The 230,686-nt window shown below is 37.5% G+C and carries 193 protein-coding genes, 2 pseudogenes and 1 riboswitch (1 of these 196 running past the window's edge); of the genes and pseudogenes, 41 read left to right on the forward strand and 154 right to left on the reverse strand.

Features of this window, described 5'->3' with window-relative positions; genetic code table 11:
* A protein-coding gene (locus M948_RS27190) for a hypothetical protein (protein ID WP_148530679.1) crosses the window boundary here: on the forward strand, window positions 1-5 show its 3' portion. The gene continues 532 nt to the left of window position 1, outside the view; 5 of the gene's 537 nt are visible here — the last part of the coding sequence; the start codon falls outside the window, past its left edge; its stop codon occupies window positions 3-5.
* Window positions 6-517: 512 nt separating this feature from the next.
* Here M948_RS27190 and M948_RS27195 read toward each other — a convergent pair.
* The 9 genes from M948_RS27195 to M948_RS27235 form a co-directional block, all read right to left on the reverse strand.
* Window positions 518-907, reverse strand: coding sequence for a hypothetical protein (locus M948_RS27195; protein ID WP_021289565.1), 390 nt, complete (start codon window positions 905-907; stop codon window positions 518-520).
* A gap of 280 nt (window positions 908-1,187) precedes the next feature.
* Window positions 1,188-2,954: an adenine deaminase gene (locus M948_RS27200; RefSeq protein ID WP_021289567.1), complete on the reverse strand. Its 1,767-nt coding sequence runs from the start codon at window positions 2,952-2,954 to the stop codon at window positions 1,188-1,190.
* 27 nt (window positions 2,955-2,981) lie between these two features.
* Window positions 2,982-4,298, reverse strand: coding sequence for an NCS2 family permease (locus M948_RS27205; RefSeq protein WP_021289568.1), 1,317 nt, complete (start codon window positions 4,296-4,298; stop codon window positions 2,982-2,984).
* A gap of 233 nt (window positions 4,299-4,531) precedes the next feature.
* A riboswitch (purine riboswitch) is annotated at window positions 4,532-4,635 on the reverse strand.
* Between the two features lie 244 nt (window positions 4,636-4,879).
* Entirely contained in the window at window positions 4,880-6,175 is a 1,296-nt protein-coding gene (locus M948_RS27210; RefSeq protein WP_021289569.1) for an amidohydrolase, read from the reverse strand.
* Between the two features lie 60 nt (window positions 6,176-6,235).
* Window positions 6,236-7,747, reverse strand: coding sequence for an AbgT family transporter (locus tag M948_RS27215; RefSeq protein WP_021289570.1), 1,512 nt, complete (start codon window positions 7,745-7,747; stop codon window positions 6,236-6,238).
* A 67-nt stretch (window positions 7,748-7,814) separates the two neighbouring features.
* Window positions 7,815-9,254 carry a M20 family metallopeptidase gene (locus M948_RS27220; protein WP_021289571.1) on the reverse strand — a complete coding sequence of 480 codons (1,440 nt, stop codon included), beginning with the start codon at window positions 9,252-9,254 and terminating at the stop codon, window positions 7,815-7,817.
* 265 nt (window positions 9,255-9,519) lie between these two features.
* Window positions 9,520-10,869 (reverse strand): M20/M25/M40 family metallo-hydrolase, encoded by a 1,350-nt coding sequence (locus tag M948_RS27225; RefSeq protein WP_021289572.1) that lies wholly within the window; start codon window positions 10,867-10,869, stop codon window positions 9,520-9,522.
* A gap of 45 nt (window positions 10,870-10,914) precedes the next feature.
* On the reverse strand, window positions 10,915-12,120 hold the full coding sequence (locus M948_RS27230; RefSeq protein ID WP_021289573.1) for a threonine synthase: 1,206 nt from the start codon (window positions 12,118-12,120) through the stop codon (window positions 10,915-10,917).
* Between the two features lie 153 nt (window positions 12,121-12,273).
* Complete coding sequence (locus M948_RS27235) at window positions 12,274-13,449, reverse strand: Zn-dependent hydrolase (RefSeq protein WP_021289574.1); 1,176 nt, start codon at window positions 13,447-13,449, stop codon at window positions 12,274-12,276.
* A gap of 203 nt (window positions 13,450-13,652) precedes the next feature.
* Between M948_RS27235 and M948_RS27240 the strand changes: the two genes are divergently transcribed.
* Window positions 13,653-15,293 (forward strand): sodium:solute symporter family protein, encoded by a 1,641-nt coding sequence (locus M948_RS27240; RefSeq protein ID WP_021289575.1) that lies wholly within the window; start codon window positions 13,653-13,655, stop codon window positions 15,291-15,293.
* A 1-nt stretch (window position 15,294) separates the two neighbouring features.
* Entirely contained in the window at window positions 15,295-16,152 is an 858-nt protein-coding gene (locus M948_RS27245; RefSeq protein ID WP_021289576.1) for an alpha/beta fold hydrolase, read from the forward strand.
* Window positions 16,153-16,227: 75 nt separating this feature from the next.
* Here M948_RS27245 and M948_RS27250 read toward each other — a convergent pair whose 3' ends face one another.
* The 10 genes from M948_RS27250 to M948_RS27295 all read right to left on the reverse strand — a co-directional run bounded on the left by M948_RS27250 (window position 16,228) and on the right by M948_RS27295 (window position 24,156).
* Window positions 16,228-16,956, reverse strand: coding sequence for an SIS domain-containing protein (locus tag M948_RS27250; RefSeq protein ID WP_021289577.1), 729 nt, complete (start codon window positions 16,954-16,956; stop codon window positions 16,228-16,230).
* Window positions 16,956-17,687 carry a creatininase family protein gene (locus tag M948_RS27255; protein WP_031335122.1) on the reverse strand — a complete coding sequence of 244 codons (732 nt, stop codon included), beginning with the start codon at window positions 17,685-17,687 and terminating at the stop codon, window positions 16,956-16,958. Before M948_RS27255 ends, M948_RS27250 begins: the two co-directional genes overlap by 1 nt.
* A gap of 110 nt (window positions 17,688-17,797) precedes the next feature.
* Window positions 17,798-18,790 (reverse strand): phosphotriesterase family protein, encoded by a 993-nt coding sequence (locus M948_RS27260; RefSeq protein ID WP_021289579.1) that lies wholly within the window; start codon window positions 18,788-18,790, stop codon window positions 17,798-17,800.
* 75 nt (window positions 18,791-18,865) lie between these two features.
* A complete protein-coding gene (locus tag M948_RS27265) occupies window positions 18,866-20,161 on the reverse strand; it encodes a PTS ascorbate transporter subunit IIC (protein WP_021289580.1) in 1,296 nt (431 codons plus the stop codon).
* Window positions 20,162-20,183: 22 nt separating this feature from the next.
* A complete protein-coding gene (locus tag M948_RS27270; protein ID WP_021289581.1) occupies window positions 20,184-20,453 on the reverse strand; it encodes a PTS sugar transporter subunit IIB in 270 nt (89 codons plus the stop codon).
* The gene (locus M948_RS27275; protein ID WP_021289582.1) at window positions 20,453-20,896 is read right to left on the reverse strand and encodes a PTS sugar transporter subunit IIA; all 444 of its coding nucleotides are present in this window, start codon (window positions 20,894-20,896) and stop codon (window positions 20,453-20,455) included. Before M948_RS27275 ends, M948_RS27270 begins: the two co-directional genes overlap by 1 nt.
* Window positions 20,897-20,901: 5 nt before the next feature.
* Window positions 20,902-22,563, reverse strand: a complete 1,662-nt coding sequence (locus M948_RS27280) for a BglG family transcription antiterminator (protein ID WP_155974759.1) — start codon at window positions 22,561-22,563, stop codon at window positions 20,902-20,904.
* A 607-nt stretch (window positions 22,564-23,170) separates the two neighbouring features.
* A complete protein-coding gene (locus tag M948_RS27285; protein WP_021289584.1) occupies window positions 23,171-23,371 on the reverse strand; it encodes a hypothetical protein in 201 nt (66 codons plus the stop codon).
* Between the two features lie 121 nt (window positions 23,372-23,492).
* Window positions 23,493-23,771, reverse strand: coding sequence for a response regulator transcription factor (locus M948_RS27290; protein ID WP_155974762.1), 279 nt, complete (start codon window positions 23,769-23,771; stop codon window positions 23,493-23,495).
* Between the two features lie 124 nt (window positions 23,772-23,895).
* Window positions 23,896-24,156: a response regulator gene (locus tag M948_RS27295; RefSeq protein ID WP_155974765.1), complete on the reverse strand. Its 261-nt coding sequence runs from the start codon at window positions 24,154-24,156 to the stop codon at window positions 23,896-23,898.
* Between the two features lie 424 nt (window positions 24,157-24,580).
* Between M948_RS27295 and M948_RS27300 the strand changes: the two genes are divergently transcribed.
* The 3 genes from M948_RS27300 to M948_RS27305 all read left to right on the forward strand — a co-directional run bounded on the left by M948_RS27300 (window position 24,581) and on the right by M948_RS27305 (window position 27,100).
* Window positions 24,581-25,651, forward strand: a complete 1,071-nt coding sequence (locus M948_RS27300) for a C40 family peptidase (protein ID WP_021289587.1) — start codon at window positions 24,581-24,583, stop codon at window positions 25,649-25,651.
* A gap of 143 nt (window positions 25,652-25,794) precedes the next feature.
* Window positions 25,795-25,929 carry a PspC domain-containing protein gene (locus M948_RS43135; RefSeq protein ID WP_231378655.1) on the forward strand — a complete coding sequence of 45 codons (135 nt, stop codon included), beginning with the start codon at window positions 25,795-25,797 and terminating at the stop codon, window positions 25,927-25,929.
* Window positions 25,930-26,338: 409 nt separating this feature from the next.
* Window positions 26,339-27,100 (forward strand): glucose 1-dehydrogenase, encoded by a 762-nt coding sequence (locus tag M948_RS27305; protein ID WP_021289588.1) that lies wholly within the window; start codon window positions 26,339-26,341, stop codon window positions 27,098-27,100.
* A 312-nt stretch (window positions 27,101-27,412) separates the two neighbouring features.
* Here the strand turns inward: M948_RS27305 and M948_RS43965 are convergent, their stop codons facing one another.
* Both M948_RS43965 and M948_RS27315 read right to left on the reverse strand, forming a co-directional pair.
* Complete coding sequence (locus M948_RS43965) at window positions 27,413-27,709, reverse strand: DUF4870 domain-containing protein (protein WP_081674609.1); 297 nt, start codon at window positions 27,707-27,709, stop codon at window positions 27,413-27,415.
* Window positions 27,710-27,744: 35 nt separating this feature from the next.
* A complete protein-coding gene (locus tag M948_RS27315; RefSeq protein ID WP_021289590.1) occupies window positions 27,745-28,089 on the reverse strand; it encodes a YxeA family protein in 345 nt (114 codons plus the stop codon).
* 520 nt (window positions 28,090-28,609) lie between these two features.
* Here M948_RS27315 and fabF point away from each other — a divergent pair.
* From fabF to M948_RS27335, 4 genes are all read left to right on the forward strand, one after another.
* Window positions 28,610-29,845, forward strand: coding sequence for a beta-ketoacyl-ACP synthase II (gene fabF / locus M948_RS27320; protein WP_021289591.1), 1,236 nt, complete (start codon window positions 28,610-28,612; stop codon window positions 29,843-29,845).
* 30 nt (window positions 29,846-29,875) lie between these two features.
* Complete coding sequence (locus M948_RS27325) at window positions 29,876-31,612, forward strand: class I adenylate-forming enzyme family protein (protein ID WP_021289592.1); 1,737 nt, start codon at window positions 29,876-29,878, stop codon at window positions 31,610-31,612.
* A 33-nt stretch (window positions 31,613-31,645) separates the two neighbouring features.
* The gene (locus M948_RS27330) at window positions 31,646-32,125 is read left to right on the forward strand and encodes an acyl-CoA thioesterase (RefSeq protein WP_021289593.1); all 480 of its coding nucleotides are present in this window, start codon (window positions 31,646-31,648) and stop codon (window positions 32,123-32,125) included.
* 264 nt (window positions 32,126-32,389) lie between these two features.
* On the forward strand, window positions 32,390-35,347 hold the full coding sequence (locus M948_RS27335; protein ID WP_021289594.1) for a hypothetical protein: 2,958 nt from the start codon (window positions 32,390-32,392) through the stop codon (window positions 35,345-35,347).
* Window positions 35,348-35,405: 58 nt separating this feature from the next.
* Here the strand turns inward: M948_RS27335 and M948_RS27340 are convergent, their stop codons facing one another.
* Genes M948_RS27340 through M948_RS43580 form a run of 4 tightly spaced genes read right to left on the reverse strand, consistent with a single transcriptional unit; the run spans window position 35,406 to window position 40,566 of the window.
* Window positions 35,406-36,548, reverse strand: coding sequence for a mannitol-1-phosphate 5-dehydrogenase (locus tag M948_RS27340; protein WP_021289595.1), 1,143 nt, complete (start codon window positions 36,546-36,548; stop codon window positions 35,406-35,408).
* Window positions 36,549-36,986: a PTS sugar transporter subunit IIA gene (locus tag M948_RS27345; RefSeq protein WP_021289596.1), complete on the reverse strand. Its 438-nt coding sequence runs from the start codon at window positions 36,984-36,986 to the stop codon at window positions 36,549-36,551.
* 19 nt (window positions 36,987-37,005) lie between these two features.
* Window positions 37,006-39,114 (reverse strand): BglG family transcription antiterminator, encoded by a 2,109-nt coding sequence (locus tag M948_RS43575; RefSeq protein WP_231378656.1) that lies wholly within the window; start codon window positions 39,112-39,114, stop codon window positions 37,006-37,008.
* 24 nt (window positions 39,115-39,138) lie between these two features.
* Window positions 39,139-40,566, reverse strand: a complete 1,428-nt coding sequence (locus M948_RS43580; protein ID WP_021289598.1) for a PTS mannitol transporter subunit IICB — start codon at window positions 40,564-40,566, stop codon at window positions 39,139-39,141.
* Window positions 40,567-41,362: 796 nt separating this feature from the next.
* On the opposite strand from M948_RS43580, the gene M948_RS27360 reads away from it, so the two are divergent.
* Window positions 41,363-42,220 carry a lytic polysaccharide monooxygenase gene (locus tag M948_RS27360; RefSeq protein WP_021289599.1) on the forward strand — a complete coding sequence of 286 codons (858 nt, stop codon included), beginning with the start codon at window positions 41,363-41,365 and terminating at the stop codon, window positions 42,218-42,220.
* Window positions 42,221-42,303: 83 nt separating this feature from the next.
* Here the strand turns inward: M948_RS27360 and M948_RS43820 are convergent, their stop codons facing one another.
* Window positions 42,304-42,393 carry a DUF4396 domain-containing protein gene (locus M948_RS43820; protein ID WP_306465006.1) on the reverse strand — a complete coding sequence of 30 codons (90 nt, stop codon included), beginning with the start codon at window positions 42,391-42,393 and terminating at the stop codon, window positions 42,304-42,306.
* A 61-nt stretch (window positions 42,394-42,454) separates the two neighbouring features.
* Window positions 42,455-42,862 (reverse strand): DUF4396 domain-containing protein, encoded by a 408-nt coding sequence (locus tag M948_RS27365; protein WP_255326111.1) that lies wholly within the window; start codon window positions 42,860-42,862, stop codon window positions 42,455-42,457.
* A 286-nt stretch (window positions 42,863-43,148) separates the two neighbouring features.
* Here M948_RS27365 and M948_RS27370 point away from each other — a divergent pair, with 286 nt between their 5' ends.
* Window positions 43,149-43,793: a hypothetical protein gene (locus tag M948_RS27370; protein WP_021289601.1), complete on the forward strand. Its 645-nt coding sequence runs from the start codon at window positions 43,149-43,151 to the stop codon at window positions 43,791-43,793.
* Window positions 43,794-44,143: 350 nt separating this feature from the next.
* Here M948_RS27370 and M948_RS27375 read toward each other — a convergent pair whose 3' ends face one another.
* The 5 genes from M948_RS27375 to M948_RS27395 all read right to left on the reverse strand — a co-directional run bounded on the left by M948_RS27375 (window position 44,144) and on the right by M948_RS27395 (window position 50,283).
* Window positions 44,144-45,163, reverse strand: coding sequence for a lactonase family protein (locus M948_RS27375; RefSeq protein WP_021289602.1), 1,020 nt, complete (start codon window positions 45,161-45,163; stop codon window positions 44,144-44,146).
* 18 nt (window positions 45,164-45,181) lie between these two features.
* Entirely contained in the window at window positions 45,182-47,080 is a 1,899-nt protein-coding gene (locus M948_RS27380; RefSeq protein ID WP_021289603.1) for a beta-N-acetylhexosaminidase, read from the reverse strand.
* A gap of 73 nt (window positions 47,081-47,153) precedes the next feature.
* Entirely contained in the window at window positions 47,154-48,068 is a 915-nt protein-coding gene (locus tag M948_RS27385) for a carbohydrate ABC transporter permease (protein ID WP_021289604.1), read from the reverse strand.
* Window positions 48,069-48,071: 3 nt separating this feature from the next.
* On the reverse strand, window positions 48,072-48,938 hold the full coding sequence (locus M948_RS27390) for a carbohydrate ABC transporter permease (RefSeq protein WP_021289605.1): 867 nt from the start codon (window positions 48,936-48,938) through the stop codon (window positions 48,072-48,074).
* Between the two features lie 70 nt (window positions 48,939-49,008).
* Window positions 49,009-50,283 (reverse strand): ABC transporter substrate-binding protein, encoded by a 1,275-nt coding sequence (locus M948_RS27395; protein ID WP_021289606.1) that lies wholly within the window; start codon window positions 50,281-50,283, stop codon window positions 49,009-49,011.
* Between the two features lie 606 nt (window positions 50,284-50,889).
* Here M948_RS27395 and M948_RS27400 point away from each other — a divergent pair.
* Together M948_RS27400 and xylE are read left to right on the forward strand one after the other, a co-directional pair.
* Window positions 50,890-51,615 (forward strand): GntR family transcriptional regulator, encoded by a 726-nt coding sequence (locus tag M948_RS27400; RefSeq protein WP_021289607.1) that lies wholly within the window; start codon window positions 50,890-50,892, stop codon window positions 51,613-51,615.
* A 296-nt stretch (window positions 51,616-51,911) separates the two neighbouring features.
* Window positions 51,912-53,315, forward strand: a complete 1,404-nt coding sequence (xylE, locus tag M948_RS27405; RefSeq protein WP_031335133.1) for a D-xylose transporter XylE — start codon at window positions 51,912-51,914, stop codon at window positions 53,313-53,315.
* A gap of 227 nt (window positions 53,316-53,542) precedes the next feature.
* On the opposite strand, the gene xylB is transcribed toward xylE, so the two are convergent.
* A complete protein-coding gene (gene xylB, locus M948_RS27410; protein ID WP_021289609.1) occupies window positions 53,543-55,042 on the reverse strand; it encodes a xylulokinase in 1,500 nt (499 codons plus the stop codon).
* Between the two features lie 24 nt (window positions 55,043-55,066).
* Entirely contained in the window at window positions 55,067-56,392 is a 1,326-nt protein-coding gene (gene xylA / locus M948_RS27415; RefSeq protein WP_021289610.1) for a xylose isomerase, read from the reverse strand.
* Window positions 56,393-56,574: 182 nt separating this feature from the next.
* Here xylA and M948_RS27420 point away from each other — a divergent pair, with 182 nt between their 5' ends.
* Window positions 56,575-57,180 carry a YesL family protein gene (locus M948_RS27420; protein ID WP_021289611.1) on the forward strand — a complete coding sequence of 202 codons (606 nt, stop codon included), beginning with the start codon at window positions 56,575-56,577 and terminating at the stop codon, window positions 57,178-57,180.
* Between the two features lie 25 nt (window positions 57,181-57,205).
* Here M948_RS27420 and M948_RS27425 read toward each other — a convergent pair whose 3' ends face one another.
* From M948_RS27425 to M948_RS27435, 3 genes are all read right to left on the reverse strand, one after another.
* A complete protein-coding gene (locus M948_RS27425) occupies window positions 57,206-58,027 on the reverse strand; it encodes a carbohydrate ABC transporter permease (RefSeq protein WP_021289612.1) in 822 nt (273 codons plus the stop codon).
* A 13-nt stretch (window positions 58,028-58,040) separates the two neighbouring features.
* Window positions 58,041-58,919 carry a carbohydrate ABC transporter permease gene (locus M948_RS27430; RefSeq protein WP_031335135.1) on the reverse strand — a complete coding sequence of 293 codons (879 nt, stop codon included), beginning with the start codon at window positions 58,917-58,919 and terminating at the stop codon, window positions 58,041-58,043.
* Window positions 58,920-58,998: 79 nt separating this feature from the next.
* On the reverse strand, window positions 58,999-60,297 hold the full coding sequence (locus M948_RS27435) for an extracellular solute-binding protein (protein ID WP_021289614.1): 1,299 nt from the start codon (window positions 60,295-60,297) through the stop codon (window positions 58,999-59,001).
* A gap of 191 nt (window positions 60,298-60,488) precedes the next feature.
* Here M948_RS27435 and M948_RS27440 point away from each other — a divergent pair, with 191 nt between their 5' ends.
* The 3 genes from M948_RS27440 (at window position 60,489) to M948_RS27450 (ending at window position 63,844) form a co-directional block, all read left to right on the forward strand.
* Window positions 60,489-61,679 carry an ROK family protein gene (locus M948_RS27440; protein ID WP_021289615.1) on the forward strand — a complete coding sequence of 397 codons (1,191 nt, stop codon included), beginning with the start codon at window positions 60,489-60,491 and terminating at the stop codon, window positions 61,677-61,679.
* Between the two features lie 83 nt (window positions 61,680-61,762).
* Window positions 61,763-63,373 (forward strand): glycoside hydrolase family 43 protein, encoded by a 1,611-nt coding sequence (locus M948_RS27445; RefSeq protein WP_021289616.1) that lies wholly within the window; start codon window positions 61,763-61,765, stop codon window positions 63,371-63,373.
* Window positions 63,374-63,442: 69 nt separating this feature from the next.
* Window positions 63,443-63,844 carry a secondary thiamine-phosphate synthase enzyme YjbQ gene (locus tag M948_RS27450; protein ID WP_031335137.1) on the forward strand — a complete coding sequence of 134 codons (402 nt, stop codon included), beginning with the start codon at window positions 63,443-63,445 and terminating at the stop codon, window positions 63,842-63,844.
* A 199-nt stretch (window positions 63,845-64,043) separates the two neighbouring features.
* Here the strand turns inward: M948_RS27450 and M948_RS27455 are convergent, their stop codons facing one another.
* The 24 genes from M948_RS27455 to M948_RS27565 form a co-directional block, all read right to left on the reverse strand.
* Window positions 64,044-65,231 (reverse strand): ABC transporter substrate-binding protein, encoded by a 1,188-nt coding sequence (locus tag M948_RS27455; RefSeq protein ID WP_021289618.1) that lies wholly within the window; start codon window positions 65,229-65,231, stop codon window positions 64,044-64,046.
* 28 nt (window positions 65,232-65,259) lie between these two features.
* Window positions 65,260-65,967 carry an ABC transporter ATP-binding protein gene (locus tag M948_RS27460; RefSeq protein ID WP_021289619.1) on the reverse strand — a complete coding sequence of 236 codons (708 nt, stop codon included), beginning with the start codon at window positions 65,965-65,967 and terminating at the stop codon, window positions 65,260-65,262.
* Window positions 65,960-66,724 (reverse strand): ABC transporter ATP-binding protein, encoded by a 765-nt coding sequence (locus M948_RS27465; RefSeq protein ID WP_021289620.1) that lies wholly within the window; start codon window positions 66,722-66,724, stop codon window positions 65,960-65,962. The genes M948_RS27460 and M948_RS27465 overlap by 8 nt, the downstream gene beginning before the upstream one ends.
* Before the next feature lie 13 nt (window positions 66,725-66,737).
* Window positions 66,738-67,721, reverse strand: a complete 984-nt coding sequence (locus M948_RS27470) for a branched-chain amino acid ABC transporter permease (protein WP_021289621.1) — start codon at window positions 67,719-67,721, stop codon at window positions 66,738-66,740.
* Window positions 67,722-68,585 (reverse strand): branched-chain amino acid ABC transporter permease, encoded by an 864-nt coding sequence (locus M948_RS27475; RefSeq protein ID WP_021289622.1) that lies wholly within the window; start codon window positions 68,583-68,585, stop codon window positions 67,722-67,724.
* A 152-nt stretch (window positions 68,586-68,737) separates the two neighbouring features.
* Window positions 68,738-69,151 (reverse strand): acyl-CoA thioesterase, encoded by a 414-nt coding sequence (locus M948_RS27480; protein ID WP_021289623.1) that lies wholly within the window; start codon window positions 69,149-69,151, stop codon window positions 68,738-68,740.
* A 338-nt stretch (window positions 69,152-69,489) separates the two neighbouring features.
* Window positions 69,490-71,082: a long-chain-fatty-acid--CoA ligase gene (locus M948_RS27485; protein ID WP_021289624.1), complete on the reverse strand. Its 1,593-nt coding sequence runs from the start codon at window positions 71,080-71,082 to the stop codon at window positions 69,490-69,492.
* 35 nt (window positions 71,083-71,117) lie between these two features.
* Window positions 71,118-72,122 carry a TAXI family TRAP transporter solute-binding subunit gene (locus tag M948_RS27490; RefSeq protein ID WP_021289625.1) on the reverse strand — a complete coding sequence of 335 codons (1,005 nt, stop codon included), beginning with the start codon at window positions 72,120-72,122 and terminating at the stop codon, window positions 71,118-71,120.
* 16 nt (window positions 72,123-72,138) lie between these two features.
* On the reverse strand, window positions 72,139-74,106 hold the full coding sequence (locus M948_RS27495; protein WP_021289626.1) for a TRAP transporter permease: 1,968 nt from the start codon (window positions 74,104-74,106) through the stop codon (window positions 72,139-72,141).
* A gap of 16 nt (window positions 74,107-74,122) precedes the next feature.
* On the reverse strand, window positions 74,123-74,893 hold the full coding sequence (locus M948_RS27500; RefSeq protein ID WP_021289627.1) for an SDR family oxidoreductase: 771 nt from the start codon (window positions 74,891-74,893) through the stop codon (window positions 74,123-74,125).
* A gap of 239 nt (window positions 74,894-75,132) precedes the next feature.
* On the reverse strand, window positions 75,133-76,047 hold the full coding sequence (locus tag M948_RS27505) for a ketopantoate reductase family protein (RefSeq protein WP_021289628.1): 915 nt from the start codon (window positions 76,045-76,047) through the stop codon (window positions 75,133-75,135).
* A gap of 23 nt (window positions 76,048-76,070) precedes the next feature.
* Window positions 76,071-76,451, reverse strand: coding sequence for a hypothetical protein (locus tag M948_RS43145; RefSeq protein WP_021289629.1), 381 nt, complete (start codon window positions 76,449-76,451; stop codon window positions 76,071-76,073).
* On the reverse strand, window positions 76,448-77,740 hold the full coding sequence (locus M948_RS27510) for a sigma-54 interaction domain-containing protein (protein ID WP_051170024.1): 1,293 nt from the start codon (window positions 77,738-77,740) through the stop codon (window positions 76,448-76,450). The genes M948_RS43145 and M948_RS27510 overlap by 4 nt, the downstream gene beginning before the upstream one ends.
* A 145-nt stretch (window positions 77,741-77,885) precedes the next feature.
* Window positions 77,886-78,644, reverse strand: coding sequence for an IclR family transcriptional regulator (locus M948_RS27515; protein ID WP_021289630.1), 759 nt, complete (start codon window positions 78,642-78,644; stop codon window positions 77,886-77,888).
* Between the two features lie 102 nt (window positions 78,645-78,746).
* On the reverse strand, window positions 78,747-79,934 hold the full coding sequence (locus tag M948_RS27520; RefSeq protein ID WP_021289631.1) for a thiolase family protein: 1,188 nt from the start codon (window positions 79,932-79,934) through the stop codon (window positions 78,747-78,749).
* A 1-nt stretch (window position 79,935) separates the two neighbouring features.
* Window positions 79,936-81,096: an acyl-CoA dehydrogenase family protein gene (locus M948_RS27525; RefSeq protein ID WP_021289632.1), complete on the reverse strand. Its 1,161-nt coding sequence runs from the start codon at window positions 81,094-81,096 to the stop codon at window positions 79,936-79,938.
* 16 nt (window positions 81,097-81,112) lie between these two features.
* Entirely contained in the window at window positions 81,113-81,895 is a 783-nt protein-coding gene (locus M948_RS27530; protein WP_021289633.1) for an enoyl-CoA hydratase/isomerase family protein, read from the reverse strand.
* A 14-nt stretch (window positions 81,896-81,909) separates the two neighbouring features.
* Window positions 81,910-82,755 carry a 3-hydroxyacyl-CoA dehydrogenase NAD-binding domain-containing protein gene (locus M948_RS27535; protein ID WP_021289634.1) on the reverse strand — a complete coding sequence of 282 codons (846 nt, stop codon included), beginning with the start codon at window positions 82,753-82,755 and terminating at the stop codon, window positions 81,910-81,912.
* A 2-nt stretch (window positions 82,756-82,757) separates the two neighbouring features.
* Window positions 82,758-84,725, reverse strand: a complete 1,968-nt coding sequence (locus M948_RS27540; RefSeq protein ID WP_021289635.1) for a TRAP transporter permease — start codon at window positions 84,723-84,725, stop codon at window positions 82,758-82,760.
* 77 nt (window positions 84,726-84,802) lie between these two features.
* Window positions 84,803-85,795, reverse strand: a complete 993-nt coding sequence (locus M948_RS27545; protein ID WP_021289636.1) for a TAXI family TRAP transporter solute-binding subunit — start codon at window positions 85,793-85,795, stop codon at window positions 84,803-84,805.
* 11 nt (window positions 85,796-85,806) lie between these two features.
* Window positions 85,807-86,457 carry a 3-oxoacid CoA-transferase subunit B gene (locus M948_RS27550; RefSeq protein ID WP_021289637.1) on the reverse strand — a complete coding sequence of 217 codons (651 nt, stop codon included), beginning with the start codon at window positions 86,455-86,457 and terminating at the stop codon, window positions 85,807-85,809.
* Window positions 86,423-87,130, reverse strand: a complete 708-nt coding sequence (locus M948_RS27555; protein WP_021289638.1) for a CoA transferase subunit A — start codon at window positions 87,128-87,130, stop codon at window positions 86,423-86,425. Before M948_RS27555 ends, M948_RS27550 begins: the two co-directional genes overlap by 35 nt.
* Window positions 87,131-87,303: 173 nt before the next feature.
* The gene (locus M948_RS27560) at window positions 87,304-87,504 is read right to left on the reverse strand and encodes an alpha/beta-type small acid-soluble spore protein (protein ID WP_021289639.1); all 201 of its coding nucleotides are present in this window, start codon (window positions 87,502-87,504) and stop codon (window positions 87,304-87,306) included.
* Between the two features lie 107 nt (window positions 87,505-87,611).
* Window positions 87,612-88,787 carry a pyridoxal phosphate-dependent aminotransferase gene (locus M948_RS27565; RefSeq protein ID WP_021289640.1) on the reverse strand — a complete coding sequence of 392 codons (1,176 nt, stop codon included), beginning with the start codon at window positions 88,785-88,787 and terminating at the stop codon, window positions 87,612-87,614.
* 235 nt (window positions 88,788-89,022) lie between these two features.
* Between M948_RS27565 and M948_RS27570 the strand changes: the two genes are divergently transcribed.
* Window positions 89,023-89,949 carry an AEC family transporter gene (locus tag M948_RS27570; protein WP_021289641.1) on the forward strand — a complete coding sequence of 309 codons (927 nt, stop codon included), beginning with the start codon at window positions 89,023-89,025 and terminating at the stop codon, window positions 89,947-89,949.
* Between the two features lie 68 nt (window positions 89,950-90,017).
* On the opposite strand, the gene M948_RS27575 is transcribed toward M948_RS27570, so the two are convergent.
* A complete protein-coding gene (locus M948_RS27575) occupies window positions 90,018-90,275 on the reverse strand; it encodes a hypothetical protein (RefSeq protein ID WP_021289642.1) in 258 nt (85 codons plus the stop codon).
* A gap of 234 nt (window positions 90,276-90,509) precedes the next feature.
* Here M948_RS27575 and M948_RS27580 point away from each other — a divergent pair, with 234 nt between their 5' ends.
* Window positions 90,510-91,079, forward strand: a complete 570-nt coding sequence (locus M948_RS27580; RefSeq protein WP_021289643.1) for a copper resistance CopC family protein — start codon at window positions 90,510-90,512, stop codon at window positions 91,077-91,079.
* A 3-nt stretch (window positions 91,080-91,082) separates the two neighbouring features.
* Window positions 91,083-92,180: a copper resistance D family protein gene (locus M948_RS27585; RefSeq protein WP_021289644.1), complete on the forward strand. Its 1,098-nt coding sequence runs from the start codon at window positions 91,083-91,085 to the stop codon at window positions 92,178-92,180.
* Window positions 92,181-92,235: 55 nt separating this feature from the next.
* Here the strand turns inward: M948_RS27585 and M948_RS27590 are convergent, their stop codons facing one another.
* The 12 genes from M948_RS27590 to M948_RS27645 form a co-directional block, all read right to left on the reverse strand.
* A complete protein-coding gene (locus tag M948_RS27590) occupies window positions 92,236-93,855 on the reverse strand; it encodes a flavin-containing monooxygenase (RefSeq protein ID WP_021289645.1) in 1,620 nt (539 codons plus the stop codon).
* A 485-nt stretch (window positions 93,856-94,340) separates the two neighbouring features.
* Entirely contained in the window at window positions 94,341-95,309 is a 969-nt protein-coding gene (locus tag M948_RS27595; RefSeq protein ID WP_021289646.1) for a sugar phosphate isomerase/epimerase family protein, read from the reverse strand.
* Window positions 95,310-95,389: 80 nt separating this feature from the next.
* On the reverse strand, window positions 95,390-96,430 hold the full coding sequence (locus M948_RS27600; RefSeq protein WP_021289647.1) for a Gfo/Idh/MocA family protein: 1,041 nt from the start codon (window positions 96,428-96,430) through the stop codon (window positions 95,390-95,392).
* A gap of 11 nt (window positions 96,431-96,441) precedes the next feature.
* The gene (locus M948_RS27605; protein ID WP_021289648.1) at window positions 96,442-97,467 is read right to left on the reverse strand and encodes a Gfo/Idh/MocA family protein; all 1,026 of its coding nucleotides are present in this window, start codon (window positions 97,465-97,467) and stop codon (window positions 96,442-96,444) included.
* A 5-nt stretch (window positions 97,468-97,472) separates the two neighbouring features.
* Window positions 97,473-98,195, reverse strand: a complete 723-nt coding sequence (locus tag M948_RS27610; protein WP_021289649.1) for a ThuA domain-containing protein — start codon at window positions 98,193-98,195, stop codon at window positions 97,473-97,475.
* A gap of 27 nt (window positions 98,196-98,222) precedes the next feature.
* The gene (locus M948_RS27615) at window positions 98,223-99,227 is read right to left on the reverse strand and encodes a Gfo/Idh/MocA family protein (RefSeq protein WP_021289650.1); all 1,005 of its coding nucleotides are present in this window, start codon (window positions 99,225-99,227) and stop codon (window positions 98,223-98,225) included.
* 23 nt (window positions 99,228-99,250) lie between these two features.
* A complete protein-coding gene (locus M948_RS27620) occupies window positions 99,251-100,333 on the reverse strand; it encodes a Gfo/Idh/MocA family protein (RefSeq protein WP_021289651.1) in 1,083 nt (360 codons plus the stop codon).
* 45 nt (window positions 100,334-100,378) lie between these two features.
* Window positions 100,379-101,200, reverse strand: coding sequence for a carbohydrate ABC transporter permease (locus M948_RS27625; protein ID WP_021289652.1), 822 nt, complete (start codon window positions 101,198-101,200; stop codon window positions 100,379-100,381).
* Between the two features lie 13 nt (window positions 101,201-101,213).
* Window positions 101,214-102,539, reverse strand: a complete 1,326-nt coding sequence (locus tag M948_RS27630; protein ID WP_021289653.1) for a carbohydrate ABC transporter permease — start codon at window positions 102,537-102,539, stop codon at window positions 101,214-101,216.
* Window positions 102,540-102,614: 75 nt separating this feature from the next.
* On the reverse strand, window positions 102,615-103,919 hold the full coding sequence (locus M948_RS27635) for an ABC transporter substrate-binding protein (RefSeq protein WP_021289654.1): 1,305 nt from the start codon (window positions 103,917-103,919) through the stop codon (window positions 102,615-102,617).
* Window positions 103,920-104,138: 219 nt separating this feature from the next.
* Entirely contained in the window at window positions 104,139-104,894 is a 756-nt protein-coding gene (locus M948_RS27640) for an SDR family oxidoreductase (protein WP_021289655.1), read from the reverse strand.
* Window positions 104,895-104,906: 12 nt separating this feature from the next.
* Window positions 104,907-105,890, reverse strand: coding sequence for a LacI family DNA-binding transcriptional regulator (locus M948_RS27645; protein ID WP_021289656.1), 984 nt, complete (start codon window positions 105,888-105,890; stop codon window positions 104,907-104,909).
* A gap of 1,002 nt (window positions 105,891-106,892) precedes the next feature.
* Here M948_RS27645 and M948_RS27650 point away from each other — a divergent pair.
* Window positions 106,893-108,203, forward strand: coding sequence for a 2-hydroxycarboxylate transporter family protein (locus tag M948_RS27650; protein ID WP_021289657.1), 1,311 nt, complete (start codon window positions 106,893-106,895; stop codon window positions 108,201-108,203).
* Window positions 108,204-108,240: 37 nt separating this feature from the next.
* Here the strand turns inward: M948_RS27650 and M948_RS27655 are convergent, their stop codons facing one another.
* The 30 genes from M948_RS27655 to M948_RS27795 all read right to left on the reverse strand — a co-directional run bounded on the left by M948_RS27655 (window position 108,241) and on the right by M948_RS27795 (window position 139,670).
* Window positions 108,241-108,990, reverse strand: a complete 750-nt coding sequence (locus M948_RS27655) for a sugar phosphate isomerase/epimerase family protein (RefSeq protein ID WP_021289658.1) — start codon at window positions 108,988-108,990, stop codon at window positions 108,241-108,243.
* 244 nt (window positions 108,991-109,234) lie between these two features.
* On the reverse strand, window positions 109,235-110,116 hold the full coding sequence (locus tag M948_RS27660) for a cupin domain-containing protein (protein WP_021289659.1): 882 nt from the start codon (window positions 110,114-110,116) through the stop codon (window positions 109,235-109,237).
* 596 nt (window positions 110,117-110,712) lie between these two features.
* Window positions 110,713-111,768: a galactitol-1-phosphate 5-dehydrogenase gene (locus tag M948_RS27665; protein ID WP_021289661.1), complete on the reverse strand. Its 1,056-nt coding sequence runs from the start codon at window positions 111,766-111,768 to the stop codon at window positions 110,713-110,715.
* Window positions 111,769-111,930, reverse strand: a complete 162-nt coding sequence (locus M948_RS43445; protein ID WP_021289662.1) for a hypothetical protein — start codon at window positions 111,928-111,930, stop codon at window positions 111,769-111,771.
* A complete protein-coding gene (locus tag M948_RS27670) occupies window positions 111,911-112,987 on the reverse strand; it encodes a zinc-binding dehydrogenase (RefSeq protein ID WP_021289663.1) in 1,077 nt (358 codons plus the stop codon). The genes M948_RS43445 and M948_RS27670 overlap by 20 nt, the downstream gene beginning before the upstream one ends.
* Window positions 112,988-113,037: 50 nt before the next feature.
* Window positions 113,038-114,297 carry a galactitol-specific PTS transporter subunit IIC gene (locus tag M948_RS27675; RefSeq protein ID WP_021289664.1) on the reverse strand — a complete coding sequence of 420 codons (1,260 nt, stop codon included), beginning with the start codon at window positions 114,295-114,297 and terminating at the stop codon, window positions 113,038-113,040.
* Window positions 114,298-114,356: 59 nt separating this feature from the next.
* Complete coding sequence (locus M948_RS27680; RefSeq protein ID WP_021289665.1) at window positions 114,357-114,644, reverse strand: PTS sugar transporter subunit IIB; 288 nt, start codon at window positions 114,642-114,644, stop codon at window positions 114,357-114,359.
* 1 nt (window position 114,645) lies between these two features.
* The gene (locus M948_RS27685; protein WP_021289666.1) at window positions 114,646-115,128 is read right to left on the reverse strand and encodes a PTS sugar transporter subunit IIA; all 483 of its coding nucleotides are present in this window, start codon (window positions 115,126-115,128) and stop codon (window positions 114,646-114,648) included.
* A 22-nt stretch (window positions 115,129-115,150) separates the two neighbouring features.
* The gene (locus tag M948_RS27690; protein ID WP_021289667.1) at window positions 115,151-117,202 is read right to left on the reverse strand and encodes a BglG family transcription antiterminator; all 2,052 of its coding nucleotides are present in this window, start codon (window positions 117,200-117,202) and stop codon (window positions 115,151-115,153) included.
* Between the two features lie 264 nt (window positions 117,203-117,466).
* Window positions 117,467-118,405 (reverse strand): 1-phosphofructokinase family hexose kinase, encoded by a 939-nt coding sequence (locus M948_RS27695; RefSeq protein WP_021289668.1) that lies wholly within the window; start codon window positions 118,403-118,405, stop codon window positions 117,467-117,469.
* Between the two features lie 25 nt (window positions 118,406-118,430).
* The gene (gene gatY, locus M948_RS27700) at window positions 118,431-119,288 is read right to left on the reverse strand and encodes a tagatose-bisphosphate aldolase subunit GatY (RefSeq protein WP_021289669.1); all 858 of its coding nucleotides are present in this window, start codon (window positions 119,286-119,288) and stop codon (window positions 118,431-118,433) included.
* A 35-nt stretch (window positions 119,289-119,323) separates the two neighbouring features.
* Window positions 119,324-119,737 carry a PTS sugar transporter subunit IIA gene (locus M948_RS27705; protein WP_021289670.1) on the reverse strand — a complete coding sequence of 138 codons (414 nt, stop codon included), beginning with the start codon at window positions 119,735-119,737 and terminating at the stop codon, window positions 119,324-119,326.
* A 275-nt stretch (window positions 119,738-120,012) separates the two neighbouring features.
* Window positions 120,013-120,834 carry a PTS system mannose/fructose/sorbose family transporter subunit IID gene (locus M948_RS27710; RefSeq protein WP_021289671.1) on the reverse strand — a complete coding sequence of 274 codons (822 nt, stop codon included), beginning with the start codon at window positions 120,832-120,834 and terminating at the stop codon, window positions 120,013-120,015.
* Window positions 120,824-121,591: a PTS N-acetylgalactosamine transporter subunit IIC gene (gene agaW, locus M948_RS27715; protein ID WP_021289672.1), complete on the reverse strand. Its 768-nt coding sequence runs from the start codon at window positions 121,589-121,591 to the stop codon at window positions 120,824-120,826. The genes M948_RS27710 and agaW overlap by 11 nt, the downstream gene beginning before the upstream one ends.
* A 45-nt stretch (window positions 121,592-121,636) precedes the next feature.
* Window positions 121,637-122,116, reverse strand: a complete 480-nt coding sequence (agaV, locus tag M948_RS27720; RefSeq protein ID WP_021289673.1) for a PTS N-acetylgalactosamine transporter subunit IIB — start codon at window positions 122,114-122,116, stop codon at window positions 121,637-121,639.
* Window positions 122,117-122,193: 77 nt separating this feature from the next.
* Window positions 122,194-123,366 (reverse strand): SIS domain-containing protein, encoded by a 1,173-nt coding sequence (locus M948_RS27725; RefSeq protein ID WP_021289674.1) that lies wholly within the window; start codon window positions 123,364-123,366, stop codon window positions 122,194-122,196.
* 93 nt (window positions 123,367-123,459) lie between these two features.
* Window positions 123,460-124,176, reverse strand: a complete 717-nt coding sequence (locus M948_RS27730) for a GntR family transcriptional regulator (RefSeq protein WP_021289675.1) — start codon at window positions 124,174-124,176, stop codon at window positions 123,460-123,462.
* 134 nt (window positions 124,177-124,310) lie between these two features.
* Window positions 124,311-125,300 (reverse strand): LacI family DNA-binding transcriptional regulator, encoded by a 990-nt coding sequence (locus tag M948_RS27735; RefSeq protein ID WP_021289676.1) that lies wholly within the window; start codon window positions 125,298-125,300, stop codon window positions 124,311-124,313.
* A 133-nt stretch (window positions 125,301-125,433) separates the two neighbouring features.
* Window positions 125,434-126,714: a Gfo/Idh/MocA family protein gene (locus M948_RS27740; RefSeq protein ID WP_021289677.1), complete on the reverse strand. Its 1,281-nt coding sequence runs from the start codon at window positions 126,712-126,714 to the stop codon at window positions 125,434-125,436.
* Window positions 126,715-126,738: 24 nt separating this feature from the next.
* Window positions 126,739-127,566 (reverse strand): carbohydrate ABC transporter permease, encoded by an 828-nt coding sequence (locus tag M948_RS27745; RefSeq protein ID WP_021289678.1) that lies wholly within the window; start codon window positions 127,564-127,566, stop codon window positions 126,739-126,741.
* Window positions 127,567-127,581: 15 nt separating this feature from the next.
* Window positions 127,582-128,442: a carbohydrate ABC transporter permease gene (locus tag M948_RS27750; RefSeq protein WP_081674672.1), complete on the reverse strand. Its 861-nt coding sequence runs from the start codon at window positions 128,440-128,442 to the stop codon at window positions 127,582-127,584.
* Window positions 128,443-128,516: 74 nt separating this feature from the next.
* Window positions 128,517-129,773: an ABC transporter substrate-binding protein gene (locus tag M948_RS27755; RefSeq protein WP_021289680.1), complete on the reverse strand. Its 1,257-nt coding sequence runs from the start codon at window positions 129,771-129,773 to the stop codon at window positions 128,517-128,519.
* A 50-nt stretch (window positions 129,774-129,823) separates the two neighbouring features.
* Complete coding sequence (locus tag M948_RS27760) at window positions 129,824-130,717, reverse strand: ROK family protein (protein ID WP_021289681.1); 894 nt, start codon at window positions 130,715-130,717, stop codon at window positions 129,824-129,826.
* 294 nt (window positions 130,718-131,011) lie between these two features.
* Window positions 131,012-131,764: a carbohydrate ABC transporter permease gene (locus tag M948_RS27765; RefSeq protein ID WP_369759833.1), complete on the reverse strand. Its 753-nt coding sequence runs from the start codon at window positions 131,762-131,764 to the stop codon at window positions 131,012-131,014.
* Window positions 131,765-131,833: 69 nt separating this feature from the next.
* Entirely contained in the window at window positions 131,834-132,769 is a 936-nt protein-coding gene (locus M948_RS27770; protein ID WP_021289683.1) for a carbohydrate ABC transporter permease, read from the reverse strand.
* An 84-nt stretch (window positions 132,770-132,853) separates the two neighbouring features.
* A complete protein-coding gene (locus tag M948_RS27775; RefSeq protein ID WP_021289684.1) occupies window positions 132,854-134,122 on the reverse strand; it encodes an ABC transporter substrate-binding protein in 1,269 nt (422 codons plus the stop codon).
* A 125-nt stretch (window positions 134,123-134,247) separates the two neighbouring features.
* Window positions 134,248-135,678: a response regulator transcription factor gene (locus tag M948_RS27780; RefSeq protein WP_021289685.1), complete on the reverse strand. Its 1,431-nt coding sequence runs from the start codon at window positions 135,676-135,678 to the stop codon at window positions 134,248-134,250.
* Window positions 135,659-137,107: a sensor histidine kinase gene (locus M948_RS27785; RefSeq protein WP_021289686.1), complete on the reverse strand. Its 1,449-nt coding sequence runs from the start codon at window positions 137,105-137,107 to the stop codon at window positions 135,659-135,661. Before M948_RS27785 ends, M948_RS27780 begins: the two co-directional genes overlap by 20 nt.
* Entirely contained in the window at window positions 137,104-138,093 is a 990-nt protein-coding gene (locus tag M948_RS27790; protein WP_021289687.1) for a sugar-binding protein, read from the reverse strand. The genes M948_RS27785 and M948_RS27790 overlap by 4 nt, the downstream gene beginning before the upstream one ends.
* A 242-nt stretch (window positions 138,094-138,335) precedes the next feature.
* Complete coding sequence (locus M948_RS27795) at window positions 138,336-139,670, reverse strand: sugar porter family MFS transporter (protein WP_031335148.1); 1,335 nt, start codon at window positions 139,668-139,670, stop codon at window positions 138,336-138,338.
* A 306-nt stretch (window positions 139,671-139,976) separates the two neighbouring features.
* Here M948_RS27795 and M948_RS27800 point away from each other — a divergent pair, with 306 nt between their 5' ends.
* The 4 genes from M948_RS27800 to M948_RS27815 are packed head-to-tail and all read left to right on the forward strand — an operon-like array spanning window position 139,977 to window position 144,678.
* The gene (locus M948_RS27800; protein ID WP_021289689.1) at window positions 139,977-141,158 is read left to right on the forward strand and encodes a galactokinase; all 1,182 of its coding nucleotides are present in this window, start codon (window positions 139,977-139,979) and stop codon (window positions 141,156-141,158) included.
* On the forward strand, window positions 141,159-142,166 hold the full coding sequence (galE, locus tag M948_RS27805) for a UDP-glucose 4-epimerase GalE (protein WP_021289690.1): 1,008 nt from the start codon (window positions 141,159-141,161) through the stop codon (window positions 142,164-142,166).
* Window positions 142,159-143,637, forward strand: a complete 1,479-nt coding sequence (galT, locus tag M948_RS27810) for a UDP-glucose--hexose-1-phosphate uridylyltransferase (protein WP_021289691.1) — start codon at window positions 142,159-142,161, stop codon at window positions 143,635-143,637. Before galE ends, galT begins: the two co-directional genes overlap by 8 nt.
* 12 nt (window positions 143,638-143,649) lie before the next feature.
* On the forward strand, window positions 143,650-144,678 hold the full coding sequence (locus M948_RS27815) for an aldose epimerase family protein (protein WP_021289692.1): 1,029 nt from the start codon (window positions 143,650-143,652) through the stop codon (window positions 144,676-144,678).
* Between the two features lie 45 nt (window positions 144,679-144,723).
* On the opposite strand, the gene M948_RS27820 is transcribed toward M948_RS27815, so the two are convergent.
* The 14 genes from M948_RS27820 to bglX form a co-directional block, all read right to left on the reverse strand.
* Window positions 144,724-145,896 (reverse strand): ROK family transcriptional regulator, encoded by a 1,173-nt coding sequence (locus M948_RS27820; protein ID WP_021289693.1) that lies wholly within the window; start codon window positions 145,894-145,896, stop codon window positions 144,724-144,726.
* 82 nt (window positions 145,897-145,978) lie between these two features.
* Complete coding sequence (locus tag M948_RS27825) at window positions 145,979-146,227, reverse strand: DUF6171 family protein (protein ID WP_021289694.1); 249 nt, start codon at window positions 146,225-146,227, stop codon at window positions 145,979-145,981.
* Window positions 146,228-146,237: 10 nt separating this feature from the next.
* Entirely contained in the window at window positions 146,238-147,449 is a 1,212-nt protein-coding gene (locus tag M948_RS27830; protein ID WP_021289695.1) for a sn-glycerol-1-phosphate dehydrogenase, read from the reverse strand.
* Between the two features lie 48 nt (window positions 147,450-147,497).
* Window positions 147,498-148,973, reverse strand: a complete 1,476-nt coding sequence (locus M948_RS27835) for an alpha-N-arabinofuranosidase (RefSeq protein ID WP_021289696.1) — start codon at window positions 148,971-148,973, stop codon at window positions 147,498-147,500.
* A 33-nt stretch (window positions 148,974-149,006) separates the two neighbouring features.
* Window positions 149,007-149,627: a YesL family protein gene (locus tag M948_RS27840; RefSeq protein ID WP_021289697.1), complete on the reverse strand. Its 621-nt coding sequence runs from the start codon at window positions 149,625-149,627 to the stop codon at window positions 149,007-149,009.
* A gap of 43 nt (window positions 149,628-149,670) precedes the next feature.
* A complete protein-coding gene (locus M948_RS27845; protein ID WP_021289698.1) occupies window positions 149,671-150,510 on the reverse strand; it encodes a carbohydrate ABC transporter permease in 840 nt (279 codons plus the stop codon).
* Window positions 150,511-151,515 (reverse strand): carbohydrate ABC transporter permease, encoded by a 1,005-nt coding sequence (locus M948_RS27850; protein WP_021289699.1) that lies wholly within the window; start codon window positions 151,513-151,515, stop codon window positions 150,511-150,513.
* Window positions 151,516-151,541: 26 nt separating this feature from the next.
* Complete coding sequence (locus M948_RS27855) at window positions 151,542-153,059, reverse strand: arabinosylfuranosidase ArfA (protein WP_021289700.1); 1,518 nt, start codon at window positions 153,057-153,059, stop codon at window positions 151,542-151,544.
* A gap of 198 nt (window positions 153,060-153,257) precedes the next feature.
* A complete protein-coding gene (locus tag M948_RS27860; protein ID WP_021289701.1) occupies window positions 153,258-154,589 on the reverse strand; it encodes an ABC transporter substrate-binding protein in 1,332 nt (443 codons plus the stop codon).
* Window positions 154,590-154,927: 338 nt separating this feature from the next.
* Complete coding sequence (locus M948_RS27865; protein ID WP_021289702.1) at window positions 154,928-156,085, reverse strand: family 43 glycosylhydrolase; 1,158 nt, start codon at window positions 156,083-156,085, stop codon at window positions 154,928-154,930.
* An 82-nt stretch (window positions 156,086-156,167) separates the two neighbouring features.
* On the reverse strand, window positions 156,168-157,295 hold the full coding sequence (locus tag M948_RS27870; RefSeq protein WP_021289703.1) for a GntR family transcriptional regulator: 1,128 nt from the start codon (window positions 157,293-157,295) through the stop codon (window positions 156,168-156,170).
* Window positions 157,296-157,634: 339 nt separating this feature from the next.
* Window positions 157,635-158,276, reverse strand: coding sequence for an SGNH/GDSL hydrolase family protein (locus M948_RS27875; RefSeq protein WP_021289704.1), 642 nt, complete (start codon window positions 158,274-158,276; stop codon window positions 157,635-157,637).
* Between the two features lie 110 nt (window positions 158,277-158,386).
* A complete protein-coding gene (locus M948_RS27880) occupies window positions 158,387-160,429 on the reverse strand; it encodes a beta-galactosidase (RefSeq protein WP_021289705.1) in 2,043 nt (680 codons plus the stop codon).
* A 273-nt stretch (window positions 160,430-160,702) separates the two neighbouring features.
* Entirely contained in the window at window positions 160,703-162,868 is a 2,166-nt protein-coding gene (gene bglX / locus M948_RS27885) for a beta-glucosidase BglX (protein WP_021289706.1), read from the reverse strand.
* A 309-nt stretch (window positions 162,869-163,177) separates the two neighbouring features.
* Between bglX and M948_RS27890 the strand changes: the two genes are divergently transcribed.
* The 7 genes from M948_RS27890 (at window position 163,178) to M948_RS27920 (ending at window position 170,524) form a co-directional block, all read left to right on the forward strand.
* Window positions 163,178-164,413, forward strand: coding sequence for an extracellular solute-binding protein (locus M948_RS27890; protein ID WP_021289707.1), 1,236 nt, complete (start codon window positions 163,178-163,180; stop codon window positions 164,411-164,413).
* Window positions 164,414-164,503: 90 nt separating this feature from the next.
* Window positions 164,504-165,388 carry a carbohydrate ABC transporter permease gene (locus M948_RS27895; protein ID WP_031335154.1) on the forward strand — a complete coding sequence of 295 codons (885 nt, stop codon included), beginning with the start codon at window positions 164,504-164,506 and terminating at the stop codon, window positions 165,386-165,388.
* A gap of 12 nt (window positions 165,389-165,400) precedes the next feature.
* Entirely contained in the window at window positions 165,401-166,222 is an 822-nt protein-coding gene (locus M948_RS27900; protein WP_021289709.1) for a carbohydrate ABC transporter permease, read from the forward strand.
* A gap of 17 nt (window positions 166,223-166,239) precedes the next feature.
* Window positions 166,240-167,019 (forward strand): alpha/beta hydrolase, encoded by a 780-nt coding sequence (locus M948_RS27905; RefSeq protein ID WP_021289710.1) that lies wholly within the window; start codon window positions 166,240-166,242, stop codon window positions 167,017-167,019.
* A gap of 79 nt (window positions 167,020-167,098) precedes the next feature.
* Window positions 167,099-168,094, forward strand: a complete 996-nt coding sequence (locus M948_RS27910) for a LacI family DNA-binding transcriptional regulator (protein WP_021289711.1) — start codon at window positions 167,099-167,101, stop codon at window positions 168,092-168,094.
* A 46-nt stretch (window positions 168,095-168,140) separates the two neighbouring features.
* Window positions 168,141-169,532, forward strand: coding sequence for a sulfatase family protein (locus tag M948_RS27915; RefSeq protein WP_021289712.1), 1,392 nt, complete (start codon window positions 168,141-168,143; stop codon window positions 169,530-169,532).
* Window positions 169,533-169,552: 20 nt separating this feature from the next.
* Window positions 169,553-170,524: a formylglycine-generating enzyme family protein gene (locus M948_RS27920; protein WP_021289713.1), complete on the forward strand. Its 972-nt coding sequence runs from the start codon at window positions 169,553-169,555 to the stop codon at window positions 170,522-170,524.
* A gap of 47 nt (window positions 170,525-170,571) precedes the next feature.
* Here M948_RS27920 and M948_RS27925 read toward each other — a convergent pair whose 3' ends face one another.
* From M948_RS27925 to M948_RS27995, 16 genes are all read right to left on the reverse strand, one after another.
* Entirely contained in the window at window positions 170,572-171,195 is a 624-nt protein-coding gene (locus tag M948_RS27925) for an NUDIX hydrolase (RefSeq protein ID WP_021289714.1), read from the reverse strand.
* Window positions 171,196-171,500: 305 nt separating this feature from the next.
* A complete protein-coding gene (locus M948_RS27930) occupies window positions 171,501-172,373 on the reverse strand; it encodes a sugar phosphate isomerase/epimerase family protein (protein ID WP_021289715.1) in 873 nt (290 codons plus the stop codon).
* Between the two features lie 25 nt (window positions 172,374-172,398).
* Window positions 172,399-173,709 carry an alpha-L-fucosidase gene (locus M948_RS27935; RefSeq protein ID WP_021289716.1) on the reverse strand — a complete coding sequence of 437 codons (1,311 nt, stop codon included), beginning with the start codon at window positions 173,707-173,709 and terminating at the stop codon, window positions 172,399-172,401.
* A gap of 30 nt (window positions 173,710-173,739) precedes the next feature.
* Entirely contained in the window at window positions 173,740-174,801 is a 1,062-nt protein-coding gene (locus M948_RS27940) for a Gfo/Idh/MocA family protein (RefSeq protein WP_021289717.1), read from the reverse strand.
* 252 nt (window positions 174,802-175,053) lie between these two features.
* On the reverse strand, window positions 175,054-176,355 hold the full coding sequence (locus M948_RS27945) for a glycoside hydrolase family 125 protein (RefSeq protein WP_021289718.1): 1,302 nt from the start codon (window positions 176,353-176,355) through the stop codon (window positions 175,054-175,056).
* A gap of 38 nt (window positions 176,356-176,393) precedes the next feature.
* Window positions 176,394-179,135: an alpha-mannosidase gene (locus M948_RS27950; protein WP_021289719.1), complete on the reverse strand. Its 2,742-nt coding sequence runs from the start codon at window positions 179,133-179,135 to the stop codon at window positions 176,394-176,396.
* Between the two features lie 165 nt (window positions 179,136-179,300).
* Window positions 179,301-180,902 (reverse strand): extracellular solute-binding protein, encoded by a 1,602-nt coding sequence (locus M948_RS27955; RefSeq protein WP_021289720.1) that lies wholly within the window; start codon window positions 180,900-180,902, stop codon window positions 179,301-179,303.
* Between the two features lie 78 nt (window positions 180,903-180,980).
* On the reverse strand, window positions 180,981-181,886 hold the full coding sequence (locus M948_RS27960) for a carbohydrate ABC transporter permease (RefSeq protein WP_021289721.1): 906 nt from the start codon (window positions 181,884-181,886) through the stop codon (window positions 180,981-180,983).
* 14 nt (window positions 181,887-181,900) lie between these two features.
* Window positions 181,901-182,905, reverse strand: a complete 1,005-nt coding sequence (locus tag M948_RS27965) for an ABC transporter permease (RefSeq protein ID WP_021289722.1) — start codon at window positions 182,903-182,905, stop codon at window positions 181,901-181,903.
* Window positions 182,906-183,256: 351 nt separating this feature from the next.
* Window positions 183,257-184,624, reverse strand: a complete 1,368-nt coding sequence (locus M948_RS27970; RefSeq protein WP_021289723.1) for an alpha-L-fucosidase — start codon at window positions 184,622-184,624, stop codon at window positions 183,257-183,259.
* A gap of 372 nt (window positions 184,625-184,996) precedes the next feature.
* Window positions 184,997-187,255, reverse strand: a complete 2,259-nt coding sequence (locus tag M948_RS27975; RefSeq protein ID WP_021289725.1) for a helix-turn-helix domain-containing protein — start codon at window positions 187,253-187,255, stop codon at window positions 184,997-184,999.
* A gap of 15 nt (window positions 187,256-187,270) precedes the next feature.
* Window positions 187,271-187,891 (reverse strand): YesL family protein, encoded by a 621-nt coding sequence (locus tag M948_RS27980; protein WP_021289726.1) that lies wholly within the window; start codon window positions 187,889-187,891, stop codon window positions 187,271-187,273.
* A 172-nt stretch (window positions 187,892-188,063) separates the two neighbouring features.
* Entirely contained in the window at window positions 188,064-191,144 is a 3,081-nt protein-coding gene (locus M948_RS27985; RefSeq protein WP_021289727.1) for a beta-galactosidase, read from the reverse strand.
* Window positions 191,145-191,389: 245 nt separating this feature from the next.
* Window positions 191,390-191,524, reverse strand: a complete 135-nt coding sequence (locus M948_RS42750) for a YvrJ family protein (protein ID WP_021289728.1) — start codon at window positions 191,522-191,524, stop codon at window positions 191,390-191,392.
* A 71-nt stretch (window positions 191,525-191,595) separates the two neighbouring features.
* Window positions 191,596-191,814 (reverse strand): DUF2922 domain-containing protein, encoded by a 219-nt coding sequence (locus M948_RS27990; RefSeq protein WP_021289729.1) that lies wholly within the window; start codon window positions 191,812-191,814, stop codon window positions 191,596-191,598.
* A gap of 32 nt (window positions 191,815-191,846) precedes the next feature.
* Entirely contained in the window at window positions 191,847-192,071 is a 225-nt protein-coding gene (locus M948_RS27995; protein WP_021289730.1) for a DUF1659 domain-containing protein, read from the reverse strand.
* A 135-nt stretch (window positions 192,072-192,206) separates the two neighbouring features.
* Between M948_RS27995 and M948_RS28000 the strand changes: the two genes are divergently transcribed.
* Window positions 192,207-193,268 (forward strand): LCP family protein, encoded by a 1,062-nt coding sequence (locus M948_RS28000; RefSeq protein WP_021289731.1) that lies wholly within the window; start codon window positions 192,207-192,209, stop codon window positions 193,266-193,268.
* Window positions 193,269-193,304: 36 nt separating this feature from the next.
* Here the strand turns inward: M948_RS28000 and M948_RS28005 are convergent, their stop codons facing one another.
* Window positions 193,305-194,039, reverse strand: a complete 735-nt coding sequence (locus tag M948_RS28005; protein WP_021289732.1) for a WecB/TagA/CpsF family glycosyltransferase — start codon at window positions 194,037-194,039, stop codon at window positions 193,305-193,307.
* Window positions 194,040-194,243: 204 nt separating this feature from the next.
* Here M948_RS28005 and M948_RS28010 point away from each other — a divergent pair, with 204 nt between their 5' ends.
* A complete protein-coding gene (locus tag M948_RS28010; RefSeq protein ID WP_021289733.1) occupies window positions 194,244-195,314 on the forward strand; it encodes an LCP family protein in 1,071 nt (356 codons plus the stop codon).
* 41 nt (window positions 195,315-195,355) lie between these two features.
* On the opposite strand, the gene M948_RS28015 is transcribed toward M948_RS28010, so the two are convergent.
* Window positions 195,356-196,411, reverse strand: a complete 1,056-nt coding sequence (locus M948_RS28015) for a glycosyltransferase family 4 protein (protein WP_021289734.1) — start codon at window positions 196,409-196,411, stop codon at window positions 195,356-195,358.
* 41 nt (window positions 196,412-196,452) lie between these two features.
* A complete protein-coding gene (locus tag M948_RS28020) occupies window positions 196,453-197,562 on the reverse strand; it encodes a glycosyltransferase family 4 protein (RefSeq protein ID WP_021289735.1) in 1,110 nt (369 codons plus the stop codon).
* Window positions 197,563-197,695: 133 nt separating this feature from the next.
* On the opposite strand from M948_RS28020, the gene M948_RS28025 reads away from it, so the two are divergent.
* Genes M948_RS28025 through M948_RS28040 form a run of 5 tightly spaced genes read left to right on the forward strand, consistent with a single transcriptional unit; the run spans window position 197,696 to window position 203,353 of the window.
* A complete protein-coding gene (locus M948_RS28025) occupies window positions 197,696-198,988 on the forward strand; it encodes an O-antigen ligase family protein (protein ID WP_021289736.1) in 1,293 nt (430 codons plus the stop codon).
* Window positions 198,945-200,006: a glycosyltransferase family 2 protein gene (locus M948_RS0121675; RefSeq protein WP_021289737.1), complete on the forward strand. Its 1,062-nt coding sequence runs from the start codon at window positions 198,945-198,947 to the stop codon at window positions 200,004-200,006. The genes M948_RS28025 and M948_RS0121675 overlap by 44 nt, the downstream gene beginning before the upstream one ends.
* A gap of 53 nt (window positions 200,007-200,059) precedes the next feature.
* Window positions 200,060-201,154 carry a polysaccharide pyruvyl transferase family protein gene (locus M948_RS28030; protein ID WP_021289738.1) on the forward strand — a complete coding sequence of 365 codons (1,095 nt, stop codon included), beginning with the start codon at window positions 200,060-200,062 and terminating at the stop codon, window positions 201,152-201,154.
* Window positions 201,155-201,167: 13 nt separating this feature from the next.
* Window positions 201,168-202,583: a lipopolysaccharide biosynthesis protein gene (locus M948_RS28035; protein WP_021289739.1), complete on the forward strand. Its 1,416-nt coding sequence runs from the start codon at window positions 201,168-201,170 to the stop codon at window positions 202,581-202,583.
* Window positions 202,584-202,627: 44 nt separating this feature from the next.
* Window positions 202,628-203,353, forward strand: a complete 726-nt coding sequence (locus tag M948_RS28040; protein WP_021289740.1) for a glycerophosphodiester phosphodiesterase — start codon at window positions 202,628-202,630, stop codon at window positions 203,351-203,353.
* A gap of 91 nt (window positions 203,354-203,444) precedes the next feature.
* On the opposite strand, the gene M948_RS43970 is transcribed toward M948_RS28040, so the two are convergent.
* From M948_RS43970 to M948_RS28070, 7 genes and pseudogenes are all read right to left on the reverse strand, one after another.
* On the reverse strand, window positions 203,445-204,005 hold the full coding sequence (locus M948_RS43970; RefSeq protein ID WP_234448051.1) for a GW dipeptide domain-containing protein: 561 nt from the start codon (window positions 204,003-204,005) through the stop codon (window positions 203,445-203,447).
* A 9-nt stretch (window positions 204,006-204,014) separates the two neighbouring features.
* Window positions 204,015-204,773 (reverse strand): annotated as a pseudogene (gene tagH, locus M948_RS43975) (teichoic acids export ABC transporter ATP-binding subunit TagH); the annotation flags it as partial.
* A 16-nt stretch (window positions 204,774-204,789) separates the two neighbouring features.
* Window positions 204,790-205,617 carry an ABC transporter permease gene (locus M948_RS28050; protein WP_021289742.1) on the reverse strand — a complete coding sequence of 276 codons (828 nt, stop codon included), beginning with the start codon at window positions 205,615-205,617 and terminating at the stop codon, window positions 204,790-204,792.
* Between the two features lie 119 nt (window positions 205,618-205,736).
* Complete coding sequence (locus tag M948_RS43915; RefSeq protein ID WP_021289743.1) at window positions 205,737-207,860, reverse strand: CDP-glycerol glycerophosphotransferase family protein; 2,124 nt, start codon at window positions 207,858-207,860, stop codon at window positions 205,737-205,739.
* Window positions 207,861-208,047: 187 nt separating this feature from the next.
* Window positions 208,048-209,556 carry a glycosyltransferase gene (locus tag M948_RS28060; RefSeq protein WP_021289744.1) on the reverse strand — a complete coding sequence of 503 codons (1,509 nt, stop codon included), beginning with the start codon at window positions 209,554-209,556 and terminating at the stop codon, window positions 208,048-208,050.
* 174 nt (window positions 209,557-209,730) lie between these two features.
* Window positions 209,731-211,860, reverse strand: coding sequence for a bifunctional glycosyltransferase/CDP-glycerol:glycerophosphate glycerophosphotransferase (locus M948_RS28065; protein WP_021289745.1), 2,130 nt, complete (start codon window positions 211,858-211,860; stop codon window positions 209,731-209,733).
* Window positions 211,861-212,031: 171 nt separating this feature from the next.
* Complete coding sequence (locus M948_RS28070) at window positions 212,032-214,833, reverse strand: SH3 domain-containing protein (RefSeq protein WP_021289746.1); 2,802 nt, start codon at window positions 214,831-214,833, stop codon at window positions 212,032-212,034.
* Between the two features lie 564 nt (window positions 214,834-215,397).
* Between M948_RS28070 and M948_RS43590 the strand changes: the two are divergent.
* A pseudogene (locus M948_RS43590) lies at window positions 215,398-215,552 on the forward strand (IS256 family transposase); the annotation flags it as partial.
* Between the two features lie 105 nt (window positions 215,553-215,657).
* Here the strand turns inward: M948_RS43590 and M948_RS42500 are convergent.
* From M948_RS42500 to M948_RS28110, 10 genes are all read right to left on the reverse strand, one after another.
* The gene (locus M948_RS42500) at window positions 215,658-216,644 is read right to left on the reverse strand and encodes a YqiA/YcfP family alpha/beta fold hydrolase (RefSeq protein ID WP_021289747.1); all 987 of its coding nucleotides are present in this window, start codon (window positions 216,642-216,644) and stop codon (window positions 215,658-215,660) included.
* A 98-nt stretch (window positions 216,645-216,742) separates the two neighbouring features.
* Entirely contained in the window at window positions 216,743-219,673 is a 2,931-nt protein-coding gene (locus M948_RS43595) for an SH3 domain-containing protein (RefSeq protein WP_021289748.1), read from the reverse strand.
* A gap of 94 nt (window positions 219,674-219,767) precedes the next feature.
* The gene (locus M948_RS28080) at window positions 219,768-220,577 is read right to left on the reverse strand and encodes a hypothetical protein (protein WP_021289749.1); all 810 of its coding nucleotides are present in this window, start codon (window positions 220,575-220,577) and stop codon (window positions 219,768-219,770) included.
* Between the two features lie 22 nt (window positions 220,578-220,599).
* Entirely contained in the window at window positions 220,600-222,234 is a 1,635-nt protein-coding gene (locus tag M948_RS28085; protein ID WP_021289750.1) for an ABC transporter ATP-binding protein, read from the reverse strand.
* A gap of 14 nt (window positions 222,235-222,248) precedes the next feature.
* Window positions 222,249-223,052 (reverse strand): ABC transporter permease, encoded by an 804-nt coding sequence (locus M948_RS28090; RefSeq protein WP_021289751.1) that lies wholly within the window; start codon window positions 223,050-223,052, stop codon window positions 222,249-222,251.
* Window positions 223,049-224,326 carry a nucleotide sugar dehydrogenase gene (locus M948_RS28095; RefSeq protein WP_021289752.1) on the reverse strand — a complete coding sequence of 426 codons (1,278 nt, stop codon included), beginning with the start codon at window positions 224,324-224,326 and terminating at the stop codon, window positions 223,049-223,051. Before M948_RS28095 ends, M948_RS28090 begins: the two co-directional genes overlap by 4 nt.
* A gap of 31 nt (window positions 224,327-224,357) precedes the next feature.
* Window positions 224,358-227,045 carry a glycosyltransferase gene (locus M948_RS28100; RefSeq protein ID WP_021289753.1) on the reverse strand — a complete coding sequence of 896 codons (2,688 nt, stop codon included), beginning with the start codon at window positions 227,043-227,045 and terminating at the stop codon, window positions 224,358-224,360.
* Window positions 227,026-228,141 (reverse strand): class I SAM-dependent methyltransferase, encoded by a 1,116-nt coding sequence (locus tag M948_RS42505; RefSeq protein WP_021289754.1) that lies wholly within the window; start codon window positions 228,139-228,141, stop codon window positions 227,026-227,028. Before M948_RS42505 ends, M948_RS28100 begins: the two co-directional genes overlap by 20 nt.
* Before the next feature lie 35 nt (window positions 228,142-228,176).
* On the reverse strand, window positions 228,177-229,463 hold the full coding sequence (locus tag M948_RS28105; protein ID WP_196806070.1) for a glycosyltransferase: 1,287 nt from the start codon (window positions 229,461-229,463) through the stop codon (window positions 228,177-228,179).
* A gap of 9 nt (window positions 229,464-229,472) precedes the next feature.
* Window positions 229,473-230,663 (reverse strand): glycosyltransferase family 4 protein, encoded by a 1,191-nt coding sequence (locus tag M948_RS28110; protein WP_021289756.1) that lies wholly within the window; start codon window positions 230,661-230,663, stop codon window positions 229,473-229,475.
* Window positions 230,664-230,686: the final 23 nt, after the last annotated feature.

Raw genomic sequence — 230,686 nt, forward strand, 5'->3', positions numbered from 1 at the left:
AATGATAGTTTTAGTAGATTACACTTCCCATTAATACGTAATGAACAGTCCTGTAAATACCCGATAGCATAAAAGAAGATTCAAGAATCTGTTCTTGAATCTTCTTTCACTTATAACCTTCTATATTGGTGGCTCTTAGGATCGGGTGTAAAGTACGAGATAGAGTAATCAAGGCTGATCATTTCACTATATTCAAAGACGCTCCTCATCACGTAAAATCCCCCGATTCACAATCTTCATCGCAGCTGTCCCCTTCTTACAATTAAGAAGTTCTGCATATATTAACGGCGGTGTAGGTTGTGATAAAGTGAAAGGTTTGGTTTGGTAACTGCTTGTCTGACAAATTCATGTATAGATTGGGCAACACATTTTAGTATACTATATGTATGTAATTAACCACCTTATTTATAATTTAAACCTTTCTTTTGGAAATCTACACATTAATGCATTTATTAGTAGCACGCCATTATAAAAACAAACAATATAAGAGATTGAGTTATCAAAAAAAAGGATAATATTACTGAAAAAAACCTATGATAATCACAATCCATAATTCCGTTTTTAGAACTTTCTTGCCTCGTTGAATATAATTATCTATCGTATTTTGCGTAATAAATATCTCTTGGAATGCTTCATAAGTAAATTTCTTATAGGAATATATGCCAATAAAAATACTTATTAAAAAACCAACAATTAATAAAAGAATAGGATTTCCTACAGGTAATTGAAAGTATTGTATTGCCCTCAATACAGCTAAGACCAATACAAACATTAATATATAAATTAAATTATTTGACCTTTGATGATAAGCCTTATATACACGATTAGATTTATGATCTAAAAATAAAGTATGATTCTGATCTGTATTTTTATATTCCGTATAAAAAGGAATTAATTTATTACCCATGCATTTATCACCTAAACTTTTCTTATTTAACGAGCTGAATACAGAACCTAGATTCCAAACAATCCTTCTACAGCATACCGACTGTATTGACTATATCTTCACCAATATGACTTACTGTGTCGACTATATTATCTGCATTATCATAAGTCCAATCAAACAACATTGAACCACCTACACCTATGAGAAAAAAGAGGATAGCATATAACACTATCCTCTAGTATCAAAGATATATTTCCATTAATGGATAGGATTAAAAAGAGGGAGTCTTCGGCCTCTTCCATCACTCCTCTCTAAATAACGGAATTAGTTGTTGGGTGTTGACATCTACTAAGCCTAGATCACTTATGCGAATTTCAGGGATAACGGTTAATGTCAGGGATGATAGCGCCATTGATGGAGAACGTCTACCCACCTTCACTCCCATAGACTGAGCCACCTCATTGAATTTCTCTACTTTTGGAGACAGTTCCTCGATAGGTTCCGCTGCCATTAATCCAGCTATTGGCAGATCTACTTGAGCCATAACATTTCCATCTTCCACTAAGCATAGTCCTCCGCCAGATTTCTGTAGTTGTTTTGCCGCCATCAGCATGTCTCTAGCATTTTTTCCTGCAACGACTAAATTATGACTATCATGAGCTACGGTCGTTGCATATGCACCACTGCGTATCCCTGAATTTTTTAAAACACCTACAAATGGTTTACGATTTTGACCATGGCGTCCAGTTACAGTTGCAAAAACATATTCTTCAGGTAAATGACGTATTTCCCCATCTGTAACCTGTATCTCTAAAGAACCTATTTTCGTTGTTCCAATTGGTGTCATCTCCATTGTATTTAGTGTTATCGTTCCGTTTTCCACTGGTGAATGAATAATAAAATCCTTTTCATTAAGTTCCGGTAGACGGACGGTATTTTTACGAAGCGGTGGCGTACGAGTGGTAATATCCGTGATGACTCTTCCATCTTTTACCATTTGTTCCCCTTGTACATAAACATCATTGATCTGCATTGTCTCTAATGAATCTACCAAAGAAAAATCCGCTACATATCCGGATGCTATTGCGCCACGGTCATGAAGTCCATATCGCATCGCTCCATTTAGCGAGGCATAACGAATAGCAAGTGGTGCTGGTATTCCTTCTTCAATACAACGACGAACCACTCGATTCATTTGTCCATTTTTCAACATATCATTCGGTTCTACATCATCCGTGCACATTGCAATGTTAGAAGCGTGAGGAAGGATTTCCCATGCCTTTGCCGCTATATCCGCAAACTGACTGACACTGGATTCCCGAATATAAATCAACATACCAGCACGCAGTTTTTCTACTATTTCTTCTACTGTACGGCTTTCATGATCAGAGTTTACTCCAGCCGCTAGATAAGCATGTAAGTCTCGACCAGTAACCCTTGGCAAATGACCTTCATTACGTACACCAAAATCAAGCCCCTTTTGCACAATGCCTGCCATTCGTGGATTTTGCTTAATAACACCTACATAATCCATTAATTCAGCAATTCCCACTACGTCAGGATTATCTAACAATGCTGCAATATCTTCAGGACCAAATTCTGCCCCAGCTGTTTCCACACCGGGAACAGCTGGAACACAGGATGGAATTGTTGTAAGAATTCGTACCGGAAGTCCCTTGCTAGCATTTATCATATAGCTTACCCCTTCAGCACCCATGACATTGCCAATTTCATGTGGATCAATAACAGCTACTGTAGTGCCATGTCGAAGTACTGCTCTCGCAAACATATCTGGTGTAACCATTGTGCTTTCAATATGCACATGACAATCGATAAAACCAGGTATCGCATATTTACCTTGTGCATCAACCTCATTATCCCCTTCCATGTAAAAGGTTGGTTTATTATTCTCATAACGAGCTATTGCACTAAAACGGTCTTTTTTAATTCCAATATCAGCAGGATAAGTCTCTGCCGTGAAAACGTTCACCAGATTAACTCCTCGAATCACAGTATCCATCCGTTCATCACCACGTGCTGCTGCTACAATATGTTGCCGTGAAAACATACGATTATTCTCCCTCCGGTTTTTTCATCATTCAGCTAATGTAATAAAATAAATGATAAGTGGTATTAGTAAAATATATAGTCCAGGATGAACTTCCTTGTATCTGCCTGACAAGCTCTTTACGAGCACATATATAATAATCCCAGAAGCAATTCCATTTCCAAAGTTAAAGGTAAATATGGTAATAACGATTGTCATGAAAGCAGGTAATGATTCTGTCACATCTTGAAAATTAATGTTTCTAACAGATGAAAGCATTGTCAATCCGACTAGAATTAGTGCCGGAGCTGTGGCTTCTGTTGGAATAATCATGATTAAAGGTGTAACAAATAAAGTCAGCAAAAATAAAATCCCAGTTGAAACTGCGGTTAATCCTGTACGTCCTCCAGCCTCAACACCAGTTGCCGATTCAACATAGGTGGTCATCACAGGAACTGAAAATAATGAACCTAAAACTGTGCCACCCGCATCAACTGAGAATGGTTTATCTATCTGAGGTAAATTACCGTTTTTATCTAACATGTTCCCTTTACCGGCAACTCCAAGCATTGTTCCAAGACTCGAAAAGAAGTCTGGTACAAAAAAAGCAAGCAAAAATGGGAAGTACGAAACGTCCAACGCTTCCATAACGTCCAATTGGAATAACACTGGTGCGACACTTTCCGGAAGCGAGAAGATAGAACTAGGCAATTGTGTAACCCCCATCGGAATTCCAATTAAGGTAACAGCAATAATTCCAATCAATAGATGACCCCGAACATTTCTTGCCAGTAATACACTCATAATAAAGAATCCGATAAGTGCCAAAATTGCGTTCGGAGAACCTATATCTCCAAGTTGCAAGGAATTCGCGCTCTCACTAGCCGTTACTAATCCTGCATTACGAAACCCAATGAGTGCAATAAATAACCCTACTCCTGCACCGATAGATAGTTTAATTGCAGGTGGTATAAGCCGAACAATCAGCTGTCTTAATCCTAAAATTGTAAATAAAACAAAAAGGACTCCGGAAATAAATACCATTCCCATTCCAACTTGCCAAGGTATTCCTTCTGCTACCACTAGCGTAACAGAAAGAAAAGCAACTGAACCAAGGCCAGGGGCCAAGGCAAAAGGCCGATTACTGTATACTCCCATTATTATGGTTACTAGACCCGTCATCAGAATAACAGCTACTGTAACTGGTCCTTTCGGTATACCTGCACCCTCAAGCATTCCCGGTACAACAATTAATACATAAAGCATGGTCATGAAAATAGTTAATCCTGCAGTGAATTCTGTTCTTGCATTCGTATGATTTGCAGATAATTGAAATATTTTTTCCATTAAATTAGACCTGTTCAATTATGTCTCTCCTCTCGGTGTAATAGAATATTATATTGATATTAGTCCTGCTTTCTCGAAATAAATCGTAAATCGCTCTCCTCGCTGTTTTGATTTACTCGAAATCGATGCAATAAAAAAGCCCGGAATAATAGAATGACTTCTACCTTCCAGACCTACAAAAGTTAAAGAAAAGATTTATCAGCAATAAATATAGCAATTTAACATATCAAGTAATAGCATAAAAGCCGAACAAATCTTATACTTTAACTCGTAGTCCGGTTCTTTCCGTGGGAACCTGGTAGAGACCCTCAGACCATATTACTGAGGATATACGAGTATGATATTTAATTTTTTATTACTCTAATAATATAGCAAATCCATGCAAGTTAAGCAAATAAATCTTAACATTAATCAAAAAAAATAAATTAATGTTCGCCTTTTACGAAAACCGATCATTTTCACTACCATTAAATTCCCTGACCATTTTTCCATAGATACGCTTGCATCTAAACCAATTTATACTGTGAAAAGATATGGAACCGGATTAAAACGCCATTCTTTTGGAATGGCGTTTTAGTTATTCCTAATTGTAAATTGGTTTAAACCATTTGTGCATGCTTTTCTAAGCTTAGAATCGAAGCATATAACAGTTCTACGGCTGGGAGTAAAGTATTTTCATCAATATCAAATTTTTCATTATGATGGCCAGCAGCTAACTCGGTTCCAAAAATGCAGTACGTTGCTAAGCCGCCATTATCTTGAACACGTTTCATAAAGTAGGTTGCATCTTCTGACCCGGCAGCTGCGTTTACCTCTACTGCACTTGCTTGGAAAAGAGATTTGGCTTCTGCACATTCATGAAGAACGTTTGCTAACTCATTTGATGAAATACAACTGATAGCTTCGCCGACTGTCTCCATGTGATAATCTACTCCATACATCTGTGCGGCACCTGCAACTATCTGTTTTACTTGCTGCTTCACATATTCATTAACCGAAGAATTTTCACCACGCGTTTCCACTTTTAAATCGGCTTGGTCAGCAATAATATTTCTGCCTGTTCCTGCGTGGAGCTCTCCTACATTGATTCTAGTCACCCCATCAGAATGACGGGAAATCGCATGTATGTTTAATGCTGCCGCCGCTGCTGCCAGCAGTGCATTTTTCCCTTCCTCTGGGCGGCCACCAGCATGTGAAGCTACTCCGCTAAATGATATGTTCTGCTTTGTTGTGGCAAGAAAGCCATTATTAGCTGCTACAAAATGATGATGCGGCACCCCTGTTCCAATATGCGAAGCGATAAAATAATCAACATCATCCACAACTTTTGCTTCCGTCATTGATTTAGCACCACGTGTGCCTTCTTCTGCCGGTTGGAAGATCAATTTTATTTTTCCCGATAAGTGATCTTTATTCTCTGCAATTAACGTAGCCAAGCCAAGTCCAATAGAGGTATGAGCATCATGTCCACATGCATGCATCCGATACGGCAACTGCGACTTGAATCCTTCCTTCATCGGATAATGACTGTCTAAGCTTGATTCATTAATTTCCAACGCATCCATATCAAATCGAAAGGCGATTGTCGGCCCTGGTTTTTTCGTATCCAGTGTTGCTACAATTCCTGTGTAGCCATCTGAAAAGTGCTTCATATAATTTTTATTTGCTCCATTTTCAAGCGCCCAGAGATAATGTTCCTTTGTCACTTCGGCAGATGGCTTGCCCATACATTCAGCTTCTGACATGACTTCACGGCCCATTTGTAACTCAAACCCGAGTTCATCAAGAATTGTTGCTACGATTGAAGCCGTCCTCATTTCCAAAAAACCCACTTCCGGAAATTGATGAAAATCACGACGCCAATGAACTAACTTTTCGACCAATTGTTCACTCATATTATAATCATCCCTTTCATTTTAATTAAATCCTATTTAATTACGCTATACGACAAAGTATTAAAGAAAAGGAGTAATCCCTGGACCAAACGGGATTCCTACAAAGTAGAAGATAAGAATTAAGATGATCCATGTAATAAGGAAACAGATTGAGTAAGGGACCATTAATGATATAAATGTGCCAATACCTGCTTTTTTATCGTATTTTTGCATAAATGATAACACAATAACCATATACGGCATCAGTGGTGTGACAATATTTGTTGAGGAGTCTGCAACACGATATGCCACTTGGGTAAATGCAGGATGATAACCTAATTGCATGAACATCGGTACAAAAACGGGAGCCTCAAGTGCCCATTTTGCCGAACCAGATGTAATCAAGAAGTTCATTAATGCAGTAAAAATAATATAACCAATAATAAGCCATATACCGGTAAATTCAATGTCTTTAAGGAATTCTGCGCCATTGACAGCTACCCATGTACCAATATTTGACCAGTTAAAGTACGCAATAAATTGCGCAATAGCAAAGATGAGTACAATATAACTCGACATGTCTTTCATCGATTCACCCATGTATTTGCTAATGTCCTTACCGGATTTAATATTGCCAACGGTAATACCATACGTGACCCCAATGGTTATAAAAAAGAATAAGATAATCGGCACAATTCCATCTAAAAATGGAGAAGGTATGATACCACCCTCTTCGTTTCTTAGCGGACTGTTTGGAAGTGCAATCCCAATGACAATAATTCCCCAGTAGATCACTGCTGCAATGATCGCATTTCGGAACGCTTTTCCTGCTTTTGGAGGGTCCTCATCAACGTCTGCTTCAACAGCATCGCCTTTGTATTTACCTAGTCTAGGTTCAATGAATTTATTGGTAACCAATCCACCAACAATGGTTAGTATAAATACAGAAACAATATTGAAGTACCAGTTATCGACGGGTGTAACGACGACGCTATCATCAATAATCGCCGCAGCTTCTGTAGAAATACCTGACAAGAGCGCATCCGTACCAGCAATGAATAAGTTTGCCGTAAAACCTGCTCCAGCAGCTGCATAACCAGCAACTAAACCTACAAGAGGGTGGCGGCCAACTTTATAAAAAACCATAGCAGCTAACGGCGGAACGAGTACCATCGCCGCATCTGAAGCGATATTACCTAGAATACCAACAAACACTACGGTATACGTAATTAACGCTGGTGGCGATTTTAAAATCGTTCTTTTAATGGCATAATCAAGCATTCCAACTTTTTCTGCGAGACCAATACCTAGCATCATCGCTAAGACTAAACCAAGGGGTGCAAATCCTGTAAAATTCTCAAGCATGGATGTTAAAATAAATTGCAAACCTTCACTAGACGCCAGGTTTTTTACTTGAAGTTCTTCGCCTGTACCCGGATGAATAACGGATGCACCAAACATACTAAATATAGAAGATGCAATAATAATTAAAAGGGCTAAAACCGAAAATAAAATAAATGGATCCGGCAATTTATTCCCGACTATTTCGATATAATTCAAAAATTTCTGAAAAAATCCTTTTCTCGTTTTCATCTGTCCCCTCTCCTTACTTTTAAAATCATTATTTCTTTCAAAAAACGATAATCTTTTTAATTGTTTATTAACCTTCTTCTAGTTTGGAAGGTTGTACATGGTTTGGAATTGGACAGCGATATGGATGTTTTTCTCGAAATGCATGGAATTCTTGCTTCACTTCAATTAATTCAGACGGATTTAACAGAAGCTGAAGAGATGTTAATGCCATTGCACCTGCGGCTCGAAGCATGCCTTTATGAGCATAAGAAGAAATTCCCTGACTCGTCATTTGCCATGTATGCAATGGTGTTCCAAGAGCTGAGGTTGAGGCTGTTAATTGCGCAGTAGGAACAACCCAACTAACATCCGAAACATCTGTTGACCCTGGAAGAATTCCTTCCGTCGGTTCATATTCAGCGATGGAGTCGGAGAGATATTTACCAGCGAATTCACTGCCATCGCCACCATAACCAAATCCTTTTATTACTTCGAGGTAACCGCCTTTTTCAACATCTGTCAACGAAGACCAGATTTTTTCAGCAAATGCCTTCTCCTTATCAGTTGGCTGCTCAATTCCTAACTCCTGCATATGGTTATATAGGAGGCTTTCAAGCTTGCGATTGGGAATATAATTAGAACAAGCTTTATCAAAATTAATTCCCAACTCTGTTCCCGTCATTTTAGCTGCACCTTCAGCGATTTCGCAAACACGTTGATAAATTTCATCCACCTGAGTAACTTTAGGGGCACGAATTAAATACAACACTTCCGCATTAGCCTGTACCACATTAGGAGAAATTCCCCCTGTATTCGTCACGGCATAGTGCAGCCTTGCCTCAGGTATGATATGCTCACGCAAATAATTGACACCGACATTCATTAACTCAACTGCATCTAATGCACTTCTTCCTAAATGTGGAGAGTTAGCTGCGTGTGATGGGATCCCTTTAAATTTAAATGCTATTTGGTAGTTAGCAAGACTCGATAAACTCATTATTGCGTTAGCTGGAGATGGATGCCATGTTAAGGCTGCGTCTACCTCATCAAACACACCCTCTCTAACCATAAATGTTTTACCAGACCCGCCTTCTTCCCCTGGGCAACCAAAGAATTTCACTGTACCAGATAAACCATTCGCTTCAATATAACTTTTAACTGCAAATGCAGCAGCTAAAGAACCGGTACCAAGCAAATTATGCCCACAACCATGGCCTACATCAACTTTAACTGGTTTATATTCCGTTTCATTTGGTTCTTGGCCAAGACCAGAAAGCGCGTCGAATTCACCTAAGAATCCAATAATTGGCGAGCCGCTCCCGTATGTTGCAACAAAAGCAGTCTCCATATCAGCTACTCCTCGTTCAACAATAAATCCTTCTTGCTCACATTCGGAAGCCAAGAATCTAGAGGATTCATATTCTTCAAATCTTGTTTCAGGATGCTGATAGATATATTCACTAATTCGCTGAAAAAGTGCTTTGTTTTTTGCTAAGTATTGTTTAATATAACTACGCGTATCTTTCATTTATATCCTCCATTCTCTTCAACTCGATTAAAAGCCAAAAAATGATAAACGTAATTTTTCGACATTTTTCAACATAATACATGCTTCTATTTAAAAAGTCAATATATTTTTAATCTTCCTCTAATTGAATGACAAATAAGCATTTTTACTGTAATCCCTTTATCATGCAAGGTTATCTCTGCATCAAAAAAGTTCTTATTTACCATTCAAGAAGATGCAAATAAGAACCCTGGAAATCTTTTCAAAGACTTTGTTGTATATTTAATTAAGCATACGCCTTTCCTAATTCGTGTATAACATGACATGTACACATAATTCCATCAAAAAAATTCTCTACATTTATATTCTCATTTGGAGAGTGATTCGCCTCATCAAAGTTGGCATACGGCACGACAACAGAAGGGACGCCTAATAGTTGCGTCCAAACATAATCTGGTAAACTTCCACCAAGACTTGGCTGTAAAATTGGTTTTTGATGATATGATTTTTCTACCGCTTTTTTAATAATTGCCACCTCTTTTGAATCTGCAGGTGTACGAGAGGCTTTCATGGAGCCATGTCTGATAACTTCTACATCTGGAGCATATTTTTTTACATGCTTTTCAATCTTCCGGTAAATATCATCCGGATCTTGATCCACTACTAATCGAAAATCTATTTTGACATTTGCAATAGATGGAATAATCGTTTTTGCACCTTCGCCACCATAACCACTATGAAAACCAGCTATATTAAAAGTAGGTTCTAACGTTAGTTTTTTATAATACGCTTCTTTGGTCATGTCAAATTCTTTATAACCAATCTTTTCAGCAATCGATTTTGGATCAAATGGCAATGTAGATATTAATTCCAATTCGTTTTCTGTTGGTTTACGTAAATCATCATAGAACCCTTCAATGAGGACGTTGCCATTCTGATCTCTCATGGTCTGCAATAAATCGATTAATTTCCAAGCAGGATTTGGAGCGATATTCCCTTTATTACCCGAATGGTTGTCCCACTCTGCGCCTTTAGCTAAAAGTTCAATAAACAGCATTCCTCTTACTCCAAGTAATACAAAGGGAGCGCCACTATCATGCATGGGACCATCTGATGTGTACACTAAGTCAGCTTTTAGTGATTTTTGATGCTCTTCCACAAACCTGGCTAGATTAGGACTGCCACTTTCCTCTTCCCCTTCAATTACAACCTTAATATTGATTGGTAACTCCCCTATCACTTCCTGGTAACTTTTAATTGCCAGCAGCTGTGCCATTATTTGCCCTTTATTGTCCCCCGCTCCACGACAGAAAATCTTCCCATCCTTTATAGTTGGTTCAAAAGGAGGCGTATTCCATTCCTCTATTGGATCAGGTGGCTGCACATCATAATGACCATAGATTAATAATGTAAAAAGTTTCGGATCTTTTATTTTTTCACCATAGACAACAGGATGACCATCGGTTTCTATTAATCTTGTATTTAATCCTAAATTTTCTACCATTTCAACTAACATGGCAGAGCATGCTTCCATCCCGATATTTTGGGCACTAATACTTTCCTGCCTTAAAAAGGTAAATAAACTATCCAAGTACTCCCGACGATTCTTGTTTACATATTGTTCCATTTCCAACATACATATTTCATCTCCTTATGGCAGTACTCTAACTAATACAAAACATCAAATCTTCGCTTCCTTGTTTAACGTTGGGACCTCTACCTGTACCGTATTTGGATATTTTATTCCTGCTCCGGTATTTAAAACGACGACGCTCTCTTCATCATGAATCCAACCATTATTTCGTAGGTCACGCACAGCAGCAAAGGCTGCTGCACCTTCGGGACACACAAAAGCACCCTCCATACTGGAAATTTTATCCTTCTCTTCCAGCATTGCTTCATCTTCTACAGCGATCGCACATCCGCCAGTTTGATAAATAGCCTCCAAAACTAAGAAATCACCCAATGCTTTTGGTACATTTATTCCAAATGCAGTTGTTTGAGAGTTCGGCCAAAAATCGGATTCTGTTTTATTTTCCTTCCATGCCTTCACAATCGGAGCACAGCCTGCTGCTTGAACTGCTACTAATCGAGGTAACTTTCCTTTAATCCATCCTAACTCTTTCAATTCATTTAATGCTTTATAAATACCTATTAATCCTACTCCACCACCAGTCGGGTAAAGAATGACATCAGGAATTTCCCAGTCCATCTGTTCTGCTATTTCCAATCCCATCGTTTTCTTACCTTCTATTCGGTACGGCTCTTTCAATGTAGATACATCATATAACTGGTTATCTTTCACATATTTCCCTATGATCTTTCCAGCATCACTAATTAAACCATCCACTAAGTAAAGATTAGCACCTGAGACAGCCGTCTCCTTTCGAGTAATTTCTGGGGCATCTATCGGCATCGCAATCGTTGACTTTATTCCGGCTCTAGCAGCATACAAAGCCCATGCTGCACCAGCATTCCCATTAGTAGGCATCGCAAGCTCCGTCACACCTAATTCTTTTGCTTTCGACACACCAACTGCCGCTCCCCTAGCTTTAAACGAGCCAGTTGGGATAATCCCTTCATCCTTCATATATAAGTTCTTTATCCCTAGCTCACTTCCAAGCTTGGACATTTCAACAAGCGGGGTCATCCCTTCGCCAAGCGAAATGACATTCTTACAATTCGCTACTGGAAGCAGTTCATGATACCTCCATAAGGAATCCTCCCGATCCTTCAATTCATCTGGCTTTAGATTATCTTTTAGTTGTTCGAGATCATAATTTACTAGAAGTGGTGCTCCACATGTACAAAGCTGCTGGACTGTGTTCACATCATACGTCTCACCACATTTTGGGCAATCAAGATACGAAACATAACTATACGGCATTGTAATCACTCCTATAGAAAAGAAATAATAGTTTAATTTATTTATCTATTTTAAATAATTTTATATTAAAAGAAAAACTTTGTTTACCATCAAATAAAAATACTGTAATATAGATAGCTTACAGTCTCGCAGTCTCTTACTTATATCAAATCATTAGTCAGTACATAAATTCGCTATCACTTCTAACATAATTTCTGATCCTACTTTAATATCTTCTACAGAGGTGAATTCTTCTGGATGGTGACTCAGCCCATCTTTACTTGGTACGAAAACCATGCCCACTTCCATATTATTCACGAGTGAATTTGCATCATGATTGGCGCCACTAGGTATAGACATAAATGAAACGAAATTGTTTTTACAGGCTTCGATTATCTTGTTTTGTACATCTCGAGAAAGTTCACTCGGCGCTTTCTCAATAAGCTGCCTCGTTTCTGCTTCAAAGTGCTTTCTTATATAAGCTTTTATCTCCTCTTCGATCATTTTCATTTCATTTAATTTGCTGCCTCTTATTTCTACTGTAAGATTCACAAGGCCTGGTACTACGTTTGCTTGATTTGGATGAACATCTAATTCCCCCACTGTAGCCACGTTGTCCCCGCCAAATCTGCAGACAATCTGGTTTACTTCTTGGATAATCTTCGAAGCATACAATAAAGCGTCTCTTCTCATGTCCATCGGAGTCGTTCCAGAATGGCTGCTTTTTCCTTTTACGGTGACATGAAAACGAATAATGCCTGCAATAGAAGTAACGACACCGATCTGTTTTTCATTAGCTTCTAATACCGAACCTTGCTCAATATGTAATTCCATATAAGAAAGGTATTTTTTTCTGTTTCTTACTGATTCAACATCCTGCCAATCAAATGATAGTCCTTCTAATTTTTCTTTTATAGCTTCACTTTCTTCTATTAAACCCGCGAATGCCCTGCTTCCAAACGTTCCTCCGAGTACATTTGCTTCTTCACCACGAAATGCAACTAATTCTACCGGATTATTAAGGTTGATTCCGATTTCCTTTATTCTTAATAAACATTCTAAACCTAATACGACACCAAGCGCCCCGTCATAAAGACCTCCTTCAAAGACGCTATCCAAATGAGAACCCATCAGTAATGCAGGAGCGTCTGCTTGTCCAATTCTCCCAAATACATTGCCCACTCTATCCTGTTTTGTAGGTATTCCATTTTCCTCCATCTTCGTTTTTAACCATTGTAAAGCTGCATCTTCCTCTTCGGAATATGCCAATCTTGTATAGCCTTTTGTACCACTGGAGATTCTTCCGATTTCATCTAAGTGATTCATTATTCTATCGATGTTTACATCCACTCTATCCATCTCCTATGCTTTAGTAAATTTCACTTCATAACTACATCTTCCTATCAGTTTAGCATGAAAATAAGAAAAGTAAGATAATTTAAGAATAATAGATAAAATTTAACTACAATTATCTCTACCTACAATCAAGCAAGTAATATAATTCTAACGACGATCATAGAAATGATTAGAACTTTGAAATAAGGAGGAACGAAATGGTCTGGTACAGTTACTATATTATTCCAATCGTCTATTTAATTGCGATGATTCTAGTTGGTGTATTGGTGGCTAAAAAACAGGAAACAAGAGCAGACTTCTACGTTGCTGGCGGCAAGATGAATGCAGGATTACTATTTAGTACAATCTTTTCCACAGTTGTAGGTGCGAACACATATATGGGATTTAGTGGAATGGTTTATCATGATGGTTTTTCGATGATGTGGTTATTAGTTGCCGCAGGATCAGCCTATTTTGTTCTTTTCTTTATATCAGGGAAAATCAGACAAATAGCCCGGCACTTTGAAGTCTTCACACTACCTGACTTGATGGCACTTCGTTATTCGAGCTCGGTTGCCATTCTTACCACCTTATTTTCGCTCGTCGCACTCGTTGGCGGAGCAGGAGGAAGTATACTAGGGATAGGAGTGATTCTTCATTCTATCTTAGGGATTGATACGACATTAGCCATTTTAATTACTTCTGTAGTAACAATTACGTATACAGCTTTTGGAGGGCTTATGGGGGTGGCATTAACCGATTGGATCCAATCAATTATTATGGTTATCGGATTAATCCTTGTTATTGTATTTGGACTTCAGGCCCTCTCCCCTGAGAGCACATTAATGAACGCAACCATAAGTGGTAGTGAAGTTATGCAAACAGTGTTAGGTGGTAACTTTATGAGCCTTACAGAAAGTGCAACATTTATGATGATCATGACATGGGCCATCACTTTTCTTCCTTTAAACACAATCAGTCAAACGCAAATACAACGCGTTTATTCGGCGAAAAACGTAAAAACAATTCAGCGTATTAGTCTACTAATGGTTTGGTTCGTAGCATTATTTATGGCGTTTGGATTAGCACTTGTCGGGGGGATTGGAAAGGCGTTAATTCCTGATATCAGTAATGCAGAAACGATCTTCCCCGTACTAGCAATGGAAGTCATTCACCCATGGATAGGAATCATTATTGTAACGGGTATCTTAGGAGCTTGTATGTCTACTGTCGACTCGAATCTTCTTGGTGCAGGCATTCATGTAACAAGAGATATTTATGAGAAAAACAAGCAACGGTTAGGAAAAACGATTAATGAAAAACATACCATTTCCATCACACGTTGGACCTTAGTAACGATTGGAGTTCTATCCACCTTTGCTGCCCTATGGACACCATCCATTATGGAATTATTGTTACTGACACAAAAAATATTTGCAGGTGCAACGTTCATTCCAATCATCTTGGGGCTATTATGGAGCAGGGCGAACACCAAAGGGGCTACAACAGGGATACTACTTGGAGCTGGTGCCACGATTTATTGTCAAATTACTAGTAGTACGATCGACCCTGTCATCATCGGCATTCTTTTCTCACTTGCTGGAACAATCATAGCTAGCCTGATTTCTACAGAGGAGACCGAAAAAGGAAAACAATTTATTTATAAGACGATTAATAAGAAGGATATGGTGTTCTTATCAATTATTCTTGTCGGGTACATTGCTTTCCTTGTCGGCGTGAATTTTGTTAACGTATGGCCGATCTTAATTGTGATTACACTTATCGGCTTATTAATTGGTGTACTATTATTAATTATATATATTCTTCCAAGAAAACGGAAAATCGGAGAGGAGCCTTAAAATGTATGCAAATATTAACGATACGACCCTTTATTTCGATGTAGACGGAGCTCAATTAACACTAGAAAACGGACAGTTCAAAGAAAAGCCTGTCGTATTTGTCTTGCACGGCGGACCTGGCGGATCCCATTTAAATTTCAAACCACATTTAGATGCATTAACCAAAGAAGTCCAACTTGTCTATATCGATCAACGTGGCTGTGGCTATTCAGCTGAAGAGGACAATGCTACCTACACACTCACACAAAATGTTGCTGATATCGAGGCATTACGAGAATATCTTGGACTCGAAAGCATCTGGATATTAGGCCATTCCTATGGTGGGATGGTGGCCATGCAATATGCTTTACAACACGGCACTTCACTTAATGGCCTTATATTAGCAACCACTTCTCCATCTTATCAATTTATAAAGAAAGCAAAACAATTCATAAACGAACAAGGGAATGAAGAACAGAAATATTACGCAAATATATTATGGGAAGGAGGTTTCCAATCAGAGCAAGAATTACAAGCATATTATCAAGCGATGAGTTCACTATATTCCCATAAAAAAAGCGATAATCAAGAACAAGTCAGACCGTCTGTGAAACGGTCATATCAAGCACTCAACAAGGGCTTCGGTGGATTTTTAAAGAACTTTGATGTTAGAGATGATCTACATACCATCACTTGTCCAACTCTAATTATTGCTGGAAGATACGACTGGGTAACCCCTGTCAGTGAAAGTCAAGAAATACATCAACGAATCCCTGGTAGTACCTTCCACATACTTGAAAACAGTAGTCACAGCGTATTTAATGATGAGAATGAGAAGACCATTTCCCTAATTCAAGCATTTATAGAGACTCATTTATAAGAAAATGAACCCCCGACACGCGGGGGGTTATACATAAAAAGAAATCAACGTTACGAAATTTTATTAACGGTACCTTTATAGTTGTATTCGTTGCTTATACGTATCAATCAATATTCGATTTTGCTGATCAGCACCTTCAATATTTCCACTTAAGAAAACAGGTGGATCATAATCGTTTTCTGCCATTTGCTTGATAGACTCAGCAAAAATGGCATTTAGTATGGTTGCACCAATGACAGTGGAGCTAGGAGAAAAGTTTACCTCCACTTTGTCATGTGATAAGAGTGCATCCCCAACCGGCGCATGGTTATCAATTACTAGATCCACTACATCAAACAAATGCCGTTCACTTGTATGGCGTGATGGTTGGCTAGATGAATATGCCATGGAGGTAATTCCAATAACAAAGGCCTCTTTGCTTTTAGCCAAAACAGCCACATCAACTGGAACAGGGTTTCTTCCTGATGTCGAGATAACGATTACAAGGTCTCCTTTACGAATATCCTGTTCCTCCATAAATGTCTTTGCATAATCATTTTTTCTCTCTAACATAGAAGAACGAACAGCGCCTTCATGAAGCATTAGCGGTTCATGTAAAATAGGATGTATTGGAACTAATCCCCCTGCTCGATAATAAACTTCTTCTGTTAGGATATGCGAATGTCCACATCCAAATAAATGCACAATACCTCCATTTTGAATGACATCGGCAACTTTTTTAGCAGCATGATTTAATGCTTCCTGTTCTTCTTTTTTGACAATAGCTAGTAAATTAGTAATTTCACTGAAGTATTGTTGAATCATTATAACCCCTCCACTTTGAATGCTTCGATTATCTTAACCATATTCTCCAAGGCAGTTTCGATAATATATTCCCCTTTTTCTTTTGTCGCAAGGCTGGCATCTCCTAATACAGCTGTTTCGGTAAACTCCTCCCAAGGTGTAGGCGTGGAATCAGCGTGCATTGGTATATTTGGAATATCCGTAAGCGCCTTGTCCATATCAACGAATTCGGGAGCCAGGTACAGCATGTAAGATGTTTCGATTTCACAGGCATGAAAGTAAGTGTTATGGGTTGAATTGTTCTCTCTGACTTCAGCTGCCGCCTTGTTCATGCCTGGATAAAAGAAATAAAACACACGCATTTCCGGGCAGGATTCGTACAATACCCGCGCCGCTTCTTTTAATGCTGTTTGGTTCCCTAAATGCCCATTCACCATAGCAAATGTTCGAAATCCTTGTTTATAAAGACTTTCACCGATATCAACGAGAAAGGAGATCAATGAATTGTTGCTTACATTAATACTTCCCGGAAAGTTGCGGAGGCTCCATATCTGACCATAAGGTAATGTCGGCAGTACAAAAGCCTTCACACGTTCCGCCAATTTTTGGGATAACCGCTCAGCCAGAAAATTATCCGTACCAAGCGGTAAGTGAGGACCATGAGCCTCCACTGCACCGATTGGTAATATAGCAATTTGTGATTGATTCATTTTTTCTTTTATTTCAAATGAATTCTCATTTTGGAATTCCACCATGCCTCAAGCCCCCAATTTTTCAATGATTGTTTATAACGAAATAACCCCCGAACGGTTCATTCCAAAACGATGATTATGTCTACACAAAAACTCTCGCAACTTCACATCTATTTTTTAAATGCAAAGCAACGTGCCGGGTTATGGATGAAAAACTTTTCGATTAATCGTTGACCATCAAAACCATTCTGATTCGCTTCATCAATAAAACGTGGAACCCACTTGCCAATAATATTTTCCAAACCTAACCCGTAATCATAATGTTTGTAGTAGGATTTTCTTGCTGTGTCGCCACTCACCAATAATTGATCCTCATACCCTTTTCTAACCAGTTCTAAAATACATTGAATTCTTGTGCTTTCTGGGGCATACTTAATTTTTGAGATACCATCAAAGGAAAGTAGTGCACCAGTTTGTGCTACTTTCTCATGGTAGTAAGGATCTGGATTACGATCCATATGACCGAAGCTAATATGTTCTAAATGTACGCCTTCACTTTTCAGTAGTTCAATTTGTTCCAGAGCCATTGTCCCCGCTTCTGTATGAGAGTGCAATGGTGCTTTTGTTTCATGATGTGCTCGAGCTACTGCACGTAGTGTTTTTTCCTCTAACGGGGTTATTCGGTTATAGCCTGTACCAAATTTCACCTGGCCGCCACGTATATTCGTACCTTCCATCCCCTCTTCAATTTCGCAGATAACAAAATCAGCCAGCTTATTGATAGATGTTGCATCTATCCATTCATAATACGTATGATAGTCACCTGTTACTTTTTTTACGTGGTCAGGGATTTGCGCGTCCCAAAGGAAACTCTTGTTGAAGCCTGCGGTACCCACAATGGTGACATCCGTTTCCTCTGCGATCTCTTTCACTGCTTGCACATCACGTCCATAGTCCACTGCAGTTGCATCAACAATTGCTTGTCCACCGAAGTTTTTGAAGTCTAGCACATCCTGCTTGGATTTTTCTTTATCATCTAAAAGCAAATCATCGTTTTCTTGTTCCACCCAATATGGAGGGCGACAGACAATGTGTTCATGTGAATAGGTAAAACCTAATTTTGATGGAGCTATATCACCATGAAATGTTCTAATGAAACTCATATATATCACTCCTGATGTAAGTTTAATAGATCAATTGGAAAACGGGGATGCTATATCCCCGCTGATGGATCCAACCTAGAAAAATAGTTGCGATAAAAACCGAATAATCGGGCCTAAAATGAACATATCTGAATCTGCTGCCCACATGGCTGTATCTGGTACGGTGTCAGGTAGAAGCATTTTCACCATCACAAACTGCCCCCATGCAACAACAGTGGAGGTAATGAATCCACCTAGAACAGCACCTCTTACACCACCGGTTGCATTCCCAAATACGCCTGCAGTTGCAGAATGGAAGAACAGTACAATCATCGTTGGCACAAATACATAACTAACTGTATTTCCTAAAACAATCAACCAAATTAGTGCCCCAACAAAGGAGCCTAAAAATCCTAAAATGACAGCATTTGGTGCGAATGGAAATACAACTGGACTATCTAAGGCTGGCTTCGCACCAGGTACGATCTTGGTTGCAATCCCTTTAAATGCTGGAACCATTTCACCAATGAACATCCGTACACCTAATAGCACCACAGCAATACCAGCAGCAAACGTGAATGACTGAATAATCGAATATACGATGAAGTTCTGATCTCCAGCAGCTTCCACTAGCGCTTGCGCTCCTGGTGTATCCTTAAGGGAGATAATAATCGCACCAATTAAAAATAATAGTCCCATTGTTAATGCTGTAATAACGTTAGAATCTCTTAGAAATTCCAAGCCTTTCGGAAGCTTGATTTTTTCAGAATCATTTTCTTTATTGCCTAAATATTTACCAGCCAGCGCACTTAATAAAGATACCGATGCCGAGGTATGACCCAGCGCAATATTGTCATTCCCCATGATCTTCCGCATGAATGGCTGCGTCAATGCAGGCTGAATGGTCCAATATAAGCCCATAAATACTGCTAGGAAGATAACGAGCTTACCAAATGAAACATCACCTGCAGTTTGAACCACAATTCCTGCAAAGATGGTGGTTGTCCAGAACATCATATGACCAGTTAAATAGATATATTTAAATCTAGTAAACCTTGCTAATAAAACGTTAATAACAAATCCTAGAGTCATTGCTAATGTAACCGCACTGCCATATTTAGCATTAAATGTTTCTTGCCCCATGAATTCTCCCAGTGGTTCTGCGGATAAATTAAATACTTCTTTCCACAGTGGTTCAAAAACCGTCAGCGCATCCGTAATTACCCCTGAACCTGCACTAATGATTAGAAACCCAATAACTGCCTTGAAGGTTCCGCTAATGACCTGGCTCATGCTTTTTTTCTGTAGTAATAACCCTAGAAGGACGATAAATCCAAGTAGAATCGCTGCTTGTCCAAAAATATTCGTCGCAATCCAAAAAATAACATCCATTCGAGTTCCCCCCTATATCGTTTTAACTCACAACGTTCTCATCAATTGCCTTATTAATTTCTTCCATATCAAAGTAGTTATTTACAATGAAAACTTTAGCACGATGACCTACCAGACCTTCTGCTAGTTCATTACTCGTTATTATATAATCGGCTTCCATTGTTGAAGCTGTAGAAACATCGGTATGTTCCACCTCTGCACTAATCCCTTTGTCTGCTAACGCTTGCTCCACATTCATTTTTAAAATTAAACTCGTACCTTGTCCTAATCCACAAACTGTCAATACTTTCATCACGATCTCCCCATTTCCACTATTTTTTTTATTTCTTCATAGGTTCCTGCAGTTGCTAACTTTTCTACATTCATCGGATCATTGAGAAGACCCGTTAATTTTCGAAGCAAGGTGATATGCTCCTCACTGGATGATGCACCTAAACCAAATACAAGACGAACTGGATCGTTCGAAGCGTGACCAAATACAATTGGATCCTTTAATTGCACCAGTGAAACAGAAGCTTCATTCACTCCATCTTCGGGTCTGGCATGTGGAATCGCAATACTTGGAGCTAGTACAAAATAAGGTCCGTTTTCCTTATAGGAATACTTCATCGCTTCAATGTATGACTTTTCGATGTGCCCTTCTTTTAATAAAAGCTCCCCAGCAGCTTCAATAGCACCTTCTGCATTTGCTGCTTCCACCCCAACCTTCACAATATTTTCTTCTAAAAACCTCATCGCATTCACTCACCTGTCCCTTTGTGTAATTTCATCTCCGTTGAATATGATTGAATCATTTTGATTAGTTGATGTTTGTCTTTTGTCTTCAGCATACTTTCCTTCATCTCTTTATTAGAAAATAGTCTTGTAAGTTGTGATAATGCTTTTAGATGCTGTTCATTATCTCGTGAAGCTAAAACAACCAGGACGTTTGCAGATTTTCCTAATATGTCAGTGGCTTCTTCCAAATGCAGCATACTCATCCCTGTTTTTATTACTCCATCTTCTGGGTTAGCATGGGGGAGAGCAAAATGATCAGATATCACAATATACGGACCAACCCTTTTAACATTTTCGATCATCTCGACGACATAATTTTCTTGGATATACCCTTGCTTCAACAATGGTTTAGCAGCAATTCTGATAGCATCTTCCCAATGATCCACCCGCTTTTTCAGCACAATTCTATCTGATGGTAAAAGCTTGGCTAGGCCCGGTTTCTTTACTTCATTTTCTACATTTATTGGTGCATGAAAATAACTTCGAAGTTCCTTGGATAAGGATTCATTATCTTGGATGACTGCGTACCTTCGGACAATATCCATCACCGTTTCAACAGAATAAACTTGGTTTTTGGAGGAATGTTCAAACAAACTATTTACTTTTTTCAATAACTCCTCTTTATCTTCATTATCTAAAACAGGATTTACTACAAAGACTGGCACGTCCCTATCCATTAGTGGAATAGTTGAGACAATAAAATCAACATGCAAATCCATTTTTTCATATTCCCTTAATGAGGTTACCCCAATGGTTTCTACATCAGAAAATAGTCCTTCAAGCTGGCTTTCTAATAGTCTTGAAGTACCCAACCCATTCGTACAAACAAGAAGCATGCTTTTACGAGTCGGTTCAAGCATTACACCCTCTTTACGAAGCCACCCTCCAAAATGCATTGTAATCAGAGCAACTTCATTTTCATTCATTGGTTGACCGATTATATTTTCAAAATGATGTACTACTTTTTTCGTTAAATGAAATACTTCCGAATAATTTTTCTTAACCAAATCCCTTAAATCATTTTCTAGTTCAATGCCATATTTAATTCGGTAGAATGCTGGTTTTAAATGAAGCAGCAAGTTTTGAATCATTTGTTCCGGCTCTCTAAACTCAATTGCTGCATAGCGTTGAAAATCAGCAGCCATCTTTTCCACCACATGAAGCAAAGTGGTCATTTCTTTGCTTTCTAAGTGTGTTCTAAAATTGTAATTCACTTTTGCACTGAGCAGATACTTCGCGAAATAATATATTTCATTCTCTGGAATCGTCATATCAAATGTATCAGCGACATGATTACATAGGGACTGTATTCCTTTGTATTCATCCATCGTTTTGATTACTTCTCTTTCAACTGCGTCCACTTCTACAAATGATTGCTGCTCGATTCTCCTCAGGAAAAAATGAAACCAAATGATGATATTATTCAAAAATTCATCGGTAAACTCAACCATAAATCGTTGCTCATATGCATGTAAGGATTGACTTAATAACCGAATTAATGGAATATCGAATATACAATATGGTCCCATCATTTGGTTATCTTCTTTGTTCGCTGTCTCCTCCAGAGACAAGAAACTGTGCCATCCTTCTTTCGGAGTGACGATAGCTAAGAAATGAATCAACAACCTTCTGATATCGTTTTCATTTCCCTCTATAGCATATCCTGTCTTACGATCTGAATAGAAAATTAATTGGTATGTCTATTGAGGCTAGATATTTACCAAAAAGAGGTAGAGAATTTTTTAAAATGATTAACGGGAAAATAGAGTTGATGGTTAATTTTTGTAATTGGTGAGGGGAGAAAGTAATAGCACTATCAATGAGAACATCTTTCGCTTGTGCTCCTCTACCCCCCCATTTTTACGCCAGTGTAGTATATCAATAACATCCTTGCGACATTTTTTACCAATTTCCAAATATATATTGCTAATATGCACCTTCGTTGTGTTCCCTCTTCGATTTGTATTAGGTTGGCAATCTCTTTATATGACATGGAGTAGCCAGCTTTGCCCAAATACATTGCAAAGAGTTGTTTGTTTTTTGTTTCCGACTGTTTAAGTCATGTAAAAAGGGACCTATCAAAGAATCTGATAAGAAAAACTGCTCTTTTTTTACAGTAAGTAATATATCTACGATGTTAATTTTGGTTTGTTCTGTTTTAAAAACTAAGCTGTTCCCACCATATTTGATAATCTCTCCGATCATTTTTTTCGGAAGGCTCGATAAAAACAATTACTTTGTATCATAACCTGATATTCTTGTTAAGGCTTCCATTGTACCGTGTGCTTGTAAATCTAGTAAAGCTATTGAATTTTTCAGTTTCCGCTTTGGCCTGCGTTTTAATTCCTGGAGATTAAACTCACCGTTTAAATGCAAGCGATTAATGATATCGTCTAAATATTTACTAGCGGAAATAGAAATATTTCTTATCATATTATGGCCTTCATTCTTGACCTAGAAACTAGGTTTTTAATGAATAAGTACATCATACTAAACACACAGTCATGTTTTTAGTGACCTTTGGAAATAAAAGTAATAATTCGTGATTAAATTACTAATTTTTATCCAATAGTTGACGAAAACAAGAAATTAGTTGCTTTCGATTATGGATTCCAAAGGTTTGATAGATTCCACTAATATAGTTTTTTATGGTACCTTCACTTAAAAATAATCGTTGGGCAATATGTTTATTTGAGAATCCTTCAACCATTAAAACAGCAATATCTATTTCCCGGTTGGATAATTCAAGACTGCTATTTTGCAATGAATTTTCCAGAATTTCTCGTTTGTTAAATTGTCTTTCCATTATATGTTTAGATAATATACGTGACACTTCTCCTGAGAAGACGATTTCATTTTCGATTACATCTCGAATGCAAGAAATAAATTGATCTCCCTTTAATTTTTTTAATAAGAAACCATCTGCTCCCACATAGATAGCGGAAATGATTGCATCTTCATCTGTAAATGTTGTAAGAACAATAATTTTCGTATTTGGATGATTTTCTTTTTATTTCCACGATTAATTTAATGACATCTGTGTGAGGCATATGGATATCAACTAGCACCAAATCTGGTAGGTGCTCTATAAATCTTAGTATCCCATTCTTTCCATTTGTTGCAGTTGCAACTACTTGTAAGTCCTCTTCGTTATTCAAAAGTGCTTTTACTCCGTCTATAAATAGTTGTTGATCATCTACCAGCATTACGTTTATCATTCCTAATTGCACCTTTTCAAAGTCTCCCCTTACGTTTAATTTAATGGTAACTGGTTATTATATATCCTAAATTATTTACATCATTTTCATTTTATTATTTTATAGGTCTAATGACTCAGTCTAATATATTTAATTATAACAAAGTAATACAACAAAATTACATAAAAATATTAATTTTAAAATTATAAACTGGTGTCTAATTACCCGTACCAATCTCATAGCTTAATTCTTGCAATACCAACCTACGATTCCAAAAGTTCGAAGAATACGACTTTTTAGGTGAAAAGTCACCGTCTTCACCCATTATATTACAAAACAATTACAAATATCCTATAAATCTATCATTTTTTTGTAACAAAAGCTATAATGGAATTAATTTCCTAACACATTTTGACAATTATATTACAGAGGGGAGCAACAACCATTGGCGAATAAAAAGATAATTATGACCGTGACTGCTGGAGCAGCAATTGCCGCATCGATTGTTGCAGCTGAGGAAGCAGATGCTGCATCATATAAAGTCAAAAGTGGTGACTCGTTATGGACGATTGCACAAAAGTATAATACGAGTGTTTCAAAATTAAAATCGATTAATCATCTCTCAAGTGACTTAATCTTCCCAAACCAAATTATTGAGACAGATAAAAAAGGGTCTTCTTCTAACTCAGGCTCTTCGAATTCTTCTAATAATAACTCTAGTAATTCTTCTAGTACATATACCGTAAAGCGTGGGGACACGTTAAGCGGAATTGCATCCAAACATAATATCTCCTTAAGTAACTTAATGAAATGGAATAATTTAAACTCCACGTTAATTTACCCAGGAAATGTGTTTGTTGTAAGTAAGAACGGATCAAGTTCGAATAGCTCAAATAATTCAAGCTCTAATTCAGGATCCGGTTCATCAGGTTCTGGTAACAGCGCTTCGAAAACCTATGTGGTTAAATCTGGGGATTCCTTATCCGTGATTGCAGCGAAACATGGTGTGACAGTTGCTAATTTGAAAAAATGGAATAACCTATCATCTGATTTAATTCTAATTGGCCAAAAACTAAGTATCGGTAGTAGTTCAGGATCTAGTTCAAGTTCGGGATCAGGCGGTAGCTCTAGTGAAAAGCCTTCTAATGTTAGCTATAATGTCGATAAACTTATTCAAACGGCTAAAAGTTATGAAGGCGTAGGTTATGTATGGGGCGGTTCCTCTCCATCTGGCTTCGACTGTAGTGGGTTTATCTATTATGTCTATAAAAAAGCTGGAATGAGCATAAGTCGAACTTCAAGCGATGGTTACTATAACCGATCTTATCATGTAAGTAAACCTAAAGTAGGTGACCTCGTCTTCTTCGCAGGTACCTATCGTCCAGGAATCTCACATCTAGGTATCTACTTAGGAAATAATCACTTCATCCATGCCGGATCAAGTGGTGTACAAATAAGTAGTTTAAGTAACCCTTATTGGAGCAAACACTTCGATAGTTATAAACGCTTCTATTAATCAATTAAATAAGCCTTAGCTCTATATATGGGCTAAGGCTTTCATATTAGATTTTTTACAATGGTTTATAGAAATGTTATGCCAAATCTAATAACTTGGCGGACGGTGGTTTGTAAATTTTTATGTTTAAGGAGTACTTACAAATGAAAAAGTTGCGATCATCCCAAGATAAATCGATCACAGGTGTATGCGGTGGGATTGCTGAAATCACAGGGTTTCTTCCTTTTTCACACGACTCCTCTTCCTATTTACACCGGCATCAATATTTCTCTATGTAATTCTCACTATAGCATCCAGAAAACCCGCGTAAACCACCTTCTATTTAGCCACCATTTTGCTTGGTGATCTTCAGCCAGTCCTATAATTGGTGAATTCGAATTTCTCTCCATTATCAGCTACGACAATATTTCCGAATAAGTTGCAATCCATAATTGGCTGTCTAGCCCAACCAATACTTGCTTCATTTAGACTTCCAAATGCTTCACATAAGGATACTGGATTAATAAGTTCCTGCCATCAGTTACCCATCCTTCAACTTCCTTCAACTCTAGAATACTTTCAACAACAAGATGCTTTACTCCTCTGTATATTTAATGATAGTTATACTATCATTAAAATAGTTGTGTTCTATCATGAGGTGATTTATAGTAAAAATATCCCGATATTTTAAAAAGAAAGGTGATTCGCATGAAACGCTTAGAAGATAAAATAGCAATTATTACAGGAAGTGGCGCCGGTATTGGAAAGCAAATTGCCCGTACGTATGCCCAAGAGGGCGCGAAAGTGGTTATTGCTGATTTTGATGAAAAAGCACTGCAAACAACTGTCAATGCACTTCAAGAACAAGGTTATGATGCTCTAGGCGTCAAAGTGAATGTGGCAGAAGCTAGTGAGGTTCAAGCAATGATTGATGATACTGTTGAAGCTTTTGGCAGGATTGATATCCTGGTAAACAACGCTGGGGTTGGTGACAATATGCAGGCTGCTGCTCATGTAGAAGATGCAACATGGGAACGTGTCATGAATGTAAACGTGAATGGGGTGATGCATACCTTACGTGCAATTATTCCTATATTTATCAAAAATGGAGGCGGTACCATTGTTAATATGGCTTCCATTACAGGACTGACTGGAGGTCGTGGTGGACTTGCTTATACCGCGTCCAAACACGCAGTTGTTGGCATGACGAAAAACGTGGCATCACAGTATGGACCAGAGCATATTCGTTGTAACGCCATTGCCCCTGCACAAGTGGAAACTGAGTTTTCCGCACGGATGACCAATGTTGATCCATTTGGTCTGGAAATAGCTACCCGCGGGGTAAACCTAATGCCTAAAGCTGGACAAGTACAAGATATAGCAAATATTGCTCTATTTTTAGCCTCTGAAGAATCAGCCTATATTAATGGAGTAGCTTTAGCTGCCGATGCTGGATGGAGTGCTTATTAAACTAATTGTATATAATATATCTAAAGCTTTAGCTTTGTTTAAAAGATGCTAAGGCTTTTTTTATGTCTTCTAGACGTATTGGTTTATCTTCAGGATAAATCCCTTTCCATTTCATGAAAGAAACGCATCCTATTAGAATATTTATATTTAAGGGGAAATTGATCAAACAACTGAACTATTTTTCAAACTTTCCCAGCAAACTAGAACAGGATTAATTGATAGGGTCCTTGAAAGGAGTAATATGAAAATATATCATTATTGATATGATGACATGGTACTCCACTCGAGGGCTATTTCATTGTAATTCCTCAGTTAATTCACTATTAATACCTTTATTCCTCTTACAAAGTTCAAAATAAGATAATAGACCCCAATCACGGTGAAAATACAAATGATGATCAACGATGACATTTGGTTCCCACCATTCAATACCAAAACCCCTATACCAATAAAGAAAGATAAATAAGGAACCAAGTGTATCCATAATGATTTTCCTGCATGGTGTCTAACAATTCCAGATGTTAAAACGTATATAATAATTGGAAATAAAAATGGCGCAAAGAAGATACTAAAATAACATAAAGATGATAAAAGTTTTTCTGCCTTCATATGAATCACCTCTCGATGAATTTAAACGTACTTTCTTAGGAATCGTTACCGACGCCCAACAACTGTTGAGGCTTTTTTGGAATGTCATCACGTTCAACCTCTTCATATGTGATAACTTCACCTTTTTTGAAATAGACCCGTAAATAGGCTTCTCTTGTTAAACGATGATTACTCGTAAAGGTGAGTTTTTCATCGTTGCCCTCTTCATTAAAACCTTTCAGTTGATACTTGTATCTAGTATGTTCTTGCTCCGTATACTTCTCACCTTTATTTGAGATTTTCACATAATATTCACTCGAACCAATTGTTTGAATCTCTGACCCACAGGCAGTCAGTAAAGTTAAGCTGATAGCTATGCATACGATACGGAATTGTTTCAATACAAACCCACCTTTCCTAGATTATTAGAAAAGAAGCTAGTAGTGTATGATCAGCATCATCTATGCTAGATTCCCGTCTAATCTGACAATAACTTTATTATGATGGGAAATCACATAGACGAAAATCGATTATTCTTTCAACCTTCATATAAAAAATTACAATTTTGTCATGTTCTATCATGACTGTAGATCAATCTGAGTACCGAAACTATCGAAGGAAACACTTCCTAGGAGGATGAAATCTAGACATCAATAATGATATACTTTAAAAAATCGCTAGCTTGATAAAATGGTAGATTCAGATGGGTTTTTTCGAACCAAGATACACTTTTAGAAAAATCATCCTAATGGTAGTTTATATAAAACATTCTTTATATAGGAAACGTTATGATTTTGGAATAGATAACGATAATTAACGAATAGGGATTACTTGTTGCCTTCAGAAAGTTTGGGCTATAAATTACGTATATGGATAACTGGGAATCAAACAGCATTCATCTATAATCGAAAGGAGTATTATATGAAACGCAGAGTAGTAGTAACTGGTATGGGGGTCGTCTCACCATTAGGTAATGATGTTAATACACTATGGAAACGTACAAAAAACGGAAAGTCTGGCATCAAGACATTAAAAGCAGCTGAGTTTCAAGATATTTCTACTAGAATTGCCGGGTATGTAGATGATTTAGCAATCGATCAATATATGGAGCCAAAAGAACAGAAAAAATATGATCGATTTACCCAGTTCGCCTATAGTGCAGCAATCCAAGCATTAGAGCAAGCGAATGTCGATTTTGAAACGTTAGATAAAGATCGAGCAGGTGTCTATATTGGTTCTGGAACAGGCGGCTTACAAACCGTCTTAGATAATCATCAGACCATGTTAGAAAAAGGAAAAAGAAGAGTATCCCCTTTTCTTATCCCAGCAATGATCCATAATATGGCGAGCGGCTACATAGCTATTCAGACAGGTTTCCGCGGACCAAGTTATGCCGCTGTTTCCGCATGTGCTACAAGTAACCATGCCATCGGCGAAGCCTATACAAATATTGCTCACGGCTATTCCGATGTCATTTTAGCTGGTGGTACAGAGGCAACGATTACGCCACTCTATTTCGCTGGTTTTTCTAAGATGCGTGCCATGTCCACACAAAACGAGAGGCCTGAAAAAGCTTCCCGACCATTTGACCAGGACCGTGATGGTTTTGTCATGTCAGAAGGTGCAGGGATACTATTCTTAGAGGAATACGAACATGCGAAACAACGCGATGCTGTGATACTCGGTGAAATCGTCGGTTACGGAAGCACGACAGATGCCTACCATATCACCGCTCCAGATTATCGAGGAGCAGCAAAAGCCATGCAATTAGCGATTGAACGCGCAGGTATTAACAAAGAAGATATTGCTTATATAAACGCCCACGGAACAAGTACGCCAACAGGTGACGTCTCAGAAACAAAAGCAATCAAGCACATATTTGGCAAGCATGCCTATAAACAATTAAAAGTTAGTTCAACCAAGTCCATGCTCGGTCATTTATTTGGTGCCGCTGGCGCAGTCGAAGCCATTCTTACTATCAAAAGTATGCAGGAAAACATCTTTTTGCCTACCACCAACTTGGAAAATCCAGACCCTAAACTTGACTTAGACTATGTCGCTAATCAAGCTACGGCAGGGGCTATTCCTTATGCCTTATCAAATGGCTTTGGATTCGGTGGTCATAACGCCGTGCTCGCATTTAAAAAAGTCTACTAGGGAAGAAACCATCGAAAGGAGAAGATCAACATGTACCAGAGCAAACCTGAACTTCCATTTCCAACCGCTGCAGAAAGAAGAAAAGAACTAGAATCCAGCTATCCAGCGTGGCCAAGAAATACGATTTCCCGTCACTTTTCCAAGGCGGTTGATCAATATGGGACATTACCGTATCTATACATTCATGGGGAAACCTACACCTATCAAACCATTTGGGATCAAGCGCTTATATATGCAAAAGCATTGGTCCAATTAGGAGTAAAGCGAAGAGATCACATCGCTACAGTAATGGATAATGATGCAACCTATCCATCATTGTTAATTGCTGCTTCCATGCTTGGAGCAGTATTTATCCCAATTAATGCAATGCTTTCCAAAAATGAATTGGGGTATATTCTATCGCAGTCAGACAGTCAATTTCTCTTTATCCATGAGTCTGTAAAAGAAAAACAGCATGGGAAAGCAGTGTCTGAATTACTGCAATCGGATGAATTCCAGCAAAATAGTCAGCTTGAACAAGTTATCTTAATCCCAACAGAAAACAAAATAAAAATGGATTCCCATTTTATTTCTTGGGAGAGATTTGTACAAGGTGCTGAAAACATTCCATATGAACGAGTGATGAACGTATGGGATGCTTCGGATTATCCAGATGAAGTAGCAATTATCATGTATACATCTGGGTCAACGGGGAGACCAAAGGGTGTTATGCTTACCCATGATATGCTACTTCGATGTGCTTATGGAACTTGTATTAGTCGAGCAATAGAAAAAGAGCGGATTACCTTTGCCCCCTTACCTTTTTACCATTGCTTTGCTATTATCGAAGCAATGTTAGCGATGTCCTTTGTTGGGGGATCTTTCGTTTCTGCCTTGGGTGCTTCTCCACTCCGTTCATTAGAATTGATGGAGAAATACCAGGTAAATGACTATCTATGTGTTCCTTCTACACTTGTACCGTTATTAAATCATCCCAAAGTTCATGAATTTGATTTATCACACTTATTTGCCATGTGGTGTGGTGCAGCTCCAGCCCCTATCCCGGTATGGCAGCGCGCTGTGGACACCCTTGGACTCACTGAAATCATTACAGGATATGGCCAGACAGAAGTAGCATCCTCTGGAGTAACAACAGAAATTGGTGATCCATTAGAACGCATTTCTACAAGGGTAGGCAGACCGAAGTTAGCAGGTATTAGCGGCATGCCAGAATTCAATTACCATGCTGTAGAATACAAAACCATTGATCCAGAAACAGGTACAGCTTTAAACAAAGGTTCAGTTGGTGAACTTGCTGTGAGAGGAGTAACTGTAACACATGGTTATTATAAGAAACCAGAAGAAACTGCAAAGACGATTGATAAGGACGGCTGGCTACGTACAGGGGATGTCGGGAGAATTGATGAACTTGGTTACATTCAATTACTTGGACGAAGTAAAGAAATGTATAAAGTTTCAGGGGAATTAGTATCACCAAGAGAAGTAGAAACCGTTATTTCAGAACATCCGGTGGTGGCACAAGTAAGTGTGATTGGTGTACCCGATAAACTTACCACTGAAATTGGCGGTGCCTTTATTGAGTTAAATGATGGAGAATCTATGACCAGAAAAGAGGTCATTCACTGGTGTTCGGAGAAATTAGCTCGATTTAAAATCCCTCGACATGTATGGTTTATAACCACGGATGATTGGCCATTAACCAGTACCGGCAAGGTTCAAAAATTCAAACTGCAGGATATTGCGAAAGAAAAGTTGCAGCAATTGTAATATAATAGCAAGTAGGAAAAAGGAGTAGAAGTTATGACGACACAATGGCATCAGCATAGCATGCGTGTACAATACAAAGATACGGATCAGATGGGAGTCGTACATCATGGTAATTATATTACTTGGTTTGAAGTTGGCAGAACCGAGTGGATGCGCTATTTTGACATCTCCTATCATGATATGGAGGCAATTGGGCTGCTGCTCCCTGTCGTTGATGTACAAGCATCTTATAAACAATCTGCTCATTTTGATGAGCCCGTGGTTATTTTCAGCAAATTAGCCAATTTCTCACCGATCCGTATGGAATTTGACTATGAAGCTAGAAAAATAACGGAAGTAGAATTTACTTCCATGCAAAACAATAAAGTAAGTATGGTAAACGAACCTTATGGCAAATTATTAACCAAAGGCTCCACTACACATATGTGGGTGAATAAGAATTGGAAACCTGCCAAGCTTACTAAAACCCACCCCACTTTATATCAAAAGATTGAACAAATGATGTATTCATAGATTTAGAAAAAGCGACGAGGTATTAACTCGTCGCCTTCTTTCTTTAAACACTATTGTTATCCTGTTATAAGGTCTTAATTTCTTAACAACTGCTTGAACCAATCATCATCTTCGAATAACTCAGCTACTGTATATGTATCTTTTCTTATTTCTTTTCGATTTTTTATAATATATTTCAAACTCTGTTTCTTTGTCCACACTTTACCTTTTATAAATGAATAGTTTATGTTTAAAGGATTTAAGAATGAAGGATGTGTGGTTTTATTGGTACGGAGAAAAAATAAGGAGGCTTATGAAGAAACCAAAAATTTATATAGGCAATTAAACACGAATCTTATTGAGTTGTTACTAGAACTACTATTTAGGGTTATAGTAGAGCCGATCGAAGATATCATTGAGCCAATTATTGATCCCATAGGAGCTACTGGTCCGACGGGGCCGACCGGTGTTACTGGACCTACCGGCGTAACAGGGCCCGCTGGCGACACAGGGCCCACCGGTGTTACTGGTGCTACGGGCGAGACCGGACCGACCGGTGCTATCGGAGCTACGGGTGCTACGGGAACCACTGGCACTACTGGCGAGACCGGTGCCACTGGTGCGACTGGATCTACCGGCGTAACAGGGCCTACTGGCGACACAAGGCCCACTGGCGCTACTGGGCCCACCGGCACTACTGGGACTACCGGTGCGACTGGATCTACGGGCGAGACCGGACCTGCTGGCTCAACGGGACCTACTGGTGCAACAGGGCCCACTGGCGCTACTGGGACTACTGGCATAACCGGAACCACCGGTGCCACTGGATCCACAGGTGCTATCGGACCTGCTGGCTCAACTGGTCCCACCGGTGCAACAGGGTCCACTGGCGTTACTGGAACTACCGGTACAACCGGAACCACCGGTGCTACTGGATCCACAGGTGCTACCGGACCTGCTGGCGCAACGGGACCTACTGGCGAGACTGGTCCCACCGGTGCAACAGGGACTACGGGCGAGACTGGGGCCACTGGCGCTACTGGTGCTACGGGCGAGACCGGACCTGCTGGCTCAACGGGACCTACTGGCGAGACTGGTACCACCGGCGCAACGGGACCCGCTGGCGACACAGGGCCCACCGGCACTACTGGGCCGACCGGTGCTACCGGACCTGCTGGCTCAACTGGTCCCACTGGCGTTACTGGTGCTACGGGCGAGACCGGACCGACCGGTGCTACCGGAGCTACGGGTGCTACGGGAACCACTGGCACTACGGGCGAGACCGGTGCCACTGGTGCGACTGGACCTACCGGCGTAACAGGGCCTACTGGCGACACAGGGCCCACTGGCGCTACTGGGTCCACTGGCGGTACTGGAACTACCGGTACAACCGGAACCACCGGTGCTACTGGATCCACCGGTGCTACCGGGCCTGCTGGTGTTACTGGATCTACCGGCGAGACCGGGCCCACCGGCACTACTGGGACTACCGGTGCGACCGGATCTACTGGTGCAACGGGAACCACTGGGACTACTGGCATAACCGGAACCACAGGTGCAACAGGGGCTACCGGGCCTACTGGTGCAATCGGAGCTACTGGCGACACAGGTTCCACCGGTGTTACTGGTGCTACCGGCGAGACCGGACCTACCGGCGTAACAGGGCCTACTGGTGCAACGGGGCCCACTGGCGCTACTGGACCTACTGGCGACACAGGGTCCACTGGCGCTACTGGACCGACCGGTACAACCGGAACCACAGGTGCTACTGGATTCACAGGTGCTACCGGACCTGCTGGCTCAACTGGGCCCACCGGTGCAACAGGGACTACCGGCGAGACCGGACCGACCGGTGCGACCGGATCTACGGGTGCTACGGGAACCACTGGCACTACGGGCGAGACCGGTGCCACTGGTGCGACTGGATCTATTGGCTCAACTGGACCTACCGGCGTAACAGGGCCTACTGGCATAACCGGAATCACCGGGGAAACTGGGCCTACTGGCGCAACGGGATCTACTGGGGGTACTGGACCTACTGGCGCAACAGGGTCCACTGGCGGTACTGGAACTACCGGTACAACCGGAACCACAGGTGCTACTGGATTCACAGGTGCTACCGGACCTGCTGGCTCAACAGGGCCCACTGGTGCAACGGGGCCCACTGGCGCTACTGGGCCTACTGGCATAACCGGAATCACCGGGGAAACTGGGCCTACTGGCGCAACGGGATCTACTGGGGGTACTGGACCTACTGGCGCAACAGGATCCACTGGCGGTACTGGACCTACTGGCGCAACAGGGTCCACTGGCGCTACTGGACCGACCGGTACAACCGGAACCACCGGTGCTACTGGATCCACAGGTGCTACCGGGCCTGCTGGCTCAACTGGTCCCACCGGTGCAACAGGGACTACCGGCGAGACCGGACCTACCGGTGCGACCGGATCTACGGGTGCTACGGGAACCACTGGCACTACGGGCGAGACCGGTGCCACTGGTGCGACTGGAACTACCGGTACAACCGGAACCACCGGTGCTACTGGATCCACAGGTGCTACCGGACCTGCTGGCTCAACTGGTCCCACCGGTGCAACAGGGACTACCGGCGAGACCGGTGCCACTGGTGCGACTGGATCTATTGGCTCAACTGGACCTACCGGCGTAACAGGGCCTACTGGCATAACCGGAATCACCGGGGAAACTGGGCCTACTGGCGCAACAGGGTCCACTGGCGGTACTGGACCGACCGGTGCCACTGGGCCTACTGGCGCTACCGGAAGTACTGGATCTACAGGCCCTACCGGCACTTTCTCTACAAGTTATGGCTATGTTTATAATACCGGATCTCAAACGGTAGCTTCTGGCGGTAGCGTTGTATTCAGTACAAGTGGTCCGTTAGCTGGCGGAATTGCCCATACTCCAGGAACTGCAGCTATTACTGTTGCAAACAGTGGAACGTATAAAATTTCATATGAAGTTACGGTATTACTTTCAGGAACAAATAATGCTGTAGCTTATGCAACTTTTTTAAATGGTACCGTTCAAAGTTCTACCATTTATGGGCAAGCTGGTGGATTAAATAGTACAACAAGGTTAATAGTAGGATCTGCTATTTTGACAATTCCTAGTGGTGCTACTATAACGCTTCGGAATGTAGGTACAACTGCTGACACACTTGGTACAACAGCCGATGGTCAAACGATAGTTAATGCTTCCTTTCGCTTAACTCGAATTAGTTAACCATGCCATGCTAATAGCTTAGTAAAAGAAAATCCCGGCCAATAAGCCGGGATTTCTTTTACTTATTGATTTCCTTTATTACTGCATCCACTAACGGATGTTCTGCCGATAGTTCTGCAACTATTTGCAATGCGTTAGCATATCCTTCTTTATTCACTAAAACTTGTAACTTCACTGCTTCTTCGTCTTGAATATTACCATAGGTGAGAGCAGCTGCAATGGTTTTTACAAGATAGCTTGGAATTTTTCCAGTTTTTTCCATATAAAGTATAGCTGGTCGTATCAATCGATCCCTAGCTCCAAGCTTTCGGATCGGACCTCTACCTACTCTAGTCACTTCATCAGAAATATGTGGATTCTTAAATCGTTCGATAATCTTCGAACGATAGGCAGCATGCTCGTGACGGTTAAATCCATAAAATTGAATCAACGCTTCACCGGATTCTTGTAAAGCACCGTCAATGATGGCTTGAATTTCTTCATCCTGCATCGCTTCATAAATCGTAGGATACCCTTTTTGATGCCCAATATAAGCTGGAACAGCATGTCCTGTATTTACGGTAAATAATTTTCGTTCAATATATGGCTTCAAATCCTCTACATAGGTAACACCATCAATTACTGGCGTTTTTCCTTTTAATGCAGGTTTTTCAACAACCCATTCATAATACGGTTCAACAGCGACTTGTAATCGATCATCATTCACTTGATTTGGGACAATCCGATCGACAGCTGCATCTGGAAAACCTACATATTGTTCAATTGTATGCTTTATTTCTTCCGTTACATGTGAAAGAACTTCTTCTTTTAATAACGTGCTTCCACCAAGCATATTCTCACAAGCAATAATATTTAATGGTTGAGCATTTTTTGCAACTCTTGCTTCTAATCCAGTAGCTATCAACTTGGCAATTACCTTTAATATGGTTGGTCCAACAGCTGTTGTGACGATATCTGCCTTTTCAATGGCAGCAACAACATCTACAGGGTTGGTTACACTGTTAATCCCCGATACTTGCTTCACCACTTGCTTTTTCTTGGTTGCTCCAGCAAGAATGACTTCATATTGATTTTCCTTATTTAATCGGTCGATAACTTCCTGGTTCACGTCCACGAAGATGGTTCGATACTTTGCTTCATAGAGCAATGCTCCGATAAATCCTCGACCAATGTTTCCTGCTCCAAAATGGACGGCTAACATTTAATTCACCTCATTAAATAGGCTGATAATCTCATCCTTCGAGGTTGCTTCTAAGATATTATCAATATTCACTTCTTCAGAAAGGATGATAGCTATTTTTGAAAGAATTTCTAAGTGTTCGTCTCCTTTTCCGGCAATGCCAATTAATACTTTAACGATATTACCGCCGCCGAAGTCCACACCATCTGGTACCGTAACAACAGAAATACCTGTCTCTTTAATTTCTTTCTTGCCTTCTTCTGTACCATGGGGAATAGCAACATAATTGCCCATAAAAGTGGAGGTAACCGCTTCTCTTTCCAGCATTTTATCTATATAACCAGCATTAACGTAACCTTGATCGACCAAAATTTGCCCCGTATGACGGATGGCTGCTTCCTTACTTGTAAGTTGCGCATGTAAATCAATTGTTGCTGGGCTTAATATTTGTTTTGTCATAACGTGATGCACTCCCTTTTTAATGTATATTTTTATCCTGTAAGAACTGCTGAAACTGCTCCGATAAGAAGTTCTTCAGCTCTATTTCTTTGCCTAATTCAAAGCGATCGATACTTTCTTGTCCTTGAATAATAATTAAACTACTCAAAAAGCTTAATACTTCTAAGACTTCCTTATGGGTTACCTGTGGCGCTGCCATTAACAGAAGACGCGTGATTTGCATATCTTCGCCATCCATTCCTTGTACGGTCACTGGATGAGCAAGCTCATAGATAAAGAAAACGGCGTCACTCACATCATTTGAACGGGTATGATACAGGGCTAAAGCTGTATTCGGAATACCTAGACCACTTTGTTTTGCCCGCTCTATTAATTTCTGGTAAACTGTTTGCTTATCGGTGACATAACCTTGCTTTTCTAAATCCGTACATATCGCATCTAGCACTTGTTCAAGGGTTAAGTTATCATCCACCTGTTCGATATGGAAGGATTGCAACAGTTGTAAAACTGTTGTTGTGTAAATTTGTCTTGACTCTAATTTTGTAATAAAATCTATTCCCGTTTGCTGTGATGGCTGACGAGCTCTGGAAGGTGTGTAAGTCACTTTTTTCTGCCTTATTTTCTTCTTCACTCGATCTGCTTCAGCTTGCGATAACATTGGGGAAGCAAGCACATAATCTACATCATACCCTTTTAACGGTACGGTCGATACGATCACGTCATACGCAGCTAAATCCGTATTTGATAAGTCAAAAATCGATTTATTATCCACTTCTTTTATTTCTGGAATACGCTGCATTAAGGTTGTGGCTAATAACTTTGCGGTCCCAATTCCGCTTGAACAGATAACCAATGCCCGTACCTCTAATTTCATTTCTCCATATAGTAACACCGATGCAAAATGAAGCACGAGATAGCCAATTTCATCATCTGGAAAATGGATCTGGGGAAATATTTTCTCCACGCCTTCACGTAGTAACTCGATTAAAGCTTTATACTTGCTTGCAATCTCATCATAGATAGGGTTTTTTATCGTCATCCCTTGCTTTAATCGATAAATCGCAGGTCGCATATGAGTAACAAGATCATTCAATAATGACATATTATTTGTTAAGTCTACTTGTAATTGATGACCAATATATGCAATCAATTGTTTTGCTCGATAAACGATGTCTAAATTGGAATCCTCAAGTACATAAGCTTGGTCAGCGCGTAATTTTGCACCGAGTAAATGCATGGTAATATAGTCAATTTCCTCATGAGGAATCTCAATAGTTAAGGCTCCTTGTAAATTTCGAAGCATCGCAGCAGCAACTTCATATTCCTTCGTTTCTTCGAATTCCTTCCTTGGATAAGCCTGGTCAAACATAATTATTTCTCCTTGTTGCAGGCGCTCGATGGCCAATGCGAGATGAACAACTAAACCAACATATGCATTATCTGCCAATTCGTAAGGTAAAGATTTGCTAGCTTCTTGCACACAAGCCTCGATCATACTTAAATTCTCTAAATTTACAAAACCCAATAACCGATTGGAAACTGCATCTAGTGGTTGGGTACGTTGCTTCATCGTCTCCTTGATTAATGGCACATATTCAAAGAGATCGACATATCGATTAATTAAATAGCTAATTGCTGCACGTTTGTCGACCTCATTTCCAGTGATTTCGACCCCATAGCCCCGTTTTCGAATTAACGTTAATTGATAATCATTTAGTTCCTTCTCCATTTGATCAAGATCATGACTAACTGTAGCTATTGTCACGTTTAGATCATGTGAAAGGGTGAACAGTTTGATCGGTTCATTTGCTTGCAATAAACTAGCAAGGATGATAGCCTTCCTTTCTTCCGGTGTATACTCCGATACTGTCCCTCCATTATTTAGTGCTTGATCTAGATCCTTTAATTTACCTAAATCACCAGTCATTCGGATACCGAATCTGGTTTTCTTTTCAATGGATAAGTTATAATCAACTAGTGCCGCTTCCAAGCTTTTGAGATCTCGATGAATCGTGCGTTCACTTACAGTTAACTTATCAGCCAGTAGTTTAACTGGAATCGGATCTTTACTTTCACGTAATAAGGACAACAGTTTTCTTTCTCTGGCTGTAAGGTACAATCTGTTCACCCCCTACTTATTAATTCGTTACGTTTATTTACGTAAGCGCTCAACTAGTTCTGCATATTTTGGACTATTTAAGAAGTTTTCAACCGAAATATGTTCGGCATTCGGTCTTTTTGCTTTGGCACGATCGGTTAAATCTTTATGGGTAATAATAATATCTGCATCATCTGGAATCTCGTTAATCGCTGTGTTATTTACATCAATGTCAATCGATGCATCAGCGAATTTCTTCTTCAAGAGGGAAGCTCCCATTGCACTAGAACCCATTCCTGCATCACAAGCAAAGATAACCTTATTGACATCTTCGGTAGGCTTTTCTGTATTCCCTTCTGTTTCCACCGTTTGCTCCTCTGTAAGATTAGCTGAAACAGAGCTTTTCTTGCCTTTCATTGCTTCCATTTTGTCAGTTGCTTCTACTAAATCTTCTTCGTTAGTCTTACTAGTTTTCAAGATAAATGCAGCGATAATGAAGGACACAACTGCTGCGATTAAAACACCAGCTGTAACAGCAAAATAACTTCCTTGGGCTGTCATTGCGTATATCGCGAAAATGCTACCTGGAGATGCCGCTGCTCTTAGACCTGCATCAAGTAAGTTAAAGGTAAACACTCCACTCATACCACCAGCAATTACAGCGAGGATGAGTGCTGGCTTCATTAGCACGTATGGGAAGTAAATCTCATGAATTCCACCTAAAAATTGGATGATTGCAGCACCTGGCGCAGAACTTTTTGAAGCACCTCTGCCAAAAATTGAAAATGCTAATAAGATACCTAATCCAGGTCCTGGATTTGCTTCTAATAAGAAGAGAATCGATTTTCCAGCTTCTGCTGCTTGTTCAACCCCAATCGGACTTAAAATTCCATGATTAATGGCATTGTTTAAGAATAAAATTTTTGCCGGTTCTATAATAATACTGGTTAATGGAAGTAAGCCAGCAGCAATAATTGCTTCTACTCCAGCTGCTAACGCATTATTCAACCCTTCGACCACTGGTCCAATTGCTAAAGCAGCAATAATTGCCAAGCCAGCTCCCAAGATACCAGCAGAGAAGTTATTATAAAGCATTTCAAAACCAGAACGAATGCGATGCTGCAGCCCTTGGTCAATTTTCTTCATGACATAACCAGCCAATGGACCCATCACCATTGCCCCTAAGAACATTGGAATTCCGGCTCCTACAATAACTCCCATGGTGGCTGTTGCACCAACAACTCCTCCACGGAGGCCGTGAAGCATTCGACCACCAGTAAAACCAATTAACAGCGGTAATAGATAATTAATCATGGGATCAACTAATTGTGCTAAGCTTTCATTTGGCAACCATCCATCTGGAATGAATAAAGCAGTAATAATTCCCCACGCAATAAATGCACCAATATTCGGCATAATCATACCACTTAAATAACTTCCAAAACGTTGGACTTTGGCTCGAAAACCTTTATTTTCAGCCATTGATAAACACTCCTTTCACGGACTTAGGATGTCCTTCTATTTATAGATTTAATGTTTTTTATATCGAAATTCCTAATACAATTTTACTGTCCAAGAAAGGGCTTTCTCAATGAAATCTAAATATAATTTTGTCATCTCCATTGTTGACATGATTAAAATACGGAGGCATATTTCATTTGCACTCTGATATTGATTATACTTTCCTTGGACTCATCTAACTTGGCAAAGCTAGCATCACCTATGTAGAGCCAGTTCCCTTCAATTTAGGGGCTCTGCTTTAATTCATCTTAAGGAAACTCCCGAGAACGAAAGACATCCCTCCTGTCTAAACAAAGGCATTATTATGTTAGGATGACCATACCAGTTTATAATTAATTCGAAGTCTACAGCCACATCATAAATTCCTGAAAATTGGTAAATATGAACTATTTTAAGAAATTATCTACTTTAGGCAGGTCTTTTTCATCAATTATCTGTAAATTCTTAACCTTCTGTTGATATTTGTATCTACTTATGTATACTTGAAGTAAGCGAAAGGTTATGACAAATATTAGAGAGAGGAGGATAAATTTGTATACTTTGTTACAGTTGTCTAGACAGGAGCAATAAATCAAGAAACCAACATTATGTACACCTCCCCCTTAATTATAAGAACGTATTGCTCTTCTAATAACTCAGCTATTCTATGACAACAATCCGTTTATAAAATATATCAAGTTCTTATTCTATTCAATCACTGCTCTAATTTCATTTCACCCGACCTTTCGCACCATTTACGTTTTCAAGGAGGAATTAAATGAATTTACTAACATCCGTTCCGAAAACATTGAAAATCACTTTAGGTGCTCTGATTATGTTATTATGTTCCGTTGCTTTTGCTAATTCTGTATCCGCACACGGATATGTTAATAATCCAGAGAGCCGTAACTTATTATGTGCTGACGGAGCCAACTATGACTGTGGTGCTGTGATCTATGAACCGCAAAGTCTTGAAGCTCCTGGTAATTATCCAGAAGGTGGTCCTCCAGATGGAAAAATTGCCAGTGCAAATATCTTTCATGAACTCGATGCTCAATCGGAAGATCGCTGGGCGAAGGTTCCCATGTCAAGTGGTGCTTTTACATTCGAATGGACACTAACAGCTGCCCATGCAACAGATAAATGGGAATATTACATCACAAAAGAAGACTGGGATCCAAATGATCCTTTAGAACGTTCTGATTTCGAACGATTCTGCTCCATTGATGATAATGGAGATCGCCCTCCATTTACAGTTAATCATGACTGCGTGATTCCAGATAGAATAGGGTATCATGTCATCCTTGCTTACTGGGAAGTGGCTGATACAGCAAATGCATTTTACAATGTAATTGATGCCAACTTCGATGGGGAGTATGTAGAACCTGGTGATCCAGGAACTGGCGAACCTGATCCCGGAGAACCAAGTGATGCTCCTGCCTGGGATGCAAACGAAACTTATCTAGGTGGAGATCAAGTAACCTATAATGGAAATATTTATGAAGCAAAATGGTGGACCCAAGGTGAAACACCAGGTGAAGCTGAGGTTTGGGAGCTTGTTAGTGAAGGAACAGCATCCTCAAACAATACCAGTTATCTCACTTACTTTTACTCACTTGGCACTATTTTGAAATAAAAGTTATCCTTAAAAAAGACCCTTTTCTTATTAAGAGGGTCTTTCTATCTTTCTAATCCGATGGTTTTAATAGAATTCCTGACTCACGTCGCTGCTTTAATGTTCTTCCGTACTAGAATCCAATTAGGAGGATAGCTTGTAAGAAAACCTAAAACCATTGCAATTCGCATCATATATCAATAAATAGACTCGGTTGATTTACTGGGTAAATAGGATAAAATGTACAATTACCATCTAACCAAACATTCCAACTTCAAATGCAATTAGAGAGATTGAATCTGACTTAATGGCTGCCTTAATGGAACCCATCCTTCCCTGTGCTTCGTTCATTGGATAGATGGTATAAAATTTAAATATAATACCAACTATGTAGGCGAGTATAAATTCTACTATTAAATGAGCAGATAAGGTGGAGCCTGCAATCGTTACAGTCCAAACAACAAAGGGAACACCAACAGCATTATCTCCGACAGTGCAACCTGCTGAGCAATGACTGGTAGAAACAAATACTTTAGCGGTTTGATGGCGGTTGTCTTGAATATCTATATTTTTATTCGACCCCCATCTAAAATATGTCCACAGCGCCAATGGACCCAAAAACCATCCATTTATTGGCCAAACCACATCCATGATTTCCATCATTTGCGGATGCCTAATAATACCCATAATTATAATCAAAGAACAGAAGAATCCGATTGCTAAAAAAACTCATGAAATAATGGCTAACATTGTCCCCCTCCTTTTATTGACTAGCAGTAATATACCCTCATACAGAAAGTAGAAACGTAGCGCGTGAATGGTTTTGGACCGATAGATATTCTCCATGTAGAACAGAATGGCATTTAAATTATGGTATAATCAACCCAACGTAACAGCATAGATTTACTACAGCAGCTTTGCACCAAATCTATGAAAAGGATCGTTGCATATGGACAAACATACTTCGGATACATTTCGAAAACGGATCGAAAACTTTTCTTACCATTATAAATATCATACGATTGCTGCTATCTGTTTGCTTCTCCTCGTATCTTCACTTGGCTATACCCTTATCGAAGGCCAAATTGCTAAATCAAATGAGGCAAACAAAGCCCCGGCAGATTTAGATATTATGTTGTTTGGTAATTATCAGGAAGAGGATTTCTCCTCTATCGAACAACGGGTTCAAAAATCATTCCCAAATTGGGAGCGTATTCATATAAGGCTTGTGTATGTACCTAATCAAGTAAACGCAACAGAAGATATGGCAAATTTTCAACAAGGTCAGATTGCCATCAAGGAAAATAAGCCTGATATTTACATTTTTGACCTTGATTATTTTAAACGCTTTGTAGAGGATGGACCTTTTCTTTCATTAGAACAATTAGCACTTCCATCATCTGTCACGCTGCTTTTTCATCAAAAGGAATCAGATACGAAGGAACACCCATATGGTTTGGATCTAAGTGATCATCCTTTGTTTTCAGGATTAGCAATTGCGTCAGCAAGTAAAATCGCAGTAATTCGAGAAGATGGAGATAATCGCTCCCATGCCGAAGCCTTATTCAAAGAACTTTATAAAGAAACATACTGAAGCATTGATTTTTTCGATAAGCTGCGTTCATAATTCAGGAGCGGAATATCCCGATTTTCCGCGGACAAAGGCCAGAGCTTCTTTGCAAAAATCAGGTTCAACGAATTCGAAGTCGCTCGTTTTTCCAAAGGAATGACGGGCTTTCGCTTCATCGGAATCAACTTACATCAATAATCAGGTTCACGTAATAAGCTAGATTGTTGCCTAGATATATGTAGACATTCTCCTCCATTCTCTTCTCTTATCCAATTCTTTAAGTCACTGCTAGAAAGCATCTTGTCGATGAGGCTAAAAAATGGCCGCCGAGAGTTTCTCAACAGCCGAATTGCAATCACCCCAAACTTTTATCATCACTTGACTTTGACACAGACAGGTGCGTCAATACAATACTCAATCCCTGAATATCTAGGGATACCGTTCGTTCCAATTTCCATTAATACAATTGAATTGCTATGCTCATTTGCAATTAACATCCCATTTTCATCTGGAGTAAGAGCAAAACTTCTCGGCCAATCTCCTACTGTTGATACATAATCAACCAACGATAAAGTTCCATCCTTATCCATTTTAAATATAGCAATACTATGATGTCCTCGATTGGAGGCATATAAATATGATTTTTTATGGGCAATATGAATATCTGCCCCAAAATTATCCGCTTCAAAATCAGCAGGTAGACTGCTGATTTCTTGGACGAGTTGTAAGCCTGTTATGCTTTCATTGTAGTGGTAAACGCTAATTTTTGAATTAAACTCATTCACGACATACAGCTTCCGATGATTTATTGCTACGGCTACATGCCTTGGGCCTGACTTTGGAACGGTATCAAAGCTATTGATGAGTTCTAGTTTTCCATTACGAAAGCGGTATAGATATAATTTATCTAACCCTAAATCAGTCACTACATATTTATGAGTATAGGGAAGGTGTACAATGGTATGTGGATGTGAACCAGCACCATACTCCTGTTGATCCGTTAGTGGACCAATTGCACCATCTTCCTGTAACTGATGCACGGTCGTTGTACCTTCTCCATAGTTAACAGTTAATAAGTAGCTTTCTGTTTCATCCATGGTTACATAACATGGACCATTTCCATAGGTGCTTTGATAACTTTGTTCTGTCAAATAAGCATTATCTTCCCTTATTAGATACGAAACGACTTCTCCTTGATCTACTTCACTTACTGCATAAAGTAACTGTTGCTGCTTATCTATCGTTAGGTAAGAGGGGTTTTTAATCCCTTTTGCGGTCGCTTTTAGTTTCAAAGTCCTTGCCTCTGTATCTAAGGATAGGATTTGTATGGAAGCATCTAACTCCTCTCCATACGTCCCTACATATACATGATAAGGATTCGCTTTTGTTGTCATAGACACACTCCCTGTTGATTATATTGGAAGCACATGGAAGAATACATTTGGTGTAGCCATGCGATAGTAATAACTAGACCAGCCAATTGCAGTTGAATTTTTAATATCATGATAATATAGACGTTCTTGTTCGAGCTCATCAATCATGGCAATATCACCTTGTAAATATTGATTAATCCGATGGATCGCTGTATCCAATCTTGACTTTAATCCACCATAACGTATATCAATTACTTCCCAGCCAAATGGTTTATTCATAGATAACCATTGATAGCGATGAGCAATGCGTAACTTTTCTGCCCTCTCCAAAATTTCTGGCAAAATCTGATCGGCTATTTGTTTTAATCCTTCTTTATTGCCTGCATCATAGACGGCCTTTAGTTCTACACCAATCGTCGCTTTCAAACTCAATAGTTCTGCTAATTTCTGAGGTACATCAAAGATAAAATCCAATTCATGATCCGGGTTTCGTATCGCTAGGATTTTTTGCGCTAGTTCTTGATAATGTGAATAAAGATCAAGCCCTTCTACATGTTTATCAAATACGCCAAGTAATACATCTTGCCAAAGTAAAAACTTAGAAGGATTGGTTTGTTCTTTATTATCTTTTGCTACTCCAGGAATGGCATCTAATTGATTTAATAATAGGAAGGCTCCTTCCTCTATACCTGTAATAAATTTCACCCGCTCCGTCACTTTCTCTCGATCTAAATCGTTAGTATACGCATGCTCGGCATATAATTGCAAACCTAATAAAGCAGAATAATAATTATTTTCATAGCCATCATCTCCCCAAAGGGTTACAAATACATCTTGAATCCCTTCTTGCTTACATGCTTGTAAGGCTGCATGACTTGCATCTAGGGACAATCCATAATTCGTTGCAAATGTATTCCAAACCCATATACCTCCAGCAAAAGCAGGGTTCCTTCCAAAGGCCTTATGCTTTCCCATCATAGCTAGGTAATCTTCTCTTTTTGTATGGGCATAATCCCAATACATTAACGTAACATTCTCAGGTGTTGCTTCAATGATTTCTTCAGGAATTTCTGTAGCAGGATCATAATGAGCATCTCCTGTTTTTGATGCTAGCTTAATAAACATATCGCTCCACATGAATGGTTTTAACCCATTTGCTTCAACGATTTCTAACACACGTTCCAAATGCTTGGTCATTAATTCGAGACGATCCTTATAACCAAATTTATTCAAATAGACCCCTCTGCCCAATTCTTCCGCCTCGTCCATTCCAATATGGATACGTGAACTACGAAACGGCTTGGATACCGTTTCAACCATTTCTTTTACAAATTGGTACGTATCTTCACTTTCAACTAGCAGTACTCCACGTGTATCTTTTAATCTAGCGGCATCACTCCACTTCAAAAACTCTTCCAAGTGTGCCAGCGTTTGAATACATGGAATAACTTCAATTCCAAATTGATCTGCATAGTCATCAAGCGCTTTTAATTCTTCCTGGGAATACCTCCCCCGCATATATCCAAAATAGGGCTCGTTTTTTATTTCATATAAATCTTCCATATAAATCATGGCGGCATTAAAGCCCATTAATGCTAATTTACGAAAGATCCCCTTAAATTGATCTACTCTCATCACGGCATTCCGTGAGACATCAAACATTGGACCAATCGTGTCAAATTGCGGCTCTTCTTCTAAGAAAAATGCCTCCTTCTGTGCATAATTCTGGAAAAATAACCCTAGCCCACGGAAAAAGCCTGCCTTTTCCCCAAATACAATTTTCGCTCGTCCATCTTCATATGAAACGGATAATTGGTTATCTGCTTGCTCGATATGTATAGGAATTCCATCATCTGTCAATTTGAAGTTTAACTCTTGCTGCAAGGCATGAACTCCTGATAGTACTGCTTCTGTATCTCCTTCTAATTTGAGCTTCATCTTTCATCCTCCCTTTGTCAATGTAACAAGATTGGTAGAAAGCATATGCATCACTTTCCACCATTATCCCTGTTTACCCTTTAACTGCTCCAGAAGTTGCTCCTTTTTCCAATGTCTTTTGAGCGAATAAATAAAAGACAATCACCGGTATAACCGTCATCGCAATTGCCGCTGTCATTAGACCATAATCTGTACCATATTGGGAGCTGACATGTGATAATAAAACAACGATCGGACGGACTTGCTCCTGTTCAACGAGAACAAGCGATGTAAATAAGTCATTGTACGACCATAAAAATACAAATGTCCCCACTGTACCGAAAATAGGCAATGAGACCGGAAGAAATACTCTCGTAAACATTGACCAGCGACTGCACCCATCCATTAATGATGCCTCTTCCAGTTCTTTTGGTATCGTTGCCATATATCCACTAATAACGAGAATGGCAAATGGTAGATTCCCTGCTGTTTGTGGAATAATTAATGCCCAATACGTGTTCACCAATTCGAGATCGATCATCATTCGATAAACAGGTACAATCGTAGCAAATGCTGGAATTAACAAACTCATTACTAGAACTGTTTGCAACACTCCGCGAAGACGAAACCGCATCCTCGCCATAACAAAAGCTGCTAACCCCCCAAAGAATAGGGTAAAAAACACAACCGACCCAGACATAATAAAACTATTCAGATAACTCTTTCCAATATCTATTGTATCAAAAGCATTCAAATAATTCTGCAATGTTGGGTCAGCTGGCAGCCGAAACGTATTGGTGATAATCTCTTTTGATGGCTTAAACGAGTTTAAAAATACCCAAAGTAGTGGGAAGATTGTAGAAATTGACCAAACAATCAGGATCGTATAAATAAATAGTTTGCCAAATTTAGATTTTGTAAACAATCGGCCAAGGAAACTTTCCCATAATGTCAATTGTTTTTCTTCAGTACCCAAGTTGTGTTCACCACTTTTCTTGTTAAAATTCATCGATTAATAGGTTACCTCATCCTTATTGCTTAAAAACGTATTCGTAAGGAACGCCAATGACAGACCTATGACGACCATCAGTACTGCTAAGGTAGCACCGTAGCCAATCGCACCATCATCAAAAGCTTTTTGATACATGTATGTACCTAAAACCTCCGAAGATCTTGCTGGCCCGCCCCTCGTAATAATGTAAACCAATTCAAATATCTTTAATGCTCCTGTAATTGCTAGAACAAGGCATGTTTTTAAATCGCTAACAATTAGAGGAATCGTTAATTTGGTCATTCGTTGAAACCCTGTAATTCCTTCTAATTTAGCTGCTTCATAGAAATCGTCTGGGATCTTTTCTATCGCTGTTAGTATGATCAAAAAGTAAAAGCCTACATAACTCCATATCGTGGGAATTGCCACCATGTACAACGACGATTGCTCTGTCAGCCAAACAATTCGTTCAAATCCTAAATTCACTAATATTTCATTTAAGAGACCATTGCGATGATTATAAATTAATGTAAACAACAAACCGATAGCAGCACCGGAGATGACAATTGGAAAGAAAAACGTCGTGCGGAAAAAACGAACCCCATGTTTAATCGAGTCGACCATTACCGCTAACACCAAAGCTATACCTACTTGAAAAATAGCAACATATAACATTAATTCTAATGAATTTAATGTTGCGCCAATGGCAATCTCATCCTCAAACAACCGTTTATAATTATCCCATCCAATAAATTCCGAATTAAAAAAACCATCCGTATTATAAAAACTTTGAACAATGTTTTCGAAAAAAGGATAATATAAAAAAACAGCTGAGATTAAAAAAGCTGGCGCTAAGAAAAGAAATATAACGAATCGATCACCTTTCATAATGAACCCCTTTTTAACATGATTTAAATAAGAGCTGCCTCACATACGATGGAGACAGCCTTATCATGAATTATTCTAAAGCAGTAGCTTCTTCAAGTACATCCTTACCTGTTTTATCACCACTTACAATTTGTGGTACACTTGTTCGAATAAGTGTAAAAGCTTCTGGTAGAATCCGGTCATTAATTGGAGTCAATACTGATCCTGCTTCATCTACCATTTTATGACCTACTGCAATATTTTCTGGTAAATCAGATAGCGATCCTTTTGCTGGAACCTGTCCAGTAGCTTCTGCAATTCGTAAAATGTTTTCCTCTGATGTTAAAAAGTTGAATAACTTAACAACGGCATCTTTTTTATTCTCGTCTTCATACGCTTTTGTACTTATAAACCAACCTTGAGAAGCACCACCTACAACATCTCCAGTTGATCCACCTTCTGCGTAAATCGGCATTGGCAATACTTCTACATGTTCTGCAACTTCTTCTGGAATACTTCCCCACGCCCAAGAACCTTCATAGAGCATTGCTGCTTGTTCTTGATGGAAAAGATTGGAAGCCATCGCTAGATCAATCGTTCCTGCATCTTCGGGGAACGCTCCCATTTCTGCATGTTTCCCAATATTATCTAGACCTTCTGCCCATGCCGCATTTTTATCTGCCAAGGTAGCATTATAGTTCTCTGCACCACCAGCAGCTAGTGCATAATGCTCTACTACGTAATAAGAATCTTCGGTTGAAGCAGCTACTGGAATAATATCCGTTTCGGAGAACTGTTTAATTGCCTCTTCATATTTCTCCCAAGTTGTTGGCAAATCTACGCCATGTTCTTCAAATAATTTTTTATTGACAAATAACCCTTCATAGAAACCGGTTTGTGGAGCAGCATAAAGATTACCATCTTCATATCGCTGCTGTTCCAACATCTCTCCATAACCAGAAAGGTCTACACCTTCTGCTTCTTCAAGATTCACCACTTTTCCAGCATCGATAATTCCTTCAGCATCTACCGTATTAAAATAAAACATAAGATCTGGTTCGTTGTTCGATGTAAAGTCGGTATTTATTTTGGTACGAATTGTACCAGCATCTGCTGATTGAGACTCATTGACAATGGAAACATGAGGATTTTCTTTCTTAAATTCTTCTAATAATGTTTCAAACACTTCACCTGCCGGATCCGTACCTGCCATTGTAGTAACCACTCGTAGCTCTACATCCTCTTTCGCTTCTGCATCATTTCCTCCTGAAGATTCATTACCTCCATCATCTCCACATGCAGCAAGAAGCAATAGAAAAATTGACATAATCATTACCAAAAACCCAAAACTTCTTTTCTTCACCATATTTCTCCCCCTTTTTTTGTTATTACAAATAATACAACTTAAGTAACATTTAGTTGTCTATACCGATAGTACCAGTTTTCTGAAAAATGTCAATATTATCAATCTAAAAAATGTAATCGCTATATTTGTGATGTTTATCCTAATCCTAGTTCCTTTCTCTATTCAATTTGGACATATATTCATGCCATTAACACGTCATTAATGTATGTAACATGTTTCAAAATTTGTTTTAAAGGCTTATTATAGTTGCTTACTTGCAAAAACCTTTCATTGCATTGTGAGCAGTATTGTATGCAATTTCCAAATCGAACATAGGTCTATATGTCTATACCAATATTTATGGCTGTCATAATCACAAATGCATTCACAATATAACGTGTTAAATGAAGGTACGCTTCATTTGTATTCGTTAGTTATAAAATGATTATTTCATCCCCCTAAACGATCGACATTCCTTCATATCATGATTAATTATTCCATTTACATTCCCAATTAACTGTTCTAGACAACTATATAGATTGGTGCTATGCTTTAATTAACTAATAAATGAAAATTTTCTTTCTATATAAAATAGAATAGGAATATATTCAACTAAGGAGTAACGACATGATTAATAAAAAATCTCCGATCCCAATCTATCATCAACTTGAGAAACATATTAAGAATCAAATTGAAAAACAGGAGTTACAGCCTGGAGATATATTACCTTCAGAACGTGAATACGCCGAAACGTACAATATAAGTAGAATGACAGTCAGGCAAGCAATTATGAATCTTGTAAGTGATCAACTCCTTTATCGAATAAAAGGTAAGGGCACCTTTGTAATGGGACCAAAATTTGAACAGAAGTTACAAGGCTTGACTAGTTTTACAGAAGAAATGCATGCAAGGGGAATGCAAACAAGCAGCAAATTACTTCAGTTTGAGATCGTTCCAGCTGGAAAGGAGCTTGCTAAACAGCTAGGAATAAAAGAATACGCACCAGTGTATGAAATCAAACGAATACGACTGGCTGAAGATATTCCTATGGCACTCGAACGCACGTATATCCCAGCAAACCTAGTAATGGGAATCACAGAAGAAATTGTCCAGCATTCACTCTATCAATATATTGAAAATACCCTTCATTTAAAGATTATGGATGGATTTCAACTAATTGAAGCTGCGATTGCAAATGAAGAAGAAGTTAAACATCTTCAAATTGAAGAACATTCCCCGATTCTTCTTATGCAACGAACTACTCATTTAGAGAATAAACATACACTGGAAGTCGTAAAATCTTCGTACCGAGCGGACCGCTATAAATTCATGATCGATCTCATTCGTTATTAGACAATACGAAATCGGTATAAAGCAGGCATGCTCTCCACAGGCACGGGCTCTGCTATAACGAGTCAGCAAAACCACTTCCCAAGTAAGAAGATCTTCATGACCTGTGTTCTTTAGCTAGATTCATACCTATTTCCACCACCTTAGTTTATCCGATAGACAAACTAAGTGTTTCCTGTTATACTTAATTTCAGAAATTGAAAGCGCTAAACAAATCTTGAAAGGAGGATAAGACAGGTTACTTGCTTCTTTTGAAATCGTTATATGTAAGCGATTTATAACCTGGCTTTAAAATGAACATGACAAAGAATAGAAACTCCCTTTATATCTTTTCCATTACTTTTGTGGCAACTTTAGGTGGACTGTTATTTGGTTACGATACTGCTGTGATCTCAGGGGCAGAGAAATCTATCGAGAATTATCTAATTAATGGATTGGGGCTAAGTTCATTTATTCATGGAATAACTACTTCTAGTGCTTTGATTGGATGTATCATAGGAGGAATAATTGCTGGCTTTTTCTCTTCGACCTTTGGACGGAAAAAATCATTAATTGTAGCCTCAATTCTCTTTTTATTGTCAGCATTAGGTTCAGCCTACCCAGAGTTTTTATTTTTCGAAGTGGGAGAACCAACAATTGGTCTATTACTTACCTTTAATTTCTACCGAATAATCGGTGGGATTGGAGTTGGTTTGGCTTCAGCAATTGTGCCGATGTATATTGGTGAAATTGCACCAGCTACTATACGGGGGAGGCTTGTATCTTTTAATCAATTCGCCATTATATTTGGAATGTTAGTCGTCTATTTTGTAAATTGGGGCATTGCAAGAGGACAGTCATTAGACTGGATAAATGAAATGGGATGGCGGTTTATGTTTGCTTCAGAAGCTATTCCAGCATTATTATTTGGTGTTTTCCTTTTCTTTGTACCTGAAACACCTAGATACTTAGCATTAACCAATCAAGAAAGTAAAGCCTTAACCATTTTAACAAAGATCAATGGGAAGAACACAGCTTCCAACATCTTACAAGATATTAAACAATCAAAAAGCGCCTCTAAATCAAAGCTTTTCGCTTATGGTAAAACGGTAATCGTTATCGGGATTTTACTTTCCGTCTTCCAGCAATTTGTAGGTATTAATGTTGCCCTATACTATGCACCTCGTATTTTTGAAAGCATGGGTGCAGCAAAAGATGCTTCTATGCTTCAAACCATTGTGATGGGACTGGTGAATGTAATCTTCACGATTATTGCTATTATTACGGTGGATAAATTAGGACGCCGCCCATTATTAATAACTGGCTCCATTGGAATGGCTGTTGGAATGTTCGGAGTTGCCGGATTAGCTTTTGCCAATATTATAAGCATTGGGACATTAATCTTTATTATTATCTATACTGCTTCATTTATGATGTCATGGGGCCCAATTTGCTGGGTACTTATTTCTGAAATTTTCCCTAATAAAATTCGTGGCCAAGCTGTAGCAATTGCAGTAGCCGCACAATGGGCAGCCAACTATCTTGTATCTTCCACTTATCCAATGATGATGGAATATAGTGGTGGAATGACGTATGGAATTTATGGCATTGTCAGTGTAATCTCTGCCCTATTTGTTTGGAAGTTTGTACCAGAAACGAAAGGAAAGACATTAGAAGAGATGGAAAACATGTGGAACAATTCAAAAGAGACCAAAATTAGCTAATAGCAAACATAGATGGACAGCTAAACGGGTAGTTGTCCTTCTATGTTTTCATATACATCGAGTAGGGTTGTATAATGGCATTTCTCAACATACGCTTTCTTCCCCTTCACATATACTCTTTTGTTTTAAAACAAATTCTATTAAACGAAAAACCCTTTTCTACCTATTGAACATCCTCTATGATGCCCACCTTTAGGAAGAGAAAGGGAAATTCACTTACTTGTCTTTTACTTTCGATAGTCAACCAAAGCTTCATTTAATTCCTTTGTTTGGTAATAAATGTTTTTATAAAGAAGAAACAACTGCTGATACATTTTGACTTTATCTGAATCAGGGTAAAACTCATGCTCGACCTGTAGGAATGTATCTGCACATGCCTGGAGTGAATCAAACCAGTCGCAGCCAAATGCCGCCAACATAGCAGCACCCATACCAGGGCCTTGTTCACTAGAAAGCTTAATTATTCTTGCGTTAAAAATATCTGCTTGCATTTGTAGCCATTCTGAATTCTTTGCCCCCCCTCCCGTTGAAATAACGGTATCAATTTGCTTTCCGCTCTTTCGAAATATCGAGATCGATTCATGAAGAGAAAAAGTAATACCTTCCAAAACAGCACGAACAAAATCACGTCGCTCATGCGAGCTATCCATACCAATAAAACTTCCTCTAATATTCGCATCTGCGTGGGGGGTTCTTTCTCCTGAAATATATGGGGTGAATAATAATCCATTTGATCCTGGAGGAACAGCGCTGATCTCATTTAGAAGATTTTCATAGCTATCCTCTTTAGCAACTACTTCTTTAAACCAACTTAAACTATGTCCTGCTGCCAACGTAACTCCCATCGTATAATAGGCATCTGGAACGGCATGATTACAATAATGAACCTCCCCATGAAAGTCTTTATCATTGGTAGATTCATAGGAGAGCACGACGCCTGAAGTCCCAATACTACATAACGTCTTGCCATCCTCTAATATGCCAGAACCAATTGCTCCACAAGCATTATCTGCCCCCCCAGCAAAAACACGTGTTGCTGGAGAGAGACCAGTATCTGCAGCTATTTCGGCATTGATCTTTCCTACTGATTCATGGGAACCGATGAGCGGGGGGCAAATACTTGTAGAAATATCGAGCAGTTCACAAATTTCCGTGCTCCATTGATGCTTATTTATATCTAGGAGAAGAGTGCCCGCAGCATCGGAATAGTCCATATGCAATTGTCCGGTTAATCTATACCGTAAATAGTCCTTTGGTAATACAAATTTGGCTGCCTTTTGATAATTACCTGGTTCATTTGCCTTGACCCACAGTAATTTTGGCAAGGTGAATCCTTCTAAAGCAGGGTTTTTAGTGATCTCCAATAAGCGCTTTTCTCCAACGATATTGTAGATTTGTTTGCACTGATCTGTTGTTCTTGTATCATTCCAAAGAATTGCAGGACGAATAATTTGATTGTTATTGTCCATAAGAACTAACCCATGCATTTGCCCGGAAAAACTCATTCCTTGAATGGCTGCTTTATCACCCTGGAAATGCTGTAATAACTCCGTTAATCCTGCTAATGTTTGTGTGACCCACTCATTTGGGTCTTGTTCGCTGTAACCTGCCTTTTTTTGTATTAACGGATACGATTTTGAAACTTCCTTAACAACCTCGCCAAGCTGATTGACTAATAATAACTTTACTGCACTTGTTCCTAAATCCACACCAATCACGTACTTCATTGCTCACACCTCATTTAGTACCGCTTATTCACCTGCATAGGCTCTAAGTAAGTATTGATTCATTGTTGTCTTAATTTTTTCAAGTCGTCCAGATTGATGGCTTATCTCTTTTAATTCTAACGCATGTGCCTCTAATTTGTGAAAATCGGTGTTCCCTTCAACAATTTCTTTGCCAATACCTTCATTATAACTGTTGTATCGTTCATTGATAACGCCATCTAGCACTTGATCCTCAATTAATTGTTGTGCTACACGTAAACCAACAGCGAAGCTATCCATTCCGGCAATATGCGCATGGAATAAATCCTCTGGTTCAAATGAACCTCTTCTTACTTTCGCATCAAAGTTAAGGCCACCACGACCTAGCCCACCATTTTTAAGAATTTCGTACATAGCTAGCGTGGTACTATATAAATCGGTTGGAAATTCATCTGTATCCCACCCAAGTAACGGATCGCCCTGATTTGCATCAACAGAACCCAGCATGTTGTTAATGCGAGCATAGCGTAACTCATGTTCAAAGGTATGGCCAGCCAATGTAGCATGGTTTGCCTCAATATTAAATTTAAAGTGATCTTGTAAATCATACTTTTGTAAGAAAGCAAATCCTGTAGCTACATCAAAATCATACTGATGTGTCGTGGGCTCCTTTGGTTTTGGCTCAATTAAGAACTGTCCATTAAATCCAATTTCTTTGGCATAATCAACCGCCATATGGAAAAAACGACCCAGATTATCCATTTCTAATTGCATATCGGTATTTAAGAGCGTTTCGTATCCTTCACGTCCTCCCCAGAACACATAATTTTCTGCACCTAATTCTTTTCCAATTTCCAGTCCTTTTTTCACTTTAGCTGCAGAATAAGCAAAGATGTCTGCATGATTAGAAGAAGCCGCACCATGAATAAACCGTGGATGGGTAAAGTTATTCGCTGTATTCCAGAGCAATTTCGTTTTGCTATCTTTCATGTAGTCCTTCATTAAGCTAACAATCGTATCTAGGTTTTGATTGGTTTCTTTTAAATTCCTTCCCTCGGGCGCGATATCTACATCGTGAAAGCAGAAAAATGGAACATCTAATTTCTCAAATAATTCAAAAGCGGCGTCCAACCGTGCTTTTGCTAAATCCATACCTGTATACTTATCCCAAGGACGCACCATTGTTCCCGCACCAAATGGATCTGACCCATCCATAGTAAATGTATGCCAATAAGCGACTGCATAACGAAGTATCTCTTCCATCGTTTTTCCGCCGATCTTTTCATCTGGATTATAGAACTTGAATGCATAGGCATTGGTTGATGATGCACCTTCATACTTTATTTTTGGTACATTGTTGAAATATTTCATTATCTATACCTCCTATTAATAATACTTTTCATGTAAATGCTTTCAATTTAAAGTATAGCAATCTATCATTAGTTTGTCTATTGAATAAACTAAGTTTATAATAAAAGAACTAGTTTAGAACAAAAAGCGTTTCCATTATAATATAAAGATATAGGACTTTTGATAGTTAAGGAGATTCTTATATGAACAGTGTACTTTATCGGATACTAGAATGGATAACTAAAATGGCTTTGGTCAATGTATTATGGATCTTTTTTTCCTTAATAGGTGCTATTATTATCGGGATTTTCCCTTCTACAACTGCTATGTATGCAATTATACGCAAATGGTTACGAAGGGATACGGATATTCCTGTGCTCCGTACATTCTGGGTATACTACAAAAAAGAATTTAGGAAAAGCAATATTCTCGGGGCCATCCTCTTGCCAGGTATCCTGTTAATATGTCTGGATATTTGGTATATCCAGGCAAGTCGATTAGATTGGATACAAGTACCTTTATTTGCATTTATACTATTGTATATCATTTTCTTATTTTACATTTTTCCAACATATGTCCATTATGACCTCCATGTATTTAAGATAATAAAGCAAGCATTTTTAATTATGTTGATTCATCCGCTCCATACGTTTTTAATGATTCTTTGTCTAACGATTTTATTCTTCATTTACCAAACACTTCCTGCATTGGCTTTTATTTTTGGAGGATCCATTTATGCATTGATTACGATGTGGCTCGGTTTACATGCATTTCAATTGATTCACAAAAAACAGGAAACTCACAAGTGAATCAACCATAAACTAGGGTGCTATCTTACCCTTTTACAGCACTAGATGAGATTCCTTCTACTACTTTATTACTGAAGAATAGAAAGGCTAGTAGAATAGGAAGAAAACTAATAATTAACGTCGCTCCAATCGCTCCCCAATCTGTCATATACTGGCCAATGAAGTTCTGAATACCTACTGTTAACGTCTTGTATTCATCCGAACTAATGAATGTATTGACGAAAACAAATTCGTTCCAATTATAGATCATATTAATAATTACCGTTGTTGACATTATTGGCGTTGTCATGGGGAGAATAATTCTAAAAAACATTCGATGGATGGAACATCCGTCAATAATGGCTGCTTCTTCGATTTCCCGTGGTAATGTATAATAGAAACCTAATAGAATCATTATCGTAATAGGCAGATTATAAGCAGTATACGTAATAACAATCGACCACGGATTATCGATTAAATTTACATTTAAAAACATATTAAACAACGGGATAATGCTTGAATGTATAGGTATCATTAAACCTACCATAAATAAACCTAAAACAAGCTTATTCCATTTCCATTGCATGCGAGTGATTGCAAATGTCGCCATGCTTGCAAACAGTACAGTTAGGATAATCGCTACCCCCGTTATCCAGATACTATTCCAAAAGTAACCTCCTATCCCCCCTTCCCATACGGTTACGTAATTTTCCCATCTGAATTCTGCTGGTAATGCAAACGGTGATCCTGAAAAGATTTCTTGATTATCTTTTAAGGAGAACATAAAAAGCCAGATAATAGGAAATACCTGAAATAAAGCAACAAGTGCCAATGCGATATATAAGATGACATATCCAATACGTTGCATGTTATCCCTCCTTTTAGTATTGAATTTCTTCTTTGGTAGCAGTAGCTTTTCTAATAATAATCGTGACAATCAAGGTAATAATAAGTAATAAAAATCCAATAGCACTTCCATAACCGAAATCGTTACTCGAGAAGGCTAGTTTATACATATACGAGGCCATAACCTCACTTGCACCATTTGGACCTCCACCTGTCATGACATAGATCAAATCAAAGTACTTTAATGAACCGACAATTGCCAGTACAATTGTTACTTTAATCACCGTCATAATTAATGGTACTTTAATTCGGAACGCAATCTGAAGTGGGGTCGCTCCATCAATTCTAGCTGCTTCTATAATCGTTTCGGGGATATTTTTTAACGCTGCATAATAAATAAGAATATAAAAACCAGCATACTGCCATAAAATAGGAACGAAAATAGCAAATAATACAATAGAGGGTTCAGCTAACCAAGCTGGTGGATTTTCAAACCCAATTGTCATTAACACACTATTTAACATGCCATTCGTTGGATTAAATACTTTAATCCAGAGCTGAGCAATCGCTACAGATGATAGCAACATTGGTACTAGATAAATCTTTCTTAATAAATCAGATCCTTTTATCCTGGAGGCTAGTATGACTGATATGGCGAGATATCCTACTAAGCTAAGTGTTGAAAACAGCGCTAATAATAAAGAATGCCATGCACTTTCCCAAAACTTCACATCCTGAATTGCTGTAATATAATTCTCCAGTCCAATAAATTCCATGGCACTAATTCCATTCCAATCCATCAAGCCATAGTAGCCCGAAAGCAGAAGTGGAATAAATATGAGAACCCCGACTAATAAGAGAGCCGGAAGTATATAGATGGTAATCACCCATTTATTTGACATTACTTTATTCATTACATTCAACTCCATATTGAGAAGTTGAAAAGGACATCCTTTTGGGATGGTCCTTTTCATCATTAATCAGGTGATCTCCCTATTCGTTAGACAGCGCGTCTTCATGCTGCTTAGTGAAATCCCCCGGTGCTACTTCTTTACCGAATAAGGACTGAATCATATCCAGATGCACCTGCGCTACATCCGCACTCATTTGGACATCTGCAAATAGCGTAAGATTACTTGCCTGATTCAAATCATTTAATACATCCACATACATTTGTGGGAGATCAAGCGATCCGGCATCCACTTTTGTTGCTGGAATAACTCCTGCTTCTGTTACTGACTTCTCTCCCCATTCTTGTACAAAGAAGGACGCAAAATCTTTTGCCTCTTGTTTTACTTCTGAGTTTTCGGATACAAATAGACCGACACCTGGTCCGCCAACAAAGCTATTCATATCGCCATTTCCATCAACAGTTGGGAAATTAAAGTACCCGACAGAGTCTCTGAATTCTTGTGGCACATCCTCATTGGTCGTGTAATTAGGCAGATCCCAAGTTGCAATTAAATACATAGCTGCTTGTTCGTTCATAAACATACTCTTTGCTTCTTCATCGGAAAGTCCATTAAATCCTTTTACGAATGTATTCATGTCTACTAAATTTTGTACTTCCTTAGCTGCTTGTACTAAGTCAGGGTCATCAAATGAAGCTGACCGATTTATCGCATTTGTTAATAGATCAGAACCACCAATTCGATCAGCCAAGTACATATACCATAAAGAACCTGTCCATCGATCTTTATTACCTAAGGCAACTGGTGCTACACCATTATCGTTTAACGTTTTAACAATTTGTTGGAATTCTTCATATGTTTTTGGCGCTTCTAGGCCATATGCTTCAAAAATTGCTTTATTATAAAATACAGTTGCAATGTTTAATTCCAATGGCAATCCATATGTAGTGCCATCCACAGCATATGCTTCAGCTGTACCCGATACAAATCGATCTTTCAGTTCACCTTCTACCAAATCATCTAAAGGCGCAAATAATTCACCATCAACATAGGGTTCAAGAAATCCTGCTGCCCACGTCATCCCGACATCAGGCAATTCATTCGATGTCGAAAGCACTTTTAACTTGTCTTTGTATTGCTCATTACTCAAGACTTCTAAATCAATAGTTACATCAGGATTTTCACTTTCAAAATCGTTAATGATTTCGCTTACAATTTTATTATGCTGAGCAGAACTACCCTCTGGCCATAAATGCATAAATTTTACTGTTTTACCATCTTCAGAGCTAGCCTGCCCTTCATCTGCATCAGAACATCCAACTGCTAGGGTAAGCAGCATGAAAACTGACAACAAGAATGTAATCGCTTTCTTTTTAAACATAAACAAACCCCCGCCCCTTATTTTTTAAAAAGTTGCAATTTACTTACGAAATAAGAATATCATGCAAAACATCGTTTGTCTACTGAATAAACAAAGTTTATTTTTGTTAAATTTATGGTACACTGGAAACAGAGAGCTGCTTAGTTCTATGCATCGTTACTGACAAATTAATGAAAGAGATGACGTTATCGATGAGAATGACAAAAACATTTAATCAACATGTAGTTAAAAAAGAAAACAAATCACTCGTATTGGAGACAATTAAAGATCGTTCCCCCATTTCACGAGCTGATGTTTCAAACGTAACTGGTTTGAACAAAGGCACTGTGTCCTCTCTAGTAAGTGAATTACTGGATGAAGTGTTACTTAATGAATCAGGACCTGGACAATCAAGCGGTGGTCGAAGGCCCGTTATGCTATTATTTAATGAAAAAGCGGGATATTCAATTGGCATCGACTTAGGAGTCAATTACTTACTTGGCGTATTAACTGATTTAAAAGGAAACATTTGCCATGAGGAAGTTATGAAGTTTAAAGATTTAGGATACGAGGAGATTCTAACAAACCTATTCCACATCATAGACACTTTAATTGCATCAACTCCAGAAAGCCCCTACGGCATTATAGGAATAGGGATAGGCGTACCAGGTGCCGTTAATAAAGATGGAAATATTCTTTTAGCACCGAATTTAGATTGGAAAAATATACATTTAAAAGAAATAGTAGAAAACAAATATGATCTGCCAGTCATTGTAGAAAATGAAGCAAATGCTGGAGCATATGGAGAGCAGAAGTTCGGTGTAGGGAAAAGCTTTTCAAATATTATTTATATCAGTGTAGGAATAGGGATAGGAGTCGGACTAATATTAAATGGTAAACTCTATAAAGGGAACAATGGTTTTTCTGGTGAATTAGGACATATGACCATTCAAGTGGACGGGTTACCATGTCGTTGTGGAAATCAAGGTTGTTGGGAATTATATGCCTCTGAAAGAGCTTTAGTTAAACGAGCAGAGGGACGTAATATAGTTGCAAAACCAGGGGAAGATATTTCGCTGGAAGGTTTAACAAGCTTAGCAGAAAACGAGGATAAAGAAGCTATCCAGCTATTCGAACAAATTGGCGATTATTTAGGAGTAGGGATAAATAATATTATCAATACCTTTAACCCCGAGCAGGTAATTATCGGGAATCGAATGGCTGCTGCAAGTAAATGGTTGGATCAACCTTTAAAAAATCGAATGATTAATCAAACTCTATGGTTTCAACAAAAAGGTTTTCAGATTAATTATTCTGAACTTTCCACGCATTCAACAGCCTTAGGTGTTGCTGCATTTTCCGTAGAGAATTTCTTTAGAAATGATTTACTGCAAAATATGTGATGATGTCTTAAGACATCATCACATATTTCAGATATTTTTATGAAAGCGGATTCTAATAAATTTTTATAAAGGAGATATTTTTCATGAACAGGATTAAGAACCCTATCTTAACAGGTTTTAACCCAGATCCATGTATCTGTCGTGCGGGTGAAGACTATTATATTGCCGTCTCTACCTTTGAATGGTTCCCTGGAGTAGGTATTTACCATTCAAAGGATTTAAAGAATTGGCGACTGGTTGCAAGACCCTTGAATCGTTTAAGTCAATTAAACATGATGGGAAACCCAGATTCAGGTGGGGTTTGGGCCCCAGCTTTATCATTCAGTGATAATAAGTTCTGGCTTATCTATACCGATGTAAAAGTTGTCGATGGAAACTGGAAGGATTGCCATAATTACTTGGTCACCTGTGATACGATTGACGGGGAGTGGTCTGACCCAATACATATGAACAGCTCAGGGTTTGATCCATCTCTTTTCCACGATGAGGATGGCAGAAAATACTTTGTCAATATGGTATGGGACCATCGTGATGGCAATCATAATTTCTATGGGATTGTCCTGCAAGAATATGATCCGGTTAAGGAAAAACTCATCGGCAAAAAAGAAGTCATCTTTAAGGGAACCGATGTTAGGCTTACTGAAGCTCCCCATTTGTATAGAAAAAATAATTATTACTATCTTTTAACAGCAGAAGGCGGAACCAGATTTGATCATCAAGCAACCATTGCACGTTCAACACAGATAAATGGTCCATATGAAGTACATCCAGATAATCCATTAATTACTTCCTTTCCTTACCCGAGAAATCCTCTTCAAAAGGCTGGGCATGCCTCTATTGTTCATACCCATACGGATGAGTGGTTTTTGGTCCATTTAACAGGTCGTCCATTGCCTCAGGAAAATAAGCCTTTATTAGATCCAAGAGGTTATTGCCCACTTGGAAGGGAAACTGCCATCCAGCGAATGAAATGGCAAAACGATTGGCCGTATATTGTTGGCGGCAACCAACCCTTTCTTGAAATCGAAGGTCCGAATATGAAGGAAGTACAATGGGATAATGATATGGAAGGAAATGAAGATTTTAATGAAAAGGTGCTAAATCACCAGTTTCAATCCTTACGCATTCCATTGGGAGAAGACATTGTTTCTCTGAATGACAACCCTGGCCACCTGCGCATTTATGGCAGAGAATCATTAACTTCTAAATTCACGCAAGGTTTTATTGCACGCCGTTGGCAGCATTTTAATTTCACTGCAGAAACAAAAGTATCCTTTCAACCTGAGACGTTCCAACAAGCAGCTGGATTAGTAAACTATTATAATACGAAGAATTGGACTGCCTTGCAAATTACATGGAATGAAATAAAAGGTAGAATTCTAGATTTAACCATCTGCGATAACTTCTCATTGACCCAGCCACTAGGAGACAATAGAATTTCCATTCCAGATGATATACAGTATGTATATTTACGCGTAGATGTAAATACAACCGTTTATGAATATGCTTATTCGCTAGACGGTGAAACTTGGACAAAAATACCAGTAAAGCTACCTTCCTATAAACTATCGGATGATTATATTCATGGTGGTGGTTTCTTTACAGGTGCATTTGTCGGCATGCAGTGTCAGGATACCTCTGGACAGTATAACTATGCAGACTTTGATTATTTCAGCTATACCGCCAAATGCTAATCCTTTCCTTTCATCCTTCCTTGTTTTCAAGTTATAATTATTATAAGAGCAGGAGAAAGGGTGAGGGTTTTGAATCAAACATTTTCTATTCGGACGGAAAAACATTCGGATATGCTCGATATTACCGCTCAATTGGAAAATTGGATTCGTGAAGCGAACATAGAAGATGGGATCTTAGTTGTGCAGTCGATGCATACAACGGCAGGGATTACGGTTAATGAAAATGCAGATCCTGATGTAAAAACAGATATGTTAATGCGATTGGACGAGATTTACCCATGGGAACATCGGAAGGACAAACATTTTGAAGGGAATACTGCAGCTCACTTAAAGACAAGTACCATGGGGCATGCACAAACATTAATTATTCGAGATGGGAAGCTTGTACTTGGAACGTGGCAAGGCGTTTATTTCTGTGAATTTGATGGCCCACGTCATCGGAATTTCCATGCGAAAATCATTCAAGCTTAACATCACGAGGACGATCGGACGATTTCCGTGCAAAACAATTTATTACCAATAAAAAGCTTGTAGCTAAACGTTTTTCTACAAGCTTAGGGGGAGAACCTGATATCGGTTCTCCCTATTTATTAGGAGATCGAGACAAACAATTTAGATAAAATAATAAACGGAAATCTCAAACAAGGTACGCTATGTCCAGCCCTTCTGATTAATCGCCAGATACTGGAACTACTTTGCCGCCTTCAACTGCACCATATTGCGTATTAATCTCAAACCCACCATTTTCATCTATCTTTTCAATCTCATACACTTTCTTTTCTTCTGGTAATGATTCTAGACCATCTTGAATATGTTCTCTAATCACAGTTGCATCTTCTACATTACCAGCTGCTTTCATTGCTTCTACAAAGATATACATGGATAAATAGTGGAAGCCTGCCTCTGAACCAGGATCTTTGTTATATTTTTCCTGATACTTTTTCACGAATTCCTCTGTTCCTGGATAATTGGCGTTGATCAATGGAATCGTGCCAATCGAACCTTCTAATGGTTCGTATGAGCCAGTGACATTTTTCATTTCATCTAGCTTTGCCTGATCCATTACAATAAAACCACCTTCGAACCCTAAATCTCTTGCTTGTTGAGCCACTTTTGCTGTAGGTTCAGAAGGGCCCCCAATAAATAAAACATCCGGATTTGATTCAAGTGCATTCGTTAAGAAAGTAAAGAAATCCGTGTCTTTCGAGAAATCAATCGCGGATTCATGCACCACTTCGCCACCTGCTTTTTCCCAATATGGTTTAATTGCTTCTGCCCAGTCCTTCCCATATTGTGTGACTGGTGGTAGTGCAGCTAATTTGTTACCGAAGTTCTCCATAGCATAATTAGTAAATGGCTCTAAGTAACCATCATAACTTGGGGGAATGCGTACCGTTAACTCATTCCCTGCTTCGGTAATCGCTGGTTCACTCGAATATGCGCCAATCAGAAAGTTCTCTTGTTCATTAAATACTTGTAATGCAGCGATTCCCCCACTGTGTGGTGTGAACACAACTGGTGTATCATCCTCTTGAACGAGTCGACGTGCATTTGCAGCAGTCTCATTTGGTAAGTACTTGTCATCATAAGCAATTAAATTTAGCTTATACGTTTTTCCATCTACTTCAAATCCTTGTTCGTTAATTTCTTCCACAGCCATTTCTAGGCCATTTAATGTATTTTCCCCGTAATAAGCAGCTGCCCCACTTAATGGCCCGCTATAACCAATATTCACAACGTTCTCTCCACCAGTTGCTTCTTCTTTATCATTACTGGTTTTTCCTGCTGAATCAATACATGCTGATAGAAATACAATGATAAAACCAACCAATAGCATTCTTATAATTTTACCTTTCATTTGATTCCCTCCTTTTTTCAATTAACTACTAAGCTCCTACATATGCCTTCCTTACTTCCTCATTGGCCAGCAATTCTTCTGCACTCCCTTGGACAACAACCTTACCGCTTTCATAAACATACCCCTTATCCGCGATGCTTAGAGCTGCATTTGCATTTTGCTCAGCTAGTAGAATCGTTGTCCCCTCCTGATTGATTTGTTGAATGCTTTTAAACATTTGCTCTACGATTAAAGGAGCTAAGCCAATAGAAGGTTCATCTAACAGCATAAATTCTGGTTTGGCCATTAGTGCTCTGCCAATTGCCAGCATTTGCTGTTGGCCGCCACTAAGTGAACCGGCAGGATTACTTCGTTTTTCATAAAGAATAGGAAATAACTCAAACACCTCTTGAAGGGTTGCTCTTAATCTACTTTTCTTGCCTCTATGAACGTATCCTCCTAACATAAGATTTTCTTGTACGGTCATTTGTTGAAATAGCTTTCGATCCTCCGCACACTGGACAATCCCCATCTTTACTATTTTGTCTGGTGACTTTCCAGCTATTGACTGACCATTTAGCATGATATGCCCGGAAACAGGCTTATTTAAGCCACTAATTGTTTGGAAGGTAGTACTCTTTCCTGCCCCATTTGCACCAAGTAAAACAACAATTTCACCATGGTCTACTTCCAGATTCACTCGATGTAACGCCTCAAAGTTTCCATACTTAACGGTAAGATTTACTAATTTAAGCACTCGCTTCCCCTCCCAAATAGGCACGGATAACTTCTTCATTTTTATTGATCTCTTCAGGTGCCCCTTCAGCAATTTTTTCTCCATAATTGAGTACCATGATTTTGTCTGCCATCTGCATAATCATTTTCATTTTGTGTTCAATTAAGCAAATCGTAATGCCCATTTGTGCCAATTCAGTAATTAATCCTGCTAACCCATTAGTTTCATCTGGATTAATCCCAGCAGTAGGCTCGTCGAGGAAAAGCACTTCTGGATCGGTTGCTAAAGCTAAGGCAATGGCAACTCGCTTTTTTTCCTCTTGGGAGATATTCGTTACTATTTTTGTAGCCACATGGGTTAACCCTGTTGCTTGCAAAACTTCCCATGCTTTTTCTTTGCATTGTTCTTCTTCTTGTTTGCAACGTTTCGTTCGTAAAATTGCATCCAACAAATTTGTTTTTGTTCGCAGTCTGTGGCCCACAATGACATTATCAAATACCGTTGCACGTTCAAATAAATTCGTTGTTTGAAACGTTCTTGCTATGCCAAGTTCTGCTATTTTATTTGAGGATAAATGGGAAATCTCTTGGTCTTTAAAGAACACTTCTCCAGAACTCGGACGATGCAGACCAGTGATGAGATTAAAAAATGTAGATTTGCCTGCCCCGTTAGGCCCGATAATGGCATTGATCTTCCCTTTTTCAATAGCAAAATCGACCTCTTTGACTGCAGTTAGACCTCCAAATTCTTTGGATAACTCCCTTGTTTCAAAATACATGATGCATTCCCTCCTACGCTTGTTTTTTCATTGTGGTCATGTTTATTCGCTGCTTTTCCTTTCGTCGTGCCCTCCATTGTAAAAACGTACCGGAAATTCCTCCAGGAGCAAAGATAATGATTAACGTAAGCAGCGGACCAAAAATCAACATACGATAATCCTGCAGAAATTGTAAATTCTGAGATAACCAAACAATTAATAATGTTCCTATCAACGGACCGGATAATGTCCCAATTCCGCCGACAATCATATAGGTTAATAAATCAAAAGTGATGGTTGTATAGGCGATTTCCGGTCCGATAAATCGAATAAAACTTGCATAGAGCGCTCCCGCTAGTCCTGCATAAAAAGTAGACAATACAAACGAAGTGAGTTTGTTTCGCATTGGTGATATACCAAGTGATTGTGCTAAAGGCTCACTGTTTCGAATAGCTGTAAAGGATCTTCCTGTAAGGGAATGGACGATTCGGTATACGGTAAAAATGACAAGAAGTAGAATGGTGAAAACAAAATAGTATTGGGAAAGTGGTGTAGAAAGAGAAATAAAACCGATATCAGCTGGAGCAGGTATGCCTATTAACCCCCGAACTCCTCCAGTTAACGAGTCCCATTTATCAATGATTAAATAGATAATGTAGCCAACACATAAGGTGTAAATTGCGAAGAAATGTTCTTTGGTGCGAAGTGCGATAAGTCCAATCATTACACCAATAATGCATGTAATGATGGGTGAAAGCATAAATGCCAACCAATAATTCAATTCGACTTTTACAGTAAGTAATCCAAGTGAATATGCTCCTATAGCAAAGAAGCCTGCATGTGCTAAGGAAAGATAGCCAGTATATCCAGAAAGTAGATTTAAACCATAAACGGCAATTGTCCAAATAAAAGCTAATGTCAAAATATGAATATAGTATTGGTTCGGTACGATTAAAGGAAAGATAATAGCAAGCAAGATCAAGACAAATAAGAGCCCTTTCTTATTGACCACTGCCATTTATACGCCCCCTTTCGCAAAAATACCTTGTGGTTTGATGGAGAGAATAACGATTAATAAGACAAAGGCAATAATATCTTTGTAGTCACTAGAGATATAAGTCGCTCCTATACTTTCACTGAAACCTAAAATATAACCGCCTAAGATGGCGCCAGGAATACTGCCCATACCACCAATGATGATAATGACAAAGGCTTTTAAAATAACTAAATGCCCCATCCCAGGAAATACGAGGTTAATTGGGGAAGTAAGTGAGGCACCGATTGCCGCTAGTGTCCCAGCTATAAAAAAAGTTATAACTGCTACTTTGTTGGTGTTAATTCCCACTAACGAAGCTCCTTCACGATTTTGAGCCATTGCCAGTATTGAAGCTCCCATAAATGTTTTCTTTAAAAACAGATAAAGTAAAATCATAACCGCAATTGCGGCTACGACGATAATTAACCGCTGAACAGTCAATGTTACATCAGCAAATTGAATAACTTGCCCGTATGGCGTGGGCATTTGCCGATAATCAGCACCCCAAATTAACTGGGCAAGTGCTTCCAGAAAAAGCAGCATTCCGATTGCAGCAACTTTATGCTGAATGGGGGTGGACTTTCGTAATGGATGAAAGACAAGTCGATCCATAAGTACACTCAGTATTCCAATTGTTATAATGGAAATGAGGATGGATATCCAATAATTCACCCCTAAATAAACCATCATCGTTAACGTGACGTACCCACCGAGCATGTAAAGCGCACCATGAGCAAAGTTTGGTATGTGTAAAATGCCATAAACCAGAGTTAATCCCAGAGCTACCAAACTATAGACACTTCCAATTGTTAATCCATTAAACAGCTGCTGAATAAATATATCCATGCCAACTCCCCTTACTTCGTTAATTTTACAGACTGGTTCGTAGCCTGGTCATCTCCTGTCACTGTATTTTTCCTTCTGACAGATATTTAAAGCGCTTACATAATTGACTTAGCTCTCCTCGAGCATAGAAATCCCTCCTTTTTACAAATACATTACTTGGGCAGTGCTTGCAGGTAAGACGTTAAGTTCTGCCTTAGTTCATTAGGTATCTCAATTGTTTTTTGTTCAGCATAGTTAAAGCACACTGTAATTGCTGTAGTTTTAGCAATTTCAATTCCTGTTGCTTTATCTGATAACGTATGGCCGATCGTAAAACTTTTTCCTCCTACATTTGTGACGTAAGTATATAGCTTTAACTCCTGACCAGCGTATGCTTGAGAAATATAGTCACACGTAATCGATGCCAAAATGAAATTCAAGGCATCGTTTCTTTCAGGACACACGATTTTAAAAAACTTCGTTCGGGCTTCTTCAAAGTAGAAAAAATAACTCACATTATTAACATGGCCAGCAGCATCTGTCTCACTAAAACGAACATATATATCTATCTCATGTACATAATCCAATTAAATCACTCCTCAACTTCACATTTTAAATCCGATTACATTAATGAACATACAAGTATTACATTTTACGTCAACTACAATCGTAGACTTACTAAACACCATCAACATACTAACTACTCGGTATGTTCTGAATATTTAATATTATTATAGCAAAAACACTTCGTATTTCAATGTATTTTTTTGATTTTTTATTTTAATACAACCAACGATCCACTTTTACAATTAATTAAAAGTGAATCGTTTGACCAAATTTAGTGACCTTCCCCGTCCGAGAAATCGTTCCCTCAAGTTAACTAGCCGTAGTCTATTAAAAGAGACCAGTTTTATTGTTAGTTAGATTACTCACCTCTGTCTACTAATCTACGTTTTAGTATCTTTCCAACCGTATTTCTAGGCAGGGCTGGTATTAACTCATAATTTTTTGGAACTTTATATGGGGTTAGGTTTCGGTAACAAAAACCTTTTACTTCTTCAACATCTAATACAGCTCCTTCTTTTGGCACGATAAAGGCCTTGACAACTTCCCCTTTTTCAAGATCAGGAATGCCTATAACTGCACATTCCTTCACATCCGGATGTTCATATAAAATATTCTCCACTTCTTGTGGGTAAATATTAAAACCACCGTTAATAATCATTTCTTTCTTTCTGCCAACGATATAGAAGAAACCATCTTCATCATACATGGCCAAATCACCTGTATAAAGCCAGTTATTTTTTAACGCTTTATTCGTCTCCTCTTGGTTATTCCAATACCCTTTCATTACTTGGGGACCTCTAATAAGTAACTCTCCCACAGCGTTTTCAGGAAGTTCCTGATTATCATTGTCGACAATAATACAATCTGTACCTGGCAATGGAAGCCCAATACTCCCTATTTTTCGTTTACCTGTTGAGGGATTTCGATGAGTTGAAGGAGAAGCCTCAGACAAACCAAAACCTTCCCCAATAACTGCTCCAGTAATTTTTTCAAATTTCCTCAATACTTCCACAGGTAACGGTGCCGATCCACTGGAACAAAATTTAAAACAGTTAAGACCATAGTTTTTAATGTCTGGATGGCTGATTAAGGCATTATAGATTCTCGGAACACCTGGAAAGAAAGTAGGTTGATAGCGTTTGATTTCTTTTAATACCGTATCAACCTGAAACTGTTGGATCACTATATTGGTGGCACCGATATAGACTCCCAGATTCATGGCACTTGTCATTGCGTAAACATGATATAACGGAAGTGTGGTGAGCACCGTTTCTTTTCCAACGTACATTTCTTTTCCATACATGGTATAACTTTGAATTACATTAGCAACCAGGTTATAATGCGTTAACATCGCTCCCTTCACAACCCCTGATGTGCCACCAGTATATTGAATAACTGCTATATCTTCTCTCACTATAATTGGTGCTCTTTTTTCAGATGGCTCATAAGTTTCAATAAGTGAATCTAGGCTGATTCCTTCAGACGTGTTTTCCCCAACTACAAAAACATGAGCAAACGAAAAAGTTTTTGCTATATCTCCCACTTTTTCTATATGATTAGCTTCACAAATAATATATTTCATCTGGGCATCTATCGTAATCTGTAACAATTCTCTAGCGGTATAATTGGGGTTAATTTGTACAACAATGAGACCTAATTGCATGGCAGCATAGTAAGCAATAATATAATCCGGCTGGTTTGATACCATTAAGCCAATTCTTTCTCCTTTTTTTAAACCTAAACTATTCCACGCATTCGCTAGTCTATTTACAACATCCAATAATTGCCGGTAAGAAATTTGTTTTTCGTCATAGATAATTGCTGTACGATTCCCAAAACGAGTAACTGTTTCCTTTAATAAAGCGTATAAAGTATCCTCTGGGATATAAGGATCAATATCCATATCTTTTGGATATACGGAATACCATTTTCGATTACTTATTGCACTCACGTTACCGATACCTCCCTTTTTATAATCATCTTAGATTATTCAATAGCACCAACTTCCTCATAGTATTGTTTGGCACCTGGATGTAATAACTCTAGATCAATTCCATTCAGAGCGGTATCAATGGTGAATGACTTAGCTCTCTCCGGTACTTGTTCTTCAAAGATATCAATATTTTCCCAGAATAGTTTTGTTAATTGATATACATATTCTTTATCGAATTCACTTTGAACCGTAAGCATCGTTTCCATCACGTATGTTTGTGTTGGTTTGTCTATACCTTTATATGTTCCGGCAGGTATTTCTCCAGCTGTTATTCCTATCCCTTTTTCCTCTATACTGGCCAGTTTATCTGCTTCAATGGGAATAACTTTTATCGGATTAGTTATTTCTATTTCTTGGAGGGCTGGAATAAATGGAGCACCACCACCAAGAAAGACATCGACATTTCCATCTTTCAACATCGATGCTCCATCCGAATAATTACCATAGGACACCTGCCCACCCGCTGCTTCAATTGTCTCCTCATCAATTCCATATTCCTTCATCATTTTCCAAAAAGCTACGGGTCCACCGCCACCTTTTGGACCCAAGAAGATATGTTTGTCGACAATATCTTCAATCGAGTTAATATCCTTATTATCCGCTGTGGTTGCTATCGTTTGATAAACTGGATATAATGCTGCAATTGCTGCAATATCCTTTATTGGCTCATCAAAGCCAAATCCACCATCAAGTGCGGATATAAAATCTGGTGTATAATTTAGTCCCATTTGAATGTCTCCAACATTGAGAGATTTGATATTTGCCGTCGATCCCCCTTCTAATTGCGTAGCATTTAAGTTAACAAAGCTATTTGAGTAAATTTCTGTCATGGTAGTCGTAATCGGGTACCACCCAGACCCCATCGGTCCAGATCCAATGGTTAAGAATTTGTCTGGTGCTGTAGGTTTGTTTCCAGAATTACTGGAAGTTTCACTTCCACAAGCAGCTAATAGGGATATAAATAAAACAAAAGTCATAGCATACATTATTTTTTTCATTAAAACTCCTCCTCACTTATCCTATTGATTGTTTTGAGTCCTCCATATGATCAAGCTTCTTGCCTCTCCATTGCCAACTAATTAAGCACAATGCGAGCACTATCCCAATAAGATCACCTAGCACTCCAGGAATAACCAATAAAATCGCACTAATAAATATGATTAGCCTTTTCAGTAAACTAAGTGACCGGATAAAATAGCCTTCTAATCCACCAGCAAATAAGATACAGCTGAAACAGGCACTAGTGATTGCCAAAATGATGTCTATCATATCTCCACCCTGCATAAGTAAAACTGGGTTATAAGCAAAAATGAATGGAACAAAGAAACCGCCTAATCCAATTTTTATAGCATATAAGGACGTTTTGAACGGATCGGAACCAGCAATACCAGCTGTAGTATATGCTGTTATGGCAACCGGTGGAGTTAGTCCAGATAGTACACCAAAGTAAAATACAAACATATGGGCTGCAACTTGATTAACTCCTAATTCAATTAAAGCTGGAGCACCAAGAACAGCTAATATGACATAGGCCGAGACCGTCGGCATTCCCATTCCCATAATAATAGAGGCAACGGCAACTAGGGACAGCAGTAAGAATAAATTTCCATCCGCCACATTAATAACAAATCTAGAAAAGGTAATTCCTAATCCTGTTAATGACACGGCACCCACAATGATCCCAGCAGTAGCACAAGCGGCGATTACCGTTAACGCATTTTTGGCTCCGTCTTCCAATGCCGCTAAAATACCTATTAAATTCATTCGCGTGGCTTTTTTTATCCAACTTAGTATAATCGTAGCCAATATAGCATAGAATCCAGCCTTCATTGGACTGAAACCATAAATCATTAAGCCAAGAATAACTACTATTGGTAAGAAAAGGTAGCCTTGCCTTAGTAATACAGACTTTACACTAGGAAGTTGTTCTTTTGGGATTCCTGCTAAATGAAGACGCTTGGCATGAAAATAAACCACCATACCTGCAATAAAAAAGTAAATGACCGCAGGAATTAATGCATAGAGAGCCAGCTTAATATATGGAATTCCTACTGTCTCAGCCATAATAAAAATGGAAGCACCCATGATTGGCGGCATGATTTGTCCACCCTGTGATGCCACAGCTTCTACTGCTGCTGAAAATCGTTTATTGTACCCTAGCTTTTTCATTAAAGGGATAGTAAATGATCCTGTAATTGCTGCATTCGCTGCTCCATTACCAGTAATTGTGGCGACTAGTGCACTGGAGCCAACCGCAGATAGAGCGGGGCCACCCGTTTTATTACCTAGTGCTCCAAAAGCAAAATCTGTAAAAAATTGCCCTCCACCTGAACGCATTAAAAACGAACCAAATACTACAAACAATAAGAGTACGGTCGAACTTACATAAATTGGTTCACTAAATATGCCTAACGTTCCGCTAAACATATGGTCGACCATTTTTTCATACCTAATCCCCGGGTGTGCTAATGCACCGGGAAAATACTGACCATATAGTACGTAGATGAGAAAAAAGACGCCGATTAATGCCATAAGTATCCCATTTGTTCTCCGAGTTGCTTCTAACACTAAAATAATAAAAACACTTCCAACTAGTGTATCACTTGCATTTATATCCCCTTGCCTGCTTTGAATCATTTCTGCCCCACCGATCATATAAACGGAAGTTGCAAGCGTTATTAGGATAAGAACGATATCGACTATGCCAAACTTACCTCCTTTTTTAAAAGGAAATAGTAGAAAGATTAATAAAATTGCCCATAAAACATGTACACTCCGCTGCTGCCAAGAGGGTAATGTTCCAAAGCCTGCAGTATAGATATGAAACAAGGATAAGCCAATCGCTAATAAAGAAGTGAAGAGAACAAAGAATCTTGCGCCATTCCACTTCTGTTTTCGTATTTTCCACACTTCTTCTATATAAGCCTGTTTTTGGTTAATCGTCGTATCTATTTTTTGCATCTTCGTAGCTGAAGCTGCCATTGCAGCACCTCCTGTTCTATAATGTACTGCCCCCATCAACACTGATAATCTGTCCAGTTATAAAGTCACTTGATGATGAAGCTAGTAACAGTGCCACACCTTTTAGTGAATGGTCATCCCCAATCCGTTGCAGCGGATTTTTATTCTTAATCGCATCTCCTTTTCTCTCTAATACTTCCTTTGTCATGGTTGTTGGAAAAAAACCAGGTGCAATGGCATTAACATAAATACCATGCTGTGCCCATTTTCTGGCTAAATCCCTAGTGAAATGAATGACTGCAGCCTTACTTGTACTATAACCAATAGCATTTAACACTTCTGGTGGCTCCGCTTTTAACCCTGCTGCTGAGGCAATGTTAATGATTTTTCCTGATTGCTGTTTAATCATTTGTTTACCTACTTCTTGTGATATCATAAATGTTCCGGTAACATTGACTTTCATGACTTTTTCCCAAGCCTCTAAAGGCATTTCCTCTACACTAGCTCCCCACGTTGTACCGCTATTATTTACTAAAATATCAATCTTCCCAAAGTCTTCTTCGATTAATTGCACAACCTGTTGCACTTCTACTTGATTCGTTACATCGCAAGCATATGCCTGCGAATGAATACCTTTCCTCTGTAAATGTTGTGCCGTTTCCTTACACGCTTCCAATTTTCTGGAACAGACAGTGATTGCACATCCTGCATCAGCTAATGCCTCTGCAATTTGTTTTCCTAGCCCCCTTCCTCCACCAGTAATCAGAGCAACTTTACCTTCTAATCGAAACATATCAAAGGTATTCATTATTATCCCCACCTATAGTTTTTAATTTTAAAGCGTTTTCATTTTTGGGGTTTCACTTATATATAGCAAATATTATGCCAATAATTTGTCAGCAGAATAAAACGGCTGCTGCCCCCTTCTCTGGGAAAATAAAAATGCAGTCCTGCTTCTATTGGACTGAGAAATTCAAAAATGCATCAATATATGCTCTAATTGATATGTGAAGTGATTCATTTTTAGATTATAGATTTAGAATTGAATCAATGTTTTGATTTGTCCATATACGTTAAAATACTGTACACTACCTGAATATTCGGTGTAGGTACATTTATTTCTAGTCCTTTTCGAACAATATAGCCGCACATCGCTTCCACTTCCATCGGCTTTCCCTTCCTTCGATCTTGTAACATTGATGTATGGTGTTTTTTTGCCCTTTCAGCTTTCCTTAATACGGACTCTACCGTTTGGTTGTTTTTTAGTTCGATTTTTAACCTCTCAGCAACATCGATAGCTTCTTGGCAGATTAATGATGCCGTATAACGAAGTTCCTCGTTTGCTAAAATTTCACCAACGTTTGCATTTAAGATAGCCGATAATGGATTAAATGTAACATTCCAAATCAGTTTCCGCCATTTGTTCTCCATAATCGATTGTGCATACACCGAATCAATACCAGCTGCTTGAAAAAGTTGATTAATCTCCAGGCATGACGCTTTCGCTGAAGAATGCAATTCTCCAATAACTAATTTCACTCTACCTTTTTGAGTTACTTTCCCTGGTTCGTCGATTGCAGCTTGGATATATGCTGCAGTGGACAAGATGCGATCATGATCAAAAATGGTTCCTAATAATTGCTCGTTTTCCACACCGTTTTGCATCGTTACGATCAAACAGTTTGATGGAAGCACTAGTTTTAATTGGCTAGCCATCGCTTCTGTATCATTTGATTTCACACAGAATAAAACGAGTTCACATTCTGATAGTTCATTTATTTTATCCGTAAATGTGGCATCTACTAAGAATTCTTCTTCACCTTTAATCATCCTTAATCCCGCTTGTTTCATAGCTTGAAAATGTTTGCCTCTTGCAAGGAACGTTACATCATGACCAGCAAAATGAAGGATTGCTCCAAAATAACTCCCTACCGCTCCAGCACCAGCTATACCTATTCGCATAAATTCACCTCTCATTATTATTCTTAATGAAGATTAATGTTGTATTTACTCAATTTTCTAACAATTGTAGGTTGACTTGTGCCCAATGCCTTAGCAAGCTCATAGGTATTCCCATATCTACTTGCTGCTCGCCTAATCATGTACTGTTCAGCCAATTCAACCGCTTGTTTTAAGGTAGTACTCGAGTGAGTTTCTAAGTTATCGATTTCCTTATATTCATCAGGCAGATTCTCAATCGTTAATAAGTCATTTCTCGTAGTTACAACCAACCGTTCGATTACATTAGAAAGTTCCCGGATATTTCCCGGCCATGAATAATTCAAAAAGAAATCATTTAATTCATAGTCTATTTCTTTATTAAGATGATATTTCTGATTAACCACTCCTAAAAAGTGCTGGATCATTGGATAGATATCTTCTTTTCGTTTTCGAAGGGGTGGATTCGAATCGGAATAACATGCAGCCGGTAAAATAAATCTTCTCGAAATGATCCTTCTTTGACCATTTTACTTAGGTCACGATTGGTTGCTGCAATTATACGAACATCTACCTTTCTGGAATAAGAGCTGCCAATTCGTTGTAATTCTCCTTCTTGTAACACACGTAATAATTTCACTTGCAAGGCTGATGGAAGTTCTCCAATTTCATCTAAAAATAGTATCCCTTTATCAGCAGCTTCAAATATTCGTGGTTTTCCATTTTTATTAGCGCCTGTAAATGCCCCTGGACTGTAGCCAAAGAGTTCCGATTCTAATAACTCTGGGGGTATCGCCCCACAATTTACTTTTAGGAACTTCCCTTTTTTGGACCTAATGCTTTGATTATAAATATACGTTGCTAAAACATCTTTACCAACTCCTGTTTCTCCTAGAATCAATACAGTTGCGTCGATATTCGCTATTCTTTCAGCTGTATCATAGATTCGTTTCATTTCTACATTTTCTGTAATAAATCCATCTGCGTCGTTTGATTTACGCATTAACCGTCTAATTTCTTCTTTATATTGATCATTTAATTTGTTTAACTTATTCAATTCTATTTGTAATTCATTCAAATCCTTTAAATCTCGTATGTTCGTTACAATTTTTTCAATTTCACCTCTATCATTAAATACAGGTGCACCAGTTAATAACACTTCTTTCCCTGCATTATTTCTTTGGACATACGATACCGTTCGTTTCAGTTCCAATACCTTTTTTGTAACCGATTTTTTCAAAATCCCTCTTTTTACTAAATCGTCCACATTCTTACCAATGTAGTATTCTTTAGGAATGCCAGTAATTCGTTCAATTGCTGAGTTTGTATTCCATGTTATACCTTTATGATCGGTTATATAGATGCCATCGTAAGAATTCTCAATAATGGCATCGAATTCTCTATTCATGCTTTTTAATTTGTTATTCTCTTCTTTCATTGAAGCCAATGCTGGAGATTCCAATCCAATAAACAACTTTCCAGAATCAATGGCACATTCTATAAATACAAAAGTCTTACTATCTCTAGTTGCTGAAATTAACTTATTGATTTCTTCCCATTTTAAGAATAACTGCTTGAAATTATCTCCTTTCGTTAGAGGTACTTCCAATGAAGATGCTAGTTGTATATTATGTTCAATTATTCGATCAGCTTCATCAACGATAACTGCTGGTAAGGGGAGGATATGGATGTCTTCTATTGTTTTGATATTAACCACCTCCTTTAAGAATATGAAGTGACATCGAGTTGCCCCTCTTCAATTGGGTATGCTCGCTACTAACGTTGTGCTGACTTCTCTCGAGTTGAACGAGTGCTCTATCTCAGGTGTGCACTCTCTCCAAAATTTCTCCGTTATCCCACTTTCACCCGCTATATCCCAATAGCGTCGATATATGCTGGGCTGTTTTCCGAATTTCTTCGATGATTACTTCCTCTTTGTCTTTCGAGTAATCGGTTATTGGAATACTAATCCCAAGCGCGGCCAGGGTGGTGCCGTTATAATTTTTAATCGGAAAGGAAAAACCTACCGTATCTTTAAAATGCTCCGCTTTACTGACGGAATATCCACGCTCTCGAATCTTGGCTATTTCTTCTAGCAATGCTTCTTTGCTCGTTATCGTATTTTCAGTAATTGCTTGTATTTCCAGTTGTTCTAAATAGTTGTTTAATACTGCATCATCCATGCTGGCTAATAACATCTTCGGACCCGATCCAGCATAAAGCGGAGATCTTTTTCCTACTTTAATGACAAGGCGTACCGGTTTACTGCTATCTAATTTCTCGACGTAGACTGCCTCATTTCCTTCGATCGCAACCATATGAACCAATTCGTTTAATTTCTCATTTAATTGCTTCATATATGGCAGGGCGATCTTCCGATATTCCAGTTGTTCACTTACGCGGTTACCTAATTCCAATAGCTTTAGCCCCATGCGATACTTCACATCATGACTGGATCGTTTGACCCTTACTAATAACCCTGCTTCTTCTAAAGATAGAACTAACCGAAATACAGTTGTCTTTGGTAATTGGGACATCTCCACCAATTCAATTAAACTTAATTCTGATTTGGAATGAAAACAATCTAATAATCCAACTGCCTTCAATAAACTTTGACTCATACTACGTAACCCCCTATAGAAAATAAGCTCTATAGTGTTATCTTAAATCATTCTAACGTTAAAAAATAGTTTAATAGAGCTGGCATTTGTGCCATCTCTATCTTAGTGAAGGTATTCAATCACCGTTGATATTCCTTGACCACCACCAATGCAGAGTGTAGCAAGACCATATCGTTCACCAGTTCGCTCCATTTCATGAAGGAGTTTTGTCATGATCACTGCTCCTGTTGCTCCAATAGGATGGCCTAATGCAATTGCTCCTCCATTGACATTGACCCGCTCCATTGGCATATCTGCCTCCCTTATTACAGCAATCGATTGGGCAGCAAACGCTTCGTTTAGTTCAATTAATCCGATATCCTTCATTTGTAATCCTGCTTGCTTTAACGCTTTAGCTGTTGATTCCACTGGTCCAATCCCCATTATATCAGGTGATACACCACTCACTGCCTGTGCGAGAATTCTTGCCTTCGGTTTCAGCCCATGAACATCCATTGTCCGTTTATTCATCATTAATAGGGCTGCTGCTCCGTCATTTCTTCCACTTGCATTACCAGGCGTTACAGTTCCTCCTTCTTTAAATACCGCTGGAAGTGTGGCTAGCTTTTCTTTTGATGAAAGCCTTGGATGCTCATCTCTGTCAAATACTAATTTTCTCTTTCGTTCCTTCACTTCATATGGAACGACTTGTTGTTGGAAGCGTCCCTCTTTGATAGCGCGATCCGCTAGCTCCTGACTTCGATGAGCAAATTCATCCTGCTCCTCTCGTGAAATCCGATATTTTTCTGCTAGATTTTCTGCAGTCATTCCCATTGTCAAATCACCATATTCTTCAATAGGCTGAGAACCTGGCTGACTTTCGGTATTTGGATCCAATAAAAGCCCTCTCCCAGCTCGATAGCCATATCGCGCATGTCTAAGATAAAATGGTGCTGTACTCATACTTTCTGCCCCTCCAGCAATTACGGCATTTGCAAGTCCTAGCTTTAATTGCATATCTGCATTATTAATCGCTTGCAGACCAGAGCCACATTGACGATGCACCGTATAACCAGTCGTAGATACGGATAAATCCGCGCGTAACAAGGCCACACGTGCAAGGTTCGATTGATCTGCACTCTGTTTCGCCTGCCCAAGAATGACTTCATCAACCTCTACATCAGAGCCATGTCTTGCCAGAACTTCACGGATTACTTGTTCAGCTAAGTAATCCGCTGTAATATGTTTTAATGTCCCACCCATTTTACCTACAGCTGTTCGTACGGAACCAACAATAAATGATTCTTCCATGCTATCCATCCTTCCTTTTCAACTCACGGATTAGTTCCCCAGCAATTATGTTTCGCTGAATTTCTGATGTTCCTTCATAAATTTTGGTAATTCGAGCATCACGATAATACCGTTCAATCGGATAATCTTTCATATAGCCGATTCCCCCGTGAATTTGTACTGCAAGATCTGCTACGTTGTTATACACTTCTGAACCATATAATTTTGCAATGGCAGCTTCTTTTACAACTCGTTGTTTTTGATCGGTCATCCAAGCAACCCGATAGGTTAACGAACGTAAGGTTTCAATTTGCATACTAATATCTGCTAACATATTTTGTATCGTTTGTACTTCAAGTATTGGTTTCCCAAATTGTTCTCGTTCCTGGGCATATGCCAAGCAATGATCGAGTAACTTTTCACAAGATCCTAAATTTCTAGCTGATAAGCCTGCTCGGCCATTAGCAAGTATTTTTAATGCATTGACATATCCCTGTCCTTTTTCTCCTAATACATTTTCGACTGGCACTTCCATATCTTCGAAGAACAATTCTGCAGAGTGCGACCCTCTTAGTCCCATCTTCTGCTCCACATTACCTAAAACAAACCCTGGAAAATCCTTTTCCACGATAAATGAAGTAATCCCCTTTGCACCCTTGGATGGGTCGGTTACGGCCATAACGGTGAACACATGACCATCAACGGCATTCGTAATATAATGCTTGGAACCATTTAGAATGTATTTATCTCCTTTTTTCACAGCAGTTGTTTTTAGATTAGCTGCATTTGAACCAGCACTTGGCTCTGTTAAAGCAAAGGCTCCAATCCACTCTCCAGTCGCCATTTTGGGTAAATATTTTTGTTTTTGTTCTTCTGTTCCCAGTTCGACGATCCCAACACTACCTATTCCTGTATGGGCTCCAATTAATGTGGTAAACCCATTATGAGTTTTTCCTAATTCTTCATAAATGGCACATTTTCCAACCATATCTAATCCTAATCCGCCATATTCCTCAGGAATACTTAAGCTAAATAACCCCATCTCCTTTGACTGATCGATAACTTTTTGAGGGATTTGATCCTTCTCTTCTATTTGCATCGCTAATGGCTCTACTTCATCTCGAACAAATTTCCTTACCGTTTCTCTTAAAAACGCGAGATCTTCAGATAAACGAAAATCCATGATAAAGCCCCTTTACTTAGTTGTTTTGAAATGTTGGAGTTCTTTTCTCCATAAATGCGCTTGTACCTTCTTGTTTATCTTCTGTTTCAAAGGCTACTGCCTGTGAGAGTTTCTCCATCCATAAAGCTGTCGATTGATCGACGTCATAGCCTTTATGGACTGCCATTTTTGCTAGTTGTATAGCGATTGGTCCCCTATTTAAAAGGCGAGATGCGACCGTATTTGCCTTTTCTAACAAATCTTTATTCGTAGCTACTAAATAGGTAACCAAGCCAATGTCCATTGCTTCTATTCCACTAATCTTCTTTCCTGTTAGAATCATGTCCAATGCTCTACCCTTCCCAATGATTCTAGCTAGACGCTGTGTACCACCTGCACCAGGAATGATACCTAGATTTAATTCAGGTAAGCCAAACGTTGCTTGTTCTGTAGCAATTCGGATATCACAGGCCATTGCAAGTTCACATCCTCCACCTAAGGCATATCCATCCACAGCTGCAATCGTTGCTTTTTTACTGCTTTCAATTTTGTCATATAGCGCCTGCATTCCTGGGCTAAGCGCATCCAAACTTGTTTTTTTAGATAATTGTTTGATGTCTGCGCCTGCCGCAAAAGCTTTCTCACTTACACTATGAATAATAATCACACGCACCTCAGGTATTGATTCTGCTTCATTTATAGCCGCTTCTATCTCTGAAAGCATCTCTGTATTCAGTGCATTACGTGAGTCTGGACGATGAAGCATTAACCAATAAACGCCATGGTCTACCGTGATTTGAATATTTTTAAAGCTCATCATTATTCTCCCTTCCTTTAGCGATAATCGTAAAATCCAATCCCACTTTTTTTGCCCAGCCTTCCTGCCTTTACATATTTAGTAAGCAGCGGTGAAGGCCGGTATTTTTCCCCTAGTGTTTGATAAAGGTATTCCATATTCCGAAGCCGCGAATCTAAACCTACTAAATCAGCCAATTCCAGTGGACCCATTGGATGATTCAGACCAAGCTTCATTGCTTTATCAATATCTGCTGCACTAGCAACACCTTCCATCAGCATATTCATTGCTTCATTACCAATCAAGCAGTTCATTCGCGACGTTACAAACCCAGGTAATTCATTCACCTCAACTGCTTCTTTTCCTAAACTAAGCGAAACCTCTTTAATCACATCCACTGTTTCATCCGATGTTTCTAATCCTCTAACGACTTCAATTAATTTCATTTTGTGAACTGGATTAAAAAAGTGCATCGCTACGACTTTTTCTGGCCGATTTGTTTGAGCAGCAATTTCTGTTGGACTCATTGTCGAAGTATTTGTCGCCAAAATCGTGCTTCGTTTGCAATAATGATCCAGTTTTTTAAATATGTCGATCTTTAATTCAATTTTTTCCAGCACTGCTTCTACTACTAGATTTACGTGTTTAACAGCTGACTCTAAATCAGATTCATAGATCATATTCATCTTTGCTTCGCTTATCGTTTCCTCATTGATAAAGCCATTGTTATAGCTGCGGTCAAGCAATTGTTCAATATCCGTCTTTGCAGCTTGCAAAATTTGGTCATTCACATCATTCAGCATCACCGTATAGCCTGATACTGCAAATGCGTATGCGATTCCTTTTCCCATGATACCTGCCCCAACTACTGCCACTTGCTTCATACTCACATCTCCTTTAATTGACTAGGTTGTTCCACCTGTGCATCTTTACGTACACTTTTTTGCAAAAGGTATACGAATAATAATGTAATTACACCGACGATATCTGTGTATATCCCAGGAAAAATCATGAGTAACGAACCAGCAAATAAAATTACACGTTCATACCAATATGCATGTCTAAGCAGCCACCCTTCTGCACCACTAGCAATTCCTATAACCCCAATGACAGCGGTTGCAATAGATAGAATGATCTGCGATATCCCGCCGATTAACAGTAACTGCTCTCCATATACAAACAGATACGGTACAATATAAGCCGCAATTCCTAATCTCATAGCTGTTAGTCCTGTCTTCATTGGCTCTGAACCCGAGATACCCGCAGCTGCAAACGCTGCCAGCGCAACAGGTGGAGTGATTGCAGATAACGCGGCAAAGTAAAAAACAAATAAATGAGCGGCAATTGGAGCTACTCCTAGCTCTACTAATGCTGGGATTGTCAAGGGAACTTGAACAATATAGGCAGCTACAGTTGGAAGACCCATTCCCAATATAATACTTGTGATCATCGTAAATACCAATGCTAAAATGAGAACACCGCCGGAAAGATCGATGATAATACTACTAAATTTAAGACCAATCCCTGTGAGGCTGATTATTCCAATGATTAATCCTGCAGAAGCACAAGCAATTACTGTTTCTAAGGAGGCTTTTGCTCCTAGATCCAATGCTTTCACAATTTGTTTGATTGACAACCTGCTTGCTGTTCGAATCGCCGCAACGAGGATCGTTGCAATAATTGCATACAATCCTGCCTTCATTGGAGAACTTCCTCCAATTAATAAAACAACGATAACTACTAAAGGAATTAAGAAATGGAAACCTCTTTTAAAAATATCCCAGGTTTTCGGTAGACGACCATCTTGTATCCCATGTAATCCATTCCTTTTTGCCCGTAGGTCTACCTGAATAAATAAAGAAAGATAATACAAAACTGCTGGGATAATGGCTGCAACCGCCAACTCCATGTAGGGAATTCCTAAGTAAGCAGCGATAATAAATGCCGATGCCCCCATAATGGGTGGCATGATTTGCCCTCCCGTTGAAGATACAGCTTCAACGGCACCAGCGAATTGTTTCTTATAACCGGTTTTCTTCATTAACGGGATGGTAAATGCTCCTGTTGTTGCTGTATTAGCTACCGCGCTTCCAGATATTGTGCCAAGTATCGAACTAGCTACAATAGCCGTTTTGGCTGGCCCACCTCGGTATTTTCCCATACCAGCTACTGATAAATTAATAAAGAAATTTCCTGCTCCTGATACTTCCAAGAACTTACCAAATAGAATAAATAAAAAGATAAACGTTGCTGAAACCCCCAGTGGAGTACCAAACACACCTGACGCTGTATAAAAAAGATGATCAATAATCCACATTGGAGTAAATTCACGATGCCCCAATTCTCCTGTAATCAAATGTCCCCAAAAACCGTATACGAGACAAACAAGGATTAGAATGACAAGTGTATTTCCAATTACTCTTCTAGTAGCTTCAATAAGCGATAGGCATGCAATAAAACCAAGAGCCATTTCTAATGGCGTTAGTTGCTCAATATAACTCATACGAGACTGTATTTCTTGTGCATGCATTACAAAGTAAGAATAGGATACAATGGACAGTGCAATAAATATCCATTCAAACCACGGTATCGATTGATTTTTGGCTGCTTTTCTACTTGGCTTATAGATGGCAAATACAAGTATTAACGCAAACCCTAAATGTGCAGCGCGCTGCAAGATCGATTCAAATACCCCAAACAGACCTGTGTAAAGATGAAACAGGGACATTGTAATAGCAGCAATGGAGATAATCATGCTAGAATACCCCTTCAACAAACGCACTTTTTCATTCTGAATTGCCTCTTCCTCTTGATCTCCCTGTATAGGTACATCCGATTTGTTTTGTCCTGTCATATTCAAACCTCCTTTTTGATCAGAATGTACTGTACCAATCCCCACGTATGTAAGATTGACAGCCTTGCCATTAACTTTTACTCCAATACGCCGATCTCCTTATAGTACTTCTTTGCACCAGGATGCAAATTACCAACATTTTTTTCAACTGAATACTCGGCAGTAAAGTCGCTCATAACCGATGAAATATTCTCCCATTCGTCGCGATTTTCTACCATCATTTTCGTTAACTTATAGACGGCATCCTCACTCATCAAATCATTATTGGCTAGGAGAACTGTATAACCTGCAACTGTTTTTATTGGATCTGGCTGACTTGGGTAGGTATTTGGTTCGATTGTATATTCCAGATAACCTTCATTCTTTTCATGAAGCGATGAAATTACCTCATCACGAAGTGGAATAAACCGAAGTCCCATTGTTGTATCTAATTCTTGAAATGTGGATACTGGCGCAGCTAACATTCCTGTAATTGCATCAATATGACCATCACGCAAAAGATCAGCCCCATCAGCAGTTCCGACATATTCAACGCCGCCCAAATCGTCGTAACTCATATTAGACATTTCTAAAATATCCAATAATGCCAATTCTCCGCTATATCCTTTGATACCAGGACTGACAACTTTGCCCTTTAAATCTTCCACACTATATATATCCGAATCCTCTCGCACAGCAATATGAAAAACATTCGGGTAAAGTGTTGCTACTGTACTTACATTTTTTATTGGCTCATCAAATGCTCCTTTCCCATTCAATGCTTCAGGTACGGTTTGCCCATTGCTAAAACCTATATGAAACGTCCCTTGCCCAAGACCTAGTAAGTTGGATACCGAACCGCCTTCGACAATTGTAGTTGAGGAATCCGGAAACACGGAAGCCATTTTATCTGACATCGCACCTGATAATGTATACCAAAACCCACCTACTGTTGCCGAACCAAAGGATATTTCGCTAAGATCTTCGCCTGCATTTGAGTTTGACTTCGTGCTTCCAGTCTCTTCTGAGCAACCTATCAATACTCCCATAATCATTAAGAAGCTAATAACCATCCCAAACATTTTCTGCATAGATTTCCCTCCTAATTTTTTATTTCTGCTTTTTTCACTTTGAACGTCGTACCAGTTATCTGCTGTAAATCTTTTAAACTGATATCCGACAATAATTCAACCAGTTCTACACCATCGTTGGTAAACCCAAAAACCGCATGCTCTGTTACTAGCAAGTCTGCCTTAGCCACGCCACTACTAGGAAAGGTTAACTTTTCTACCAGCTTTGGTTCACCTGACTTCGACATATGTGTGGCTGCTATAATAATTTTTTTAGCACCTGCTACAAGATCCATTGCACCACCCACACCTAAAATTGTTTTACCTGGAACAGCCCAATTTGCGATTTCTCCGTATTGATCTACTTGAAGTGCACCTAAAACAGCAACATCCACATGCCCTCCTCGTATCATCGCAAAAGAGTCGGAGCTATCGAAAATGGAAGCACCAATATCCATCGTGACTGGCTTTTTACTTGCACTGATTAAATCCATATTTACTTCTTCTTCCTTCGGTGTAGGTCCCATTCCCAGGAGTCCATTCTCTGTCTGTAGAAATACTTTTTTATCCCCTAAGCAATCTGGAATTAAGGTTGGGATACCAACACCTAAATTAACAATTTCCCCTTCACTTAATTCACTAGCAACTCTATTTGCTATACGAATACGGTCCGATTGGCTCAACGTACACACCTCCCTTTTTCACATACTTGTTTAGGACAAGATAATCAATATACGCATGAGGGGTTACGATATCTAGTGGAGAAAGCTCCCCCGCTTCTACAATTTCATCTACTTCCGCAATAACCACCTTTCCCGCAGTTGCCATGGATGGATTGAAATTTCGCGCCGTATGGTCATAAATAAGATTACCTAATGTATCCGCTTTCAAAGCTTTGATTAAGGAAACATCTCCGTTTATTGATTTCTCCAACAAATATCTTTCCCCATCAATCACTTTCTCTTCTTTTCCTTCGGCAATTTTTGTTCCAACAGCTGTTTTTGTATAAAAACCTCCTATTCCTGCTCCCCCACATCGGATCGCCTCGGCTAGCGTACCTTGAGGAATAAGGTCAATTTCAAGTAACCCATCGTTCCAGGCCTTCACAGCATCTCGATTGGTTGTAAAGTAAGAACCTACTGCTTTTTTCAGGCAGCCAGACGTTAATAGTTTTCCCAATCCCTTGCCTACTTCCCCTAGGTTGTTACTTACGACGGTAAGATGTTGCTTTGAAGATGCTGCTATTTCATCAAGCAAGGTGAGAGGGGTTCCAGACATACCAAACCCACCTACAAGTAATGTATCGCCATCCTGAATGAGCTGCACGATTTCACGCTTGTTGATTACTTTATTCATTTATTCTCCTCCCTTAAAACGCTTGCAAAAATATTCCGTATATTGGAATAATCATTCCTTTTTTAGCTTGTTTAGATTTTAATCGAAATAATTAGAAAAATCAACCTATTTTTTAATAAAGTCTTCATACATTAAAAAAAGGATGCTCCATAGAGCATCCTCCCTATTTGTTACTACTTTTTCCTGTTTGCGAGATCTTGTTCAGCAATTTTAATCATCCGCTTTACCATCTCGCCACCCACGGATCCATTCTCACGTGCGGTTGTATCGGCTCCGAGATCGACATTGTATTCATTAGCGATCTCATACTTTAAGGCATCGACAGCATTTTCCGCACTTGGCACTTCTAATTGATTACGATTATTATTGGCCATTTGAAAAACACTCCTAATGGGAAAGTAGTAGAACAAGTTTTCACCTGTTCCTTTTTACTATGCGTGGTTACACTAAAAATACACCTGTTAAAAAATCACAGGAAAAGCTATCGAAATAAATTTAACTTACCAATCCTTTTTGCTGCTTCTTCTAATCTCTTTTCACTTGCCAATAAACCTACTCGGATATATCCTTCCCCAGCTTCACCAAACCCATTTCCTGGTGCAACAGCTACATGTGCTTCTTGTAATAAGCATTCAGCAAATGTTTCCGAAGTATACCCCTCAGGAACTGGCAGCCATGCGAAAAACGTTCCTTGTGGTGGTTCTACCCTCCAGCCTATTGCGTGCAAGCTATTGATTAAAGCATTTCTACGTCTTTCATATGTTTCCACGAGGTGGGTTACATCACGTTGATCACTAAGCAAAGCCTTTTGTGCTGCTTGTTGGATAGCCCCAAATAAACTGACATATAAATGATCCTGAATCAAATTCAGACTTTCTATTACCGATGCATTTCCCACTGCAAATCCCACGCGCCAGCCTGCCATATTATACGTTTTTGATAAGGTATACATTTCGACACCAATATCTTTCGCACCGGCTGATTGCAAAAAGCTTTGTGGCTTTTTACCATCATAGCCAATCGCACCATAAGCGAAATCATGAACAACACACAGACGATGCTTCTTTGCCATTTTTACCGTGTCGTCAAAAAAGGTTTGTGAAGCCATAGCTGAAGTTGGGTTATTCGGATAATTTAAAAACATAAGCTTTGCTTGGTTTTTTATATCATCAGGAATAGCCAGATAATCTGGCAAAAAGTTATTTTCTTTCTTTAATGGCATCATCGATGTTCGAGCATTGGCTAAGGCAATCCCAGAAAGGTAGTCAGGGTAGCCTGGATCGGGCAACAAGGCCAAATCACCAGGATTAAGTAAACATTGACTGATTTCTACGAGACCCGTCTTCGCTCCAAATAAAACAGCAACTTCAGATGCAGGGTCAATATCCACATCATACGTTTGTTTATAGAAATCAGCGATCGCCTGTTTTAAAAATGGTTGTCCTCTAAAAGGAGAATATTTGTGATGATCGGGATTTTCTGCTGCCACCTTTAATTCTTCTACAATATAATTAGGTGTAGGCAAATCCGGATTTCCTTGTCCTAAGTTAATTACATCATGTCCCTCGTCGGTTAGCTTGTTCACTTTCTGTACAAGCTGTGCAAAAAATTGCTGTGGTAATCGGTTTAAACTATCTGAAAAAGCAAATTGCTGCACAACAATCATCCCCCATATCACATATTAATTATCAATAGTAGCTATTATCAAACAATTTGTAAAGTTCCTAATTAGGTAGTTTGACAGCAGAATAGACCAGTGCGATAATATTTTACAATTGGAAAATTACGGATCCATGAGCTGGAATACATTCAGTCATTTGAAGATAAACAGTGTAGTAGGCGCGGTTACTTCTTTGTTTTTCAACACCTAAAGAAGAGAGAGGGGAACACCGTTGGAAGAATTTCTTACGATACTTAAAGATATTATTTTACCGATATTTATTATTATGGGTATTGGCTTCTTCATGCAGAAAAAGTTTCATCTAAATTTACAAACCCTAGCCAAACTAAATATTTACTTTTTAGTCCCTGGATTTATCTTTGTTAAACTGTATAGTACACATTTCTCTGGCCAATTGCTCTTGCATATCGTTGCTTTTTTTATTGTTTATGTGCTCATTCTTTTCGTTATTGGCAGTTTAACTGGAAAATTACTCGGATTTGATAAAGGTAAATCGACCACTTTCTCAAATAGTGTGATGTTCTTTAATTCAGGAAACTATGGAGTACCAGTGAACGACTTGGTATTTAAGAGTGACCCACTCGCAATGTCAATTCAAGTAATTGTGCTTACATTACAGAATATTTTCTTGTTTTCTTACGGGATCTTTTCTCTACAATCCGTGAATATTGGGAAGATGCAAGCATTGCTGGGATATTTTAAAATGCCAGTTCTGTATGCGATGTTGGCAGGCGTTATCCTTAATATTACGCACGTGCCATTGCCTTCTTTTGTTTGGGTGCCTGCTAATTATATTGCTGATGCAATGATTGCGATTGCATTAATCACATTAGGTGCTCAAGTGGCACAACTGCGCTTAAGTGCAGGTTTATCATCGGTTTATTTTAGTTTAATCATACGTTTGATTATCGGACCAATTATCGCACTCGGAATCATTTACTTATTCCAAATGGAGGGCATTGCCGCACAAGCATTGTTTATCGCATCTGCTATGCCAACATCAGTAAATAGTTCCGTAATCGCGCAAGAATATAATAATTATCCAACATTTGCAGCACAAATTGTCCTCTTCTCTACATTGTTCAGTACCATTACTGTTACTGCCGTCATCTACTTATCACGTATACTGTTTGGGTAAAGTAAATGAACCATTCGCGGGGACCACGGGTGGTTCATTTCGCAAGGGTATCGCATAGAGCTATCACCTTATGTTTGGCCTTGTGGCAAGTATTTTGTGAAATAAGCAGACAATACAAGTAAAAATATTGAAACAGCCCAGCTAATAATGCCCATAACATCAAACCAATAAGCAAGATAATTAACAAAGGCAGATACTAACAAGCACATCGGCGTAAATGCCGTCTTTATCCCTGTTACGCCCGCTTTCTTACGTTTCCTTATAATAACGATAGTTGCAATTATTATTACAAAAGGAATGATATTCCATAATAAATGAACTGCCATTTTTTCTCCTCCCTTATCTAGAGAAACAACTTCCCATAGTAGAACCAACGCACCATCTTTACCAATTATTTCTAAGATCCTGAAGAAACTCAAGCCTTTTTTACAAAGAGTTTAACTTCTTAGAAAGTTAAATCGTCCTATTCACCAAATAGTCATTTCTTTTTTAGGAACATAGTTGTGTAATGCTTCACAATTTAGTAATCTTAAATCGAAAAATAGCTAGGAGGAGATCAAATGAAAAAACTAATCACTATATTTGTAGCAACAACTATTTTCCTATACATGGCACCCCCCGTTTTTGCACATACGCATTTGGCAAGCTCCAATCCAGAAGCAGAGGCTACGGTTACAGAACCAATGAAAGAGATGACATTATCTTTTGACACCGTTATTGAACAAACGGCTACATTAGAATTAGAAAACAGCAATGGAACATTGACCCAGGTTGACAATATTAGCATTAATGATGATGGAGAATTACATGCTGTGTTTGATCAAGCTTTAGAAAATGGAGAGTATACAGCAAGATGGGAGATTATTGGAGTAGATGGCCATCCAATGGAGGATTCGATTACATTTACTGTAGATGTAGAGGAATCTGTTGAAGAGGATACGGCTAATGAAGAAACAGCCCCTACAGAAGAAGACGCAGCAGAAACAGATGAAGATAATACAGTTTCACCTGCCAATGAAACTGAAAGCAACCAAGCAGAACAAGATAATTCAAACGTGATATTAATTGCTATTCTTGTTGTTGCAATCATTGCAATCATTGTAATAGTACGATTGAAAAGGAAAAAATAAGACATGTTCTTTCTAACCATCATAAGTGAAACACTGCTTTACCTTTGTTTTTCCCTTTTAATAGGGGCATATATATTTGCGATTATACCAACTAATCGCAAGCCAGCCATTTATATTTCTTCAACCATTAAACTTCTGGCTGTTTTGGGAATTACGATTTTATCATTTATCCCATTGATTCAAATTATCACCCATTTGTCACAGGCATATGGCTTTGGCTCAGCCGCACAGACAGTTCTATTATCATTTAAAATAGGTAACGCTTGGCTTTTTACGTTCATCCTTAGTATTGTTCTTGGATTTTATATTACCTTAACCGATGATAATCAAGATAAAAAGACAGCTTGGGGAGGTCTTGCGCTTGTTGTGTTCCTTGCAATTGGTGTTGCATGGAGCAGCCATGCAGGTTCGGTCGAAGGTATATATGGTGTGTTTATTCATGCTATGCACTTTATCGCTGTTATTATTTGGGTAGGCTGCTTACTGCTTGTAAGCTGGTTCGCCAAGGATCTTCACAATTGGAATCGTTTTTTAACATGGTTTCACCCAACAGCTATCGCCTGCTTTCTGTTCATTATGATAAGTGGCTTGTTGTTAATGAATGCCATAATTAATTTCCAACAGTATACTGATTCCTATTTGGTATCCTATGGTCAAAGTTTACTAATCAAGCATCTATTTATCTTACCACTATTTATTTACGCTTTTATCAATGGCTATTGGATGAAGAAAAAACTAACAACAGATTCTACATTTAACCCGAAGCCGTGGGTACGTGCAGAATTTCTCATAATTTTATTAATCTTTATCGTTACTGGCGTAATGAATGAACAATCACCCCCATTCCAGATCGAGAACTTAATCCAAAGTAGCGGATATGCTCCGATTTTAGAAATGTTTTACCATGGACCAATTGATGGTAATCAGGTAACACTCATGTGGAATAGTTCCACTATTTTCTTCGCTGTCATCGCACTATGTCTTACTATCAGCATGTATGTGTTCAAAACAAAAATGTCAGCAACATTGTCATTTATGCTCGCCTTATGTTTGGTACTAACGACGTATATTACGTTTATTCAAAGTATTATTATCATCTAATATTCGGCTGTCGGGCAATAGGATTCGACAGCCGAAAGTTCTCTAATGACGAGCCTTAGCTCATAGTAAATCCGTCATAATATTTAGCTGCAACATCATGACATATTTGTGTGTACGCTTCAAATCCACCAAGATAAATTAAAAAAGATCGTGGCTTTCCCGGAATATTAGCTCCTGTGTACCAAGAATCGGTTTTAGGGAACAATGTTTTATCGGCTATTTCTCTTGAATGCTTGCTCCACATTTTTTCCGCTGAAGGATTTGCTTCCACCGTTGTTTTCCCATGCTTTTGCATATATTCTAAGCAACCAGCGATCCACTCCACATGCTGTTCAATTGCTGTCGGCATATTCACTAAGACAGATGGGCTTTCTGGTCCAGTAATCATGAAGAAATTTGGGAAATCAGCTGTTGCCAATCCTAAGTAGGTACGTACCTGGCCTCCATCTTCCCATTTTTCCTTTAAGGCAACCCCTTTTCTTCCACGAATATCGATTTTAAATAAGGATCCAGTCATCCCATCAAATCCTGTCGCAAAAACAATTACATCAAGTGGGAAATCAGAACTGGTTGTACGAATTCCTTTAGATGTAATTTCAGCAATTGGATCTTCATTAACATCTGCAAGGGTTACGTTATCTCGATTAAACGTCTGGTAATAATGGTCATCTAAGTTCGGTCGCTTCGTTCCATAATAATGGTCTGGCTGTAGTTTCTTAGCTGTCTCAGGGTCTTCCACAATCTGTTCGATCTTTTGTCGAATGAAGGATGCCGCTGTTTCGTTGGAAGCCTCATTACTTGTTAAATCCTTATAAACCAACGGAAACGAGAAACCTCCCTCTTGCCAAGCCTCTTCATAGACCCGTTGCCTTTCTTCTGGGTCATCCTCTAATGCCGAATGTCTACTGACTTTTGTTAGTACGCCATTGATTGATTCTGGTAATTCTCGCTTAATTTGATGATAGTTCGCTTTTGCTTCCTTAATTATTTCTGGATCTAATGGATGATTTTTCGCTGGGACTGTATATTGTGGGGTACGTTGAAACACAGTTAAATGATCTGCTTCTTTAGCAATAACCGGGATCGCCTGTATGCCACTGGATCCAGTTCCAATTACACCAACACGTTTGCCCGTAAAATCTACGTTTTCATGCGGCCAATTTCCTGTATGATACCATGCTCCCTTAAAGTGTTCTAATCCTTTAAAGTTTGGAACATTCTTCGTTGATAAACAGCCTGCACCTGAGATGAAAAAGGTTGTTGTCACATGGGAGTCATCGTCTGTATAAATATGCCAAAGCTGCTGCTCCTCATTATAATGAGCTGCTGTTACCCTTGTATTAAACTGAATACCTTTTCGTAAATTGAACTTATCTGCTACATAGTTTAAATAGTGAAGTATCTCTTCCTGCTGTGGAAACCGGTCTGTCCACGTCCATTCTTTATACAACTCTTTAGAGAAGGTGTAGTTATAATACATGCTTTCCGAATCACAGCGCGCACCTGGATATCGATTCCAATACCAAACACCCCCAACATCAGCACCTGCTTCATACACTTGTGTGCGATACCCTGCTTTACGTAAGCGATGAAGCATATATAACCCTGAAAATCCTGCACCAATGACAATCGCATCAAAGTCAGGGGTTAAGTGATCTCGTTGTTTATCTTTCATGATTTTCCACCTCACATTCATAATAAATTTATATTTCATGCACTGTCATATTGATATACCCGAAATAAGCTAATTTTATCCTTCTTGCATTTTATCTCTTTCACTTCACAGATCATGCATTAGGGAAAACAAGCTAACTCCTTAATCCTACGCTTTCATCAGCAGTTAAGATATTCGAGTTGAGAAGGTGTTTTATGTGGCGATTCTTTTGAAAAAAAGGGGCCCCTTCCACTTACCTTCTATTTTCTTTCAATAAATCCCCTACAGACTGTCTAAAAATCACTCGACCGCTCACTTTATTTATTACAACTAGAATGATTTACTTTGCTACTTATTAAAATGTCTAACTTTTGGCGAATATCCAAGGTTTGCACAAGGGGACTCGTGCTTTCGAACAGGGAGTGGGCTGTACTCTTGGAGGCAAGAAAAAAAAGCTTGTAGAAAAACAAGGATTTTCTCTACAAGCTTAGAAATGCTAATCTCTGTTATGCCCACCACATCTGAGCAGGGGCCTCTTTGATATTTACATCTTTTAAATTCTTTACAGCTGCTTGGAATCCTTCATCAACCGACATGATTGGATCTTCATGTTCAATGCTAATAACATAATCATAGCCATACGTACGTAGCGCACTCACAATATCCGACCATTCTTTTTCACTATGCCCATAGCCGACAGAGCGGAACGTCCAAGCGCGACTTTGCACGCTGCTATATGGCTGCATATCTGTTAGACCGTACATGTTTACATTTTCTTGATCAATGTACGTATCTTTTGCATGGAAGTGGTGAATGGCGTTTTGTTTACCAAGAATTTTGATCGCCGCAACTGGATCAATCCCTTGCCACCATAAATGACTTGGGTCTAAGTTAGCACCAATTGCATCGTTCGTTGCTTCACGTAATTTCAACATCGTATATGGTGTATGGACGAGGAATCCTGCATGTAATTCCAAGCCTATCTTTATCCCATGATCTTTTGCAAACTGGCCCTGTTCCTTCCAATAAGGAATTAACTTGTTCTCCCACTGCCAATCAAGGATGTCTGAATATTCAGTGGGCCATGGGGTAACCGGCCAGTTCGGGTATTTGGATTGCTCGTTGGAACCAGGTGTACCAGAAAATGTATTAACGACTGGTACATTCATTAATTCTGCTAATTTCACCGTTTTAACAAACGCCTCATGAGAAGATTCAGCATGTGCTTGGTTTGGTGAAACTGGGTTGTCATGGCAACTAAATGCACTAATCGTCAACCCACGCGAATGGATTTTATCTAAATATATTTTCCGCTTCTCTTCACTAGCTAATAATTCATCGACGTTACAATGAGCTGTACCTGGGTTTCCGCCCGCGCCAATTTCCACCGCATCTAATCCAGACGCTTGCACATAATCGAGCATATCCTCAAAAGATTTTTCTCCGAATAAAACAGTAAATACGCCTAATTTCATCTTTTACTCCACCTTTCTATACTTATGACCAATCAGAAACAGGCCGATGAGGCTGCTGCCCTCTTCCCCTATAAACACTATTACTTCAGCTTCACACTGCTACCCGTGTCACTGCTTTGATAAATGGCATCAATGATTTTGGTAACTTTTAAGGCTTGTTCTGGCTTCACGACTAATTCGTCTTGACCCAAGCAGCTATCTACAAAGTTCTCAGCCTGAATATAGCCAGCGTTTGTTTCATTATGCTCTACTTTTGCATCGCTGCGCATAAAAGTACCAAGCTTTGGTTGATACAATTCAAACGGATAGAGACTCAACCCACCATCGACACCGGAAATACTCAAATGTCTCGTATCTTCCTTAATGTTGGCTGCCCAAGAGCATTCCATTTGCATGGAAATCCCGTTGTCAAACGTAATATAGCTAGTTACATGATCATCCACTTCGAACGTTGCATGATCGAATGTGCCCCAATCATTGATTTGGTTTGGCAGCTTGCTTAGCCGATTGTACGTTGTTCCCAACACTTCCACCGGTTCAGGATCGCCTAACAGCCAAATCGCTAAATCTAGAAGGTGACAACCATAGTCAATCAAGCTGCCTCCACCTTGTAGTTCTTTATTAGTAAAGACCCCCCAGCCGGGAACTTTTCTTCTGCGTAACGCCTGCACTCGAGTTACAAGCGGCTCACCAATTTCCTGATGCAGTACAGCTTGTTTTGCAAGCTTTGCATTATCGGTATGTCGATAATGGTAAGCAATTGCCAACTGCTTGCCAGATTGCTTCGCTGCCGATATCATACGCTCACATTCTTCCGTCGTCATCGCCATTGGCTTTTCACATAAGACATGAACACCAGCTTCTAATGCTGCTACTGTAATTTCTGCATGGAATTTATTTGGTGTACAAATTACCACCGCATTTACATGCTCAAATAAATCATGATATTGAACAAATGTACGTGGGATGTCATATTTTGCAGCTACTTCTTTGGCGCGATCTTGATTCACATCCTGCACTGCTATGATTTCCACTCGATCTTCTAACGCTTGGAAAGCTGGAATATGCCTGCTCTGAGCAATCCCACCGACTCCAATTATTCCTACTTTTAATTTATCCATAACAAACCTTCCTATATTTTTGTTATTGTCTTCGTTTGACTTGATTCCAACGCGGCTAAAATGACTTGCAGTGATTTCAATCCTTCTTCCCCATTAACCAATGGTTCGATATCGTTTAAAATTGAGTCGACAAAATGGTCAATCACATGCGTCGTTGTTTGGCCATCTTCCTCATTAGACTGAATACCACCTAGATCAATATTTGTCACGTTCCCATCTGCATGGTGGACAATAAACGAATAAGTTGAATCATCTTCTAAACGCAAAATGCCTTTTTCACCATAAATTCTTGTTGCATTATCTTCTTTAGATACATACGCCCAACTTGCTGCTAAAGTACCGATAATTCCGCTTTCTGTTTTTAACATACAAACAGCATTATCATCGACATCTGTGTCCGTTTTTGCATTTGATTCAACAAACGCAGCTACTTCACTAATTTCTTCACCAAGAAGAAAGCGAATTAAGTCAGCCTTATGTACACCGAGATCTCCCATGGATCCAATAAAAGCCTCATCTTTTTTAAAGAACCAGCTATTTTTGCCATCAATACTCCAGCCTTCTGGCCCACCATGACCAAATGCCGTCCGAAAGCTGTAGATTTTCCCTAACTCCCCGTTTGCAATCATTTCTCTTGCTTTTTGATGGGACGGGACAAACCGCTGATTATGACCAATCATTAGTTTTTTACCACGCTTCTTAGTAGCAGTGATCATCGCTTCAGCTTCTTGAATGCTTGTAGCCATTGGTTTCTCACATAAGACATGACAGCCTGCTTCTAATGCTGCAATGGATACAGGAGCATGTAAATAATTAGGTAAGCAAACACTGACCGCATCCAGTTCCTCTTTGGCTAACATGGCTTGATAATCCGTATAAGCTTTTACCTGATAACGTTGTGCAGTCTCGTTCACTCTTTCTTCTACCTTATCACAAACAGCCACAATATCTACTTTTGAGTTAGCTTGATATTCTAATAAATGCCGATGTTTAGCAATACTTCCACAGCCAATTATCGCTACGCGTAGTGATGCCATGTGATCTACCCCTTCTCTGCTATTTTCTCTAAAGGCTGTTTGTTACCATAGGTTGGCTTGATACTTTTCGAACTCGCCGCCCATTTTACTCCATTTGTAATAATCCGTTGAATTTCATTATTATGATACGTAGGATATGTCTCGTGACCTGGACGGAAATAAAAAATCTTTCCTTGCCCGCGCTTAAAGGTAGCACCACTTCGGAATACTTCTCCACCTTCAAACCAACTAACAAAGATCAACTCGTCTGGAACAGGGATGTCGAAATGTTCGCCATACATTTCTTCTTTCTCGAGCTCGACATATTCTCCTATTCCTGCTGTAATTGGGTGACTCGGATCAACTACCCATAAGCGTTCTTTATCATCCGCTTCCCGCCATTTCAAATCACATGTTGTACCCATTAATTTCTTAAATACTTTGGAAAAATGACCTGAATGAAGAACTACTAATCCCATTCCTTCAAGAACACGTACTTTTACCTTCTCTGCAATCGTATCCTCTACTTCATGATGCGCCTTATGCCCCCACCAAACAAGGACATCTGTTTCCTCTAATACCTCATCGGTTAAGCCATGTTCTGGTTCATCTAATGTTGCTGTTTGTGTATCTAAGCCCGCCTCTACTAAAAATTGGGAAAGCGTATCGTGAATCCCCTTTGGATAAATTTCTTCAACTTTCGGGTTTTCTTTTTCATGACGAAATTCGTTCCAGATGGTTACTTTCATTGTGTATATCCCCTTCGTCTGTAAATTTTATTTGATATCACTTACTTCTATTCGCTTTCCCTCCTGATGGGAGTGACGCGCTGCCTGATTAATCATTGTTAATTGCATCATATCTTGAGCAGTAATAAAAGTTGGTTCATCTGTTTGTATAGCGTTTACCCACTGCTCCATTGGAGTTGCTACTACTGGAAGCTGCTCATCAATTTCTATCCACTGGTTGTCGCCATAATGGATACTCTTTAAGCGAATACGACCTTCTTCAGCTAGTAGAACACCTTCTGTACCATACAGTTCCAATTGGAAAGGACTACTATATGATAAAAAGCCAGTTTCCACAACGCCTAATGCTCCAGAAGCGTATTCTATGGTTACTACTGCTGCATCATCAACATCCTTACTAACTTGGGGCTGCATTCTTGCATAAACTGCCTTCGGATCTTTGGCTAAGCGGTTTGTTAAATAAATTGGATGTGCACCAAGATCAATTAGTGCTCCACCACCAGTTTGCGCTTTATTAAAGAAACGCTTTGGCAGCCAGCCTGCTTCTTTTCCAGCTGGAGCAACTGCTCCATTATGCGCTAGCCGGCAGCGAATCATCGATAAATCCCCTAGCCATCCTTCGTTTAGCGCATGATCTGCCTGCAGAAATTCTTTCTCCGTAAGCCTTGGTAGCGATAGCATTAATTTGATACCAGCGTCTTCTGCCTGTTTAATAATCTCCTGACAATCTTCTATGGTGAAAGCCAATACTTTCTCGCTAAAAATATGTTTTTGATACTGACAAGCTTTTAACATGACTTTCTTATGCTGATCTGTAGGTGTGGTAATAATGACAGCGTCTATATCCGGACTTGAACAAACCTGATCAATATCTGCTTCAAAAGCAACATCTAATTCGTTCGCCCATCGCCTTCCACGATCGGGGTCTTCATCCCAAACCATTTCCACTTGTAAATCTGGATGTGCGATTGCTTCCCTTGCATAGTCGTCAGCATGAACATGCCATCTACTTAATAATGCTACTCGAATCATTCTTATTGCCACCCTTTTTTTGTTTAGTCAAAATAAACTGCTTTCCCCGTTTTTGCAGATTGATAGATCGCTTCTAAAATTTGGGTCACTACGAGAGCCTGTTGAGGCTGGACAACTGTTTCTTTGTCTTCGATTATGGACTCAATCCACAGTCGCGCTTCTAGATCAGCGTCAGATTCTGTTTCCCCATCATAAAAGGCAACACCACCCGCTCCTAAATCTACATTCGTCGTGTAAAGCTTTCCAAATTCTTCTCCATTCATGCGTAAACCATCTTTCATATCAGCTCCGCCTTCAGATCCACTTAGGGAGCATTTTGCCTCGTCTACGTCTAAGGAGTTTAATGCCCAGCTAGATTCCAAGATTATGGTAGCACCGTTTTTCATTGTGATAAATCCAAACGCGGAATCTTCTACATTGAAAGCCTTTGGATCCCATGAACCCCAAGGATTTGCTGCATTCTCTTTCTTTCCTAATTGATGATGCGTAGCCCCCATAACCACTTTCGGCTCATAGTTATTCATCATCCATAATGTTAAGTCAAGTGCATGTGTTCCAATATCAATTAATGGACCGCCGCCTTGCTTCTCCTCATCTAAAAACACTCCCCATGTAGGGACAGCACGCCGTCGAATCGCATGAGCTTTTGCAAAATAAATCTCTCCTAAGTCGCCGCGATCACAAACTTGTTTTAAATATCGACTATCTGGTCGAAAACGATTATTGTAACCAATCGTTAATTTTTTGTTTGATTGATTGGCCGCCTCGAGCATTGCCTTGGCTTCTTCTGCCGTTTTTGCCATTGGTTTTTCGCACATGACATGCTTATCTGCTTGCAGCGCAGCAATACTAATTTCTGCATGAGAAATATTTGGTGTAAGAACATGGACAACATCAATCGCTGAATCTTTCAACAAATCTTGATAGTTTTGATACACGCTTGAACCTTCCACTCCATATTCTTTCGCTGCCTGTTCGGCCTTTTCCTTCTTCACATCACAGAAAGCAACGAGCTCTACCTGCTGTAGTTTTGATAAACTCGGCAAATGCTTTCCAAAGGCAATGCCACCACAACCAATAATTCCTACTTGAACTTTCTCTGTCATATACTCCACCATCCTCTAAAGTTTAATTTTATTAAATCCGAACTCCTATTCTTTCACAGAGCCAGATGTCAAACCAGAAACGATTCTTCGTTGGAAAATCAGTACTAAAATGACAATTGGAATCGTCACAATTACTGTTGCAGCAGAAATATCCCCCCATGGAACAGAGAATTCACTCTGGTACATTGAAATCCCAACCGGTACTGTTCTCCACGAATCCTCACTATTAATCGTTAATGCGAAAAGATACTCATTCCAAGCAGCAATAAATACAAGAATCCCTGTAGTAAAAATGCCTGGTGTTGCCAGCGGGAAGATAATCTTACGAAATGTTTGGAACGGACTAGCCCCATCCAATTTCGCTGACTCCTCCAATTCATAAGGAATCTTTTGGAAAAATGTAGATAGAATCCAAATTGCAAGTGGAAGACTGATTGTAATATAAGGAATTATTAAACCTAAGTAGCTATTACGTAAACCTAAACCTGTAACAAGATTAAACATTGGCGATATGATCGCAATCTGCGGGAACATTGACGCAGCTAAGACAATTCCTAAAATCAGGCCTTTCCCCTTAATTGGCAGCCTTGTTACCGCATAAGCAGTAAACGAAGCAAAAACAAGTGCTAATAACGTTGTCAGGATCGATACGACAAAACTATTGAGCATATATCGTAACAATGGTCGATTTGTTAAAGCAGCCTCATAGGAGGATAGTGATGGATTACTTGTAAACCATTTAAACGAAGAAAAGATTTCATTTACTGGTTTAATCGATGTCAAGAATACCCAGATGAATGGGAACATGACGAGAAATACAAAGATAATCAAGAAAATATAAAAACCAATTTTTCCACGTTTGTTCATGCTACTCCCCTCCTCATTTTGTTCGACCTGCAAATAAATCGGAACCGATCAATTTCACATAGATGAAACTGATTAATGCTACACATAAGAACACGATAACCGACAACACAGATCCTTCTCCAAAATTTTGTTGAGCAAATAAGGTTTTATACGCGTACACCGAAATGGATTCCGTTGCATTCGCTGGTCCACCACCAGTTAATACATAAATCAAATCAAATACACGGAATGCATCCAGCGTTCTAAATAGTAAAGCTACTAGAATAGAAGATTTTAACAATGGCAAGGTGATCTTCCAAAATTGTTGCCACTTATTCGCCCCGTCTACGCCGGAAGCTTCATAGAGTGAACTCGGAATCGTCTGTAAGCCTGCTAGTATCAATAAAGCCATATATGGTGTTGTTTTCCAGACATCGGCTAAGATAATGGAGAACATTCCTCCATTAGACGTTGATAATAACCAGGATTCTCCTGGAATTAGATTTAGAGATGCTAAATAATGAGCTACGATACCAGACTGCCCATCATAGAGAAAACCCCACATCATGGCAGCCACAGCAGTTGGGATTGCCCAAGGAATTAATACTGAAGCACGAATGAGGCCTCTACCTTTAAACGCTCGATTAATAAGTAACGCGATACAAACACCAAGCACTAGCTCCAATGCAACTGTTACAACAGTAAAGAACGTTGTATTCCACAAGGATTTCCACATGCGTGTGTCCTGTAGATATTTTCCATAGTTTTTTAATCCAATGAAGTTCGATTTTAAGATGGTTTCTCCAGTCGCCCCCAGTAAATCCGCAGATTGGTTAATATTTTCACTGACTGTTTCATCTGAGACAGAGGAGGCTAAGCCTGTTAATTTATCTTGATAACTCATTAAAGCATCACGATATTCGTCTGCGAATCCATTATCAATCTTCTGGTATTTCAAATCGGAATCCGTGACCGGCTGATAGTTCATAATTAATTCATCGACTTTTTCCACTTTCTGCTTGGTTTCTTCATCTTCTACTAATTCTTGATGATACCCATTTATCTTTTCCTTTATGTCGGTAATAGTTGCTGCTGCTTCCCCTTCTACAGATGAAGCTAAATCCTCTAATTGACTATTAATATAAAAATGATTATCTACGTATCTCTCTAAATCAATATTGGCACTTAACATTAGTTCAGATCGGTTCGGATCATTTAATCGATAATCAAATAAACTATTCCAGAACGACTGCGCCACTGGCCAAAGCACAACAACAAAAACAAGAATTAATGAAGGCAGAACCATTGCATAACCAAGTTGTTTCTCATTCAATTGAAAGCTGCGTTTTTTCCTCTTCACGGTAACCCTCCTTCTCCTACATCTCTATTTATAAAGGCAAGATGAGGAATGCCCACCTTGCCTTATTAACCTTCCTTATTCGTTCATCGCAGCTTCCATTTTCGTTTGCATATTGGTAGCAGCTTGTTGTGGATTCTGATCACCAGTTAGGACTTTAGAGATTTCAATTTGCATAATATCTGAGATTTCTGGATAAATTGGTGTTACTGGACGGGGCACTGCGGTTTGCAATACTTCTCGGAAATCTGGGTTCCCAAATAATGAATTTAACTGCTGTATTTCAGGATCATCATATAATGCTTCAATAGTTGGCGCACGGCCGCCCTCCACTGCCGAAATCTTTTGTCCTTCCGGTCCAGATATAAATTTTACAAACTCCCAAGCAGCTTCAGGATGTTCGGAGTAACGATTAATCATCGTCATCCATCCACCTAATGCTGATGCACTCCCTGCATCCCCTTCTGGCATCGTGGTCATCTCTACATTCCCACTTATTGCAGAACGTTCTTCATCATTGGAAGAAGACATTAGGTATGGCCAGTTACGAGCAAAAACGGATTTCCCTTCAATCCAAGCATTCTCCGTTTCAATTTCTTGGAAATTAAGAATATTCTGTGGTACAAAATCAGAACCAACCACTTCTTTCATTTTTTCCAAAGCTTTAACGGTTTCCGGACTATCGACAACGACTTCATTATTCTCATTAACTACTTCTCCACCATACGATGCGATAAACTCAATCGCATTTGTAATTAATCCTTCATACTGTGCAGCTTGCATCAAATAACCAAATTCTGTCCCTTTTTCGCCTTTAAGGTTATTTGCTTGTTCAATAAGATCATCCCATGTTTTCGGCGGCTCATCGACGATATCTGTTCGGTAGTAGAGGATTCCGGCATCGGTATATTGTGGCATAGCCCATTGTTTTCCATCGAATTTACCCGCCTGAACTGTACCAGGGAAGTAATCCTCCATATTGATTCCATCTTTTTCAATGAAACGATCGAGCTCTAAAGCATAATTCGCTTGCGCAAACTCTGCTGGCCAAATCACATCTGCATTAAAAACGTCAATTTCTGTACTTTGCGAACTGAAAGCGGTTACATACTGGTCATGCGATTGACCGGTATCTGCCGGCATTTCTTGTTCTTTCACGTTAATATTTGGGTGCTTCTCTTCAAATGCCTTAATAAGTGCTTCTGTCGCTGGTGTTGTATCTACTCCACGGGCATAAACGATAGTAACTTCCTCTTCATCACCTGATCCGGAACCATTTTGATCAGCAGTTTCGTCTTCGGATGAAGAGTCACTACAAGCAATTAGTACAAATGCCAAGCCAATCAATAGTAGAATAGGAAGCAAGTATTTAGATAACTTCAATGGAAATCCCCCTTGGTTTTTATCGATTTCACCACAATAACTTTATTTAATATTAGAAAAAATGAAATCGATTACATTATGGTTTTATTATAACCCTTATTCCCCTGTTGTCAATAACTTTTTTATCCCACTCTAGATGTATCAATAATGCATGCCTCTTTTATCATGGCCGAGAAATTGAATGAAATCGATAATACTTTTCAAAATAATGCCCTTACCCTATTGTCTTAGAAATCCCCCTTCTGAATGAATAACTTGACCGGTTATCCAGCCTGCTTGATCGCTTGCAAGAAAAGATACTAATTTTGCCGCATCGTCTGGTTCACCGATTCTTCCTGATAGAAACTTGGGGTGAAGTTCTTGTTTTAGCTCCTCCGTCATCCAGCCAGTATCTGTTGGTCCAGGATTAACCGCGTTTACGGTAATTCCAAGTGGGGCAAGTTCAGCTGATAATGACAAAGTAAATGCCGATATAGCTCCTTTTGTTGCACCGTATGCTAACTCATTGACCATTGGTCCTTGCGCCTGACCAGATGTTAAATGGATAATCCGTCCATGATCAACATTTGTTTGTTCTAATTGACGTGCGAAGGCAGCACTTAATAACATTGTGTGACGCATATTGACTTGATAATGTTTATCTATTATTTCTGCATCAAGAATTTGGTAGCCATCCCTTGTAGAATGGGCCGCATTATTTACGAGAATAGTAGGAACTCCCATTTGATCTACCGCCGTCGTCATTATTTCCCTATGTGCTTGTGTGTGGGACAAATCGATGCCCAAATAATTACATTCAACCCCACGTCTCCTAATTTCTTCTTGAAAAAACGTTGGCCAACTAGCCTCTGCCCGAAAATGGGTAAAAAAGATCGAACTACCTGCCGCTGCAAGTTGACGGCAAATTGCCGCACCTATTCCATTGCCATGACTGACACCAGTAACAATCGCAATTTGGTTGGTTAATGAATACATGATATTCCCCCCTTATGTTGATTCACGAATAATTAATTCATGTTCAAGAAGCATACTTTCTACCTTTTCTCCTCTTATCTTCTTAATAATCATTGTCGCTGAAATACATCCCATCCGGTACATCGGCTGCGATACCGTTGTCAGCGTCGGGTAGGTCATGTTAGAAAAGCTAATTTTGTCAAAGCCGATCACCGCTATGTCATTAGGCACATTCAACCCACTAGCGTGAATTTCTTTTAATGCACCAATGGCAAGAACATCAGACACAGCAAAAACTGCATCAGGGCGATCGGCTTGGTTAAGAAGTGTCCGCATTGCTTGTTGCCCACTTTCAAAATTAAGCTTTTGGATATTATACATCCATTTCGCTTCTACAGACATATCGTACTCATTAAATGCCTTTTCATAACCAGCTTTCCGCTCACGTGCATATAAAAATTTTTCATCGGAATTAATGAATGCAATTTTCCTCTTTCCAATTTTAATTAAGTGCTTCACCGCTTGATAAGCAGCTAATTCATTATTAATCGAAACATAGGATATATGCCCTTCCTTATCAAATTCACTGCATTGTACAATTGGGTGTGTTTCTGCCAATTGCAATACATTATTTCGATTAATAGTTGGATCCATTAGAATAATGCCATCGGCCATGCGATTACGAACAAGATTAAAATAAATCGCTTCTCTTTGAGGATTCGAATCCGTTTCACAAAGCATGATATTATAGCCTTCATGAATAGCAGTATCTTCTATCCCATTAATAATCTCCGTATAAAACGGGTTCGAAATACTCGGTATTAACACAAGAAGTAGTCGGCTTTCTGAATTTCGTAAATTCCGTCCTAAAACACTGGGCGCGTAATTTAACGCTCCAATCGCTTGCTCAACTTTAAATCTTGTTGTTTCTTTTACAGTATGGGAATTATTAAGTACTCTAGAAACTGTGGCTACAGATACCCCTGCTTTTTTCGCTACTTCTTGTATAGTTGCCATGCTCCTCACACCTCTAATTGTAATCGATTACAATAAATCTTACTGTTTTGCTAATTAATTGTCAATATGCTAATTACTTATATACTCATAAACCGAATTATTGTTTGGGTTGCAATACATATTGCTCAACATTGGACCCAAAATAAAGTATATGGCTTAAGTTGTTTTTCCTCAAAATACAAGAGCCTCTCCTGCTGCATATGGGGATGACTCTTGGAATAACTCTTGATAAGTAAATATGGCATACCTATTTAGTATTATTATAAAGGAAAATAACCAAAAATTCCTTAATTATTCAATTTTACCTTGGACTAAAAGTACTATACCAATCTAAGATGAAAAAATTCCAAAAGAACCGTAAGTAGGAAAATAAATAGAATATAACCTACTTGTTGCCTTCAGCATAGCTACGCTTAATCTATTAGATCAAGCGTAGCTATGCCTTTTGTCTCTCGACAAATAGCTGGATCAGGTGCTAGAGTAATAAAAATAGAATGTGCAAATACGAAAGTTAGTTAGCGTTACGATATGTCTAGGCTACGAATCCTTCAAAAACGTTTTAACCCTTCATACGTAGGTTAGGAAGGAAGGGGGGCACAACTTGGATCAAAGAAACTACTAAATTCTTTCTTCATATACTAAGGAAATGCGGCTTTCAGATAAAGGAATGTATCGAAGATTATGATTCTTCGATCATACATAACTTATCCCTATGGTTCTTTAGGCTCTTACACATATAAAATACCTAACAGCTTTTCATGTATATAGAATATATTCATTGTAATGAAGATTTGTACTAATTATTGTAAGCGTTTTAACTTATGGAGAATTGATACAGGTTTCATACGGTATTTGTAGGCATTCAAAATTAGGAAGTATGAAAACGTGCAATTGTGCACGCTCAAGGTACTTTGAATGAGATAGAACAAATAATTAAGCACCTGATAACGAAAGCAAAGCGAACAACTAAAAGAAAGTATATTCATAACTAGGAGGCAAATCATGACGACACCCCAACAACAATCAATTGAGCCGGAAACAGTATCAAAAACAAGGTTATTTCAGCGCATAAGTATCTTTAATATCCCGGTTATTTGGTTTGCATTAATTACAATTATCGCTTTAGCAGCTATGTATACAGGGAATTTACCTGCTGGAATGATCGGTAGTTTACTCATTATGATGGTACTGGGAGAACTGTTTGGCTGGATTGGCGATAATACCCCTATCCTCCGAAGCTTTTTAGGTGGAGGTGCTATTGTAGCTATATTTGGTGCTGCTTTTTTCGTATACGCAGATATCATGCCCCAAGAAACCATTACCAGTATAACGGAATTCATGAAATCCGGTGGTTTTCTTAATTTCTATATTGCTGCCTTAATAACAGGTAGTATCTTAGGAATGAATTCCAACACATTAAAAAAAGCTGGCGCTAAATTTGCTTTACCTTTATTAGCTGCTGTAATTGTATCAATGATACTAGCGGGTATTGTAGGTCTGATTATTGGATTTGGATTTAAAGATGCCATTTTAGTTATTGCCATGCCAATTATGGGTGGAGGTATGGGAGCTGGTGCTGTTCCAATGTCTCAAGTATATTCCGAAATTCTTGGTAATGATCCATCCTATTATATTTCAATCCTTGTACCAGCATTAGCACTAGGTAATGTCCTGGCTATTATTCTTGCAGGTATCTTAAATATGATCGGTAATAAGTTTCCTAAGCTATCAGGAAATGGCCAATTGATGGAAGGCTTCCATGTAGAAAATAAAAAGGTTACGTATAATGTAAGTATCATGGGTGTAGGTATGGTTGCAGCTCTCGTATTTTATGTGCTTGGCCAAATTTTAGGAAACTTTATCCCACTACACCCATATGCCCTCATGATTATTTTAGTAGCTATTTTTAAATTAGCAGGATGGTTACCTGAAATTGTTGAAAATGGGGCAAATCAGTGGTATCAATTCGTTGCAAAAAACTGGACGCTCGCCTTATTAATTGGGATAGGGATTGCTTATACGGATTTGAATGCTGTTATTGATGCACTGACGATCGAATATATTTTATTGGTTGCCAGTGTCGTTGTTGGTGCAGCATTAGGAGCGGCAATGCTCGGAAAATTAGTTGGCTTCCACCCAATCGAATCTGCAATCACGGCAGGTTTATGTATGGCTAATATGGGAGGAACGGGTGATGTGGCCGTATTGTCCGCTTCCAAGCGAATGGAATTAATGCCGTTTGCTCAAATATCATCTCGTTTAGGTGGAGCACTTATTCTACTAATCGCCGGCATTATTGTTCCATTATTATAATTTAAAGATCGGGCACATTACTTGCCCGATCTTTTCGTTATATCAGCTGTTTTAATGCGCTTACATTTTCTTTCGCGCTAATTAATGGATCTCCAGTGAAATGTTCCTGCTCAACGATGAACCAATTCACATCATGTTCTTTACCAGATGTAATTAGTTTTGGAATATCTAATGTGCCATTGCCAATCTCCGTAGAAATCATTTCTCCATCTTCCTGCTTTCCGTCTTTAACATGAAGTGAAATACATCTGTCTTGATATTTCTGTATTAATCGATCGGGGTCACTTCCAGCATAGGCTGCCCAATAACAATCGAGCTCCATCTTCACATTGCTAGAATCTGTATGCTCAAACAGCAGTTCAAATCCAGATGTTTCATCAAAACGTTCAAACTCAAATGCATGGTTATGGTAACCAAAAGCAAAACCTTCTCGTGTAAGCTTCTCACCAATCTCATTAAATTGGTCAGCTGTCCGCAAATAATCCTCTTTTGATTTCCTCATCGATTCGGGTAAAAACGGGCAAATTAACAATGAATTATCTAGTTTGGTATGGAAACGCAACACTTCATCCAACTGGCTTTGTAACAGTTCTATCGGTACATGGGCACCTGCAGGTGTTAAACCTAATGCTTGTAATTGTTTATGTACCGTTTCTGCGCTATGATCATGGAACCCAGCAAATTGGACGCCTTGATAACCTAGCTCCGCAATTCTTTCTAATAACCCTAATAAATTCTCATTAGCTAATTCGCGAACTGTATACAATTGCAGGGCAACTTTTCCCATTTTTTCTCTCCTTTTTCCATGGTATTGGTTTAAAAAGCTGATAACTGGGTATACTACTAGTATCCTTATAACTCCCCCTTTCTTGTAATGTATATGAATCCAAGCAGAGACAGATGTTCTTGCTTGGATTTTTTTTGAGCAAGTATCAACCTATACGTAAACCATCCCATAGTTTGATAATTATGACAAGTATATTTTTATATGAAGTGGTAAAAAACTTCCTTTGAACCGGAGGCTAGTCGAATTAGTATTCTCCATCTGCCAAGGCATCCGCTTTTGTTTGGTGAACCGTTCCAAATGGATGTTCTGGCGGAGTATAAATAGAGTATAGTTTCAAAGGTTCATCACCGGTATTTGTGATATTATGCCAGGTACCTGCTGGTACCATTATCGCATCATCCTCTTCTACATATCGGTTAAAATCTAAATTGTCTCTGCTTTTCCCCATCTGTACATACCCATTTCCCTGCTCCAAACGTAAAAATTGATCTGTGTCAGGGTGAATTTCTAACCCAATATCTTCACCAACATCAATACTCATTAACGTTACTTGCAAATGATCTCCAGTCCATATCGCTGTCCGAAAAGTATTATTTTGTTCTGTGGCTTGCTCAATAGCTACAACAAATGGATCTCCTCCTTGATCGGAGATACGCGTTGCCGTATCCTGAGGTGATTGTTTAGAGGTGAGTTGTGCTGATTCTGCACCATAATAGGCTCGTAAGAAGGCGTCACGCACATATGGATCTTGTGTCAACATGTACCCTTTCTGATAAGATTGATAACTCTCTTGTTCTAGTAACTGAAGTTGCTGTACACCTTCTTGGCCATCCGCAACTCGAATATCTTCCTCATAGTCCGGTTCCCCTCCTGTTAGGTTTCGATATATCATAGCTGAGTTGTCCAACAGTACTAGTTTTCTTTGAATAATTTGCAAATAGTTCATCCGCTCTTCCTCTGAAGATGCTTCATCAGCTAGTTTTTGACAGATTGCAATCATTTTCCCTTCTCGTTTTATATCCTGGTGGATGGAATTACATAAGTACTGCAATGGATCATGAGAATTTCTTACTGAATCTGGCATTGTAGTATTTATTTGCTTATCAAATTGGGCCATATAAAACATATACACGCCTTCCTTTCTATCTAAGAATTGTCATTATCAGCATATGCCTATGTTGTAAAAATTGTACGCTGGGATACCTAAAAATGTTTTATTTACATTGGTATTGGGTAATTTTTACTAGGAAATGTTTTTTGGGAGGTTTCCAGACTTTCTAGGAAACGAATAGATTACGAAGTTTGATGAGGCACGTAAAGGTGCGTTTGGTACATTGACTCGCTTAAAGAAGAAGGAGTTATTAAATCATGGGGATTACTACCACTGCGATTGAAGTCGTAATGGAGATACCTGATCCATTCTGGGAAGAATTACAGCAAAAGAAACTAATTTCAGAAACAGCTCCTCTTCCCCATAAGGAATAAACAAATAGGCGAGGCTGAGACAACAGTATCTTATTCCTATAATAATCCGAACGATTCAACTCGAATCCGTTCGGGTTAGTTATAAAAACAGGTTCTACCATCGCTCCGTCAAAATACTTCGTATTAGCATTTAGTTCATCCCTATTTTATCATTTCACTTTTGGGTTAGCTATTTTAGTTGCATCCCTGCCACATCTACTTTTACATAATCTTAATGCCAGTTCTAATTTCGTCTTTCTATTGAACACGTTCTGGATAAAATAGTACCTTTCCAAATGACCCTTGTTGCTGAATGATAGTTTCAAATATCGATGGTCCATCTATTAAAGGAATTCGATGAGAAATAATTGGCTTGACGTTTAATTGTCCATTTTTCATAAAGTTCATCGCCATTTCCCACTCCTTACCTGGATATGGCGATGAAATGGCATTCCAAGAACCTAAAACAGTTAATTCATTACGAACAATATGTTCAAAATAAAATCGTTCGATCATTACATCCGCATATGGAATACCCATAAAGACAACTTCACCGCCTTTTTTAACGAGGGAGAAAATTTGGGCAGAAGTAACTGGTGAACCAGCTGCTTCGATAGCTATATCAGCACCTAGTCCATCGGTTACCTTGCGGAGCTGTTGATAGGCTGGCACTTCTCTTGAATGAATGATATAATCTGCACCAAGCTGTTTGGCTGTCGCTAACTTCTGTTCATCAATATCAATCGCATATATATGTCTTGCACCAAACACTTTGGCCCATTGAATCGCTAATAATCCAATATTGCCACATCCCATAATAGCAACATCTTGCCCCGGCTGAAGCGACGTTCGATAAAAACCATGAGCCACAACCGCAGAAGGCTCAATCATTGCAGCCGTATCAAAGTCAACACCGTCTGGTATAGGTATTACATTCGCTTCAGGTAACTTCACATATTCTGCGTATGCTCCAGGATGTTTAGCCCCAATAACGATTAACTTCTTACACCTTGCTAATTCTCCTTTTTGACAATACATACATTTCCCACAACAGTAAGTCGGGCATCCAGAGACTCGGTCACCCACTTGTATTTCCTCTACCGCAGAACCCGTTTCTACAACTTCTCCTGCAAATTCATGCCCAAAGACCATCCCTTCCACATACGGCCCTAACTTCTTATATCTGGATAAATCGGATCCACAGATTCCAACCGCCTTCACCTTGATGATAACTTCATTGTTCTGTTCAATTCTCGGAGTCTCTTCCTCTTCATATCGTATATCTCTTTTTGCATATAGTTTCAAAGCTTTCATCTAATCACCTGCTTCATTGGCTGTTTGTTTTTTTCGTGAAAAGAATATTGAATATATCCCAAATCCGACTACCAATGTATTAAAAATGACTTGATATTCCACATAGATGGATGTGATTCCTCGCATTGGCCCTAACATAAAATCAAGTAATGGTTCGACCATCGATTTTCCCTCCCTCGTAGCTGTCTAATAGGTGGGGAACAAGTAACACCTTAATTGCTTCGCCGCTTTTTATTGCTTGATAAGCCTGTTCCCACTCGGTAATTTTGTACTGATGGGTTACCAATGCTTCTGCTTGCACCTCGCCATTGCTCATCAGTGCCAGAGATGGCTCCCAATCTGCCGGTTTTTGACTTCTGCTTCCCACCATGTGTATCTCTTTTTGGATAATTTTTTCCATATCAAAAGAGATAGCTGGTTCACTGAATATCCCCACCTGAACAAATTGACCTTGTTTTCTTAACAAATCCATCCCTTGCTTAGCAGCAGCTACAGATCCAGAACATTCCAATACCACATTTGCTCCGTATCCAGCTGTTAATGAATGGACGAGCGTTTTTAAATCTTGTTTTTGTGAATCTACTGCATAGTCAATGCCGATTTCCTTTGCCTTATTTAAACGAATCTTGTCATTCGTTAATCCCGTAATTATTACCGTTGCGCCACGACTTTTGGCTACCTGTGCGGTTAATAAACCAATTGGACCAGGGCCAATCACCACCACAATATCCCCTTGGTTTATTTCTGCTTTATTGACAGCGTGGTGTGTACAAGCCAATGGTTCTGTCATAGCAGCAGCTTGATAGCTGACAAGCTCCGGTATCAGGTGGAGACTTTCTGCACGTGCAATCACATATGAGGTAAATGCTCCATCTTGTTGCGTACCTAATCCTTTGCGGTGATTACATAAGTTGTAATTCCCAGTCTGACAGTAATTACATTCTCCACAAATATAAAATGTTGTTTCTGAAGTGACACGATCTCCAACTTTGAAATTTGTCACATCATCAGCTACTTCTACAATTTCACCAGAGAATTCATGACCTAACGTAACTGGAGAAGCTACTTTGTAATGTCCTTCATACGTATGGATATCTGAACCACAAATCCCTGCATAGTGAACTTTGATTTTTACCTGCCCTGGATTTGGGTTCGGCTCTTCCTTCTCTTGCACAACCAGATTACCGAATCCTAAAGCTGTTTTTATAAGTGCTTGCATGATGATCCCCCTATATATTCTAAAAGAATTGAAATGACGGCCCTTACGACTTAATTAAACAAAGAGAAAATTTTAAAGATAATCCAATTAATCAAGTTTCCACCTTGGTCGATACTCGAGATTCTCGCAGAGCCTTCAGGCATATCGAAGTCCGCATTCTCAGCCATTTGTGTAAAGATCGGTGCAACGTCTGTTGCAATATAAAGAGAGATAGCAATCATCACTGTACCAGCAATAACGGAATGCACAATATTCCCTCGGGCAGCACCGACAATAAAGGCTACTATAAATGGAATGGTAGCTAAGTCACCGAAAGGTAATACAGCATTTCCTGGTAAAATAACAGCTAAAACGACAGTAATGGGAACAAGGATCAGTGCAGTAGAAATAACAGCAGGATGTCCTAATGCTACAGCAGCATCCAGTCCAATATAAATTTCACGATCACCAAATCGTTTGTTTAACCATTCTCTTGCTGATTCCGAAACAGGCATTAGTCCCTCCATCAAAATTTTTACCATACGAGGCATTAGTACCATAACTGCTGCCATGGCCATACCAATCTCAATGATTTCACCAACACTATAACCAGCTAGGGCACCAATTGCCGCCCCTAAAAACAAGCCGATAAAGATTGATTCTCCGAATATTCCGAACCTTTTTTGTATCGTTTCAGGATCCGCATTCCAATTTTTCAATCCGGGTATCTTCTGTAATCCTTTAACTAACCATATTCCTGGTGCATAAGAAATTGTAGACCCTGTTGCTAAAGAAACTCCCGGTAGCTCGTAAAATTCACTAACCATAGGAGCTGTCCAATCAGCGACCTTCAAACAAACGATTTGGAAGATAACTGCCGCAATCAGTCCTTGAATAATGCTATCAGAAATGGCATACACCATCGCTGCCATAAAGGTATAATGCCAGAAATTCCAAATATCAACATTCATTGTTTTGGTTGTTTTGCTCACCAACATGATAACGTTTACAATTAATCCCAATGGGATGATGAAAGCCGCCACAACCGAGGCCCATGCTATCGAAGAAGTTGCCGGCCATCCTACATCAATGACATTTAATTCAACACCTAATCGATCAACCATTCCTTGTGCTGCAGGCCCTAAATTATTTACCAATAAATCAACAACTAAGAATATACCAACAAATGCGACACCTATCGTTAATCCTGATCGAAATGCTTTTCCCGGTTTTTGCCCAAATAACAGACCTAATAGAAAAATCGCAACTGGTAAAATAACGGTAGCTCCTAAGTCTAAGAAGGCTTGAATAAAATCAACAACCCCCTGCATAATTCCTCCCCCTTATCCCTTTGAAGAGGTGCATCTCTCCTTACGAGATGCCCCTTCACTTATTTTTTTAGTTCTTCTAAAATTTGTTTCTTTGTATCCTCTACACCAATTCCAGTTAGGAAAGAACGTGCATTGATTACAGGAAAAGGATATTCTTTCTTCGTCATTGCTGTCGTTACTAGCAAATCGGCGGTGTCTACATATGAACCTACTTCAGCAATTTTTATTTGAACTAATTCAATATTTAAATTATTTTCTTTTGCCATTTCTTCAATTGCACTATTGACTACCGTTGATGTAGCAATCCCTGCACCACATGCCACCAATACTTTTCTCTTATCTGCCATGTTATTCACCTCCTTTAAGCGTGAACCCTAGTTCTTCTTCTAGGAATCGTTTTATATTTTGTTTATCTTTCTGATTAGCTAAATACGTTAATTGTTCTTCATTTTGAAAGACCTGCATCAGCTGTTGTAATAGGACAAGCTGCGCGTGGGTTTCATCCATAGCTAGCAAGAAGATAATTTTTACAGGAGTCGTCGAATCCAAATCTCCCATTATGCCAAATTCAACTGGTTTCTTTAAAATTGCGACACTAATTGATTTTTTAATGACATGCTCGATATCGGTATGCGGTATTGCCACAGATACGCCTTGAGTTGGTAAGCCTGTTGGAAACGCTGCTTCCCGGTTAATTAGCGCATCTTTAAATGACTCCGTGACAAATCCTTTTTCTGCCATCGTTGCTGCCATGTTCTCAAGTGCTTCTTGATTACTTGTCACATCAAGGTCTACTTGAATAATTGATTGATCATAATATAGCTCTGTCATATCTGCACCTCAGTCCCTGTTGTTATTCAAATGAGTAATCTTGAATCAATTGCTTCATTTTGTCTTTTGATTCTATTTGCATCAATGTTTTCATTGCATCCTTCGATTGAGCAAGCCTCATTAACTGCAGTAATGCTTTTAAATGTTTTTGTTTATCCATCGCAGCAATTACAACCATAATGTGAATACGATACTCCTTTCCATAATCAACACCTTCCTTTATATGCAGCAGGCTCATTGATGTCTCCCTAACACCGTCCTCAGGTGCTGCATGTGGGATAGCAAGATGATTCCCAATGACAATATAAGGATCCTGTTCTTTTTGATTCAACATTGCTTCCAAATAAGATCTAGCAATCTTGTTATTTACAAGTAAAGGTTTTGCTGTCAATTTAACTGCTTCATTCCAGGAAGTAACTGTATGCACCATTCGAATATGATCTAATGGCAAAAAATCACTTAGCACCATCATGGAAGAAGGAGGTTCTTCCGTATAAATGGATTCTGCCTCATCACGATGCATATAACGATATAATCGCTTTGCTAATTGTTGTTTATCATGAATTGTCGTATGTTCTTTAATAATCTGCAGCATTTCATCCATTTCGATTTTCGAAGGAAAATAGCCATGTAATTCTAATGACACCTGTTTCTTTAAGCGAATTTTTTCATCACGATGCAAGACACTACTCACCGTAAAAAGCTTTTTATTTGTTTCTAAAGGGATTGGCGAGAACACAAGATCATAATCATACGGATAAACCTTGAATTCTCGTACAGATAATGAATCTAAGAATACAAATTCAGGAAATAAATCTTTCAAATCACGATACATCAGCCTTGATACCGATACACCATTTGGACAAACAACAATGGCTTTGATTTTCTTCTGAATACTGTCCCCCTGCTTCGTTAACCAACCACCAATTAACATCGTTAAATAGACCGTTTCACTTTCGGGAATATCCTTGCCAATTAAAAACGCTAACGGTTCGATTGCCTGTTCTACTAGGTGATGAAGCACAGAAAATTCCTTGCTTAATCCGTGCTGTACATGATTGATTTCCGTTAGTTCGTATTTAATTCTGTAATACGCTGGTTTGACATGTAATAATAGCTTTTGCAGTAATTGCACACGGTCTTGAATGACAACTACAGATTTCTTCTCAAAACGCGTCACCATTTCATCAAGTGCTTCATATAAATCAGGAATCGTATCTTCCATCAATAACTCAGACCAGTACACATTTATCGTTAATAAATGCAAGGTAATAAACAGCCGCTCTACCATAGGAATATGGGGGTGATCAAAAAGAATTTCTTCTGTCGCCAGATATTCTTTCGTATTTGAGAGCTCATCGTAAGTAATATAGAAAGAATCAATCACATGTCCCTTGTTAATTCGGTATAAAACAAGTAATAAGATATAAGGCATCGATGCTAGCTTCTCATCCGTAAATTTCAGATTAAGCTTCTTTTCTATATTCTCGATTCGTTTTATAGTCTCTGTTACCGCTCCTGCTTGCATATGAGCCAAATGCCGTACAAGCTTCTCTCCATCGTTCATATCAAGTATGACCGTTGTTATGTGAATGAGTAGTTTTCGAGTATAGAATTCATTGCCTTCTAATAGGTAACCATACTTCCGACTATAGCGAATGGTTAATTGAAATGGTTCAACCAATTGCTGTGCTTTCTTTATATCATTTAGGACAGTATTTTTACTTACTTGTAATTCACTTGAAAAATGGTAGAGCGATAAGTCATTATTACTGATAAGCATAAACACAATCATGTACACACGTTCTGATTCGGAGAGAATCCGGTTTGGCTTCGCTCCCTCCTGATCATGAAGCAAGGCTGTATAAACATTCTGATCTAGAATAAAGTAACCTTGCCTTGTACGTTTAATTGGCGGGAGACCTTGATTATCCAGCCATTGATTGATCTTTTGAATCCTGTAACCTAATTGTCTTCTCGTCAGCTTATACGTATGTGCAACCTCTTTGCTATTCATGCTAGGATTATTTAATAATGCTTCAAAGATCGTGTTACTCCGATCATCAAGTTTCATGATTTCCCCTCTTTCACATTCATTGTATCAGCCAATACCACGATAATGTACGCGCTTTCATCATAAATGTTTGAACGACGAATGTACGATATTGGGATCGACACAAACAGCTTGTATCTCTCTTTATTCCTATTCCTATATAACACGAAATAAAGATAATAATAAAATTTTCTAAAACTGATGTAGCAAAGAAATTTGAAGTTCCCCATAGAATTTCGGGCAAAAAAATACCGCTAACCCGTCAATTAAGACGGATTAGCGATTCTATTTCAACAATTTGCGAACATGAATTTGCGATAGGTAATCAGGTATGGCTTCTGGGTCAATCTGACCTGTCTGGGCTTGCAATGCATTTAAGACACCCATTGTTAAACCAAATTGAATTAGTTCCACTGCTGATAATTGCCGCTGATGACCAACGGCAAAACCAGCCAAGACACTATCCCCAGAACCAACTGGATTTTTAGCATGGATATTAGGAATAGATGCCCGATAAATAACTGCTTCATGTTTTATAACAGCTCCATCTTTTCCTAGTGTTACGACTACCCAAGGGATATCAGAAAGATGGGTTCGATGAGATAAAATGTCAACAATGGCTTCCACGCTGTTTGAGGTCATTTCCATCGCCTCGGCAAATTCCTGCTGATTTGGTTTAATTAAATATGGCTTCGCATCACCTTTTACAATTTCCATCAATAGCGATGCCTTCGTATCTAAAAAAACAGGAACCTTTTGTTGATTTGCCAAGCTAATAATTTGTTGATAAAAGGATACCGTTAAACCTTTTGGAAGGCTGCCTGAAATCGTCAATCTAGTAACTTTCCCCAATAAATTCTGCAGCTTTTGAAGAAATTGCTCTGATTCACCCTTGGTAATGATTGGGCCATTCTCTAGGATCTCTGTCTGTTTGCCATTATGTAAAACAGCGATGCAGTTTCTTGTCTCTCCTTGAATGGATACAAAATCATGAGCAATCTGTTGCTGCGATAATTCATCTACTATAAACTCTCCTAATCTTCCACCTAGAAAACCAGTTGCTGTGACTTGCTCTTGTAATTGATCAATAACTCTGGTGACATTAAGCCCTTTGCCACCAGCAGTCTTAGACACATGGGCAGCCCGATTCACATCATTTACTTGTAACGCTGATAATTGGTACTGCATATCTACCGAAGGATTTAACGTAACCGTAAGAATCATCGATACCACCTCCTCCATACATCTGTTATGCTTTCCCAGCACTCATACATATGGCTATTTTTTCGACAACTGCATCTTTCATTTTTGCTTTTGCAGGTGCCATGTACTTACGTGGGTCTGTTTCATCTGGATAATTAATCAAATGCTCTCTTAACCCTTGAGAAAACGGGATTTTCAACTCTGTTGAAATATTGACCTTTGCACATCCAAGCGAAATACATTTTTGTACATCTTGCTTCGATATCCCTGATGCCCCATGCAGTACAATCGGTATCGATATTAGATTCTTGATTTTTGTTAATCTATCAAAATCTAAATGAGGTTCTGTTTCGTATAAACCATGTCCTGTCCCAATTGCAACAGCTAAGGAATCTACCCCGGTCCGTTCCACAAATTCAACAACAGTATCTGGATCTGTGTATGCCGCATCTTTTGCTGCAACGACCATATCATCTTCTTGCCCCACTAATTTCCCCAACTCTGCTTCTACCGTAGCGTTATACGTATGCGCTTTATCGGCAACTAATTTTGATATAGCAATGTTTTCATCAAACGTTTGTTTAGATCCATCAATCATCACGGATTTCGTACCGAGTTCAAGTGATGCTGTAATCGATTCATAGGTTTCATGATGATCCAGATGCAATGCAATAGGGATCTCATGTTGCTTTGCAGCCACTTCTGCTATTGCTTGAATATAAGCACGCCCTGCATAGTTCATCGTCCCAGGAGTAGCCGCCAATATAACCGGTGATCGTTGTTCAGCCGCAGCTTCTACGACGGTTTGAATCGTTTCGAGATTATGAATATTAAAAGCTGGAACAGCATAGCCTTCTTTCCTTGCATTTTCTAGCATTTCTTTTGTATTTTGCAAGCAGGTCATAATTTTATACCTCCGTATTTTATTTGGTCAAAATGCTAAATACCCTCTGAATGATTTCCTGTTCGTTCTTTGAATTCAAAGGCTTTTATACTCACTTTCCCCTCTTGTATAACGTTCGAGACAAATGCTTTGACTGGAAGTTCTCTTTGAAACAAAGCACTAAGCAGCATCGGAGGATTTGTTCCACCAATTACATGCATGTATTCCCTTGTTATTGCTAATTGCGAGCTTACATTAAATGGGGTGCCTCCAGCTAAATCTGCAAAACAAACAACACCGTCTCCTTCATCTACTTTTTCAATTGCCTTAAGCAATGAGTCTTTTAACTTGTCTTGATCTTGCACAAAAGGGACAACCTCCAGACTCTCTACTTCTCCAGCAATTAGTTTAACGGATTGGTACAAACCAGTAGGGTATTTCCCATGGCCTGTTAGAACAATACCAATCATGTCATTCACCTTCCTTTTTCTTACAATTTCATTTTAATGTACGGAACGATTCGTTGCGCTTTTGTCCTAAGTGAAGAAAGTATTAAATTTGATGGTTGGATAAAACGCTTCTGATGAGAAAATTGTGTCTAGCTACGAGCGCCAAATACTAGGAGATTTCACGTCGTGTCTTACGATAAATCATCATCGATTTGCTAACGCTTATCGAGATCCTTTATCTCAGGTACGCCGCTCCAATTTCTAAATTTTTAAACAGGCGCTCTGCGCTTTTCTTACTACATAATTCCAAAATAAGATCCAATCAAGCCTACTATTACGGTTATTCCTATTAACAAAATTGGCGAACGGCCTTTTTTTAATAACCAATAAATAAGCAGGGTATATATTAAAGGAAGCATAGCTGGCATGATCTGGTCTAAGATGTCCGTTTGAAAATTTAATTCAGACTCTCCTTGTTTCCATGTATAATCAATTTTAAAAGTTACATAGGTGGCAATCAGCCCACCTACTACTGTTAACCCAACGATTGAGGCGGCCCGTGAAACATGTTTCGTGCCTTCCTTTAACTTGCCAATTGCCTTAACCCCGGTACGATAACCGTAACGCATTAATCCGAATCGAACTCCGAAATGAATAATATTAAACATGATCAAAAAGATAAACGGTCCGAGAATATTGCCCTCCACTGCCAAAGAGGCACCTATACTTGCTGTAATTGGCAATAATGTTAAATAAAACAAAGCATCACCAATACCACCTAAGGGTCCCATTGTTGCTACTTTAATGCCACGTATTGCTTCCCTATCCTCTTTCTTTTGCTCCATAGCTAGAATAATTCCCATAATAAACGTTACGAGAAAAGGATGTGTGTTGAAGAATTCCAAATGATCCTTCATTGATTTGCTTAAATCTTTTTTATTCTTATGAATAACCCTCAGTCCAGGCAAAATAGAGTATAGCCATCCAGCGGCTTGCATTCGCTCGTAATTAAATGAGGCTTGTAACAATAACGACCTCCATGCAAGACTTCGTATTTGTTTGGGCGGTAAGTCCTGTGCAGAAGTTGTATCCTCGTATTGATAATGATTAGATGCCATCCGTTATCTCCCCCTCTTCAGGTGTAGGGCCTTGCTTATGTTTGTTTTGATAATAGTCGTACAATGCGATGGCTAAACCAATTAAAGCAATCGCTAATATTGGGAGCTCAAGATAGGCAGCAAGAATGAACCCAACAATAAAGAACATGATATATTCGACCTTCATCATAATCCTTAGCAGCATTGCAAAACCTATTGCTGGCATGATTCCTCCTGCAACTGATAATCCATCAATAATCCATTGTGGAACGGTTTCTACAAAAGCAGCCGCTTTTTCAGCACCAAAGTAAATAGGCAAAAAGGCAATAACTGCATTAAAAATAAACAAGATTACTAGTCCAAGATAATTAATTCTTTCAATCCCTTTTCCATTTGCCTCCAACGCAAATTGATCGGCCTTATGCATGACTGGTGCAAAAACGGTGAAGAATAATGTAATCAATCCCTGTACAGCAACAGCAAATGGGATGGCTACACCAACAGCAACATTCGGATCTTGCCCAGCTATAATCCCGAATGCGGTTCCAATAACTCCACCAATAACGACATTAGGAGGTTGCGCCCCAGCAAGCGGGACCATCCCCATCCAAATTAGTTCTAATGTACCGCCGACGATTAATCCTGTAGTAACATCTCCAAGAATCAAACCAACAACCAGACCAGTGACAACTGGACGATGAATATGTGTCAAACCATTATATAAATCTATTCCAATAATCCCTGCCCATAAAGCTATTAAAATAGCCTCCAGTAACATCCTTCACTCCTCCTTTTAAACATAGATTTGTAGGCAACACTTCAATTAAAGAAGATCCATGATATTTTGGCCTTTTTCATTCGGAACTCCCCGTAAGTCCATACTTACTCCTAATTGTTCGAGTTTTTTAAATGCACTTATATCAGCTTCATCTACAGAGACAGTAGAAGATATTTGCTTTTTCCCTTCTTCATAATGCATATTACCCACATTGATTTGTTCCAAGGGAACGCCACCTTCTTTTAATGACAGAGCATCATGAACATCTTTAACAACCAAGAATATTTTCTGTTTAGGCGATGCTTTATGAATAACATCGATTGTTTTTTGTAATGAAAAATATCGTGCTTGTATGACATCTGGAAGTACCATATCCATTAGACTTTGCTGAACCTCATCTCCAGCAGCTTTATCATTCGCTACAACGACTAAATTTGCCCCTAAGTGATTTACCCATGTTACGCCTACCTGCCCATGTATTAATCGATTATCAATTCGTGTTAATAATATATTTGGTCCTGTCATATGATTCATCCTTTCTTTTAATTCTTCTAACATGTAAGTGCTATCATAATTAGTTATTTAGAGACTGCCCATAGTCCCTAAATGTTGCGGTACTCATAAATAGTAACCCCCTTAACCACTCGATTCACTTTTCCATCAGGACTTGGATTGTCCGGTGTAATTCCAAGTTGGATCGACTTCTTCAAAGCAAGGATTTGAGCGAAGATGATATAAAGAAAGGCCAAATAAAAGTCATTTCCAAGTGACTCTCCCTCTCCATTGACTGAAAGGGCCCAATCTGCCAGCTCCACTACTTCTGAATCTTTACTTTCCGTTAGTACGACCACCTTGCTGTTCTCCTGTGACAATTCCTTTAATATATCCAAATCATACTGTCTGGTATATGGATCTTGAGACATGAATAGAACAACGAGTGTCTGATCATTTAAGATTGATTTAGGTCCATGACGGAACCCTAAGGAGGATTCATGTACGGCAACAACTTTACCCGCCGATAACTCTAGCATTTTCAAAGCTGCCTCATGCGATAATTGACTTAATATCCCAGATCCCAAATATACAATTCGCTCCATATTCATATGAATAATTTCATCAACGATATCTGCTAAAGTGCTGATCAATCTTTCTGCATACGCAATGATTTTTGTAACTGAATTTCCAGTAAAAGGACTCGTGGTGAATGCCCCATAACCAACGATCATCATACTTGTAAAACTACTTGTCATCGCAAAGCCTTGATCATGTGCTTGTTCTGGTGTCTGTAGAATAAGGCTATTTTCATCATGCCTTGCATTCTCTGTTAACTCCCCATCTGGATTACAAGTGATAATAACTTGATAGAAATCCTTAATGATATTGCTAGCCAAATTGACTGCAGCTACACTCTCAGGACTATTTCCGGATCTTCCGAAAGAAACTAGAATAGTAGGTATTTCCTCAAATAGATAATCGGCAGGATTAGATACCATATCTGTTGTTGCAATCGCTTCAAATTGTATGTTCGCTTGATTCTCTTTTTGTAATACTGGCGCGAGTATATCACCCGCAAACGCTGAAGTACCTGCACCAGTAAAGACAACCCTTAATCGAGCATGCTTCGTGTAAATAGCTGAAAGAAATGCATGAATGTCATCCTTCCATTGGAATACGTTTTCTACTGCTTCTTTCCAAACATTTGGCTGTTGAGAAATCTCACGGGCTGTAAATCCAGCCATTTCATCTGCTAATTCTTTTTCTGATAGCTTAAACATCTTATTTCCTCCTCAACTGGTTATGTTGTCATAACCAGTATTGATAATTGAAAACCCTATTAAGAATGGAATGGCTTCCTAATAGAGTTTGTTTTACGTCAATTCCACTGTGTAATCAAATTTATCTCCTCTTGCTACACTTACAGTATATTCAATTAACTGCTCATTATGATAGGCGAATCTCCTGATTAACATTGCTGGCTGTTGAGCAGTTACTTCTAAGTATCCAGCCTCTGTTTCTCGTAAACTCGTTGCCGAAAACTTCTCTAATGCACGGGTAACAACAACCTGATAATCCCTAGAAAACACATCATACATTGGTGCCCTCATCAATTGTTCCTTGGTTAAATAAGGAAAAATTTTCTTTGGCAAATAGGATGTCTCATACATTAAAGCTTCATCATCTGCTAATCGTAAGCGAACCACTTGATATACTTCATCGAGGGGTTGTACATTCATTTTTTCAGCTAAGCGATCTTCAACCGCAATTTCTTTAAAGGACAAAACGCGTGTTGAAGGTGTTTTTCCTAGCTTTCTCATCTCTTCAGTAAAGCTATAAAGCTTTACTAGATGTTGATTGAACGTGGATGCAGAAACAAATGTCCCTTTACCATGTAATTTATAAATATAGCCCTCTCTCTCTAACTCTTGCAGTGCTTGCCTAACAGTGATCCTACTCAAATTATACATAGCGCATAGTTCGCGTTCTGATGGCAATTTCTCATGCTCTTGATATGTTTGCTCATCTATTTGTTTGATAAGGTTTTCCATCAATTGTAAGTATAAAGGTACCTTGCTTAACTTATCCAATTAGAGCGATATCCTCCTTCCAAAAGTGGTTATTACCAGTTCATTTTAGTATATAGCAGTTCAATGCATATGTAAAGGTCCCAACCAATAAAAGGAGTTTATTGCCTTAAAAGGAGGAATGAAAAAATCAGGAACTAACGCACGCTTTTTCTTATAACTAGTTTCGTAGAAATAAAGATCTTCTTTGCAATTTTCCTGCCTTCTAACCGTTCCATTAATGTATCTACTGCCGTTTCTCCCATCACTTCTGTATATACTTTAACAGTACTTAAGGAGGGAAACACATATTTCGCGACAGACATATCGTTCAATCCAATAACACTTACCCGTTCAGGAACAGCAATATTTGCCTCATGCAATGCTCGTAAGCTGCCAATTGCCATCACATCACTGCTAGCAAAAAAGGCGGTAGGCAAATGATCTCCTAATTGGTTAATGGCTTGCTTCATCAGGCGGTATCCTTCATCAACAGAAAAAGAACTAACAAAGATATAGTTACAATCGAACATGGCCTTTTCTTTCATATACGTTATAAATGTTTTCTCTCGTAGGTCCGTACGTGCTACCTCCTCCCCTTTTAATTGTTCTCTACCACCAATAAGCCCAATGGATTCATGACCTGTATTCAAGAAATAATCAATAACCGTTTTGGTTGCTTTCTCAAAATCAATGATAATCGCATCATATTTATCTTCATCAGGGCTATCATCTACAAAAACCACATGAGGGCTCACAGTGGTTAATTCATTTACTTGGGTTGCACTGAATTTTCCTACGGCAATAATCCCGTCTACCTCTTCATTGGATATTTCATCTATGTTATCAAGGAAATATACATCGGATTGAATATTTAGTGCTTTACATCGTTCTTCTATTCCTAATCGTATGGATAAATAATACAAGTCACTTAATTCCTCTTTTTCTGTATACCAATGAACGATTGCAATTTGCTTACTACTATTCCGCTTTGTTGCCTTTTTCCGATAAGATAAATCTTCAGCCGCTTCGAATATTTTCTTTTTTGTTTCATCTGATACGGATAAACTTGCATCATAATTAAGTACACGAGAAACCGTTGCAGGAGAAACTCCAGCTTGATTCGCGATGTCTTTGATTGTTGCCACACCATCACTCCTAGACTACTTACTTCAAATCTATCATTATTTTACCATTTTTCTAACAGTATCGTCTGTTTAAGTCATAGAAAAAAGGCAGAATAACTGCCTTTTATAAGCCATATGAGGCTTCCTCCCATAATTAATCAATTGCTGCTTGGGTTCGATGCTTCTGATGAAAATAATCCATCTCAATCACTTTTCCTTTTTCGAGGCGTGAAGCCTCTGCTGCAAAGGCTATTAAATGACTTTCCAAAGATAATACTGCCGATGATTTACTTGTACTTTCCTTTCCATTAAACTGGCGAACCTCTTGTAAGAACTCCCTTACTACTCCTTCATCACCGCCAGCGTGGCCACTGTTCGGATTAGGGAGATGGATGACTGTTTCTTGTTTTGTTAAGAAATCATAAACAGAAATCTGATTTTCATCCATTTTTCCTCTGATTTCTCCTTTTGTTCCCATAATCTGTACGATTCTAGTCTGCTCCCTAGTGAACGCAGACATACTGAATGTTGCTGTTGCACCGTTAGCAAATTCTAAATTAACGACTTGATGATCAACCACATTATTATTTGATTGATAGACACATTTACCATATGATGTCGTTTCCAATGCATGAATAATGCCCTCACGTGTATGATCGGTTGTAAATTTCTTGGCCCAATTTCTTCCTTCTCCTAAGTAATACTTCCCGGCATGAAATGGACATTGGTATTCTACTGGACATCCGTCCAAACAACGAAGCGGGGCTCCTTCCGGTTTATTCCCTTCATGAAAATACAGGAGAGAACCAAAAGAACTAACTCGCTTACATGATTCGTCCATCAAATACATGATAATATCCATATCATGGCAGGATTTTTGCAGAATCATCGGGCTTGATGTGTCACTATTATTCCAATTTCCCCTCACAAAACTGTGCGACATATGCATAATTTCTACATTTTCATTTAACTGAATGGAAGCAATATCACCAATCGTACCATTGTGGATGATCTGCTTAATCCTTGACCAAAAATCGGTATATCGCAGCACGTGGCAGATGGAAAGAAGCCGTTGATACTTCTTCGCCTGCTCAGTCATCTGCACACATTCTTCAGCATTTGGAGACATCGGCTTTTCTAACAATACATGATACCCTTTTTCTAACGCCTTCATCGTCGGATAAAAATGCTGCCGATCCAAAGTACAAATAAAAGCCACTTCTGCATCCATATTTTCACTTAACAACACTTCCCACGAGGAAAAACAGGATGCCACTTCAATTTGATGTGAAGAAGCGATTTCTGCTCTTTTAACAGGATCCTTCTCCGCCACCGCAACAAACTCCAGTTCATGGGGAAAGTTTTTCGCATACGGGGCATATGCCCTTGCTCCACGATCACCTGCACCAATCAACACCGCTTTTATCTTTCGCAATAATCATCGCTCCTTTCTTGAATACTAGCCTTTTCGACCAGATAAGGCAATTCCTTCCACGAAAGCCTTTTGGAAGAACATGAAGATAATAATTAATGGCCATGAAGCTAAGAAGGTACCAGCCATAAGTACGGGATAATTCGTACTGTACTGTCCTTGTAATGATGCTAGCCCTGCTGATAACGGCATCTTATCCGGTGAACTATTAACGATCAACGGCCACAAAAAATCATTCCATGACCAAATAATTGTAAATATTGCTAAAGCAATTAATCCTGGTTTCGCAAGTGGCAGCATGATACGCCAATAGATTTGAAAATGATTACAACCGTCTATTTTGGCAGCTTCTTCTAATTCATCCGGCATCGTCATAAAAAATTGCCTCAATAAGAACGTTCCAAATGCACTGAATAATCCCGGCAAGATTAACGCTGTTAACGTATTAAGTAATTCGAGATTAGCAATAATTTGATATTGCGGTATTAAAAATGCTTGTGGCGGAATCATTAACACCGATAAATACAAGATAAAGAAAAAATTCCTTCCGGGAAATTTAATTCTTGCAAATGCATATGCCGCTAACGAACATAAGAACAATTGGCCAATCGTCTTTATTACAGTGGTAAAAAAGGTATTCCAATAAAATTCCGCAAAGGGAAAGGATGAGAATACTTCTTTATAATTACTCCATTGGAATACTTCAGGAAATATCTTAGGTGGTATTTGCGCTGCCTCACCTACTGTCTTTAAGGAAGTTAGTACCATCCACAGAAATGGTCCAACCATTACAATAGAACCGATGATGAGCAGGGCGTGAATCACCACTTTTCGTGTATTACTTATATTCTCCATCTTACCATTTTCCCCCTATTCATAGTGCACCCACCGTTTCTGTAACCTGAACTGTAGAATGGTTAACACGAGAATAACTAAGAATAATACAAAAGCGATGGCTGCAGCTATTCCTTTTTCTCCAATAACAAATGCATAATGATAGAACAAATAGATCACCGATTGCGCACTATCAATTGCCGGGTTTGTCGGACTTACCATCATAAAGATAAAGTCAAAAACCTGAAATGCCGAAATAAATGAAATAACAGCAACAAAGAAAATGGTTGGTGATAATAATGGTAGTGTAATCTTAAAAAAAGAATAAGTTGGTCCTGCTCCATCTAGTGACGCTGCCTCATATAGTGACTTTGGAATCCCTTGTAGTCCAGACAGCAAAATAACCATATTTGTTCCTATTGCTCCCCATGTACCTACGATAATAATTGAGATAAGCACCCAATTAGGATCTGTTAGCCAATCTGGTCCTGGAATGGAGAACCAACCAAGAATGTGATTAATAATTCCATAATCGGCATTGTATAACCATTTCCATATCATTCCAATTGCGGCTGGCATCGTTACCACAGGAAGGAAGAAAAGAGTCCGGTAAAACGTTAGGCCCTTGATCTTCTGGTTTAGCAGTACTGCAACAATAATCGAAATCGCTATACTGATTGGTACCATTACAAATGCGTAAATTAATGTATTTCTAAAAGAATCCCAAATCTCAGGATTGGCGAACATCTCTTCATAGTTTTCCAACCCTGACCATGAATAACTGCCAAAATCTCCCCAATCATTAAAGCTATAAAAGAAAGTTTGGAAGACGGGAAAGATATAAAAGATTAATAGCCCCAATAAAGTTGGTGCAATAAACAAATAACCCCAATACATATCATTTTTTCTAAGTGTTGATTTTTGCTTTTTGATATCCACCTATGATCACTCCATTAATTTGAGCCACTTATCTATTCTTCTTCGAGTACTTTTTCCATTTCTTTATCAATCACTTCACTCGCTTCCTCTACTGTCATTTGACCAGACCAGGCTTTTGCTAAATTATCTTGAATGATGCTTGACCATTTATCCGTATCTTTGGATACGGGGTACGGTTCAGCAACTTCTGCCATGTCTAAAAATGCTTGCAAGTTAAAATTAGGCGTTGATTTCAGCCAAGCATCCTGCGTTCCTTCATAAGCTGGAATGATACCCGATTCTGCTTGCATAGTTGCTGCTTTCTCCGAACTTAAGAATTTCACAAATTCCCATGCAGCTGCCTTGTTTGCCGAATTTTTCGCTATTACATTACCTAAACCATGGATAACATTAGCTCGTTTTTTCATTTCTGGAAGAAGTGCTACATCAACATTCGCATTTGTATACTCATTTGCTTTAAACTGTGGAATCATATACGATGCCTGAAATAGCATTGCAACTTTACCTGACTCAAACATACTAGCCGCTTCCGTTGTTTCCATCTGCGCATGTGTTGGAGATACTTCATGCTTGTGTATAAGATCATGGTATTTCTGCAATCCTTCTATTGTATTTGGATCATCAAATCCCGATTCCTTTTTATCTTCTGAAATAACGTAACCGTTATTTGCCAATATCGTATTGAAATAGGAAGCCTGTGCATCCTGAATATATGCTGCAACCCCATAAATATCCTTATCTGGATTAGTCAGTTTTTGGGAAGCATCTACTAAGTCTTCCCACTTCCATGTTTCATCTGGATAAGATACACCAGCCTTATCAAATAGCTCTTTATTATACCAAAGACCAACAGTATCATAATCTTTTGGCAGCGCATAGGTTGTCTTTTCGTATTGATATAAGCCTAATAGCCCTTCTGGATAAGGTGATAAATCTAAGTTATCCTCTTCGATATACTCATTGATAGGCTCCAGCATGTCGTTGGATGCATATTTCACAAAGTTTGGTCCATTCATCCAAAACACATCGGGCAAACCTCCTCCAGTAGCAGCGGCATCTAATTTTGTAAAGTATTGATCATAGGGCGTAAGTTCTAACTTTACATGAATGTTTGGATATTCTTGATTAAATTCTTGAACGATACCTTTTAACATATCTTCTTGGTTTTTATCCCAATACGCATACGTGATCGTTGACTCTCCATCAGCAGTTGCATCTTCTTCCTGTGAACATGCGGATACAGCTATTAGGAAACCTAGAAGGATGATGATCCCCCATACTCTTCTCATATACTTCCCCTCCAACAATTCTGTTTATTATCCACAAATGAATGATTATCTTAACAACTTCCTATCAAGCCTGCCCCTATCACACCAGAATCATCTTTTAATTGGCTGAGTTGAATACGTTCTTCTGCTCCCTCCTGTTCTGGAATGAGTCGCTTTCGTAATTCTGATTTTACTAAATCTAGTAAAATGGGATTATGGTTGATGACACCTCCACCTAATACAATTAAGTGTGGGTCTAGTAAACTTATAACAATATACATTCCTTGAGCAATTGCATCTACGATGGAAATCATAATCCGTTTTGCATTTAAATCACCTTTTTGATAAACCTGAAAAAAATCATGTGTAGATTGAATTTGCTTCCCTAACATTTGCCTAGCAATTCGTTCGATAGCTGGACCAGAAGCCACTTGTTCCAGTGAAGAATCGTCACCGAAGATATTTCGAATTGGATACATTCCCATCTCACCAGCAAAACCTTTCCCTCGAAGAAAAATGCCATTATGTATAATGGAACAGGCAATCCCAGTACTGATTGTAATATATACGAAGGTTGATTCTTTCTGTAACATAGCTTGCTCCCATTCTGCATAAGCAGCCATATACACATCATTTTCGATACTTATCTTAGAAATCGGAAACATTTCTTGTAAACGTGCTACAATTGGGAAATTATCCCAAGGCAAATTATTTTGATATACAGCCAATCCCTCTTCTCGATCGACTTTACCAGGAACACCTACTCCCATTCCTCCAACTTTGTATAATGGGATCTCTGCTTCTTCTATCATTCCATGGATACACGTGACAACTTGCTGAAACATCACCTCTTTATCATTGGTTATACTATTCACTTTACTTCTATGAACAATAGCACCTCGTTCATCCAAAATTACCGCAGCAATTTTTGTACCTCCAATATCCACCCCAATGGAGTAACTCAAACTTGTCACCTCATGTCTGCATCCAAATGTCTATTTAGTAAATTTATTAATAAATGTTTACTAATTATTTTTAATAGTAGCATATCCGATTTTTATTGTCTATAATTTTTAGAAAATTATCTATATATAAATAAAGAATAAAGTAAATTAGATTCCCTGCATATACGAATTTATTCGAATACAATTGTTCGGTTTTTAAGTAGTAATTACAATTGAATGGAAGACATGAAAAAAGCCTATCTATGTTTTCAACCACAGATAGGCTAGCTCTTTTCTAATCATATAGTAGAAAATTCACCCCTTCACAGATCCAGCCAATAATCCTCTTACAAAGTATTTTCCTAAGAAAATATATACGAGTAATGTTGGTAAGGCTGCAATCAAAGCACCTGCCATTTGTACATTCCACTGAACGATTTGGCTCCCAGACAAATTCTGTAAAGCAACCATAATCGGCTGTTGATCAGAAGTTGTAATGGTGACTGCAAATAGGAATTCATTCCAAATATTTGTAAATTGCCAAATGGCCACAACGACAAATCCTGTAATTGATAAAGGTATCATGATATGACGAAATATTCCCAGAAAACTTGCTCCATCTATTTTAGCTGCTTCAATCATTTGATCTGGTATATTGGCGTAAAAATTTCGGAACATCAATGTTGTAATTGGAAGTCCATAAACGACGTGGACAAGAATTAAACCGGGAATGGTATTATATAATTCAATTGTACGTAAAAATTGAATTAATGGAATTAAGATACTTTGATAAGGGATAAACATACCAAATAATATAACCGTAAATAAGGTATCTGCACCTTTGAACTTCCATTTTGATAACACATATCCATTCATGCCCCCTAGCAAAGCAGATAGTATTGTCGCTGGTATAACCAAATAAATACTATTCATAAAGTTTGGAGCTAAATTAGCAAACGCTTCTGTATACGAACTGAAATCAATCGACGACGGCAAGGCCCACATTTGATCAAGGGAAACTTCATCTAATGGCTTTAGACTCGTTACAATAATGACATAGACTGGCATTAAAAAGACAATTGCTAATACAACTAAGATAAGATATTTAAACACTTTTCCAAGGTTAACAGCAGTCATTTACTGATCCCCCTTTCGACTGTTCCACAAATAAGGAACAATAAATACTGCTACTAATAAGAGCATAATAATCGCTATTGCCGCTCCATTCGCATAATAATTACCTCTAAATGTGGTTTCAAACATATACACCCCAGGAACATCCGTCACAAAGTTAGCACCTGGACCTGTCATTGCATAGATCAAATCAAAAATCTTTAAAGAAATATGTGCCATTATAATCACGACACTCATCGTAATTGGCAGCAACATGGGAAGTACGATCTTCCGATAAATTTGAAATTCGCTTGCTCCATCCATCCTTGCCGCTTCTCGTAATTCATCCGGAATTCCACGTAACCCTGCTAAATACATTGCTAAAGAAAAACCTGTCATTTGCCAAACAGCAGCAATAACGACTGCAATAATGGCTACTGGCAAACCAAATTCAATACTTCCCCATTCAAATCCCGCCAGTATATTTGTGTCCGTATACCATTTAGGCTGAATACCAAACACCTTTAAGAATTGGTTAAATCCAGTAGAAGGATTTAACAGCCATTGCCAAACAACCCCTGTTACAACAAAGGATAGCGCCATTGGAAATAGAAAGATATTGCGAAAGATCGATTCCCCTTTTAATTTTTGATCAATTAAAATTGCAATCCCTATTCCGAGTACAATAACAAGCCCAATAAATAAAACCGTGAAGAATAAGGTATTCCGTAAATCCGCTTGAAAGCGAAAATCGTTAAATAAATAAAGGTAATTTTTTAATCCAGCAAAGGAAAAGTCGGGAACGAGTGAATTATAATTACTTACCGATACGTATCCCGTCCAGCCAATAAATCCATAAACAAAGATGAAAATTAAAATCAACGATGGAATCAAAAATGCAATAGCCGTCCATTGATCCTTGGAAAATCGTTTGCGTTTTCCGTTTATCGTATTTGCCATATAACCCCCTCCTTTTCAACGAATTTAAATAGGAAGAGACTGCCTGAAATGGGCAGCCTCATTATCTGCTTGGATTTTTGCTGGTTACTCAAGCCCAGCATTATCCAAAGCCTGAATTAAATTATCCACATTTCGTTGGGTAACAAAGATATTGACTGCTTGGTTTGCTTTTGTAAGAAATCCTTCGGATGCTGCTGAACCATGAGCAAGGCTAGGAACTAATCTGGAACTTTGGAATGCATCCATCGCATCCTTTCCGTATTGGTCATATTTTTCGGGATCTGCATCTACACGTGCCGGAATCGATCCTTTCAAAGGATTAAATGTATCCTGGCCTTCTACAGATCCTAACACGGTTAAGAATTCCTTTACTTCTTCTGGATTTTCTACGCCTTTTGGTAATCCGAACGTATCGGTAATGACTGCAAAGTCTCCTTCTGTATCAGGGAAGGCAAAATAACCAAAATCCTCATTTGTTTCCAATTCCAGATCATTGGCAAAATAGCCTTTTGCCCAGTCACCCATATTAATCATTGCTGCTTCCCCGTTTGCAACCAATTGTGCCGAATCCTGCCAGTTACGTGAAGCATGATCTTCATTTACATAATCTAGTATCTTAGCAAATTTTTCTGCTGCTTGAACGACCCGTTCATCATCAAAGCTAATTTCTCCATTAAATAACTTCACGTAATCATCTGGGCCAAGTTCACCTAGTAATACATTTTCAAATATTTGTGTAGCAGGCCATGATTCTTTATCTCCTAACGCCATTGGTACAACCCCTGCTTCTTGAAGCTGATCCGCTACTGCAAAATACTCGTCCAATGTCGTTGGTACTGCTATGTTGTTTTCCTCAAATACTTGCTTGTTATAAAAAATTACATTCCCACGATGAATATTTACAGGAACAGAGTAAATATCGTCATCCTTACTAACTAACTCAATTAACTCTTCTGGGAATTTATCCATCCATTCGTTTTCTTCATATAGGTCATTTAACGGCTCCATCTTATCTGCGGCAACCCAACTTTTATTTAACTCCTCCCCACCATGGACTTGAAACGTCGATGGCGGATCATTTCCTTGCATTCTTGTTGCTAACACTGCTTTGGCATTCGTTCCTGCTCCGCCTGCTACCGCAGCGTTTTCAACAGTTATATCTGGGTGTTTTTCTTCAAATAAATCAATTAATGCAAGTAAACCATCCTCTTCGCCCGCACCTGTCCACCAGCTAAATATTTCTACTTCCCCAGTAGATTCTGCCTCATTACTAGATGATTCATTTTCAGATTCTCCCGACGAATTTTCACTACATGCCGTAATGAACATGATAACTGCCATAAATGCGAACATCCCGTATAGCTTCCTCACGTTATATTTTCCCCCTTCGGTATGTTTTTGATAACGCTTCCATAACCATTATAAAACGCTATCAATGAGAGTTGGCGTACATTTTCTGCACTATCTTACGTTTTTCTTCACTTTCTTAAGATGGCTTGTTGATACTGCTTAGGTGATTGATTAACATGCTTCTTAAATACCCTGCTAAAGTAATTTGGATCTTTATAGCCAATCATGAAACTTATTTCTTTTAAGGAATAATTATTCGTTTCTATTAATTCTTTTGCTTTTTGTAAGCGAATCTGTGTTAGATAATCAATAAATGTTGATCCAACACCTGCTCGAAATAGATTTGAGAAATAATTTGGGCTAAGATTCACTTCTGCCGCAACCTGTTCTAATGTTAAGTTCTCATGAAAATGTTCATTCATAAATGTTTTTGCTAGATGGATCGAACGTTTGGAAGCAAAATAATCACGCATTTGCATACAGCACAGATGCAAATAGGAATACCAATCCTGACTGGACTGTAAAGAAGTCACTAATGTCTTTGGTTTTTCCACACCGTGACGAGCAAATAGCTGTATTAATTGAATATAAAGTTCTTCTTTATCCATTCCGGTAAGTTCTGATTCATGATTCTTAAAAAATACGATCACTTCTTCTTGTTTTCCTTGTTCTACTAAAATACAAATAGTGTTAATCTTTTCATCTGTTTGTTTGTCTTTGATTTTTCCCTGATAGAATCCATAATTCCGATTTCGGTCCGCGAATAAGTCGATACAAGCACGATATGCATTCTGATAAGAATGAGCTAGTTGGTCCATGTTTGCTGTCGGATTACCAATCCCAATATAACTTGCTTCTCCTAATTCAAGATGAACTTTTCTTGCGAGAACTAATAGATCCGATTTGATTAATTTATTTACTGAAAAAATACAGCCAACAATTACTTGTTCACTCGGAATTGATTTAAAGATACACGCTTTACTGCTGAGCACTGTTTTCAGTTGATACTCATAATCTTCTAGATTATGATCACCAGTCGCTTTGATTACAAAAAAACAGGCAGTTTCCATATCTGGGAACAATTGACCTTTTAGTTCTTTTATTCCTCTCGAATCTGATTGGTGCATTAATCGATCCAATAACTGTTCTTTTCGTAATACCTGAGACTGCAAATCGGATTGTTGTTCTTGATGGATTTCCTTGGAAACACGTAATAGTGTCTTCACTATTTCCTGCCTTCTTCCAGGCTTTAAAATATAATCCTTAATGCCAAATCGCATCGCTTCTTTCGCATATTCAAAAGAGTCATAGGCTGAAACCAAGATGAATTTTATTCGCTTATGCTTTGCTGAAATTTGCTCTATGGCTTCAAGTCCATTCACACCTGGCATACGAATATCCATAAACATAATATCTGGTTCTAATTGTTCTGCGAGTTCGACCGCCTTTCTTCCATTCATTGCTTCTCCTACCACTTCCATATCAACGAATGTTTCTTCAATAAACTTGCGCATGGCTTTCCTTTCTACCAACTCATCTTCAGCTATAATAATTCGCATCTTCATCCTCCTTCCCATCTTTGGGCAAAAGTAATCGAATTGTTGTTCCTTTCCCCGGTTCCGTATCGATTTCTGCAACATTCATTTGTTGATAGCATAGTTGGAGTCGGCGAATGACATTGGATAAACCGATTCCTGTAGAATGTCCTACATGGTTGATCGCTTTATTGGTTGTTGTAATGTAGCTTTGTGCATCATCTGGGTCCATGCCAATCCCGTCATCAGCTACTTCTGTAACTACCCATTTCTCGGATTCGTAGATGGTCAGCGTGATAGTTCCCCCTTCTTCTTTCCCTTCAATTCCATGAATAAATGCATTTTCAACTAATGGCTGCAGTGTCAGTCTTGGAACATCTATATCTAAACATGCTTCATCCACAAACCATTGAAACTGAATTCGTTCTGAAAACCGGACTTTTTGTATATGAAAATAGTCAGCAACTACATCTACTTCTTCACGAAGCGATACATTCTTATCAATGTGCCCGAGACTATGTCTTAGAAGCGCAGCAGTTGCATCAATGAGCTTTGATGTAGATGCAGCATCTTCTAAATAGGCCATTTTCGATACCGTATTTAACGTGTTAAACAAAAAATGAGGATTAATTTGATTTTGCAGATGTTTTATTTCCATTTCATTCACAAGTCGATCCAATTCTGATTGGTCTTTCATATCAGACACAAGCTGATGAATATCCAAACGCATTTTATGAAACGTATCCCCTAATAATTTCAGTTCATTATTTGCCTTAATATTAATCGGTGCGCCTACTAATTCTCCTGTCGAAACTTCTTTCGCTGCATCAGACAATTGTTGAATCGGCATCGTAATTCCTTTGGAAAACCAGATAGCAAAGAAAACGGCAAGTAATATCGTTGATAAAGACAAAAAAAGAATAAATAAAAAGAAATTCTGATTCCGTTCTTGCATGTCCTGATAAAATAGTTGATAGTCTGTTAGATCCCTATCTATTAATTCCAAAGTCGCTGCCTGAATATAGTTAGAAGCTGCACGTGTTTCCTCTAAATGCTTCGTATACTGTTCCATATCATCTTTAATTACAAAACCCATGGTTAACTCACTCTCGTAAATAAACGTTTCAATAATATGACGATAATTTTTTAACTCAATCGTGTTATCTTCATTAAATATTGCTAGCAATCGATCTTTTTGATTCTCCAACCCATTCTTCAGTTGGAAGTAGGACGTATCTTGTGCCGTATTTGAATTGTTAACATACAGTTTAAGTTCAGAATACAAGCTTTCTGTTTGTTGAGAGATAGTATTCAAGATTAAGAACCGCTCAAATCGTTTATTGTAAATAGAAGATAATTGATTAGAGCTGACATAAATAGATATAGCAGTAATTTGAAACAAAATAATAAACACACACGAATATACGATCAATTTCCCACGAATTGTCCTCATTTCCAATCACCACTTAGCTTTTCTAAGTTACCCTTCGTAATAATTGACGTATCGATAAATTTTTCATTTTTTAATAGATCCTTGTTTTGTAGCGTAATCAACGTATCGATAGATGTACGTCCCATTTGCTTCGGATATTGACTAATTGTTGCATCAATATTGCCTTGTTTTATGTATTCAACTGTCTCTGGTAAAATATCAAAGGAAGTTATGTAGAGTTCTTTTTCTGGTGCGACCTCCTGCATTCCCTGAACAATACCAATTCCATCTAGCGCACTCATTCCAACCAATGCTGTAATGGAAGGATGTTGTTTATAGATTTCATATGCTGCTTGTGCAGCACCAATCTTGGTAATCTGTGATTCCTTAATATCAGCAATTTCAATGCGTGGTGCATTTTTTATTTCTTCCTTAAATCCAGCAAGACGCTCCTTTTGGTTAATAGCATCTAATCTCCCCATAACAATACCTACACGTTGTTCTCCTTGTGTATGTTGTATAATTGTCTGCGCAGCTAATTGACCGGCATAATAATTATCCGTTCCTACATATGCCTTACGCTCACTACTTTTCACATCTGTATCAATCGTAATTACTGGTATATTTCGTTCAATTGCCTTATGAACAAGATCGACGAACCTATTTCCTTCTATCCCTTGAATAATAATTCCATCAACCTTAGCTGCAATCATACGATCGAATAACACCAACAACTGATCATTATCTGCCTTTTTCGGTGCAACATACTCTAAATATATCTCCTTTTCTCTAGCTGCCTTTTTTGCTCCATCCTCAATTAATCGCCAATACGCGTTTTCAGTTTCCTCCGCTATTAAAGCAAAATGATAGCGATAATTATCAGCTGCGTTATTATTGGTTTCTTCAATATAAAAAGTTTTATAGCCAAAATAGAGCATCACGCTACAACTTACAATGAATAAAATTGTAGCTAATAAAAAAATGAGTCGTTTTCGATAAACATTCATTTTATACACCTTCTTGAAAGCGTTTTATTTATTTTAGCATAGAATACATTCCCTACGAATGGTATCCATCCTATCGGTAGTAGCCACATTTAAAATACCCTAAAAAAATCCAAACTAATTTCCGAATATAATTATACAAAAATTAGTTTGGATATTTATGATCTATATTACGTTTGTACCCAAAGAAACCTAGGGAAAATAGGAATATCAAGCGAATGCTTCGTACATATACTCTTCTATCATTAGCTAGCTGTTCGCTTACGTAAGTCGGCTTCGATCTCTTCTAGACTACGCCCGCGTGTTTCAGGTAAGAATTTAATAACAAAGATAAGCGCGACAACGCCAATAACTGCAAAGATTAGAAATACTTGCCCAACACCTAAAGCTTCTGCCAACATTGGGAAAAACTGGGCAACTAGTAAACTTCCAATCGATAAAGCCAATGCAGCAATTCCTGTTGCAGCACCACGTGCGCGCATTGGGAATAATTCTGGAAGCATTACCCATAACACTGGTCCCCAAGTAAATGCGAAGAAGATTATAAATAAAGATAGGCAAGCGACGATGATCCACGCACCCAAGTTCGAATCTAAGCCAAGTGTCCAAATCAGTACGGCCATTATTACCAATGAAGCAACCATTCCGATATTACCAGTAATTAATAATTTTTTTCTATCAATTTTATCAATGATCATAATTGCAACAATTGTCATTAATACGTTAACCGAACCGATCCCCACTGTCCCTAGTATAGCTGTTACATCTCCTAAACCTGCTTGACTAAAAATCGTTGGTGCATAATAAATAATCGCATTGATGCCAATAATCTGTTGCAATAATGCAAATGTACAACCAATGATTAACGTTGGACGCAGCCAGGAGGAAGCTAGCACTTTCCATGTTCCTTCAGAAATACGATTTATCTCATGCATTTTATCGATTTCCCCTGATTTTCTTGTTAATTTCATTACACGTCTAGCAGCTGATTCACTACGGTGTTCCAGCAACCACCTTGGACTTTCTGGCATAAATAAGACACCGATCATTAATATTAATGAAGGTACGACAGCTAATCCCACCATCCAACGCCAGCCTTCTATTTCTGCAAAGGCATAGTTGACCAAATAGGAAGAAAGAATACCAATCGTAATCATTAACTGATTTAACGAACTTAATGAGCCTCGTGATTCTGTCGGAGCCATTTCTGATAAATATACAGGGACAATGGCAGTTGATCCACCTACTGCTAGTCCAATAATAAGCCTTCCGACTACAAGTGCTTCCATATTAGGTGCAAAGGCAAGCACTAATGAACCAATGATAAAAATAATAGAAATCATAAACACGAGCCGCCTACGTCCAAATTTATCTGATAACGGTCCGCTAAATCCAGATCCAAATATCGCACCGAATAACATTGAGCTAACTACTAACCCTTCCGTAAAGCTCGTTAATGGAATATCATTTTTAATGAATAGCAATGCTCCCGATATAACTCCCATATCATATCCATATAAGAGTCCACCTAAAGCACCGAAAAAGAAGATCATTTTCTTGTTTAGTATTTTACCCTTCATGTCATACAACCCTTCCTTTTCATATAAATTAGCAATCGTTAGCGCTTGCAAAAAACGTTTATAAACTATATCCCACTTTTGCAAGCTTCCCAAACATCTTAATTAATTAAATTAATTATCTAAATGAAACAATATCATAGACGTTATAGAATGAAAAGATTTAATATTATTACATAGGTTGATAGCTGGTTAGATTCGCAATTATTTTCCATTGTATCTCAACAAATGTTATAGTAAACTATACTTAATTAATTAAATTAATTATCTTCTTTTGCAAGCGTTTTAAACCAATGAAGGGGGTTTTTTATGAAATCGTCTGAATTACAAACGATGTTTCAAAATATCTTTCATACAACAAAGAAGCCACGGTTATTTTTTGCTCCTGGCCGAATTAACTTAATAGGGGAACATACCGATTATAATGGCGGGAATGTTTTTCCTGCCGCTATCACCTTTGGTACCTATGCTGCTTGTAGCAAACGCGAGGATAAACGCATACGATTCTATTCCAGCAATTTTTCTGAAACTGGAATCATCGAATGTGAATTATCTAATTTAAATTATCAAGCGTCCCATAATTGGGCGAATTATCCCAAAGGGATGATCCAGTTTCTTATTAATGAAGGGCATCTTATCGATCAAGGAATGGATATCTTATTTTACGGGGAGATTCCAAACAGTGCTGGACTTTCTTCTTCTGCATCCATTGAGATGGTGACAGGTGTACTTTTAGAGGGGATTTTCTCCTTAAATAGTAACCGAATTGAGATGATCAAGCTTGGTCAACGAGTAGAAAATGAATATATTGGGGTTAGTAGTGGAATCATGGACCAGTTTGCTATTGGTATGGGAAAGAAAAACCATGCAATTCTATTAGACTGTCAGTCTTTGAACTTTTACTATGCTCCACTAGAGCTTAAAGACCATGTTATTCTTATTATAAATACGAATAAGCAACGCACATTAGCTGGGTCAAAGTATAACGAACGACGAACCGAATGTGAGCAAGCATTATTTGACTTGCGGAAGCAGCTTCCCATAGCAAGCCTTGGAGAATTAACACCTGATGAATTTGAAACAAATGCCAAATGGATTAATAACCCCATCCATCAAAAACGTGCTAAACATGCGGTATATGAAAATGCTCGAACAAAGGAAGCTCTTGAAAAATTAAGAGTGAGTGACTTAGACCGTTTTGGAGAGCTGATGAATGAATCTCATTTATCGTTAAAATATGATTATGAAGTTACAGGAATAGAACTTGACACCATCGTAGAGGCTGCCTGGGATCAACCAGGCGTGTTAGGGGCAAGGATGACCGGAGCTGGCTTTGGAGGCTGTGCGATTGCGGTTGTGGAACGAAAATATACAGAAGCCTTTCGGAAAAATGTAAATACAATCTATGAAGAAAAGATTGGTTATCCTGCCACGTTCTATTCAGCTGAAATCGGTGATGGTGCAAAAGAAATCATAGAGGAGGTGGTATAATTGTCCATACTAGTCTTAGGCGGAGCAGGGTATATTGGTTCCCATGCAGTTTATCAATTAATTGATAAAGGAAAAGAAGTTGTTGTCGTTGATAATTTACAAACAGGACATCAAGCAGCCATTCACCCCAGCGCTACTTTTTATCAAGGAGATATTCGAGATATTGATTTTTTACGTCATGTCTTTCACCAAGAAACGATTGAAGCAGTGGTCCATTTTGCTGCTAATTCATTAGTTGGTGAATCAATGGAAAAGCCACTCCAATATTTTGATAATAATGTGTATGGTACGCAAGTATTATTAGAGGTCATGGTCGAAAATCAGGTGAAGCTTATTGTTTTCTCGTCTACCGCAGCTACGTATGGGGAAGCCGATACGATACCAATTAAGGAGACAATGCCTACTAACCCTACTAATGCGTACGGAGAAACCAAACAAACGATGGAGAAATTAATGAAGTGGACGGCCCAGGCGCATGATATCCGTTTTGTATCACTTCGTTATTTTAATGTGGCTGGTGCAAGAGAGACAGCCGAAATTGGTGAAGATCATCGTCCAGAAACACATCTTATCCCGATCATTTTACAAGTTGCCCTTGGCCAGCGAGATGCGATAACGATTTTTGGAGAAGATTATCCTACCGACGATGGGAGCTGTGTTCGCGACTATGTGCATGTAGAAGATCTTATTCAAGCCCATATCCTTGCACTTGACTATTTAGAAAATGATGGGAAAAGCGATGTTTTCAATCTAGGTAGCAATACTGGCTTTTCCGTCAAACAGATGGTTGCATCTGCTAGACGTGTTACGGGAAAAGCTATTCCCGTAAAGATAGGCGCACGACGAGCGGGAGACCCAGCTGTACTCATTGCAAGTTCTGACAAAGCCAAGCAAGTCTTAGGATGGAAACCAACAAGGACTTCCATTGATACGATATTAGCCGATGCTTGGAATTGGCATCAACAGCATCCTAACGGCTATAAAGGAGAGATAAATCATCATGATTGAACAACTACTTAGTGGACTAATTAATCAAGCCACTCACGTTGGTTTAATCACCAAAGACGATCGTTTGTATGTCAGAAATCAAGTGATGCACCTATTAGATATAACTACGTTCCCAGAAGATGTCATACCCCTGGAAGCGTCCATTCCTGAACTTCTTGATCAAATAATTACGTATGCAATTGACCATAACGTAATCGAAGATATTTTTGATGATAAGGAAATGCTAGCAGCTTCGGTTATGAATTGTTTTGTTGCTCGCCCTTCCGAAGTGAATCGTACCTTTTATCAAAAATACGAACAATCACCTAAGGAAGCAACGGACTACTTTTATCGCTTGAGCCAAAACAGCAATTATATCCAATTAAAACGAATTAACAAGAACATTCATTTTGCATCTAGTACGCCTTATGGGGATATGGATATTACTATAAATCTTTCGAAGCCAGAAAAGGATCCCGCGCAAATAAAACGAGAAAGAGAACAAAAACAGAAGACGAATTACCCTAAATGCGTCTTATGTGTTGAAAATGAAGGGTATGTAGGAAGAATCGGTCATCCTGCCCGTGCTAATCACCGAGTAATAAAGGTTCCCCTGCAAGGAGAGAATTGGTATTTGCAATATTCTCCTTATGTTTATTATAACGAGCATAGCATTCTGCTTGCAGAAGAACACCGAAACATGAAGATCGATAGACAAGCATTTGAACGTCTGATACTATTTACGGAACGATTCCCCCACTACTTTATTGGATCAAATGCAGATTTACCAATTGTCGGTGGTTCCATTTTAAGTCATGACCATTATCAAGCAGGTAATTATCAATTTGCTATGACCACAGCAGAAAATGCGTTTACCTTTACGTTAGAGCGTTTTCCATCCATTCATGCAGCGGTTTTACAATGGCCATTATCGGTGATTCGTCTGCAAAGTCAGCATAAAGAACAATTGCTTGATGCAGCAGATCACATATTACAGCAATGGAGAGGTTATTCGGATGAAGGTGCTGCTATCCATGCATTTTCCGGCAATGTTCCTCATAATACGATCACGCCAATAGCAAGATTGCATAAAAATGGAACCCATGAGCTTGATCTGGTATTACGCAATAATCGAACTTCAGAAGCGCATCCAATGGGAATTTTCCATCCACATGCAGACGTTCATCATATCAAAAAAGAAAATATTGGCTTGATAGAAGTAATGGGTCTTGCTGTACTCCCAGCACGTTTAAAAGAGGAGCTAGCTGAAATAAAGCAGCATTTGCTTGGAGAGTCCGCAGCTATTGCAACATATCATCAAGCTTGGGCACAACAACTACAGCAGCAATACGGTGTGATTAATGACGAGGATCGCGCAACATCCATTATTAAGGAAGAAGTAGGTAAGAAATTCACCAAAGCATTAGAAGATGCTGGGGTATTTAAACAAAAAGAAGATTTCTCACGATTTATAGACACATTAAATAGGTAGGTGACCGAATGGATGAAGATCTCAAGCAAGCAAGTGACGGATAAGTGGACGGAATTCACTTTAGTAAATGACAAGCAGATGTCTGTTAGTCTCTTAAACTATGGCGGTATTATTACAGAAATCATGGTACCAGATCGTGATGGGAACAGAGAAAATGTCGTCCTCGGATTTAAAAATATTACCGATTACCAAGCGAATCCTGCCTTTTTTGGTGCATTGATTGGTCCAGTAGCTGGGAGAATTGAGAAAGCTTCGTTTCAATTGGACGGAAAAACATATCCCTTGGAGAAAAATGATGGGGAGAATCATCTGCATAGCGGGTCGAATGGATTTCATCAAGTGTTATGGGACGCCGTACCTTTCCAAACAAATGAGGCTGTAGGAGTGAAACTTAGGCATCAAACAGATCCTAAGAATGGCTTTCCAGGCCATGTTGACGTTACGGTAACTTATTGTTTAACAAACGATAACCAACTTACCTTGGATTATCATGCGACAACTGATCAGACAACTCCGATTGCATTAACGAATCATAGTTATTTTAATTTAAATGGATCTGCCAAACAGGAGGTTACTAATCACTATGTGACCTTTAACAGCAATGCATTTCTTGAATTAGATGAGAAACTCATTCCAACCGGTAAAACGATTGAAGTAGACAATAGCACCTTTGATTTTCGCACTGGAAGATTTTTAAAAGACGGCACGACTACTGCTTCCTTACAACATCAAGTTGCGAATGATGGCTATGATCACTACTTTCTATTTGACGGAAATGGCCATGTACAAATAACAGAAGAGACATCGGGCAGAACACTGGATGTTCGAACGACCCAACCGGGGATGGTCATGTATACATCGAATACATTAGAGGGAGGAATGGAATTAGCAGAAGGACAATCTGGCAGTTATATGGGGGTATGCTTTGAAACACAAGGAAGCCCAGCCTCCCTACACCATAACCATATTTCATCAATCCTATTAAAGCCAGATAAAATCTATCAAGAAAAAACGGTCTTTTCCTTTGGAATACAGGCTTAACAAATCAAAGAGCTGAACAAGTATGCATTCAGCTCTTTGATTTATTCATTGTCTTTCATTAAATAATTCAACTAATAGTAACGCTACTGCACCTAATAATGTTGCATCATCTCCGAGATTCGTAATGGTAATCTCGGTCTCCTTTGCTTTCGAAGTAAGTGCACGTTGTTTAATCGTGTCCTTAATATGGGGAAAAATAAACTTCTCCCCTTTCATAACACCTCCGCCAAGGACAATTTTCTCGGGATTCAGCAAATGAATCAGATTAATTAGCCCTATACCAATGATTATGCCCGTTTCCTGGAGTAATTCGATATATCCTCGTTCGCCATGCTGTGCACGTTCAAATACTTTCTTCCCAGTTAAATTACTGCCATTTTCTAGTGCTAGCTTGGACTGCGCGCGATCAGCTATTGCTGTTCCTGTTATGAATGTTTGTAAGCAGCCGGGATTTCCACAATCACAAATCGGTCCATTTATATCAATGGTCATATGCCCTATCTCCCCAGCAATATCCTCCGCACCATGATATAACTGCTTGTTTATAATAATACCAGAACCAACACCACGTCCAATGTTCACTGCGACCATACTGTGAACGCCTCCATGACCACCAAACCAAGACTCCCCTAATGCCATGGCTCTTGCATCATTTTCAACTCGAACCGTTAAACCAAATGCTTCCTCTAATTCCTGCTTAATAGGTATATTTGACAACCCGAGGTTTGGGGCAATTTGTGATACCCCATCTTTCACATTAACAACGCCATGCATGGCAACACCAATACCAATAATTTTTTCTGATTGGATTGGAGAAGTATGAAGAATTTTTTGTATATTCTCTTTGATAACGGCAAGAAATTTTGTATTGGTTGTTGGTTTTATCACTTTACTGGAAATACGCTCAAAAACCTCCCCTGAGAGATTCGTCAGCATACAAGCTACTGTTTCTGGACCAGCATCCACTCCAACCACATAATAGGCATCACTATTAATGTGAAGCATGGTGGGTTTTCTCCCACCCATTGATTTCCCAAGTTCACTTTCCATGACGATTCCTTGGTCGATTAGTTCCTTTACAATACTGCTGACAGTCGGTGGGGTTAATGTTGTATCTTTGGCAATTTGTGCTCGCGATATTGGTTCTGATGTTCTAATTTTATTAAGTATGATGGATTTATTTACTGATTTCATTAACTGAAACGTCCCACGCTGCATGGCTTATCCTCCGTTCAATCATTAACTGACTTCATTATAGCATAGTAAATTAAATTAATTTAAGAAGGAATGTTTTATTCAATTACCATTTGAAGTCAGTCGGATGGGGACAATGCTTATACGCTATCTTTGCTCGAAAGTGAATAAAACAACCACAAAGACTGCAGGTAGTTTGATTAAGCAGTGATGGACAAGTCATACAACTAGCAACTCTTTCTTTGTAAACAGCATCATCGACTAGATCCGTCTCCAGTGCTAGTTGTTCTTCCACAAGAAGCTTTACATCGTGAATAGACATCACATTATCAGCATAACATCCTTTACAGCTCATCAATAACCTCCTAGCCATACACCTTCTCGAAAGGATATGCTATGCGTTGTTTTTTTAATTTATTGATTAACAATAAACCCGTACAGCGATCCCGTAGATAATATGCCTTATTAAGACTTTCTTCCACGAGTTGATCATCAATCCCTAATTCACGAGAAGTAGTCGGACCTCCCACTCTATTCAACATCGTCCTTAACCAATCAGAATCAGGCATCGTGAGTATTTCAGTTTTTATTGTAGGCCAATACGTTATTAATCTTTCCTCTATTTTCGTAGCAGGTTTTAATAAATCAGTAGCAAAACAATGTGCAAACTGACGATATAAATCAGCAATAAGGATTGTCGTTACACCTACCTTAGCTCCATGTAATAATTGTTTCGCGTCTTTCTTTAATAATTCCATCTCCCAAAAATGGGATAGATGATGCTCTCCGCCGGAAGCACTACGAGATGAATTGATTAGCAACATCACTAATCCCGATTCGATTAATGCTTGCATTAAAATGGCAACACCCTCCTCGTTTGCCTGTGCAATTTCCTCTACGTATTGAATACAGGTATCCAATGACGTTCTTGTAAGATCAGCAGCCGTTTGGTTATATGGTTCTTCACCAATTAAATAGGAAATCTTCCAATCTAGTAGTGACGTGTACTTCCCTAAAATATCACCAAAACCAGCCGCAGTAAGTTCTTTAGGTGCATCTTTCAAGACAGCAATATCTGCAAAAACAGCGATTGGAGATGCTGTTTGAATGGTTTGCTTAACACCCTCTAGAATGAGTGGTGCCCCTTTTGAAGTAAAGCCATCTACTGACGCTGCCGTAGGTACAGAAATAAACGGGATACCCATTTTATAAGCACAGAAGCGCGTAATATCATGAATCGTTCCTGCACCAACTGCAATTAAAGCATCTGCCTGCTCTGGTATACCAACAAGTAATTGCATTATTGTAGTCTCATCTGCATTTACTTGACCATGTGCATTTGCTCGCAGTGAAACTAGGTGTGTAGTTACTTTATCTTGTAATGCGTTTTGTAATTTTTCTCCAGCAACCTGGTACGTATGCTTATCTACCACCAACACAACGGTTGCCAAATGATGCGCTTGAAGAAAAGGGGCTACTTGATCCATACAATTCTTTTTAATTTCTATCGTAGGAAAGTTAGATGTATCTTGGTTTAAATCCTCTGCCAAGTGGTAGAGTTCCTTTGTCAGCTCCATTCTTTTTTCCTCCATTCTAAATTAAATCATCCGTTCCTTATTGAATATTTAGTTTAGAGCCAATACTACGACGGACATCGGTGGTAATTCCAATTGGAGGAAATTGCCTTTCCGTTTATATGAGGTGAATGCAGTTGGTTTAACTGTCTCGGGTGATTCAAAGGTATTTCTAGCATTCATTTCCTTTGCAGTCAGAACCCTTCCAGTAGCGGTGGTCATATCGGATCCACGGATGTGAAGGGTGGTATTAGCTGATTCATCTGTATCTAAATTACATAAGCTGATATGAATAGTTCCATCCTTTGCCTCTGATGCGGATGCGCTTAGTTTCGAATACCTTTCATCGCCAACCTCAACTTCCTCAGAAACAATATCAAGACTTAGCTTTTTAGCATCTTGATGCACCTGAAACATATCGAACACATGATATGTTGGCGTTCGTAACATCTTATCCCCTTCTGTTAATACCATGGCCTGAATAACATTTACGGTTTGCGCAATATTAGCCATTCGCACACGATCATTATGCTGGTTAAAGATATTTAAGGAAACACCTGCAACAAGCGCATCACGAATCGTATTCTGTTGATAAAGAAACCCAGGATTTGTACCTGGTTCCGCATCATACCAAGCTCCCCATTCGTCAATAATCATACCTATTCGTTTATTCGGATCATATTTATCCATAATAGTACCATGTTTCCTAATCAGTTTTTCGATAAACCATGCTTTCTGCATCGTGACCTTCCATTCTTCTTTCGTAAAATTAACAGCTGAACCCTTTTTTTCAAATCCACCAGGATGTACATAATAATGTAAACTTAGGCCATCCATAAAAGGTGCTGCATCACGCATTAACACCTCAGTCCAATGAAAATCATCAACATTAGCTCCCCCAGCAATTTTGTATAATGTATTATCATTATAATTACGACAATATGTCTGATACTGACGGTATAGATCAGCATAATATTCGGGGCGCATATTCCCGCCACAACCCCAATTTTCATTGCCTACACCAAAATATGTCAGCTTCCAAGGTGCCATTTTTCCGTTTTCTTTACGCCAATTTGTCATTGGTGATTCCCCATCAAATGTCATGTACTCTACCCATTCCGACATTTCCTGGACCGTTCCACTGCCAACATTCCCACAAATATACGGTTCCGCTCCAAGCATGTCACAAAGCATCATAAATTCATGTGTCCCAAAGTAGTTGTTCTCAACCACACCACCCCAGTGCGTATTTACCATACGCTTACGATCTTCATATGGGCCAACGCCATCTTTCCAATGGTATTCATCTGCAAAACAGCCACCAGGCCATCGCAAAACAGGAATATTCAACTGTTTTAATGCCTGTAATACATCATTTCGAATTCCTTGTGTATTGGGAATAGGCGAGTCCTCTCCAACCCAAATCCCTTCGTATATCCCCCTTCCCAGATGCTCTGCGAAATGCCCATATATGTTTTTGTGAATGACTCCTTCATGTATATCCCCATTGATAATGATTTTGTTCAAAGCAACCATCTCCTTTTTAAAAAATCTTTCTTCTTATACATTGGCTGTATCCATTTGAGAGAAAACATACATCGCTCCCCACATCCAACTAAATGCAAAAACACTAAAAAATAGGAGTGGTAGAAATGCAGGATAGGAAATCGATAGATAAATTAAACCAAAGCTAGTAACAAAGATCCCCAACGTAATATGTACTTTTGATAATCCAATGATGAACGCATGTTTCATATATTGATAGATACTGGTTTGATAATGAGCAAGGAGGGGGAAACTCCAAATAACAACCAAACAGTAAACAATTACTACAAAATAGAAAGCAAAAGGTACCATAAACACAACTTCCTCCTGGCGCACTTGTAATACCTTATAATTCAAAAAAAGCACGGTACCAATTGCTGTTAAAATCCACCCCAATACATTAGCTGCTGCAAATTCTTTAAAATATACTTCTTTAAACGTTCTCCAAATAGGAATCTCCTTATTACCAGCTATCCATTTACGAGAAACTCCTAAGGCTGCGACAGTAGCCGGAAACACTCCAGCAACAAATAGTCCCATCAGTGAATAAAGCAGCCAGAGGAAATTCACAACTGCGAATCTACTAATCCAGTTCATCACTTTCTCTAAAGTCGTTACTATTCCATTTGGATTCACCCTCAAACCTCCTTTTCTTCATTCATTAAGTGGTGCGCTTTTATTATCCTTTAACTCCTCCAACTGTTAGTCCCGAAACAAAATAGCGTTGGAAGAAGATAAATAGAATAATAATCGGAATAATGGTCATTACCGAACCTGCAATTAATACATCATAATTATTTCCATAAGGTGTCAATAATGTAGCTAAACCGATGGGTAAAGTAAACATATCGTTTGAACGGAGGACAAGTAATGGCCATAAGAAATTATTCCAACTACTAAGCCCTTGTAAAATGGCCATCGCTGCAAGGGAAGGTCCCATTAACGGAAGCATAATCTTGAAAAATATTCCATATTCTGTTGTACCATCGATACGTGCTGCGTCCATTAACTCTTTAGGTAATCCTAATGCATATTGTCTAAAGAAAAAGACAGCAACTGGTGCAACGACCATTGGTAAAATCACAGCAAAATATGTGTCCACCAGTTGTGTATTTATCATTAATTGAAATAGTGGCAGCATAAGAATTTCAAATGGCACCATTAAAATAAATAACACAAGGATGAAAAAGAAATTTCTCCCTTTGAAGTTGTATAAAGCTAATGCATAACCTACCATGGAAGAAAAAAAGAGTGAAAGTACGATCGTTACAACCGAAATAATTAGACTATTGCCATACCATGCCCAATATTCAGGTGCCTGTGAAAAGATGTAGGTATAGTTATCTAATTGTAACTTCTCCATTGTTATATTAAATGAAATTCCGTTTCTCATTAGTTCAGAAGAAGGCATAAATGACGATATAACAAGACTAATAATTGGAAAAAGTGCAATTAACGCAAAAATAATAAAACCAATATTTACGATCCATTTCACTATGGCGTGGTTTTGCTTACTCATTTACTCATCTCCTCTTTTAAAGGCTCCAGTTACCAACAGGTTAATAATACTAACAACAAAAATGATAAGCATTAAAATTACTCCGACTGCAGCTCCAAACCCCATATCATTCTGCTGAATACCTTGCTGATAGATATAGCCGACAACGGTTAGTCCAATATTGCCTGGTGAACCCGCTTCCCAAAACACAAAGCTTTCTTCAAACATTCTAAACCCATTAATAATTGTGATCGTCATAACAAATATAACGATCGGCTTGAGCTGTGGTAATGTAACATACCAAAATTGTTGAACTTTCGATGCTCCATCAATTTTCGCTGCTTCATATAATTCAGACGGTACATTTTGTAATGCTGCCAAGAAATATAACATGTTAACACCAATCCAACGCCATGATGCTAACAAAACCATTAAAAACATGCCTGATATGGCATTAAATCGCCAATTAACAGCGTCCATACCCAAGAAGTTTAGTATTTGATTTGCTACTGCTGTATCTTGCTCACCAAACATTAATCGAAATATCATACCACCAACAATTGTTGACGTAAGTGCAGGGATAAAAAAGGATGCGCGCAGGAAAGTCTTCATTTTAATTAATTTAGAATCTAAAAAGACCGCCAGTAGTATAGGAATAACGGTTAATATAATAACTGTCAGGACCACATATATGGTTGTATTCGTTAGAGCCTTATAAAACGTACCGTTTGTAATACGTGAATAATTCTCCAACCCAATAAACGAAACTTGTCCGGGTAATACACTTTGAAAACTCATGATGATTCCTTGAATGGCAGGATAAAGAGTCAGTATTAAAAAAGTAATGATAAACGGTGATATAAATACATATGGAACTACTTTCTTTGAATTTAATAGCTTAAAGAACTTATTTGGACCTCTTTTATTCTTTTTATATTTAGGATCTTTATTTGGGGATAACGGTGAACGGTACTCCTCCGTCTCTAATTGTAACTGAGATTGATCAGATGCAGATGACGATGCCATGGTAAAACCTCCTCTATTCCAATATTTTAAGCGGTTACATTTTGAATACGGATCATATTCCAAGATGCTTTTGTTAAACGGGTTTCCAATAAACCATCATTCAGGATAGATGCTCCGCTCTTATGAGGCCTCACCTCTTCACCTGTTGATGTATTTACTGCCTTTAAATTTTCGTGCTCCAATACAACATGCTCAACAACCGCATAGCCTTCAAAACTTCTAATATCCGTACTTAAATAGATCGAATCATGTACGTTTTTATTTACGATAAAGATAACCAACTCTTCTTTTTCCTCATTAAATACTGCTGCACTATCGATATACGGTACATCCGTAAAGTCTTTACTGTCATACCTTGGAGAAGATAATATTGGTTTGATGGAATGCCCCCTACCGTATTTAGATGTGTACATGTATGGATAATAAATGGTTTGTTTCCATGCGCGGCCATTATTTTCCGTCATAATGGGGGCAATGACATTTACAAGCTGAGCCATGCAAGCCATTTTCACACGATCAGCATGATTCAAGAAAGTAATTAACATGCTACCTACAAGCAAAGCATCTTCAAAATTATAGACATCTTCTAATTGAGGAGGGGCAATTTGCCAATGATTAATCTTCTTATCTTGCTCTCTCGAGTGATACCAAACATTCCATTCGTCAAAGCTTAAATGAATCGTTTTTTTGCTACGATGTTTTGCTTTTATGTAATCGCAAGTTGAAGTTACTGTATGAATAAAATGGTCCATATCTAAACTTTTTGCTAAATAATTGGCTGTGTCATTAGAGTTATTGCCATAATATTGGTGTAAGGATATATAATCAATTTCTTCATAGGCAATGTCTAATGTTGTTGCTTCATATTCAGGAAAGCTAGGCATGCTTGTATTTGAGCTCCCACAAGCTACTAATTCAATATCTGGATCAACTAGCTTCATCACTTTTCCCGTCTCCTTAGCAATTCTCCCGTATTCATACGGCGTCTTCTGACCAATTTGCCATGGACCATCCATTTCATTGCCAAGACACCACGTCTTGATAGCATGAGGATTTTTGTAGCCATGTGATTTTCTTTGTTCACTCCAATAGGTACCACCAGGGTGATTCGTATACTCAATTAGATTCCGTGCTGCATCCATACCTCTAGTTCCTAGATTAACTGCCATCATTACTTCAGCATTGACTTTTTTAGACCATTCTACAAATTCATTCAAACCGAATTGATTTGTTTCAATGGTTTGCCATGCAAGCTCAAGTCTTCGGGGGCGATCTTCTTTCGGACCAACTCCGTCTTCCCAATTATACCCAGAAACCATATTCCCCCCAGGGTAGCGAATAATAGGAACTTGAAGCCCTTTTACAAGCTCCATCACATCTTTACGAAACCCATGCTTATCTGCCTCGGGGTGATTAGGTTCATAAATTCCTCCATATACTGCCCTCCCCAGATGCTCAATAAAGGAACCATAAATACGATTATCTACTTGCGCTATTATGTAGCTTTTATCCAAGACCATCTTTGCCTTCCGAACATTCGACATGCTTTATCCCTCCACCCATCATTTTTAAGGTTAATCCGCTTGCAAAACATCATATACGTACATATATATCAAAAATAATAATTGGTACGTATATGTCGAGTATAGCTGATTTGATATAATATTACAATAATTTATATTATTAAAATAAATTTTGCAAAAAAAGGAAAGCAAGCTCCTCCTTACTCTCCTTTTTAACGGTTATTTCATATCTCGAATTTTATCAGCTGCTTGCTTCAATGCTTCTTCAGGCGATTGGGCTTGTTGTCTAAGTACGTTTTCAGCTATAGTCGTATTATATTCTGTAGAAACATCTGGTGTATATTCTGTAATGTTTAACTCATTAATTTCATCTTTCAAATCAAGGAGTGTATCAAAGATTCCTGTTCCAAAATAGTGGTAATACTTGTTATCTTGTCTTACTGCTTCACTTTCCCATACATTCCATCGAGGAGGATCAAAACCTAAAACAGTCCAAAGATTCTTATTTCCTTCTTCAGATAGCTTTGTAAAAGCGAGAAACTCTTTAGCCAATTCCGCTTCTTCTGTTTGGTTTGTTACAACTGTCCCAGTACCTCCCATACCAGCAGATCGATTTCCTCCATCTTCCCATGCAGGCATTGGTCTAATTGCAATCTTACCTTCTAGATCAGGCATATTATCGATAAATCTACCCATATACCATAATGGAGCAAGAATGGAAGCAGCGCCTCCATCGTTCATATAACCATAAAATTCTTCCGATTGATTCATAGCACCTGGAGTTAATTCCGCAATATTTTCTTCATAAATAATATCATGTAAGAATTGAAGTGTTTTACTATTTGTTTCATTGTCGAGTATTACCTCTCCGTCCTCATTAAAAAAATCAGAGTTCTGCTGGGAAATCATCGGCCAAAAGTCCATTAAAAAATCTCCAGTCCCAACATTCCACATTACAGAGTCGGTATTCTCTACCACCTTCTTGCCAGCTTCTACAAAATCATCCCAGGTCTTAATCTCGTCAATGTCCACACCAGCTTGATCCATAATTTCAGTATTATAGTACATCACAGTTGCTCCAACATGGGTAGGTATCCCATAATAATTTCCATCTTTTGCATATAGTTCAAAACGTGACGTTACAGACTCTTCTAAGACTGGTTCAACATATTCATTCATTGGCTCTAACTGTGGCTCTCCTTGAAGATAATTTGCATATCGACTAAGTTCAATATCAGCAATATCGGGTGCACCTTTCCCTGACTGTAAAGCAAGCAGTAAATTATTATGCATTTGGTCATATGGGTAAGTCTCGGCTGTCAACTTAATTGGACGATCAGGGTTTTCTTCGTTCCACCTGTTAGCTGCATCTCTAAATAAATCAACATGTTGCCCTACAAACGTCCAATAAGTTAATTCTGTAGCCCCTTCAATATCATCCCCAATTATTTCCGTTTCTTCTGCTTCGCTACTAGCGGATTCTCCACTTCCACTACATGCTGTGAGTAGTGCCATCACTGCAAAAATTAACAAATAAAATAGCTTTTTCACAAATATTCCCCCTTTTGTTTTAAAGCGCTTTCAAGTAATAGCAACATATTGCCTAGCAATTTCATCCAGCCTCCTTTATAAATGATAAAGATGTCAATTTTGACAGCGCATTCATTTCACTTAACATATTGTACGAACATGTTTGGATATTGCTATAGCGGTATTAACTTGGGTACTATTTTAATAATTATTAAAATAGTACCACCTTTCTAAAAACTAGTCAATAAGTGAATGATTAAAACTTAAAAACTTATACGTACAATACAAATTTTGAATTATCCAATTGCACAAAAATGGGTTATCAACGCCATTTGATAACCCGTAGTATACATTCGTCCTTATATTACCTCCACTTTAGCTACGGCTTCTTGCTTTCCTTTTAAAATATCACCAGGAACCCCAAAGTATGGTGTCCCATCTGACTTCCATAATAACGGTTGAACGCGAGCATGCCGATTATGATCATATAAGGGATTACCACTTATTTGTTTATATGGCCTAGCATGATAAACCAGCAAATCATCACCTGTTTCATCGGTGGTGAAGCTATTGTGACCTGGGCCATATTGTTTTTGTTTCTTATTAGAAATAAATACTGGTTTGGCAGTTTTGGTCCAAGCTTTTTCGTCTAATAGATTGCTAGTTTCATCAGCGGTAAGAAGTCCTATCGCATAGCGGTCATCGGTTGCACTGGCAGAATATGCAATAAAAATACGACCATTTCTTTTTAGCACAGCTGGCCCTTCGTTTACCTCAAATCCAGCTTGTTCCCATGAATAATCCGGTGTTGCTAGTAAAACTTGTTCCCCTGTGATTGTCCATGGATTCTCCATTTTAGCTATGTATAAATTAGATATGGTATCGTTATTCACTTTTTGTGCCCATACGAGATATCTAATTCCTTGGTGCTCGAACGTGGTTGCATCTAAGGAAAAACTTTGAAACTCCGTATTTATTTGCCCCTTTTCAACCCATTTTCCTTCTAGCGGGTTAGTTGACGTATTTTCTAGCACATAAGGACGTATGGCCCAAACATCATCTTTATCACCTGCCGCAAAATAGATATACCATCTTCCATTGATATAATGAATCTCAGGAGCCCAGATATGCTCTGACATGATACCGCTTTGATGCTTTTCCCAGACGGTTGCTTCTTTCACTTTAGGCAAATCTTCTATTTTCTTCGCCCTGCGTAGGACGATACGGTCATACAAAGGATGTGATCCAGTAAAATAATAATATCCATCATGGTTTAAATAAATATAGGGATCTGCACGTTGCTCGATAAGTGGTCTTGGATATTGCTTATAGCTTAGTTTTCCTTTTACTTCAAATTCGCCTTTCTGTTGATATTTCCATGTATCTACATGTTCCCAATCTACCTTTATTTCTACCACTTGTCCCTCGTCTAAGCTGACATTCACTTTTGGTGGTAGTTCAGGTTTATTACCTACAGTCGAGGATAGACGTACGGGATGAATATCTTTTACTATCATTTATTCTACCTCCTATTCATCATGATACCGCTTTCTAATTATTTTAAAAAAGCCATCTTATTAAAAACAAGACGGCCAAGTATTAAGATGTTATTTCAATGGATTGTAATTCTTTTGTGGACCCTCTTAATATAAGTTTTGGCTCATAAATAATGGACTCTACTTGGCTGGAAGCATTCCCTTTCACCATTTCTTTCCCTTTAATTAGCTCAAGAATGGTGTCGGCTGCAGCTTTTCCCATTTCGCTTTTTGGATGAGCGACAGAAGTTAACTTTACTTCCGATACCTCTGTTAAGAAGGAGTCATCATAACCAACCACGGATAAATTAGTAGGTACTTTCAGACCTTTACTTCGCAATACATTCAACACATTAATGGCCAATTCATCGTTATAACATACCAAACCCGTTATATCTGCCGTTGCCGTTAGCAAATTTTCCAATTCAGTACCAGGCTTCGTATGCTTTTCTTCCGTATTATAGGTAATAATATTTTTAGGGTTTAACGGGATGCCATATTTACGGTGCGCCTTTAAAAATCCCTTCATCCGTTTCGTACCTTGCGTATCATCTGTCTTAAATAACCCAGCAATTTCTGTATGCCCTAATTGGATTAAGTGTTCCGTTTGTAAATAGCCGCCCCTTTCATCATCCATAACTAAACGGGTTGGCTCCAGCTCGTCATAATATGCATTAATCATAATATATGGAATGCCCAAACGCTCAAGATTAAGGTAATAATTAATATTTGGATTTGAATACGCACTTCTAGTAGGCTCCACGATTACTCCATCAAATGATTGGGAAAGTATTTTTTCTAAAATATCTCGCTCTTTATGATGGTCGTTATTCGTACTAAAAATACTTACTTGATATCCTTCTTGACTCAGTCGTGATTCTGCACCTCGGATGATAGATGGAAAGATATAATCAGAAATATAAGTGGTTACAATTGCAATGTTTTTGGAATCCATTGCTTGTTTACCTTCCTCTGCTGTACTTCTATCCGCACAGAATGTACCAGATCCTTGTTCCCTATAAAGCCACCCTTTCGCTACTAGATCCCCGATAGCCAGCCTAACAGTGTGACGACTTACGCTAAACTGCTTCATAAGTTCACTTTCGGAGCTGATTTTTTGATGGGCTGTATAGGTTCCATCCATAATATTTGATTGAATTGCCCTTTTTACTTTATTGTACTTTGTTTCCATGAAACCACCTCAGCTTATTCGTATAAGCCAAGGATACCATAGATTAATTTTATTTCCTATTCCCTTAACTTTGTTCGAATAACATCTGTTCATTATGTAGCAGTATGCTTAATAAATCCTTTCTCAATCTACAACTAATAGGGATAACCACCCCCTGAAATTGGTACGTATAAACTTTTTTATATCTTTATCTTATTATAAGTTGTACGTATGATCAATGAATGTTTTTAGAATTTCTTCTTCTCGAATAACATGTTAGTTATATTATTTCCAATTTTTACTCACAAAAAAAGCATGGCTTACAATACTCCATGCCCAATTACTTAACATATCTATTTATCATCTAGCTATAAATAACGCTGAACATGTAGATTTTGCTGATTCTAACCACGTTTTAGCCATTAACAAATTGCCTCTTGCATTCATATGGACACCATCAATTGTTAGATGATATCCATTTCGTTTTTGAATATAATCCAAAAACACTTGATGAGTCGGTACAATACTTGCATCATATTTATCACCAAGACGACGAACGATTTCTACATATTCTTTTAACTTTTGATTACCTGACGACTGTTCATCTTCTTCAATGATAGTAGGTTCCATTAAAACAATCTTTGATCCACATCCATCCTTTACCCGTTCAATAAGCTGTTCATAGATAGCAGCGAAATGCTTAGGAAAAACCTGTTCTATATTCGGTTGATCCAATTGTCGCCATACATCATTGATTCCAATCGAAATGGAAATAAGATCTGGAGATAGTTGCAGCACGTCTTCCTCCCATCTCGCTGCTAAATCGACAATACGATTACCACCAATTCCCTTATTTATGATTTCAAAGTTTCTATCCGAATAGGTTATACGTAAATAATCATGTATGAGGCGTACATAATTTACGCCAATCCTTTCAGGATCATCCTGTATTCCCCATTCGGTAATACTATCACCAATAAACAACAGCCGTTTTTTACCCACTGTTTGCCACCTCCAAATACCTAACCGGATCCTATCCCATATTTATTAACATCGATATTTTTCAATGATTATAATGATTTCTTTCACTAACCGATTGATTGCTTATCCCCTCAGTTCACCTTCGTACTTTGCTGCAAAACCAGGACGTCTTTTGCATCAATGCTACATTCTCCGGTAAACGTACTTCCAGATAATAAATCAACTGCCTGGATCTCTCCTAAATCAAAGTAGGCAGGATGATTTTGGTGATTTAGTACAAACAAATAAGCCGTTTCCCCCATTTCACGCTTCGTCACTTCAACCCCAGGTTTTGTTTTCACTAATGGGGTAATTGCTTTTTCTGCACATATATTCTTTAGAAATCCTGATAAAAATTCTTTATCCGGACTAGAAGCAATATAAAAAGCTTCTCCATTACCATAGTGATTTTTAGTAACCACTGGCATTCCCCGATAAAAATCAGAGCCGTAGCTAGCGAGAACTTCCGCTCCTTCTGTATGCAACAAATCAAACAATAGATTGCACGTATAGGATCCTTCTAGTTTTCCCCACGACTTCTTCATTACAATTTGATTTTTTTGATTTGGCGGTAATGCATCAATTTCTTCTACCCAAATTCCAAGTAAATTGCGAAGTTGGCCAGGATACCCCCCCAGAGTGACTAAATCATTCTCATTAACAATTCCACTAAAAAACGTCGTAATAAACGTTCCACCGTGTTCTACAAATTCTTCCACTTTTGTCGCATATCCCTCTTTAATCATATACAATACCGGTGCAATGACGACATCGTAGTTTTCTAGATTCTCATCGGTGCCAATTAAATCTATAGGAATATTGTTGTCATAGAACACTTCATAATATTTATGCACTTCTGTTACATAATCTAATGCAACAGACGGTCCACTTGATAAGTGAACACCCCAACGATTCTCCCAATCAAATACAATAGCCACTTTGGCGGTTACTCGTGATCCAATAATTCGATTATCTAACTTCATTAGTTCATTTCCAAGCTTAGATGTTTCCTTAAACACACGCGTATGTTCATGACCAACATGTTCAATTACTGCCCCGTGAAATTTTTCAGTAGCGCCAACAGACCTACGTAATTGGAAGAACAAGACGGAATCTGCTCCGTGAGCTACTGCTTGATAGCTCCAAAGACGCATAACTCCTGGCCGCTTCAAACTATTATAAGGCTGCCAATTTTGCTGACTTGGTGTTTGTTCCATTAAGAGAAACGGTTGCCCACTTTTTAACCCACGCATCAAATCATGTGTCATTGCGGTCAGACTCTCCGGTGTATCTATGGAAGGATAATTATCCCATGATATAACATCCATTTCCTTTGCCCATGAGAAATAGTCCAACTCTTCATATAATCCCATCAAATTAGTCGTAATTGGTATCTGCTGATCATGTTTCCGAATGGCATCTCTTTCCAACTTATAGCACGTTAATAAACTATCAGATTGGAATCTTCGATAATCGAGTGAGATCCCTTGAAAATTTGTATTTCTACCACTCCCCCATTCTTCGCTTAAACCGTTCGGTAGGACAATTTCATCCCAATCATAAAACGTATGCCCCCAAAAATTTGTATTCCAAGCTTTATTTACAGCCTGTAATGAATCATACTTCCTTTTTAACCATTGCCGAAAAGCGGTTGTGCAGTTATCACAATAACAATAGCCACCATATTCATTGGAAACATGCCAAAGTACCAATGCAGGATGATTTTGGTACCGATTTGCCAGCTTTTCTGCCATTCTACTTGCGTACTTACGGTAAGTTGGGCTGTTTGGACAAGAATTATGACGTCCCCCAAACTTCCTTTTCCTTCCATCAAAATCTGTCCTTAAAATATCCGTATATGTTTTTGCCATCCATGCAGGATGTGCACCTGTGCCAGTAGCAAGGCATACATAGACCCCATTTTTATATAACTTCTCCATCATTTCATCTAAAAACGTAAAATCATATGTATCTTCACCTCTCTGAACGATTGCCCAAGAAAACACATTGATTGTTGCTACATCTATTCCTGCAAGCTTAAACATTCGAATATCTTCATCCCAGGTTGCTTCATCCCATTGTTCTGGATTGTAATCCCCGCCATACCAAATTTTTTGTAATTTGTTGTGAACCATATCGATATCTTCATCCTCCCATCTCAGAAACTACTTCGTAAAGATTTCCTAGCTTTCCTGCAGCTTTATGATATTACATGCAGTCTCTCTATTTCTCGTTATCTATCCAAAGTTTTACCACACTTTATATTGTTCTTCACGTATACTAACACATAAATTCAGTTAAATAAATAAATTCTGAAAATAAATAGGAGTTATAAAAGTCTATGTAGACAACGATAACTCCTGTTCATTTGAATTATTTTATTCGTTTAACGATACGACAATTTCGACTTACTTTACGAATGTAAAGGTGTCTTCCAATCCTTCTTTACTATTCGGGCCAACAAAGACAATAAACTCACCTACATCACTACGATAAGATAGGTCTGCATGATGGTAGCGTAAGTCTTCTTCGGTAATGGAAAAAGTCAATGTTTTTGACTCACCTGGAGTTAAGTATACACTTTCAAACCTTTTCAGCTCCTTCTTCGGTCGCACCACCTGTCCCACCTTATCTTGAATATACAGCTGAACAATTTCCTCACCAGCTACTTGCCCAGTATTGGTAACTGTAACATTGATTACTAATTTTTCTCCTGCTTGTAATTGTGTGGACGATAACTGTAACCCTCCATACGAATAAGTGGTATAACTCAGACCATAACCAAACGGATAGCGAGGTTCATTTGGAATATCTAAATACTGCGATACATATCTGATTTGCGCATCCGGAGCATCTTTCGGACGACCTGTATGATAATGATTATAATAAACCGGTATTTGTCCAACAGAATATGGAAAGGACATGGTTAATTTTCCAGAAGGATTGGTATCCCCGTATAACAATGATGCAATAGCCGCTCCCCCTTCTGAGCCAGGATACCAAGCCTCTAAGATCGCATCCGATTTTTCAACCAATCCAGCTACATCTAACGGACGTCCATTAAACAGGACGGATACAATTGGCTTACCTAAGTCCCTGATTCTATCAATTAATTCAAGTTGTATTGCAGGTAATTTGATATTTGAGCGAGAACCAGCCTCACCACTCATCTCGGAAGCTTCTCCTAGAGCTAACACGATTACATCGGCTTCTCTTGCTTTTTCCATCGCTGCTTCTAAATCTGCTTTCTTTCCTGATTCAACCCCCATCCCCTTGGCAACTAACAATTGATCAGGTTGGATCTTTTGCAGCATCCCATCCTTCACTGTAATGGCATCTTCTTTATCACCTACAAAAGACCATGGTCCCAAGATATCATTACTGTCTGCAAATGGACCAATAAGTGCTATCTTCTGTTCCCTTTTCAAGGGTAATACGGCTTCATTTTTTAGTAATACACACGATTTTCCCGCTAGTTCTTCGGCAGTTTGCAAATGTTCTTGACAACGTAGCACCTCTTGTTCCCGCTTCTCATCTGCACCTCGGTAAGGATCTACAAACAACCCTAGCTTTTCTTTTAATTCTAGGATACGAATAACCGCTTCATCCAATAACCTCGCATCTATTTCCCCATTTTCAATTAATAGTTGGATATGATTTATAAACGTGGTAGTCATCATTTCAATGTCGACCCCTGCTTCCAGAGCCAACTTAGCTGCCTCTTGTTCATCGACGGCAACTCCATGAGGAATTAGTTCTTTAACAGCTCCCCAATCAGAAATGAGTACTCCATTAAATCCCCATTCATCTCGTAACAAATCTCGCATTAATCTTTTATTTCCTGTTGCTGGAATCCCATCCACCGTATTAAATGCTGTCATAACCATTTCACAGCCTGCCTCCAGAGCTGCTTGATATGCTGGCAAATACGATTCTCGTAATTCCCTTTCCGACATGTTAACCGTATTATAATCTCTACCACCCTCTGGCGCTCCATAAGCAGCAAAGTGTTTAACACACGATGCTACACTTTCCTTATTTGTAGTTAAATCATCTCCTTGAAATCCGTTAACCTGTGCTTTAGCAAAAATACCATTTAAGTATGGATCTTCTCCAGTTGATTCCATTACTCTTCCCCATCTTGGATCACGAACAAGATCTACCATCGGGGCAAATGTAACATGAATCCCCGAAACAGCCGCTTCTTTTGCAGCAATTGCTGCACTCTTTTCCACTAATGTAACATCCCAGGAACATCCTATCGCTAGCGGTACTGGGAATATCGTCCGATATCCATGTACAACATCTGACATGAACAAAAGTGGTATTCCAAGACGGCTCTCTTCTAAATGTTGTTGCTGTATCTGTTTTATTTCCTTTGCTCCCCATGCCCCAAGTACAGATCCAGTATTTGTTATCATCTGTTCGGAAATATTCATTCGCTCCATCGGGCCAGTTATTTTCCCACGATCAGATGCCCCCTTAAAAAAAGGAGTAGCCAGCTGCATGAGTTGCCCGACTTTTTCTTCTATTGTCATACGTTTCAATAATTCCCCTACATCTATCATTGCCATGGTTGTTCCTCCTCCGCGTCTAGTGAAAATAGTGAAAAGAAAAATAATTCTTGCAATCGTTTTCAAAGACAACTATAATCGATTTGTAGAAACGTTTCAATAAAATTTTGTATTTATCTCATAAAATAATCTACTGGACAACTAGATATAACACTTTATTGAGTGCCTTTTTCACTCGTTTTATTGGAACCGATTTCAACTTTAGTAGAAACGTTTCAATAATTTATTCATAGATGTGAGGGGGGAGGAAAAAACTTAGCAGCATGTCATAATAAATTGGAAACCACGATAGGAAAGGATGTTTGCAAAATGAAGATAAAGACTAGAAAAAGTATTCACTTATTCTGTTTACTAGTTCTTATCGTTTTCATAAGTGCCTGTTCCTCAAGCAGTAAATCAAGTGGTGCAGCCGATGAAAATACGATTACTGTGTGGACAATGACAAAAGGTTTAGATGAATTTGTAACAGAATTCGAAGAGGAGTCTGGAGTGAGCGTTGAAGTCCAAGCAATTCCATGGGAAAACGCCCACGATAAATTATTAACTGCCGTTGCTTCTGGAAAGGGTCCAGATGTGCTGCAAATCGGGACAACTTGGGTAGCGGAATTTGCTGAGGCGGGAACGTTCTTAGATTTGAGTGACTATATCACCCATTATGACAACCTAAGCGCTGATAACTTCTATGAATCTGCTGTGGAAACGACCAAATTTGAAAAACAAACGATAGGAATCCCTTGGTATGTGGATACCCGAGCATTGTTTTACCGTACAGATATTTTAGGTGATTTAGGTTACCCAAACGGACCATCAACATGGGAAGATATGATTGAAGCTTCTAGACAATTAGCAGATCGTGGTGATGATCAATATGCAATTGATTTGCCTGCTACTGATCCACAATTTCCTTTTGTACTGGCTTGGCAATTCGGGTGGAATTATGAGGTTGGCGAAGGCGCAGCAAACTTTGATCATGCAAACTTTGAAGAAGCGATGAAATTACATCACTTATTCTATGATGAGGGGTTATCTCAAACAGGAGAAGGTAAGGAATTTTTTCAAGCTTTCGAAGACGGCTCTAAACCAATGTTCATTAGTGGTCCATGGGATATCAAAACGATTAAAGACAGAGCTCCTGATATTGAAGGAAAATGGGATGTTCGCCTCATGCCAAAAGCAGAAAATAATAAATCAATGATGGGAGGCGCTCATTGGACCGTCTTTCATAATTCAGATAAAGTCGATCAAGCATTAGATTTTATTAATTGGATGGCAGATCCCGAAACCCAAGTAAAATGGTATGAAGCAAATAGTGAATTGCCAGCAAATACTGTTGCTTGGGAAGATCCAATTCTAGCTGACGACCCGATGGTAAGTACTTTCGGTGAACAACTAGAAGCAACCCAACCATTGCCATTAATACCTGAATACGAACGACTCGGACAAGAATTGTTAAATACATTAGAACAAATTAATCGTGGTGGCGCCGATATCGATAAGTCTCTAGAAGCTTACCGAAATGAAGTATCACGAATATTAGGCGAGTAATAATTACAAAAAGCGGAGTAGGTATGAAGCTAATAGCTATGCTTTATACTTTTCTCCCCTTTCTTTTTAAGTAATGAGGGGTGAATGGAAGTGAATCGTTTTAAAGCAAAAATAACACCTTACTTATTTATTGGACCTGCTGTCATTCTATTACTTATCTTTTCTTTTTTACCAATCTTAGTTTCGCTTGCAATTAGCTTTACCGATATGAATTTAAGTGGGTTAGCGAATTGGTCACAAATCAATTTTATCGGCTTTGATAACTTCATTACATTATTTAAAGATGAAGTTTTTCTTAAATCCATGCGTAACACTTTTTTTTATGTCATTATCGGTGTCCCAGCTGCAGTAATTAGTTCGTTTGTGATTGCATTGCTATTAAAGTTCGTAAGCGATTGGATGTCTTCTGCTTTTCGTGTTGTTTATTATCTGCCATCAGTTACAAATATTGTTGCAATCGCTGTCGTATGGGGATTCTTGTACAACCAGGAGTACGGATTATTCAATTACTTACTTTCTTTATTTGAAATCAACGCGATTTCGTGGTTGGAAGATCCGCTAATAGCAAAGCTTTCGTTGATATTACTAACTGTATGGAAGAGCAACGGTGTAAGTATGCTTATCTTTTTGGCAGCATTACAATCCATACCAAAGATGTATTATGAGGCTGCAGATATTGATGGCGCCAATCGTTGGCAAAAATTATGCAGAATCACCTTACCTTCCATGCGTTTTGCCACCTTCTTTGTAACCGTAACAACGGTTATTGGTTGGTTACAATTCTTCGAAGAACCATTTGTTATGACCGAAGGCGGACCATTAAATGGAACCAATTCCATGGCTTTGTTTATTTACCAGGAAGGATTCCAATACAGTGAATTCGGCTATGGCGCTGCAGCATCGTTTATTCTTTTTATTATCATTATTCTTGCAACAGTTGTGCAATTTATACTACGCAAATCGGATGAAAATTAAGGCGGGATAGTTATGGAATTGAAGAATCGATTTGAGCGATCCATCGTAAATACACTATTGTTTATGGGTGGGTTACTTGTCTCCCTCCCTTTTGTTTGGATGATCCTTAGCTCATTTAAGAATGAACGTGAGGTATTAAGCATACCTCCTACATTATTTCCTAATGAGCCGACATTTGAACATTATATCAATCTTTTCCAGAATTTGAACTTTGATATTTATTTAGTTAATACCTTCATTATCGTATTTTTTTCAATGGTTGGATTATTGTTAAATACCATGGCTGGCTATGGATTTGGCAAATTTCAATTTCGAGGAAAAGAAATATGGTTTGCCACCGTTCTATTAACAATGATGATTCCTGGGCAAGTTACGATGATTCCAACGTACTTAATTCTGAATGAAGCAGGATTAACCAACTCAATGGCGGGGATTGTATTACCAGGATTGATCGCGGCATTTAACATATTTTTAATACGACAATTTATGGTTACGATACCGGATGACTTGATTGAAGCTGCCCGTTTAGATGGTGCTGGAGAATTTTATATCTTTTTTAAATTAATCATTCCATTAGCGAAACCCATTCTCGCTGTACAAATCATTTTAACATTTATCGGTGCATGGAATAGCTTCCTATGGCCATTAATTATTGCGAATGATGAATCATTATACACCCTTTCTGTTGGACTAGCCCTTCTTCAAGATCAAAATGTTACGAATTATGGGTTACAGATGGCTGGGTCTACCTTTATGGTTGTCCCAGTACTAATTATCTTTATTATCTTTCAAAAACATATTGTCGAAGGTTTTAATGTTTCAGGAATTAAATAAAGAAAGGAGATTTGTATATGGCGTTAATCCAGTGCGAATTTGCATCTGAGATTCTTTCAAAAAGTGTTTCTATGACTGCTATTCTACCGCAAGAAACGCTTGTAAATGCAGATTCTAGTTATCGATTACCAACACTTTATTTGCTGCATGGATTTAGTGATAACCACACTACCTGGTCGAGAAACACAGCAATTGAGCAACTTGTTTCTGATAAAGAACTCGCTGTCATTATGCCGAGTGTCGATAATAGTTACTATACAGACATGGTTTATGGAGGTAAATATTGGACGTTTCTTACACAAGAGTTACCCAAAATTTCACATGCATTCTTTCCACTGTCTTCAGATCGGGAAGCTAATTTCGTTGCTGGTCACTCCATGGGAGGATTCGGCGCGCTAAAATGGGCATTAAACTGCCCAGAACAATTCAGTGCAGTAGCAAGCTTATCCGGCGTAACAGACATGGTCACCCATCTTGATCGGATACGCAAAGCATCAGGAGATAAACTAACCTATCTTTCCCTTGTCTTCGGGGAATCGAATATACACGAAACAGCAAATGATCTGTTGTGGAAAGTAGAACAACTTGCAATTGAAACAAGAAAACTCCCTAAAATTTATCAAGCTTGTGGGTATAGTGATTTTCTTTATGATCTTAATCAACGATTTTATCAATTATGTAAGCAGACTAGTCTAGATTTAACAACTGATTTCGGGCCAGGAGATCATACATGGGAATATTGGGGAAAAAAGATAAGCGATATCCTTGATTGGCTTCCAGTTAGAAATAGACACTGAGAGGAATTGCTGATGGATAACCATAAACCTATGATACGATAGGTACAATTATAATTCCCAAAATTTTGGAGGAACGAATATGGCAACAATTAAAGATGTAGCAAAACTAGCTGGAGTTGCAATTTCTACTGCTTCTTATGCGCTTAATAACAGTGACCGTATCTCTGCTGCTACGAAACAAAAAGTGGAAGCGGCAGCTAAAACATTAAATTATAAGAAAAATGGGTTTGCATCCGATCTAAAGCGAACAAAAACAAATACCATCGCCTTAATTCTAAGCGATTTATCTGGACCCTTTTACTCTGAGCTAATCAAAGGTGTACAAGATGTAACAAGTGCTAATAATTATGACTTGATTGCCTGCAACTCAATTGGCGGAGCTCAATCCACAGCCGTCAAATTCTTAACTGAAAAACGTGTAGATGGAGCTATTATACTGGCTCATAACATTACGGATGAACTAACAATCGAAAGTGCGACGTACGGAACCCCCCTTGTCTTACTGGACCGTTACTTAGATGATAACCATGTGTACCATGTAGAGGTTGATAACATTCAAGGTGGATATCGTGCTACAGAGTACCTCATTACCCATGGACATACAGAAATAGCATATATTAGCGGTCCTGCAGCATCAAATGATAATATCTTACGCTATCAAGGATATCAAAATGCCTTAATGGACTATCATTTGCATTTACATTCCAGATGGCATATTCAAGGGGACTTTACACGTGAAGGCGGCTATCGAGCAACTAAATTGCTAATTGCTCAAAAGAAGCTACCTCATGCTATCTTCTACGCAAATGATGAAATGGCTGTTGGTGGACTTCACGCATTCAAAGAAAATAATATTCGAATCCCTGAAGATCTATCCATTATTGGTTATGACGATATTCAACTGTCTGAATATGTTCAACCTCCATTAACCACTATTAAGCAACCAAAATACGAAGTTGGTGCATTAGCAGCTCATTTAGTATTCCAGATACTGAACGGTGAAAAAATCGACCACCACTACAAACTATCGACCGAATTAATTGAACGTGCATCTGTCCAACCTAGAAAGTCTTAATAGATAGCGTTTACACATTTATTTCTTATCCAAAGGAGGAATGAATATGGATACCAAGCAACCAAATATTTTATTTATTATGAGTGATGACCATGCTACCCAAGCAATAAGTTCATATAATCATACCCCACTTGTAGAAACGCCAAATATTGATAGAATTGCAAATGAAGGCATGCGCTTTGATCACGTTTATTGCACCAATTCATTATGTGCACCGAGTAGAGCTACGATCCTTACTGGCAATTATAGTCATGAAAATGGTGTGAGAGGGTTGTCCGAGCATTTTGACGGAAGGCAGCAAACCTTCCCTAAACTACTTCAGGAAAACGGATACGATACTGCAATTATTGGTAAATGGCATCTTGGACATGGTGGAAATAGTGATCCAACTGGATTTAATTATTGGAATATTTTCCCTGACCAAGGGGATTATTATGATCCTGTCATGATTGAAATGGGTGAGGAAAAAAAAGTAAAGGGTTATGCAACGGATATCGTTACGGATCTATCCATTGATTGGCTTGAAAACAGAAATCAGAAACAGCCCTTTATGATGATGGTACACCATAAAGCGCCCCACCGTCCTTGGCAACCACCGGAAAAATATAAGCAGCTATTTGAAGACAAAGCGGTGCATTTCCCTGATACATTTAATGATACGTATGCTGATCGAGCCAATGCAGCGAAAATTGCAGACATGCGTATTGAAGATTTAAAAGAAGAGGATGTTAAAGGGGTGCCGCCAGCAGGGCTTTCTAAGCAAGAAATGAAGCAGTGGAAATACCAGCGTTATATAAAGGACTATTTACGTTGTGTGGTATCTATTGATGACAATGTTGGTAAGTTACTAGATTACCTAGATAAGAATGGCCTAGCCGAAGACACGATTGTTATCTACACATCCGATCAGGGCTTTTTCTTAGGCGAGCATGGTTGGTATGATAAACGATTTATGTATGAAGAATCACTACGAATGCCTTATGTAATGCGGTACCCTAAAGAGATCAAAGCAAATAGTGTATCTACGGATTTTATTATTAATAATGACTTCGCACCAACGTTTCTTGATTATTGCCAAGTACCAGCTAAAGAAAGCATGCAAGGAGAAAGCTTCAGAGTAATAGCAAAAGGAGATAAACCTAAGCTATGGCGTGATGCTGTATATTATCGTTATTGGGAGCATTTAACCATCCATCAAGTTACGGCCCATTATGGTGTACGAACAGAACGTTATAAGTTGATTTATTACTATGGAGATCCATTGGACGTAATTGGGGCTGTGAATAAACCAATGGAACCAGAATGGGAACTATTCGATTTAGAAAAGGACCCTATGGAGTTAAAGAATGAATACCACAATCCAGCATACGCTCCTGTTATTACGGAGCTTAAAAACAAACTAACCCAGCTGAGGGTACAGTATAATGAAACCATATAAGGGGGAAGGTTGATGAGAAAATGAATCAGAAACAACATCAAACAAAGCATTGTTGTACAGCTTCACGAAGTACATTCCAAGACAGCCAAACGAAGAAACAGCAAGTATTTGCGAGATCGGAGAATACAACAACCGATATGGTAGTTGTGCCCGGTGGAACATTTTTAATGGGTACAGAAAATCAAGCTGGATTTCCAGAAGACGGCGAAGGACCGATTAGATCCATCGAAGTAGCCCCCTTTTTGATTGATCCTTGTACAGTAACAAATGGATCGTTTCAACAATTTATTGCATCTACAGGTTATCGCACCGAAGCCGAGCAATATGGATGGTCATTTGTTTTCTATCAATTGATTAGTAAACAGACCAGAAAAAAGGTAACGCAACATGTTCCACAGACCCCTTGGTGGTGGGTAGTGGAAGGAGCAGATTGGAGACATCCAGAAGGGCCTGATTCAAACATAAATGGAAGAATGGATCATCCTGTGATTCATATATCTTGGAACGATGCAATGACTTACTGTAAATGGGCTGGAAAACGACTACCTACTGAAGCCGAATGGGAATTCGCTGCACGTGGAGGTCTTGAACAAAAAATATACCCTTGGGGAAATGAATTAACACCAAACGGCGTCCATCAATGTAACATTTGGCAAGGAACATTCCCTACTCAAAACACACAAGAGGATGGTTATTTTGGCACTGCCCCCGTAACAACATATCCCCCTAATAACTTCGGCCTATATAATGTTTCTGGCAACGTTTGGGAATGGTGTGCAGACTGGTTTACGGCAGACAATAACCTTCAAGCTGAATCAGTTCATCCAAAAGGACCAAATAGCTGCTCAAGTAAAGTAATGCGTGGTGGTTCGTATTTATGTCATCACAGTTATTGTAATCGGTATCGAGTTGCTGCAAGGTCAGCAAATACACCTGATAGCTCAACTGGAAATCTCGGATTTCGTTGTGTAAAGGATCTTTCATCCAACTAATAAACACAGGTCTTCCATATTCTCTGTGGAAGACCTTATATTAACAACTATGCCTCTGAATAAATCAATTGAACAAAATGCTGCAGTAGTTTAGCTGTTAATCCCCAAATCACTTTGTCTTTATACTGATAGAATAGTTCATCCAATTCACGTAGTCGCCATTCGTATTTTTTGCCACCTTGAATCAGGTTATATGGGAAATTATCTTCTGGAATTACTTGAAAATTAACCTTATACACTGCGGGTTTGGTTTCAAGAAAATAGTGTAGTGGGACTGTAAATACTTCTTCCACTTCATCCCGATTCGGAACAATCTCTTCTGGATGACGTAATGTACCAACAAATGGAGTAATAATTCTCCCGAAGTCCGACACCATATAATCCAGAGGAATAACACTTTCCACTTGTTCTTCACTTATCCCTAATTCTTCCGCTGTCTCTCGAATGGCACCATGTTTTTCATCTACATCGCCTTGTTCTAATCTTCCTCCTGGAAAACAAATATCTCCTGGTTGGTTTCGCATGTGAATAGAGCGAACTTCAAAGAGGAGATGTGTCTCGTTATTTATTTCCACCAGCGGAATTAATATTGCGAATTCATGGAAGTTTTCCCTTCCTAGTATCGTTGGTGTACGATCTTTTAGTTTAGCTATCACATCAGGTGCTTTCATTTCTTCACCTCCATGTATTCCATTACTTCAATTATACCTGCCAATAGATGGAATGAACAATAAGTAAACAGCACAAAACGATACAGGTGCTCTGTACCGTTTTATCATAGAACCTCTTTCTCCCTAGATCCGACAACCTATTTTATAATAGGCTCATTCAACTTTTACTGTCGATATTTCCCGGGAAATGATACGACGATATTTTTATATTGACGGTTTTCAACATGGAACGATAAATACTTCATTGCTCTTTCCTCCAAATAATCCTTGATTTAAATTTATTTATTCTATATTCAGAATTTATTTTAGTTTTCATCCCATAACCGTTTAATATTAGCCATCCCTATCTTTGATGCTTGTTTACACTCTTCCATACCTTCGAATTCAAGCGTAATATATCCATCATAACCTGCGTTTTTTATAAGTTTTATTATTTCCCTTAATTCAATATCTCCATGGCCAAAGATGGAACCTCTCAAATAATTATTATTAGCTGTTTTAATCCATTTTCCTTCTCCCGGATTTTGGTAAAATGGTCGATAATAGAAGTCTTTAAAATGTATGAGAGAAGCATAAGGGAGGTTCTTTTTGACCCCAACAATCGGAGCTTCATCTACACATAAAAAGTTTCCTATATCTAATGTCGTCTTAAAATTAGGTCTGTCCACCATTTGTATTACACGATGTACTCGATCGCTATGTTGTACAGCCATTCCATGATTCTCTATTGTCGTAGTAATACCAAATGCCGCTGCATAATCAGCAATTTGTCTAGAACCCTCGATAATTTGTGGCAAACTGTTTTCAAAGTACTCAATCGTCCGTTTCTCTGGGGGGAGTGTGAAGGCAGTCACATCATGACGCATATGCTTTATCCCCATACGTCGAATTAAATCCACATGTGCTTTCAAACGATTTACTTCTGCATGAAATTCCTCATCCGTGGGCTGGACAAAGTTAGCTGGAAGCGCATAATTGGATAGTTCAATACCTTCCTTTACAGCTTTTTCCTTAATAGCATCAGCTAAATTTGGATTGTCTACTAAAGTAAAGCCATACGGAACGATTTCCATATGTTCTCCTCCATTTTCCTTAATCCACTCAACTATATCGAGTACAGTCATTTCTCCAGAATTAATTGCATCTAACAAACTATACGTACTTAAACCTACTTTCATTTTTTATCACCTCTCATAGTTACTATTATTTTAAAAACAATTCAATAACTGGAATACTTACATTCGGCTTCTGTACAGGTAGATTTAATACAACAGAATCTCTGTCAATCGTTGTTTCCGTACTTGTAATGACTTCTTTGGGATCGTATTCAGCAAATCTAACTTCTGAAGCATCATGTAGAAATTGGCAATAAGATACTCTACCTGCTAAGCCTTTTACATGGATATGCTTGTATGGCCATGAAAATATGTGAAGATATAATTGGCTACCTCTTTGGGTATAACGGCAATCAATAGGCGCTTCAAATTCACTTTGTTTTGAACCATAGATAGAGCGAGCGTGTAATCTCATCCATTCTCCTATTGCTTTCAGACGAACTACCGAGTTTTCATCAATTTCTCCACGACCATTTGGTCCTATATTCAGGAGAAAATTACCGTTCTTAGAAACTGTATCAATCAGCATCTTTAATAATGTATCTGAAGACTTCCAATTTAAATTATCTCGATGATAGCCCCAGGATCCATTCATTGTTTGACATGCTTCCCAAATGACAGGTTGATTATTTTCTTTGTTAAGCCTATTCGGTTGAAACTGTTCAGGAGTCATGATACCTCTATTTAAATCCAACCGATCATTTAGAAGTATATTCGGCTGTAATTCTAGAACTAACTTTTCTAGTTCCTCTGATCGCCAATCAACAGCTCCTTTTCCCTTTGCCCAGCCCCAGTCTCTGTGAGAGTAAGAAAAGTCAAACCATAGATAATTAATTTCTCCGTAATTTGTTAATAATTCTCGGATTTGCCCTTTCAAATATTCTATATACGTATCCATGTTGCGATTTGCTAAAGAGCGCTTAGAAACATCGTCTCTTAATGGATGAAGCCCGTCAATTATAAAGTCAGGATGGTTCCAATCAATTAGTGAATGATAAAACCCTATCTTTAAACCTTCCTCACGCATTGCTTCTACTACCTCATAGAGCAAATCTCTCTTTATTACTGTATTTGTAACCTTATATTCCGTGAGTTTTGAATCCCATAAAGCAAATCCTTCATGGTGTTTTGTGGTGATCACAACGTATTTCACACCTGCTTTTTTAGCATACTGTGCCCACTGCTTTGCATGTAGTAAATCGGGATTAAAATAATCAAAGTACTTTTTATACGCTTGTAAATCTATTTTTTCGCGCGTCATGAACCACTCATGTCTTGCACCAGCAGAATAAAGGCCAAAATGAATAAACAAACCAAATCGGTCGTGTATAAACCATTGAGGATCTCCGTAATTATTAGGCCAATTAATATACTTTAAATTCTCAGTAGGTACATTCACCAAAGAATACCTCCATTAAAATAATGTCATTTAATCCAATCGAACCTCTTCTCTTTTTTCACTAGATTCATAGATACCAGTTAGTATTCTCATCATTTCTATACCATCTTCAACAGGGCAAAGTGTTTCTCGTTCTCCTTTAACACAAGAAATAAAATGGTCAATCTCATGCTGAAAGCCCGTTTTAAAATCAAATGTCAATGCATCAATTTGAGGTGTGGTGTTTAGAATCGTATTATTTTTCTCAGTGATAAGTTGTAATTCTGGCTCAATTTCAGCACCTCCCTTATCTCCAAATACACTAACAGCAATTGTATCTTCCCTTGCGTGGAGCGTAAAACTGACATCAACCATTAATGACGCACCATTTTCAAAACGAATTACTGCATTAGCCATATCCTCTACCGTATTTTTATAGGGATCATAATCTGCCGCTTTATAATATGATTTATTTTCTATATTCGAACGGTTTCCCAATTTATGATAAGCATTACCACTTATCGATTGAAGCTTTGGTTTCCCCATAAGGTACCAGCACATATCAATAACATGAACGCCAAGATCAATAAGCGGGCCGCCTCCAGACCTCTCTTTATCGGCAAACCATCCACCCGGATTACCTAATGCACGAATACATGATGCTTTTGCATAATAAATATCACCAATATCTCCAGAGTCGATAAAACGCTTTAATACCTGTGTATTGGTCCCAAATCTTCTAACAAAACCTACTTGCAATGTTTGTTCACTTCTTTTTACTGCTTTCTGTATGTTCAAAGCTTCTTCAACAGTTTTACATAAAGGTTTTTCGATAAGTACATGTTTACCTGCATCCAATGCAGCTATCGAAATTTCAGCATGCGTATTATTCCATGTGCAAATACTTACTGCTTCAATCTCCGAATCTCTCAGTAGATCATAATAGTTTGTATAAAATTTCTTAGCATGGTGTTTTCCTGCTTTTTCCCTAGCTCTTTCTTCATTTATATCGCAAACCGCATAAATTTCTACATCTTGATGATTCTCGTACGATGCCAAATGCATCTCCGAAATAGAGCCTAACCCAATTATTCCAACCTTTATTTTTGCCATTGTTTTAGCTCCTCTTCACTTTTATTCAAATCTAACCTTGAATCATGTATTCACCCAACAGAGAAAATTGTGGCAGCACCTTTGTGACCTAAATCCTTGTATCCCCTAACAGAATCGGGTATTTACTGGTAGTTGGCTCCACTTATCCTCCTACGACGAACGATTTCTTACTTATTTTGTCGACATTTCCCAGGAAATAGAAAATAATGTCTTACTTTTTTACAACTATCTGCAAATTAGTATTTTAAACCTTTACTTAGCTAGTGGACTCCCCTTCACAAAATATCCTAGCCTACTTAATACAAATTCACTAAACATCGAATTAGCCCAGGAGAACCATGGTCTCGTAAACCTTTCAGGGTTATCAACATGAAACCCTTCATGCATGAAATTTGTATTTGCATCCGTTTCTTTGAGAAGATCAAGAATCTGATCCTTTTCTATGCCTTCCTTCGCGGTCATCCCTTGCATTGCCAATGCAATAGGCCAAACATAGCCTTTAGGCGTATGTGGACTTCCTATTCCATTAGCTATTTTACCCTCATAATAATATGGGTTATTTACGCTAGTAATGAACCTACGTGTATTTTGATAAATAGGATCCATCACATCACAATAGCCTAAGTACGGCATGGATAGTAAGCTAGGTACATTTGCATCATCCATTAAATTATAATTTCCCCGTCCGTCTGTCTCATAGGCATAAATGATGCCGTATAGCGGATGTTCGACCTTACCAAACGTTTGTATTCCTTGATTAATTTGATCGGCTAAATGAATAGCTCTTTTCTTAAGATTTGCATCATGAAAAACTTCATCAGAAATTGTAGCAACTTGGCTTAGCACTACCACAGCAAACATGTTTGCTGGTACTAAATATCCGTATTGACACGCATCATCGCTAGGACGAAATCCACTCCATGTCATACCAGTATTATTTACAGGTAGACCCTTTCCTTCATTTGCTAACGTATCTTGCGGAGGACAATTTTCTCTTATAAATTGATAACTAGACTTTCTAAAATGGTATTGTTCGATCTGCCATGTATGAATAACCTGATGAACGGCTTTTATAAAATCTGCGTTAAAATGAGATGTTCTCCCTGTTGATTTCCAAAACAAGTAGGCTAATTGTATGGGATAACAAAGGGAATCTATTTCATACTTGCGCTCCCATATCCACGGTGTCATATCCGTTTTATCTTCGTTATAGCAATTTCCATTTGCGGTTTCATTAAATGCATTTGCATAAGGATCATGATTAATATAATTAACCTGCTTTTGTATTACGCCTTGAATAAGATCTGCCATATGTTTATCATGCTCTGCTAAAAGTAAATAGGGTCTTACTTGAGCTGTTGAATCTCTTAACCACATCGCTGGTATGTCTCCAGTAATGACAAAGGTAGATCCATCCCATTGTGGTCGAATCGTCGTTTCATAGGTGTTCTTGAAACAACTTTCGAACATCGTTTGTATTTTTGGATCACCGCTGAACTTTTCCTTCACTTGATCAATAAGGTCGGTCATTGATGTAGGTAGGTTTTTTGACATAGTCCCCGTAACACATCCTTTGCAAGTTGCTACTAATTCTAACCAATGGTTTCAGCTTTCTTGAAGCCAACTGTAACGATTTCATTCTGATTTACTGGTATTACTAATTTGCTAGAACTAGTAGGTATGGATAAGGTCTCTAATTCTTCTTCAAGAATATTACTCCTGTATACTTGAACAGATCCTATTGGCATACGTGTTGATAACCAAGCTTCTGTTTCTGCCATATTAAATCCACGAAAAATGATATCATTTGATGTATGCGAAACCTTTAATGCTGTGAAACTAACTTTGGTAGACTCCCATTCGATAAAAGCGTATGTTGGGGGAAGCTCTCCTGTTTGAAGTCCCAACTGATTGACTGTCCATGGTACTTGAGATTGGTAAGAAGCTTGATAACTTGCAAGCCTGCTTTGTTCTCCTTCATGAGGAAAAATGGAATACGAAACGATGTGTTCACCTAAACATTGAGCGTCCGGTGTCGGAAAATAGCCCCAATCTCCCAATTCTCCTACAGCTCGAAGTAATGTAATTGCGATTGTATTTCTGCCATCACGTAATATTTCATATTCATTTAGACCAAGATTACTAACTGTCAAGCCACTCTTTTCATTACTTATATTTACAAATGCTTGCTGATGTTGCGAATGATCTGGGTTTTTCCATTCTTTTGCAGGCTTATTAAATCTTTTGACAACTTCAAACACCGAATCTGTATAATGAACATCGGATAGAATATCTGTTGGAAATAATACGCGCATACGGTGATCCTTAGCCTGATTGTTAAAGGAAGTAGTGATATACACTCCCTTACTATTTTTCTCCAACCTCACTCTTGTAGTAATTTTATGTGTAATTGTTTCAGATACTCGTTGCGACTTCCTCTCTGTAAACCAAACGAGCTCCTTCTGTTCTTGATGCAAATATGTGGAAGCACTTATTGGTAATTCCCATTCATGAACGATTTCATATTCAGCCTGAAAGGGCGTATCCTTCACAACAAATATTTTTGCTTGTATATTTCGCGTAGTGATTGTTTTTTCACCGCTTGGTTGTTTATACATGTATTCATTACCAATGTCACCTGTATCTTCATAAATACATAAATCGTTATATTGTTGACCATTTATTTTATTTGTTACTGTTAACGATCCATTTGGATTAATTTTTACATGCAAATAATGATTCTCCATTTCCCGATCATTACAAATTAAAGAATCCCACACACAATCATTTGCAGATCCCTCAGCTAATACCAAAGCAAATGAGTTATACCCTAGCGCAGGGATATTTTCAGCTTCAAAAGTCAGCCGTAATCTTCTTGCCATATAAGGCCGTCTGAATTTGTCCTTCGGTAAATCAAAATCAAACTCGATACCTAAATCTTCTATCTGGCAGTCTAGTATATTCCCGTGATTATCTAGCACTTCCCTATCCTGAATAGAAAAATTTTTCAGCTTTTGTTTATTTATTCCCTCAGATAGGTACTGTTTTACAACATCCAAATTAATCGTAATAACTCCTGTACGATTGTGACCAGTAGTATTAAACACAACAAATGGAATGGTTGATTTTCCCCATTTGTTAAACATGGACGTATCTATTTCTCCTGACAAAAATGTAAGGCTTTTATTAATCATCCCTTTTGCCACTTGGCGAGTCTTTTCAAACCGCGTAACCATTTCCCGGTGGACGTCATCAATGCTACAGCCACAGATACTATCATGCGGATGATTCTGCATTAATGTTTTCCATCCATATTCAAATAAGTCATGATCATATGCATCCCCCTGTAACCACGCAAATGAAGCAAGTGGTTCTGCAACCTTTTCTAGAAGTACTTGATTCTGTTGATTTAATTGTTTTAAATAAATACGTGAAGATGCTGTATTAACAAGTGTTCCCCATCCATCCGTATGTTGACTTCTCAACTCGCCATCAATGATTTTTACATCGTTTGGTATCGCTGAAGATAGTTCCTTGCAATAATCATTGAAATTCGAATGTTTAAAATCTATATTGGGATACAATTTCTTTGCAACTTGTATAGCCTCTGGTAAATTATATTGAACAGGTTGATGATCACAACCATTCATTACTAGCATCTGTGATGATGAAGCATATTTTTCTAATGACTTTAGTTGGCTTTGCCAATAGATTTTCGCGCTTTCATCATCCAGGGGTATTTCATTTCCATTACAGTACCAATTAGCAAATAGAATACCGATTACCGTAGATCCGTCTGGTGAGCGCCAGCACATTTCCGAATAAGGCGATTCATAACTGGATGCCTCTTGAATCATGTTATTAAATCCTGTTGGCTTTACCCCTCTCCCAAAGACAGCATGATGAATGCCGGCCTGACGTAATAGCTGAGGAGCTTGCCCAATATTACCGAATGTATCTGGAAAATAGCCAATCTTAGTCACGCCGCCCCAATCATTTGAATCCTTTATACCATATAATAAATTCCTAACATTTGATTCACTGCTCGTTAAAAAAGCGTCCTGCAAAATATACCAAGGACCAACATGAATCCTTCCTTCTTTAATATATGTTTTCAACTTTTCCTTCATTTCAGGTCGAACTTGTACATAATCATCCAGCATAATCGTTTGGCCATCTAAGTGAAAGCTTTTGTAACCCTGATTATTTTCCAGTGCTTCTAAGAGTCGATCCATCAACTCAACCAGAAGAATATGATGTCTTTCATATGGTAAATACCATTCTCTGTCCCAATGAGTATGGGAAATAATATGCACTGTCTGATTATCTTCCAATCTTCTCCCTCCTCCTATTAGGATATTCGATAATTGTAAAGTATCTGCTAATTTGCCTTATCAAATTTACAGAACCTTAGTTCTATACAAACATGGCTAGTATGCTTTTCTTAAAAAACAAGCATACCAGCCACTTACAACTATTTGACCCTGACTGAACTACAGTTAACTATCAGCCCAGCGGTCATAGGCATCTTGATAGATTTGAATATATTCCTTGATATTCATCTTTTCGATCGTCTCCACATATGTTTCCCAATTTGACAGAGGTTCAACTCCCGTAATAAATTTAGCTTCCATCTGTTCAACATACGATTGCAAATCAACCTCAATTGTATTTGCCTTCTTTTGTTCATCTGATGTTAAATAAACTAATGGGTAGGGCACTTCAGCGTATGGTTCAATCTTTTCTTCCGTTTCTGAGGCAATAAACTTGTCGAATTCTGATAACGGTCTTCCCTCAATAGGCCCACTTATAGTAGGAGTTGAAATACCATAATCGGGTGTAATCGTTCCCCGATAATCTTCCTCTGAATTAAACCCTTCAGGTATCTCACGGTCGACCTTTTCTCCTCCTTCTTCATCCTTCCATTCCCACATGTAGCCTTCAGGACCGCGATTCAAAAATTCATACCCTTCATTCGTATAAAAATAATCCACCCATCTGATCGACGCCTCAGGACTAGGGTTATTACTTGTAATTGAGAATGTACCTCTTTGAATTGCGGGGCTTCGAGGTATAATTGCTTCTTTCGATACTGAACTTGTTAACGGCTGAAACATTGGGTTATTTGTTGCTTCTTCTTCTGTTTCGCCAGTAGTAAAAAAGGAATAATAATCAGGAAATACACCAATTCGATTTTCCTGTCCCTTGGCTTTCTTTTGTTCATCCGATTGCGAGAAGGTTTCCGGGTCTAACAATTCTTCTTTATATAATTTATTCATAAACGTTAAGTATTCTTTATAGTTCTCTGTAATTGGGGTATATCGCACGTTGCCATTAACTTCCTCTATCCCCCATTCTTTCATTCCAAAAGCGCCTAATAACCATGGCCTTGAACTATTCATTTTTACGTCAAGTAATGGTATTTCATCAGCTTTTCCATTACCATTTGGATCCTCAGTCTTGAATCTTTGCAGTAATTTATAGAACGCGTCTACTGTTTTAGGTAACTCTTCAACACCTAATTCTTTCAGCCATTTTCCGTTATACCATAAAGGTCCTTTGTACCAGCTCGATGTAGGACCATCCGCTACAGTAGGTAGTGAATAAATATGTCCATCAATCGTTGTAATTGACTTTTTGACATCTGGTCTCTCATCAAGAAGCTTTTGCAAATTCGGTGCATGCTCGGCAATTAGATCTTCTAAAGGTAAGAGCACATCTTGTTGTCCATAATCGACTTCCATTGCAGGGGTTAAATTACTAGTACCTGCACCATAGATAACATCTGCTATATCCCCACTAGCAAATGCTAGATTCAATTTTGTTTGGAAGTCATTGAGAGGTGGTGTAATGTATTCAAAGTTCATATTGGTCATCTCTGCATATTTTTGTAATGTAGGCATTTCATTCCACTCAGCAAGACCTGTTCCAGGAGCCATCATTGATAGCTCGATTGGATCCTTAACAATAGGAAATCCTTCGTCATTTACTTTTATATTCTCTTTTGCAGTAGTTTCTTCACTTGCATTTTCAGACTTACATGCGGCTAACCCAAATAAAATGAATGCAACAAGCGTAAATAGTATCCATACTTTCTTCATACTACAATTCCCCTTCCTTTAATGTTTTTTTCCTAACAAATCGTCCAACATTCCCCCCTTCTTCCAATTACCTATTAACTAGCCTTTTAAAGAACCAATCAAAACGCCCTTCACAAAATACCGCTGGAGGAATGGGTAGACGATTATTACTGGTAATGAAGAAACAATCATAACCCCATACTTAACAATCGCAGCAAGCTGCTGTTTACTATGCATTGCTTCCGCCATACTTCCAGAAATATTTGTATTTTGTGAGGCCATTTCTTGTAATACGAGTATTTCTCTTAACACCAATTGTAGTGGGTACATATCTTTATCAGATAAATAAATTAAAGCGTTGAAGTAGCCATTCCAGTGTCCAACTCCATAAAATAGAGCCATCACAGCAATAATTGGTGCTGATAAAGGTAAAATGATTTTGGTGAATAATTTAAAGTTTGAAGCCCCATCAATGATCGCTGCCTCTTCTAACCCTTTTGGAATAGAAGTTTGGAAGAATACACGGGCAATTACAATATTCCATACAGCTGCAGCATTCGGTAAAACCATTGCCCATATCGTATCAATTAATCCTAAGCTTTTTACGACGAGATAGGTTGGAATTAATCCACCACTAAAAAACATGGTTAATACAAACATCCCCATCAATAAATTTCTTCCTGCAAAATCTTTTCGAGATAATGCATATGCTGCAGGAATCGTAACCGCTAAATTAATCAATGTCCCAAGAATGGTATAAAAAATCGTGTTGAAATAACCTCTCCAAATATCATTGTTTTGAAAGATTAATCTATATCCTTCTAGTGTTATATCTTTTGGAAGCAGCCACATTTCGCCGGAATTGACAGCCGACGGATTACTGATCGAGGCACTTATGATATATATAAGTGGATATAAAACAATAACAAGAGCAGCTGTTAAAAATAAGAACACCAAAACCTTAAACAACTTATCTTTTTTTGTTTCTTGAATTGAAGTACTCATAAGCTGATAACCTCCTACCAAAGACTTGTCTCACTTGTTTTCCTAGCAATGTGATTTACTATAACAAGTAAAATCGCATTGATCACTGCATTAAATAGTCCAACTGCAGCGGCAAAACTATATTGTGCATCTAATAAACCAGCCTGATAGACAAATGTAGCGATAACATTTGAAGATTCAAGGTTTAATGGATTTTGTAAAAGTAATATCTTTTCAAAGCCCATTGCCATTATGTTCCCCATATTCATGATTAAAAGGATAATCATCGTTGGAACAATCGCTGGAATATTAATATGCCATATCCGCTGTAGCCGGGAAGCCCCATCCACAATAGCTGCCTCATGATGCTGCGGGTCCACGCCTGACAGTGCAGCAAGGTAAATGATGGTTCCCCAACCTGTACTTTGCCAAACGCCAGAGAAAACATATACGGTTTTAAACCATTCTGGTTCACTCAAGAAAGCCACTGGTTCTAGCCCTAAGAGCTGCATTCCGTGATTTATAATACCAGTTGCAGGTGATAAAAATGCTATTACCATACCCGCCATAACTACTACGGATATAAAATGCGGTGCATAGGTTACTGTTTGCACTGTACGCTTATATAGGCCATCCTTTGCTTCATTTAATGCTAATGCTAGTATAATAGGTAGTGGGAATCCTACGATTAATTCATAAATACTTATTCCTAACGTATTTTTAATTAGATCCCAAAAATAATAGGATTCAAAAAATCTAGTAAAGTGTTCTAAGCCTACCCACTCACTTCCCCATATTCCAAGCGTAGGAATGAAATCCTTAAACGCAATTTGAACGCCATACATAGGCACATAATGGAAAATTATAAAATATAAGAAGGCTGGCAATACAAAGATGTATAATTGCCAATTTTGTAGGATCTTTCTATTTTTTCCTTTTTTCCTCGTTTTTTTCTTTTTCACCGAATCTTGATTTCTGATAGGCTGAGTATGCTGAACATAATTGTCTTCTTTAGGTAGTGTTGAATTAGCAGGGCTCATCGAATCTCCCCCTTTCCTATTTAAGAAACTGCTTACATGTTACATTTTTCAGAAAATACAATCAATATGTCGTTTTCGTCATCGCTTGTCAAAAAACATCTTTCTATATGCACAGCAATAGCTTTGCAGCTTGTACTATGTCATATTTAACTGACTATGTTTCACTTTACATAAGCAAAGACGGTAGCTTTAATGTCAATCCAAAAAACAAACCCTGCAATATATGCATGTATCATACATATATTGCAGGGTTACTAAAAAGAAAATAGTGGGGGGGGGATATTTTACCCCCTCTACGTTTCCGTACAGTTAATACCTAAACACAATTACCGGGCCGCTCTTCCACCTTTGTTATCTAATTCGAAAAACCTCAACAATTGTCTTCTTTTCGTCATTAAGTTGATCTGGTATTGTCACCTTTAACCCTTTATTTATTTGTTTAAAATCTAGGTTCCACTCACAGCCTACTAGCGTAACTTGTTGTGCAAGATGTTCGTATGGAATAAGCACCTCATTTTCATCCAAACCAACCTGTTTGGATAATCGAAAACAATAGGTTATGTCGTCCTTTCTGGTAAAAGCAAAATCATTCGTATAATAAGGGGCACATATTCTTGTTCCATAAATAGCTTCCCCATAAATGGCTAACCATTGCCCGAGTTCTTCCATTCGTTTGATAGCCCCTTCAGGTAGACGGCCATCTGGTTGAGGAGCTACATTTAAAGCCAAATTGCCACCTTTTGCGACAACTTCTATTAATGTATGAATGATTTCTGTAGCTGATTTGTAGGTATCTTCATATTTAAATGAGAAGGAGGTTCCCATTGTAATACAGCTTTCCCAAGGTACCTGTATTGGATGATCTGGAATTGTTTGTTCAGGGGTAATATAATTTTCAAATTCTCCTCCCATCATTCGATTAGCAGTTAATAATCCAGGTTGGACACTTCTAGCTTTTTCAACTACTTCACCTAAGCAAATATCTTGTTGATCATTTCCAACCCATCCAGCATCCAGCCAAAGTATATCAATGTCACCATAATACATCATTAATTCCATTATTTGATTGTGATTAAATTGGACATATTTTTCCCATAACCGAGGGTATTGTTTGGGATCATAGGAAGGCCCCCTCCACGTTTTCTTACCAAACTCCGCCCCTGAGGACCAATAATAAGGAGTATGCCAATCTGCTTTAGAATAATATGCTGCGATTCCAAGGCCCCTTTCGCGAAACGCATGGAATACATGCTTACAGATGTCAGCATATTTATGCATATGGAATGGACAATCTTTAGCTGTAATTCGATAATTTGTTTCTTTGGTATCCCACATACAAAAGCCATCGTGATGCTTCGTCGTAAATATCACGTATTTAAAGCCTGCTCGTTTTGCTAAATCAGCCCATATCTGCGGTTGAAAGCGAATTGGATTAAATGTTTTATTCAAATTAACATATTGACGCTTAAACTCCTCTCCATCTGCTACCCAGTCAATACCTTCTCTTGACCACTCTGCATCGTCATCACTTAATGCCCACGATTCCACAATCCCTAATTGTGAATATGGCCCCCAGTGCATCATTAATGCCAATTTCTGATCTTTAAACCATTCTAATCGTTCTAACACCTTAGGGTCTCTAGGCTCTATCCAACTCTCCTCAGCACTATAGTGATGCTTTCCTTCTTCCACAACATGATTTGTTGTTTCATCTTTCATGACTATTAGCTCCTTTAACTAGAATAGACTCTACCACTTCCAGCTTGCTTTCTTCCTCGCACCTAATCAATATGTGGTTCATTTCTACTTGTACTTCCTTTTCACTAAAACGATACTAACAAGGAGCCTCTCTATTATTACTATGTGAAAGTTCTATTTCTATGTGGTTGTTGATAGAATAACGTCAACAATCACAAAAGGAAACTAATCAAAAGGCAGCTTACTTCCTACCCAACTGGGTATACTCCCAGTGCATAGAGCTATTATCCTCTTTTGAGCTAAAATCATTGACCTCTCGATATCTCTACACCACTTCCAATCCCCACAAGAGAAAAGTTACTGCAATTAAATAACCTTATAAGAATTCATTTATTACTGATTTAATCTTCGATACTCGCCGGGAGTAACACCTATTAACTTCTTAAATTTGCGTGTGAAATTAGCTACATCTTTATACCCTACTGCTACCACAATATCCTTTATTGGATGTTGTGTTTCCTTTAACTGTTTTTTTACGTTCTCCATCCGTAATTCTTGTACATACTGTGTGAATGTAGCTCCAGTTTGTTCTTTTATAAACCTACTAAGATAAGATACAGATAGTTTAAATTCAAGTGCTACATTCTCCAATGACAGCTCATATAATTGATAATTTTCATTTATATAGTTTAAAATATCATTTCTTAATTGGTCATTATGACTTTTTTTCTTCCTCTCTACTTCATGACAAATTTCAACAACTAAACTTTCAAGCTTTTGATGCAGCTGTTCCATCGAATGAAAGTCGACAATACGGTTAAAATCTTTTATTAAATGACTTAAACCAATTTCAGAGATTGTCTTAACGGTCGTATTAATTACATCAAAACAAATACATTTTAGCACCTGTATAGAGCAGTCATTATGAGCTAGTTTCGAAAAAATTTGATGCAACGTTTCAATTGCGACTATTTTATCTCCTTGTTTAATACTTTGAATCAGCTTTATTTGTTCTTCCTTTGGATAGCCAAGCGACTGTTCAGTCTCCACACTGATGTCTGCAAAGTAAATTACACTACCTGGCGGATTTATAAATTTATACTCTATCGTTGCCAAAGCTTCTATATAGGAGCGGTTAATCTGAGACTTCTTTGTATATACAGTCCCTACTCCTATCGTAGGTTCCTTTATAGTGAAATTCTTCATATATTGCTGCATTTCTAAAATAAGTTTCTTTTGCTGCTCACTAGGGTCTTTTATGTTTCTATCCATACTAATAATCATTGCCATGGCATCGTTATAAAGTAAATCAATACCATGAGCACTGGCTTTATCAAATGATAAATTGGATAATTTCCCAAAAAGTTTTTCTCTTTCTTTTATATTTCCTTCTTTAAACAACCCCTTATCGAAATATACGATACCGACAAAATAGTAGCCTTGCTCCATGTGTATATGCAGTGCATCTAAGATGACATCAATTTCACCATTATTTGAAATACTTCCTTTTAATAACTTTACAAAAACCTGATCCCTTGCAAATGGTTTTTGCATATACATCGTTTCGTTCAATGTTTGATGATCTTCAAATGCACTGGTAATAGTTTTTCTAATGGTTTCTAGTTCATTCCTACCTTCGAACTCTCTATTCCCGTTTTTTCCCTTCCTCGTAATTTCAACAATATTTCGAATTGGTTTGTATTGATTCTTCCCGATTAAAACAGCCAGTATAAAACCTATTATTAGTAGAATGATAAGCATCCCTAAGATTAGTAGGGTCGTATTATCCAGACGTTTAAAAAATTGATTGGTATCCATAAGCGTAATGAATTTCCAATTACTTATTTCTGATTCTACCGATACAATAGAATAATCTTTCCCATTTACATCTAAACTGCTTATGCCATGCTTTCTTACGGAATCGAAGTCAACTTCATTCTCTTGAATGAAGTCATCATTAATACTAGAAGCAATTACTTGGTTATCTTCATTAACAATATAAGCATTCCCTTTAAAATCACCTAAAATATTTTCTATTAGATCTGTCATGTTACTTTCTTTAATTAAATACATGACCGTTCCATATGGACTAGGGTTTCCAGGGGCTATTGGAAACAAATAGGCAATCATATTCTTATGTTCATCATCATTGATAACTACATGTTTTATTGGCTTTATGAAGGGCAATGGTGTATGTAAATCATTCATGAAATCTTTCTTTTCCCACTTATTAAAATGATATTTATTATTTAGTAAAGCATCAAATGAATAAGAACCACTAGTAGAATAAATTCGTTCATTATTATGATAGTAAATAAATAACTCCTCTATAATAGAACTGTTGGCTTTGTATTTCCTCAATTCATCAATTGCTTCCCCGCTATAATAATCATGGCTAAACATATAAGGGGTTAGCCTTGGGTCATAAGAGATTCTAGCTGCTAATGTCTCTAATTCTTTCATGCGTTCATTTGTTATATTTTCTACTTGCTCTAATTTATTGATATTAGCTTGTTCTATTTCTTCCCGTAAGTTTGCAACTGAATTATAATAAATGATCATACTCATAATTAGAAAAGGCACTAGAAATACTAGCAGATAGGATATAATATATTTATACAACAAACGGGATTTATTCCTATTTCTCCACATCGTTTCCCCCCCTGCCTATTCATTCGTCTGCTTCTTCTCTACTAGTACACATGCCCGTTTGGCTAACCACATCAGAGGAGTAGCAATTATTGATGAACCCGCAAAAAATAACATGATTGGTAGATAACTAAAAAAATAGAAGAGTAATATTAAACTAATAATCATTGCTATTGTTTCTAACGGCTGTGCCAAAGCTATTAGAAAGGCTTGTTTGACGTATTGGTGAAACTTTAGGTTATAGCGTGAAAGGATAGGGAAAATGTATAGAAGTATAATAATATAAAAAGAACTAATAATTAATAATAGACTATGTAAATAAAAGGATTGAATGTAATCATGAGAAATGGAGATATCAAAGTATAGAAATCCTCCTATTAATAATAAGACGACCCCCAAACCATTACTTACTTTAAATTTTTCTTTATAAATGCTAAAAAAATGTTTCATGGTTGGCTTATCAATATCCCTTTCAAACCAACTATGTAGTATTGCAAACAGAGCAGTAGTAGCTGGTGTAATACCGAATATAACGAAACCTAACGCTGTAAATAGAAGCCATAGAAAATGTAAGTAAGCAACTTTATACAACCAGTTACCAAAATCATAAAGTAGCTTTATAAAACCATGTAAGAGCATCAATTTATCCCCCCTTTTTGAAAACGCTTTCTTTTATGTTTAGAAAAATACTTTGCTAAAGGTAAATTAGTAGGTTTTCTCCATTATTATATCATACAAAATTTCTCATTTATTAACATATTTAAAAATAAGACTTAATTATCAGAAATTAAGTCTTATTCCATCATTTCCTTTAGATTCCCGTTGATACAGCCACTTCTTTCGGCCGATATACCGATATTATCTGACCGTTTTTGTCTGTAGAAAACATCACGATACGTTCTGATTGCAATAGGAATGAATAGTTTTGTTTTGTTAATTGGTCCGTAATGGCAACTTTCACATCCCTAGAGAATTCAGAGACAAATATAAATAAATTTCCGGTTTCAAACGATAACTTTCTTCCATAAATCCCTGGGAAATCACCTTCTTTCCAATAGAATTCAGGAGAAATCCCAATTTGTTCAATAACATAGGAGTACAATGCAGCTAATGGTTCGCTGCGTTCATTTAATTCCATTGGTAATCCACACCAAAATAATCTCCCTTTTCCCATTTGATACGTATTTACATCATTGGTGTATTTCTCTGTATTCACCTCTTTCATGGATTCAGCAATTCTGTCTTTTCCAAAGGCAGCAAAATACTGCTTTCCTTCTAGTTGAAAGACTTCTTCCCGGACAAGATTGGTTATTGTTGTTTCTCCTACTGTAGCCATCATTCGTTCGGTATTCTTCCAATAAGCATTTATATTAATTGGCCCTGTAAATAGCAAGTTGACTTCATTATTTTTAACAATCTCTACGATTTGATTAAGTGCCGTTGTACTAAAATTATGTGGACTTGGTACGATAATTAATTTAGGAATAGCCGTCGTTAATTCCGATAAATGATATTCACTAATAGCTCGAAATGGAATATTCATTTCATAAGCTAATGTTCGCGTTAATTTTGTCGTTGACTGTACAGAAAATCTACGATTGGAAAAATCGTTGGAATATGGATATACAACTACAATATCTTCTAATTTTCTTTTTTTAAAAAGATCTCTGATATTATTTATGAATTCGCCAAAATCATAGGATACATTTACTTCTGGTTTTTCAGTACCATCAGCTCGTATTGCCCCAATATTTGACTCATTAATATTATTCATATAATAATTTGTATTCCACAGCCATTGAACTGCACCTGCGCCACCGGTCGAAAAAGCATATGCATATTTTCTCTCTAAGATATTTCTTAGTTCTTCTTCACTTCTTTTAGCACGATTATCAGGGGTTTCAACATACATAATTCCAGTTTCCTGAATAAGGTTAGGTTTCGTAAGTGTTTTTGAGAAAATCCCATCCCAAATCAGGTCATCCAAAAGCCACCATGTATGATTCGTCGTATAATTAACAGAATCACTATAAAATAGAGGAGAAGGCCTAATTCCCCCTAGTGCTTCATCTTGACCTACCGTAATAAGTTGATTGGTTGCTAGTTGTTTAATCGAATATGTTAATTCCCGTACCCAATTATTATGCATATCCATGGTATACAACGTATAATCTAACCACTTCATCCCCCTTTTTCCAGTTATCATATCTCGAATACTGAAATTGATTTCTGACGATTCGGGAGGATCGATTGCTTGAAAAGAAGGCAAATCTTCTTCGGTTACATTCCACCTTTCCCGAAGCTTACTAATGGACCGATGACGATTTTTTAGCCATGCTTGATAATTCTTCCGATCAAATGAATCATGCAGCGACTTAGGTCCTGCAAATGGCCTTTTCGGATCAAACAAAGACGGTTCATTAATCAAATCCCAATTAATATTCGTCGTTTCAATATGTCTGGATACAATAGAGGTAATAAATCGCTTTTGCGCATGAATGCTTCTAGGGTCTAAATATGGATTATCACCCTCCCATGCTTCTGGAGTGAAAGTGAAGAACGTGAATGTTACTTCTAATTCATGTTTCTTTGCGCATAAGATGAATGCATCTATAGCACGTAAAATTCCTTCATCCATGTGCCCATCGATAAACATCATATGGCGCCATCCCGTCCATAATCCTGTCCGAATATAGTTGATACCAGCACGCTTCATATGGGCCATATCCTGATCCCACATATGTGGGTTCGGTAAAAATAAGTAATAACGAGCAACATCAGATGTCATATATGTCATTCCTACAATTGGCATTGGTCGTCCATCTTTTATAAAATAGTCACGCTCACAAGTTAATGGTTCCCCTTCTGCTAAGAGTCGCTTGTCCATTCCCCAAAAACCTTGTTGAAGAACTCTTGTCTCCCCTTTTTCTGACTCAGTAATACAGGTTAGCTCATACAAACCAGGTTCTATATCGATGGGGAGTATAAATGAATGATTTCTTTGCAGCTCCGTAACATTAATTCTCATAAACTTAGAATATAGAAGTTCATTATTTTTATAGATCTTAAATGACGTGGTCCATGCTATCGCACCCTCGATAAATGATTGCGATTGTAAATAAACAATCGGACGCTCCCCATTCTCATAAGAAGCGTAGTTCGTTTTTAAATGAAATTCGGTTACCTTCCTATTCGAATAGGAAATTAAATCTTCCAATAATTCGAAGCCTAATTCAGTCCAAAATTGTTTTTGTATTTTTTGATTGATAAATATCCATCGACCGCCTGCAAAACTTCCATTTGTGTTTTCAATTAATACACTAGGAGCAGTAACATTTCTACCATTGCTCGTAACTCCTTGAACCAATGGGTAAATACCTGCATCCATTGGTCCGGCTGAACCCATTTCTGCAGGAATGGAGCTTGTCTTGGTAACATGTAAGATAAAATTGTATGTATCCTGAATTGAAAATAATGTATCTTTACCCTTAAATATCGGAATATTTTGGTTATATGCTAATTTTTTCACATTTTCCGAACGAACGCTTAAGGCTTCATGAATATTCAGTTGCTGATGATAAGCAGTCTGCTCTGCTTCCTTCTGCCACTCTCCATTTTTGATAATACAAGGAATTCGAAAGGGGATCCCTCCCAAGTGAATGAATCCATTTCCAGACTTAAAATAGGTATAAATTGATTTCCAAGCTTGTTTTGGAAAATAGGAACCATGTAAGTTAATAAAACAAGTAACTTTATTATTATCAAAAGCTTCCTTTAAACAACATGCGTTTACGACTGTACTCGTTTTCTTTAGTTGATATAAGAAATATGAGCTTGGCCGTTCCCCATCAAAAGGAAAAAAAGGATCATAAAAAATTAGCGTTTCCGACATAATATCCCCCTACCTTAATGTATTATGTAGCTAGCTTACTTTGTTTAAATAAAGCCGTAAATATGTCATTTTTTATCTCTATGTCATTCTTTACCTATAACCTAAATGATAATTAACATGTTATTTTACTAGTACAAATAATAGTTGTTCAAACGTTTGTTTATCTTTTAAAACCCCAATAATAACACTATGTACCCCCATTTGAAGAAAATAGAGGGTACATTAGTGAGAATGCTTTCCTTTTATTATTTCAAACGATCTGGCAATGCATGAATGGATTCAATTAGAACATTTAATTTCCCCTCAATACGATGCAACAGATAGAAAGTTACCGCAATTGGAAAACCCACTTCCGTCATAAATGGGACCCATGTCTCCATGCCCTTATTCTCCTCCTTTTTAATAAAATAGACCGGAAGCCAAGCCACCGGTCTACCTGTTATGCATTCATTTATACGTCAAGATCAATTTCTTCTACAACACGCTCAACAATTCTTGCACTCTTCTTTGCAACAAGATCTCCCCCACTTGAAGTGAACGCATTTTGAGCAATGACCTGTTCCATTGCTGTATTCACATCAACGGAATTAGCTGGCTCAACTGGATGATCAATGCTATACGTGACTGTTTTACCTTCCACATTTTCAAACTTCAATTCGAGCTTTTTCAACTTGATTCCCCCTTCCCTTTTGGTTTTTTCCGTTATTCTGCCAAAATTTCCGATGTGTCTTTACGTTCAACCACCTCAAGTGGTAACTGTTGCAGGTTAGTAAAAGCCTCAGCGATGATATAAAGTTGTTCCGCAGTTGCAACAGTTTTGACATTATTAAAGCTCTTTGTTTTGGTAACCATTTTTCCTGTGCTTTCATTGATACCATTGTCAAAGACCAACCACAATGAAGAATTGGTTAATTGAGAACTCGCCATGTAATCACCTCCCTCTAGCCTTACAATCGAAAGAAGTTAACGTAAAGTGGCAAATTCTCAAAATACTTTTGCATTTACGAATAGAATTTTTAATAGTAAAATAATGATTAGTATAATAGATGAGGTGTAAACATAGTGTTTGTCGAAAATCAACGAATGGGGAAGCGAAAACAGGAGAAGAGACGCAAACGAAGAAAACTGCTCATATATGCGGGAATCCCCCTCACACTAATTATAATAGCTGTTCTTTCCTATGGATATCATATTTATTCTACTGCACAAGATACTGCAGATGACTCCTATCAAAAAGTCGGTCGAGAAAATGAACAATCCCAATTGCGTCATACAGCTGTAAATCCAATTGAAGATAATGTATCCGTGCTTATTATCGGGGTAGATGACAGTGAAAACAGAGGATACAATGAAAAAAGCAGATCGGATGCATTATTATTAGCAACATTTAATAAAGAAGAAAACAGCGTGAAATTACTTAGTATCCCCCGAGACTCCTATGTTAATGTTCCAGAATACGGTTATACCAAGATTAATCATGCCCATTTTATTGGTGGCCCGAAGAAAACGATGGAGACTGTGGAAAAATTCATGAATATACCTGTTGATTATTATCTTCGAGTAAATTTTGAAGCGTTTATAGAAGTAGTCGATTCCTTAGGTGGAATTGAATATGATGTGCCCTTTCAAATGAGGGAAATGGATTCGAATGATAATCAAAATGCCATTCAGTTAAGCCCTGGCCTCCAACAATTAAATGGGGAAGAAACACTAGCACTTGCAAGAAGCCGTAAATATGATAGTGATGTTGAACGTGGTAAAAGACAACAAGAAATTATTAAAACCATTGTAAAAGAAGCCGCTTCTGCATCTTCTATTTTTAAACTAGACGATCTTATTCAAGCAGTTGGAAGTAATTTAAAGACCAATCTCTCCTTTGATGAAATGAAAAGTTTTATGAGTTACGGGATGAATACGGATCTAGTAATGAATACTGTTAACTTTGAAGGAACCGGTGGAAAATTAGACGATGGTCTCTGGTATTATCAAGTAGATCAAACGAGTAGAACAGCGATCGAGAATGAATTACGGACACATTTAGACCTGTCCACTTCAAATGCTGAACAATCAGAATACAATAGTACAACGGATGAGGCAATGTCTAATTCAACTACGAACAATTAATAAAAACAAGCGTGGCTAGTGAAAAGCCACGCTTAGTTAATACCTTCTCGAGTAAATTCGCAACATAAATTCCAGTACTGTTAGAATTCGTTTAAAGCGAAATGGTTGCTTTAACAATCGATACAACCATTCCAAGTTAAGATCGACCCACATTTGAGGAGCACGCTTCACCTCTCCCGCTAATACGTCAAAGACACCACCAATTCCCATAAATAATCCTTTATCAAATTTATCTTTATGTTTTACGATCCATTGCTCTTGTTTTGGTGAACCTAATGCTACAAAGATCATATCAGGTTGACTTTCCTTAATAGATTGAGCAAATGTTTCATCCTCAATATCGATATAGCCATGATGGTGTCCTGCAATTGTAATATTGGGGTAAGTTTTTTTTACTTCAGATACAGCCTTATAATTAATTTCTTCCTTCGCTCCTAAAAAATAGCAGCTTAGCCCTTGTTCATTCGCATAATTTAATAAGTCAAGCGTTAATTCATATCCAGTAACCCGTTCTTGCAACGGCTGCCGCTGATATTGAGCTGCCTTTAATATGCCTACACCATCCGGAACGATATAATTGGCAGCCTGTATAATTTGTCGATACGAATCGTTTTCTCTTGCCTTCATAACAATTTCTGGATTTGCAGTTACTACAAAACACTTCTGTTGGCGATTTAAATGAGGGATTAAGTGATGGGTTACAAATTCATCCCTCGTTGTATTAATAAAGGGAATATCCATAATTGTAACGGTACTCTCAAAATGCTTCATTCCTATGCAACCTTTCATGTGCGATAAACGTCTATTCAATAGAGCTTACAGAATTGTAATATACATGTTATTTACGAATACACATATTCGTAGTAAAATTAAACTTAGTTTTAAAAAAAAGCAAGAAAATTATCATTTATTATTGTTTAATATTACCATTATATATTTCGATTTTCTATTAATTATTTAAGGGTGAATATGAAAATGTCTAATAAAACAACGCGCACAAGAGTTGTTAGAAGAAAGAAAAGAAAATTAAGAAAAAGAGCATACTTTATACTATTGCCGCTTATCCTCGTCTTTCTAGGAGTAGCTAGTTATGCATCTTATTTATATATAAAAGCGGATAGCGTTCTATCTGACTCCTATGAAGATGATGGTAGAGAAAAATCCGATCTAAGAGAAAGCAAAGTCGACCCCAATGTAGACAATGTCTCTGTACTAATAATGGGGGTGGATGCAAGTGATCTGCGTAATAATGCAGATAATGCTCGGTCAGACACATTAATGGTAGCTACATTAAATAAAGATGACAAAAGTGTTAAATTACTAAGTATTCCACGTGACTCCTATGTATATATTCCAGAAGTTGGTTATAAAACAAAGATTAATCATGCTCATGCATACGGTGGAACCCAAGCAACAACAAAAACAGTGGAAGAATTATTAGATATTCCAATTGATTATTATGTCAAGGTTAATTTTGAAGCATTCATTGATGTGGTTAATGCTGTTGAAGGGGTTACTGTCGATGTTCCATATGAATTACACGAACAGAATTCAAAGGACGAAGCTGGAGCTATCCATTTACAACCAGGAGAACAACAGCTTAATGGGGAAGAAGCCCTTGCATTAGCGCGTACAAGGAAATTAGATAGCGATATCGAACGCGGAAAAAGACAGCAAGAAATTATTAAAGCAGTAATAAATAAGGCAATATCGCTTGATTCTGTAATGAAATATGATGATGTACTGGAAGCAGTTGGCAGCAATATGACTACGAATATGACGTTTAGTGAGATGAAAAGCTTTATCTCCTATGGTACCAAAGGGAAGAATCTTGATTTTGAAACCATGACCTTAGAAGGGCATGATTACCAACCAAACGGTACCTATTACTGGCAATTAGATGACATAGCCTTAGAAGAAACTCAAGAAACACTGAAGCGGCATTTGGACATCTCAACAAACAGTTCCTTAACGGATTCAAATAATCAATCGAATGAACAAAGTTCAGAAACAGAAGATTCTGTTTCCAATGATGGAACACAATAAATATCAAAAACCCTTCTGGTAATTTACCAGAAGGGTTAATTTTATGGTTTATGTTTAAGCGCTTTGAAAAAATTCGTTAATGGTTTATATTTGCTATTAATCAACTCTAAATTCTCAATCAATGCTTGTAGTGCCAGCATAGCAACTGCAAAAATAGCTACTGACCCCCATACCGTAGTCATGGAAAATAGTATTGCCGCTAAACTAAACATCGTACTTAAAGCATAAATAAACAGTACTGTATGTTTATGCGAGAACCCCATGTGTAATAATCGATGATGTAAATGCGAACTATCTGGACTAGATAACGGCTGTTTGTTTACATATCTTCTAATAATCGCAATAAGCGTATCCGAAATCGGAACTGCTAGGATAAATATTGGTATAATAAATGAAATTATGGTCACATTTTTAAACCCTAACAGCGCGAGTACAGCTATCATATAGCCTAAAAATAAGGCACCTGTATCCCCCATAAAAATCTTTGCGGGATAAAAATTGTAACGAAGAAATCCAACGATACTAAAAAACAATATCAGCGCCATCGTTGCTACGTACACATCACCCATGGATACTGCCATTCCTGCAATAGTAAATAATGCAATTGCTGATACACCAGCTGCCAGCCCATCTAGACCATCGATCAGATTGATAGCGTTAGTCACCCCAACAATCCAAAATACTGTTATCAATGAACTCATAAAACCAAATTCAATTTGGCCTCCAAACGGGAGATTTACAAACTCAATATGTAACCCCCCACCAAAAACGACAATACAGGCGATCCCAATTTGTATAATAAATTTGAATTTTGCCGATAAATCAGTAATATCGTCAAAAAATCCTAATACAATAATAAGAAAAGCCCCAATAATAATAGCGAAATGATAAGTGCTTGTTGGCTGTAATATAAGTAACCCCAGTAAAAAACTAATAAAAATTGCTAAACCACCCAATGTCGGGATAGGTGCTTTATGAACTTTTCGAACATTTGGCTTATCGGTTGCATTTAATTTCTTTGAGAATTTAATAATAATTGGAGTTATTATGAGTGAAAATAACAGGGTCAGACAGGCTAGCAATGCTATTTCAAGCATGTAGCCCACCTCATTTAAAACAAATTTATACGTCACGATAATTAGTTACTTTTTTTCATGCTTCGATATACATTATAAATGTTTTCGGCAAAAATCTCCAATGTAAATTTGGCGGAAGCATGATTGTATAACTTTTCTCCCATTAATCGTAACATACCCCGTTTATAAAAAAATAATGCATCATTCATTGCCGCAATTAACTCCCTTGTATTCCCAGGCTTAATTCTCCAGCCAACAGACTTATCTACAACTAACTCACTAACACCTCCAACATCTGTCGAAATAACTGGTGTTTTTACTTTTGCTGATTCTAATAATACAAGTGGAAAACTTTCACTTAAAGAAGTAAGCAACGTTACATCTGCCAACTGATAAAGATGTTCAATATCATTACGATAACCTAAAAAATGAACGTGATCTGTGATCCCAAGTTCAGTAACCATCTTTTCTAGCTGCTGTTGCAGAGCACCCTCTCCAGCTAGCATGAGATGACAGTTACCAGCTGACTTCAACACTTCGGAAAATGCTTCCAAGGCAAAATGATGCCCTTTTACTTCCTCTAGTCTTGCTACCATTAAGAAGACAAAATCATCCTCTGCTATCCCAAAATCTTGTTTGCGATAATTGCATTCGACATGATGCGTAAAATCAATTCCATTTAGTGCAATAACAATTTTTGCTTCATCAATGCCAGCATCAATTAAGAAATCTTTAAAAGGATGAGAAATAGCAACTAATTTATCAGCTTGTCTCATCGCATTAACATTTAATTTGCTAAGTAACTTTCCATACATTCCCTTTCCCATAAAATCCAAAAATGGATTACTATGTATGGTAACCACCCATTGAAATGGTACAATCTTCCTTAATATATTTGCGTAAACGTTGGCTCTTGGGCCATGTGTGTGTATACAATGAATGTGTTCTTGTTGGATATACGATTTCATTTTGTGTATTAATGGAATGCTGAATCGGGAATTGCAAGAAAAATGAACAGTTTGAATACCTGATTCATTGGCACGCTTTAATAATTCTCCGTCTTCCATTACCCCAAGTACAAACTGCTCGTTATTAAATTCCTTCATTAAATTTAAGATATGGTACATTCCACCGCCTGTCTCATTTCCAGCGTTTAAATGTAATATTTTCATGAATTATCCACCCTCGATGTTTACTAGTAACTCAATATAACCAAGTGTGGTGGAAATTATAATCAGAAGTGAATATAAACAGAAATCGTGTCAATAATTGTATACGAAGGAATTAAAATTCAGGGGAAATCATATGAAAATAGATGCTTATACGCGAAATAAACTCATTTTTGTGCTAATTATCATACAACCGATTATCGATTTGTTAACATCATTCACACCACAATTCCCAATATCCATCGGTGCTTTCTTTCGAGCATTCACTATGATGGTATTATTCATTTCACTGTTCGTTATTTTTTATCGCACAGATAAAAAATTACTTTTCTTTTTATCTGCTGCTTTCTTAGGAATAGGAATTAGTTTTTTTCTAAATGTTTTTACGAAACCAAATTTTATATGGTTCTCCGAGTTTTATTTCTACTTAAAGGCAAGTTACTTCATCGTAATTGTTTTTGCCACCATCTATGTCATTCAAAAAAAGTCGCTATATAAACATGACTTATACAAAGCTACAACCATTGCTAGCTTTATTGTTGGACTTTCCTATTGGTTGGCCATTATAACCAATACAAGTATGGACAGCTATCGATATTATACTTCTGGTCATTCTGGATGGTTTTTTTCAGCAAATGAACTAAGTGTCATTATCCTTATTTTATTCGGAATATTGAGTATCAACCTCGTGTACAATAAACAATTATCTTCATGGATTGCTTATCTACTTCTATTAAGCATGATACCAATGATTGGCACAAAAACTGCCTTCTTAGGTGGTTTGATCCTAATTAGTATGCTCATTATCTATCATCTATGGAGATTAAAATTACAAATCTGGAAAGATATACATGCTTCTGCCTTATTCGTTATTCTCATCCTATTTTTTTGTCTCATTCCGTATACCCCAATGGGGACAAATACGCAGCCTGGATACGGACTTCCAGAAGATCAACTAGAAATAGATACCACTGAAGAAAAGGCAACTTCTTCCAAAACGGCACTTTTTTTTCATAAAGTGCTCAGTTCCAGGGATATCTTTTTTGTAGAAATAAAAGCGGATTATATGGAAGCAAATACCTTCCGAAAACTATTTGGGCTTGGATACGCGGGTGATTATCAGAAGGAGCCAAAATTAGTTGAGATGGACTTCTTTGATCTATTCTTTAGTTTTGGAGTGGTAGCAAGTAGTTTTATTCTCTTGCCTATCATCATCTTAGGGAAACAATTACTCCTTTCCTTCGCTCTAACCGTAGAACATCTCTTTCTATTCGTCATCATTGGTCTAAGTCTTGGAATAGCTTTTTTAGCAGGTCACGTCCTTTTTGCACCATCTGTGATATCTTATCTTGCTATTCCACTTTTGCTTTTAGGAGTCGATGAATATGATTACACCGAAACTAGTAAGCTTCATAATTCCTGTTTATAATGCAGAACATTCCTTGTTCCCTTGTGTCCAGAGTATCTTAGGACAAATGTATCATCCTATTGAAATCATTCTAATTAATGATGGCTCAACAGATCACAGTAAAGATTTATGTAATAAATTGGCGGAAGTGTATGCATCCATTCATGTCATTCATCAAGAAAATACAGGTGTATCTCAAGCGAGAAATAGAGGTATCCGAGAAGCTAATGGAGAGTATATACAATTTGTTGATGCAGATGATTATATCGATTCCATGATGACTAAAAAACTCGTGCAAGCGATGAAGTCAAACAAGAAATGCGAACTTGTCATTTGTGGTTATGAAGCAATCACAACAAAAACAAGCCGAAAAAAATATACACCATGTATCGAAGGCATGTTAAAAAATAATAGGTATCTTACTCATATTGGTGAGTTATATAAACAAATTATCCTACCATCTCCCTGCAACAAATTATACCGTACCGATATCATACGCGAACATCAGCTATCTTTTACGGATAAACTATCAAATGGAGAAGATTTGCTATTTAACTTAGACTACTTGCGTCATTGCAAGCATATTCATATCATTGGTGATACGCTTTATAAATATCTAATGAAAGATTCCTATTCCCTATCTCGAAGATACCGTAAAGACTATCTTCAAGAACAACAGCGCCTACTAGAAGAAGTCACTCGGTTTCTAAGAGAGAAAAGGGCGTTAACGACAAAAAATCAGCAAGTCATAGGCGAAATTTATGCGAATAGTATTATTAATGCCTTGACCAATCTGTTTCATCCAGATAACTCGATGCCTCGCAATAGAAAAAAAGAACAAATGGATGACATACTTCTTACCGCCAAACGAAATGTCGACATGAAGTATTTTCGAGGAACATCTCAAAAACGGTTAGTAAGTATGTTAATTCGCTTTCGAGCTACCTATGGGCTCTATGCTTTTTTTCGAGTTAAGCCATTTCTCCAACATCAGCAACGGGTACTATCTACTATTGTAAAGAAGGTAAAACATGAGTAACTACCATGTCCAGCAAATAATTTAGGAAACACCAGTTACTGAGGAGGTTGTTTATGAACAATATCATGCTTTATGCTTACACCCAACATAATTTAGGAGATGATTTATTCATCAAAATCCTTTGTGATCGCTACCCAAATACAACCTTCCATTTACTTGCCCCTCGTGACTATGACAAGACATTTTTAAAATTAAAGAATTTGAACATTATCCCACGTGATTCGCTTTTTTTTCGTGGAGGAAATTGGCTAGCAACAAAGATGAATCAGCAACAACTACTCTCTGCTTTCCTATCAAGGGAATGTGATGCAGTCGTTTATGCAGGTGGTTCATTGTTTATTCAACATGCTGACTGGAAAAGGCAAATGAAACAAGTAAAAGCAATGTATATAAAGGAGAAGCCTTTCTTTTTATTAGGGGCGAACTTTGGTCCGCATTCAGATCAGGCTTTCCTAATGGAGTATCATCAATTATTTCAACAATTCACCGATATCTGCTTTCGCGATCAGTATTCGTATACATTATTTAATGATCTACCTAATGTTAGAGTTGCTACAGATATGGCTTTTCAGTTAGAAACAACGGATACAAAAACAGCGTCAATGATGTCGGTTATTATTTCCGTAATAAAGCCATCGATTAGGTCATCATTGCGTGGATACGATGCTATTTACTATAACAAGGTAAGTGAAATTGCGCGTTATTTTATGATTCAAGGATATACTGTAACGTTGATGTCCTTCTGTGGTTATGAACGAGACCATGAAGCAATCAACAGCATTATCCATTTGTTATCAGATGATGAGAAAAATCAGATTCGCACCTTCTATTATCAATATAAATTGGAAGAAGCTTTAACGCTCCTTTCATCATCGGCTTTTATTGTGGCTACAAGGTTTCACTCCATGATATTAGGCTGGTTATTTCAAAAACCTGTATTTCCAATCGTTTATAGCAGTAAAATGACGAATATTTTAAACGACATAAATTTTCAAGGGAGCTATACTACCTTCGATGGCTTAAAGAATTTAAAAGCGGAGAATGTTTATGAGAGTGTAAACACGAATACAGTTGATATCTCGAATCAAATTTCTAAGGCAGGTAAACAATTTTTCCAACTAGATTCGTATTTAAAAACCAAGACGTAAAGGACTGGTTATCATGGCCAAAGGAGAAAAACTAGCAAAAGATACAATGTTATATGGTATTGCTACGTTTGGTTCGAAAGTACTTGTTTTTTTCATGCTGCCAGTTTATACACATTATTTCACCACGGAAGAATACGGAACATGGGACATAGTCCTTACTACTTCCAGTTTGCTAGCTCCATTTATTAGCTTTGAATTGGTTTCAGCTGTCTATCGTTGGTTAATTGTTGAAAGAGATAAACAACAACAAATAAAGATTATTACGAGTGGTACCATTGCTTTAGTACGAAACCTGCTTTGCTTCACAATCCTAGCTTTCATATGCCTTGCATTTATTTCCATTCCCTATGGAATGCTAACCTTACTATTAATTAATGTTGTTATTATCAATAGCTATATGCAGCAATGTGCTAGAGGACTAGGTTTCAATATCTTATTTGCTTTACTTGGATTGTTACAAACAACGATACATATCCTGCTTATTCTCCTATTCTTATTTGGATTTCAGATGCGTATCGAAGCGTTCTTCTATGCTTATATTCTTGCTAATATGGCAGCAATCCTTCTCGCCTGGATATTGATGCGTTTTCATCGGTTTTTATCTCTTCAAACCTACTCGAAATCGTTAATTAAATCCTTTTTAGCCTACGCTATTCCAATTATTCCTGGAGCAATAAGTTGGTGGGTGATGAATGCCTCTGATCGGTTTATTATTGTACGTTTCTTAGGCATTGATTTCAATGGTCTATATGCGGTCGCAAACCAAATCCCTGCAATTCTTATTATGATCAGTACGGTATTTAACTTAGCTTGGAAGGACAGTGCCATTGTTTATTTTAATGAATCCGATAAAGATAATTATTATACGAATGTATTTCAGCATTTCTTCCGCTTACTTGCTACATCGGTTATTTGTATAACCCTTCTCACCAAGCCAATCTTTTCGATCTTTATCTCAGAAAAGTTCATTGAATCATGGCAATACACAGGCTTGTTATTAGTAGGAACGATGTTTAGCGCTTTCTCGTTGTTTTGGAGTGCTGGCTTTCATGGTGCCAAAAAGACCAACGTTATATTTATTACTTCCATCATCGGTGCAATCGTAAATATTCTCATCCATATTTTATTTATTCATTTTATCGGTTTATACGCAGCTGCTTGGTCCACGGTAATTGCATTTTTTATCACCTGGATTATTCGTGTACATACTTGTCGGCCGTATTTTACAATTCGCTTAAATCGAAAAGATATGCTGATTCTATTCCCACTGTTGTTCGTCGCAATCCTAGCACCTTACTTTGTAGGAACAGGAGAGTTAGGCTTGCTTACTGGATTGTCCATCATCCTGTTTTTGGCTTATAATAAGCCTATTATCATCGGAGTAACAAAGCTGCTTGTTCATCGGTTTAAAGATTCGAGAGACACATGATCTATGTTATACTTTCACTACGAAAAAGTTAGGGAGATGGACAAATGACATTAAATTTTGCACATAGAGGTTCGTTAACAGAGGCACCTGAAAATACATTACCTGCTTTTCAACAGGCATTAGTACATGGCGCAAAGGCGATTGAACTAGATGTTCAACTTACGAAGGATAACTATCTTGTTGTTTGCCATGACCATAAATTATCACGGTTCAACCCATCAGCCAATCAGCGAATCATTGATGTCACGTTAGAAGAATTAAAGCAAATAGATGTTAGTGCTTCGTTCGGGGACAATTTCAGCGCGGTTACCATACCAACTCTTGATGAAGTATTAGAGGATTGCCCAAATGATATCTTCTTAAATATTGAAATCAAGAACATTCCTGTTATTTACAACAAGATTGAAGAACGACTCATCCATTGCTTATCGGAACATAATCGTTTTAATAATATAGTGATCTCCTCGTTTGATCATGTCGCTTTAAAAAACATACAAACAGTCGTTCCAAGTGTACCTTTAGGAATGTTGTTTTACTATCGAATCCTCAACCCTTGGGAATATGCGAAGCAAAGTGGATTAAACATTACAAGTATTCACCCAAATCATGTCTATACGGATCAGCACTTTATCGAACAATGCCATGCCAATGGTTATCAGGTATATCCATTTACTGTGAACAAAAAAGAAAGGTATCATGAATTAGTCTCTTATGGTGTAGATGGTGTGTTTTCTAATAACCCGGAAATATTCTCACAAACGAAAGCATAACAAAACCCAAGCAGCTGACTTTGGATAAAGTTAGCTGCTTGGGTTTTATAGCGGGCAAATCAAAGAGAACAACGCTCTCATAGATTATCCCTTATTTTATATCTTCTAAAAAACGCTGATGTATCCAGACGCTATTCCCTTCTAGGATACCATTATACCAAAGGTTTTTCCCTATTTTAATCGTTCGATTTACAACAAATTCTTTTCCTCTAAACGATCCAAGATCATCATAGACTAAGTTCCTTTTACCACCCCATGGGCGTTCAAAAGCCTGGCCAGCCCCCATTATAGAGTACCGCTTTTTATCAGAATCTATTAATACTTCATCTTTACTATTGACATCATTTGCTTTCATCCAACCTACTATTCCTTTTTCACCACTCGGCTCGTTACTTAGTAAATAAAAAACGCTATTGCTAAATTTCGCTTCTCTTTTTATATAGTATACGCAATTCTTATAGTCCTCAGAGGGAACTCTATCTTGTTTATTCGTAGACAGATGAGAATAAATAAATGAACGATTAGCATTTATATGCCCTATCTTTGATATAGGTTGGATAATAAATTTTCCTCTATTCTCAAAAGGATGATGTTCGTCAATAATTGCTTGATTTTCATCAGAATCGTTAGTATCTTCCGCTAAGGGGTCTATTCGATAAAGTTTATATTCTTCTTTTTCCTTTTTGGACATTTTTTTCCATTTATTTAGGAACGCTTCATACTTTGGTATTACTTCTTCTACTGGACCAAAATCTTTCACTTTTCCATATTCTAGCCAAAGTATTTTTTCACAAAACTGCTTCATCTGACCAATAGAATGACTTACAAAAATCATGGTTTTTCCTTGTTTTTTAAATTCTTTCATTTTATTTAAACTTTTCTCTGCGAAAGCTTTATCACCAACGGATAAGGCTTCATCAATAATTAGAATATCAGGATCAACGGTAACAGAAATTGCAAAACCTAGTCTTGATTTCATTCCGCTTGAATAGGATTTCACAGGCTGATCAATAAAATTTTCTAATTCTGCAAATTCAATAATTTCTGGTTCAAGCTTTTTAATATCATTTTTACTGAACCCAAGCATTAATAACTTTAGTTCAATATTATCCCTGCCCGTAAGATCATTTTTCAAACCAGCAGAAACAGCTATTAACGCAACTTCTCCTGAAATATCGACGTTACCATCAGTTTCTGGAACGATACCCGCTAAAATATTGGATAATGTTGACTTACCAGATCCGTTTACACCGACAAAGCCAATAATGTCTCCTTTTTCAGCTTCAAAATCTACTCCATTAAGCGCATAAAAATCTTCCCCATAGCTTTTAGGAGTTAACAGATCCAACAACCGTTCTCGAGAACCATTATATAACTTGTATTTTTTTTTAATGCCTTTTGCAACTATTGCCTTTTCCATACGAGATCACAAGCCTTTATAAATAATCAATAAAATGTTTACGAAATTTAACATGTAACATAGAGCCAAACATGAATAGTACAATTACGAATACCCAGAAAATTAAACTGTATTCCCAATTAGTAATAAAATGCCATTCCGTACCAAATAAAGCAGCTCGGTACCCCTCAATTAGATAATAGAGTGGATTTAATTTTAAAATCGTTAATATCTCTGGAAACTCATCGCCAACTATACTTAATGGCCACAAGACACCTGATACATAAAGGAACATTCGAAGTACAGAATTAAGTAACATATGAACATCCCTAACAATCGTCGATAATGTTGAAGTTATTAAAGATAAAGCAAAGATTAAAGCGATTGCTGCAAAGATATAATAAATCAATTGTAGATAGTAGATGGAAACATATTCTCCCATACTATTTAACAGGATAATTGAAATCCCTAACATGATAAGATGGACATAAAATTGGGAAAAAATAACATACCCTGGAATAATACTCATCGGGAAATTCATTTTGGACAGCATCTTGAGACGCGAGTAAATGGATTTCGATCCTTGGATGGTTCCTTGGTAGAAGAATATCCAAAGAAAGAAACCCGCTAACAGCCAAGGGAAGAAATCAATTTCCCGGCCATCAGCCAATACGATGCCTTCTCTACTTCTAAGTGTTGTAAATACAAACCAGTAAATAGCGATTTGTATTGCTGGGTTAAATATTTCCCATAGTATGCCTAAATAATTATTTTTGTTTTTATTTTTTAATTCATATATAGAAAGCCTTCTAATCAGATAGAAGTTTTCTATTTGCTCCTTCATAACCTTCAATGCAGATTTCATACGTATATCCTTTCAGAGTATAAAATATACTGTCTACTTTTTACGTTATTAAATTATACAAGTAATAATTATAAAACACAATGAAAAATCAGGCCTGCAATAAAGGCCTGATTTTTGAGCTATTGTTGAAAGACATCTTCTACCACTCTTTTACTCGCTTGGCCATCCTCTAGATAACAGAACCTGTTATAAAATTCCTCTGTGATTGTTGAAGGGATAAAACCATTTTCCTTTATTGCTAATACTTCGTTAATAATTTCTTCTGTAGTTTTCACTAAAGGTCCCGGTGCTTTTTGTTCGAAATCAAAGTAAAAACCTCTTAAATTATCCCGATAATCTTCTATATCGTACACATAAAAAAGCATTGGCCTCTTCAAATTAGCATAGTCAAAAAACACAGAAGAATAGTCTGTAATTAATAAATCAGCAATTAAATAAAGTTCTCTAATATCTTCATGATGGGAAAAATCATAGACAAAACCTTCATACCCTGTCAAATCTAAATTTTCAGCTACCAAATAATGAAGCCTTAATACAATAATATATTCATCACCAAGTTGTTCATTCATTCGGTCTAAGTCCATTTGTAAATCAAACTTATACTTCCCTTTTGAGTAGAACTGGTTATCTCTCCATGTAGGGGCGTACAATATTATTTTTTTATCTAAAGGTAAGTTTGCTACTTTTTTTATGTTATTTACACTCTCTTGGTTATTCGAATTGATTAAAAAATCGTTTCTCGGGTATCCCGATTCAATAACATTTTTTTCAAACTGAAATGCTCGTTTAAAAATTACCGTTGAGTAAGCATTTGGAGAAACTAAAAAATCCCATTTGCTTGCTTCTTTGATGAAATTTTCCTTATATTTTGTTGTGTTCGTACCAGGCATATGAACTTCATCCATATCCGCAGCTAACCGTTTTAAAGGGGTTCCATGCCACGTTTGTAAATATTTCGTATGTTTTGGTTTTGGAATCCATAAAGGCAAACGACTATTAGAAACCCAATATTCCGCTCTTGCCATTAATAATAGCCACTTTATCGAAAATCTTCTGACTGCTTGTACATCCCTGTCATTAAAGACCTGTTCATGTCGCCTATCCATGCTCCAGTACATATCATAATTCATATTATTTGCTGCCATATATTCATATATTGCTCTTGGGCTATCACTAAATTGTTTGCCATGGAAGCTTTCAAAGATAATTGTGTTTTTCTTTCTTGGCAATTTTGAGATCAATGAAAAAGCCTTTTTATATATTACCCGTAGTTTTCTACTTCTTCTTATTTTGACCCATTTCTTTTTCATATTTCGAATCACTTCATTCTTCAAATTATACTTTGATACCTGAACTGATAAATATTTTGACTTCTTTGTAGGCTTTACAACAATTTTGACTTTTTGGTTTTGCAAATTAATAATTTGCCTCGTAGCTCTATTTTCAAGATGATTAACCCGTATTCTAGTACTTTTCACTTCATAATTCTGACCTTTATATTTATAGTCCATTACCAAATAAAATTTTAAATATAGTTTATTGTCTATTTCATTTATAAAATCCTTTAAATTACATTGGCCTTTGATACCAGTATTCGATATATTTGAATTGCCTTCGTATTGTTCGACTAAATCTTCTCTTTTAAACCGCTCTATAGGTAATTCGATGTCTTCTTCATCCAGATTACTTGTCATTACTAACTTAAGGTTCGTAATTTGAACTTCATTTGTTTTATAATACGGCGGAAAATTAAAGTATCCTGAAAAAGAAAATGTATCATTGACTAAATTAACTGTTTCAAACTTTGAATATAAAATAAAATCATTTATCCTAAATGATATTTTCCCATTTCGAGTAGTGTAAGGATAGAACATTTTCTTTTCTTCTTCTAGTACTGTAGTTAAAAAACGAATATTTTCATAATTACTCTTTACTCTAGTTTGCTTGATATCTTCTTCATCGTTTTTGCGAACAAAGTATAGATCCCAAATACTATTCTCAAAAAAGGTTTGTCGATAGTCATTAAAAGGGATGGTACATTCAAATATGACAAACTCTTGCACCGCTTCCAATTTAGAAAAATTCAATCGTAATTGTTTATTATTATAACGTTCTTCTAGTATAAAGTAATATTCTTCTACCTCTTGTAGCAGACGATCTTTAATCGCTATTGTGAAATTATAGATATTATCATGAAGCGTAAAGTTAATAATTTGGTTATTTTTCATATTATCCAAAACCATGTTACAAGTAAGGCTCCTCTCTGTGGCTGACTAACAATATTATATGGGGAAAATTTTTTATTAGCAAATATCTTTTTGTTCTAGTATGTACAATGTATACTACAAAGCTAAGTAGCCCACATAAGGATGCGGACTACTTAGCTGCAACGTAACTGGATTACAATAAATTAGTAGGTTCTTAATTTAATTATTGATATAATTCAAGCCAATTCCTTCTATATTTTTCCTCACTAAATCTTTCATTTACATCCAATGCATTTGAAGACAATTCACTACGAAAATCCTCATCTTGCATTACTTTAATTATTTTTTGTGCAAGTTCTTCTCTATTACCTTCTTCAACTAGAGACCCGTTCGTCCCGTTTGTAATTATATCGCTTGGTCCATATTTAATCTTATATGCAATTACCGGAGTTCCAACTGCCATACTTTCTGTTATCACCATCGCAAATCCTTCTTGCCTTGAAGTTAAAATGGAACAGGCTGCTTCTTTGTATGCTTGTTGTGGGCTGCTTGTAAAAGGTTTTAAATAGACATTATTCTGTAATCCAAGCTTGTTAATTAACGTTTGTAATTGATCTTTCATTTCACCATATCCATAGATATAGTATTTGGCTTCAGGTACCTTTTCTATCACATACTTAAAAGCATGGATAGCTTCATCAAGGCGTTTATCCTCATGATATCTGGCTAAGGTTACTGCAAGCTTTGCGTCTTGTGGAACTGTACTTTTTAATATATTTTCATCTTTTATATATGTTGAATGAGGAATAACTGTAAAGTTTTCCTGTTTACCATATACAGATTCTACGTCTTGTTTTTGCTCATTTGTTAAAAATACTACTTTATCAAGATATTTGGCATTTTCAAAAAGAAAATGACTGCCTGGTTTGATGTTATTTATATTACTGTAAGGCTTACTCAAATGACTTGTGTGCAATACTTCTATTTTCTTTATATTCTCATGTTCAACATTCACTAATAATTTCGTAAACCTTCTCAGTTCACTAGATACTACAGGATATTCATAATTATTTAAGATAGTATTCAACCATCCTAAATGACAATCGTAGATGGAAGAATATTCTCTTGGATTATCAAAAAAAGTTACTACCCTTCCCTCTTTTTGAGTTTTCGGATTTACATGTACACTTAAAAAGCATTCCTCTTTATTATCAAAGTACTGGTCATATCGAGGTTTATTGTTAACATTATCCATATATCTCGTTCTTACTAAGAGACCATCTCCATTGAATTCTTCCCGCCGTTTTCTTTTCCCGCTTTCATCCATATAATCAATAAACTTCAAGGAACCATTTGGATTAAACCTTTTATATTTAACATATAAACCATCTTTATAATACCGGTATGATGGCTCTGTCTTTTTATCCTCTACCGGAAAATGTAAAAAGCCCTTTTCTTCTACTTTTTGATCTTGCCTTTTCTTTTTTCTAGTACTTTTATTAGGTTTTAAGTCTTCAAAGAAGTTATATACCGTAACTTTTTTATTTAAAATCTTTTGTTTATAGAGCTGCTGAATAATTTGGTTATGATTTTGCTGATAAAGAAAAGTTATTATAATAACTTCTTTGTGATGTTCAGCAAGAAGATTAGCACGTTTTATGGAAGCTTTCGTTACGCCACCTCGTTGAACATCTAAAGAACTAACAATAATAACTGGTGTAATTTTTTTCAATTTAAGTTCCCCTTTTCCCATTTAAATAACAAAGCTTTAAACGAAGGAATTTATACTGCTTTTTTACTCTAGCTAGTTATTCACTTGTGAAATATTCATTTTACTATATATATTATTTTTAATAAACTATTACCCATAATATAAATAAAACAAAACTAGGAAATTATTAACTATTTATTCATTGTCCACAAAAATCGTTTTAACTGTATTTTCTGCCGCGCTCCCATTATCCCAAACACAATACTTATTATAAAATGCTTCATATTTATCTTGATAATTCGCATGGACCTGTTTAATCTGATTAATTGCATTTATCACTTCATCGGTAGTTAATAGCAGCGGACCTGGAACTTCTTCTTCCATGTCAAAATAAAAACCTCTTAGCTGATCACGATACTTTTCAATATCATAGGTGTAAAACAAAATTGGTCTCTTTAAATGTGCATAATCAAAAAATACGGAAGAATAGTCAGTTATTAATATATCGGAAACTAAATAAAGTTCAGCAATATCATCATATAAACTAAAATCAATTACGAAATCTTTATATTCTGATACATCAAGTTGATTTGCTATATGATAATGTGTGCGCAATAATATAATATAATCCGATGCTAATTTAACTTGCATTTTATCTAATTCTAACTTTAAAGTGAATTTATAATTGCCTCTAGAAAAAAACTCATCGTCCCTCCAAGTTGGAGCATATAAGATTACCTTCTTATTAATAGGGAGTCCAAGCCTTTCTTTTATTTCCTTAATCGCATCATAACTATTTCTTTGATACAAAATATCATTTCTTGGATACCCATATTCAAGCATTTGCTTATCATATTTAAAAGCACTTCTAAAGATTTTAGAAGAATATCGGTTTGGCGAATTTAAATAATCCCACCGACGAGATTGTATATAAAAATTGCTTTTATAGTTCGGATCTGCAGAATATATATCTTTAATATCAAATACCAATGTCTTTAACGGCGTGCCATGCCACGTTTGTAAGTATATATTGCCGTCTCTTTTATTTAAATATTTTGGTAATCTAGAATTACTTACCCAATACTTGGATTTTGCTAAATAATAAAAATAACGTAAGCTGAATCTTTTAACTTGAATCGGATCCCCTGGTATATCCTTCTTTTCAAGTACACTCCATACATATTTATATCTCATCTTATTATGTAGCATATATTCATATATATATTTTGGGTTGTCTGAATAAGCTTTTCCTAAGAAGCTCTCGAAAAAAACGAAATCTTTCTTCATTTTTGTTTTCATAAACACTTTACGATATAAAAAGGTATAAAATTTCTTCTTTGTTTTAACCGCACTTTTCAACTCTCTCAAAAATTGATGCTGGACATTAATTCTTTTATATTGTTTTATCGTTCCATTTATTAACGCATTCGCTTCTCTTTTTAAGACAGTACTATGTTCGTTAACTAAATCGTGGTTCAGTCTGATAAACGTCTTATGCAGCGAGTTATAGAAGTTATCGATACTACGATATTCTTTAAAATACGTAACAATATTCTTTCTATAAAAGTTTAAAAACTGTTTATCTATATAAGTGTTCAATGCCTCATCATTACTACTATCTTTTAGCTTATTGTATATATGTATATAGTCTTTTATCTTATAATAATCGTCACTTTGATTCAAAGAGGGATTTGATATGGGATCATTTCTTTTTCTTTTAAAATAAATGGCTTCTTTTAAATAAGGAACTACTTCACATTTATTAAAGGCAGGGACAATAAAACCTAAGTCAGAATATAAGTTTACTTGCTCAGAAAATTTCAATTGCTCTTTTAAAATAAAATCCCTTCTAATCAATGTGTTTAAGGCTGATTTATTATTTAGTAAATTATATTTATTATCGGTATAATGGCTCAATTTTGAAAGCCCTTCCAAAATTACGGCAAGACTATTCGCAAATGTTGTTTTCTTTATCTTGCCACGAATTATACAATAGTCTTGAATGTTATTTATTAACATTTCTAGTGTTTTTTCGGGTAAGTAATCATCACTATCTAAAAAATAGACAAATTCCCCATTTGCGTTTTTAATTCCATGGTTGCGTGCAAAACCTGCTCCTTTTGATTTGCTTAAATGATAGACTTTAATACTATCATTTAAATGGGCCAGCTGATTTAATTTATCTGTACATTTTTGCGCGCTACCGTCGTTAACAATTAATATTTCAACATTTTGATAAGTTTGATGCAAAATAGATTCGATACATTTTTCTAAATAATCTTCGCTATTGTACACAGGTACAATTACCGATATTAACCCTTTCACTATTTCACCCCATTTTTTCGCATAATTCAATTAAATTATATAACTTATTTTGTTTTACTACAACATTTGACATTCAAACTAAATCCTGTAATAAAAAACGAACCCTTTAAAGAAAAATTACGCATTCTTTTAGGGTTCATTTTTTCTATGAATATATTAACTTATTTTCTATTAAGAAGAATAGGATGGAATGTCTAAATAAACATTAGTTATTCCTAAGTCTTGATATAAGTTGTACATTGTATATACTTGTTTTGTTGCCCATCCAATATCCGTAGCGTATTGATGCGAAGGACTTCCGTCTTCCATTGAATCTGGGTTCCAACGCATTTTATATAACGTATTTTGGCCAGCTTTCACGTAGTTATTACCTATAAACTTGGCTCCACCAATTATAGCTGATTCTGGTGTAAACCAACCTTCTCTATACGCTCTAAATGCGCCACCTTCACGAGCATTATTATCTGTTGCACCAATTCCATACATATTATAAGTTGTTTTTATTTGGGTTAATTCTTTTCTATTGTTTGAGGTAACCAATACTAAATTTCCCTGTTTATTTTTTCCTACCTCAATGCCTGTGGCCAAATCCGATTGACCATTCCCTGTTTCTAATAAGGCATGAGATAATAGATATATATCACTAACGCCATATATCCTACTTGCATCAATGAATGATTGACCTTTTCCTTGGAGTACTCCCTTCCCTTCTAAATAATTATTTAAAAGGTTTACCGTAGCATCACTTGTTCTTGAAAGATCTAAAAATTGAAATCTAAGAACATCATTATCTATAAAGTTATCAGGATTAAGGTAATATCGTACATCCTCTGCACTAGCGTCTACCCAGCCTGCACCATTAAATTCAATTTGGTACCAGCCACCAACTTCGCTTAGCACTTCAACTGTAGTTCCATAGGTAAGAGAACCAACTATTTTCTTAGAAGTACCTGGACCTGATCTTACATTTAAAACATCTGCAATCACTTCGTTACTACTATTAATATATTGGGCTGATACATACGCATATGGATTATCTGTCTGTGGAGGTGTTGATAAGGCCATTTGCATTTCTACAGCCTCCGCTAATGTTAAATCATAATTTGAGTACCGGATACTGTCACTTACAACATAAGATTCATGGAGCCAAATGGTTTTGCCGTTCAGTTCGCCGCGGTACCATGTATTGCTTCCTACTTTTTCTGTCAAGTTTACTTGGAATTTCTGACCTTGATATGGGGACATATCTTCATATACTAGATTCTTGCTTCCTCCCCATGCCGTATTATACGCACTGCCTGTCCCTTTAAAGTATAATGTTTTGGCTTTTCTATCTACACCCTTATGACTGTGCGTGGATAGGTCGGATGCTTTTACCCAGCCTACGACACCCTCGGTTGAGCTTGGCTTCTTGCTTATTAAATAATATGTCTTCCCTTGATAACTTGTCTGCGCTTTAATATAGTAAACCGCATGGGTATATACAGATCCTGCCTCTTTGGATGTCATGAAATCCTCACTATAGATCTGTACTTGACTGTTTCGAATATGTCCTAATTTACTTGTAGCTGTCTTATTTATGCTAGGTGGTTCTATTACATAGGAAGAATGCAGCCAAATGGTTTTGCCGTTCAGTTCGCCACGGTACCATGTATTGCTTCCTACTTTTTCTGTCAAGTTTACTTGGAATTTCTGACCTTGGTATGGGGACATATCTTCATATACTAGATTCTTTCTTCCTCCCCATGCCGTATTATACGCATTGCCTGTCCCTTTAAAGTATAATGTTTTTGCTTTTCTATCTACACCCTTATGACTGTGCGTGGATAGGTCGGATGCTTTTACCCAGCCTACGACACCCTCGGTTGAGCTTGGCTCTTTACTTATTAAATAATAGATTTCATTTTCTACTTCTGCCTGCAATTTAATATAGTAAACTGCGTTTGTATATACAGATCCTGCCTCTTTGGATGTCATGAAATCCTCACTATAGATCTGTACTTGACTGTTTCGAATATGTCCTAATTTACTTGTAGCTGTCTTCTTTATACTAGAGGGTTCTATTACATAGGAAGAATGCAGCCAAATGGTTTTGCCGTTTAGTTCGCCGCGGTACCATGTATTGCTTCCTACTTTTTCTGTCAAGTTTACTTGGAATTTCTGACCTTGGTATGGGGACATATCTTCATATACTAGATTCTTGCTTCCTCCCCATGCCGTATTATACGCATTGCCTGTCCCTTTAAAGTATAATGTTTTAGTTTTTCTATCTACACCCTTATGACTGTGCGTGGATAGGTCGGATGCTTTTACCCAGCCTACAACACCCTCGGTTGAGCTTGGCTCTTTACTTATTAAATAATAGATTTCATTTTCTACTTCTGCCTGCAATTTAATATAGTAAACTGCGTTTGTATATGTATTCCCAGCTTTAAAAGCATTTGATTTATCCATATCTGGGTAAATCATTACATTTGAATGTCTAATATGTCCCAATTTGCTAATCCTTGTTTCATTGACCTTTGACATCCTCGATATATTACTTATGGTTTTTGCTTCCTTATCCTTTTGTTGCTCTGCTTGTTCTACTTTTTGCGTTGTTTGTGTTTCTTCAACTTGTTGCTCTGCCTTTTGAGTGTTGTCTCCGTTTGTTTCTTCTGACTCTAATTTAGATTTTTCCTCTGTATTGGTTATGCTATCTTCTTGCCCTTGTTGTATATTACTTTCTTTCTTTTTTTCATCCTTATTCAAATTATTATTATCTTCTTGGCTCCCATTGTTTGTATCCTCAACTATGGTTTCGTTGTTTTCTTGTTCCTCTACTTTTGGTTCAGATTCTATGGAACTTTCCTTACTAGTTACATCTAAAGATTCTTGATTCTTAACACCATCACTAGTAGCCTCCACCAGATAAGATGGATTGATACAGGTCAATAAGATTAGTAAAGATAATAATACTGACAGTTTTTTCATAATAACCTCCTTATTAAACGACTTTTACTTTATATCGGCAAACTTAACAAATTATTAAAGTTAGTAAACGACTTAACAGAATTCAAATGTCTAGACAAAGAGAAATTATATTTACATCCGATTCTTGACTTTTATACTGGGGAAATCTTTGCATTTAAAATAAAAAAGCGTCTAACGTTAGAGCTTATCGTGGAACCTTTGAAGGAAAACAATAGAGATAATAAAGATGTTCGCGACTACCGCACCAATATCATTCTGAACAAGGGTGGTATTACAGCACGACATTAAAGAAAAACAGAGGATTCTAAAGCATGTCACGTAAAGCAACCTGTACAGACAATGCTTCAAAGGAGAAATTCTTTTGAACTTTAAAACAAGAAATGTATTATGAGGAATAATTGGTAAACTTGAAGTATTAAAAAGGAGGATTGAAAAATATATCTACTGGTACAACACCATGTACGATCAAAAGAAAAATTGGCTAGGTTAAGACCAGTCGATTACCGAACACAACCCAGCCAATCAGTTGCATAATAAAAGCACTATCTTTTAAGGTAACCAACATTCCCTAATACGAACGCTCTTTTAAGTGTTGTGTATTTTCGTATAAAAGGATTAGATACAGGGATAGTCCCATAATTCAACAATGGGCGATGGTGATGAACCAACTACTTGTTCATGACCATTTAAAAGCTCATGTCTTAATGCATTTAGAATAATCTATACAATTTATTTGACAATTAAAAAGTACAGGAAAACGTACTTAAACGTAGATTGTCTGTACTTTTTTAAACAAAAAATAAAAATCATTGGTGTATATAATATTAACTAACTTTAATCTTTTTAGTAGTAATTGATGTTTTATGACCTAATTTATTAATTGTAAATGCCTTTATTCTATAAACACCTGGGTTATTAAATGTTACCATAAAATTACGCTCATAAGAATAATTTTTAGTCTTTATTTTTCTGCCGTCACGATACAGATACCAGGCAATTTTATTTTCTTCTGAATTAGTGACTGCCTTTATTGTATGTATCGAATGTAACTTTATTTCCTCACTAAGATCCATGTCAAATTTTAGTGGAGGAAACTCAAATATCTCCATCACTTTTTCCTTCAATATACCAGGATAATATTTAATTACCTCTTGGTGATCATCATAATCACCTAAATCTAATTGATATTCTATATTAAACTCATCTAGCTTACTTAATAGTGGCAGAACATGACTTTTATAATGATACTCTCTCTCTCCTAAGTGTATAAACACATTTGGTTTGTAGGTAGTTTGAGAAATTATATCTGGCATTATATCATTTAAAAACTTCTTATCTTTTACATTATCCGAACCGGACATAAATCTAGCTACGTCTTCTGAATTTGTTTGTTTTAGAATATAGTCCCCTATAAAATACTGTGGTGAAGCCACAATAATATGATCAAACCCATATTTTAATCCATAATATAAAGCAGCATAGCCTCCTTTACTTGAACCACAAGCCATCGTATTTTTTATGTTATATTCTTTAATAATTGCCTGAATTAATTGATATACAGACCTTTCTATAGAAAAATCTCTATTTTCACATAAATAATAAGACGCCCTAGATCCAAAATCATCTAAAATAAACAACTTATTACAGTCAAAATCCTCTAGGGTGTTTATATAATTATAACGAGGCCCTTTTCCAATTGCAGAAAAAGCTGAGAATACAATTATTAATTTATCAGTATTTCTATATGGTTTGTGGAAAAGATATTTAACCTCTTTTTCCCTTTTAAAAATTTTTTCTCCTTTAAACACCATGATCACCCCATGCAAGCTTTGTCCTTATAGGTTCAATTACAAAAGTTATTTATAAAAAGTAGAGGGAAGTTTTGTTTCCTCTACTTTTTAAATGTATGTTAACTATTATAAACTGGAACATCTAAATAAACATTGGTTAAACCTAAATCTTGATAAAGATTATACATTGTATAAACTTGCTTAGAAGCCCAGCCTATATCCGTTGCATATTGATGGTAGAAACCACCATTATCACTCATATATTCCGGATTCCAACGCATTTTGTATAATGTATTTTGTCCAGATTTTACATAATTGTTACCAATGAATGAGGCACCACCAACAATAGCTTTATATGGAGTTGTCCATCCTTCTTCATAAGCTCTTTTAGCTCCACATTCAATTGGGCATTCATCAAATGCACCTACGCCAAACATATTATAAACAGTAACGCCATTGTATTCTACACCACTAGCTAATGTAGAGGTTCCATGACCGGTTTCCAAGATAGCATGTGAAACTAAATATACATCATTAATACCATAGAGAACACCAGCATCGATAAAGGCTTGCCCTTGTCCCGATAATGTTCCTTTACCACTTAAATAATCATTTAATTGACCAGCAGTAGCATCGCTAAGTCTTGCTAAGTCTAGGAACTGGAACTGCTGCCTTTCATCGTCTCTAAAATTGCTTGGATCTAAATAATATAATACATCTTCTTCACTTGCATTCACCCATTGCCCATGAGAAAACTCTATACGATACCAACCATTGACTGATTCCAAAATTGTAACACGTTCTCCATTGGTTAGTTGTCCAACTACATCGTACCTAGTCCCTGTTCCAGCTCTTACGTTTAAAACATCTGCTGTGACTCTATTATTCTCATCAATATACGCTTGCGACACATAAGCATAGTTATTATCTGTTTGAGGCGTAGCATTCATTTGAATCGCTAAAGCCTCATCAAGAGTTAAGTTATAATTTGTTTCTTTAACACCGTATATGTCTACATCGCTTTTACGTACATATCCTACACGGTCAGCAAAAATAACTCGCCACCAGTCACCATAATCAGTTGCTATAGGAAAGATGGTTCCTTTATCAATCTTTCCAAATGGTGATAATGATGATCCAGTGTTGTCATAAACAATCACCTGATCTTTTGCGGTAAATTTATTATCTGAATTCGAAAAGTTTTCATTAAGGTTCTTTATACTACTTCCATTATCTGGAATAGTATCAGTTTTTCTTATGTAACCATAAATGTTACCAAACTGTATTCGATGCCAATTTCCATAATCACTAATTCTTGGATACACTTGGCCTTTTGTTAATTCTCCTACTTTTTTAAGCTTACCATCCCGGTTATCATATACAGCTAGATTTTCTTCGGCTTTAAAGTAGTCTACGTTACTATTAAATTGAGCCTCAACATCACTTTTACGAACATAACCTACACGGTCTGCTAATATAATGCGCCACCAATTTCCATAATCAGATACAACTTTATAAGTTATATCGTTATCTAAAGACCCAAACTGTACGAGACTACCGGAAGTGTTATCATATACCGGCACATCTTTTACTGTTTTAAAACCATAATTCTGATTATTATAATTATGATTTTCGTTCTTAAGTGTGGAACCATTATCTGGGTTAGTACTAGCTTTTCTTACATATCCATATATGTCATTAAATTGTATCTTATGCCAATTTCCATAATCACTAATCCTTGGATACACTTGGCCTTTTGTTAACTCTCCTACTTTTTTAAGCTTACCATCCCGATTATCATATACGGCTAGATTTTCTTCGGCCTTAAAGTAGTCTACGTTACTATTAAATTGAGCCTCAACTTCATTTTTTCGAACATAGCCTACACGATCAGCGAAGATGATTCTCCACCATTTTCCGTAATCAGTTGCGATCGAATAAGAGGAAAAACCTTGGTTAATTACTCCAAATTCTTCAAGGCTACCCGAAGTATTATCATAAACGGAAACATCCTCTAATGCTTTAAAACCATAATGTTGATTTTCATACTTGGTGTTTATATTCTTCAACGAATCTCCTTTATCAGGAATTGTATCTGATTTCCGCACATATCCAGAAATGTTTCCAAATTGAATTTTATGCCAATCTCCATAGTCGCCTTCTATAGGGTAGACTTGGCCTTTAGGCAGTTCACCTACTTTCTTAAGCGGACCACTCCGATTATCATATACGGCTACATTTTTGGTCGTTTTAAAATAGTTTGATGAGGAACCTGTCCATAAATTAGTGTTGTGTCTTGCTATAGATTCATAATTTTGCTTTTTAAGGGTCGTTTCTTTTTTTACCTGATCTTCTTTGTTTTGGTTTGCATCTGGTTCCTTTGATGTATCGTTTTCCGGTCGTGTCTCGCTAATTGTTTTATTTGTGTCTTCTCTTTCTTCTTCACTTGAATTTAAACTCTCTTTTTCCGTAGTACTACTAGTTGATTCTTCTTCCTTAACAGTACTATCATGATCTTCTTTACTTTCAGCATTCGATTCTTTAGTTTGGTCTTCTTCATCGGTCTTACTTTTATCCTCGTCGTAAATTTGTTCGTTATCTTTACTTTCCTCTGAACTTACAGTACCCTCAATATTTTCTTCCTCAGTTTGACCTTCAATTAGACTATCTTCTTGTGTAGAAGCACCCTCTTTTTCTGAGTCTAACGAACGATTTGAATCATTATAAATTTCGTATCCTTTTGGTATGCTGTCAACATCTTTTATTACTTCTACAACTTCTTTTGGTATTGAAACATATGTATTGGAACTATTTAATTTAATCTCGTTATTTTCTTCAATTCCATAAAAATAAGTAGATTCTGGTAAGATAAGACCAGATTTGGATTCAAAGGTTTCAGTAGTTTGATATAACAACTCTTCACTTGTAATTGATATATTATCTGAATTCGATCCTGCTAAAGAATGAATAGGAATAAGTAACAAGGAAAAAAGTACTGCTATAACGGGTGAAAATATGAATCTTTTCTTTTTATTTGATCGTGCTATCATTAAATAAACCCCCTTTTCAAAATAGTAGTTTAATTATAATACTTTTATATCATTAGAACAATATTACAATAAAAAAAACGGTTCTATAGAACTATTATTCATCCAATATTCGCTTTATAAGTCTTATCGTTGTTTTATTATCAAGTGGATTATGTCCTTGTTCTTTATCTGAATAATAATACATTGTGACTTTATTATTGAAAACTCTGTCCTTTAAACTATTAAGACCTTTCAAAAACGGAAAAACATGATTATCCATGTCATGCTTACAAGCCATATTTTGAGCATAAAAAACTTCGGGTACAGATTCTAATCTTTTAAATAACTCAGTAACATTCGATCTATTATTAACAAATCTATTATTTTGATCGTTTCCATAAACGACTTTATGTAAATTGGAAACATGGGATTTATAATAATTTGTTATTACAGTTTGCGGGTTATTTACGAAGGATCTAGAACCTTTAATCATAGCAGAAAGCATTAAGCTCATAAATCCTCCACCTGAACTTCCAAAAAACAAGATATTCTTATTTGATATTCCCACGTTGTTTCTTATTCTTCTAATTATATTGGAAATCTCGCTTAGATAATGGCGATTCTGTGTTCCATAACCCCAACCTAAATTTATGTCCCCCAAATAAAGTGTTGGATCGTTATAAAATATAGTTGAACAATCAAATGTATCCTTCCAACTAAATCGGTTAAAAATAGGCGGCTTCATTTTTTGAGAATCATATGCTCCAGAACCAAAAACGATCATATTATTAGAATCACTTTTAATATTGACTAAGAATTCAAAAGGTACCCCATCTAATAATACTGTTAGATAAGTTGGTGTATTATCTTCAATATTTAGATTATCTAAGTTTTCTACAGTAACTTTGGTATATTCTTCAAACATAGAACTGCTCCTTTAAGTGGATCTATTCATTTCTCATCCGTAGTTCCAATTCTCCTGCTTCAACATTTAAAATGATTTCATATGTATCTGCCATGAAATATATAAGGTTATCATTTTCTGCAATCACTTCTGCTTCTGACTTTACTTCATCTATAAAAGGTAGATTACTATTTATATCCGTTACTATTAGGCTGGTAGCTACACCTTCCTTAAAGATATAACGAAGATGATGTGGTCCAAATTCAAGAACCCGAGTTCCATCTTCATTTACATATTCATTCGACAACCCTTGAAGTGTGTTTTTTACCTGGTCATATTCTGTATTTAAAAATTGCATCAAAAACTCATAAGAATTCGCAAAAGATTGTGGTAATATCGGTAGGAAATCCGCGACTTGATAATTTGATACCGCTGTATCTTCTTCTCTTATAATGATATCTTTCGTACTTACATACGCATCACCGTTCGATAATTCTACTTTATAAGCAGTATTTCCTATTTTTTCACCTATAAATAATTTACTGGCAAATGTAACTTCTGTAGATTCTTGCTTAAGCTCTTTATCTTTATATAAACGTGCTTCTTTTTTATTTACATAGCCGTATTTATTCATCATAATTGTTTCATCGTCTTGATTATTTACATTAGAAACATTTGGTTTTTCATTCGACTGTTGAGACGTGCTGGTACCATTTATTGTTTCTTTCAGTACTTCTAATGGTTCATTAAATAGCATGAGAACCGCACTGGTTAGAAATAGTGCAAACATTATTAATACTTGATATATAGATGATTTTTTACGTTTTTTTGTTCTTTTCGTATTTCTACGTAAGCTAAGTGTTTCAAATTCTCCATGATTTGCATTCTTTTTATCCATCTGCTGGTTCAGCATTTTAGTTCGATACTGTTTCTTTTCGGCGCTCGTTAAGCCATTAAACCATTTAATAAATTTTTTATATTCTGTGGCAACTACTTCTTTGTCGTCAAATCGTTTTATTTCACCGAAGTTTAACCACATAATTCTATCCGATATGGATTGTACTTGTGTAATAGAATGACTAATAAAAAAGATGGTTTTTCCTTGTTTTTTAAATTCAGCGAATTTATCTTGACACTTCTTATAAAAGGTGGAATCACCTACTGATAGTGCTTCATCAATAACTAATATATCAGGCTGAATATGAACAGAGATGGCAAAACCTAGCCTTGATTTCATTCCACTAGAATAGCTTTTAATTGGTTGATCAATAAACTCGCCAATGTCAGCAAATTCGATGATACTAGGAGTTTTTTGCTCAATCTCCTTCTTTTTCATCCCATGCATTAAGCATTTTAATTCAATATTTTCTCGCCCTGTTACAAAGTTATTTAAACCAGCTGATATAGCTACTAAAGATGTTTCGCCATCTATATGAATATCCCCGGATGTAGGAGGTACAACTTGAGCAAGCAAATTAGATAACGTAGATTTCCCTGAACCATTTACGCCTATAATCCCTATCGTTTCTCCTCGATAGACCTCAAATGAAATATCCCACAATGCTGAAAAGCTTTTTTTATCTTTATTTAGTGAGAAAATATCTAATAATTGATCTGATTTCTTTTTAAATAAGTGATATGTTTTAGAAACATTACTAAATTTTACTATTGGCTTCATAGCGAGCCCCCAATTTAGAGATAGTCGACAAATTTATTCTTGAAATTACCATGTAGAATAGACCCTATAAGCAACACTAAAAGTGTAAATGACCAAAAATAAAACATATATCTTATATCCTCAAAAAACCACCCTGTACTTAATAATGAATCCCTAAAACCATTTACGATATATGCAAAAGGATTAAGCTCAATAATAGATTGTAGCTGCTCGGGGAATTCACTAACACTCCACAATATTGGCGTTAAGAAGAACATCATTCTCATTACTGATTGTATCAGTAATTGAAAATCTCTTATCAACACGGAGATCGTAGAGCATAATATCGTTGTTGCATATAATAGAGCTACAATACAAAGTAAATAATATGGAAGTTGCAATATATACATAGACATGTGAATGTCATATAAGAATAAAACAATGCATAAAAGAACTAACATAATTAAAAAATTGAATGTATTACTTATTATCGTAATTGAAGGCAAAATACTAACCGGAAACTTCATCTTTGAAACTAAGTTAACTTTACTGTATACACTATTAGATCCTTGAACAATAGAAGGACTGATAAAAAACCAAGGTATCAGTCCGATTAATAGCCATATAAAAAACGGTATATTCCCCACTGGTTCTCCATTTCTAATACCTACCCCAAAAATAAACCAATATACGGAAACTTGCATAAGTGGGTTTATAATTTGCCATAATACACCTAAATAATGCATTTGATATTTACTTTTGATTTCATAGATTGCAAGGCGTAGTATTAGAGGAAAATAGGTGATTTGATCTCTTAATACTTTGAATACTACAGTCATACGAGTATATTCTCTTTGCTCACAAACTTCGAAAGATTCCCAAAGTTAATATATTGAATATTATCTGACGGATTTCGAACAATATTTTTTGTATCAAGGATTCTTTGGTTACGCATTAGGTTCAATTTGTCCCATTCTAATGATTTGAATTCGTTGTGATCCGTTAATATGACAACTAAATCTGAGTTCATTACTGCTTGTTCTACATTTTCCTCCACAAATGCTGCTTCTACATGTGGATCAAAAGCCCTTACTTCATAATGATTCTCTGTCTTTAGATTTTCATAGATTTCCATTGCTGGACTTTCACGAATATCATCTACATTTCCTTTATAGGCTAGTCCAAATACCGTTACTATTTTTCCTGATACTTGTTCCATCAGTAAGTTTATATTATCAACGACATATTGTGGCATAGAGGTATTAATTTCTCTTGATAAGTTAATTAATTGTGCCGTTTCTGGAGCTTTAGAAACAATAAAATATGGATCAACTGCTAAGCAATGCCCGCCAACACCTGGCCCTGGAGTATGTAAATTTACTCTTGGGTGTTTATTCGCCATTTCAATTACATTTAAAGCATTTATATCTAATTCGGTACACACCTTAGTTAATTCATTTGCAAGGGCAATATTGACATCTCGAAAGGTATTCTCCATTAATTTAGACATTTCTGCAGTTTTTGCATCTGTCTTGATGATTTCACCTTTCACAAATGTACTATAAACCATCGCTCCAGCTTCGGTACATTCAGGTGTCATTCCCCCAACAATACGATTATTGTTAATTAATTCATACATAATCTGGCCAGGCAATACTCGTTCTGGACAATGAACAAGAAATAAATCCTTACCAATCGTAAATCCAGCATCTTCTAAAACTGGTTTGATGTAGTCTTCTGTCGTCCGTGGAGCGATAGTAGATTCGACAATGACAACATTTCCTTTTTGTAAAGAAGGAATAATAGAATGGACTGCACTTAAAACATAGGTTATATCCATTGATTTATATTCGTCTTCCTTATTAGGAGTTGGCACAGAAACGATGAACGCATCGGCTTGTTCTGGCATCAAGGATGCTTTAAAAGTACCTTTTTCAATTACTTCTTCCAACGCTTCTTGGAGACCAGGCTCTTCAATATGTATTCTACCTGAATTAAGCGATTCAATAACATGTTCATTTACGTCCACACCCACAACATCAACATTATGTTTTGCAAACATAATTGATGTCGGCAATCCAATATACCCTAATCCAATTGTATTTATCTTCATTACAATAACTCCTCCTTATATAGTAAATCTATTATTTAAATTCATTAGCTATTTTCATATATTCGTTAAGTGAATATAGTTCTTCAAACCGTTCAATTGAAGGGTCACTTACTTGTATATGGTCTTTATATAGTTCAAAGATTAAATAGAGACTATGGACAGCATCGGAAAGTTGTTCACGATGAACTTTATTCAATTTTTTCAAATACCAATTTTTAAAATAAACATAGAATTTTTTATGCATATAAGCTTCTAATAGATCTTGTTCTTCAAGAAACTTTTTCCGTTTTTTTTCTAAAATAAAATAACTATCAAAAAAACTTTTCGAAATTTCATTTGTTACAGAGCCTGATACAGCTGCATAATAAACATGTATATTCAAATTGATAGCTTTAACTTGTTTGGCATGCATTAACAGCTCATGGAAGAATAATGTATCCTGACCAACTGCACCCTCTATCATTTTAAGTGAATGACTTTCCGCTAACTCTCTTTTCATAACCAAAGCTTGGATACTCATTGCTTTAAAGGAAGTATTTTTAAGATACTGTTTAATATCTTTTTGCTTGATTACTTCTTTTCCATTAAACTGGACCATTGTTTTATAATAATCAAAAACCTGAACATCATCAGAAACCTTTAACATATTACCTACTACAAAATCATGATTACTATTTGATATTTCTTGCAATAATATATTGTATCCATCATTAATTGCCTCATTATCTGGATCTAGGTAGGTGATAAATGGAGCTTGGGAAATTTCGAGACCTTTATTTCTTGGTCTAGAAGCACTACCACTACCATTATCATGATAGAAGTAAGTTTTAACATTCTCGTACTTTCTAGCTAAATGGTTAATAACGGTCGTCGTGTAATTATCTGTAGAACCGTCATCCACGATGACTAATTCCATATCTTTAAAAATACTGCTACGTTTTAAACTGTTAAAGCATTTATTTAATAGATGATTTCCATTATTATACGTTGGGATAATAACGGATAACTTAAAGTCTTTCGCTTCTTTATTTTCATTTACATGTTTATTATTGAATTCAAAATGATCAATACTGTAACCATTTTCCTTTTTCACCGGTTCTGTCATTGATACTAATTCTTCAACAGTAAAAGAATCTCCCCAAAAAACAGTACGATACTTATCATCTATACTATTAACATAATCATGTTCGGTACCTTTTACTAATTCATCCCCATGATAATAAGCATGTTTTGTTATATAATCCGAATCTGTATATTTAAAACCATTGATCATATCTTCAAGATAGAACTCGCCATATACTTTTCTTTCATCAAAGAAAGTAACCATATCAAACTTATGTTTCATTGTTTCATCAAAGCCGCTTTCAATTATTAGTTCCTTATCCTTGTACGTTTGTCGATTAAACATTTCTCTGATCAACTTAGTATCATGCTTCACAACAACAGCAACTGATCTGCGTTGCTTTTCGTATAAAGAGTTGGTTTTCATTAACAGTTCACCTATTCTGTGATAGGTAGTTTCATTTGACATGACGCTACGAATACCAAATATCTGATGGTTATATTTCTCTTCTTCTGTAAAGCCATTGAGAATATCTTTCGCTTCACTTCTATTATTAATAAGGAAAACATTTGGAAATTTATTATTAACTCCAACACTGTAATTTGAAAGTAGTATATTTCCTAAAGCCTGTAATTCATAAATTCGATTTGCAAACATGGTATTACTGTATTTCACCGAATTTAGATTGATAGCCCAATCATAAAGTTTATGCAGCTTCTGTAAGGTGTGATGATCTACTCCAGGAGACACATATTTCACATATTTCTCTGGAAAGAAATGCCGTTCCAATTTCAATTCATAATTACGATCAACAATCTTCAAATTAGTTTGGTTATCTAGTATTCCATCAAATATTCGTTTCGTGTCGACAATACGATGAGGATACTTTACATACCAAGAACCAGAGAACAACACACCTTTTAGTTTATTCACTGTTTTAAATCCAACCGGATTATGGTATGTAGGATTTACCCCAAAGTTTAAAACATCAACGTTGTTGTTATTACAATCTACTTTATACTGTTCAACCATTTCTTCTGCAGTTGTAAATATGAAATCACATTTTTGTGCTAATTCAATAAAAATTGAATAGTTAACTGGATCCTCTTTTGAATAGAATACCGTTTTTATTCCATTGGATTTATAGTGATTAAGTATTTCAAACATTTGATTTCTATGCTTTCTGATATTAGGGTTTCCTAACCCTTTCCACTCCATATTTAACCCTTTCCAAGAGGTAACAAGTAAAAACATATCTAATTTATTCGTATAATCTTTATAATTATCTTTCGTTATATAGTAAAAATTAGCAACACCTTTAAAGGAGTTAAACAAGAATTCATCTGCTACAATTCCGATATTAACTTTGTATGTGTTGTAGTATCTACTACCGTTACTATCTGGGATTTGGTCTAATAATCGTCGAACCTTAGAAATAAAATTAACATCTGCATGCTGATCCCTGTATTTTAAGTACTTAATCTTTTGTTCTTTATTGTCGGTAGAAGAATTGCTCGTTTCCACTTTTGAATGCTTCACATTAAAACTATGATCTTTACTCTTTATATACTCCAAGTCAGAGTTTATATTCTGTTGTAGTTGATGTTTCAGTTTTCTTATTGTTTTTAACCTTTGATTAATTGACTTTAGATCCACTATTTTTTCCCCCAAAACGTTGTCTTCTCCATTGCCAGTACTTTAGTTGTAATCGTCCTAATTTCGAGTTTTTTAGTGCATCATAACGCTCTAACAGTTGTGCATGGTTTTTTAATAACTTCTCTTCTTTTGTATAAGATTGTAGTAACTTCTTGTCTGATTCCACTTTCTTCTTTTTTTCATTAATAAACTTTTGTTCGGTTTTTTTCACTTTTGTTTGTGTGTTTTTTTGTAATTCTTTATATTTTTTTTCGATCTCTCTTAAGGAAGAAATGGTATTTCTCAAGCTTTCATTTTTGGATAAGAGACGACTCGTCGCTTCTTCCTGTTTATTTCTTTCCAATCGTTCTTCAGTTCCTTGCTCTTGAATTTTATTCTCATAACGATTATTGGTAGCAATTAAATTACGAATTTCTTTTTTCTTTTCATCTATTTCATTAATTAGCGACCGTTCTTTCAGGTAGAAATTTTCTTCTAATTCCCTGAGTGTATCTATATTTACCGTATCAATATATTTTCTTTCATCATTCTCTTGGTATTTTAAGATTACTCCAATCCATCTACCAAAAAACTTTATTTCAGCAAGACTTAGATGATCAATTTGTAGTTCAATTAATTCTTTCAAGTAATATGTTCTTTTATGATCTGGAAAGTCGTTAATCCCAAAAGGAACCGTAATTATAACCCTGCCGTTCGGAGTTAATAGCTGCATCGCTTTTTGTAAGAACCGCTTTGGGTCAGTAAGATGCTCTAATATTTCCCCAAAAATGACGGTATCAAATTTCTTCCCGTTAGGTTCATAATCAATAAAGTTGGCCATTTGAAATTCAACATGTTTTTTAGTAGAGTGCACTTCTTCATTCAGCATACTGTTTGCATAATCAATAGACTCTTGGCGCACATCTATACCTAAAACGTACTTGCTCTCCCTAGCCAACAAAATTGAAGTAACCCCTTGGGAACATCCTACATCAAGAATTCCCTCACCTTGAGCATGTTCGCAAATCCAATGAATTCTTTTCCTTGTGTCATAACCAAACTCTGAACCCATATTATCAAAGTAAGCTTCGCTAATACGATCTAACAACTCCACCATCTACTAGCCCTCCTATTAAACATACGCTTAGACATTTAACTCTCATTATAAATATCTAACAAAATATTCTGTTCGTTTCTCCAATTATATTTCAGTTTAGCTTTACTGCAATTAACAGCCATTTGTTTTCTTATACTAGGATTATCTAATAAATAGTTAACTCCTAGCGCAATTGATTTATAATCATGTGAATCAACACAAACGCCTGTCCCTTCCCCTTCTACAATCTTTTGAATTTCAGGGAAGCTACATGCTATTACAGGAATGTCACTCATCATATATTCAAATAATTTATTTGATGAAGCGGAATAATGATTAAAATTTGTATTATTCAAAACTTGGAATCCTAAATATGCATTTTGAGTATATTTAGGTAAATCCGATAATGGAACTTTGGGTAAAAATTTCACTCGGTCTTGCAGCTCCAAATCTTCTACCATTTTTTCCAATTGTGGCTTAATTCTCCCATCTCCAATCAATACTAACGTTCCTTCATTAAAAGATGGTACTGCTTCTATAAGCTTCTCCAGCCCTCTACCTGCTTGTATGCCACCTTGATATAGAAGGATTTTTTCTTCTGGAAATAGCCCTAACTTTTCGTTTATATTTATCTTTTCATTTTCCACTTTCCCTAGAACAAATGGATAATTATGCAATACATGGGGATAAAAACCATAAAGATCTTGATTGTATTTTGCCCTCGTATGATTTTCTACTATCATTGTGTCGATACGTTTAATTAAGAGCCCTTCTAAGTAACGATAGTAATTACTATCGTATCCTGTACGACTTGTTTGTACTTCATGGGAATCATAGACTAGCTTTTTTCGTTTAAATCGGAGTTTAGAACACACATAACCTTGAGGAAGAGTGTTTAAGTCATTTGCGTGATAAATATCATAATGACTTCGAGACCCTTTTAAGATCATCCTTAAGAATATACTTCCTCTTGTCATTACAACTTTTAATTTCGTTTTTAACAACACCAAAAAAAATATTGATATAAATCCAGTAAAATAAGGGAATATCAATAAGAAAAATAGCCATATTAATAACAATATAGCACCAATTGATTTATGTTTTATTGAATTTTTGTATAGTTTTTGTAAAGTTTCGAGTACGACTGGATACCTTCTTACTCGGAACACCTGAAAATTTTCATTTATTTTTTCTTGTTTTTTCAACGTTTCATCACTTGGATCATCAATACATATTAAGTCTACGTTATACCCTCGCCCTGATAGAGATGTGCATTCACGTAACACCCTTGCATCATTTGTAAAATGATTCCAAACAAACATACACACATTCTTCTTCATTATTGCTCCTTTTTAGGAATTAATTATTTCTAATAGAGAATGGATATTCGATTCCCATAAAAAGTTTTCTACAACAAACCGCTTACCATTATTACTCTTTTCTTCTCTTAAGCTTGGATCTTTATGCAAAATATGTATGTACTTCATCAATTCTTCCACATTATTATTAGCCACATAGCCTATATCTTGGTTTAAAATAATATCCTTTGACAATCCTGACACAGACCCAACAACGGGAACACCACATGTCATATAGTCGATAATCTTACCAGGCAATACCGTTTTAAATACTTCTTTATCCATTAATGTTACAATACCAACATGGTGCTCGGAGATTACTCTAAGACATTCTTCACGATTTAGAGGTTCGAGAAAGGTGACATTATCTAAACTATTGGTCTCGATATAATGCTTTAAGCCTTCTCTTCGTAAACCATAACCAATGATGGTAAATTCTATATTATGTTTCTTCAATTCTTGAGAAAGCTGCATTAGGATCTTATCATCTTGCGCCAAACCAATATTACCCGCATAGATAACCTTAAAGGAACGACTGTTGGAAGCTGGATTAATTTCCTTTGCCCTAGCTCCATTTGGGATATAATTTATCTTTTTAATAAAGGATGCAGAATAATTAGTAATATGCTCAATAAATCCACTACTGTTCACAACAATGTTATCTGATTTTTTATATAATAGTTTCTCTATCATCTTGAATACATTCAAAATAGCTGGTTTGTCAAAAACCCCAACACCTTTTAATGATTCCGGCCATAAGTCCCGAACATCGAGTATGAGTTTTGCATTAAATTTAATTTTAGCAAACAACCCAACTATCGCAACAAAGATTGGTGGAGAGGTGGTATACACAATATCATACTTATTTTGGCTTTTTATAACTGAAACAAACATTTTCAATGCCATTTCAACGTAATAAAATAACCGGTTAAATATGCTTCTGGAATATTTCTTGTTTTTGATCTTAATTCTTTCTATATTAAATAAATCATTATTTAATTCACCATCATCCCAAAATTGATCACTTTGATAAATTTTTTTATTGGGATATGTAGGATCGGTCGTTAGAACTTGAACATCGTTTCCATTCTTTTTAAGCAACGTATAAATATTCTTTATTCTATTACCCGCACTTCCAATTTCAGGGTAAAAATTTTGTGAGATAATTAAAATTTTTCTTGACATAAAATTTCTCTCGTTTCATAAAC

It is taken from the genome of Virgibacillus sp. CM-4, assembly GCF_000445495.1.
Classification (GTDB): Bacteria; Bacillota; Bacilli; order Bacillales; family Amphibacillaceae; genus Virgibacillus; species Virgibacillus salexigens.

Coding starts and splice junctions, on each gene's coding strand:
- M948_RS27195 (WP_021289565.1), bottom strand. CDS start 907: ATGGGTAATAAATTAATTCCTTTTTATACGGAATATAAAAATACAGAT.
- M948_RS27200 (WP_021289567.1), bottom strand. CDS start 2,954: ATGTTTTCACGGCAACATATTGTAGCAGCAGCACGTGGTGATGAACGG.
- M948_RS27210 (WP_021289569.1), bottom strand. CDS start 6,175: ATGAGTGAACAATTGGTCGAAAAGTTAGTTCATTGGCGTCGTGATTTT.
- M948_RS27215 (WP_021289570.1), bottom strand. CDS start 7,747: ATGAAAACGAGAAAAGGATTTTTTCAGAAATTTTTGAATTATATCGAA.
- M948_RS27220 (WP_021289571.1), bottom strand. CDS start 9,254: ATGAAAGATACGCGTAGTTATATTAAACAATACTTAGCAAAAAACAAA.
- M948_RS27225 (WP_021289572.1), bottom strand. CDS start 10,869: ATGTTGGAAATGGAACAATATGTAAACAAGAATCGTCGGGAGTACTTG.
- M948_RS27230 (WP_021289573.1), bottom strand. CDS start 12,120: ATGCCGTATAGTTATGTTTCGTATCTTGATTGCCCAAAATGTGGTGAG.
- M948_RS27240 (WP_021289575.1), top strand. CDS start 13,653: ATGGTCTGGTACAGTTACTATATTATTCCAATCGTCTATTTAATTGCG.
- M948_RS27245 (WP_021289576.1), top strand. CDS start 15,295: ATGTATGCAAATATTAACGATACGACCCTTTATTTCGATGTAGACGGA.
- M948_RS27250 (WP_021289577.1), bottom strand. CDS start 16,956: ATGATTCAACAATACTTCAGTGAAATTACTAATTTACTAGCTATTGTC.
- M948_RS27260 (WP_021289579.1), bottom strand. CDS start 18,790: ATGAGTTTCATTAGAACATTTCATGGTGATATAGCTCCATCAAAATTA.
- M948_RS27265 (WP_021289580.1), bottom strand. CDS start 20,161: ATGGATGTTATTTTTTGGATTGCGACGAATATTTTTGGACAAGCAGCG.
- M948_RS27270 (WP_021289581.1), bottom strand. CDS start 20,453: ATGAAAGTATTGACAGTTTGTGGATTAGGACAAGGTACGAGTTTAATT.
- M948_RS27275 (WP_021289582.1), bottom strand. CDS start 20,896: ATGAGGTTTTTAGAAGAAAATATTGTGAAGGTTGGGGTGGAAGCAGCA.
- M948_RS27285 (WP_021289584.1), bottom strand. CDS start 23,371: ATGATAAGAAATATTTCTATTTCCGCTAGTAAATATTTAGACGATATC.
- M948_RS27295 (WP_155974765.1), bottom strand. CDS start 24,156: ATGATAAACGTAATGCTGGTAGATGATCAACAACTATTTATAGACGGA.
- M948_RS43135 (WP_231378655.1), top strand. CDS start 25,795: ATGAAAAAGTTGCGATCATCCCAAGATAAATCGATCACAGGTGTATGC.
- M948_RS27305 (WP_021289588.1), top strand. CDS start 26,339: ATGAAACGCTTAGAAGATAAAATAGCAATTATTACAGGAAGTGGCGCC.
- M948_RS43965 (WP_081674609.1), bottom strand. CDS start 27,709: ATGAAGGCAGAAAAACTTTTATCATCTTTATGTTATTTTAGTATCTTC.
- fabF (WP_021289591.1), top strand. CDS start 28,610: ATGAAACGCAGAGTAGTAGTAACTGGTATGGGGGTCGTCTCACCATTA.
- M948_RS27325 (WP_021289592.1), top strand. CDS start 29,876: ATGTACCAGAGCAAACCTGAACTTCCATTTCCAACCGCTGCAGAAAGA.
- M948_RS27330 (WP_021289593.1), top strand. CDS start 31,646: ATGACGACACAATGGCATCAGCATAGCATGCGTGTACAATACAAAGAT.
- M948_RS27340 (WP_021289595.1), bottom strand. CDS start 36,548: ATGTTAGCCGTCCATTTTGGAGCAGGAAACATTGGTCGAGGATTTATC.
- M948_RS27345 (WP_021289596.1), bottom strand. CDS start 36,986: ATGACAAAACAAATATTAAGCCCAGCAACAATTGATTTACATGCGCAA.
- M948_RS43580 (WP_021289598.1), bottom strand. CDS start 40,566: ATGGCTGAAAATAAAGGTTTTCGAGCCAAAGTCCAACGTTTTGGAAGT.
- M948_RS27360 (WP_021289599.1), top strand. CDS start 41,363: ATGAATTTACTAACATCCGTTCCGAAAACATTGAAAATCACTTTAGGT.
- M948_RS43820 (WP_306465006.1), bottom strand. CDS start 42,393: ATGATGCGAATTGCAATGGTTTTAGGTTTTCTTACAAGCTATCCTCCT.
- M948_RS27365 (WP_255326111.1), bottom strand. CDS start 42,862: ATGATGGAAATCATGGATGTGGTTTGGCCAATAAATGGATGGTTTTTG.
- M948_RS27370 (WP_021289601.1), top strand. CDS start 43,149: ATGGACAAACATACTTCGGATACATTTCGAAAACGGATCGAAAACTTT.
- M948_RS27375 (WP_021289602.1), bottom strand. CDS start 45,163: ATGACAACAAAAGCGAATCCTTATCATGTATATGTAGGGACGTATGGA.
- M948_RS27380 (WP_021289603.1), bottom strand. CDS start 47,080: ATGAAGCTCAAATTAGAAGGAGATACAGAAGCAGTACTATCAGGAGTT.
- M948_RS27385 (WP_021289604.1), bottom strand. CDS start 48,068: ATGAATTTTAACAAGAAAAGTGGTGAACACAACTTGGGTACTGAAGAA.
- M948_RS27390 (WP_021289605.1), bottom strand. CDS start 48,938: ATGAAAGGTGATCGATTCGTTATATTTCTTTTCTTAGCGCCAGCTTTT.
- M948_RS27395 (WP_021289606.1), bottom strand. CDS start 50,283: ATGGTGAAGAAAAGAAGTTTTGGGTTTTTGGTAATGATTATGTCAATT.
- M948_RS27400 (WP_021289607.1), top strand. CDS start 50,890: ATGATTAATAAAAAATCTCCGATCCCAATCTATCATCAACTTGAGAAA.
- xylE (WP_031335133.1), top strand. CDS start 51,912: ATGACAAAGAATAGAAACTCCCTTTATATCTTTTCCATTACTTTTGTG.
- xylB (WP_021289609.1), bottom strand. CDS start 55,042: ATGAAGTACGTGATTGGTGTGGATTTAGGAACAAGTGCAGTAAAGTTA.
- xylA (WP_021289610.1), bottom strand. CDS start 56,392: ATGAAATATTTCAACAATGTACCAAAAATAAAGTATGAAGGTGCATCA.
- M948_RS27420 (WP_021289611.1), top strand. CDS start 56,575: ATGAACAGTGTACTTTATCGGATACTAGAATGGATAACTAAAATGGCT.
- M948_RS27425 (WP_021289612.1), bottom strand. CDS start 58,027: ATGCAACGTATTGGATATGTCATCTTATATATCGCATTGGCACTTGTT.
- M948_RS27430 (WP_031335135.1), bottom strand. CDS start 58,919: ATGAATAAAGTAATGTCAAATAAATGGGTGATTACCATCTATATACTT.
- M948_RS27435 (WP_021289614.1), bottom strand. CDS start 60,297: ATGTTTAAAAAGAAAGCGATTACATTCTTGTTGTCAGTTTTCATGCTG.
- M948_RS27440 (WP_021289615.1), top strand. CDS start 60,489: ATGAGAATGACAAAAACATTTAATCAACATGTAGTTAAAAAAGAAAAC.
- M948_RS27445 (WP_021289616.1), top strand. CDS start 61,763: ATGAACAGGATTAAGAACCCTATCTTAACAGGTTTTAACCCAGATCCA.
- M948_RS27455 (WP_021289618.1), bottom strand. CDS start 65,231: ATGAAAGGTAAAATTATAAGAATGCTATTGGTTGGTTTTATCATTGTA.
- M948_RS27465 (WP_021289620.1), bottom strand. CDS start 66,724: ATGTATTTTGAAACAAGGGAGTTATCCAAAGAATTTGGAGGTCTAACT.
- M948_RS27470 (WP_021289621.1), bottom strand. CDS start 67,721: ATGGCAGTGGTCAATAAGAAAGGGCTCTTATTTGTCTTGATCTTGCTT.
- M948_RS27475 (WP_021289622.1), bottom strand. CDS start 68,585: ATGGATATATTTATTCAGCAGCTGTTTAATGGATTAACAATTGGAAGT.
- M948_RS27490 (WP_021289625.1), bottom strand. CDS start 72,122: ATGAAAAAAATAATGTATGCTATGACTTTTGTTTTATTTATATCCCTA.
- M948_RS27495 (WP_021289626.1), bottom strand. CDS start 74,106: ATGGCAGCTTCAGCTACGAAGATGCAAAAAATAGATACGACGATTAAC.
- M948_RS27500 (WP_021289627.1), bottom strand. CDS start 74,893: ATGAATACCTTTGATATGTTTCGATTAGAAGGTAAAGTTGCTCTGATT.
- M948_RS27505 (WP_021289628.1), bottom strand. CDS start 76,047: ATGCGAATAGGTATAGCTGGTGCTGGAGCGGTAGGGAGTTATTTTGGA.
- M948_RS43145 (WP_021289629.1), bottom strand. CDS start 76,451: ATGATCCAGCACTTTTTAGGAGTGGTTAATCAGAAATATCATCTTAAT.
- M948_RS27515 (WP_021289630.1), bottom strand. CDS start 78,644: ATGAGTCAAAGTTTATTGAAGGCAGTTGGATTATTAGATTGTTTTCAT.
- M948_RS27520 (WP_021289631.1), bottom strand. CDS start 79,934: ATGGAAGAATCATTTATTGTTGGTTCCGTACGAACAGCTGTAGGTAAA.
- M948_RS27525 (WP_021289632.1), bottom strand. CDS start 81,096: ATGGATTTTCGTTTATCTGAAGATCTCGCGTTTTTAAGAGAAACGGTA.
- M948_RS27530 (WP_021289633.1), bottom strand. CDS start 81,895: ATGATGAGCTTTAAAAATATTCAAATCACGGTAGACCATGGCGTTTAT.
- M948_RS27535 (WP_021289634.1), bottom strand. CDS start 82,755: ATGAAGCAAGTGGCAGTAGTTGGGGCAGGTATCATGGGAAAAGGAATC.
- M948_RS27540 (WP_021289635.1), bottom strand. CDS start 84,725: ATGACAGGACAAAACAAATCGGATGTACCTATACAGGGAGATCAAGAG.
- M948_RS27545 (WP_021289636.1), bottom strand. CDS start 85,795: ATGCAGAAAATGTTTGGGATGGTTATTAGCTTCTTAATGATTATGGGA.
- M948_RS27555 (WP_021289638.1), bottom strand. CDS start 87,130: ATGAATAAAGTAATCAACAAGCGTGAAATCGTGCAGCTCATTCAGGAT.
- M948_RS27560 (WP_021289639.1), bottom strand. CDS start 87,504: ATGGCCAATAATAATCGTAATCAATTAGAAGTGCCAAGTGCGGAAAAT.
- M948_RS27575 (WP_021289642.1), bottom strand. CDS start 90,275: ATGGCAGTTCATTTATTATGGAATATCATTCCTTTTGTAATAATAATT.
- M948_RS27580 (WP_021289643.1), top strand. CDS start 90,510: ATGAAAAAACTAATCACTATATTTGTAGCAACAACTATTTTCCTATAC.
- M948_RS27585 (WP_021289644.1), top strand. CDS start 91,083: ATGTTCTTTCTAACCATCATAAGTGAAACACTGCTTTACCTTTGTTTT.
- M948_RS27590 (WP_021289645.1), bottom strand. CDS start 93,855: ATGAAAGATAAACAACGAGATCACTTAACCCCTGACTTTGATGCGATT.
- M948_RS27595 (WP_021289646.1), bottom strand. CDS start 95,309: ATGAAATTAGGCGTATTTACTGTTTTATTCGGAGAAAAATCTTTTGAG.
- M948_RS27600 (WP_021289647.1), bottom strand. CDS start 96,430: ATGGATAAATTAAAAGTAGGAATAATTGGAGTCGGTGGGATTGCTCAG.
- M948_RS27605 (WP_021289648.1), bottom strand. CDS start 97,467: ATGGCATCACTACGCGTAGCGATAATTGGCTGTGGAAGTATTGCTAAA.
- M948_RS27610 (WP_021289649.1), bottom strand. CDS start 98,195: ATGAAAGTAACCATCTGGAACGAATTTCGTCATGAAAAAGAAAACCCG.
- M948_RS27615 (WP_021289650.1), bottom strand. CDS start 99,227: ATGATTCGAGTAGCATTATTAAGTAGATGGCATGTTCATGCTGACGAC.
- M948_RS27620 (WP_021289651.1), bottom strand. CDS start 100,333: ATGACAGAGAAAGTTCAAGTAGGAATTATTGGTTGTGGTGGCATTGCC.
- M948_RS27625 (WP_021289652.1), bottom strand. CDS start 101,200: ATGAACAAACGTGGAAAAATTGGTTTTTATATTTTCTTGATTATCTTT.
- M948_RS27640 (WP_021289655.1), bottom strand. CDS start 104,894: ATGTATTCATTAACCAACCAAATTGCGATTGTTACTGGTGTCAGTCAT.
- M948_RS27645 (WP_021289656.1), bottom strand. CDS start 105,890: ATGGCAACTATACAAGAAGTAGCGAAAAAAGCAGGGGTATCTGTAGCC.
- M948_RS27650 (WP_021289657.1), top strand. CDS start 106,893: ATGACGACACCCCAACAACAATCAATTGAGCCGGAAACAGTATCAAAA.
- M948_RS27655 (WP_021289658.1), bottom strand. CDS start 108,990: ATGGGAAAAGTTGCCCTGCAATTGTATACAGTTCGCGAATTAGCTAAT.
- M948_RS27660 (WP_021289659.1), bottom strand. CDS start 110,116: ATGTTTTATATGGCCCAATTTGATAAGCAAATAAATACTACAATGCCA.
- M948_RS27665 (WP_021289661.1), bottom strand. CDS start 111,768: ATGAAAGCTTTGAAACTATATGCAAAAAGAGATATACGATATGAAGAG.
- M948_RS43445 (WP_021289662.1), bottom strand. CDS start 111,930: ATGGTCGAACCATTACTTGATTTTATGTTAGGGCCAATGCGAGGAATC.
- M948_RS27670 (WP_021289663.1), bottom strand. CDS start 112,987: ATGCAAGCACTTATAAAAACAGCTTTAGGATTCGGTAATCTGGTTGTG.
- M948_RS27675 (WP_021289664.1), bottom strand. CDS start 114,297: ATGCAGGGGGTTGTTGATTTTATTCAAGCCTTCTTAGACTTAGGAGCT.
- M948_RS27680 (WP_021289665.1), bottom strand. CDS start 114,644: ATGGCAGATAAGAGAAAAGTATTGGTGGCATGTGGTGCAGGGATTGCT.
- M948_RS27685 (WP_021289666.1), bottom strand. CDS start 115,128: ATGACAGAGCTATATTATGATCAATCAATTATTCAAGTAGACCTTGAT.
- M948_RS27690 (WP_021289667.1), bottom strand. CDS start 117,202: ATGAAACTTGATGATCGGAGTAACACGATCTTTGAAGCATTATTAAAT.
- M948_RS27695 (WP_021289668.1), bottom strand. CDS start 118,405: ATGATTCTTACGGTTACGTTAAATCCTTCGGTAGATATGCAGTACCAA.
- gatY (WP_021289669.1), bottom strand. CDS start 119,288: ATGACCTGCTTGCAAAATACAAAAGAAATGCTAGAAAATGCAAGGAAA.
- M948_RS27705 (WP_021289670.1), bottom strand. CDS start 119,737: ATGATTGGTATTGTTCTAACAGGCCATGGGAAATACCCTACTGGTTTG.
- M948_RS27710 (WP_021289671.1), bottom strand. CDS start 120,834: ATGGCATCTAATCATTATCAATACGAGGATACAACTTCTGCACAGGAC.
- agaW (WP_021289672.1), bottom strand. CDS start 121,591: ATGTTACTGGAGGCTATTTTAATAGCTTTATGGGCAGGGATTATTGGA.
- agaV (WP_021289673.1), bottom strand. CDS start 122,116: ATGACAGGACCAAATATATTATTAACACGAATTGATAATCGATTAATA.
- M948_RS27725 (WP_021289674.1), bottom strand. CDS start 123,366: ATGTTTAAGCTATCAGAAAAAGAATTAGCAGATGAAATGGCTGGATTT.
- M948_RS27745 (WP_021289678.1), bottom strand. CDS start 127,566: ATGGAGAATATAAGTAATACACGAAAAGTGGTGATTCACGCCCTGCTC.
- M948_RS27750 (WP_081674672.1), bottom strand. CDS start 128,442: ATGTATTGGGGTTATTTGTTTATTGCACCAACTTTATTGGGGCTATTA.
- M948_RS27755 (WP_021289680.1), bottom strand. CDS start 129,773: ATGAGAAGAGTATGGGGGATCATCATCCTTCTAGGTTTCCTAATAGCT.
- M948_RS27765 (WP_369759833.1), bottom strand. CDS start 131,764: ATGCCAGTCTATGTCATTATTGTAACGAGTCTAAAGCCATTAGATGAA.
- M948_RS27770 (WP_021289683.1), bottom strand. CDS start 132,769: ATGGCAAATACGATAAACGGAAAACGCAAACGATTTTCCAAGGATCAA.
- M948_RS27775 (WP_021289684.1), bottom strand. CDS start 134,122: ATGTTCGCATTTATGGCAGTTATCATGTTCATTACGGCATGTAGTGAA.
- M948_RS27780 (WP_021289685.1), bottom strand. CDS start 135,678: ATGCGAATTATTATAGCTGAAGATGAGTTGGTAGAAAGGAAAGCCATG.
- M948_RS27785 (WP_021289686.1), bottom strand. CDS start 137,107: ATGAGGACAATTCGTGGGAAATTGATCGTATATTCGTGTGTGTTTATT.
- M948_RS27790 (WP_021289687.1), bottom strand. CDS start 138,093: ATGAATGTTTATCGAAAACGACTCATTTTTTTATTAGCTACAATTTTA.
- M948_RS27795 (WP_031335148.1), bottom strand. CDS start 139,670: ATGAAGGGTAAAATACTAAACAAGAAAATGATCTTCTTTTTCGGTGCT.
- M948_RS27800 (WP_021289689.1), top strand. CDS start 139,977: ATGAAATCGTCTGAATTACAAACGATGTTTCAAAATATCTTTCATACA.
- galT (WP_021289691.1), top strand. CDS start 142,159: ATGATTGAACAACTACTTAGTGGACTAATTAATCAAGCCACTCACGTT.
- M948_RS27815 (WP_021289692.1), top strand. CDS start 143,650: ATGAAGATCTCAAGCAAGCAAGTGACGGATAAGTGGACGGAATTCACT.
- M948_RS27820 (WP_021289693.1), bottom strand. CDS start 145,896: ATGCAGCGTGGGACGTTTCAGTTAATGAAATCAGTAAATAAATCCATC.
- M948_RS27825 (WP_021289694.1), bottom strand. CDS start 146,227: ATGAGCTGTAAAGGATGTTATGCTGATAATGTGATGTCTATTCACGAT.
- M948_RS27830 (WP_021289695.1), bottom strand. CDS start 147,449: ATGGAGCTGACAAAGGAACTCTACCACTTGGCAGAGGATTTAAACCAA.
- M948_RS27845 (WP_021289698.1), bottom strand. CDS start 150,510: ATGAGTAAGCAAAACCACGCCATAGTGAAATGGATCGTAAATATTGGT.
- M948_RS27850 (WP_021289699.1), bottom strand. CDS start 151,515: ATGGCATCGTCATCTGCATCTGATCAATCTCAGTTACAATTAGAGACG.
- M948_RS27855 (WP_021289700.1), bottom strand. CDS start 153,059: ATGTCGAATGTTCGGAAGGCAAAGATGGTCTTGGATAAAAGCTACATA.
- M948_RS27865 (WP_021289702.1), bottom strand. CDS start 156,085: ATGATAGTAAAAGATATTCATCCCGTACGTCTATCCTCGACTGTAGGT.
- M948_RS27870 (WP_021289703.1), bottom strand. CDS start 157,295: ATGGAAACAAAGTACAATAAAGTAAAAAGGGCAATTCAATCAAATATT.
- M948_RS27880 (WP_021289705.1), bottom strand. CDS start 160,429: ATGGTTCACAACAAATTACAAAAAATTTGGTATGGCGGGGATTACAAT.
- bglX (WP_021289706.1), bottom strand. CDS start 162,868: ATGGCAATGATAGATGTAGGGGAATTATTGAAACGTATGACAATAGAA.
- M948_RS27890 (WP_021289707.1), top strand. CDS start 163,178: ATGAAGATAAAGACTAGAAAAAGTATTCACTTATTCTGTTTACTAGTT.
- M948_RS27900 (WP_021289709.1), top strand. CDS start 165,401: ATGGAATTGAAGAATCGATTTGAGCGATCCATCGTAAATACACTATTG.
- M948_RS27905 (WP_021289710.1), top strand. CDS start 166,240: ATGGCGTTAATCCAGTGCGAATTTGCATCTGAGATTCTTTCAAAAAGT.
- M948_RS27910 (WP_021289711.1), top strand. CDS start 167,099: ATGGCAACAATTAAAGATGTAGCAAAACTAGCTGGAGTTGCAATTTCT.
- M948_RS27915 (WP_021289712.1), top strand. CDS start 168,141: ATGGATACCAAGCAACCAAATATTTTATTTATTATGAGTGATGACCAT.
- M948_RS27920 (WP_021289713.1), top strand. CDS start 169,553: ATGAATCAGAAACAACATCAAACAAAGCATTGTTGTACAGCTTCACGA.
- M948_RS27925 (WP_021289714.1), bottom strand. CDS start 171,195: ATGAAAGCACCTGATGTGATAGCTAAACTAAAAGATCGTACACCAACG.
- M948_RS27930 (WP_021289715.1), bottom strand. CDS start 172,373: ATGAAAGTAGGTTTAAGTACGTATAGTTTGTTAGATGCAATTAATTCT.
- M948_RS27940 (WP_021289717.1), bottom strand. CDS start 174,801: ATGGCAAAAATAAAGGTTGGAATAATTGGGTTAGGCTCTATTTCGGAG.
- M948_RS27945 (WP_021289718.1), bottom strand. CDS start 176,355: ATGTCAAAAAACCTACCTACATCAATGACCGACCTTATTGATCAAGTG.
- M948_RS27955 (WP_021289720.1), bottom strand. CDS start 180,902: ATGAAGAAAGTATGGATACTATTTACGCTTGTTGCATTCATTTTATTT.
- M948_RS27960 (WP_021289721.1), bottom strand. CDS start 181,886: ATGAGTACTTCAATTCAAGAAACAAAAAAAGATAAGTTGTTTAAGGTT.
- M948_RS27965 (WP_021289722.1), bottom strand. CDS start 182,905: ATGAGCCCTGCTAATTCAACACTACCTAAAGAAGACAATTATGTTCAG.
- M948_RS27970 (WP_021289723.1), bottom strand. CDS start 184,624: ATGAAAGATGAAACAACAAATCATGTTGTGGAAGAAGGAAAGCATCAC.
- M948_RS27975 (WP_021289725.1), bottom strand. CDS start 187,255: ATGTGGAGAAATAGGAATAAATCCCGTTTGTTGTATAAATATATTATA.
- M948_RS27980 (WP_021289726.1), bottom strand. CDS start 187,891: ATGCTCTTACATGGTTTTATAAAGCTACTTTATGATTTTGGTAACTGG.
- M948_RS27985 (WP_021289727.1), bottom strand. CDS start 191,144: ATGTCGGAAACGCTAATTTTTTATGATCCTTTTTTTCCTTTTGATGGG.
- M948_RS42750 (WP_021289728.1), bottom strand. CDS start 191,524: ATGGAGACATGGGTCCCATTTATGACGGAAGTGGGTTTTCCAATTGCG.
- M948_RS27995 (WP_021289730.1), bottom strand. CDS start 192,071: ATGGCGAGTTCTCAATTAACCAATTCTTCATTGTGGTTGGTCTTTGAC.
- M948_RS28005 (WP_021289732.1), bottom strand. CDS start 194,039: ATGAAGCATTTTGAGAGTACCGTTACAATTATGGATATTCCCTTTATT.
- M948_RS28010 (WP_021289733.1), top strand. CDS start 194,244: ATGTCTAATAAAACAACGCGCACAAGAGTTGTTAGAAGAAAGAAAAGA.
- M948_RS28015 (WP_021289734.1), bottom strand. CDS start 196,411: ATGCTTGAAATAGCATTGCTAGCCTGTCTGACCCTGTTATTTTCACTC.
- M948_RS28020 (WP_021289735.1), bottom strand. CDS start 197,562: ATGAAAATATTACATTTAAACGCTGGAAATGAGACAGGCGGTGGAATG.
- M948_RS28025 (WP_021289736.1), top strand. CDS start 197,696: ATGAAAATAGATGCTTATACGCGAAATAAACTCATTTTTGTGCTAATT.
- M948_RS0121675 (WP_021289737.1), top strand. CDS start 198,945: ATGATTACACCGAAACTAGTAAGCTTCATAATTCCTGTTTATAATGCA.
- M948_RS28030 (WP_021289738.1), top strand. CDS start 200,060: ATGAACAATATCATGCTTTATGCTTACACCCAACATAATTTAGGAGAT.
- M948_RS28035 (WP_021289739.1), top strand. CDS start 201,168: ATGGCCAAAGGAGAAAAACTAGCAAAAGATACAATGTTATATGGTATT.
- M948_RS28040 (WP_021289740.1), top strand. CDS start 202,628: ATGACATTAAATTTTGCACATAGAGGTTCGTTAACAGAGGCACCTGAA.
- M948_RS28050 (WP_021289742.1), bottom strand. CDS start 205,617: ATGAAATCTGCATTGAAGGTTATGAAGGAGCAAATAGAAAACTTCTAT.
- M948_RS43915 (WP_021289743.1), bottom strand. CDS start 207,860: ATGGTTTTGGATAATATGAAAAATAACCAAATTATTAACTTTACGCTT.
- M948_RS28070 (WP_021289746.1), bottom strand. CDS start 214,833: ATGAAAAAACTGTCAGTATTATTATCTTTACTAATCTTATTGACCTGT.
- M948_RS42500 (WP_021289747.1), bottom strand. CDS start 216,644: ATGGTGTTTAAAGGAGAAAAAATTTTTAAAAGGGAAAAAGAGGTTAAA.
- M948_RS43595 (WP_021289748.1), bottom strand. CDS start 219,673: ATGATAGCACGATCAAATAAAAAGAAAAGATTCATATTTTCACCCGTT.
- M948_RS28080 (WP_021289749.1), bottom strand. CDS start 220,577: ATGTTTGAAGAATATACCAAAGTTACTGTAGAAAACTTAGATAATCTA.
- M948_RS28085 (WP_021289750.1), bottom strand. CDS start 222,234: ATGAAGCCAATAGTAAAATTTAGTAATGTTTCTAAAACATATCACTTA.
- M948_RS28090 (WP_021289751.1), bottom strand. CDS start 223,052: ATGACTGTAGTATTCAAAGTATTAAGAGATCAAATCACCTATTTTCCT.
- M948_RS28095 (WP_021289752.1), bottom strand. CDS start 224,326: ATGAAGATAAATACAATTGGATTAGGGTATATTGGATTGCCGACATCA.
- M948_RS42505 (WP_021289754.1), bottom strand. CDS start 228,141: ATGGTGGAGTTGTTAGATCGTATTAGCGAAGCTTACTTTGATAATATG.
- M948_RS28110 (WP_021289756.1), bottom strand. CDS start 230,663: ATGTCAAGAAAAATTTTAATTATCTCACAAAATTTTTACCCTGAAATT.